Here is a 227,524-nt window from a genome sequence, read left to right as displayed (position 1 = left end):
AGGACCAAAGGCGCCGCCGGGGCCGAAGGCTCCCGGGCCAAAGCCGCCAGGGCCGTCGTAGGAGAAGCGATCGCGGCGCCGTCCATGACCGCGGTGCCGCCCATCATCAGGTTCACCCCAGTAGGGGCCATCGTTGCGTTGGCTCATTGTGAGCTCCTCTCGTGTGTTCTACGTAACGTCGTCGATATATCGAGAGTATGTCGAGTTATGGGTGAAGTCAAGGACGTCTCCGCGGCGGTGTAGCGTCGCCGCGTGGACACCGATCTGTTCGGCAATCCGGAGCCGACAACACCTCCTGACATCGGAGGATCGCTGAGTGGGGTGAGCCATGCCTCGGTGCCGCTGGCCGTCCGGCTACGGCCTCGCTCCATCGACGAGATCGTCGGCCAACAGCATCTGCTCGGTCCGGGTTCGCCGCTGCGTCGCCTGGTCGAAGGCAGCACGGCCATGTCGGTGTTCCTCTGGGGCCCGCCCGGAGTCGGCAAGACCACCATCGCCGCAGTGGTTGCGGCGGCCGGCGGACGCCGCTTTGTGGAGCTGTCCGCGGTGACCGCCGGAGTCAAGGAGGTGCGCGCCGCGCTGGCCGAGGCCAAAGCGCAGCTGGCCAGGGGAGTGCCCACCGTGCTCTTCGTGGACGAGGTGCACCGGTTCTCCAAAGCCCAGCAGGACGTCCTACTGCCGGCCGTGGAGAACCGGCTGGTCACCTTGATCGCGGCCACCACCGAGAACCCGTCGTTCTCGGTGATCTCTCCGCTGCTGAGTCGTTCGCTGCTGCTCACCCTGAAGCCGCTGGAGGAGTCCGAGCTCTCGGCGCTGCTGGATCGGGCGCTCAGCGACGAGCGCGGCCTGGCCGGCGCCTACCAGCTCTCCGCGGAAGCGCGGACCGACCTGCTGCGCTTCGCCGGCGGGGACGCCCGCCGGGTACTCACCTATCTCGAGGAGTCCGCAGCCGGCGCCGAGGCCATGGGGGTGACCGACATCACCGCCGAGGTGGTGGCGGCTGCCGTCGATCGGGCCGCGGTGCGCTACGACCGCTCCGGCGATCAGCACTATGACGTGATCAGCGCCTTCATCAAGAGCTTGCGCGGCTCGGATGTCCAGGCCGGCCTGCACTACCTGGCCCGGATGCTGGAGGCCGGCGAGGATCCCCGGTTCGTCGCTCGCCGGTTGATCATCCTGGCCAGTGAGGACATCGGGATGGCTGCCCCTTCGGTGTTGCAGACCTGTGTGGCTGCCGCCCAGGCCGTGGCCCTGATCGGGATGCCCGAAGCCCGGATCAATCTGGCTCAGGCCGTGATCGCCTGCGCCATGGCGCCGAAGTCCAATGCCGTGATCGTGGCCATCGATGCCGCCCTGGCCGATGTCCGGGCCGGCCGGATCGGTGCGGTCCCGCCGCACCTGCGCGATGCCCACTACGCCGGCGCCAAGGATTACGGGCATGGCAAGGGCTACCAGTACGCCCACGACGCCGAGCACGGAGTGGCCGCCCAGCAGTACTTGCCGGACGAACTGGCCGACGCGCGCTACTACCGTCCCACCGGCCACGGCAACGAGGCGGCTATGGCCGAGCGGCTGGCGATGCTCGAGCAGCTGCTCGGCCGCACCTCGGAATGATCGGCGATCCGCCGGGGTTGAGTTCCCACGTGACTTCGCCCAAGAGTGCCTGGCCCGCCCTATGGGCGCTGGTGGTCGGCTTCTTCATGATCCTGGTCGACACCACCATCGTCTCGGTGGCCAACCCGCGGATCATGAAGGGCCTGGACGCCGACATCAATGCGGTGATCTGGGTAACCAGCGCCTACCTGCTGGCCTACGCCGTACCGCTGCTGGTCACCGGCCGCCTCGGTGACCGCTTCGGACCGAAGCGGATCTACCTGATCGGCCTGGTGGTGTTCACCCTGGCCTCGGCCTGGTGCGGCGCGTCCACCTCGATCGAGATGCTGATCGCGGCCCGCACCGTGCAGGGACTGGGAGCGTCCCTGCTGACGCCGCAGACCATGGCCGTGATCACTCGCACCTTCCCGCCGCAGTCCCGCGGCCAGGCCATGAGCCTGTGGGGTGCCACCGCAGCCGTGGCCACGCTGGTTGGCCCGATTCTGGGTGGCTTCCTGGTGGACGGCCTGGGCTGGCAGTGGATCTTCTTCGTGAACGTCCCGGTGGGCGTGGTCGGCTTTGTGCTGGCCTGGCGGCTGGTGCCGCACCTGGAGACGCATCCGCACCGCTTCGACCTGCCCGGCGTGGGGCTGTGGGCGGTCGGCATGTTCGCCCTGGTCTTCGGGATCCAGGAGGGCCAGAGCCATCAGTGGGGACAGCTGTGGGGGCCGATCACCATCTGGGCGGTGATCGGATTCGGGATCGTCGTGCTCGCCGTCTTCGTCTGGTGGCAGAAGGTCTCCACCGGCGAACCGCTGCTCCCGCTAGCGCTGTTCCGCGTCCGCAACTTCGCTCTGGGGAACCTGGCGATCGGGATGGTCGGACTCGCAGTGACCGCGAACTCGCTGCCGTTGGTCTTCTACTACCAGCTCGTGCTCGGCTTCAGTCCGACCCGCGCCGCGCTGCAGCTGGTCCCGATGGCCCTGCTGTCGGGTGCGCTGGCGCCGCTGGTCGGGCGGCTGGTGGATCGCTATCCGGCCCGCTACCTGGCCACCTTCGGTCTGGCCACGATGGCGCTGGCCATGGGCTGGTACGCGCTGTGGCTGGTGCCGGACGAGAGCCTGTGGTGGCGACTGCTCCTGCCGAGCGCGCTGATGGGCCTGGGCGGCGCCTTCACCTGGTCGCCGATCGGCGTCACCGCCACCAGAGACCTGTCCCCGCGCAATGCCGGCGCAGGCTCAGGGGTCTACAACTCGGTCCGCCAAGTGGGCTCGGTGCTGGGCAGTGCCGCCATCGCGGCACTGATGCAGGCCCAGTTGGCCGCGCTCCTGCCCGGCGGCGGCCAAGCGGCCAGCGCGGCAGAGGCCTCCGGGCAACTGCCGCCACTGCTGCGGGCCGGCTTCGCGCAAGCCATGGCCAACAGCATGCTGCTGCCCGCGGCGGCGGCCCTGGTCGGAGCCGTGGTGGCGGCCTGCTTCGCGATCAGCGGCGGTGAGCGGGGCCGCCCGGACGTCCCCGCCGTTTCCGGTGCAGGCGTGCACTAGGCTTCAGCAGTGACTTTCGTCTGTGCGAATGCGAGGTAGCCAATGTCTGTCGGAGAGGTCGCCGGCCTGATCGCTGCGGTAGCCGCAGTGGCTCTGGTCGGGTTCAGCGCCGTCCCGCTGCTGAAGCTCGGTCGCGTGCTGGAGGAGTTGCGACTGGCTGTGCGTGACGTCGGTCACAACTCGGTGCCGATCCTGGTCGAGCTGAAGAACACCGTCAGCGCGACCAATGACGAGCTCGGCAAGCTGAGCCTGGTCACCGAGGATGTCGCCAAGGTGAGCGCGAATGCCACCGTGGTCACCCAGAATGCAGCCCAGCTGTCCACCCTGTTCGCCTCGACGCTGGGCGGCCCGCTGATCAAGACGGCCGCCTTCACCTATGGCGTGCGGCAGGCCGTCGCCGGCAAGAAGCCTGCGACCAAGAAGAAGGGCAAGTGATGGGCAAGCGATTGTTCTGGCTGGCCGTCGGAGTCGGGGTCACCGCCGTGGTCGTGCTGAAGGGTCGCGAGCTGTACGAGCGGCTCACCCCCAAGGGGGTCGTGGAGCAGATCGAGCGGACCCGCAGTGGGCTGTTCGAGTGGGCCGGGGAGTTCCTGGCCACCATGGGCGAGGCCATGGACGAGCGGGAAGAGGAGTTGCGAGACGCTCTCGGCCTGGACGAGTGAAGGCTGATCTCGTCCAGGAGAACCCGACCGCTTCCGCAATCGACAACTAAGGAACTATCGCTATGCAAACCGCCGAAATCCGGCGTCGATTCATCGACTACTTCGCGGCCCGGGGTCACACCATCGTGCCGTCCACTCCGCTGGTCTACAACGACCCGACCCTGCTGTTCGTCAATGCCGGCATGGTGCCGTTCAAGCCGTACTTCACCGGCGCCGAGGACGCACCGTACAAGCGCGCCGTGAGCGTGCAGAAGTGCGTCCGGACCCTCGACATCGAGGAGGTCGGCAAGACCACCCGGCACGGCACGTTCTTCCAGATGAACGGCAACTTCTCCTTCGGCGACTACTTCAAGGCCGAGGCCATCGAGTTCGCCTGGGAGCTGGTCACCGGCAGTCAGGCCGACGGCTTCCTGGGCTTCGATCCGGACAAGGTCTGGGTCACCGCCTACTACGACGACGACGAGGCTGCCGCGCTGTGGCGTGGGGTCGGCGTGCCGAAGGCGCACATCCAGCGCCGAGGCCTGAAGGACAACTACTGGCACATGGGGATCCCCGGCCCCGGCGGACCCTGCAGCGAGATCTACATCGACCGTGGCCCCGAGTTCGGCCCGGACGGTGGCCCCGAGGCCGACGAGGATCGCTTCCTGGAGATCTGGAACCTGGTCTTCCAGACCGAGGAACTGTCCGCGGTCCGCGCCAAGGACGACTTCGACGTGCTCGGCCCGCTGCCCAGTAAGAACATCGACACCGGCATGGGCCTGGAGCGCACCGCGTACCTGCTGCAGGGCGTGGCGAACATGTACGAGATCGACGAGATCTTCCCGGTGATCACCCGGGCCGCCGAACTGGCCGGCACTCGCTACGGTAAGGACGCCCAGGACGACGTCCGGCTGCGAGTGGTGGGCGACCACGTCCGCTCGGCCCTGATGCTGATGACCGACGGGGTTACCCCCGGCAATGAGGCGCGTGGCTACGTGCTGCGCCGGCTGCTGCGGCGCAGCATCCGTTCGATGCGGCTGCTCGGGGTCACCGACCCGGTGCTGCCCGAGCTGCTGCCGGTGAGCCGCGACCTGATGGCGTCCTCCTACTCCGAGGTGCCCGATCAGTGGACGCGGACCAGCCAGGTCGCCTACGCCGAGGAAGAGGCGTTCCGCCGCACTCTGGCCGCCGGCACGCAGATCTTCGACCTGGCCGCAGGCCAGGCCCGCTCCGAGCAGTCCGGGACGCTCAGTGGTTCGCAGGTCTTCCAGCTGCATGACACCTATGGCTTCCCGTTCGACCTGACCTTGGAGATGGCTGCCGAGCAGGGGCTGAACGTGGACGCCGAGGGCTTCCGCACCCTGATGACCGAGCAGCGCGAGCGGGCCAAGGCCGATGCCAAGGCCAAGAAGGGCGCCACCGTGGCGTCCGAGGCGTATCGCAGCCTGCGCTCTTCGGGTGAGGTGCCGTTCCTGGGCTTCACCGACCTCAATGCCGAGACCAAGGTCCGCGGCATCATCGCCGACGGCCAGCTGGTCGACCGGGCCCAGCCCGGATCAGTGGTCGAGGTCGTCCTTGAGGAGACCCCGTTCTACGCCGAGTCCGGCGGCCAGGATGCCGACTCCGGCCTGATCACCGGTGACGGCCTGAGCCTGGAGGTGCTGGACGTGCAGCGTCCGGTGCAGGGCCTGGTCGTGCACAAGGTGCGGATCGACGACGGCGAGCTGGCCACCGGTGCGTCCGTGCTGGCTGCGGTGGACGCTGCGGCCCGGCATGCCGCCTGCCAGGCGCACACCGCCACCCATATCGTGAACGCCACCTTGCGCCAGCTGCTCGGCCAGGGCACTCACCAGGCCGGTTCCTACAACAAGCCGGGCTACCTGCGGTTCGACTTCAACGCGACGTCCGGGCTGAGCCATGACCTGCAGCAGGAGCTGGAGGGCGTGGCCAACGAGGCCATTCGCGCCGACTACCCGGTCACGGCCACCGAGATGCCGCTGGACCAGGCCAAGGCTCTCGGCGCCCAGGCCATGTTCGGCGAGAAGTACGGCGACGTGGTTCGGATGGTCGAGTTGGCCGGTCCGTGGTCGCGCGAGCTGTGCGGCGGTACCCACGTCGAGCGAACGGCCCAGATCGGGCTGCTCAGCCTGATCGGCGAGTCCTCGGTGGGCTCGGGCTTGCGTCGCGTCGAGGCCTTCGTGGCCGCCGACGCCTTCGCCGACCTGGCCAAGGAGCGCGCGCTGGTCTCCGGTCTGGCCGAGTTGCTCAAGGTGCAGCCCGATCAGCTGGCCGAGCGAGTCGGCAAGCTGATCGCCCAGGTCAAGGCGGCCGAGAAGGAGATCGCCGCCATGCGCAGCCGCGAGATCCTGTCCAAGGTGCCGTCCCTGGTTGCCGGCGCCACCGAGGTAGGCGGCTACCGGCTGGTGGCCAAGGAGTTGCCCGGACTGGGTGGCGACGACCTGCGCAACCTGGCCATGGAGGTCCGCTCGGTCTTCGGCTCGGCGGCCGGGGTGGTTGCTCTGGTCGGCGGCGCTGAGAAGCCGATCCTCACGGTGGCCACCACGGAGGCGGCCCGCGCTCTAGGCGCCAAGGCCGGTGCGCTGGTGAGTGTCGGCGCTGCGGCCCTAGGTGGACGTGGTGGTGGCCGCGACGACCTGGCCCAGGGCGGCGGCTCGGATGCCTCGGCTGGGGCGGCCGCACTGGCCGCCATCAGCAAGGCCCTGGCGGGCTGAGTCGGAGTGCGGCCGGGCGTGCGATTGGCCCTCGACTGGGGTCGAGCCAGGATCGGAGTTGCGGCGAGCGACCCCGAGGCGATCATGGCCTTCCCGGTGGAGACCGTCGCGGCTGTCCCCGATCCCTGGCCTCGCCTCGTCGAGCTGATCGAGCACTACCGTCCGCTGGAGATCGTGCTGGGTCTGCCCCGCAACCTGGCCGGGGTGGAGGGCCCAGCTGCGCTGGCCATCCGCGAGGTCTCGATCCAGCTGGCCGGCTTCGCGCCAGGCGTGCCGATCCGGCTGCTGGATGAGAGACTGACTACGGTGACGGCATCTCGTCAGCTGACCGGCGCGGGTCGCAACACCAGGCGCCAGCGTTCGGTGATCGACCAGGCCGCCGCTGTAGCACTGTTGGAGGAGGCTCTGCGTTCGGAGCGGCTCACCGGGGTTGCCCCCGGGGAGTTGGTCGAACCCAGTACAGCAGGAGAGGACGACGCCCGATGAGCGACCGGAACCCGGGCCGGATCAAGGACCCAGAGACGGGCCAGATCGACCCCAAGGAGATCTGGTACAAGGTGCGCTCCGCCTTCGCGGTGCTGCTCTCCTTGGGCGTCCTGGTGGCCGGCGGATGGATCATCTACGACAAGGCGCACGAGGCATGGCAGTCCTTCCAGACATCTGAGGACTATGCCGGTGCCGGCGTCGATCCGGTGGTGGTGACCATCCCGAAGGGCGCAACGCTGGGCGAGATCTCCACCATCCTGGTCACGGCCGATGTGGTGAAGACGGCCAAGGCCTTCAACCGGGAGGCTGCGGCGAACGAAGCCGCCACCAAGATCCAGGCCGGCAAGTACAACCTGCTCACCCAGCTGCCGGCACGCACCGCGTTGGCCATGTTGTTGGACAAGAAGAACATGGTCCGCAACTGGATGACGCTGCCCGAGGGCCGGTGGGTCTCCCAGCAGGTGGCCACGCTCAGCAAGGCCACCGGGCTCCCCAAGACCGACTTCGAGACCGCCATCAAGGACTGGAAGTCGCTGGGCCTGCCGAAGTGGGCCAAGAACGGTCTGGAGGGCTTCCTGTTCCCGGATACCTACGAGGTGCCCGAAAAGCCGAAGGCCGATGCCGTGCTGAAGATGGCCACCAAGCAGTTCAACCAGGTGGCCAACGACATCGATCTGGTCAACGGCGCCAAGAGCGTCGGACTGACTCCCTATGAGGTGGTCGTGATGGCCAGCATCATCGAGAAGGAAGCCGGGCCGAACGACGAGGACCGGGCCAAGATCGCTCGCGTCTTCTACAACCGACTCAACCCGAAGATCTTCCCCGGCGGCAAGCTACAGTCCGACGCCACCGTGGCGTTTGCCAACAAGGTCACCGGGCGCGTGTTCACCACTCCCGATGAGCGCAAGTTGGACTCGCCGTGGAACACCTACCTGTACGCCGGCCTGCCGAAGGGGCCGATCACCTCCCCGTCGAAGAAGTCGCTGGAAGCCGCGCTGCATCCGGCGGACGGCAACTGGACCTACTTCACGGTGGTGAACCTGGACACCGGCGAGACGCTGTTCACCAACAGCAAGACCGAGCACGACGCCAACGGAGAGAAGCTCCAAGCGTGGTGCGCCGCCTCCCAGGCGAATCGGGACAAGTGCAACGGCAAGAAATGATGGTCTGATCTGATGCTGCGTTACTTGACTGCTGGGGAGTCCCATGGACGGGCGCTGGTCGCCACCATCGAAGGACTGCCCTCGCACCTGCAACTGAGCTCGGCGGACGTCGCCGATGCGCTGGCTCGGCGCCGACTGGGCACCGGACGAGGCGCCCGAATGAAGTTCGAAGCCGACGAGGTGACGCTGCTGACCGGCGTCCGCCACGGCGAGACCCTGGGTTCGCCGATCGCCATCATGGTGGGCAACTCGGAGTGGCCGAAGTGGGATGTTGTCATGTCACCCGACTCGGTCGATCCGGCTGAGTTGGAGTCACTGGCCCGCAATGCGCCGCTGACCCGGCCCCGTCCGGGCCATGCCGACCTGCCGGGCATGCAGAAGTACGACTGGGACGAGGCCCGTCCGATTCTGGAGCGCGCTTCGGCCCGGGAGACCGCGGCTCGGGTGGCGCTGGGTGCGGTGGCCAAGGCCTACCTGGAGCAGGCCTTCGGGATCAGCGTGATCAGTCACGTGGTCCGGATCGGTGCGGTAGCCAGCACGGCGGAGGAGTTGCCGACCGCGTCCGACCTGGCCCGAATCGATGCCGACCCGATGCGCTGTGCCGACCAGCCGACCAGCCTGGCCATGCAGGCCGAGGTCGAAGCCGCCAAGTCCGCCGGGGACACCCTGGGCGGCGTGGTCGAGGTGCTGGCCTTCAACGTTCCGCCCGGACTGGGCTCGCACATCGCCGGTGATCGACGCCTCGATGCCAAGCTGGCCGGTGCCCTGATGGGGATCCAGGCCATCAAGGGTGTCGAGGTCGGCGACGGCTTTGCCCTGGCCCAGGTCCGCGGGAGCCAGGCTCACGACGAGATCTTCCCCGGTGCCACCGGTCCCCGGCGCAGCAGCAACCGCTCTGGCGGTACCGAAGGCGGAATGAGCAACGGCGAGGTGCTGCGCGTGCGCGCGGCCATGAAGCCGATCGCCACGGTGCCGCGGGCGCTGGCCACCATCGACGTGGCCACCGGCGAGGCAGCCCAGGCTCACCATCAGCGCTCGGACGTGTGTGCGGTGCCGGCTGCCGGGGTGGTGGCCGAGGCCATGGTGGCGCTGGTGCTGGCCGAGGTGGCCAACGAGAAGTTCGGCGGTGACTCCCTCGGCGAGGTGCGCGCCAACTTCCAGCACTACCTGAAGCGTCTGGCTGAGCGGCGCCTGGATTGAGCCGTCCGGCGATGGTCCTGGTCGGGGCCCCGGGAGTTGGCAAGTCCACCGTGGGGGCGCTGCTGGCTGCCGAGCTGCAGCTGCCCCTGGTCGAGGTGGACGAACGGGTCGAGGCCGAGCTTCGACTCTCCGCCGAGGAGGCCTACGCGACGCCCGAAGGGACGGCGCGCTACCGGGAGGCTGAGGAGCGGCACAGCGTGCTGGCCCTGGCCGAGCCGGGGGTGGTGGTGCTGGGCGGCAGCGCCGTCGAGTCCGATGCTGTGCGGTCTGCCCTGGCCGGATTGAAGGTCGTCTGGCTAGAGGCTTCGGTGGTAGCGATAACCCGGCGGCTGGGCATGAATTCACTGGGACTGGAAACTCTGATCGCTATCCGGAACCGATTGGACGCCATGCTGCAAGAGCGGGCAATCTGGTATCGCGACGTGGCCACGATGCGCCTGGCCACCGACCGGCTGGACGCAGCGGACGTGGCTCGAACGATTCTGATCGACGAGGAGCACGTATGAGCTGGGATCCGATCAATGTCTCCGCCGAGCATCCGTACCCGGTGCTCGTCTGCCACGGAAACAGTCGCCTGCTGCCCGAGTTTCTGGACGGCATCGACAAGGTCGCGATCATCTATGCCGAGAACCTCGTCGACCAGGCCCGCCAGGTGGCTTTCGGTCTTAGCCAGGAAGTCACCTTCATCCCGGTCCCGGGTTCGGAGTCGGCGAAGACCGCCGCCACGTTGGCCCAGTGTTGGGAGGGGTTGGCCGAGGCAGGGATCACCCGCTCCGATGCGGTGATCGGCCTGGGTGGGGGATCGACCACCGATCTGGCCGGCTTCGCTGCCGCGACCTGGCTGCGCGGCGTCCGCTACATCGGCATGCCGACTTCCCTGCTGGCCATGGTGGACGCGGCCGTCGGCGGCAAGACCGGGATCAACCTGCCGGCCGGCAAGAACCTGGTCGGCAACTTCTTCGAGCCGTTCGCGGTGCTGTGCGACCTGGACTTCCTAGAGACTCTGCCCAGCTCCGAGCTGCGCGGTGGCCTGGCCGAAGTACTGAAGGCAGGGTTCATTGCCGATCCGCGGATCCTGGACGAGTTCGAGGCCGATCCGGTCGAGGCGCTTCGGGCCGGCAGTGACCTGCAGGCGCGGCTGGTTCGGTTGGCTGTGGAGGTGAAGGCCCGGGTGGTCAGCGCCGATCTGCGCGAGCGCACCTCGCAGGGCTCCGACATCGGGCGCGAGTTGCTCAACTACGGTCACACCCTGGGCCACGCCATCGAGCGCTACGAGCGGTTCACCTGGCGGCACGGTGAGGCCATTTCGGTGGGGATGGTGTTCGCCGCCGAGCTGGCTCATCGGCAGGGGATGATCGACGACGACCTGCTGGCGCGGCACCGTCGGGTGCTGAAGCTGGCCGGACTTCCGATCAGCCACGACGGCGAATGGGCCGGCCTGCGCGAGGCCATGAACCTGGACAAGAAGACCAGGGGAGCCAACTTGCGGTTCATTCTGCTGACCGGATTGGCCAAGGCCCGGGTCTGCGTCGATCCGGACGAACAGCTGCTGGCCGACGCCTACGCTGCCCTGGTCGACTGACTCCGGCAGGCGCCGCCTCCTGCCCACAGGCTCCGGGTTCGCCGGGGTGGGCCTTCGGCCGCTAGACTGAGCGGTCGCGATTTCACCTAGCAACCGAAAGCGGGCTCTCAGTGGCAACGGCATCCACCAATGATCTGAAGAACGGCATGGTCCTCGATCTCGAAGGCCAGTTGTGGACCGTCATCTGGTTCCAGCATCACAAGCCTGGCAAGGGCAACACTGTGGTCCGCTCGAAGCTCAAGCACGTGCTCACCGGCAAGGTCGTCGATCGCACCTTCAACTCCGACACCAAGGTGGAGACCGCGAGCGTTGATCGCCGCGAGATGCAGTACCTCTACCACGACGGTGAGAACTTCGTGTTCATGGACACCGACACCTACGACCAGCTGAACATCAGCGACGAGGTCGTCGGCGACGCCAAGAACTACCTGCTCGAGAACGGCATCGCCACCGTGGCGCTGCACGAGGGCAACCCGCTGTTCATCGACATGCCGACCTCGGTCGAGCTGGAGATCACCTACACCGAGCCGGGCCTGCAGGGCGACCGCTCGACCGGTGGCACCAAGCCGGCCACCGTCGAGACCGGCCTGCAGATCCAGGTGCCGCTGTTCATCACCACCGGCGAGCGGGTCAAGGTGGACACTCGCGACGGCAGCTACCTCGGTCGGGTCTGAGCGTGGCTGAGGCTGCCCCCACCAAGCGAGGCACCACTCGGACGAAGGCGCGTAAGCGTGCGCTGGACATCCTCTTCGAGGCGGATCTGCGCGAGCTTCCGGCCGCGCAGATCCTGGCCGATCACACCGAATGGGCCGACCCTGCGGTTCGTCCGTTCTCTGCGGAGTTGGTGACCGGGGTCACCAACTCGGTATCCGCGCTGGATGCCGCGCTGGCCAAGCACTTGCCGGACGGCTGGAGCGTCGAGCGCATGCCGCGGGTCGACCGCAACCTGGCCCGGCTGGCCGCCTTCGAGATCCTGCACACCGACACCGACCCGGCGATCGTCCTGGCCGAGTGCCTGACGCTGGCCACCGAGCTTTCCACCGACGAGTCGCCTGCCTTCCTCAACGGAGTCCTGGGCGCATTGGTACGCACCACGCGTCCGGAGAGCGAGTAGCGTCACCGACGGTACCGGGACGCTTTGCTAGTCTCGACCCGGTCAACAAAAGGACGTTTATGCCCGACAGCCTGTTCCCTGCCCAGCACACCCCAGCGTTACTGGTTTTGGAGGACGGCCGTTGGTTCCGAGGGTCCTCCTTCGGCGCCCAAGGTGAGACCTTCGGCGAGGCGGTCTTCTCCACCGGAATGTCCGGCTACCAGGAGACCCTGACCGATCCCAGCTACCACCGGCAGGTGGTGATCGCCACGGCGCCGCACATCGGCAACACCGGGTGGAACGACGAGGACGACGAGTCCGACAAGATCTGGGTGGCCGGTTACGTGGTCCGCGATCTGTCTCGGATGCGCTCCAACTGGCGGTCGAACCGGTCGCTGGACGAGGAACTGCGCCGCCAGGGTGTGGTCGGAGTCGCCGAGGTCGATACTCGGGCGCTGACCCGGCACCTGCGCGACCACGGCGCCATGCGGGTGGGCGTGTCCACCCTCGAGCTGGATCCCCAGCGGCTGCTGGCCAAGGTGCTGGCCTCACCGCAGATGGCCGGAGCCAACCTGGTGGCCGATGTCACCGTGAGTGAACCGGAGACCACCCCGGCGATCGGCGAGAAGCGGTTCACCGTGGCCGCCATCGACCTGGGCATCAAGGACATGACCCCGCATCGGATGGCCGAGCGCGGCATCGAGGTGCACGTCCTTCCGGCCACCTCCACCATCGACCAGATCAAGGAGCTCGGTCCGGACGGGGTGTTCTTCTCCAACGGACCGGGCGACCCGGCGACCGCGGACCAGGAGACCACCCTGCTCACCCAGGTGCTGGACGCCCGGCTGCCCTTCTTCGGGATCTGCTTCGGCAACCAGATCTTCGGCCGAGCCTTGGGGTTCGGCACCTACAAGCTCAAGTACGGCCACCGCGGGATCAACCAGCCGGTGATGGACCTGACCACCCGCAAGGTCGAGGTGACCGCCCACAATCACGGTTTCGCAGTGGACGCCCCCAAGGACCTCGGCGTGGCCACCCCGTGGGGCGAGGCCCGGGTCTCGCATGTGAACCTGAATGACGGTGTGGTCGAAGGCCTGGAACTGCGCGGAGCCGGACAACAGCTGCGCGGGTTCTCGGTCCAATACCACCCAGAGGCGGCGGCCGGTCCACACGACGCCGCCTACCTGTTCGACCGCTTCGTCGACATGATGGCGGCCAATCGTGAGTCGGAGGGGCGCGCCTGATGCCGAAGCGGACCGATATCTCCTCGATCCTGGTGATCGGCTCCGGGCCGATCGTGATCGGCCAGGCCTGTGAGTTCGACTACTCGGGCACCCAGGCCTGCCGGGTGCTGCGCGAAGAGGGCTTCCGGGTGATCCTGGTGAACTCCAACCCGGCCACGATCATGACCGACCCCGAGTTCGCCGACGCCACCTATGTCGAGCCGATCACCCCGTTCTACCTGGAGCGAGTGATCGAGCGGGAGCGTCCCGACGCCCTGCTGGCCACCCTGGGCGGCCAGACCGCACTGAATGCCGCGGTCTCGCTGCACGAGTCCGGAGTCCTCGCCAAGTACGGCGTCGAACTGATCGGCGCCTCCTTTGAGGCCATCCAGTCCGGTGAGGACCGGGAGAAGTTCAAGCAGATCGTCACCAGCCTCAACGTCCCCGGGGTGAACCCCGAAGTGGCGCGCTCGGCGATCTGCCACAGCATCGACGAGGTGCTGGCCGCGGTGGACGACCTGGGCTACCCGCTGGTGGTTCGGCCGAGCTTCACCATGGGTGGGGTCGGCTCCGGCTTCGCCCACGACGAGGAGGAGCTGCGCCGGATCGCCGGCAGCGGCCTGTCCGCGTCCCCGGTCACCGAGGTGCTGATCGAGGAGTCGGTGCTCGGCTGGAAGGAGTACGAGCTCGAGGTCATGCGGGACAAGGCAGACAACGTGGTGATCGTCTGCTCCATCGAGAACCTCGACCCGATGGGCGTGCACACTGGTGACTCGATCACCGTGGCCCCGGCCATGACCCTGACCGACCGTGAGTACCAGGCCATGCGTGACGTCGGTATCGCCGTGATCCGCGCGGTCGGCGTCGACACCGGCGGCTGCAACATCCAGTTCGCGATCAACCCCGACAACGGTCGGATGATCGTGATCGAGATGAATCCGCGGGTGTCCCGGTCGTCCGCGCTGGCCTCGAAGGCCACCGGCTTCCCGATCGCCAAGATCGCGGCCAAGGTGGCCGTCGGCTACACCCTCGACGAGATCCCCAACGACATCACGGCCGAGACTCCGGCCTCCTTCGAGCCGACGCTGGACTACGTCGTGGTCAAGGCGCCGCGGTTCGCCTTCGAGAAGTTCCCGACCGCCGATTCGACCCTGACCACGCACATGAAGAGCGTGGGCGAGGCCATGGCCATCGGACGCAACTTCACCGAAGCCCTGGGCAAGGCGCTGCGCTCGCTCGAGGACGCCAAGGCCGGCTTCGACTTCGTCACTCCGGTGACCCGCAGCCTCGACGAGCTGCTCACCGAGATGTCGCGGCCGCAGGACGGACGGCTGAGCCTGGTGATGTCCGCCTTCCGGGTCGGCGCCACCCGCGAGCAGGTCTTCGAAGCCACCAAGATCGATCCCTGGTTCGTCGACCAGCTGCACCTGATCTACGAAGTGGCAGAGGCGGTTCGAACTGCTCCCGAGCTGACCGCCGATCTGCTTCGGCTGGCCAAGCGGCACGGCCTGGCCGACACCCAGATCGCCGGGCTGCGCAAGCTGTCCACCGAAGTGGTGCGCGGACTGCGCTGGGCGCTGGGAGTGCGGCCGGTGTACAAGACCGTGGACACCTGCGCGGCCGAGTTCGCGGCGACCACGCCGTACCACTACTCGTCCTACGACCTGGAGACCGAGGTGGCCCCGCGCGAGCGTCCGGCCGTGCTGATCCTGGGATCGGGACCGAACCGGATCGGGCAGGGGATCGAGTTCGACTACTCCTGCGTCCACGCGTCCATGGCGCTGCGGGAGGCCGGCTACGAGTCGGTGATGGTGAACTGCAACCCCGAGACCGTCTCCACCGACTACGACACCTCCGACCGGCTCTATTTCGAGCCGCTGACTCTGGAGGACGTCCTGGAGGTCTTCCACGCCGAGTCGTTGGCCGGACCGGTGGCCGGTGTGATCGTCCAGCTCGGCGGGCAGACGCCGCTGAAGCTGGCCCAGGCGCTGAAGGATGCCGGGGTCCCGATCGTGGGCACCCAGCCCGAGGCCATCGAACTGGCCGAGGAGCGCGGTGCGTTCGGCAAGGTGCTGTCCGACGCCGGGCTGCCGGCACCGGCCTACGGCATGGCCGAGACGGCTGCCGGGGCCCTGGAGATCGCCCACGACATCGGCTACCCGGTACTGGTCCGGCCCTCCTACGTGCTCGGCGGGCGCGGCATGGAGATCGTCTACGACGATGCCTCGCTGGCCGGCTACATCGAGCGGGCCACCGACATCACTCCGGCCCACCCGGTGCTGGTCGACCGGTTCCTCGACGATGCCATCGAGATCGATGTGGACGCCCTGTACGACGGCACCGAGTTGTACCTGGGTGGCGTCATGGAGCACATCGAAGAGGCCGGCATCCACTCCGGCGATTCGGCTTGCTCGCTGCCGTCGATCACCCTGGGCAGCGAGGTGGTGGACGCCATCCGCAGCTCCACCGAGGCCATCGCCCGCGGGGTCGGCGTCCGCGGCCTGCTGAACATCCAGTACGCCCTGCTCGGCGACGTCCTGTACGTGCTCGAGGCCAACCCGCGCGCCTCGCGGACCGTCCCGTTCGTCTCCAAGGCGACCGACACCCAGTTGGCCAAGGCAGCCACCCTGATCTCGCTCGGCGCGACCATCGCCCAGTTGCGGACCAGCGGAGTGCTGCGCGCCCCTGGTCTGGACGGCACCACCACGCTGGAGTCGGCACCGATCGCGGTGAAGGAAGCCGTGATGCCGTTCAACCGATTCCGGACCGCGGACGGTTCCTGGGTGGACACCCTGCTCGGGCCCGAGATGAAGTCGACCGGCGAAGTCATGGGCCTGGACGTCACCTTCGGCAACGCCTTCGCCAAGAGCCAGGCCGCCTCGTTCGGCTCGGTGCCCACCAGTGGCACCGTGTTCGTCTCCATCGCCAACCGGGACAAGCGGCACGCCATCTTCCCGGTGAAGCGGCTGGCCGATCTGGGCTTCACGGTGTTGGCCACGGCCGGTACCGCCCAGGTCCTGCGTCGCCAGGACGTCGAGGTGACCGTGATCCGCAAGGCCAGCCAGGGCCCCGGCCCCAACGGTGAGAAGACCGTCGTCCAGGCGATCCTGGACGGCGAAGTCGACCTGATCTTCAACACCCCGCAAGGTGTCTCCCGTGACGGCAACCCGCGTCGCGACGGCTGGCAGATCCGCTCGGCCGCGATCTTGGCCGACGTGCCGTGTGTGACCACCGTGCAGGGCCTGGCCGCCTGTGTGCAGGGGATCGAGGCACTGCGCCGCGGCAGCGTCGAAGTGCGCTCGCTGCAGGAGTGGAGCGCGGCCATGCGAGCGGAGTTGGCCGGGATCGTCGGATGAGCCTGCCGCTACCCGTCCTGGCTGCCGGTTACCGGCGGGTGCTGCGTCCGGCGATGTTCGCCAGCTACGGGGGAGACCCCGAGCGGATCCACGAGGCAATGATCCACACCCTGGCCACGGTCGGGTCGAACCCGGCCGTCCGCGGGCTGATCCGGTTGTTGGCCGCCGGCCCTGGACGTCCGACCACGGTGGCCGGCATCGACTTCCCGAACCGGGTCGGCCTGGCCGCCGGCTTGGACAAGGACGCCACTGCGGTGCTCTCCTGGGCGGGGCTGGGGTTCGGCTTCGCCGAGCTCGGCACCATCACCGGGCGGGCGCAGCCCGGCAACGACCGTCCGCGGGTGTTCCGACTGCGGTCCAGTTCGGCGCTGATCAACCGGATGGGTTTCAACAACCCTGGGGCCGCGGCGGTGGCCGCGACCCTGGCCGCCCGTGGGGTGTTCCGGGGCAATGGCGCGGCCGGCCTTCCGATCGGGATCTCGATCGGGAAGACCAAGCTGGTCGAGCTGGATCAGGCCATCGATGACTACCTGGTCTCGTTGCGGGCATTGGCGCCGCACGCCGACTACCTAGCCGTGAACGTGTCCAGTCCGAACACCCCGGGGCTGCGCAGCCTGCAGGACGCCGGGGCACTGTCGGACCTGGTCGGCGCACTGGTGGCCGAGTCCGCGACGCAGGGGGAGCCGCTGCCGATCTTCGTGAAGGTCGCCCCCGACCTCAGCTGGGGCCAGCTCGACGAGGTGCTGGAGGTCTGCCAGCGCCAGGGCGCGGCCGGGCTGATCGCCACCAACACCACGCTGGGCCGGGAAGGGTTGGCAGCTGCCGATCGTCCGCTGGCCGAACTCACCGGCGGCCTGTCCGGAGCGCCGCTGACCCAGCGGGCTCGCGAGGTGGTCGGCTATCTTGCCAGCCGGTCCGGCCTGCCGGTGATCGGCGTGGGCGGGATCATGACCGCCGACGACGCGTCGGCCATGTTCGACGCCGGCGCCGCGCTCATTCAGCTGTACACCGGGTTCATCTACGGCGGCCCCGGATTGTTGGCCGCCATCAATGCAGCAGACAAGGAGCGGGCATGACCGGTTATCTGGCACGGCTGTCGCAGGTGAGCGCCGCTCGTGGCGCCCTGTGCGTCGGGGTGGATCCACATCCGGGGCTCCTGTCCGCCTGGGGCCTGGAGAGCACCGCGTCCGGGCTGGAGCGATTCAGCCGTCAGCTGGTCGAAGCACTTGGCGAGCAGGTGGCTGTGATCAAGCCGCAGTCGGCCTTCTTCGAGTCATTCGGGTCGGCCGGGATCGCCGTGCTGGAGCGGCTGCTGGCCGACATTCGCGCCGCCGGAGCGCTGTCGATCCTGGACGTGAAGCGTGGCGACATCGGCTCGACCATGACCGCCTACGCGCAGGCCTATCTGGCCGACGGTGCGCCGCTGTCCGCCGATGCCATCACCGTGTCGCCTTTCCTGGGCTTCGGCTCACTGCAGCCGGCCTTCGACCTTGCGGTTGAGAACGGACGAGGCGTCTACGTGCTGGCCCGGACGTCCAACCCCGAGGGCGGGCAGGTCCAGCTCGCTCAGACCGAGGGCCATTCCGTGGCCCAGGAGATCGTTGATCAGGCCATCGCCGCCAACGCGGCGTCCGGTCAGCCGGCCATCGGCCTGGTGATCGGAGCCACTCACCAGAACCTGGGTTGCGACCTCGCCGCGTTCAATGGATCGATCCTGGTACCGGGGATCGGTGCCCAGGGGGGCCGGATGAGCGACCTCCCGACCCTGTTCGGACCCGCTTTCGGGAAGGTTCTGCCGATGGTGGGACGCGAGCTGCTCGGTTCAGGCCCTGATCGGCAATCCCTGCGTGACAAGGCTGTACAGTTGATTGGCCAGATTCCGGACGCGGCACGACACGACTCCTGAAACAGACCTTGCCGGATATCCACGCAGCTTGCCCAAGATGCCGCTAGGTTTGTGTCGCAATTGAAGGCTCCTGTACCCCACACGAAGGCATTCCAGTGACTATTCCGCAGCTCACCACCGAGCAACTTGAAGCCGCCCGTGCAGCAGCTACTGAGGCACGCCGTCGGCGCGCTGATCTGAAGGGCAAGGTTCGCAGTGGCGAACTGAGCCTGTCGAAGGCTCTGGACTCCGCCGCCGGGGACGACGTTCTGGCCCACGTGAAGGTAGTCGACCTGCTGAAGGCCCTGCCTCGCGTCGGCGAGAAGCGCGCTGCCCTGGTCATGGAGCGTCTCGACATCGCCCCCAATCGCCGCATCCGCGGTCTGGGCCGCCACCAGGTGGCGGGCCTGAAAGCGGAGTTCAGTGATCGGTGACGTCACCGTCATCTCTGGTCCGTCAGCAGTAGGCAAGGGAACTCTGGTTCAGGCGCTGCTGGCGGTCCACCCGGAAGTCTGGCTGTCGGTCTCGGTGACCACCAGGTCACCCAGGCCCGGCGAGATCGACGGACTGCACTACCACTTCATCAGCAACGCCGAGTTCGACGAGTTGATCGCGACCGACGGTCTGTTGGAGTGGGCTTTGGTTCATGGCACTGACCGCTACGGCACCCCGGCTGCACCCGCGCTGGCTGCCGTGGAGCAGGGCAAGAAGGTGATTCTCGAGATCGAGATCCAGGGCGCTCGGCAGGTCAAGAAGCACCTGCCGAACTGCCGGATGGTCTTCATTGCACCTCCGTCGCCGCAGACGTTGCAGGAGCGTCTGCGTCATCGGGGCACCGAAACCGAGGAACAGATGGCTCGTCGGCTGCGCACCGCTGCCGACGAACTCGCTGCGGTCAGCGAGTTCGATCACGTGATCGTGAACGACGATTTAGGCACTGCGACCGCAGAGTTGGTAGAGTTGTTGGGTCTGTGACGGCTGGGACGGACTCGTCTCGCCGATAGCACCCGATCAGGAAGCAGAACTTGAGCACTCACACTCCCGAGGGGATCACCAATCCGCCGATCGACGAGCTGCTGACGAAGGTGGACTCGAAGTACCGGCTGGTGCTGTTCGCCGCCAAGCGCGCGCGGCAGATCAACGCCTACTACTCCCAGCTCGGCGAGGGCCTGCTGGAGAACGTCGGGCCCCTGGTGGACATCGGCATCCAGGAGAAGCCGCTCTCGATCGCGCTGCGCGAGGTGAACGCCGGAGTGCTCGAGTGCACTCAGATCGATCCCGAGGCCGAAGCGGCTGCTCGTGCTGAGGCGCAGGCCGACCCCGACTTCTCGTTCGACCCGTTCGGTTCTGACGACGCACTGAGCTGAGCCTCCGGCCATGAGTCGGATCGTCCTCGGCGTTTCCGGTGGAATCGCGGCGTACAAGTCGTGCCTGCTGTTGCGTCGGCTGACCGAGGCCGGCCACGAGGTCGAGGTGGTTCCCACTGCCAATGCGCTGAACTTCGTCGGCGCCACCACCTGGGCGGCGCTGTCCGGACGTCCAGTGCATAGCGGCGTCTTCGAAGCCGGTGAGCTGGTCAACCACGTCCGGATCGGTCGAGAGGCCGATCTGGTTCTGGTGGCTCCGGCCACTGCCGATCTGTTGGCCCGGGCAGCGTCCGGACGAGCCGACGATCTGCTCACCAACGTCCTGCTGACCGCCCATTGCCCGGTGGTCTTCGCTCCGGCCATGCACACCGAGATGTGGCAGCACGCCGCAACTCGGTCCAATGTGGCGACTCTCCGCTCCCGCGGCGCGGTGGTGCTGGAGCCGGCGATCGGACGCCTGACCGGGCCGGATTCCGGCCCCGGACGGCTTCCCGAGCCGGCCGACATCGAGGCCAGCGCGCTGGCAGTGCTGGCTGATCCGTCCGTCGGTGCCCTGATGGCCGCCCAGGACTTGGCCGGACGCACCGTGGTGATCAGCGCCGGTGGTACCCGCGAGCATCTCGACCCGGTCCGCTTCATCGGCAACTCGTCCTCGGGACTGATGGGGGTGGCACTGGCCCGGGCCGCCGTCCAGCGCGGCGCCCGAGTGACTCTGGTGGCCGCGAACCTGGCCACCGAGCCGCCGGCCGCGGTCGACGTGGTCGACGTGGGCTCCACGGCCGAACTGGCCGCAGCCATGGACGTCCACGCCGCTGCGGCAGACCTGGTCGTGATGGCCGCGGCCCCGGCCGACTACACGGTGACCGCACCGAGCCCGGTGAAGTTGAAGAAGTCCGGCGATGCGGGGCTGAACCTCGAACTCGTGCAGACCACGGACGTCCTGGCCGGGCTGGCCGGCCACCGACCGCCGCACCAGGTGCTGGTCGGGTTCGCGGCCGAGACCGCTGCCGACCCGGCCGAGCTGCGGGCCCTGGGCCAGGCAAAGCTGGCTCGCAAGGGCTGCCAACTGCTGGTCCTCAACGATGTCTCCGGCGGTGCTGTGTTCGGCGCCGAGGAGAACCAGGTCACGATCATCGATGCCGACGGCGAGGTGGCCACCGCAGCAGGTTCCAAGACCACGGTGGCGCACGCGATCCTGAGTGCGTCCGAAGCAGTGCGAAAGAGGTTGGCGTCATGAGCCGTCTGTTCACGTCGGAGTCCGTTACCGAGGGTCACCCGGACAAGGTCGCCGACGCCATCTCCGATGCCGTCCTGGACAAGCTCCTGCAGAAGGATCCCGCCTCCCGGGTGGCCGTGGAGACGCTGGTCAGCACTGGCCTGGTGGTGGTCGCCGGCGAGGTGACCACGAAGGCTTACGCCGACATCGCCAAGCTGGCCCGGCGCCGGATTCTTCAGATCGGCTACAACTCGACCGCGGCCAGCTTCGACGGAAACTCCTGCGGGGTGCTGGTCTCGCTGGGTGCGCAGTCACCCGATATCGCTCAGGGCGTGAACCAGGCCGAGGAACAGCGGGCCGAGGGCTCCTTCGATGCGCTGGACGCCCAGGGCGCCGGCGATCAGGGGCTGATGTTCGGCTATGCCTGCACCGACACCGCCACCTTGATGCCGTTGCCGATCGACATCGCGCACCGGCTGGCTGAGCAGCTGGCTCGGGTGCGTCACGAACATGAGCTCGACTTCGTCCTTCCCGACGGCAAGACCCAGGTGACCATCGAGTACGACGGCGACCGTCCGGTCCGGGTGGACACCGTGGTGGTCTCCACCCAGCACCTCGAGTCCGCCAGCCAGGCGCTGATCGCCGCCGAGCTGAAGGCCCGGGTGATCGACCCGGTGCTGGCTCGCTACTCGATCAGCACGGCAGGGCTGAAGACCTACGTGAACCCGACCGGGAAGTTCGTGATCGGCGGCCCGATGGGTGATGCCGGGGTGACCGGGCGCAAGATCATCGTGGATAGCTACGGCGGTATGGCCCGCCACGGCGGTGGTGCCTTCTCCGGCAAGGATCCCTCGAAGGTGGATCGTTCGGCGGCCTATGCGATGCGCTGGGTGGCCAAGAACGTGGTGGCCGCCGGGCTGGCCGATCGCTGCGAGGTCCAGGTGGCCTACGCCATCGGACGCGCTCACCCGGTCGGCTTCTACACCGAGTGCTTCGGCACCGAGAAGGTGCCCCAGGAGCAGATCACCGATGCCGTACTGAGCGTGTTCGACCTGCGTCCGGCCGCCATCATCCGTGATCTGGACCTGATTCGTCCGATCTACTCCAAGGTGACCAACTACGGCCACTTCGGACGGGAGCTGCCCGAGATGACCTGGGAGCGCACCGACCGGGCCGAGGCACTGGCCGCGGCAGTCAGGGGCTAGCCGACCACAGCTGTCGGGGCAGCGCTCTACGATGCCTGGCATGGAGCGTCCGGTAGCGAGGGTGGCAGTCGACCTGCCGCTGGCCAACCTGGATCGTCCCTTCGACTATCTGGTTCCGGCCGAGCTGGACGAGGCCGCCCAACCCGGGGTCCGGGTGAAGATGCGGTTCGCCGGCCAGCTGCGCGACGGCTTCCTACTGGAGCGCACCGAGCCGGGGGAGCGGGACAAGCTCGCCCCGCTGCACAAGGTGATCTCACCCGAGCCGGTGCTGCGCTCGGGAGTGGCCGAGCTGATCCGGGCCACCGCCGACCACTACGCCGGGAGCTTCGCCGACGTGATCCGGACCGCGGTGCCGCCGCGTCATGCCGCCACCGAGAAGGCCGAGCCGCCGGACTATCCCGCACCGCACCTCGAACCGGTGGCGCCCCACTGTCTGACCAGCTATCCGGCCGGAGACCGATTCCTGGCCGAGCTCGCCACGGGCCGTCCACGGGCGGCGTGGACGGTGCTGCCGGCAGCTCGACCCGAGGGCGACTGGGCCTTGGGGTTCGTCGAGGCCGCGGCCGCGACCCTGTCCGGTGGGCGCGGTGCCCTGCTGATCGTCCCGGAGGCGCGCAGTCTGGAGCGGCTGGAGGCCGCCTGTCGACAGCGGTTCGGCAAGGGCAGTTACGCGGTCTTGGCCGCCGATGCCGGCCCGGCCCAGCGTTATCGCAACTTCCTGGCGGCCAGTCGTGGCGCAGTGCAGCTGGTGATCGGCACCCGGGCGGCGATCTTCGCTCCGGTGGACCGACTGGGCCTGATCGCTGTCTGGGACGACGGCAGCGACACCTATGCCGAGCCGCACGCGCCCTACTGGCATGCCCGCGAGGTGGCGGCCATGCGGGCGCACCAGGCCTCCTGTGCGCTGCTCCTGGCGGCCCACAGCCGGACCGCAGAGGTGGCCCAACTGCTCGAGCGAGGCTGGCTGGCCCCACTGGAGCTGTCTCCCTCGGCGACGCGTCGGCTGGCTCCGGCGGTCCGCGCAGCCGGGGCCATGCCCAGCCGGGAGCCGGAGTGGGTCCGACTGCCGCAGCAGGCCTTCCAGGCCGTCCGCGCCGGGCTTGCCGCGGGACCGGTGCTGGTTCAGGTGCCCCGGGCCGGCTACGCGCCATATCTGGCCTGCCAGAACTGCCGGACGCCCGCCCGGTGCCCGAACTGTGGTCAGGGGCTGATCCAGGAGGCGGGTGCGGCACCGAGCTGTCGCTGGTGCGGTCCTCTACTGAAGGCGTGGCGCTGCCCCGAGTGCGGTGACCAGCGGCTACGCCGTCCGGTTGCCGGGGTGGCCCGAACTGCCGAGGAGTTCGGCAAGGCATTCCCAGGCACCACCGTGATTCAAGCCAGCGCCGATCACCGGGTCACCGAGGTGGGCAGCAAGTCCGTCCTGGTGCTGGCCACCCCCGGGGCGGCCCCGCCGGCACGGGACGGCTACGCAGCCGCGATCCTGCTGGACGCCGAGCAGATGCTGGCTCGTCCGGATCTGCGGGCAGGGGAGGAGTCGCTGCGCCGCTGGCTGGCCGTCACCGCACTCGTCCGGCCCGCGGAGGACGGCGGCACCGTGGTGATCGTCGCCGAGCCCGGGTTGCGCGAGGTGCAGGGCCTGATCCGCCTGGATCCGGCCGGTTTCGCGGCCACCGAGTTGGCTGAGCGGCGCGCGGCCGGCTTCCCACCGGCCCAGAAGCTGGTCGCCATCGAAGGCAGCACAGCCACCCTGACCGAGGTGCTCACGGCGCTGGCCCTGGGATCTGAGGTCGTCGTCGCCGGCCCGTTCGCGATTCCCGGCAGCCCGGACTCCACCGATGGACGGGTCACCCTGCGTTGCCAGCCACCCAGAGCCGCCGACCTGCTGGTCCGGCTGCGCGAGGTGCTCTCGGTGCGTGCCGCCAAGAAGCAGGATCCGGTCCGGGTTCGGGTGGATCCGATCGTGGTCGGCTGAAGTTAGGCTCTGGCCATGACGACGATCGCCCTGGCCAGCCTGGCTTTCCCGACCTCACCCAGCGCAGCGGTCGAGGCCGCTGAGGCCGCGATCCGCGAGGCAGCTGCCGCCGGAGCAGAGCTGGTGTGCTTCCCGGAGTGCTTCGTCCCCGGCTACCGGGCGCTGGGCGCTCCGGTGCCGATCATGGACGCCGCGTGGCTGCATGATGCCCATCAGCATCTCGCCGAGGTGGCCGGACGGGTGGGCGTCGCCGTGGTGATGGGCACCGAACGCTGGGAGGCCGATCGGCTGCGGATCACCGCGCTGGTGATCAATGCGGCCGGGACGATTCTCGGCTGGCAGGACAAGGTGCAGCTGGACCCCAGCGAGGACGCGCGCTACGAGCCCGGCGAGAGCCGGCGGCTGTTCGAGGTGGCCGGGCTGCTGGTCGGGGTGTCCATCTGTCATGAGGGCTTCCGCTACCCGGAGACCGTCCGCTGGGCAGCCCGCGCCGGCGCCCAGTTGGTGGTGCACCCGCACTACAGCCGGGCCGACCCCGGTGGCTGGGTACCCCAGGGATATGCCGAGCCGGGCAACAGCTTCCACGAGGCGGCGGCCCGTTGCCGCGCTGCGGAGAACGGGATCTGGTACGCCACCGTGAACTGCGCCGAGCCGAACTCGCCGACCACCTCGGCTGTGATCGATCCCGACGGCGACGTCCTGGCGTGGCAGCCCCATGGTCAGGTGGGGTTGCTGCTGGCCGAGATCGACCTGAGTCGGGCCCAGCGGCTGTTGCCCGAGCGGCTGCGTCCGGTGGTGGCTGGATAGGCTGAGGGCCATGCGCTTGGTCTTTGCCGGAACTCCTCAGTTGGCCGCCGACACCCTGCAGGTCCTGCTGGACTCCGGACGGCACCAGGTCGTGGCCGTGCTGACCAGGCCGGACGCGGCCAAGGGACGCAGCGCGCGGCTGCTACCGAGCCCGGTGGCCGAGCTCGCCGAACAGCGCGGCATCGAGGTGCTGAAGCCGGCCCGTCCGAGTGAACCGTGGCTGGCCCAGCGGCTGGCCGAGTTGAACATCGACTGCGTGCCGGTGGTGGCTTATGGCGGCCTGATCCCGAGCTCCCTGCTCGAGGCGATTCCTCAGGGCTGGATGAACCTGCACTTCTCGCTGCTGCCGCGTTGGCGTGGTGCGGCTCCCGTGCAGCGGGCCATTCTCGCCGGGGATCAGGTGAGCGGAGTGACGATCTTCGACATCGTCGCCGAACTGGACGCCGGACCGGTGCTGGCCACCGCGCCCTACGAGTTCGGGCCGGACGAGACCGCCGGCGAAGCTCTGGCCGGGCTCACCACCCTCGGTGCCGGACTGCTGCTGGAGACGCTGGACCGGCTGGAGGCCGGGTCCGCGGTGGCCGAGGCGCAGCCCAGTGACGGCGTCACGCTGGCCCCCAAGCTCACTCCTGCTGAGGCTCGGCTGGACTGGACGGCACCGGCCGAGGCCCTGGCCCGAGTGATCCGCGCCAACAACCCGTCCCCGATCGCCTGGACCACGCTGAACGGCGAGCGCTTCCGGGTACTCCGGGCTCGCCCTGTCGAGGGCGCCGCGGAGCCGGGGGTGGTGGAGGCTACCAAGAACTCGGTTCTGGTGGGCACCGGAGCCGGACTCCTGGAGCTGGTTGAGGTGCAGCCGGCCGGCAAGCGGGTGCTGGCCGCCGCCGACTGGGCCCGCGGCCTGCGCCAGGCGAGCCGGTTCGAGTGATGGCTCGCAAGCGAAGCACTGATCCGGCACGCACCGCAGCCTTCCGGGTGCTGCGCGCTGTCACCGCGGACGGCGCCTATGCCAACCTCGAGCTGGCCCGGCGGCGCAGCGGGCTGCACCCGTCCGATGCCGCCTTCGCCACCGAGCTGACCGCCGGCACCTGCCGGGGGATGGGCACCTACGACGAGATCATCGAGGCGGCCTCCGGACGTCCAGTACGCAGCCTGCAGCCGGCCGTCCTGGACGCGCTGCGGCTGGGCACTCATCAGCTGTTGGCCATGCGAGTCCCCGCGCACGCGGCGATCGCCGCCACCGTGGATCTGGCCGCCCTGCAGATCGGCGAGCGAGTGACCGGCGTTGTCAACGCCATCCTGCGCCGGGTGGCCGCACACGACCTGGACGAGTGGGCCCAACTCAGCACCGGCCGGGACGAGTACGGCCAGCTGGCCCTGGCATACCAGCACCCGCGGTGGGTGGTCGAAGCCTTCGCTGATCTGCTGCCCGCCGACGAGCTGCCGGCACTGCTGGCCGCCGATAATCAGCCGCCGGTGCCGAACCTGGTGGTCCGGCCCGGGTTGGCCGAGCAGGCCGAACTGGGCGGACAACCGGCCCGCTTCTCGCCCTACGGCGCTTATGCCGAGGGCGATCCCGGAGCCGTCCCGGCGGTGGCCCAAGGCCGGGCCGGAGTTCAGGATGAGGGCTCTCAGTTGGTGGCGCTGGCGCTGGCCAGAGCCGAGGCCGGCGACGGCCCCTGGCTGGACCTGTGCGCCGGACCGGGCGGGAAGTCGGCCCTGTTGGCCGGGCTGGCCATCGAGCAAGGCAGCCGGCTGGTCGCCAGCGAGATCGCTCCGCATCGTGCCGAGCTGGTGGCCACCAACCTGCGCGCCTACACCGGCGAGCTGCGTCCGGTGACCGTGGTGGCCGACGGCACTCGTCCGGCCTGGTCGGACGGGGCTTTCGCCAAGGTGCTGGCCGACGTGCCGTGCACCGGACTCGGTGCGCTGCGCCGGCGTCCGGAGAGCCGCTGGCGGCGTCGTCCGAGCGATCTTCCCGGCCTGGTCGAGCTGCAGAAGGCTCTTCTGGCCAGTGCCATCGCTGGCGCCAAGCCCGGCGGCGTGATCGCCTACGTCACCTGCTCACCGCATCGGGCCGAAACCACCGAGGTGGTCGCCACCGCCCAAGGAGTGGACGTGCTGAAGGCCGCCGACTACCTGCCCGAGGTCCCCGGCGCCGCGGTCGGTGATCATGTCCAGCTGTGGCCACATCGGGACGGTACCGACGCCATGTTCTTGGCGTTGCTGCGCAAGCGATCCCGATAGGGTCGGCCACGTGGAGATTCGAATCACGCCGAGCGTCCTGAACGCCGACCTGGCCAATCTCAGTGCCGAGATCGCCCGGGTGCCCAGTGCCGACGGAATCCATCTGGATGTCATGGACAACCGGTTCGTCCCGAACCTCACCTTCGGCCTGCCGGTGGTCGAGTCGGTGCGCGCCGACACTGATCGCTTCCTCGACATTCACCTGATGATCGCCGACGTGGACCGCTGGGCGCCGGGTTACGCCGAGGCCGGTGCGGAGTCGGTGACCTTCCACATCGAGGCGTCCGAGAAGCCGGTGGCTTTGGCCCGGACGCTGCGGGCCGCCGGTGCCCGCGCGTCCATGGCGCTGAAACCGGGCACCCCGATCGAGCCCTATGAGGACCTGCTGCCCGAACTGGACATGGTGCTGCTGATGACCGTCGAGCCGGGCTTCGGCGGCCAATCGTTCATGGATTCGGTGCTGCCCAAGATCGCCCAGACTCGCGCGCTGATCGACAAGCACGGCGGCCAGCTGTGGCTGCAGGTGGACGGCGGGATCGCTGCCGACACCATCGAACGCTGTGTGGTGGCCGGGGCCGACACCTTCGTGGCCGGCTCGGCCGTCTACCGGGCCGACGATCCGGACGCCATGGTCCGCTCGCTGCACGACCAGGCGGTCGCTGCACGCGGCTGAGTCAGCCGCGGCGCCGGTCACGACGGCGCAGATAGCGCTCGAACTCGGCGGCGATGGCCTCGCCGTTGGGCGCGGCCTCGTCCCTGCGCTCCTCGAGAGCGGTGATGTAGCTGGTGATGTCCGGGTCGTCGGAGACCAGTTCGTTCACCTGGTTCACCCACTCGTCGGCCTGCTCGCCCAAGTCGCCGAAGTCGATCGGCAGGTTCAAGATGTCCTCGACCTGAGCCAGCAACGCCAACGTCGCCTTCGGATTGGGCGGCTCAGCCACGTAGTGCGGGACGGAGGCCCATAGCGAGACCACGGGAATGCCGATCCCGTCGCACTCGGCAGCCAGCACTCCGATGATTCCGGTCGGCCCCTCGTAATCGGACAGGTCCAGGCCGAGTTCGTCGGCCAGTTGCTTGGTGCCGGCGGTGCCGTTGATCGGCACTGGACGGGTGTGCGGAGCGTCGGTGAGCATCGCACCGAGCAGCACCACGATCTCCGGCTGGACGGTGCGCACCATCGACAGCAGCGAAGCCACGAACTGCTGCCAGTGGTAATTCGGCTCAGGTCCACCGATCAAGACCAAGTCCCGGGTGGGCAGCGAAGCGACCAACACCTCGGTGGTCGGCCACTCCAGGATCCGGGTGCCGTCGACCAGCCGAGTAGTCGGCCGGTTCACCTGAAAGTCGTAGTAATCCTCGGGATCGACGGCGAACTGGAGCTCCGCTGAGTACTTTTCGGCCAAGTGATCGATCACTCCGGTGGCCGCCTCGGATGCGTCATTCCATCCTCCGAAAGCCGCAACCACCACTGGGTTGCGCAATCCTCGGAGCCCACGAGCCTGTGCCATGCCGACCACTGTAGGCGGACTCGCCTATTCTGCTGCCCATGACCCGCAATCTCCGTATGGCCTTGGCTGACCGCGTCCTGGTAGCCGACGGGGGAATGGGCACCATGTTGCAGGGCCGCGATCTGACGCTGGCCGACTTCCAGGGCCTGGAGGGCTGCAACGAGATTCTGAACGTCACCCGGCCCGATGTGGTGGCCGACATCCACCGCGCCTACTTCGCCGCCGGAGCCGACTGTGTGGAGACCAACACCTTCGGCGCGAACCTGTCGGCGCTGGGGGAGTACGACGCCGCCGACCGGATCGTCGAGCTCGCCGAAGCCGGCGCCCGGATCGCCCGGGCCGAGGCGGACGCGGCCAGTACGCCGGATCGTCCGCGCTTCGTGTTGGGCAGCATCGGGCCGGGCACCAAACTCCCGAGTTTGCTCCATGTGAGCTATGCCCAGCTGCGCGACGCCTACCAGGCCCAGGCCGAGGCCATGATCACCGGTGGGGTGGACGCCTTCCAGGTCGAGACCTGCCAGGACCTGCTGCAGACCAAGGCTGCCATCAACGGCGCCCGCCGGGCGCAGCAGCGTCTGGGTGCCGACCTGCCGATCTTCGCCAACGTCACCATCGAGACGTCGGGGACCATGCTGTTGGGCAGCGAGATCGGCGCGGCCCTGACCAGCCTCGGCGCGCTGGGCATCGAGGCCATCGGGCTGAACTGTGGCACCGGCCCGACCGAGATGAGCGAACATCTGCGGCACCTGGCCCGGCACACCGACCTGCCGCTGGTCTGCATGCCCAATGCCGGGCTGCCGGAGCTGACCGCCGACGGCGCGCGCTACCCAATGGGGCCGACCGAGTTCGTCGACTACGTGTCGAGCTACGCGAAGGAGTTCCAGCTCGGCCTGGTCGGCGGCTGCTGCGGGACCACGCCGGCCCACATCTCGGCGCTGGCCGCCGCGGTGGCCGGACGCCAGCCGGAGCCACGAGCCGTCCCGGCGCAGTCGGCGGTCTCCTCGCTCTACGTGGACGTGCCACTGCACCAGGACACCGCCTACCTGTCGATCGGTGAGCGAACCAATGCCAACGGTTCCAAGGCGTTCCGGGAGGCGATGCTGGTCGAGAACTGGGACGACTGCGTCGACATCGCCAAGCAGCAGAGCCGGGAAGGTGCCCACCTCCTGGATCTGTGCGTTGACTACGTCGGACGCGACGGCGTGGCCGATATGTCCGAGCTGGCGTCCCGGCTGGCCACGGCCGTGTCACTGCCGGTGATGCTGGACTCGACCGAACCCGCAGTCATCAAGGCCGGCCTGGAGCGGCTGGCCGGACGCTGCGTGGTGAACTCGGTGAACTTCGAGGATGGCGACGGCCCGGACTCCCGCTACGCCAAGGTGATGCCGCTGGTGGTCGAACACGGTGCTGCCGTGGTGGCGCTGACCATCGACGAGGAGGGCCAGGCCCGCACCGCCGAATGGAAGCTGCGAGTGGCCGACCGGCTGATCGCCGACCTCACCGGACGCTGGGGGCTGGCCGTGGGCGACATCATCGTCGACTGCCTGACCTTCCCGATCGCCACCGGCCAGGAGGAGACCCGCCGCGACGCGCTGGAGACCATCGAGGCCATCGCCGCGGTCACCGCGAAGTACCCGGGGATCCACACCACGCTGGGCGTCTCGAACGTCTCGTTCGGGTTGAACCCGGCCGCGCGCCAAGTGCTGAACTCGGTGTTCCTGCACGAGTGCCAGCAGGCCGGACTGGACTCGGGCATCGTCCCGACCGCCCGGATCCTGCCGATCGCGCGGATCCCCGAAGAACAGCGCCAGGTGGCCGAGGACCTGATCTACGACCGCCGGACGCCCGACTACGACCCACTGTCGCGGTTCCTGGAGCTGTTCGACGGCGCCACCACGGCCAGCACCAAGGAGGCCCGGGCCGCCGAGATGGCCGCCCTGCCGGTCGATCAGCGGCTGCGCCGCCGGATCATCGACGGGGACGCCAAGGGCCTGACCGACGATCTGGATCTGGCGCTGGCCAGCAAGCCCGGCCTGGCCATCATCAATGACGATCTGCTGGCCGGTATGAAGGAAGTCGGTGAGCTGTTCGGTGCCGGCAAGATGCAGCTGCCGTTCGTGCTGGCCTCCGCCGAGGTGATGAAGGCCGCCGTCCGCTACCTCGAGCCGCACCTGGACAAGGCGGACGCCGCAGGCAAGGGCACCTTGGTGATCGCCACCGTGAAGGGCGACGTCCACGACATCGGCAAGAACCTGGTCGACATCATCCTGACCAACAACGGCTACACCGTGGTGAACCTGGGCATCAAGCAGCCGGTCAGCGCCATCGCCGAGGCAGCGCTGGCGCACAACGCCGACGGCATCGGCATGTCCGGGCTGCTGGTGAAGTCCACGCTGGTGATGCGCGACAACCTGGAGGAGCTGAACCGCCGCGGGCTGGCGCAGGTGCCGGTCCTCCTCGGTGGGGCGGCGCTGACCAGGGCTTTCGTCGAGCAGGACCTGAACCAGATCTACGAAGGCGAAGTCCGCTACGCGAAGGATGCGTTCGAGGGCCTAGCCCTGATGGAGCGCGTGGTGGCCGTCCGCCGGGGCGAGCCGGGCGCCAGCCTGCCCGAGCCGCGGCAGCGTCGAGTGAAGCCGGTAGCCTCCGCTCCGGCCGCCGCCGAGCCGGCCGTGGCCCAACGCTCCGACGTGGCCCGCGGCATCGACGTCCCGACCCCGCCGTTCTGGGGCAGCCGGGTGGTCAAGGGGCTGTCGTTGGCCGAGGTGTCCGGCTGGCTGGACCACCGGGCCACCTTCGTGGGCCAGTGGGGCCTCAAGCCGGTCTCCGGCGGCCCGTCCTACGAGGAGCTGGTCGAGGCCGAGGCCATGCCGCGGCTGCGTCGCTGGCTGGATCGGATCCACACTGAGGGCCTGGTGGAGCCCGCCCTCGTCTACGGCTACTGGCCCTGCCACTCCGAAGGCGATGACCTGATCGTCGGGCACCCGGAGGATCCCAGCCGTGAACTGCTGCGGTTCAGCTGGCCGCGGCAGTCCCGGGATCGGCATCTGTGCCTGGCCGACTTCTTCCGGGACGCGCAGGAGGCCGCCGAACTCGGCCCGGACGTGATCGCGCTGCAGCTGGTCACCATGGGGGAGGCGGCCTCCCAGGCCACCGCGAAGCTGTTCGCCGCCGACGCCTACCGCGACTACCTGGAGCTGCACGGGCTGACCGTCCAGCTGGCCGAGGCGCTGGCCGAGTACTGGCATGCCCGGGTGCGCTCCGAGCTGGGATTGTCCGGCGATGGCGATCTCGGCCAGATGCTCACCAAGCAGGCCTATCGCGGTTCGCGCTACTCGTTCGGCTACCCGGCTTGCCCGGACCTGACCGATCGGGCCAAGCTGGTCTCGCTGCTTGAGCCGGAACGGATCTCGGTGAGCCTGTCCGAGGAGTGGCAGCTACACCCCGAGCAGTCCACCGACGCCATCATCGTTCACCACCCGGAGGCCAAGTACTTCAATGCGGGCTGATTCCACAACCAGACGCTGGCTCGCAGCGACGCTGACGGCCATGCTGACGTTGTCGGCCTGCACCACCCAGCCCGCTCCGCCGCCGAAGCCGGCCGCCTCCAGCACCAGCGCCACTCCGTCCCCGACGCCGGAGGTGGACTACCTGAAGGTGGCCACGGTCGACCCGATCACCTCCCTGGACCCCGCCTTCGTGACCGGTCCCACCGGGGCCACCGTGATCGGCTCGGTCTACCAGCGGCTGATGACGGTGCTGCCGACCACCGGCGAGCTGAAGCCGGACGCCGCGGACTGCCTGTTCACCTCGAAGGTCGTCTACGAGTGCACCCTGACCGAGGGACTGAAGTTCCACAACGGCGACGTGCTCGACTCCTCCGATGTGAAGTTCAGCATCCAGCGGGCGTTGCGAATCGGTGCGCCGGGGACGTCGGCCAGCCTGCTCAGCGCGCTGCGCCGGATCGACACACCGGACCCGCGGACCGTCCGGTTCACCCTGGAGTGGCCGGACAACCAGTTCGGCTACGCGCTGGCCAGCGCGGCGGCGTCCATCGTGGACGAGGCGTACTACGACCCGGATCTGGAGCTCGCTCCGGGAACCCTGCCCAACGGCTCCGGGCCGTACCAGGTGACCGCCATCGGCGAGAACGACCTCACCTTCGCCCGCTACCTGGAGTACCTGGGTGCGCGAGGCGGCCTGTTCCCGAACCTGAAGCTCATCGTGCTGCCCGATTCGGCCGCGGCGGAGGCCGCGATCGCCGACGCCAGTGTGGACGTGGTCTGGCGCGGCTTGGATCCGGCTGCCCAGCAGCGGCTCGACCTGGAGATCTCGGCCAGTCCGGACCACGCGACGGCCAAGGGCTTCACCCGGCTGCCGCTGAATGGCTGGCGGACCAACCGGCTGGTCTGGTCCTCGACCTCGAAGCTGCGCAAGAACGATGCGCTGCGCGCCGCGATCGCCACTGTGCTGCAGGCCGATCGGACTGCGGACTCGATCGTTCCGGTCGGGGTTCCCGATCATGTGGCGGCCTTCGCAGTGGGTGGACGTGCCAAGCCGCCGAAGCTGAAGAAGGGCCGGCTCAAGCTGACCTTGGCCTACTCGTCCGCCGCCCCCGGCAATGGGGACGCGGCCCGGCTGATCCGCGACCGGATCGAACAGCTGGACGGAGTGACGGTTCGCCTGGTCACCGCAGGCGAGGCCGATCTGACCCTGACCGACCAGCCGGCCTGGGTGAACAACGCCATGGGCTGGCTGCAGGCCTATCTGGACCACCCACTGCCGGCCAGTGCCGCCAAGCTCACCGACGCCAGCCGTCGGGCCCGCTCGACCACCGGGGCCGCTCGGACGGCCGCGCTGGCCGAACTGCAGCAGCAGGCGGCCACCGACAACACCGTGGTGCCGATCAGCCAGTCCGATGGGATCATGTTCATCGGCAAAGGAGTGAAGACGTTCGGCGAGACTTTCGGCAGCGACCAGGCGCTCGGATTGTGGGGGCTGCTTCGTGGCTGATTCTGAACTGATGGACGGGCAGGCGCTCAGCGGCGTCCGCACCGGACCCTTCGTGGCCGGCGAGCGAGCCACCTTCACCGACGCCAAGGGACGGCACCACTCGGTGCGACTGACTCCCGGCTCGATGTTCCACACCACCAAGGGCGGGCTGGCCCACGACGACGTGATCGGACAGCCGGAGGGCTGTGTGGTCCGCTCGGTGGGCGGAGCGTCCTACCTGGTGTTTCGGCAGTTGCTGGAGGAGTTCACGGTCACCATGCCGCGCGGGGCCGCGGTGGTCTACCCGAAGGACGCCGCGCACATCCTGGTTCAGACCGACATCTTCCCGGGTGCCCGGGTGCTCGAGGCCGGTGCCGGTTCCGGCGCCTTGACCATGTTCCTGCTGCGCGCGGTCGGGCCGACCGGACGGGTCTACTCCTACGAGCGTCGCGACGACTTCGCCAAGATCGCTCAGCGCAATGTGGAAACCTTCTTCGGCGCGCCGCACCCGGCCTGGACGCTGCGCGTCGGCGACCTGGTCGAGACCATCGGCGATGAGCCCATCGATCGGGCCGTGCTCGACATGCTGGCGCCGTGGGAGTGCATCGACGCGGTCGGTGCCCGGCTGGTGCCCGGCGGGATGCTGTGCTGCTACGTGGCCACCACCACCCAGCTGGGCCGCACCATCGAGACGCTGCGCGCCCACGGCGGCTTCACCGAACCGGTCGGACGCGAGTACTCGGCCCGGGATTGGCACGCCGAGGGCTTGGCGATTCGTCCGGGGCATTCGACAAGCGGGCACACCGGTTTCCTGATCTTCACCCGGCGGCTGGCCGACGGGGTCGTGGCACCGGCCCGCAAGCGGCGTCCGGCACCGGGTGCCTACGGCCCGGACTATTCGGGTCCGCGTCCGGTCGGGGTGGACCCGACCGAGACCGCCGAGTAGCCCAACGAGTGTGTGGGACGCCGGGCGGCGCAGCCGGGCCAGTAGGCTCTGGGGCTGGGTCGCGAGATGCGTCTCGGAGAGGTAATCAGTGAGCGAGCGCGAGTTGTCGCCGGCCGTGGTGATCGGCACCGGGCTGGTCGGAGCGTCCGTGGCGCATGCCCTGAGCCGGGCCGGGGTGGAGGTGCACCTGATCGATCAGGCGCCCAGCCATGCGCAGGTCGCCGCATCCCGTGGCGCCGGCACTGTGGATCCGGCAGATCCGGTGCAGGTCCGCCTGGTCGTGGTTGCCGTTCCGCCCAAGGCCCTGGCTACGGTGATCGCCGACGCGCTGGCCACCTACCCGCAGGCCACCGTGACCGACGTCGGCTCGGTGAAGGGGACGGTGCTGGCCACCCTGCGTGGCAGCGTGGCCGATCTCTCCCGCTACGTCGGCTCGCATCCGATGGCCGGTTCGCAGCGGGTCGGCCCGCTCACCGCCAATGCCGAGCTGTTCATCGACCGGACCTGGGTGATCACCCCGCACGACACTTCGGCCGCACACGCCGTCCTGGACGTGCAGGAGCTGGCCAGCCTGTGTGGTGCCCGTCGGGTGACCATGGGTGCGGCCCACCACGATGAGGCCGTCGCCCAGGTGTCGCACCTGCCGCATCTGGTCTCGGTGCTGATGGCCGGCAGCCTGACCCGGGTGCCCGCGGAACATCTGCGGCTGGCCGGCCAGGGGCTGCGCGACGTGACCCGGATCGCCGGCTCTGATCCGCAGCTGTGGCGCCAGATCATCGACGCCAACTCCACGGCCGTCCTCACCGAACTGCGACTGCTGCGCGATGAGCTGTCGGCGCTGGTCGACGACTTCGACAACCCGGACGTGCTGGCCGCCGCCCTGCAGCGCGGCCTGGACGGGACCCGCGCGCTGCCCGGCAAGCACGGCCTCAGCGCCACCAACTACGCCCGGGTGGTCGTGGAGATTCCGGACACCCCCGGTGCACTGGCTTCGCTGTTCGCCGACATCCAGGCGGCCGGGGTGAACATCGAAGACCTGTCCATCGACCACGACCTCGAACGCGAAGTGGGCTGGCTGGCCGTCCAGGTCACCCCGCAGAGCGCCGATGAGTTGGCCGCAGCCATGACCGCGGCCGGCTGGGTCGTCCGAGACCGCGAACCGCAAGCCTGACCAGGAGAGATATGTCCAGCGAACGCATCGTCATCGCCATCGACGGGCCCAGCGGCTCCGGCAAGTCGTCCACGGCCAAGGGAGTGGCCCGGGCCCTCGGACTGGCCTACCTGGACACCGGTGCCATGTACCGGGCGGTCACCTGCGCCTACCTGGATGCCGGCGTCGACCCGTCCGATCAGGCCGGAGTGATCCGGGAGACCCTGGCCGCCGATCTGCAGATCAGCACCGATCCCGACCTCGAGCAGGTCGTGGTGAACGGCGTCGAGGTGACCACTCGGATCCGCGAGCCCGAGGTGTCGGCCAAGGTGAGCGCGGTCTCGACGGTGGCCGAGTGCCGGGCGAACCTGGTGGCCCGTCAGCGGGCGATCATCGAGGGCGCGGCCAACGGGATCGTGGCCGAAGGTCGCGACATCACCACCGTGGTCGCCCCGGACGCGGACGTTCGGCTGCTGCTCACCGCCGACCCGGAGATCCGGATGGCACGACGCAAGGCCGAGCTCGGCGACAAGGTGGACGCCAGCCAGCTGGCCGATCAGGTGCTGCGCCGCGACGCTGACGACTCCACGCTGGTGAACTTCACCACGGCCGCTGATGGGGTCACGCATCTCGACTGCACCTACCTGAACCTCGACGAGACGATCGCGGCCGTGCTGGACCTGGTGGCCTCGGTTCGAGGCTGACTTACCGGCTGAACGCCGCCCTGCGGTACTCTGGCTGGTCGCAGCCGAAGGGATCAGCCACCGATGACCACTCAATCCGAATCGACCACCGTGCCCGTGGTGGCCGTGGTCGGGCGCCCCAATGTCGGCAAGTCGATGCTGGTCAACCGGATCATCGGCCGCCGGGAGGCGGTCGTCCAGGACCTTCCCGGGGTCACCCGGGACCGGGTCAGCTATGACGCCGAATGGAACGGTCGCCAGTTCGTGATCGTCGACACCGGCGGTTGGGCACCCGATGCCAAGGGGATGGCCGCTCAGATCGCTGAGCAGGCCGAACTGGCCATCGCCGCCGCCGATGTGGTGCTGTTCGTTGTGGATGCGCACGTCGGCACCCAGGACATCGACGAGGCCGTCGTCCAGGTGTTGCGGCGCAGCAAGAAGCCGGTCGTCCTGGCCGCGAACAAGGTCGACGACCAGCGCCAAGAGGCGGACGCTGCCGCCATGTGGAACCTCGGGCTGGGGGAGCCGCACCCGGTCTCGGCCATGCACGGACGTGGCACCGGAGACCTGCTGGACGCGCTCCTGGATGCCCTGCCCGATGCGCCGGCCTTTGCCGAGCAGGAGATCGGCGGCCCGCGTCGAGTGGCCATCATCGGCCGTCCGAACGTCGGCAAGTCGTCCCTGCTGAACCGGGTGGCCAAGGCCAACCGGGTGGTCGTGGACAACGTCGCCGGCACCACGGTCGACCCGGTGGACGAGCTCGTCCAGGTCGGCCCGATTACTTACCGATTTATCGACACCGCGGGCTTGCGCCGGCGGGTCAAGGAAGCCTCCGGCCACGAGTACTACGCCTCGCTGCGCACCCAGGGTGCGATCGAGCGGGCCGAGGTCTGCGTGGTGGTGCTGGACGCGTCCGAGACCATCAGTGATCAGGATTTGCGGATCCTGACCATGGTCGAGGAGGCCGGCAAGGCCCTGGTGATCGCCTACAACAAGTGGGATCTCACCGACGAAGAGCGTCGCCACTACCTCAATCGCGAGATCGAGCAGGACATTAGGGCCTTCGCCTGGGCGCCCAGCGTGAACATCTCCGCGCTGACCGGACGCAACGTCGACCGGCTTTCGGTGGCGATCGAGCAGGCCCTGGACGGCTGGGAGACTCGGATCTCCACCGGCAAGCTCAATGCCTTCCTCGGACGGCTGGCCGCGGCTCATCCGCACCCGGTGCGCAGTGGCAAGCAGCCCCGGATCCTGTTCGGAACTCAGGCCCAGAACTGCCCGCCCACCTTCGCGTTGTTCACCTCGGGCCAGTTCGACCCGCAGTACGTCCGCTTCGTCGAGCGCAGGCTGCGTGAGGACTTCGGCTTCGTCGGCTCGCCGGTGCACGTCGAAGTGCGGGCGCGCGAGAAGCGCAAGAACCGCGAGCGCTAGACCGACTCAGCCCTGCGGGGGCTGCCAGCCGCCGGTTTGCGGCGGCGTCGGCGGCTGCCCGTTGCCAGGCTGCGGGCCTGCCTCAGGAGCCGGTCCCGGCTGAGGTGGCTGCGGGTAGCCCTGGCTACCGGGAGCCGGCTGCGGGGGATAGGGCTGCCCGGGCTGGGGGTAACCCTGGCCAGGTGCCGCGTAGTAGCCGCCCTGCGGCCCAGGCTGTCCGTAACCGCCCCAAGCGGCTGCCGGCGGCTGCTCGACGCGCCGCACTTGGTCGACGAACATGTACGCCACGTAGGTGTAGATGAAGGGCTGGGTGACCAGCTGCAGCAGGAGCTGGATGCTGGCGACGATCAGGTAGATCGGCATGATCGCAGCCACGGCCGCTGCGGCCTGGCTGGGGTCGCCGTAGCGCTCAAGACCCCGGACGCTCAGCAGCGGAATCTGGGCCACGAAGCTCACCACGTAGGCGATCACGCCTACCGCCAGGCTGCCCACGAAGTAGTAGCCGAAGGTCCGCCAGAACGCGCCTCGGGTCAGCGTCCACGAGCGCTTCATGCCGTCGATGCCGCCGGCCTGCTCGATGGCGATGGCAGGCACCGTGTAGAGCAGCTTGGTCTGAATGAAGATCCCGATCGGAATCAGCGCGATGATCAACAAGAACAACAACGCGAAGCTCCCGGCCGCGCGTGCGCCGGAGTTGCCGTCCAACGACCCAACGATCGAGACGAACAGGGCGATGAACGCGGCGTACAGCGCGGCGAAGGCCACGAAGAAGATCGCGATCACCGGCGCCATCCGTGGCAGGAAGCCGCTGTTGCGCTTCCAGACGCCTGCGAAGTCGGGCCGTTGGCCTTGAGCGATCTCGTAGGCAGCGAGGGTGGTCATTCCCTGTGCCTTGATGGCGGCCAGGGCGATCACGAAGATGCCGGCGATCATGGCGATCACCAGACCGGGGACGGACGCCCACAGTGACCGCGGGTTGGCGATGGCCGCGCCGACGAGGCCCGCCGTGCCGAGCCCGACGATCACGACGAACGCGATCGAAACCAGAGTGGGCAGTAGCGAGATCAGAACCAGCAGCCACAGGCGCTGCTTGAACGCATTGAAGGTGCCGGCGAAGACGCCGGTCAGGTCCATCGGGCTGGGCCGAAGCATTGGGGTAGGTGCTAGCACAAGGCAGAGCCTAGACCTCGGCGCCGACGGCAGGGACGATTCCGGGCCCCGGGCGTCAGACGAACTCGTCCGACACGTATGGAGAGGTGCCTGACGAGGGGCTGTGACTAGCTCGGTGGCTGCCAGCCGTTCGACGGCCGCTGCCCCTGGCTCGGCTCGCCACCGCCAGGGACCGGCGGCGGCGGATACGCCGGACCGGGCGGCGGGGGATAACCGGGTCCCGGCTGTGGGGGATACATCGGGCTTGGTCCTGGCGGATAAGCAGGGCCCGACTGCCCCCAGCGTGGACTGGGAGCGGGGGAGTACCCGGCCGGCGGCCGTGGACGCTCCGGAGCTGGCGGCAACTCGCTGCGCCGCACCTGGTCGATGAACAGGTAGGTGGTGTAGGTCTGGATCAGCGGCTCGCTGACCACTTGGGCCAACAGCTGCATGCCGACCGCGACCAGGACCCATGGCAGCGAGCTCGACAGGGTCGCCCAAGCCCGCGGCAGATCGTCGAAGCTGCCGGGAAAGCGCACGGCGATCAGCGGGGCCTGCCCGAGCATGACCACTGGGGAGACAACCATTCCGATGGCGAGGGACCCCACCAGGTAGTAACCCAGGGTGCGCCAGAAGGCGCCTCGGGTGAGCGTCCATGAGCGCCTCATGGCGGCGAAGCCGCTAGCCTGCTCGATCGCGACAGCCTGGACGGTGTACAGCAGCTTCACCTTCAGCCACCACGTCACCGGCGCCTGGGCGGTGACCAGCAGGAAGTACAGCCCGAGTGCCCCCAGGATCCGCGCTTCCGAGCGGTCGAGGACTGCGCTGATGCCCATTGCCACCACCCCGGCGCCTAGGGCGAGGACCAGGACCAGGGCAGCCACGAACAGGGCGATCACCGGCGCCATCCGGAGCAGGAAGCCGCGGCTGCGCGTCCACACCCCACCGAAGGTCGGACGCTCACCCTGGCCGATCTCATAGGCGGCCAGAGCGCTCATGCCCTGGGCCTTCGCGACGGCCAGGGCCACGACGCCGACAACCACAATCAGACCGGCCACCAAACCCGGAGCTGAGCGCTGCAGAGCGGAGGCGTCGTTGATGGCCGCACCGATCGCCGCGAAGGCCACCACCCCCACCGCGACCGAGGCCGCGATGCTCACCAGCGTGGGCGGCACCCAGATCGCAATGAGTAGTGCGGCACGCCGCTTCACGGCCTCCCAGGTGCCGACGGCCAGGCCGGTCAGATCCATCGGGCTGGGCCGCAGCATCGGGGTGGGTGCAAGCATGCTCAGAGCCCAATGAGGCGGCGGTACGGCCGCCGGGTTTGGTCCAACTACACCGTACGCGGGACCCGTCCCATCAGTTTGAGTAGGCCGCACATGAACTTGTGTCCGCCATCGGCGGCCGGATCGAACATCAGCGGGCAGCCTCCGTCGATCACGGTGAGGCCGTGCTCGCGTCCGTAGGCGACCGCGGACGGATCGACGCTGCCGGCGTCCACCGAGCGATGCATCCACACCTTGGTGATGCCGGCGGCAACTGCCTGCTCGACCGTGGCCTGGGCGTGGGCCGGGCTGGTGCCGATCACCACGGCGTCCACCCCGCCGGGGATGCTGGCCAGATCGGGATAGCAGGGCTTGTCGCCGATCAGGTCGGCGTTCGGGTTCACCGGGAACACCTCGAACCCTCGCTCGACGAGTCGGTCGTAGACGGCATTGCTGCCGTGGCCGGCCGGGTTGCGGGACACCCCAGTGACGGCGATTCTCTTGCTGGCCAGGAAGTCCGCGGCCGCATCAGCGAGCTTGGTCATGTTGGTCCTCTCCTCACCTGCCAGCGTAGGAGGACGTGCCTTGTCGCGCTGCCGAATCAGTGAGGTGTGGCCCTCCGCGAGCCCACTTTGAGGACGGCCTCGCGAACCGTGTAGGGTAACCACTCGGGGTTCGCCCCGGAAGCGGGCTGTAGCGCAGCTTGGTAGCGCACTTGACTGGGGGTCAAGGGGTCGCAGGTTCAAATCCTGTCAGCCCGACCGTATGGTGTCTCAAGACACCGAGGACACGTGAACCTGCGGTAGTGCAGGTTTGCGCGTTTCTGCCTTCGGGGCTCGATTCGTCGCCCGAGCCGCACGGATGGTTGCGCCTGATGGAGTGCCACAACACCTTCTCGGCATCCTTGGCACCGTCGCGTCTACTGGCATGCGGCAGAGCGCAGGCTCGCTAGGTGGCTTCGGGTGCTGCCCGCGACGCCGAGCAGCTCACCGGGCATCCCAGATTGGGGGCTGCGAATCGAGCTGACTCGGTCGCCTCGCCGAGGGCAGTTCCCACGCCCCCTCGGCGCGGCGAGGGGAGAGCGTCCTCAGTCTCTTGACACTAACGTGCCCGGTGTCTTCTGAGACATGTGTCCTGTATGTCATGAGCCAGGACTCTGTCAGCCCGACTAAAGAGGCTTGCCAGAGGCACATCGATCGAGGACCATGCGACGAGACCTACGCACCTGGCTGGTCAGGGTGTCTGGGTCAGCGGCTCACTGATAGGCAAAGCTCCTCGTCAGAGGCCTTTCCGATCTCATTCCAGCTCGGTGTTGGAGGAGGGCGTGAAGGCCACGCTGGCAACAGCGGTCATCGAGCGCGGGGCCACCGAAGTGCTCGCCGGGGTCATGAAGCTCTGTGAGGGGGGCGAGAGGCTCGAGGATCTGACCAGCGAGGACTGGGTTGGCATCGCAGGCGATACCGGCTTCGGCCTCACCAAAGTCGGCGTCTGAGGACTCAGGATCTGCGTCTTCACCGCCACGCACGCAGCTGTCGGCCGCTCGACGAGCAATCCGCGACTGGGTACTAGGAGCTCATTGAGATGCTCGATGCGAGCATGTCCGGATTTTCGAAGTGCCCGTACGTGCCTTCTACCCTGACGTGGAGGTCGCCTGTCTCGAATCGGTCGGCCTTGCGCTCGAGATTGGCGACCCCACCGAAGACGTGCTCGACTTCGAACTCGAAGTGTTCGCTTCCTCGACTAGCACCGCACCCCGGACTCTCGGCACTTCAGAGGACTATCTGTCAACACGATCTCGTATGCGTAAGCTACGTCTCAGTCAGGAGTGTGCTAGCTAAGGGGGCTCATGAGCGATGGGCACACGCCCCAGATGGCCCAGACTGTTGGGAGCGACGAACAAACGCGAGTTGAGAACGGTGAGCATCCAGGCTCGGCCCCGGTGCCTGAAGATCTCGGGGAGGTCTGGCTCAACATCCGTAGCCTGGTCAAGGTCATGCTTGCAGAACCTCCTCTCAGCGCCTACTCGGACGAACACCAAGCCATAGCTGATGGTGCGTTGCAGGGCCTCTGGGCGCTCGCCACGGCGAGTTTGGCGCTCTATCGAGCCGTCGTTGGTACAGGAGAGCTTCTCAAGTCGCTTGAAGAGACGCTGTCGGCTCCACTGAGACGAAACCGCGTTCTGGGCATCGCCTCCTGGGGACTCATCGCCCTTTCGGTTCTGGTCGCGGCTCTTGGCGTGCTGTTGCTCCCATGGTCGATTACGTGGGTCCGAGGCGCGCTGCCAATCCTCGACTTCGCGGAGCCGTTGCCCGTCTTCATCGCAGCCGCGACGCTTCTGGTGGTGTGCCTTATCGGTCGTGCACGCCTCACGGCACGCAGACTCGATCTTCGCGATGCGATCACAGTCAGTGAGCTACAGAGGGATGACGCGCGTGATGAGTACACGTCGGCTCTTCAAACGGGCGTCCGGCAGGAACTAAACGCCGCGCTCTCACGAGTGCTTGACTCCAGTGACACCGTTCCGGTCCGAGTCGGGTCCCTGCAACTAATAGAGACGCGGCGATCTGAGGTAGTCGAGTCTCGAGCCGTTCGCAGTGTGCTCGACTTCATCAATACGCATGAGGCATCTGCGCTGGGCTTGGCGGGGCAACGAGGCATCGGCAAGACCACGATCCTCCAGCACCTTGCACGGACAACTACCCTGGGCGGCGGTCTGGCGGTCATGGTCACAGTGCCAGTCCTCTACGAGCCTGAGGCGTTGGTTCGGCGCATCTATGGGGAGTTTCTGCGCCAGGCCCGCGTAGAAGCAGGTCGGTTGACGCTCCTCAACACTGACCAACCACGGGTACGGGCTCGAACCTCGGTATTGACGGCGACCACAATTGCGGGAGTGGTCACGGCTGCTGTCGGTACCGCCCTGTTCGTCTCGCCTGACTCCTTCCGATCGTGGTTCTCTGATCCAGTTCAAGCGACAGCGATCACCCTGATCGCTTCTGGATATGTACTCGCCCTGTTTCAACCAATCCAATCCTTTGCGAGGCGTCAACGCCGGCCAGAGGCGCGCAGTGACAGTGGCGCTTCGCGACTGGAGCAGGTGCTCGACGAGGCAGCGGGCCTGCTTCAGTGGACACAGGAACGGTCCTACGGGGATGAGATTTCCACCGAGTTGCCTGCAAGGCTGCTCACATCCAGCAACAGCGCAAGTGTGAAGCACACCGAGCGGCCAATAGGGCGCCCCGAGTTGGCACAGCACTTCCGTCGGACGGTCGAGGAGTATGCCACCCGCTCAGGGCCAAACGGGCGACGAGTGTTGATCTGCGTAGATGAGCTCGACAAGATCGAGCAGTCCTCGGGTGCCCTGCAACTTGTGAACGAACTGAAGGACTTGATGCACGTCGGAGGGACTCACTTCCTGCTATCGGTATCTGAGGATGCGCTCAGGGGATTCTCGCTCCGTGGAGTCCACGTTCGCGACGCGGTGGACTCAACCTTTGACGAGGTCTTCGAGGTCCGAGGCCTAACTGCTGCCGAGTCGCACGCGGTCATCGTTCAGCGCGCCCCGGAATTTCCGCCGCCACTTACCAGGTTCTGCCACGCGTGGTCGCTCGGCGTACCTCGTGATCTGCTCCGCGCTGCCCGCCACTGCATCGCGGTGGGGGCGGCCAATAAGGCCGCTCGGCGCCAGTTGGGAGACCTCGTGCGAGACGTCGTCACATCGGATGTCCGAGACGCCATCACAGCCCAGTTGTCGCGGACTGGTGTTGCGAACATCTCTAGGGGCGATCGGGAGTTGCTCCTCCAGTCTCTGGATCAGGTCGAAGTCGCGACGCTTCGTGAGCTTCTCGGCAAATACCAGGAACGGTGGTCGGCTGACGCGGCACTCCAGTGGCGGCCAGTGCTGGGCTACCTGGACTACGCAAGCAAGGTCTTGCGGGTGTTCGGCGTCGAGCGCAAGTACGGGGAGTGGCGTGCCCTCGACGCGACCGGCGCCCTGGACAAGTCCGCTGACGACCTGGTCAAACTAGAAAGGCAGAACCGGCTGATCTGACGAGATCGCACAGCGTGCGTGATCTTGGGTCGAGAACGCTCAGGGCAGACGGCTCGCTCTGGCTGGATAGACGGACCGCAAGGTTCACCCGAGACGGCATGTTCTCGCCATGCAAAGGTCATCGGGTGGACACCGAAGCCTTGGCGACCTGTTCGATCGCTACTCCTGCGGGTTCGCTCCGATGCCGGTGTCAACGTCTACGTCGTGGCAGATGTCTTGATCGCACAGCACGGGCAGCAAGGGGCCGCCTGCCCGGCTTGCGCAGACCAGTTTCGTCGGTTGAAGCATCGCTGAGTGTGAGCTTCGTCGGCACGAGGTGTCTGATTGCTTCAAGCTCGTTTCCAACAACCTCGATGTCCTTGCCGATTCGCACAAGTGGATCGACGGGCAGCTCAATGCGCATCTCGACATCGAGGTCGAGGACGAACGTTTCGCGGAAGGGCTCCGGAGATGCCGTGCCTGTGTACTCGGCTTCAACCTCCCAGTGACGCGGGACTCCAGAGCCGTCTTTGAAGAGTTCTGGCACACGCCCGAGGGCCCATATGTAGGTGTTGCCGGGGTTGAGTGTCCGGAAATGCACCTCGCCGTTGAAGGCATCGTTGACCTCAGCGAAGTGCTTGGCCATCATCCCGGGCTTGAAGAACGTCTCGAGCGACGTGAACGGCGGACTCACGTTGAGCCGCACATCGTGTGCTGGGCTCGACCCGATATTGCGCACGGCGATGTTGAGCTGGCCCTCCGCCGGCTCACCACGACGCTTGGGAACAAAGCGGTCAACCTTCAGGGCAACCTGCACCCTGGGTCTGACTGCTTCTATGTTCACCTGGCGCGCCAGTTCGTTCGATGCGATCAGGGCCCTGTTCGACTGATCCACTTGCCGAATCTGGTACCAGGCGAATCCCAGCGCAACCAGAGCTGAGGCACCGAAGACGGCGGACCATTCTTCGGCGGTTGGCATGTGGGGAAAGCGCCACCACGATCCCAAGATCGCGACGCTTGTAGGGAACAGCCCGAACGCAACCACCACGACAGCAAGACCGGCCAGGACTACGCGCGCGGTGCGGGATTTCACAGCGCAACTGTATCGGGGCACTTACCAGGCTGTTTGGGTGAAGCCAAAGACGTGCACGATCAGGACTTTACGGAGTTCGCGATGCGCGCAATCGCAACACACCACCGGACGTACGGGACTGCTGCATGAGTAGGTGACATTCGATCTGTGGGGTCTGAGGGCCCTGCTGGAAGGATGTGCGCCATGCCGAAACCCCATCCGAGAGAGTTCCGCGACGATGTTGTGGCGGTGGCCCGCAAGGGCGCGGTGCCGATCGGCCAGGTCGCGAAGGATTTCGGGATCTTCGAGTCGTGCCTGAGGAACCGGTTGCACGCGGCCGATGTCGAGGACGGGGTCCGCCCTGGCGTGACGTCGTCGGAGTCGGCCGAGTTGCGGGAGTTGAAGCGGCGTAACCGGCTGCTGGAACAGGAGAACGAGGTGCTGCGCCGGGCGGCGGCGTATCTGTCGCAGGCCAATCTGCCGGGAAAATGATGTACCCGCTCGTCAAAGAGTTGGCTGCCGACGGGGTACCGGTGGTGGGTCGCGTGCCGGGTGCTGAAGCTCGCCCGCCAGCGCACCACCGCTGGCTCACCCACCCCATTGGAAGTCGTGAACTCGACCAGGCGTACCTGGCGAACGCGGTCTTCGACGCCCACCGCGATGATCCTGAGTTCGGGTACCGGCCCGGCTGAGGGAGACGCCGCCAGCGGCCCGTCTCGAGGGCGTCGACAACGTTCTCGGCGGTGATGGATTCGGCGATCGACCAGCCGGCGACCCGGCGGCTGAACGCGTTGATGACGGCCGCGCAGTAGACCCATCCGTCCTTAGCCCGGAGGTGGGTGATGTCACAGAGCCGGAGCCGGTCGGGCCGATCTGCATGGAACTCTCGCTTCACGAGGTCCTGATGGGTCGCGGTGTCCGATCGCCAGCCACGGCGTTTGCGGCGGTGAGACACCGACCAGACCGTCTTGGCGCATCAACCGTGCGAGCCCAGCCGCCTGAAGTGAGGACTAGGGTCACGTCGACCTTGGGGCGCCGCGACCGCCATCAGCCGCTTCGCTGAGGCTGCTAGGTCATCCAGTTCAGGCGAGCCGCTGCGGCGCCGACGTGGATCCCGATAGCCTCGGCTCAGGTGACAGCGAAGGTAGGGGGCGTCCGGTGAGTGCGAAGCGAACTCAGAAGGCCCAGGCATGGGGATACTTCGACCGCATCGTGAGGGACGCCGCGCCAGCGGGCCTCCATTCGAATCCTTGGGCGGCTGGCGCCGATGGCGAGCTGGTCTTCGTGCCCGACTATGCAACACTTGAGCGACTGCTCGGCGTGCCGCTGCACCTCCGGGCTGCGACCACTACTGGGGTGCCAGCGCTCGCTCTGGACGTATGGATCAGCTACGAGTTGCGTCGCGCAGGGTTCAATGCGGACGCCGTCTGGCCGCGTCCCTCTCATCCGCGGGTTCTTCCGGTCACGCTCGCCCACCTGCTAGCGGCGGCACCCGCCTCGATCCGGAAGCCACTCGACGAGTGGATCTCTAGCAAGGCCTCGATCAAGAACGTCACCTCGGCCAGTGCGACGGTCCTCGGCAAGAACTACCTCAAGCAGGTCGACGTCATCATGTCGGACTGGCAGACCGGCCCCGAGCTCCTGATCTCGACCAAGCGCATGGACTCGTCCTACGGCAAGAACGCCCCGAACCGTGTCGAGGAGTCCTACGGCGACGCGAAGAACCTGCGTCTCCGTCACCCACTCGCCGCCCTTGGATTCGTATTCGGATTGCGTTCAGACATCCTTCAGAAGGAGCCGAAGGTCGCCGAGTGGCTGCTCGATCTGCTGGTCAAGCTCGGCCGAGAGGACGACGCTTATCACTCGACATGCTTGGTGATGATCGAGTACGACGACGAGGTTGCGGTCTCTGAAGATGACGGTTCTGACCCGGAGGATCGCACGGCATCCGCCGGCCTTGACTCAGAGTCTGAGATTGAGGACATCGACGAGGCGGACGCACAGGAACTGGCGCTGGATGCCGTTCTGAGCTCATTGCCGAAGGTGTCGATTCGCCACGACGCGACGCCTGCAGAGCTGTCACCAGGGCGGTTCCTCGGGACGATCGTGAACCGCGTGCTGGACGCGACCCCGGTGAACCTCCACCTCGAGGCACGCGCCCGCAAGCGATTGGCGCGCATTTCTGGCGGCCAGTAGGCCGGCGCTGCGGAGCTGCGCTAGAAGGTTCCTTCGGGCAGTCCGTAGGCGACCTCCGCTGCCCGTGTTGCTTTGTCACGGTCGTAGGCGCGGAACGCGTTCCGTAGGGCATCCTCTATCTCGACGGGGATGCACTCCGGTGCCGGAACGCGGATCTTGCGTAGGTACTGCGCCTGGAAGCGCAATGTCCCACCACGCATCTTGACGCCGTACGCGTCGACAAATGCCTCGGCAACCCGCGAGAGCAGCAGACCTCCGAGTACCTCCAGATCCCAGCCCGTCGAGACGATGTAGTAGAGGTTGTGGTGCGGGTAGAAGCCACCCGGTTCGAGGACGGGAGTGATCTGGGCCTTCATGTCCTGTAGCAGCAGCTTCGGCTGCTGTGCCAAGCCTGGGTAGACCTTGTCAATCGTTCGGTACCAACCCGCTGGGTTCCTCTTCGCAACGAATCGGTCGGTGACGCTCGAGTGGCCCGCGAGCGCCTTCGCCATACGCGGGTACCGCTTGATGTCGACCAACTGACCTTCGTCGTCCCACGGATTGATGAGAACCTTCCTTGGCGTGGTCAGCCGGCCCGAGCGCACGTCCTCAGCCATGACGAGGGGCGTCAGGCGATCAGGTTCGACGTCTACCGAACCCGGACTGACCACGTATGCCTTGTCGGCGCCGGTCGCAACTCCAATGCTGATCCGAGTGTCCCGACCAGTCTGTTCGAGCGTGGGGAAACGCTCGTTCAGGTCTTCAAGGATTCGAATCAACTTCGGGCCACCGGCCGGCCACAGGTCAGAGCCTTCAAACCAGTCATCGAGTCGCGCGGCCCGGAAGTCCGCGCGAGAGACCTCGTCTGCGCCCGACGCGATGAAGGCAATCGCTTGGTGCGCCGATTCGGCCCCAAAGTCGGACGTCGCATCGAGGAGCGTCACTCGCCCCTGTGCCCGGTTGGCCAGGATTGTGATCGCCGGGTACGCGCTCACCTCGGCTTCAAAGGCAGCCACATCGTGCATCTGCCACAGGGTCTCCACTGCGAACCGCTCCGAGATCATGGCGCGAAGCTTGGCGCCATAGGCGTTGCGCATCCAGCGGTCTGCGCAGATGAAGCCGAGCTTGCCTCCTGGCTTGAGCATCAGCAGGCCACGTTCGAAGAACCCGACGTAGATGTCGCCACGGCCAGCCATCGTCGACCAGCGCTGCCGGTAAGCCGCGGCCATTGCACCAGGAAGGTCGTCGAACCGGATGTATGGGGGGTTGCCCACGACGACATCGGCCACCGTCGGCTCCGCGTCGCATGTCAGCAAGTCATCCCCCGGTGGCAGGAGGAAGTCTCCCTCGATGATCCACTGATGGGCAAGGTGGTGCGCGTCAAGGTTTGAAGCACCGGCGTCGATGAGGAGTCGGCGCACACGGGAGCGCAGCGTCTGGACGTTCGTGGGCTGAAGCTCCCAGGCTCGGATCGCGGAACTCAAGGACCTAAGATCGCGGCCGTGGGCCGAAGCACTCGCGATCAGTCGCTCCACCATGGGGAAGAGGAACGCACCCAACCCGGCGGAAGGCTCAACAGCCGTCAACCCACCGAGGTCACGGTCGGCGGTGTAGTGCGTTAGGTCTAGTAGCGCATCAACCACCCACCGACGAGTGAAGACCTCGCCGTAGTTCTGTGGTGCCTCTTGCGGCGTTATGGCGCTCATTGCCATCACCATAGACGGCCCGGCTGACGATTCATGAACGGCCACGCGGCAGATCCCTTGGCCGGACCGACCTTGAGCGAGGCACCATGGTCACCTGCCGGATGGAGGCCTGAGTACAAGCTACCTCCGCCAGCCTCACCCGCCGCTTGGCCTCCTTGGGGCCTTATCTACCGGCATCGCTCGCCGATGCTTCGGCCGAGAGTGCGTCAGACACTATCGACGGGTGTCGATCGCGCCGCGGATGAGACTCTCTGGTGTGTTGCGCACATACTGGGCGAGACCCTCGATGTCGGGGTAGATCGTCGCGAAGGAGTACCCGAAGCGCTTCTCAAGCTGGTGCCGGATCGAATGCTTGGCCGCTGCAGTGATGCGATAGGTGAATACCGTGCCCTTGCTTGGCGCCTCGCCTCGCAAGCGGATTTGCCAGAACCTGATCGGTATGGACGCGAACTCACGGGTCTGTGCTGCGGTGTACGTCGAGCTCGAGCCGGGCTGGAGACGCGGGAAGCGATGGCCAGCCTCTGTCGGGACCCCATCAAGGAGGAACACTGCGCTTTGAGCAGGAATGCGTGCGTGGAGCGCGGGGGGTTGCCAGATCCAGCTACCCCCTCCAAGCCCCCAGTCCGCCAGAGTTGGATCGTCTAGTCGTCGATGCCAACGCGGAGTGTTGCCATTCCACCTCGAGTTGAGTTGGAGAGTGCTCTTGGCTGTGAACGCGAACAGCCTTCCATCGGCGCCTGGCCGGTCGGAGACTGCGAACCACGCGGCAATTAGGGGGTTAGTAGTGGCGTCAATCAGCCGGGTCGGTACCCCCACATGTTGCATCTGCCCGAAAAGGGAAAGCGCTGGAACGCCGTCCAGCCGCCACTCCGTGCGCGCAAGGGTAAGGAGTTGCCTTTCTGACTCGACAAGGTCTTCCTCCGTTGGGACTTTACCGAGTTGTCTGGCGAGCTCTCGATACAGCGAGCTCCACAGGCCCCACACGGCGTTGGACTGGCCGCGCCAGACGAACTGCTCGCTGTGGAAGATGTCGCCGAACTGGTCGATCTCTCGGTGTAGCTGATCCCAGGTCTCGATCACGTTTTCATAGGGCCGATACAGCGGCGTTGCGTCGTCGCGGAGCACGGTGCCAGGGCGCATGCTGACATATTCTCACTCGTGTAGCCGCTCGCACCCTTGAACCTCATGATCGACCCTCTAGCAGGCATTCCTGCTACCCGTGCTCCCGGCGCATTTCCGAATCTGTACGACTAGGTCGAATGCGCCCACACCGCATAGCGCCGCAAGCTAACCTGCCAAGGAGCGAACACCAACGCGAAGTGCGAGCGCGGAGGAGGGCGGCATGGGCGCCGCGAAAGCATTACTGACAAGGGTCGGCAGCTTCTTGGCATTGAGCTGCCTGGTGGTTGTTGCTGGGTGCTCCGCTTCGGTGCAGCCACCAACAACGCCGGGGAACCCGTCTCCATCTGGGGCCGCCGACCCGCAGATCGTCCAGGACGCGCGGACGGCGGGGGCGGATGCGTCCCAGATCGCCATCCTGAAAAAGGGCGATGTCAGCTACGCCGATTACGAGTCGGCGGTGAATCTGGCACTGACCTGCATGCGCAAGGCTGGCATCGATGTGTTACCCCCTCAACGGACTGACAGGACCGGGCTGCCGCAGCTCAACTATGGCTGGAGTTCGCAGGTCACCGGCATGACTGAAGAGCAGGCCACCGCGCTTGGCGACGATTGCCTGAAGCGATACAGCCAGTTTGTGGAGATGCAGTACCAAACCCAGCCCTCCTCGATCGAGGCGATGGAGAAATACTTCGTGAAGTTCCGTCCGGCAGTGGTGGCCTGCATTCGCAAGAATGGCGGCACCGTGAAGGACGAGCCCACTCGCGAGGAGGCGATTCAGGCATCGAACCCGGTCGAGGACAGGTCCGGGGTCGACTGTTTCGAGAAGGCGGGAGTGAGTAAGTCATGACCGCCTCTCGCGCGGACGCCGCTTCCCACGAGGACGCCGCTTCCCACGAGGACGCCGCTGTCAGCGCACCGCCCAGGCGGCGGCCCCGCGGAGCCGGCCAGCTGATAGTGGCGGCGATCGCCGGTCTCCTGGTGGGCGGAATGATCGCTGTCGCTGTGCTCGCCGACCGGGTCACTCCGGTCCCGATCGCCGCAGCCGACCCGGTTCCCGTGGTGCTGCCGGTGACAGACAACACCGTGAACCAGGCCACAACTGTGCCGCTGAAGGCGATCTTCGATGCGCCTGGCCAGGTGGTGTCGCGCGGGTCCGGCGTCCTGACCCAGCTGTTGGTGGCCCCGGGCTCCGCGGTGTCCGACGGGAAGACGGTGGCCAGGGTTGATGGGCGTCCGATCGTGGCCATGGTCGGGCCGACGGCGCCGTACCGCAGCATCGGGCGTGGCGACCGCGGCCCGGACGTCCGCCAGCTGCAGGAGTGGTTGGCTGCCCGCGGGTTCTCCAAGGCCGCTCCCGACGGCCGCTTCGGCTCGGCGACGCAGCGCGCCATCAAGGCGTGGGAGCGGAGCCTCGGGGTGAAGCCGACCGGCACCTTCGATCTGGGCCTGGTGGCGTGGGTGGGGCCACAGAAGGCTGTGGTGGCCGAGCTGCAAAGCAGCGCTGGTCGAAACGTGGCGGCCGGGGATGTGCTGTTCACCACTCAGCCCGCGCTTCGGGCGATCACCGTGGCCGAGCCTGCGGGAGGGATCGCGCAGGACGGCGCACAGGTCGTGGACGTGGGCGGCGTCCAAGTGCCCTACACGCTGGGCAGCGGCAGGATCACCGACCCCAAGGACGTCACCAAGCTCAAGGCAGCGCTCGGCGCGGCCACCGAGGGCATCGGACGTGTGGTGTCGACTACCCCGCAGCGGGTGAAGATCGTCCCGGCTTCCGCGATCGTCACCAGCGCCGATGGACGCACCTGCGTGTTCGCTTCAGTGGACGCCGCGCCAACCGCGGTGATCCCGCTCGGTGGCGGCCTGGGTGGAGTGACAGTGCCGGCCGATCTTCCGCTGACGAACGTGCTGGCTAACCCGGCCGAAGTCCGTCCCGAGCTGACATGCGGCTGAGCGCCCACGATCTGTGGTTCGGCTACGACGACCGTCCAATCCTGGACGGTGTGGAGTTCAGCGCCTCCACCGGCGAGGCAGTCGCCATCGTCGGACCGAGTGGGGTGGGCAAGACCACGCTGTTGTCTCTGCTGGGCGGCATGCAGCGTCCCCGGACCGGACGGGTCGAGGTGGACGGAGATTCGGCGGTGGGCCGCCAGGTGTCCTGGGTGCTGCAGACCGTCAACGTCCTGGCCAACCGCAGCGTGCTCGACAACGTCGCGCTGGGACCGCTGGTCGATGGCCGATCGCGCCGTGAGGCCCTGGCGATCGCGAAACGCAGGCTCCGCGAGGTAGGCCTGGACGCCCTGGCGGACGCACCGGCTCGCAAGGTCTCTGGTGGCGAGCTGCAGCGGGTGGTGATCGCCCGGGCACTAGCCAGCAACCGTCCGTTCCTGTTGGCGGACGAACCCACCGGCCAGCTCGACCGAGTGACCACCGACCAGATCGTGGAGTGCCTGCTGCTGGCCAGGGCCGAGCGCGGTCTGATTGTCGTGACCCACGACCCGGCCGTGGCTGCTCGCTGCGACCGCCGCTACGAACTGGTCGACGGCCTACTCCGAGAGCCGGAGGTGGCCTCGTGAGCCGCGCACACCAGCAGGCCGGGCTCGGCTTCGCGCTGGGGGAGGGCTGGCGCAACGCACGGGCGAGCCGGCTCCTCGGGCTGCTGATCGCCGTCCTGTCGGCGGCCGTGTTCGGCGGGATCGCGGTCGCCGATGCGCTGACAGTGGCCGAACTGGTCACCGACGAGCGGGCCTGGGTCGCCGCCGGAGGCCAGGTGCTGGCGGTCACCAATGAGACCGGCGTCCCGGGCTACGCCTGCGAACACCTCAACGGCGCCCCGGGGGTGCGAGCCGCGGTCGGCCTGGTCCACCTCAACCAGCGCGCCGCCCTGGCCAATGCGCCCGAGTCCAACCTCGCCGTCACCGGCTTCACCGCCGGGCTGGCCGGCTTCCTGACCGCACCGCTTCCGCTCGATGGGGTCGTCATGAACACGACCGCCGCTGTGGACTTCGGCCTCACCAGCGGGCAACGCCTCGGCCTCAGCCTCGCCGATCCGTCCGACGCCAACCCCGCGCCCGACCCCACCAAGCCGATCGTGGCGGACGCCGCCAGTCGCCGTGCCACACCCGGAACCCGAGTACTCACCGTGGCCGACCTGAGCATTCTCGGCGAGGAGTACTCGGCTGGAGTGGCCCTGCCTATCGCGGCCGCCGGCACCGTGGACACCTGCATGGTGTGGGCGGAGCCCGGCGCGAAGGACACCCTGATGGCATCCCTGCCGGGGCTGCTCCCCGGTGCCGGAGACAAGCCGACGGTCGTCGCCGACCGGCTGGTGACCGGCCAGTTCACCCGTGACTACCACGCCGAGTACCTGGCCCGCTCGTGGCGATGGGTACCGCTGGCCGGTGGAGCCGCACTCGGACTGATCTGGATCCTGATCCGCTGGGTTCGCCGCAGCGAGGACGGGCTGTACCAGAGCCTCGGCGCCCCGCGGGCACAGCGGGCTCTGGCCCGGCTGATCGAGTGGACCCTCTACAGCCTGGTCGGCGCAGCGGTCGCCGCGCTGGGTGCCGACCTCACCCTCGCTCTGCTGCGCCCCGGAGCGAGCATGCAGGTGCATCTGGTCCGCAGCATCGCCTTGGGCCTGGCCGCGTCCATCACCACGGCGGCGCTCGCCGGACTTCTGCCGGCCCGCAACCCGCTGGACGCCCTGAAGGACCGGTAGTTGTCGCTCGCCAGGGGCGGCCGCCCGACGAAATCCGCTAAGCGCGCCAGCGCGGGAGCAGGCCCGTCCGCACCGATACGATTCGCCCTTAGTGAGCACTGAGATGAGTCCCCAAACCCTCCCGCGGACGCGCCACCTGGTCCTGACCTGGACGCTGGTGGCGATCCCGGTGATTGTGGCGACCTCAATGGTCTGGCTGCGTCGTTGGGTCTCCGACGACGGCTTCATCAACTACCGCGTGATCCAGCAGTTGCTGGCCGGACATGGCCCGGTCTACAACCTCAACGATCGGGTCGAGGTTGGCACCAGCACGCTATGGCTGGGGCTGGTGTGGCTGGGCCGTGTGCTCACTCCCGGCTCCGAGACCGGGCAGGTGATGGTGGTGCTCGGCACCGCGCTGACCGCTCTGGCGCTGATCCTGCTGGCTGTGGGTGCCATGGCGCTGAACAGCAACCGCCAAGCGCTCGTGCCTGCCGGGCTGGCGGTTGTGGCCGCACTTCCTCCGGTCTGGGATTTCGGCACCTCCGGGTTGGAGACCTCCTTGTCGATGGCCTGGATAGCGGCGTGCTTCGCTGCGCTGGCCTCGCGCCTGAGGAAGGGGACGGTGAACCATCCGGCCTGGCAGCCCTGGCCGGTGGCCGCGCTGATCGGCCTGGGGCCGTTGGTCCGCCCGGATTTCGCCCTGATCTCGCTGGCCTTCGGCATCGCCCTGCTGTGGCAGAGCCGACGCCGGTTCTCCGAGTGGCTGGGTGCCGCCGGCATCGCCCTCGCGGCACCGCTGGCCTACGAGGTGTTCCGGATGGGGTTCTTCGCCTCGCTCGTCCCGAACACCGCGCTGGCAAAGGCGAATGGCTCCCTCCTCCAGGGAGCGAGGTATCTGCTCGACTTCGTGGGCACCTACTGGCTGTGGATTCCGATCGTGGCCGGGGCGTCGCTGATCATCGCCCGGGCGAGGACACGCCCCGAGCAGGGTGAGTCGAGCGCCCGCTCGCTGTTCGTGATACTCCCGGTGGCCGCCCTGGTCCATGCCTGCTTCGTGGTCAGCGTGGGCGGCGACTTCATGCACGGCCGCTTCCTGCTGCCTGCGACCGTGCTGTTCTTCGCTCCGATCGCGGTCGTTCCGTTCAACGGACGGGCGCGCGCGCTCGCCCCGATCATGGTGGCCTGGGCGGTCGTGTGCGGGCTGGTGCTGCGTCCGGCCTTGTGGAACGGGATGATCGCCGACGAGCGGACCTACTACGCCAAGTTCGTGGCGGACGTGCCGGGGGCCAGCGTCTCGCTCGAGAACTGGAGCGCTGACATCGGCTTCAAGCTGGCGCGCAAGGCCGCCGCGGACCATGCGCGCGGAGAGAGCTACTACGTGAGCATCGGGAAGCCGGACCAGCGCCTTCCGCGAACCGGAGCGGGCGTCGTGATGGTGCTGAACAGCCTTGGCGATGCCGGGGCAGCCTCCGGGCTGGACGTGATCGTGAACGATCCGCCCTCCCTTGGTGATGCGATCGGGTCACGGCTGGTGCTCGCACCGGACGCTCAGTTCCGGGTGGGACATGCCTACAAGCCCGAGGTCTGGGCGTTGGCGCGCTTCGCTGCCGCCGATCGGACGCCGCCGGTGCCCGGACTCGCCCAGGCGCGCCAGACCCTGGCCTGCGAGCCGGTCGCCGAACTGCTGGACGCGGTGTCGCAGCCACTGAGCTTCGAACGCTTCGTCAAGAACGTCACTTTGGCGCCCAGGCTCACCTTCTTGCGCATTCCGGTCAATCCGGAGGAAGCAGTGAAGGCACTCTGCTGAGGCCCTGCCCATTGCCGCCTGTGGCACTGTGCCTGTGGAGCGTCAGGCCAGGCCTTCGATGGCGCTCTCGAGCTGCGCGAGGCGGCTCGACGCCGAGCCGGTGATCTCAATCACTGCTGCATTGCCGAGCAAGTCAGGGTCGTCGGCAAGCTCGAGCAGGGAGTCGTTCGTGGCCTCCCGCAGTTCGGGGTCCTCATCGTCGGGCACCTCAATGACATCCGCCTCGGTCAGCGGCAGAAGGACGAGCAGGTCGACGTGGGCCATGCCCTCGGCAGCGAGCTCCAGCCCGCGGGCGAACAGATCGGGGGAGCGAGTCGGGCGGCGCAGCGTGACCAGAGCGTCCAGGTAGGCCAGGAAGTCCAGCGGCCCCCGCTCAGCGATCCAGGATCGGCTGTGCGCCAGCCCTTGCAGCCGTGCGGAGGCCACCTGCAGCTGGTCGAAGAAGATGTCGTTGCTGAGGTCGATCTCGGCCTCGTCGAGCATCTCGAACGGGTCGGGGAGCATCTCGAACTCCGGATGCCGCGCCACGAAGTCCGCGATCAGCGTGGTCTTGCCGCTGGCATGGGTACCCGAGATCACCACAAGCATGTGGTCACTCTAGGGGCACCACATCGTGACTGACTCTCGGCTCGGGGCGTCACGGTGCGCAATCGCGGACACATTGCGGTTGAACTGCGAGGTGCGGGCAAGTCCCGATAGCGTCGAGTCGTTGGACGGTGCGGTCTCCACACGGCCGGTCCGCCGCCTGTTGGTGGCCGGGTGGGCATCTGGGGACTGCGGTACACCCGCCGTAGAGCGAGAGATCGGAGTCAGCATGCGTGGACGTCTTGTGGTCGTGACCGTGGTGGCGCTCGCGCTGGTTGGATGCGCGACCGGCGAACGTGCCGGCACCACGCCTGCTCCGACGTCCCCACCGGCGTCGCCACCCACTGCGACGTCCACTGCGGGCGCGTGGGATGTGGATGTGCGGGTCATCAACGAGTTCGGTGCGGCCGGAACGGCGACCGTCACCTTCACCGACGGGCGTACCAAGGTGCTCACATTCACCGGCGCCGACCAGGATCTCATCGAGAAGGACCGGGTTCTCGTGGGCCAGACCGTCAGCGTGGACATCGATGTCACGGATCCGCCAAAGAAGGACCGTCAGGTGGTCTGCACCATCGCGTCGTTCAAGCTCAGCGTTGCAACCGAAGGCGGATCGCTGGCCAGCAACATCGGCTCCGACAAGTTCCGGTGCACTTGGACCAACGACGGCACCGTGGTGATGCCGAAGCCCGAGGAGTAAGGGCACAAGCCCACCCCGCACCTGCCGAGATCACCACAGTCATGGCGTCAGGCTGGGCGCTACCTCATCCGGAGCCGTGGGTTGCCTGGGCATCGATGTCACTACGCTGCCTCAACTCACCTGGGACACGCTGTAACGCTGAGGCGACTGCGGACACGTAAGCGGTGAAGGCCACAGAAGGAGTCCGATGCCCAGCCCGTCCGAGAGGTTCACCAGCCTCTTCGATCGCACCCACGCCGCGCTGCTTGCTTACGCCGTTCGGCGCGTGACCGAGCCCGCCGATGCAGCGGACGTGGTCGCGGAGACCTTCCTGATCGCCTGGCGACGCCTCGATCAGGTGCCGCCCGGCGACAGCGAGCGTCCCTGGCTGTTCGGGGTGGCCCGCAAGGTGCTCGGCAACACCAACCGCAGCACTCGGCGTCGCTATGCGATGGCCGATCGGCTGCGCGCGGAGCTCTCCACTCAGACCGTGCCGGAACCGGCCGTGCCCTCCGAACTCGGCCGTGCACTGGCCGCGCTGAGCGCCGACGACCGGGAGCTGTTGCTCCTGCTGGCCTGGGACGGGCTGAGCCAAGAGCAGGCCGCAGTTGCACTCGGGATCAGCGCCAGCACGCTGCGAGTACGGCTGCATCGCGCACGCGGACGCCTTCGAAGCCAGCTGTCCGAACCCGTCGAATCGCACGTCCTCACTGAAGGGGTAAGCCATGCCTGATCTGCTTGATGAGTTGAAGCTGCTGGATCCCGTCGCGGAGCCGCTGAGCGTCCATCCCGACAGCCTCGACCAGCTCCGGACGGGAGTCCTGGCCAGCCCGCGTCCGCTGCATCGCCGCTGGATCGCCCCACTGGCCGCGGCGGCCGCAGTGGTGATCGCCGTGTCGGTCATTTGGTCGGGATTGCCCGGCAATGGCAAGGGGACGGGCATCCCCGCCGACAGCCCGTCCGCGCAGGTTCCGGTGAACACCTGGGTGCCGACTGCGACCTCGCCGCTGAGCCCGCGGTACTACAGCGTGGCCGTCTGGGCCGATCACAGCTTCTTCGTGATCGGCGGGACGAACTCGCCGCTGTGCCCGATGGGCGACGACTGCCCGGAGCCCACCTATCTGCGCGATGGCGCCCGCTACGACCCGACCACCGACCAGTGGAGCCCCATTGCCGCTGCACCGGACGACGTCCGGGCCATCCCGGTGACCCCGCGTCAGAAGACAGTGCTGCTCGGACGCACCATCTACATGGTCGGAGGCGGGTCGCTGCTCGGCTACAACCTCGACTCGAACACCTGGCGCACCCTGCCCCTGCCTGCCGGCGACGTGATCACCATGGGGGCGTTCCATGAAGCGCTCGTGGCTGTTTCCAATGAGGATGGCCCGGTGGGACGTATCAGCTACTCGACTCTCGACCCTGCCCAGGGAACCTGGGTGCGACATCTTCCGGACGGGAAGCTGCGTGGCACGACCAGCACGGCAGCCGTCGTGGGGGACTCGATCGTTCTCACGGGAATGCTGAGTTCATCGCCGGCCGGGCCGTGGGAGGTCGACACCATCGATCTAGCCTCCGGCAAGGTGGGACACTCCGATCGTCCGAAGTTGGAAACCCAGCACCTCGATCCGATGTCGCTCGCTACGAGCCAATCCCACTACGCCGTCTGGCGCGGCCTGACCAACGAGGCCGGCTTCTTCGACCCTCGCACTGACGCCTGGTTCTCCGTGGCCCTGCCCAAGGGCAAGGGCGCCTTCGCCGGCAAACTGCGCAACTTCGACGTGTACTGGCCGATCACGGTGGCCGGCATGGTGCCGCTGCGCGGCTACCTGTACGACCCGGAGAAGAAGCTCTGGTCGGACACACCCGCCATGCCGACCGCACCGGACACTCCGGTGATCGCCGGTGGCCCCGAGTCGGTGTTGAGCTGCTTCGGCTTCGACTTCACCACCAAGAAGTTCGGCACCCAGTGCTACGTCCTGAAGCCCGCTGAGGCGACGCTGGCCAGCCCATAGACCACTCGGGGCATAGGTCAGCAGACGGAGTTGGTCGGGGCCAGGATGTAGACAGTGGTCGACTTTGCGACCGTGCTGAGGGGACCCCACCAGTCAGACACGAGGACCCCGCCGCGAAGGCTCCCCTTCGCGGCGGGGTCAGTCAGTCGGAGACCGATCACCAGGGTCACCGTGGCTCCCGGCGGCACCGTCCGGGGCGTCCAGGACGAGGGGATCAGCGCAGGATCGTCCTGCGCCCCTCGCGGTCCGGGCTCCTCGTCCAGCAGGAAGCGTCCACCGATCACCGAGATGCCTGCTGCCTGATCGGGGGCGAACCCGACCAGGGTCACCGGACGCCCGGAGTCGTTCCGGAAGACATCCCAGCCGAACAGAGCTTCGCCGCTCGGGTTCGCCGGCACACACAGCTCGAAGCCTTCCGACACCGTGCTCAGTGTCGGTCGCGAGACGGTCATGGCGACGATCACTCCACCGACCAGCACGACGCAGGCCGCGATCAGGAAGGCCAATCGAACCGCCAGGGGACGTCGCCTCACCGAGACCTCCTTCGCCGCACGTCGTGTCGACGCTAACCAAAGGACGCCATCCGGTCTGCCAGTTCGCAAAGTCGTCCTCCATCTGACCGGGCCACGCGGACGACGACGTAGGCTTCCCGATGGAAGCCGACATCCTTTACCGTGAAGATGAGCCCCGCGCCGGCACCAGGACGAGGCAGCCAATATGGGCACCTACGATGAAAACCTGCGGGGAGCAGCGCCTCCGGTCGCCAACTTCGCGGCCGGCGAGTCCGCCTCGCGGAGGGACACCTGCGACCTGTGCGTCGCCCCGTCGGTCGCCGTTGTCGTGATCGGCGAGGAGCCATCTGCGTTGTCGCTGCAGTTCTGCGGGCACCATCTCACGCAGCATCTGGCCAAGCTCACCGATGGCGGACACCAAGTGCTGTTTCACAAGTAGTGCCGTACGTGTGGCTCTGCGTGCGACGACCGCAGCACGACGCGCTTCAGTGAGCCATCACTTCTTCTCGCAGGCGACCCCGTCCTTGTCCCGGTCGAGGTCGCTGCGATAGCGGACGATCTTGTTGTACAGGCTCGTTGAGCGCTTGAAGGTGGTCACCGGCTTGGTCTTGCCACGCACCTTGTCGCGGGCATTCGACTTGCCGACGCCGTGCGGGTAGACCTTGTGCAGGGCCGTGCAGTTGGCGAACTTGTACTTCGCCGCAGTGGGAAAGACGATCGCAGGCGCGGTTGTCGACTGTGCTTGCGCCGAAGGTACGGAGAAGGCGAGCGACCCGGCCAGGAGACTGGTCGAGGCCGCGATGGCGACGATGATCCTTCGGACGTCCATGAATGCTCCTGGGTTGGGGAGTTGGCCCCACCCACGGTAGGTCGCCAGGGTTCGGCCGTCCACGAAAGACGGTGAACCAGCCGGTTTCTGACCGCTGATTTCGGGTAATCGATAGATGTCGGACGCCATCGCAGGATGGACGTCCCGGCGCACTCGAAGGAAGGGAGTTCACCATGGCAACACTGTTGTGGATCCTGGCGGCCGTGCTGGTCGTGTCAGGGGTTTTCGCGATCGTCCGCAAGCAACTGCTGTGGGGCATCGTCTTGATCATCGTCGGCCTCGCAGTCGGCCCGGGCGGGGTGAGCCTCTTCACCTGATCTGCCGCCCCACGCCTGGACTCCAGGCCAGTGACACATCCCAACCCGACCGGTTCAGCCGGTCGGGTTGGCTGTGTACAGCAGGTGGATCGTGGCGTTCTTGCAGGCGTCCTGGTTGGTGGTCTTGTTGCGCAGACCGATGGACGCGCCGGCGAACCGCACTGACTCGTGCGGCTTGAGCGTCCGGTGGACCGGCATCCGCGGGTTGATCAGGATGTAGTCACTGGCGTTGCAGCTCTGTGCCGGCGCGCGAGGGCTGGGCGTGACCGAGGTGATCTCGACCTCGACAATGAAGATCGTGGTCTCCTCGCTGCTGTTGTTCAGAACGCGTCCTGCAATCGGCACCGGGGGAACCCCCGGTGCGAGGTTGTCCATGGTGGACGTCTGAGTGACCGTCAGGGAGTTGTTCGAGTTCACACAGTCGGAGTAGTCGGCCTGGGCGAGGGTCGCCGGAGCCAGAAACGCGGTACCTCCGACCAGGAGACAGACAGCGATCAGAAGCACTGCCCGGCCAGCCCTGCGTCGCTGGCGGAGAATCACCAGGAAGGCCGAACCGCCGATGATGCATGCGAAGGCGATGATCAGCAGGAGCGCAACGCTTCCTCCAACCCCGGTAAACGCAAGCGGGTCACAGTTCACCACGAGCGTGTCGCAATCGCCATGACGACACTTGCGAGCGTGATGACCGGCGTGGGGCCTGGGGTCGGCTCGGCTGTGGTTGGCTCTGCCGTCGGCAGGAGGCCAACGGTGGGGGTGGATGGGTCTGTGGTGTCCGACGGAGTCGGGCTCGGCTCCTCGGAGGCGGACGAACCGGGTCCGCTCGGCCACGCGGACGGCGCTTCGGTGTCGGTGGCAGCCGGGCTGCGCGGAGCCACGCCGATCAGGTTGGCGGCAGAGAGGCTTACTGAGCTCAGCGACAGTGCCCGGCCGCTCAGGGTCGTCCGCTGGCCCAGGGTGATCGCACCATTGGCCAGGATGGTGCCCGTCAGGTCGGAGTCTGAACCGGTCTGCACAGTGCCGGCCACCCGCCAGAAGACATTCGACGCCTGGGCGCCGTTGACGAGGTGCACATTGCTTGCGGCTGCGGTCTGGAGCGTCGAGTCAGAGCTGAGGACGAAGACCGCGGACGCGTCGCCGACGGCGTCCAGCGTCAAGGTTCCGGTCAGCTGAAGCCCGTCGTCGCTGTGGTAGCTGCCGGGAGTCAGGGTGACTCCACCCAGCTGGGCCGGAAGGTGGCTGCCCGTGCTGCGCCCGTCGAGATCCCGGGCAGCACTGCGTGCTGCGGTCATCGCTGCCAGCGAGCTTGCGTCGTTGAGGTGGATTTCTCCAGCCACGGAATCCGCCAGGAGGCCATCTGCGGAGGCGCCCGGGCTCACCCCGAGGTCGCCGCTGATGCTGGACTGGCCGGTGTTGACGACGTCGGTTCCGGCCAGGACCGAGTAGTCGCGGGAGGCCCCAAGATCTGGGCTGGCGACCGGCTGCGGGGTGACGTCGCCGGAGACCAGCAGTTCGCGGCTGGGCCTGCCTGCCGCGGTCCAGGAGCGGTACACCGCGGTCACGACGAAGGTGGAGGAGCCCGGAACCAGTGCGGTGTCGATGCAGCTCAGGCCGGCGATCAGCGCGTCGGGCCCACTGTGGCAGGCGGGGCTGGCGGTGCTCCCGTGCATGCGGATGACGTAGTACCCCGTCGGCGCGAAGCCGGTGCCGCCGCGAGTCCAGGACAGCGCAACGCTCGAGTGCTCACCCTCGATGACCGATGGGGCAGATGGCGCGGCGAGGGTCGCGGTCTGGCCGCTGGCTGTCGCTGAGCCGGCTGCGCTCCAGCTTGCCGACGCCGGGGTGGCTGATGCCGATACTGCGGTAGCGGTCATGAGCAGGCCGGTGGCCGCCATGAGTGTCAGGCGGCGAAGGCTCGTCACCGGCTTGGGTGATGTGGCCACGATGGGCAGCTTCCTGCTGGCCGGATGCGGCAATGGCGCGCGGGCTCCGGGAATGGGGTGACAAAGGCGGCTTCGCCCCGCGACGTGCTGCGTGTCTGCAGTACGTCGCGACGCGATCCGTTCAGGCCTTACGAGGCGACGAAGTACAGCGGAACTACCTGGCCTTGGCAGTCGTCCTGGTTGGCGCCGGTGTTGGTCAGAGTGACCGTCGCGACACCGGGCACGCTTGCCCCGGGAGCGATGGCGCCCGCGACCGGAGCGGTGCTGATGGTTGCGGTGTAGTCCGCGAGGAGACAGGTGCCGGTGGGCACCCAAGCGGTGCCGGTGGCATCGGCGATCGCCACGGTGACAGCAGTGGGGTACTGGGTGCCTTCACCGGAGTTGGTCACCGAGAAGTTGATGGTCTGGCCGGCGCTTCCCGGGGAGAGAGTGCCGACCGCGGTCTCGCTGGTGATCGTCAGCGCGACGCTCTGGCCCGTGGTCGCCGAGCCGACGCCGCTGCCGATCGAAGTCCAGTACGCGTAGGCGACACCGGCTCCGGTGATGGTGAGGATGCTCACCAGGAAGACTGTGAGGCGCTTCCTGCCGCGCGTGATTGTGTTGGCCATTATGGCCTCTCTTGATCCAATTGCACTGACCTGCTGCTGCGACACAATGCACCGAAGCGGCAATTTCCCGAATTTCGGGCCGTCCTGCCCAACGTAGCACGTGTTTCAATTGTGAGGATTTGCTCAATAGTTGCTTGTGATGGGCCTGCATTTTCGCGATTGCGAGCCGGAATGCTCCATAAGGTGACTCCGGTCGCAGGGTCTCGTGCGGGATCGGGTCCTGCTCGGAGCGCAGACCGACTGCCGGTTGGGGCAGTATCGCGTTGGAGCGCACCAATCGTCCGCCCGCACACAATCAGGCAATCCCGAATGGGGGCGGGTTAGGAGTTATCCTCTGGGCGGGCAGTGGGGGTGGGGCAAATTGTGGGAAATTGCGAGGATCACTACATCTGCCACACTAGCCGCACCCGCGCGGAAGTCCTATTTTGAGCGTAATTCCCGGCTTCCGGCACGGCTGGTGCTCATTTCCACCTGCGGGCCGGTCGGCGCGCGCGGTGCCGCCGCGAATCAGTCCCCAGTCGGAGATACCCATTGCGTGGCGGCACGCTGCTCACTCGGAATGGCTGGGCTGACCTGAGGCGACCTCGGGCCAGCGTCAGGCGGGAAGCACGTACAAATAGAGGAGCAGGTAGTGCAGCAGCGCGGCCACGATCACCAGCACGTGCCACAACTCATGGAAGCCGAAAACTCCTGGCCACGGGTTCGGCTTCTCGATCACGAAGATCACGAAGCCCACGCTGTAGACCACGCCCGTGGCGATCATCAGCGCCAGCGCACCCGGAGGGAAGCTCACTCCGGCACCCAGGAGCAGGACGGTCATCCAGCCCAGAGCGATGTAGAGGGTGTTGGTGAGGTACTTCGGCACCTGCCGCCATACCGAGCGCAGCACAATCCCGATGGCGGCGATCACCCAGAACCCGCCCAGCACGGCCCAGCCGTAGGTCGTCCGGAAGTGGACGAGGACCAGGGGAGTCACCGAGCCGGCGATCAGCAGGAAGACCGAGTCGTAATCCAGGGTGCGCAACACCTCATTGAGCCGGGGGCTGCCGTTCAGTCCGTGATGCAGCGCGCTGCAGGTGAACAGGCCGATCACCGAGAGCGCATAGATCGCCAGGCCCACGATCTTCCAGGGATCTCCTTGGGCACCGGCTTGGGCCAGCAGTAGTCCCGAGCCCATCACCGCGAAACAGGCTCCGGCCAGGTGTGATGCAGTGTTGATCCGCTCGTCCGTGACATGGATGCTGCCGTCCTTGCTGGTCTGAACCGACTCCACCGAACCGCCTCCCACGGGGCGTTTCCCGGACGGGCAGACCCGGATCGGGGCCCGCGCTCAACGCCTGCGACAAGTCTATCGGTGGGTGGTCCTGCCCAGCTCCGGATCCGCTCCGGCCGTCGGCGGCCGCGTCCACCCTGACGGCGGGGGATAACCCCACCACAGACTCGGGGGAGCACGGGCTTCAAGGCGTCCCTCCGGGCCAATAGGTTGGTCTCGATCCCGAACGAGAGACCGACCGATGAGTCACGACCGACCTTCCAACAACGACAACCTCGTCCGCTCCGCATGGCGCGGTGTGGGCGGCTCCACCGGCTACCTGCTGGCCAGCTTCTTCACCTCCCTCCTGACCTACACAGTGCTGTGGACGGTCTTCTCGGTAGGCCTCAGCCTCGCCGTTCTGGTTACCGGGATCCCGATCATGGCCTTCGCACTGCACCTGGCCCGCGGCTTCGGTGCCACCGAACGCGGGATCCTGGGCTGGACCGGCCTGCCCGCCATCGAGCCGCCGGTCTGGCCGGACACCACGGGGCAGTCGACCTGGCGACGCAGCCTGACCCTGCTCCGCTCACCGCATCATTGGAGCCACCTCCTCCACGGACTGCTGGTCAGCCTGGTGGTCAGCACAACCACCTTCTCGCTCACCATCACCTGGTGGGCCATGACCTTCGGCGGCCTCACCTATTGGTTCTGGCAGGGCTTCCTGCCGGCCAGGGAGACCGCAGTGGACTGGCCGGGTTGGCTGGCCGCTCACGTGTGGTACCTGCAGGGCTGGAGCTCGTCCGCCGTGGAGATCGGCGTCTACACAGTGGGTGGCGTCCTGTTCGGCGTCACTCTGCCCTGGGTGATCAAGGGTTTGGCCCGGATGCAGTACACGATCTCTGCGGCCATGCTCGGCCGCTGGCCCTCGGACGACCTGAGGGCGCGCGCCATCGCCGAAGCAGCCGGACGCCAGTCGGCAGTCCACGCCGAGGACACCGCGATGCGCCGCCTCGAGCGTGACCTGCACGACGGCCCGCAGCAACGCCTGGTCCGGCTGCAGATGGATCTGGCCACCGTCGAGCGGCGGGCCGCGTCCGGCGACGCCGAGCAAGCCGTCGAAGTGGCCAAGCAGGCCCAGCTGCAGGCCAAGGCCGCACTGGACGAACTCCGGGCACTGTCTCGCGGAGTGGCTCCGCCACTGCTGGCCGACCGTGGTCTCCGCGCGGCTCTGGCGGCACTGGCCGAAGAGAGTCCGGTGTCGACCCATGCTCGTCTCGATCCGGCGATCGACGCCGCAGTGAGCCCTGAGGTGGCCCGCGCCATCTACTTCATCGCGGCCGAACTGCTCACCAACGTCGCCAAGCACGCCGGTGCCGACTCCGCTCAGCTGGTGGCAGAGGTCAGTCCCGGGCTGCCGTCGCGACTCCTGCTCTCGGTCAGCGACGACGGACGCGGTGGTGCCGAACTGCGCACCGGCCACGGCCTGTCCGGGCTGGACGAGCGGGTCCGCGGGTTGTTGGGCGAGCTCACCGTGGAGAGCCCTCCCGGTGGCCCGACCCGAGTGGCGGTCGTCCTGCCTCTGACCGACGTCGTCAGCGCAGCCGCGCCGTATCCTGAGGCGTGACCGAACTGCGGGTGATCCTGGTTGAGGACTCCGTCCTGCTGCGCGAAGGCCTGGCCCGACTCGTTGTCGAGGCCGGGCATCGCTGCGTGGCGGCCCTAGGCGATGCCAGCCGGTTAGTGCAGGCCGCGTCAGACCAGAAGGCCCAACTGGCCATCCTGGACGTCCGGCTGCCACCGACCTTCCGCGACGAGGGGATCAAGGCCGCACTCGAGCTGCGCCGACAGCTGCCGGAGGTGGCCGTGCTGGTGCTCAGCCAATACGTCGAGACCGTGTACGCCAGGGAGCTCCTGGCCGATGCCCGCGGCGGGGTCGGCTACCTGCTCAAGGACCGGGTCACTTCGCTGGACGAGTTCGCCGACGCCATCACTCGGGTCGCCGCCGGCGGTACCGTGCTGGATCCCGAGGTGGTCCGCAAGCTGCTGGCCGGCTCGTCCGACCCACTGGCCGGCCTGACCGTCCGCGAACGCGAGGTGCTGGCCCTGATCGCCGAAGGACACAGCAACTTCGGCATCGCCGAGAAGCTGGTGATCGGCACCGGTGCGGTGGAGAAGCACGTCACTTCGCTGTTCGCCAAGCTCGGCCTCAGCGAGGACGCCGCCGACCACCGCCGGGTGCTGGCCGTCCTGGCCTACCTGCAGCGCTAGCCGAGGCGAAGGTTTCGCACCTGGTCAGCCGCTGGTTCCCGCGCCTAGGCTGGAAGCAGCTCGGCGGAGGTAGCAATGACGCACACCGACCCACGGCCCCCAGTGGCCTTGGACGACGCCCTGGCCGCGGTCGCCAATGACCTCGCCGGGGAGTTCCAGCTGCAGCGACTGCTGGAACGGATCCTGCGCAGTGCAGTGGAACTGCTCGGCTGCACGAGTGGCTCGCTGTGCCTGATCGACCAGGCCAGCCAGACCTATCGCAAGGAGATCGATCTGGAGGAGGGCTGCCAGACCGGTACCGTCTTCCCCCTGGTGGAAGGCTGCACCGGAGCCGTCGCCAGAGCCGGGAAACCGGTGATCTTCGAGCGCTACTCAGAGATCGGCAAGGGCCACATCGGCCCTGACGAGCCACGCTTCCATCGTGGGGTGATCGGGGTGCCGATCCGGCTGCGCGCCGATCTGATCGGCGCCTGCATCGTCTTCGCCGCCTCCGACGAGCGGCGCTTCGATGCGGCCGACGCCCAACTCCTGCAGCGCTTCGCCACCCACGCGGCGATCGCCATCGCCAACTCTCGGCTGCACCAGGAGGCCTCGGAACGGGCCAAGGCCGCCGCCATCGCCGCCGAGCGTGAGCGGGCCATGCTCGAGGTCCACGACAGCATCGGACGCGGTCTGGCCACTGTGGCTCTGCAGATCGGCCAGGCGTATGCGGCGGTCAGCAGGGGAGAGGATCCGCTGCCGGCGCTGACCCAGGCCCAGCAAGCTGCCCAGGAGACCATGAACGAGGGCCGACGCGCCGTCTGGGGGCTGGGCCCGGCCGGGCTCTCCGGACGCACCCTCGACCAGGCTCTCGAACTCGAACTGGAATGGGTGCAAGCCACCTCGGGGCTCAGCCCGACCTTCCGGGTGTTCGGCGACCCACTGCCACTGGGCCGAGAGGTGGAGACCCAGGTGGTCCGGATCGTCCAGGAGTCGCTGGCCAACGCCGTCCAGCACGCCAAGGCGTCCATGCTGCGCCTGGGCCTGGTCTACGGCGCCGACGGCATCGCAGTGATCATCGAGGACGATGGCTGCGGGTTCGATACCGCCGCAGTTGCCGACAAGGGGGTCGGGCTGTCCGGGCTGGTCACCCGCGCCGCGCAGGTCGGCGGACGGGTCCGGATCGACTCCACTCCCGGGTGGGGCACCCGGATCCGCGCCGATCTGCCGTATCGAGCCGATCTCAGCGGCGCAGGGGAGAGCCCGCGGCTGCGGGTCGTGGTCGCCCATGACCTTCCGGCCATGCGGGCCGGTCTGGTTCGGCTGCTGGATGCCAGCGAGCCCGGCGTCCAGGTGGTCGCCGAGGTGGACGAGCCGGCCGCCGCCGTCGAGGCCATCAGGCTGCTTCGTCCCGATGTCGTGCTCGCCGGCACCGGCCTGGGCAGCGGCTCGGCCGCACAGTGGCTGTCCCGGCTGCATCGAGCCGCTCCCGGAGCTGCAGTGATCGGGATCGTCGACCCCGGCGCACCGGAGTCTGAGCTGCGGGAGTGGGCCACCTTCGGGGTGCGCGGCTTCGTCCAGTCCGACGTGGACGCCACCACCCTCGGCCGGGCCGTGGTCGGCGTGGCCCGCGGTGACGTCTTGGTCTTCGGCGAGATGCTGGCCCAACTCGGCGGCGCTCCGATCATGGACGGGGAGCGGCTGACCGATCGCGAGCTCGAAGTGCGCCAGCTGGTCGAGCAAGGGCTGCCGGACAAGCAGATCGCCAGCCGGCTGGGCATCTCGGCCAAGACCGTGGAGAAGCACGTCAGCGCCATCCTGCGTAAGCGGGGTGTGCGCTCCCGCACCGAGCTACTCGCTCGGGTGTGAACCCGGCCGAACCTGGTTCTGGCGCCGGTACTCGCTGGGGGTCAGTCCCCATTCCCTGCGGAAGCTGCGAGTGAAGACCGATGCGTCCTCGCTGCCACAGAGCACCGCGATGTCCGACAGCGGCAGCCGGGTGGTGGCCAGCAGATGCCGACCACGGTCCAGTCGAGCCTCCCGCAGATGGGCGGCCGGAGTGGTTCCACGCTCGGCGAAGACGTTGTGCACTGTCCTGATCGACACCCCCTCCTGTTCGGCGAGGCCGGCGACGTCCAAGCGCGGATCATCGAGGCGCTCATGAATGATCCGTTCGAATTCCGCATACAGCTCGGCGTGGTTGCGTCGACGCCCCGATCGGCGTCGATCCGGTCGCAGTGCGGAAGACAGGATCTCGGTGGCCACGTCGAGCGCCTGTGCGACGTCGGAGAGGACCGGCCGGGGTGAGAACAGCGAGCGAAGGACCCTGGTCATGGTCCGCAGCGCGGGATCCCGGCGCAGCGGCAGCGGACGGGCCACCAGCGAGTCCAGAACGTCCCGCCGCAGTCCCAGACGCTCGCTCGGGACTTGCATGATGGCCACCTCGGCGGGCTCCGGAAAGCTCAGCTGGTAGGCCGCGCGAGTCAGGTAGAGGACGCCGCTGCCCGGGCCGACCCGTCCCTGTCGTCCGTCCTGCTCCACTCGGCTGGTGCCCCTGACCTGCACCGAGAACAGGGCCAGGTCCGCGGGCGACGTCTCGATCAAGTCGGCCGTCCGGGAGACCCGCCCGCTGCCGCTGCGCACGACGGTGACGCCACTCTCGCCGTCGCCGTGATGCTCCATCGATCCGCGGAACGCGTGCAAGGTCGACTCGATCCGAACCGGCACGAAGGTGGCGGAGGCGAGGCTCTCCCATTCGCTCGCGGTCGCCACGGTGTGGATCGGCATTCCACCACGATGCCTGCCAGAGGTGACGCCCGCAGCGCAGCGAGGTGAACTTCGTGTTTCACAGCGCGCTGATGCACGAAATGCACAACCTCGTGCGGGATCTGTCTGCCGGATGGGTCCTGATCCGCACTAGCGTCCGGCGGTGTCCCCCCTACTTCCACAGAGAGAAGGATCGTGATGGCATCCATCCGCGTCGCGGCTGTCCAGGCCGAGCCTGCTTGGTTCGACTTGGCCGCATCCACCGAGAAGACGATCGCCTTGATCGCACAAGCGGCGGCGGGAGGTGTCGCGCTGGTGGCCTTTCCGGAGACCTGGCTGCCCGGTTACCCCGGCTTCATGTGGTTCCAGAATGTGCCCGAGCAACTCCCTATGATCGCCCACTACCGGGCGAACTCCGCCGAAGTCGGCGGCCCGGAGATCGCCGCGATCCGGGCCGCAGCGGCCGAGCATCAGATCATGGTGGTCCTCGGCTTCAGCGAGCGCGACCACGGCTCGCTGTACATGGCCCAGCTCATCATCGGCAACGATGGCGAGATCCTGCTACACCGCCGCAAGCTGAAGCCGACCCATGTCGAGCGCGCCCTGTTCGGCGAGAGCGACGGCTCCGGCCTGCAGGTGATCGAGACGGCGCTGGGCCGGCTCGGCGCACTCAACTGTTGGGAGCACATGCAGCCGCTGGTGAAGTTCGCCATGTATGCCCAGCACGAACAGCTCCATGTCGCCGGCTGGCCGGGCCTGGCCGATGACGGTGAGGCTTTGTTGCCGCAGCTCTCCGGGGGTGCCTGCCTGGCCCTGAGCCGCAGCTATGCCCTCGAAGGCAGCTGTTTCGTCATCGTCCCGAAGATGCTGCAGCCCGGCGAGGCGGACCGCGATCCCGGCCACGGTCTGTCGGCGGTGGTGTTCGGGCCCGACGGAGAGACCGTCTCCGAGGCGGTCGATCCGCGGGTTGAGGGCATCGTCTACGCCGATCTGGACCTCGCGGGCGTCGCATTGGCGAAGGCGTTCGCCGATCCGGTGGGTCACTACAGCCGTCCGGACCTCTTCACGGTGAGCATCGATCGGACGGCGCGCCGGGTGGCCGATCTTGGTCCGGACCCTGTGCCCGAGCCGATCCCGTCCGACCTGAGCGCCGAGCCTCAGCCCGCCTGACCATCGCCGACCACTCGTCCCTGGTCCACCGCACATCCCAGTGGACCAGGGTTCGAGGGTGCCTGCCGACAGCTCCGGCTCGACGGCCGGTCGGCGGTCCCCGGTCGGGTGGGGACGAGCGGCGTCCCCCAGACCGACCCCCACCTCGGCTGGGGGGAAGACCCCATTCCGGGTGACCGGGCGCATGCCTAGCCTCGAGACAGGACTCACTGTCGAGAGGAGCCAATGATGGCTGTCCAGTCACTCGCCGAGATCCTTGCCCCTGCCTTCGACCAGCGCTACGGCGTTCCCGCGATCAACATCGTCAACGACCTGACGATGGAGAACGTGCTCGCCGGCGCGGTCGAGGCCGGGTCGCCGATCATCTTGCAGACCTCGGTCAAGACCGTCCGGTCGATCGGGGTGAACACCTTGTACCAGATGTGGAAGGCCATGACCGCGGGCATCGAGGTGCCCTGCGCCCTGCATTTGGATCACTGCCCGGACCGCCAGGTGATCAGCGACTGCCTGGCCGCTGGCTGGACGTCGGTGCTGTTCGACGCATCCCAGCTGCCCGTGGAGGAGAACCAGCGCCAGACCATCGAAGTGGTGGCCGAGGCGCGCCGCTATGGCGCCCAGGTGGAAGGCGAGATCGAGTCGATCACCGGCCAGGAGGACGGCATCGGCTCCGATGACGAGTCGCGCCGGCAGGGCCTGGACGTCCAGCTGCGCTACCTGGAAGCCACCGGAGTGGACGTGTTCGCTCCGGCCATCGGCAACGCCCACGGCACCTACAAGCGGGCCCCGATCCTGGACTTCCAGCGGGTATCCGACCTGGTCGCGGCCCACCCGGTCCCGATCGCCCTGCACGGTGGCAGCGGGCTGTCGGTCGAACAGTTCCACGACTGCATCGCCCGCGGCTGCGCCAAGGTGAACATCTCGACGGCGCTGAAGGAGACCTTCATGCAGTCGAGCCTGGCCTTCCTCAAGGAAGCCGAAGCCAAGGGCAAGTGGGATCCGCCGTCGCTGTTCAGTTCGGTCGGCGAGGCCGTCCGCGCCATGACGGTCTACTACGCCGGCGTCTTCGGCAGTGCCGGGAAGGCCTGAGATGCCGGCCCTGATCTTCGACTGCGACGGGGTGCTCGCCGACACCGAACGGGACGGGCATTTGCCCGCCTTCAACGAAGCCTTCGCCGAGTTCCGCCTCGACCTTCACTGGGACGTGCCGACCTACGCCGAGAAAGTGAAGATCGGTGGCGGCAAGGAGCGGATCGCATCCGACCTGCCGCCGCGGGCCGACACCGACGAGGTGGTCAGGGGCGTACACAAGCGCAAGACCGAACTCTTCCTGGACCGGGTCCGCGACGGCCTGCTGCCCGGGCGTCCGGGGATCCACCGGCTGATCGCCGAGGCGCTACAGGCAGGCTGGACGGTCGCCGTGGCGTCCACCTCGGCCGAGGCGTCGGTCCGCGGAGTGCTGGAGCATGCGGTCGGTGCCGCGCTGGCGGCCCGGTGCCACGTGTACGCCGGTGACATCGTGGCCGCCAAGAAGCCGGCCCCCGACATCTACCTGCTGGTGCTGCGCGACCTCGGCCTCGACCCCCGCGAGTGCATCGTGGTCGAGGACTCCGGCATCGGCCTCCAGGCGGCCCTGGCCGCAGGCCTGACCACGGTGATCACCGTCAGCACCTTCACCGCCGAGGACGATTTCGCCGGTGCCGCCCTGGTGGTCGATCACCTCGGCGAGCCTGGCCAGCCGTCCATCGTGATCTCCGGGCCAGCCGACCTGGCCGACGGTTTCGTCACCCTTTCCCACCTCGAGAGCCTGCTCCCGAGCACCCAGCAGGAGGAACCCAGATGAGTGGATCCATCGCCGACGTAGAGTTCGTGATGCGCAATCTCGCCGAGAACATCGTCGCTAATGAGCAGTACTTCGGGGAGCTCGACGCGGTCGTCGGGGACGGTGACTTCGGCTACTCCCTTGCCCGCGGGTTCGAGATCGCCCTGGCCGGCTGGGACGACTTCGATCGCAGTGATCCCGGCGTCTTCCTCACCAAGCTCGCCGCCGCCGTTTCGGCGAGGATCGGTGGAACCTCCGGCCCGATCTGGGGCACCGCCATGCTGCGGGCCGGAGTGCAACTGAAGGAGCACCCACAGATCGAGGGTGCCGACGTCGTCCGCGCGCTGCGGGCGTCTATCGAGGGCATCAAGACCCGGGGCCAGGCTGACGTGGGTGACAAGACCCTGCTGGACGCCCTGGTTCCGGCCGTCGATGTCCTCGAGGCCGAGATCAACGCCGGCTCCAGCGCCAAGCAGACCCTGGTCGCGATGGCCGAGGCCGCGGACGTGGCCGCGGAGAACACCAAGACGATGCAGGCCATGCGTGGCCGCGCGTCCTACACCGGCGAACGGAGCATCGGGTCGGTCGACGCCGGCGCGAAGGCGGTCGCCGTCCTGCTCGCCGCCCTGGCCGAAGCCTGGCCCCAGAACTGATCCAAGAAACGGCAACACAAAGGAAGGCCGAACCCATGAAGAAGTTCGTGAACGATCCCAAGCAGTTCGTCCCGCAGATGCTCAAGGGCATCGCCTTGGCCAACCCCGACACGATCACCTATGTGCCGGAGTACAACCTGATCATGCGGTCCGACGCGCCCAACCACAACAAGGTCAGCATCGTCCAGGGCTCCGGCTCCGGCCACGAACCGGCCCACGTGATGGTGGTCGGCCCCGGCATGCTGGACGCCGCCTGCCCCGGTGACGTCTTCGCCGCCCCGCCGAGCGACTACGTCTACCAGACCGCCAAGATCGTGGCCTCGGACAAGGGCGTCCTGCTGCTGGTCAACAACTACACCGGCGACCGGATGGCCTTCGAGATGGCTCAGGAGATGGCCGAAGCCGACGGCATCAAGGTCACCACCTTGTTCATCAATGATGATGTGGCCGTGCAGGACTCCACCTGGACGGTCGGCCGCCGCGGCGTGGCCGGCAACTTCTTCGTGATCAAGGCCGTCGGCGCCAAGGCCGAGCAGGGCGCGTCCCTGGAAGAGGTCAAGGCAGTCGGCGAGAAGGTGAACTCGGTGACCCGGACCATGGGCATCGCGCTGACCGCGTGCACACCGCCGGCCAAGGGCAGCCCGCTGTTCGAGCTGGGCGAGGACGAGATCGAGGTCGGCGTCGGCATCCACGGCGAGCCCGGACGGCGTCGCGCCAAGCTGGTCAGCGCCGACGAGATCGTCGACGAGCTGCTGGGTGCCGTCGTCCCGGACCTGCCCTACGGCTCCGGCGACCGGGTGGCCTTGATGATCAACGGCCTGGGTGGCACCCCGATCAGCGAGCTGTACCTGCTCTACGGCATTGCAGCCGAGAAGCTGGCCGGCATGGGGATCACCGTGGCCAAGAGTTATGTGGGCGAGTACTGCACCAGCCTGGAGATGGCCGGCGCATCCCTCACCCTGGTCAAGCTCGACGACGAGATCGAGGCACTGCTCGATGCCCCGGCATCGATCGTGAACCGGATCTTCTGACAGTGTTCCGGGTCGGGGCTGCCGTACCCCCCGATCGGCAGCCCCGAACCGCGCCCCTCCGGACGAGTCCGGAGGGGCAGTCCCGAGCGGCCGGGCTGCCTCAGCAGCTGGCCAGGATGGCGTCCGCGCAGTCGCGGTAGCTCAGTCGCGCCGAGTTCAGGCACAGGTCGTAGCTGTGCGGGTCGCCGAACTTGGTGTCGGTGAAGAACTGCTGGTAGCGCCGACGACTGCGATCCATCCGGGCGATGTGCGCATCGGCGTGCTTGGGATCCACCCCGTCTACGGCGATGGCGCGGGCGATCTTGGCCTGGCGATCGGTGCTGTAGATGAACACGCTGCGCATCCGCAGGCCCTGGTCGGCCAGGATCCGGTCGGCGCATCGGCCGATGAACACCGCCGGGGCCCGCTGGGCAGCACACACGATCACCTCGGCGATGCTCGAGTAGGCGCGGTACGGCAGGGTCATCAGTTCCGGATCGGCGGTGCCGAGCATGGTGACGTCGAAGAACTGACCGCCGACCACCTGCTCATCGAAGCGGGCCAGCAGTTCGGCAGGGGCGCCCTGTCGTTCGGCGGCCTCCTGGAGGATCCGGGTGTCGTAGAAGTCCATCCCGGTTCTCTCGGCGATGATCCGGCCCACCTCCCGTCCGCCGCTTCCGAACTCACGGTTGATCACTATCGAACGGTCCATGGCCAGCTCCTTCCGCAACGGGCTACTTCGAACCTACCCCCGGCCGGGCCTAGCATGAGCCCAACCTCGGAAGGATTCGCGATGACAGCAGCTCAGTTCTGGGAAGAGCGCTACGGCGACCGTCCGGTCTGGTCGGGCAAGGTGAACGTGTCGATGGCCGGGCTGGTGGCCGGACTGCCCACCGGACGCGCCCTGGAACTCGGCTGCGGCGAGGGCGGGGACGCGCTGTGGCTGGCCGAACAGGGCTGGCAGGTCACCGCTGTGGACATCTCACCGACGGCGATCACTCGCGGACGAGCCATGGCCGTCGAGCGTGGCCTGGCCGACCGGGTCGAGTGGATCGCCGCCGACCTCACCAACTGGGTGCCCGAGGGTGCGTTCGACCTGGTCACTGCCAGCTTCCTGCAGTCTCCGATCGAGCTGGAGCGGGCCGCCATCCTGCGCCGAGCAGCCCAAGCGCTGGCCCCCGGAGGTCATCTGCTGCTGGTCTCACACGCAGCCGCGCCGCCGTGGGCCAGCGGGCTGCATCACGGCCACGCCGAGTTCCCGCAGCCGGCCACCGAACTGGCTCTGCTGGGCTTGCCGGCCATCGGTTGGCAGATCGTGGTGGCCGAGGTGCGTCGGCGGCCCGCGGTCGGCCCGGACGGCACAGCCGCCGAGCTCGACGACACCGTGGTCCTGGTCCGGCGCGACTGACCCGATCTGATAGAACCCCGGCATGCGCGCCATCCAGTACTCGCAGATCGGTCAGTTCCCTGAGCTCGTCGAGCTACCCGAGCCGGACTGCCCCCGCGACGGCGCCGTGCTGGCCGTCCGGGCCACCGGAGTGTGCCGCTCGGACTGGCATGCGTGGCGCGGCCACGACCCGGTGCCGCTGCCGATGGTGCCCGGCCACGAGTTCGCCGGCGAGATCGTCCGGGTCGGCCCGCTGGTACGTGGTTTCAGGGTGGGTGACCGGGTCACCGCGCCCTTCGTGAACGGCTGTGGCGGCTGCCGGGAATGCCTGGCCGGCGACGCCCAGGTGTGCCCGAACCAGACCCAGCCCGGCTTCACTCATCCGGGCTCCTTCGCCGAGCAGGTGGTGGTTCGGCAGGCCGACTTCAACCTGGTTCGGCTGCCTGACCAGGTGGATTACGTGACCGCGGCCGCCCTGGGTTGCCGCTTCGCCACGTCCTTCCACGCACTCACCAGGCAAGCCCGGCTGCAAGCAGGGGAGTGGCTGCTGGTGATCGGCTGCGGCGGGGTCGGGCTTTCCGCCGTGATGATCGGTGCGGCCCTCGGCGCCCAGGTGATCGCCGTCGACCCGTCCCCGGCCGCCCGGGACCGGGCCGGCGCACTGGGCGCCGACCACACGCTGCCGTCCGCAGATCCGGAGCTGATCGCCGAACTCAGCGATGGGGGAGTGCAGGTCAGCCTGGACGCCCTGGGCTCGTCCGCCACGGCCTCGGCCGGGGTGCGCAGTCTGCGCCGGCGGGGACGACACGTCCAGGTCGGGCTGATGCTCGACAGTCATGCCGACGCCGGCCTGCCCTGGGGTCCGGTGGTGGCCCGAGAACTGCAGGTACTCGGCAGCCACGGGATGGCGGCGTCCGACTATCCCGAGCTGCTGCAGCTGATCGTGGACGGTCGGCTGGATCCCTCGGTTCTGGTCGGCAAGGTCGTGGAGCTCGAGCAGGCCGGGGCAGAACTGGCCGCCATGGACGGCCCTGCGCAGACCGCGGGCCTGGTGGTGGCCCGGGTGAGCTAGCCCGGAAAGGTGGGCGCCGCCGACTAGGGTGGCGGCATCATGGCAGGCATCCGCGGACTCTTCGCAGACACCACACCCCTGGGTAACCCGCACTTCCGGCGGCTGTGGCAGGCCAACATCATCACCGTCATCGGTGCCCAGTTGACCGTCGTTGCCGTCCCGGCGCAGATCTACGCGATCACCGAGGACTCCGGCTATGTCGGGCTGACCGGCCTGTTCGGCCTGGTCCCGCTGGTCATCTTCGGGCTGTGGGGCGGCGCGCTGGCCGACCACTTCGACCGGCGCCGAATCCTGCAGGTCACCACGGTCGGACTGATCGCCACCAGCGCACTGTTCGCCGTCCAAGCCTTCGCCGGCGCCGACAACGTCTGGCTGCTGCTCGGCCTGTTCGCGCTGCAGCAGGCCTTCTTCGGAGTGAACCAACCCACCCGCAGCGCCGTCCTGCCCCGGCTACTGCCCGCCGAGCAGTTGCCGGCCGCCAACGCCCTCAACATGACGGTGATGATGGCCGGTGCCATCGCCGGCCCCATGGTCGGTGGCGCCCTGATCCCGGTGCTGGGCTACGGCTGGCTGTACCTGGTCGACACCCTGACCCTGGTGGCAACGCTGGCTGCGGTCTGGAAGCTGCCGCCGCTGCCGGTGGCCAACCGGCAAGGCACCCCGGGCCTGCGCTCGGTGATCGACGGCCTGGCCTACCTGAAGGGCCAGCCGATCCTGCTGATGAGCTTCGTGGTCGACCTGATCGCCATGATCTTCGGGATGCCGCGGGCACTGGCACCCGAGATCGCCCACCAGAGTTTCGGCGGCCCGGTCGAGGGTGGCACCGAGTTCGCCCTGCTGATGGCGGCCATGCCGGTCGGCGCGGTGCTGGGCGGGGTGTTCTCGGGCTGGGTGTCGAGGGTCGACCGCCAGGGACGTGCCGTCATGATCAGCGTGCTGATCTGGGGTGCGGCCATCGCCGGGATGGGCCTGGCCGTGGCGCTGGCTCCGCAGTGGCGGTTGCCGATGCTGGTGGCTGCTTTCGGCTTCCTGGTCGTCGGTGGGGCCGCCGACATGGTGTCGGCCGCGTTCCGGCAGGCGATCCTGCAGTCCGCTGCGGACGACTCGGTCCGCGGACGCCTGCAGGGCGTCTTCATCGTGGTGGTCGCCGGTGGCCCGCGGATCGCGGACGTCCTGCACGGCTACGCAGGGACGGCCGTGGGCACGGCCTGGGCCGTGTCCGGTGGCGGACTGCTGGTGATCGTCGGCACCGTGGTGGCCGCGATCGCGGTCCCCGCGTTCTGGCGCTACCGTCCGCCGACCACGGTCAGCTAACTCAGCCGAGCGCGGCCTTCACCTTGGCGGCCACCTTGGCGCCCTCTGCGCGTCCGGCCACCTTGGCGTTGACGGCCTTGATCACCAGGCCCATCTGCTTCATCGACGGCTTCTCGCCCAGCTGAGTGGCCGCGGCGGCCACCTCGGCGGCAACCAGCTCGTCCAGTTCCTCGTCGGTGAGGGCGGCCGGCAGGTAGCGCTGCAGCACCTCGATCTCAGCCAGCTCACGCTCGGCCAGTTCGGGGCGGTTCCCGGCGGTGTAGGCCTCGGCCGAGTCGCGACGCTTGGCCACTTCACGGTTCAGCAGAGTGAGCACCTCGGCCTGTTCGAGCTGGCGGGCCTGCTTGCCGGCCACCTGCTCGTTCTTGATGCTGGCAATGGCCATCCGCAAGGTCGAGCGGGTCAGCTCATCGTGCTCCTTCATCGCAGCCACCAGGTCCGCCTGAAGCCGATCGGCCAACTCACTCATCAGTTTTCCTTCCCACGTTCGTGCCTGGTCATTGTGTCACGGTCGCCGGGACGCTCAGGTCTATGCTGAGACCCCACTTCGCAGGAGGGTCAACAGATGGGTCACCAGGTGCCGGAAGCCGGCTCCGTCGGGATCGTCACAACTGCGACCGCGACACTGTTCAGTGTCGAGAACCCCCTGCGAATGTCGAACGGCGGCAGCCTCGGCCCGGTCGAGGTGGCCTACGAGACCTACGGGCAACTCAATGAAGCCCGCGACAACGCCATCTTCATCTGCCACGCGCTGACCGGGGACGCCCACGCGGCCGGCTTCCACGAGGGAGCGACCCGGCCAGGATGGTGGGACAACCTGATCGGCCCGGGCAAACCCTTGGACACCGACCGCTACTTCGTGATCTGTCCGAACCTGATCGGTGGCTGCCAGGGCAGCACCGGCCCGTCCTCGATCAACCCGGCGACCGGCAAGGCCTATGGGCTGGACTTCCCGGTGCTCCTGATGCGCGATCTGGTGGCCGTCCATCGGGCGCTGATCCGGCATCTGGGGGTTACCCGGCTGCTGGCCGCCATGGGTGGCTCGCTCGGCGGGATGCAGGTCCTGCAATGGGCGCTGGACTACCCCGAGGATCTGGCCAACGCCATCGTGATCGCCGCCTCCAGCCGACTGACCGCGCAGAACATCGCCTTCTCGGCCGTGGCTCGGCGGGCCATCATGACCGACCCGGAGTTCAGTGAGGGTGAGTACGCCGCCAACGGCGCCAACCCGGAGACCGGCCTGTCGATCGCCCGGATGATGGCGCACATCACCTACCTATCCGAGGACGCCCTCACCGAGAAGTTCGGCCGACAGGCCCAGCCGGCCGTCGACGAACAGGGACTGGGCATCCATTTCGCTGTGGAGAGCTACCTCGACCATCAAGGCAAGGCCTTCGTGGAGCGGTTCGATGCGCTCAGCTATCTGTATCTCACCAGAGTGATGGACTACTTCGACCCGTTCGCCGACCCGGACGCGCTGTCCCGGCTGGCTGAGAGCCCGGTGCGGTGGTTGGTGGTCTCCTTCGACACCGACTGGCGGTTCGGCACCGAGCACTCCCGCCGGATCGTGCGACGACTCGAACATGCCGGCCAACCGGTCAGCTTCCGGGAGATCACTTCGCCGTGGGGGCATGACTCGTTCCTGCTGGAGATCGACGACTATCACGCCACCCTGCGCAGCTACCTGCAGCGGGCTCAGTTGGAGGTGCGCTCGTGAGCCTTCGTCCTGATCTGGCCCTGGTGGCCGACCTGGTTCCGGCAGGCAGCCGGGTGCTCGACCTCGGCTGCGGTTCGGGTGCACTGCTGGCCGACCTGATCGAGAACCACCACTGTCGGGGAACCGGGGTCGAGATCGATCCGGAGTCGGTGATCGAGGCCATCGGCCTCGGGGTACCAGTGATCGAGCTGGACATCGACACCCAGCTGGACGAGTTCGCCGACGCGTCCTACGACGTGGTGGTGCTCTCCCGGACCATCCAGACCGTCCATCGGCAGGTGGACGTGCTGACCCAGATGGCCCGGATCGGCTCGCGGCTGATCGTGTCGGCGCCCAACTTCGGCTGGTGGCGGCATCGGCTGCGTCTGCTGCGCGGCCGGATGCCGATCTCCAAGGACCTCCCGCACGCCTGGTACGACACTCCCAACCTGCGGTTCACCACACTGCTGGAGCTGGAGGAGCTGTTCGGACGACTCGGCCTCACCATCGAGCAGCGGATCCCGCTCAGCCCGACCGGTGAGCCGCTGCGGGTGGCCGGCGCCATGGCCAACCTGGCCGCCGGCGCAGCCGTCTACGTGCTGAAGGGTTAGCTCGGCGAACTTGCTGCGGCCAGGGCATTCACCAGGCGCTCGGCGCTGGAGCCGAGGTTCAGTTCAGCGCTGAGCCGGGCGAAGGCGTCCGGATCGGCCGGACCGGGCGGCAGAGTCAGGTCGGGGCTGCCCAGCGGCAGATCGCGCCGAACCGCGACCACCTCGCCGGCCGGACCCAGGTAGTCGATGGCTGCCGCCAGTCGCTGGCTGAGCGTGGGGGAGAGTTGTCCGCTCTGGGCTGCGGCAAGGATCTTCTCCAAAGAGCCGTACTGGGCCACGAGCTTGGCTGCCGTCTTCTCGCCCACGCCGGCCACGCCGGGAAGACCGTCGGAGGGGTCGCCACGCAGCACGGCGAAGTCCACATAGCTGCGGGCCGGCACCCCGTACTTGGCCTGCAGCCAGGCGTCGTCGACCACCTCATGCTGGGCCACCCCGCGTCCGACGTAGAGCACCCGGCAGTCCCGGTCATCGTCGACCAGCTGGAACAGGTCCCGATCACCGGTGACGATCCGTACTCCCTGCCCGGTGCTGGACAGAGTTCCGATCACGTCGTCGGCTTCGGCGTCGGGGGCCCCGATCACCGGCAGGCCGGCCGCAGCCAGGACGGCCCGGATCAGCGGGACCTGCACCTGGAGTTCCTCAGGGACGATCTCGATGTCGTCGTGAGCCACCCGATGCGCCTTGTAGGAGCGGATCAGGGCAACCCGCCAGGCAGGACGCCAGGCGTCGTCCCAGCAGCAGGCGAGTTGCTGTGGGGAGTAGTCGGTGATGAACCGGGCTGCGAAGTCCAGCAACCCGCGGACGGCGTTCACCGGCGTCCCGTCGGACGCCCGCAGGCTCGAGGGCAACCCGAAGAAGGCCCGGAAGTACAAGGAGGCCGTGTCCAGCAGCAACAACCCAGTCTTCTGCATCGCCCCATCGTGCCATGAGCACACCCGGCCGCGGTGCGACTAGGCTCTGGGCGTGATCGACGCACTGGCCCGCCGCCCCGCGGCGTTGCGGGTGGTGCTGGCGGTGGTGAGCGGAGTGCTCACCGCTCTGGCCTTCCAGCCGTTCAACCTGTGGCCGTTGGCCTTCCTCGGCGTGGCCGGGCTGAGCCTGACGGTACTGGCCGCCCGAGGCTACCGCGGGGCGGCCGGCTACGGTCTGCTGTTCGGGCTGGGCTTCTTGGGACTCGGCCTGAACTGGATGCAGGTGATCTTCCTCGAGGCACTGTTCGGCCTGGTCGGAGTCGAGTCGCTGTTCTTCCTGGCGTTGGGCCTGCTGATCCGGCTCGGAGCCCGCAGTCGATGGTGGCCGCTGTTGGCCGCCGCTTCCTGGGTGGCGATCGAGTTCACCTACGCACGGTTCCCGTTCAACGGCTTCGGGTGGCTCCGGCTCGGCTATGCCATGGCCGACTCGCCACTGGCCTGGGCCTATCCACTTGTCGGTGTGCCCGGGGTCAGCCTGATCGTGGCGCTGATCGGACAGGGCGTGGCCTGGTGGCTGCAGCAGTTGAGCTGGCGGCGGGCGAGCGTCCTGTTCACCGGCGCCGCGGCCCTGGCACTGGCCGCCTCGACCGGCGTCCTGGTGGCGCCGGGGACGGAGACCGGCAGCGTGCAGGTCGGGTGGGTGCAAGGCGGTGCACCCGGCGGCGGGGTCTACGGACTCGGCCCGGCCCGAACGATCACCAAGAACCAGCTCGCCCAGACGGTGAAACTCGCCGACCAGGTGGACGCCGGCACCCGGCCACAGCCGGACTTCGTGGTCTGGCCGGAGAACTCGACCGATGCCGATCCGTTCCTCGATGCCGAGACCGGACGACTGGTCCAGGCTGCCGTGGCCCGGCTCAACAAGCCGCTGCTGGTCGGCGCAATCCTGGCCGGCCCCGGCGCCGGCGAGCGGCAGACCGCTTCGCTGTGGTGGGACCCCCGAGGCGGCGTCACCGCCACCTACATCAAGCGCGGCATCGTCCCCTTCGGGGAGTGGGTGCCCATGCGGGAGCTGCTGCTGCCGCTGATCCCTCAGTTGGCCTATGTCGGCGACCAGTCGATCCCCGGTGACCGTCCCGGCGTGATGAACGTGCAGCTGGACGATGGGCGTCGGCTCGCCGTCGGCGTCCTGGTCTGCTACGACCTGGCCTTTGACAGCTTCGCGCACGACCTGGCCACCAACGGCGCCCAGGTGGTGGTGGTGCAGTCGTCGAATGCCATGTACCAGGGCACCGGCCAGATCGACCAGCAGTTTGCGATGACCAGGGTCCGAGCGATGGAGTTGCGCAGGGAGATCCTGGTGGTCACCACCAGCGGCGTCTCGGGCCTGATCGAACCGGACGGCTCGGTGGCCTTCCGGGTGGGCGACCACTCGTCCGCATCGGGCGTGGTGAGCCTGCCCGAACGCGATGGGATCACCCCGGCCAGCCTGTGGTCGGGTTGGCTGGAACTGATTGTGGTGGCCGGGCTGCTGCTCGGGCTTGGCTACCTTGTCATCTCGGGCAGAATGAACTTACGCCAAACTCGAAGTGGAGCTAAACATGCCAGACCCGGCAACCTCTCTTGAACCCGTCCTGGTGATCATCCCCACCTACAACGAGTTGGAGAACCTCCGTCCGATCACCGCCCGGATCCGGGCGGCCGTACCCACCGCACACATCCTGGTGGCCGACGACAACTCCCCGGACGGAACCGGAGCTCTCGCCGACGAGCTGGCTGCAGCCGACGACCACCTGCATGTGCTGCACCGCACCGGCAAGGAAGGCCTCGGTGCGGCCTACTTGGCCGGCTTCCGCTGGGGCATCGAGCAGGGCTACCAGGTCCTCATCGAACACGACGCCGACGGCTCCCACCAGCCGGAGTACCTGCCATCCATTCTGGAGCGCCTGCAGACCGCGGACGCCGTGAAGGGCTCCCGCTACATCAAGGGCGGCTCCACCAAGGGCTGGCCGGTGCACCGTGAACTGCTGTCTCGGGGCGGCAACCTGTGGACCCAGCTAATGCTCGGCCTGCCGGTCAAGGACGCCACCGGCGGCTTCGTGGCCTGGCGCGCGACCACCCTGCAGGGCATGGGCCTGGACGGCGTCGAGGCGGCCGGCTACGGCTTCCAGGTGGAACTCGTCCGTCGCGCGGTGCGCGCCGGCTTCACCGTGGCCGAGGTGCCGATCGAGTTCGTCGAGCGTGAGTACGGCGACTCCAAGATGAGCGGCGCCATCGTGCTGGAGGCCATGGGCCTGACCACGCGCTGGGGCTGGCAGTACCGGACCGGTCAGCTTGCTTCGGCCTTCTCCGCTCTCACCGGACGGCGGGGTGGCAAGGGCCTGAGTTCGTGATCGCTACCAAGCGGTGGGTGCTGCCGGTCCTGGTGATCGGCTTCATCGCTGTGTCGATCGTCGAGGTCTGGCTGCTGACGCTGGTCGGCACCCGGATCGGGATCGGCTGGACGGTCGCCATCCTGATCGCCGAAGCGCTGCTGGGTTCCTGGCTGCTGCAGCGCGAGGGACGCAAGGCCTGGGCGGCACTGTGGGACGCGCTCAGCCTGGGCCGGATACCCAGTGGTCAGCTCGCCGACGCCGCCCTGGTGCTGGTCGGCGGCATCCTTCTGATTCTGCCCGGCTTCGTCACCGACGTGTTCGGCCTGATCTTCCTGATCCCGGCCACCCGTCCCTACGCTCGTCGGGTGCTCGGCTGCCTGCTGGCCCGCCAGTCGGCCAAGTCCGGCTCGCTCGGGGCCGCGAACTCGGCTTTCAACACCGGAACGGTGATCAGCGGCGAGACCGTGGACGGGCCGGCCCCGTCCCCACAGCCACCGGCATCGCCCGATCCGCGCGGCGAACTGCTGGGCTAGCGACCCGAGCGGATTTCACCGAGGCGCTCGGCGAGGAGCTCCTCGAGCTCCTCCAGCGAGCGACGCTCGCGCAGCATGTCCCAGTGGGTACGCACCGGCTTGGTCTCCTTGGCTTCGGCCACGACACCGTCGGAACGGCGGGCCACTGCACCGCATCGCGGGCATTCCCACTCGGTGGGCAACTCAGCCTCTTCGGCGAAAACCACTGTGAAGTGATGGTCGCGCGGGCAGTCGAACCCGACATCCTGGCGCGGCGCCAGTTCGATCCCACTGGGATCAGCATTGCTCTTGGAGCCCAACCCGGACCCCCGTAGTGCACGATCAGCCATCTCTCCACCTCCGTGCCCCACGTTAGCGGGACCTGCAAATCAGAACACTGCTGGTAACGCGTTACCGGCGTCAGTGATTCCCTTGCGCATGTTCACCCTGGTCAGCAGGAAGCCGCCGACCACGAAGAAGACCGCCAGCGCGATCAGGGCGAGCCGGTAGGACTGGGCGAACTGGAACACCAGCCCGAAGGCCAAGGTGCCCAGCCAGCTCGTCCCACGCTCCATGGCCTGGTAGAAGCTGAAGAACTCGGCCTCGCGTCCGATCGGGATCAGCTGGCTGTACATCGAGCGGGACAGGGCCTGGGTACCGCCCATCACCAGCCCGATGGCAGCGCCCAAGCCGAGCAGGGCGCCGAAGTTGCCGGCCGGCAACAGGAAGCCGACCACCACCACTGCGAGCCAGATCACGATGCCGCCCAGCACTGTGCGTTTGGCACCGTAGCGCGCGGCGAACCTGCCGAAGATCAGCGCGCCGAACAGCGCTACCACCTGGGTCAGCAGGAAGGTCATCAGCACGTTGCTCTGCGCCATTCCGAGCTCGCCGGAGGCGTACTGGCTGGACGCGAAGATCACCGTCTGGATGCCGTCGTTGTAGAACAGGAAGGCCAGCAGGAACATCATCGTCTGGGGGTACTTGCGGAGCACCCGGAAGGTGCCGATCAGCTGAGAGAGCGGGTTGCCTTCGGCGGCCTCCTTGGACACCTCGCGCGGCAGCCGACGCAGCCCGAGGAACGGGATCAGTGTGAACGCCGCCCACCACACCCCGGCCGACAGCAGACAGATCCGCACCGCCATCTCCGAGTCCAGGCCGAGCTGCTTGTTGAACGTGATCACCGCGAAGTTGATCGCCAACAGCAGGCCACCGCCGGCATAGCCGAGGGCCCAGCCCCTACTGGAGACCCGGTCCCGCTCGTCCGGCCCGGCGATCCGGACCAGGATCGAGTCGTAGACGACCGTGGACGCGCCGAAGCTGAAGGCCCCGATGATCATCAGCCAGACGCCGAGCTGCCAGTTGTCACCGGACAGGAAGAACATGGCGCAGCCGGCCAGCGCCCCGATCCAGGCCGATCCGCCCAGCCAGCGGTGCGGATGGGCGGAGCGGTCGGCCGCCGCGCCCACGAAGAGCAGCAGCACCGCCGAAATCACCGTGCTGATCGTCGACACGAAGGACGGCAGCGCCCCCGGAAGCACTGGCAGGAAGCCGAGCAGTTGGACCGGGGTGGTGCAGACCTGGCCGTCAGCCAGGTCGGTGCAGCCGGCCGCGTTGTTGGCCAGGTGGGTGAGGTACGGGCCGATCAGCACGGTGGCCGTGGTGGTGATGTAGGCCGAGTTGGCCCAGTCGTACCAGTACCAGGAGCGCTGTTCCGGAGTGCTTCTCACGATTCCTCCTGCCATAGCCCACGCGAGCGCAGGATCTTCTTGAGCGCGACCAGATCATTGGTGATCAGGCCGTCCACGCCGAGATCGATCAGCCGCTCCATCTCGGCCGGCTCATCGATCGTCCACACCTGCACCGGACGGTGGTGGGCGTGAGCAGCGGCCAGGACGTCCCTGCGAACGATCGGGACGGTCTCGCGGAACGCCTTCACCGGCACCTGCAGCACCTCGCCCTCGCCGAAGCGCGCACGTCGAAAGCCGAACCCGAACACGTAGCGGGCCACTTCGTTCCGCGAGGTCGAGGTGAGCACGTCGGGGGCCAGCCCGCGGAAGCGGCTCAGCCGAGGCGAGGAGAACGAGCCCACGCAGACCCGGTCCTGGTCGGGACTGCCGGCCAGCAGTGCGGCCAGCGGCTCGGTGGCCGCCTCAGCCTTGATGTCGATGTTGAACACCGCATCGGGGAACGTGTCCAGCAACTCGCTGAGCAGCGGGATCCGATCCTGGCCGGCCACCGACACCGAGCTCAGTTCGTCCCAGCTGTGGTCGCTGATCTCGCCCTGGACCCCGGTGATCCGGCCCAGATCGCTGTCGTGGAAGGCGACCAATTGCCCATCGGCGGTGAGGTGCACATCGGTCTCGAAGACGCGATAGCCGAGTTCCCACGCCCTCGTGAAGGCATAGATGGTGTTCTCTCGGTCGCGGTCGGCGGGATCCACCCAGCCACCGCGATGCGCCGTGGCGACAAAGCGTCCGTTCAGATAGCGATGGTCGCGCGATGGCACGGCTGAACTCTAGGGTGCTCAGAGGGCATTTGTCCGCAGTGGAATGAACGGGAGTTGAAGCCTTGACAACGATTCTGTCGATCCAGTCCTCGGTGGCCTACGGGCACGTCGGCAACAGCGCGGCCACCTTCCCGCTGATGCGTCTGGGCGTTGAGGTCTGGCCGGTGATCACCGTGCACTTTTCCAACCACACCGGCTACGGCGCCTGGCGTGGACCGATGCTGACTCCGGCCGACGTGGCCGAGGTGATCACCGGCATCGACGAGCGGGGCGTGCTCGGCCGGGCGGACGCCGTCCTGTCCGGCTATCAGGGTGCCGCCGAGATGGGCGCCCAGGTGCTGGCCGCCGTCGAGCTGGTCAAGCAGCGCAACCCGAAGGCCATCTACTGCTGCGACCCGGTGATCGGCGATGTCGGTCGCGGCATTTACGTCCGTCCGGGCATTCCCGAGTTCATGCGCGACGAGGTGGTGCCCAAGGCCGACCTGGTCACCCCGAACCACTTCGAGCTGGACTTCCTGACCGGGCGCACCACGAGGACCCTGGACGAGGTGCTGGCCGCGGCGGCCGCGCTGCGCGCCACCGGTCCGAAGCTGGTCCTGGTCACCTCTGCGGTGCTGGACGGCGGCCCGGCCGACTCGGTGGCCATGATCGCCGCCTCCGATCAGGGGGCCTGGCTGGTCCGTACGCCGCTGCTGGAGCGCAACTTCACCGGCTCCGGCGACCTCACCGCCGCCCTGTTCCTTGCCCACTACCTGGCCACCGACGATCCCGGCGCTGCGCTGGGTGCGACCGCGGACGCGGTCTACTCGCTGCTGCGGGCGACCGCAGAGGCCGGCTCCTCGGAGCTGCTGCTGGCGCCCGCCCAGGACCGGCTGGTGCATCCGGACCATCACTTCGATGTGGAGCGAGTGAGGTAGTCAGGGATGATCGGCGCGGAGGTGGTGGCGGCGGTTCTGCTGGTCGCCGTCCTCGGCTTCGCCGTGATCCGGCCCGGCAAGCTGCCGGAGGCGGTGGCCGCGGTGCCGGCGGCGCTGGTCGTCCTGTTCACCGGCGGGATCAGCCCTGATCGCGCACTGGCCGAGTCGATGACGCTGTTGCCGGTGGTCGGCTTCTTGGCCGCCGTCCTGGTGCTCAGTGAGCTGTGCGCCCGGGACGGGCTGTTCGAGTGGGCCGGCCAGCTGATGGCCCGCCGCAGCGCCGGCCAGCCGCAGCGGCTCTTGCTGCTGGTTTTCGCGGTGGCCGCCATCACCACGGCCGTGCTCAGCCTGGACGCCACGGTGGTGTTGCTCACTCCGGTCGTCTTCGCCACGGCCGGACGAGTGGGCGTCCGGCCTCGTCCGCACGTGTATGCCTGCACCCATCTGGCCAATGCGGGCTCGTTGCTGCTGCCGGTGTCGAACCTGACCAATCTGCTGGCCATGACGGCGCTGGGCCTGGGCTTCGCACAGTCCGGGCTGGTGATGAGCCTGCCCTGGCTGGTGGTGTTGGTCGTGGAGTACTTCGCCTTCCGGTGGTACTTCGCCGCCGACCTCCGCCTGGGCGCCGGGGCGCCGGCCTCGGCCGCGCCGACGGTGCCGCTGCCGGTCTTCAGCGCCACCGTGGTCGGTCTCACTCTGGTCGGCTTCGTGATGGCGTCCTTCTGGCATGTCGAGGTCGCCTGGGTGGCCGCTGCCGGGGCTGCCGTGCTGGCCGTGCGGGCGCTCCAGCGCCGCCAAGTGCGTCCGCTGGAGCTGCTGAAGGGGCTCAACCTGCCCTTCCTGGCCTTCGTACTGGCGCTAGGGATCGTGGTCCGGGCCGTTGTGGACAACGGCCTGGCCGAGTTGATGGGGCATATCGTGCCGTCCGGCACCTCGCTGTGGGCGCTGCTGGCCTGGGCCGGGATCGCGGCCATCTTGGCCAACCTGGTCAACAACCTGCCCGCGGTGCTGATCCTGCTCCCGTTGGCGGTCGGCTCGGGCGTGGGCCCGGCGCTGGCCGTGTTGATCGGAGTGAACGTGGGCCCGAACCTGACCTATGTCGGCTCGCTGGCCACGCTGCTGTGGCGCCGGATCGTCCACGATCATGATCATGAGGCGCCGTTGGCCGAGTTCACCTGGCTCGGCCTGCTGACCACGCCGTTGGCCATCGTGGCCGCTGTGGTCGCCCTGTGGGGCTCGCTGCAACTGTTCGGAGGTGTGCTGTGAAGGTTCTGGTGTGGATCGCCGAGGCGACCTGGCCGTCGTGTGTGGACACCGTCAGCGAGCTGTTCCCCGACGCGGACGTCCGGCTACTGGCCACCGTGCCGACCGACGTGGTGGCTCAGACCGCAGGTGCCCGGATCGGGCTGTGGGGCAGAGGCACGTCCGGCAACCCGGCCTCCTCGGTCACCGAGCTCGCCCAGACTGCCGCTCGCGATCGGCTCGCCGCCGCCGAAGCTCGGTTGGGTCGCCCCGCCGAGCAGGAGGTGCGCTCCGGACGCCCGGAGCGCGACGTCACTGCCGCCGCAGCCGAAGTGGACGTTCTGGTGCTGGCCCGCGACGGAGATCTCTCTCGGCTCGGGCCGCGGAGCCTGGATAAGCACACCCGCTTCGTGGTCGATCACGCGCCGTGCCGGGTCGTCCTGGTCTGGCCAGGCGTGGCGCCCGGCCTGGCCTCGATCCCGCCGCCGCCGGACTGATCAGTCGCGGAAGACCTCGATCTGAGCGCCCAGGGCGTTCAGCCGGTTCGGCAGATCCTCGTAGCCGCGGTTGATCACGTAGACGTCGCGCAACACGCTGGTGCCGCGGGCGGCCAGCGCCGCCAGCAGCAGGCAGACCGCAGGACGCAGCGCCTGCGGGCAGATCAACTCCTGACCACGCCAACGGGTCGGGCCGTTGACCACGATCCGGTGCGGGTCGAGTAGCTGCACGTCGGCACCCAGCTTGTTGAGCTCGACCAGGTGAATGGCCCGGTTCTCGTAAACCCAGTCGTGAATCATCGTCCGGCCCTCGGCCACCGCGGCGATCACGGCGAAGAACGGCAGGTTGTCGATGTTCAGGCCGGGGAACGGCATCGGGTGGATCTTGTCGGCCGAGGCATGCAGCCGCGACGGGTGCACCGTGATGTCGACAAGTACCGTCCGGCCGTTGTGGGAGGGGTACTCCTCGGTGAGCGAGTAGTTCAGCCCCATCTCGGCCAGGATGGCCAGCTCGACATCGAGGAACTCGATCGGGCTGCGGGTGATGGTGAGTTCGGAGCCGGTGACGATGGCTGCGGTGAGCAGGCTCATCGCCTCGATCGGGTCCTCCGATGGCGTGTAGACCACATCGGCGTTGATCCGCTCGCGGCCGTGCACCACCAAGGTGGTGGTGCCGATCCCGTCCACCTGGACGCCGAGGGCCTGCAGGAAGAAGCACAGGTCCTGGACCATGTAGTTGCTGGAGGCATTGCGGACCTCGGTGCGACCGGGGAACATCGCGGCGGCCATCAGGGCGTTCTCGGTGACGGTGTCGCCGCGCTCGGTGAGGGTGATCCGCCGGGTATCGCTGGGGCTCGGGTGGACCTGCGCGTGATAGAGCCCCTGCGAGGTACGCACGGTGAGGCCGAAGTTCCGCAGCGCCTGCAGGTGCGGGGTCACCGTCCGGGCGCCCAGGTTGCAGCCGCCGGCATAGGGCAGGTCGAAGGTCTCTTCCAGGTGCAGCAGCGGACCCAGGAACATGATGATCGAACGGGTCCGGCGGGCCGCAGCCTCGTCCATGTCGGCCAGGTTGAGCTTGGCCGGACGGCGCAGCTCCAACTCGGACTTGTCGGCCGACCAGGTGGCCCGGACCCCGATGCTGGTCAGCACCTCCAGGATCCGGTTGACCTCTTCGATCTGGGCGATCCCGCGCAGGACCGTGCGTCCCTCGTTCAGCAGGGACGCACACAGCAAGGCCACCGCGGCGTTCTTCGACGACCGGACCTCGATCGATCCGGACAGGGTCACCGGGCCGTGCACCCGCAGATGAGTGGGGCCGCCGGCGCCTGCCGAGATCAGCGGACTCTCCAAAGCTCCGGCGATCCGATTGATCATCTCCAGGCTCAGGTTCTGGCCACCGGACTCGATCCGATGGACCGCGCTCTGCGAGGTGCCGAGCACGGAGGCGAGCTCCTGCTGGGTCAATCCGCGCTGCTTGCGGGCGTCCCGGATCAGGGTGCCGATGCTGCTGGGGAGGAGTTCAGTCACAAGAAGAGCTTATCTCACATGGGATATGAGGCCAGGGCTCGCGGAGCCCGGTCTAGAGTGACAGCCATGACCCAACACTTCGATGTCGTTGTTCTCGGTGCAGGCCCGGGGGGCTACGTCGCGGCGATCCGTGCGTCCCAACTGGGCAAGAAGGTGGCCATTGTCGAGAAGCAGTGGTGGGGCGGGGTGTGCCTCAATGTGGGCTGCATCCCGACCAAGTCGTTGCTCCGCAATGCCGAGTTGGCCCACATCTTCCACGCCGAGGCCAAGACCTTCGGGATCAGTGGGGAAGTGAGCTTCGACTACGGTGCGGCGTTCAGCAGGAGCCGCGCGGTGTCGGACCGAATGGTCAACGGCGTCCACTACCTGATGCGCAAGAACAAGATCACCGAATTCAACGGGTGGGGAACCTTCGTCGATGCCAAGTCGATCAAGGTCGACCTCGGCGACGGGGGAGAGGAGCTGCTCACCTTCGACAGCGCCATCATCGCGGCCGGCGCCACCACCAAGATGCTGCCCGGCACCCAGCGCAGCGCACGGGTGTTCACCTACGAGGAGCAGATCCTCGCTGACAAGGTGCCCGAGTCGATCGTGATCTGCGGCGCCGGTGCCATCGGCACCGAGTTCGCCTACGTGCTGGCCAACTACGGAACCAAGGTCACCATCGTGGAGTACCTGGACCGGATGGTGCCCAACGAGGACCCGGAAGTCTCGGCCGAGCTGGCCAAGGCCTACAAGAAGATGGGCGTCGAGGTCCTCACCAAGACCAAGGTCGACCAGATCGAGGAGCACGCAGACGGCGTCCGCGTGACGATCAGCCCGGCCGCCGGGGGAGAGTCCCGCGTGCTCGAGGCCGCCCAGGTCCTGCAGTCGCTCGGTTTCGCTCCGCGCACCCAGGGCTACGGCCTGGAGAACACCGGGGTGCAGCTCACCGATCGCGGCGCGATCGCCATCGACGATTACATGCGCACCAACGTCGAGGGCATTTACGCCATCGGTGACGTGACCATGAAGCTGATGCTGGCTCACACCGCGGAGGCGCAGGGCGTGGTGGCCGCAGAGACGATCGCCGGGGCAGAGACCATGCCGATCAATTATGACATGATCCCGCGGGCCACCTACAGCCAGCCCCAGGTCGGCTCGTTCGGCTACACCGAGGCGCAGGCCAAGGAGCGCGGCTACCAGGTCAAGGTCGCCAAGTTCCCGTTCAGCGCCAACGGCAAGGCGCACGGCCTGGGCGATGCCGTGGGCTTCGTGAAGATCGTGGCCGACGCCCGCTACAACGAGATCCTGGGCGCCCACATGGTCGGCCCGGACGTCTCCGAGCTGCTCCCAGAACTCACCTTGGCTCAGCAGTGGGATCTGACCGCCGACGAGGTGGCCCGCAACATTCACGCGCATCCCAGCCTGTCCGAGGCCATCAAGGAAGCCGTCGAAGGCATCGCCGGCCACATGATCAATCTGTAGCGATCAGCGCAGGCACGACGTCAGACAGCCTGGCCGGAAGGGGCATCGTCCCTTCCCGGCCGGGCTGTCGGCTTTCCGGCGGAGCGAGGCCTCTCGGAGCGTGATCGTTCTGTCCGATAAGGCACATTATGACACCTCGCCTTTCGGGAAGAGGCCCTTCTCCGTCCCGGTGAGGCCAGCTGCGTGCCGTCGAAACTCACGCTGACTACGTCCGCAGGGATGAGTCGGCGAGCCAGGGCAGCAAATCGGGGTGCCTCGTTCACCATCTCGTCGGCTTGTGTTCGGCTGTTGGACGGGCTGCCTGGGGAGCCTTCGATGGGTGCGCGGATGCCGTGCCCAGGAACGGAGCCTCAGGATCATGCAATCGCCCCGACCCCGGCTGCCACGTGCTGTGTTGGCGCTGTCGATCGGTCCCGCCGTCGCCTTCTCTACCTTCTGCCTGGTCACGCCACTCGCACAGGCCGACAGCCCGCAGACCGTGCTCGTCGCCGGAATGGACCTGAACGACGGCGGCAACGCCGTCATCAACGATTTGGAGACCCAGCAAGTGGCCCCCGGCCTGCTGCACGTGTCCTATGAGCGGCTCGACACCGCCGGCTGGCAGCAGATCGACATTCTGAAGGCTCAACTGTCGGACAAGACCGTGAAGCTGAAGTACCTCTCCCCCGCGACCGTCTCCGGTGGCGGGACCACCGTGACCGACCTGGTCGACCGCAATGGCGCCATCGCCGGGGTGAACCTCGACAGGTTCGATATCAACAACTCCTACGCCGCCTCAGGGTGGGGGGTCAGCGACGGCAAGATCCTCAAGTCCGGCAACGGCGATGCTGCCGCGTCGGTGGGCGTGGACTCCTCGGGCCTAGGCGCCCTGGTGGACCTGGCTCTGGCCGGCGCTGTCACTCTCCCCGACCAGTCCTCGGTGGCCATCGACGGCATCAACGTCGACTACCTGGTCGGCGACGGCGTGGTGCTGTACAACGCGCACTGGGGCAGCTACACCCGCGACCGGATCTTCGGTCGCGACACCAGCATCGGCGCCGGCGTCGAGGTGTGGATCGACGCTGACGGAAAGGTCGTCAAGGGACCCCAGCCCACCGCCGGGGACGAAGGGCCGATTCCGGACGGCCAGCAGATCCTGGCCGCCTACAACAGCAAGGCCGGCGGCGCAGCCCTGAGCCGGCTGCACGTCGGCGACTCGGTCTCGGTCAGCTACGGCATCAAGGACTCGGTGGACGTCACCGAAGCCGGCGGTGCCTGGCATCGACTGATCCGCGATGGCCAGGACGTGCCGTATCCGAATGAGGACTACTACACCGGGGTCAACCCGCGCACCATGATCGGCTTCAGCAAGGACCGCGCCACCGCCTACTTCGTGGTCGTCGATGGGCGGCAGGGCAACGCCAAGGGCATGGCCTTCGGCCAGCAGCAGAACCTGATGGGTGATCTCGGCTCCTGGGATGCGATCAATGCCGACGGCGGCGGCTCCAGCCAGATGAACGTCCGGCATGCCGGCGACACCATCACCACGGTCGAGAACTCGCCCTCGGACGGCTACGAGCGCTCCGACGGCGACGGCATGGGCTTTGTTCTGGCTCGACCCGGCTCCGGTGACCTGCTCAGCTTCGCGCTCACGTCCGCGCTGGACGATCAGGATGCCATGCGGCTGTTCCCCGGCACCCACCGCACGCTGACCTCGGCCGGCTTCGACGAGTCCGGCACCGCCGTCTCCGGGACTCCCCACACGTGGCGCTCCAGCGACGCGCAGGTGGCCACGGTCGAGGACGGCATCGTGTCGGGCCTCACCCAGGGCCGGACCAGCATCCTGGCCCGCCGGTCGGTAGCCAGCGGCAAGACCGACGTCACCGTGCTCGGCCCCCTCGTCCAGTTGGCCGCCGCCCAGAACGTGGTGAACCTGGAGAAGCAGGGCGCAAGCCAGGTGCTCACCTTCCACGGCGCCGACAGCGCGGGCTTCCGCGCCCCCGTGGAGGCCAGTGACCTGAAGGTCGAGAACCCGAACCCCGCGGTGTTCTCCGTCGAGCCCACCGACGATGGGCGGGTGCGCGTCACGGCAATCGGCGAGAACGGCACCGCGCTGCTGCGCTTCACTCACGGCACGCATCGCGCCGAAGTCAGCGTCTCGGTCCCGCTGGAGGTCAAGACCATCGACGACTTCCACGACATCAGCGGCTGGACCGCGGCCAATGACCGGGCACCGGGCTGCAACATCGAACCGGGCGAGGGCCACGACGGTGCACCCAGCATTCGACTCAACTACGACTTCACCAAGTCCCAGGCCACCCGCGGCTGCTACGCCGTTGCGCCTGGTGCCGTCCAGGGCAAGTACACCGGCATCGACATTCCGGGCAAGCCCCAGAAGCTCTCGGTGTGGATCAAGGGCGACACTCGCGGTGCTCTTCTGCGGCTGCAGGTGATGCAGGCCAACAACGTCACGAACTGGATCGACGGTCCCGGCGGCAGCCAGTCGCTGCATGCCACCTGGGACGGCTGGCAGCGGGTCGACTTCGCGGTGCCCAGCTCCTTCGTCTTCCCGCTGAAGTTCCAGCGGATCCGCGCTCTGGAGACCGTGGCGGCCAAGCAGTACACCGGCACCCTGGAGTTCTCCCAGATCTTCGCGTACCTGCCCCCGGAGAGCTCCGTGACTCCGCAGGTGGAGGACGTCGCCGATCCCGTGCTGACCGGCACCGGATCCACCGACGCCTCTCCCCTGCGCGTCGCTGTGATGTCGGACGCGCAGTTCGTGGCGGCCGCACCCGATAGCGGAGCCGTGGCCGGAGCCCGAGACGCGTTGCGTGAGATCGTCGCGGCCAAGCCGGATGTGCTGCTGATCGACGGTGACTTTGTCGACGAGGCGTCCCCGGCCGACTTCGCGCTGGCCAAGTCCATCCTCGACGAGGAGCTCGCCGGGGCCAGCTTCCCCTGGTACTACGTGCCGGGGAACCATGAGGTGATGGGGGCCACGATCGCCAACTTCCGGACGGTCTTCGGAGACACCTGGCGCAGCTTCGACAAGTCCCACACCAAGTTCATCGGGCTGGACTCGTCCTCGGGCAAGCTCCAGACCGACTTCGCCCAGGTCAAGATGCTGCGCGCCCAGTTGGACGAAGCCGCCAAGGATCCCTCGATCACCGGTGTGCTCGTGTTCACCCACATGCCCATCGACGATCCGCTGCCGACCAAGGGCAGTCAGCTCACCGACAGAGTCGAGGCCGATCTGCTCTCGGACTGGATCACCGGGTTCCGCGAGACCTCCGGAAAGTCGATCGCCGTCGTCAACGGCCATGTCGGCGTCTTCCACACCTCGAGCAACGACGGGGTGCCGACCATCATCAACGGCAACTCCGGCAAGGGTCCGGCCTCGACGGTCGCCGACGGCGGCTTCACCGGATGGAGCATGCTCGGCATCGATCCGGCGCAAGGCCTGTGGCAGACCAGCGACGCCCCGTGGATTCGAGACGAGGTGCGCACCCGGGTCGACACCCTCACCGTCAACGCACCGGCGGCCCCGATGAAGCCGGGTGAGCAACTCGATCTCAAGCCGCTGGTCACCCAGGACGGCGATCGCCAGGTTCCCGTCGAGTGGCCGGTGTCGCACCGCTGGAGTGGCTCCGAGGGCGTGTACGTCGGCGAGGCGTCGGGTGCACCGGCGTCCGCACTGGTCGCTATCGACCCGGCAACCGGGGTGCTGACTGCGCTGCGCAACGGCAGTGGCAAGGTCACCCTGCAGGTCAACGACGCCACCAGCGACGCCCCGTTCGAGGTCACCGAGGCATCGGTGAACGTGATCGGCGATCCCGTCACCGGCAGCGTGCTCACCGCCGCGACCTCGGGCTGGCCCGATGCCGCCGGCTTCAGCTACCAGTGGCGCAGTGACGGCTCCCCCATCGGGGGTGCGACCACTGCCGAGTACACCCTCACCAGCGCAGAGGTCGGACACACCATCGATGTGGTGGTGACGGCCTCCGGGCCCGATCTGGCCTCGATCATCCGCACGGCCAAGCCCCAAGATCCTGTCGTGCGGGCGAGCGCACAGAAGCCGTTCCAGGTCGCCCTGCACGGTACTGCTGAGGTGGGCTCCACCCTGTCAGCAGCGGGTGACTGGGCGACTGACGCGCTGACCACCTTCGAGTGGCTTCGCGATGGGCACCTGATCGCCGGTGCCGAGTCCAGCTCCTACAACCTCGCCAGCGCAGATCGCGGCCATCGGATCTCGGTCAGGGTCACCGCCACCCGGCCCGGATACCTGGATGCGGTCAGCACCAGCGGTGCCACCTCGCCGGTGGCCGCGGCTTCCGGGGGCGTCACGCCGCCACCGGTTCCGCCGACCGTGACCGCAGGCACGGTGTCGATCTCCGGAGCATTCCGGGTCGGTGAGTCGGTCACGGCCGCCACCCGGGGTTGGGGCGCCGGCACTCGCTACCTGTACCAGTGGCTGCGCAACGGCGTCGCGATTCCCGGCGCCCAGTCCCGCAGCTACACCGCCACCGCACAGGATCTCGGTACGGCGCTCTCGCTGCGGGTCACCGGATCGGCCGATCAGAAGATATCGGTCAGTCGTGACGCCAAGGCCCACAAGGTCGGCCTCGGCCGGCTCGGTGCCGGGAAGGTGCGGATCGCCGGAACCCCTCGTTCCGGAATGCGCCTCTATGCGTCGGCGAGTGGGTACGGGAAGGGGGCTCGGATCAGTTACCGGTGGACCAGCCGAGGGACTGTGATCGGGACCTCGTCCTCTGTGGTGCTGCGCCCGGCACAGCGAGGCACCCGGGTCCAGCTCCAGGTGAAGATCACCAAGCCCGGGTACCACACGGTGACCAAGACGGTACGCACCCGACTCGCGGTGCGTTGATCAGGTGGGCCGGGGCGAGCACTTCGCCCCGGCCCATCCCCCGCAGCCAGCCGATGGCTCGTCGACCGGAGTGTCCTCCCATGGGGACTTGTTGGGGTCGGCGACCATGAGTTCACTGGATCTTGGATAAGCCTCGCTTCACGAAATGGCGAACACGGAAATGCTCAAGTCTTTGACCAGGCAGTTCATCGGCTGGGTCGACCGCTTCATCGACGCCGATGAACGTGTTGTGTGCGCCATCTGCGATGACCGCTTCGCCAGCGAGGAGGACGGCAGGAGCCACGTCTGCCTGATCCATCCGCACGCCGTGCCCGCGAGTTGGCACGCCCCCACCTACGCTGCAGCCGGCCGCGCGTTCGCCTAGCCGTCGTGTCGGCCTGGCTCGCCTTCTCGCCGCCGCCTGGTCTCCAGGTCGTTCCTCTCCGTGATCGGCTCGGCAGTGGACGCTGCCCGCGGGCTAGCCTGTGCGCCAGCACAGCGGACGGAATGAGATGACCACTGCGGACGAGCCGATCGCGGCGACCACCCTCAGCGCAGCCGGGTTGAGCTACCGTCTGCATCGGCATCCTCCCGCCCGCACCGAGGCCGAGTTGCACCTCACCGGGCTGGACGTGAACACCTCGGCCAAAACGCTCGCTTTCGTCCTGCCGGACGAGTCAGTGGTTCTGGCCGCGATTCCCGGCCCGGCCCGCCTGAAGTACGCCCACCTGGCCAGAGCCTTGGGAGTCCCTCGGTCCGCCCTTCGCTCTGCCGATCCGGACGCTCTGGCCGCTCTGGGAATGGCTGCCGGCGGGGTCTCTCCGGTCTGCGCCGACCCCGCCGTGCGCGTGGTGATCCACCAGACCCTGCTGGACCTGAACGTCCTGTACTGCGGCAGCGGCAGCCCGGACTCCTCAATCGAGATCTCCCCTGCCACCTTGCAGCAGTTGCGCTCCGACCTCCTGGTCGCCGAGCTCTGCGACTAAGCCGGCACCGACCTACTGCAATCCTCTCGCGGCACTGTCCGGGTGGTTCGGCCGGGCGTAGCCTGGGTACCTGAGCGATATGAAGGAACAGTTCGGGTGACCGCTAGCACTGAACTCATTGACGACCTGCGGCTCAGCTGGGGCCGCCTGCTGCCCTTGCACCCGATGCTGGGTGAGGGCGTAATCACGCGCCTGTGCGACCCTCGGCGCTCTTTTCACGATGCCCGGCATCTGCGATCCTGCCTGGCCGCGCTGGACCAACTCGACGGCGCTGAGCGTGCTGAGTATTTGGCCTTGTGGTACCACAATGTGACGACCACGGGCACCCGCGGACGGCACGAGCAGGCCTCCGCTGCGGTGGCCGCAACCGAGCTCTTCGGAGTAGGTCTCCCCTGGGTCGAGGTCGGTCTGGTGGCCCGCTTGGTGCTGGTCACCGCCGACCATCATCCACGCCCGGAGATCCCTGGGTCGGACCGCGTCTGCGATGCCGATCTCGCCGGACTGGCCGCACCCTTCGAGTTGGTCGAGGCCGGTTTCCAGGAGCGCCGAGCCGAGATGACCGACCTGAGTGAGCCCGAACGCGATGCCTATCTGCGCACCTGGATCGAAGGCATGTTGGCCAGGGACCGGATCTTCCACACGGCCCACGGCTATGCGACCTGGGAGCAGCCGGCCCGCGAGAACCTGATCTCACTGCTGGCGCTACCGGTCTTCGTCTAGCGGGCAAGGCCCGTCCGTCTGGCGTTCGGGTGCCCGCGAGGGGTGATTTGCGGCAGGATGAGGGGCATGTCCGGCACCCCCGTTCCCCTGGCTCGTCGCGCTCGAGCGGCGTCCGGCAGGGAGCCCCGGTGAGCCTCACTCTGGGTCTGGATGTCGGCTCGACGACGGTGAAGGCCGTGGTCTGGGACGACGGACGGATCCGCTTCAGCGACTACCGACGGCACAACGCCGATGTCCGCGGCGAGCTGGCCCTGCTCCTGCGGCAGCTCAGCGAGGAGTTCCCGGACTGCGCCATGCCGGTCGCGGTCACCGGCTCGGGCGGGCTGCAGGTGGCCGAGCTGATGGGTGCGGACTTCGTCCAGGAGGTGATCGCCAGCACCGAAGCGGTCCAGCAACTGCTCCCCGATACCGACGTTGTCATCGAGTTGGGAGGTGAGGACGCCAAGATCACGTACTTCCACCCCGTCCCCGAGCAGCGGATGAACGGCACCTGTGCGGGCGGCACCGGCTCATTCATCGATCAGATGGCCGTGCTTCTGCAAACCGATGCCGTCGGTCTGGACCGGCTCGCTGCCGAGCATCGGCACCTGTATCCGATCGCCTCACGCTGCGGCGTGTTCGCCAAGTCCGATCTCCAGCCGCTGATCAACCAGGGCGCGGCGCCGGCCGATCTGGCCGCCTCGGTGTTCCAGGCCGTCGCCCTGCAGACCATCGCGGGACTGGCCGCCGGCAACCCGATTCGCGGCAACCTGGTCTTCCTGGGGGGTCCGCTGCACTACCTGCCCCAACTTCGGGCGGCCTACCAGCGCGCTCTCACCGGAAAGGTGACCAGCGTCACCACTCCGGACAACGCCCAGCTGTTCGTGGCCATTGGCGCGGCCCTGCTGGCCACCGGCAGCCCCCGGACTCCGGCCGATTTGCTCGCCGGGCTGCGCCGACCTCGCGAGCTCAGCCTGGCCCGCAGCCTGCTTGCTCCCCTGTTCGACGATCCGCGGCAACGCGCAGAGTTCGTCGCCCGGCACGCGGCGCACACCGTCCCCGAGGCTCCGCTGGGCGAGGCCACCGGCCCCTGCTTCCTGGGCATCGATGCCGGCTCGACAACGATCAAGGCCGTCCTGATCGATGCCGACGACCAGATTCGGTTCAGCCACTACGCCTCGAACGAAGGCGATCCGGTCAGCGCTGCGGTGGCGATCCTCTCCCGGGTGCACCAGGAGTTGCCTGCCGCCGCCGAGCTGGCCGGCTGCTGCGTCACCGGCTATGGCGAGGACCTGATCCGGGCGGCCCTGCGCGTCGATCACGGCGAGGTCGAAACGATGGCCCACTTCCGGGCGGCCGAACGGGTCTGCCCGGGGGTCACCTCGGTGATCGACATCGGCGGCCAGGACATGAAGTACCTGCGGATCCGCAATGGTGCGGTCGACTCGATCGCGGTCAACGAAGCCTGCTCCTCAGGCTGTGGCTCGTTCCTGCAGACCTTCGCCGAGACCATGGGCACCGACGTGACCAGCTTCGCCCAGGCCGCCATCGATGCTCGGCATCCGGTGGATCTGGGCAGCCGCTGCACGGTGTTCATGAACTCCTCGGTCAAGCAGGCCCAGAAGGAGGGCGCCCGGGTCGGTGATATCTCGGCCGGCCTGTCCTACTCGGTGGTCCGCAACGCCCTGTACAAGGTGATCAAGCTGCGCCACCCCGAACAGCTCGGCGACAAAGTAGTCGTCCAGGGCGGCACCTTCCTCAACGATGCCGTCCTGCGCGCTTTCGAGTTGCTCACCGGGCTCGAGGTGGTCCGAGCGAACATCGCCGGCCTGATGGGCGCCTTCGGAGCCGCGCTCACCGCGAAGCTGCGCCACCAGCCCGGCACCGTCAGCCAGGTCCTGGATCTGGACGAACTGGCCCAGTTCCGCCTGCAGAGCACGCTGGAGCACTGTCGGCTGTGCCAGAACCAATGCCAGCTGACGGTCTCCACCTTCGCCGACGGCACCCGGCACGTCTCGGGCAACCGCTGCGAGCGCGGTGCCGGGCTGGCTCGACCCAGCGGGGCCGACGAACTGCCCAATCTCTACGACTTCAAGTACAAGCGCACTTTCGGCTACCGGCGGCTTCGGGAGGCGGACGCCTACCGTGGCGACATCGGAGTCCCGCGAGCGCTCAACATGTACGAGAACTATCCGTTCTGGTTCACCGTGCTCACCCAGTTGGGCTTCCGGGTGCTCCTCTCCCAACGCACCAACCGGGACACCCTCGCTGACGGCGCAGAGTCCATTCCGTCGGAGAACATTTGCTATCCGGCCAAGCTTGCCCACGGGCACATCGAGGATCTGCTGAGCCGCGGCGTCCGGACGATCTTCTTCCCGTGCGTCCCGTTCGAGCAGCGCCGCTTCGACGCGGCCGACAACCACTTCAACTGCCCGGTGGTGGCCTTCTACCCCCAGGTGCTGGAGAAGAACGTCCCGGGCCTGCGGGAGGCCGGGATCCGCTACCTGGATCCCTTCGTCAACCTGGATCAGCCCGACCATCTGGCCGGACGACTGGTCGAGATCTTCGAGGACTTCGAGGTCAGCCTGGCCGAGGCCAAGGCCGCGGTGGCGGCGGGCTACGCCGAGGACGAGCAGTACCGCGCCGACATCCTCGCCGAGGGCGAGCGGGCCTTGGCCTGGCTGACCGAACGCGGCCGCAAGGGGATCGTTCTGGCCGGACGTCCGTACCACCTGGATCCCGAGGTGAACCACGGGCTGCCGGAACTGATCACCGGGCTCGGCCTGGCCGTGCTCAGCGAGGACTCGATCCTGAGCTCGTCGGTGCTGCGGCGTCCGCTGCGGGTGCGCGATCAGTGGGCCTATCACACCCGGCTCTACGAGGCTGCGGCGCTCAGCGCGGCCAACCCCCGGCTGGAACTGGTCCAGCTCAACTCCTTCGGCTGCGGGGTGGACGCCATCACCACCGACCAGGTGCAGGAGATCCTCGAGGACACCAACAACGTCTACACGGTCCTCAAGATCGATGAGGTGTCCAACCTGGGTGCCGCCCGGATCCGGCTCCGCTCACTGCTGGCCGCCAGCACCGGACGACTCCGCGACGCCGAAGTGGTCACCTATGCCGACGACCCGCGGCGCTACACCCGTCCGGTGTTCACCAAGGAGGACCGCCGGGAGCACACCATCTACGCCCCGCAGATGGCGCCGGTCCACTTCCGCCTGGTCACTTCCGTGCTCAACCGTTTCGGCTATCGCACCGAGCTGCTCGAGCAGGTCTCCCCCGCCGACGTCGAGACCGGCCTGAAGTATGTGAACAACGACGCCTGCTACCCCGCCATCATGGTGATCGGCCAGCTGGTGAACAAATTCCTCACTGGTGGAGCCGACCCAAACAACTCCAGTGTGGCCATCACCCAGACCGGCGGGATGTGCCGGGCCACCAACTACGCCGGCATGCTGCGTAAGGGGCTGGCCGAGGCAGGCTTCGGGCAGGTCCCGGTGATCGCGATCAGCGCGCAGGGCTTCGAAGACAACCCCGGCTTCCAGGTGACTCCGGCCATCGTCCATCGCGGCTTGCAGGCGCTGGTTCTGGGAGATCTGCTGCAGTCCGTCCTGCTCCGCGTCCGCCCCTACCAGGCCGTGCCCGGCAGCGCCCAGGCCCTGTACGAGCGCTGGGACCGGATCTGCCAGGAATTCTTCACCCACGGCGGATACTCCCCCACTCTCGGCCGTCGCGTGGGGTACGCCAAGCTGGTCAGAATGCTGGTCGGTGAGTTCCACGCTCTGCCGCTACTGGACATCCCGCGCAAGCCCAGGATCGGCTTGGTCGGCGAGATCCTGGTCAAGTTCCACCCCGACGCCAACAATCACGCGGTCGCCGTCATCGAGGACGAGGGCTGCGAGGCCGTCCTACCCGGGCTGTTGGAGTTCTTCGGGCAGTCGCTGTTCACCGGCGATTGGAAGTGGCACCACCTGGGGATCGGCGAGCACAGCCGTCACGCCAAGCGGATCGGCCTGTGGCTGATGGAGCAGTACCAGGCGCCCGTGCAGCAGGCGCTGGCGGCCTGCGGGGGCAAGTTCGAGCTGCAGTCCGACCTGGCCACCATGGCGAACCGCGCGCAGAACGTGATCGCTCTGGGCACCACAGCCGGTGAGGGCTGGTTGCTCACGGCCGAGATGATGGAACTGATCGAGTCGGGCACCCCGAACATCATCTGCGCGCAACCGTTCGCCTGCCTGCCCAACCACGTGGTCGGCAAGGGCATGTTCCGCGAGTTACGCCGGCTGTACCCGCAGGCGAACATCACCAGCATCGACTACGACCCCGGCGCCAGTGAGGTCAACCAGCTGAACCGGATCAAACTGGTCGTCGCTGGCGCTCACAAGGGTCACCAGAGGTCCACCCAGCTCGCCGGGCTACCGAGTCAGGACAGGAACGGGGTCGGGTCGCCGGCGCCCTGACGCAGAACCACGGCCTCGTCCTCGGACAGGTCGATGATCGTGGTGGGCTCCAGGCCGCAGTCACCACTGTCCAGGATGGCGTCGAGCTGATTGCCCAACTCCTGGTCGACCAGCCAGCCCTCGGTCAGCGGATCGACCTGCTCGGGCAGGATCAGCGTCGATGACATCAGCGGCTCACCGAGAGTGTGTAGCAAGGCCAGTGCCGTGGTGTGTTCAGGCACCCGGACGCCGACCGTCTTCTTCTTCGGATGCAGCATCACCTTCGGCGCCTCACGGGTCGCCTTCAGGATGAAGGTGTAGGGCCCAGGGGTGGCAGCCTTCACCGCCCGGAAGACGTTGTTGTCCATCTGGACGTACTGGCCCAGCTGCCCGAACTCGCTGCAGACCAGAGTGAAGTGGTGCCGATCATCCAGGCCGCGCAGCGCTCGGATCCGCTGCAGACCGTCCCGGTTGCCCAGCTGACAGCCCAGCGCATAGCCGGAGTCGGTGGGATAGGCGACCAGTGCGCCGCCGCGAATCAGGTCCGCAACCTGGCCGAGCGAGCGTGGCTGCGGATTGTCGGGGTGTACGTCAAAGTAGCGAGCCATGGAACCCACCCTAGTCGGCCCCGGATAAGGTGCCTTCATGTCCTTGCTGTCCGTCCCCCTGGCCGACCTACATGCCCGGCAGAGCCTGAAGTGGCGCACCTACCCCGCCGATGTCCTGCCCCTGTGGGTGGCCGAGATGGATGTCCACCTGCCACCGGTCGTTCTGGCCGCTCTCACCGAGGCCCTGACCGCTGGTGACACCGGCTACCCACATGGAACCGGCTACGCCGAGGCGTTCACCCAGATGGCCCAGGACCGCTGGTCCTGGCCGGTCGAGGCCCGCCAGGTGCGCCGCGCCGGTGACGTGATGAACTCGATCCTCGCGGTTCTGGAGGCCGTCACCACGCCCGGAGACGCCGTGGTGATCACGCCGCCGGTCTACCCGCCGTTCCGGCAAGTCGTCTCCGGCTACGGGCGACAGGTCGTCGAGGCTCCGCTCGGGGCGGACGGACGGCTGGATCTTGGCAGCATCGAGGCGGCCTTCACCGCAGCCCAGCGACCTGCGGCCTTCCTGCTGTGCTCCCCGCACAACCCGACCGGAGTGGTACACACCGAGGCCGAACTGGCCGGCCTGATGGCGCTGGCCAACACTCATGGCGTCCAGGTGATCGCCGATGAGATCCATGCCCCGCTCGTCGATGCCGACACTAGCTTCGTCCCGGTGCAGACCGTCGCCGGCGGCGAGCAGGCCATCACGGTGACCTCGGCCGGCAAGGCCTGGAACCTGGCCGGCTTCAAGGCCGGCCTGATCATTGCCGGAGCCGGTGTGGATCGCCTGTTCGGCAAGCTGCCGCCGTTCACCCTGCATTCGGCCGGCCATCTGGCCGACCTGGCCCATACTGCCGCGCTGCGCCACGCCCAGTCCTGGGTGGACGAGCTGATGGTCGAGATCGGGGCCAACCGCAAGCTGCTGGCCAGTGAACTGGCCGCCAAGTTGCCGCAGGTGCACTACCGGCCCCAGCCGGGCACCTACCTGGCCTGGGTCGACTGCACCGAGTTGGGTTTCGCCGATCCGTCTCAGCAGTTCCTGGATGTCGGCCGGGTGGCCTTCTCTCCTGGCGCGAACTTCGGCGCCGCCCACGCCGGCTGGGTCCGGGTCAACCTGGCTTGCTCGCCGGCAGTGGTGACCGAAGCAGTCGACCGGATGGTCGCCGCTCTGGCCTAGCGGTCAGCGACCAGTTCTGCCTCGGCGAAACCGTGCGCGGGCAGCCGGGTGATTCCGATCACGCTGAGCACGATCGTGTCAGCCCCGGTGCTGGTTGCCACCCGCACCCGTCCGCCCACGAAGGTGATCTCGGCGGTCACGTCCGGCTGCTCTGCGATCACCTGCCGGGCTGTGGCCACCGCGGCGGCATAGTCCGGTGGCTGCCCGGCCAGCCGTGCGGCCGCCGTCTGGTCGGCCGCGGCCCTGGCCGCCGCCGCGGCCAGTCTCTCGGCGCGCTGGGCCGCCGTGGCCTGGGCACCACCATCGACCACCAGGCCGATCAGGAGCAGGATCGACAGCACGACGGCAGCCATGAAGGGTGCCATCGACAGCCCACGCTGATCCGGCCGCATCGCTACCTCCCGAGGGTGTCTCCATTCTGAGGGCTGGACGGGTGTTTCATCAGCGGTTATCCACAAAGCAGGGGCGCCCAGCTCTGGGTAGGCTCCAGCCTGAAGGTTCATTGCTCAGGATTGGAAATCAAAGAAGATGGTGCACAAGGTCGCTCTGCTCACAGCCGGCGGGTTCGCCCCCTGCCTCTCCTCCGCCATCGGAGGATTGATCGAGGGCTACACCGAACACGCCCCCGAGGTGGAGATCATCGCCTATCGCAATGGCTACGAAGGCCTGCTCACCGGTGACTTCCTGGAGGTCACTCCGGCCGTCCGGGCCCGGGCCAGCCTGCTGCACGAGTACGGCGGCTCGCCGATCGGCAACTCGCGGGTGAAGCTCACCAATGCCAAGGACCTCGTCAAGCGCGGCCTGGTCGAAGAGGGCCAGGATCCGCTGAAGGTCGCGGCGGATCGCCTGGTCGCCGACGGCGTGGACGTCCTGCACACCATTGGCGGCGACGACACCAACACCACGGCCGCCGATCTGGCCGCCTACCTGGCCACCAACGACTACGGCCTGACCGTGGTCGGCCTGCCGAAGACCATCGACAACGACGTGGTTCCGATCCGTCAGTCGCTGGGTGCCGATACCGCCGCCGAGATGGGCGCCCGGTTCGCGAAGAACGTGATGGCCGAGCACAACGCCGGAACGCGGATCCTGCTGATCCACGAGGTGATGGGACGCAACTGTGGCTGGCTGACCGCCGCCACCGCTCGCAAGTACCACGAGTGGGTGGAGAGCGTGGAGTGGCTGCCCGAGATCGGCCTGTCCCAGGAGGCCTGGGATGTCCACGCCGTGTTCGTCCCCGAGGCCGAGATCGACATCGCCAAGGAGGCCGAGCGGCTGCTCGACGTCATGGACCGGGTCGGCTGCGTGAACATCTTCCTCTCCGAGGGCGCCGGCATCGCCGACATCATCGAGGAGATGGAGCGTGAGGGCCAGGAAGTGGCTCGGGACGCCTTCGGCCACATCCGCCTCGAGCGGATCAACCCGGGCGCCTGGTTCGGCAAGCAGTTCGCCCAGATGCTGCACGCCCAGAAGGTGCTCGTCCAGAAGTCGGGCTACTACTCCCGCTCCGCGGCGGCCAACGCCTTCGACCGCGCGCTGATCAAGTCGATGACCGAACTGGCCGTGGACGCCGCACTCGCCGGCAACCCGGGTGTGGTCGGCCACGACGAGGAGAACGGCGACGTGCTCAGCGTGATCGCCTTCGATCGGATCAAGGGCGGCAAGCCGTTCGATCTGACCGAGGACTGGTACGTCGAGCTGCTGGCCAAGATCGGCCAGCCCAAACCGGTTGCAGCAGCCCCGGCCGCGCACTGACGCAGTATCCGGACGGCCCTGGGCCTCAGCGCTGGAGGTACTCCTCCAGCCGGTCCAGGGCCGTCGCCAATTCTGCGGTCTCGCCGCAGAAGCTGAGCCGCACCTTGGTGTGGCCCTCCACCGGATCGAAGTCGATTCCGGGAGCCAGCGCCACCCCGGTCTCGGCGAGCAGCGCAGCACACCACTCGCGACTGTCGTCGGTCAGATGGGTGACATCACACCAGACATAGAACGCGCCGTCCGGCGGTGCGAAGCCAGTGATGCCGAGCTCGGGCAGCCGGGCCAGCAGCAGCTCGCGGTTGCGGGCGTAGCGCTGAACGTGGGCGTCCAACTCGACTCGCGCCTGCGGGCCGAAAGCGGCCAGCGCCGCAGCCTGTGAGACCGCGGGCGCACAGATCGCCAGATTGCCCTGGAGCAGCTCGACCGGACGAGCCAGCCACTGCGGCAGCACTGCCCAGCCCAGCCGCCACCCGGTCATCGAGTGGTACTTCGACAGCGAACCCAGAACCACGGCCTGATCATCGAAGGCGGCGGTCGTGCACGGACGCCCGTACGAGATTCCGTGGTAGATCTCGTCGCTGATCAGCAGACAGTCGTTCTCCCGGCACCACCGGGCCAGAGCCGACAGTTCGTCGGGATCGATGATGGTTCCGGTCGGGTTCGCCGGGGAGGCGATCACCAGTCCGGCCGGCTTCGGTACCAGCGCGTCCAGCATCTCCACGGTCGGCTGGTAGCGAGTGCTCTCCCCCACCGGCAGATCGGCCACCTGGCAGCCCAGGCTGAGCAGGGTGTTGCGATAGGCCGGGTAACCCGGACGGGCCATGGCCACCACGTCCCCCGCCTCGAAGGCGGCCAGGATCACCAGGCTGAACGCCGCGGAGGATCCGGTGCTGATCACGACCTGCTCGGCCGACACTTCGGCCCCCAGCGATCGGTAGTACTCGGCGATGACCGCTCGCAGGTCGTCCCGGCCGGCCGAGACCGTGTAGCCGAGAACCTCATCGCGGACCGCCTGAGCCGCCGCTTCGCGCACCACGGACGGCGCCGGCGTGGCCGGTTGCCCGACGCAGAGCAGGATGGCATCGGAGTGAGTGTGCTGCCTCTCGGTGGCCGCCCGGGCGACCTCCATCACATGGAACGGCGGCGTGCCTCCACGCCGGGACGGACTCCTAGTCACTGGGCCTTGCCCCGCAGCCGAGCCACCAGCATGGCTACCACAGCGCCCAGTCCCAGACCGGTGGCCGCTCCCACGGTGTAGCCGGTGCCGAGCCCCACCCCCATGCTGCGCCGGGCCACCTCGGCGGAGACCCAGTGCTGGCCCGGCTTGGTCTCGACCGGCTCAGGTTCGCTCGGCAGCTCGATGACCGGCTCGGGTTCGGCCGCGAGCGGGGCTTCGGCCGTCGCCAACCAGGCGGCCAGGTACAGGATCAATGTGGCGAACAGGTTCAAGAACAGCATGGCGATGATCACCGGGCCGAACAGGTTCGCCGCCAGGTTGCCGGAGAACACTCCAATCAGCGCACCGGCCACGAACTGCAGCGCGATCAGCGCCACCGAGCCGATCACTGCGGCCGCCCGGACCAGCCTCGGCGGCACCGGGTGCGGTGCGAACCAGCTGAACAGCCACCAGAAGAGCAGCACCCCGACCACGAGCGAGATCAGCAGGGATACGGCCCGCAACATGAAGGCGGCGACCGCACCGGTCACCCCCAGCCATCCGGCCACCGTGCTGCCCAGCGACGTGGCCGCCCCGGTGGCCGCGAAGCTGGCCAGGACGCCCGCGATCAGCGCGATCAGCGCCGCGAAGTTGACCGGCAGGTCCAGGTAGAACGGCAGCGCCTCGTCCGGACGATCGACATCGGTGCGCATCAGCACCCGGGTGGCCCGCTTGAGGTTGCCGATCCAGTTCGTCCCGGTCCACAGCGCGATCACCAGACCGGTGGTGCCGATCCCGGCCCAGTTGCTCAGGGCGTCCCGGATCACCGGCTCCAACTGCTTGCCCAGATCGCCGAAGGCCGCCAGTTCATCGCTCAGGTAGCTGTTCAGCACCACCAGCGAGTCCGGACGCCACACAGTCAACGTGAGCCCGAGTGCGGAGAACACCAGCATCAGCACCGGCACCATGGACAGCACCGAGTAGTACGCGATGGCCGCAGCCGCAATCCCACCGCCGCGCACGTTGAAACGCTCGACGGTGCGCAGCACATGGGCAACCCAGGCGCGCTGGCTGAAGCGACTCCACCATTCCTGCATGGACTCAGAGTTCCCCGGACTGGTCCTCATATGCCGAAACCGGAGCACAAGTGCAGATCAGGTTCCGATCGCCGTAGGCGCCGTCGATCCGTCCGACGGCCGGCCAGTACTTGTCTCGTCCGCCGGATCCGACCGGACCGGTGGCGAAACCGGCCGGGAAGGCGCCCAGATCTCGTGGGTAGGGGTGGTTCCACTCGCCGGCCAGCACTCGCGCGGCCGGGTGCGGCGCATTGTGCAGCGGGTTGTCGTCGGCCGGCCACTGTCCGGCGGCCACCTGATCCATCTCGCCCCGGATGGCGATCATGGCGTCGCAGAAGCGATCCAGCTCGGCCTTGGACTCCGACTCAGTGGGCTCGATCATCAAGGTGCCGGCCACCGGGAAGCTCATGGTCGGGGCGTGGAAGCCGAAGTCGATCAGTCGCTTGGCCACGTCGTCCACACTTACGCCGGTCTGGTGGCTGAGTTCGCGCAGATCGACGATGCACTCGTGGGCAACCAGCCCGGACGCTCCGGTGTAGAGCACCGGGAAGTACGGAGCCAGCCGATGGGCCACGTAGTTGGCCGCCAGGATGGCGGTCTGCGAGGCCAGCTTCAGGCCGTCCGGACCCATGAGGGCGATGAACGCCCAGCTGATCGGAAGTACCCCGGCCGAACCGAATGGGCCCGCGCTGACCGGGCCGTAGCTGGTCTGTGGCCCGGCTGCCTCGACCAGCGGGTGCTTGGGCAGGAACGGGGCCAGATGCGCCCGGACCGCCACCGGACCGACTCCGGGGCCGCCGCCGCCGTGCGGGATGGCGAAGGTCTTGTGCAGGTTCAGGTGGCTCACGTCGGCGCCGAACCGGCCCGGACGGGCCAGGCCCAGCATGGCGTTGAGGTTCGCACCGTCGACATAGACCTGGCCGCCGGCGGCGTGGACGAGCTGGCAGATCTCGGTGATGGTGTCCTCGAACACGCCGTGGGTGGACGGGTAGGTGACCATCACCGCGGCCAGCCGCTCGGCATGCTCGGCGATCTTGGCCCGCAGGTCGTCCAGGTCGACCGAACCGTCCGCGGCGGTGGCCACCACGACCACCCGCATTCCGGCCAGGACGGCGGAGGCCGCGTTGGTGCCATGGGCCGAGGCTGGGATCAGGCAGACAACTCGCTCGGGCTGGCCCTGGGCCAGATGGTAGGAGCGGATCGCCATCAGCCCGGCGAACTCGCCCTGGCTACCGGCGTTCGGCTGCAGGCTGACCTGGTCATAGCCGGTGATCTCAGCCAGCCAGTCGCACAGCTGCTCGACCAGTTCGGCGTAGCCGGTGGCGTCCGCGGCCGCAACGAAGGGGTGCAGCCCGGCGAAGCCCGGGTAGCTGATCGGCTCCATGGCGGCAGCCGGGTTCAGCTTCAGGGTGCACGAGCCGAGCGGGATCATGCCCTTGTCGAGCGCGAAATCTCGGTCGGCCAGGGTGCGCAGGTAGCGCATCAGCTCGGTCTCGCTGCGATAGTTGCGGAAGACCGGATGGGTGAGGAACTCCCCCTGCCGCCGATGGTCGCCCAGCCCGCCCCAGGTGTCCTGGGTCGGCGCCGATGCTCCGAAGGCCGCGCTGACCGCAGCCAGATCGTCCTCGCCGATCCCCTCGCCGATGCTGACTCCCACAGCGTCGGCATCGATGCGGCGCAGGTGCACCCCGGCGGCGCGGGCGGCCGCCACGATGGCGTCCGCGCGGCCCGGGGTGTGCACGGTGAGCGTGTCGAAGAAGGTCTCGGAGGCCAACTCATACCCGGCAGCCACCAGCGCTGCCGCCAACCGGGTGGCGCTGCGGTGGGCAGCGGACGCGATCGCGGTCAGTCCCTCGGGACCGTGATGGACGGCGTAGCAGCCGGCCGCGACGGCCAACAGCACCTGCGCTGTGCAGATGTTCGAGGTGGCCTTCTCCCGGCGGATGTGCTGCTCGCGGGTCTGCAGGGCCAGCCGGAAGGCCGGCACGCCATCGGCGTCCTTGCTGAGTCCGACGATCCGTCCGGGCAGTTGCCGCTCCAGGCCGGACCGGACGGCGATGAAACCGGCATGCGGGCCGCCGTAGAACAGCGGGACGCCGAACCGCTGGGCGCTGCCCACGGCGATGTCCGCACCCCAGGCGCCGGCCGAGCCGATCAGCGTCAGCGCCAGCAGGTCGACTGCGGTGATGACCAATGCGCCGGCCTGATGCGCGCGGTCGACGAGCTCGACCAGCTCCGCCTGGCCGGGCAGGGTCCCATCGGCAGCCGGTAGCTGCAGCACGACGGCGAAGTAGTCCTCGTCCTCCAGCGCAGCCGCGACGCCCGCCTCAGCCACCCTCACCTCGACCCCGACTGCCGCACACCGGGTACGCAGAACGGCCAGGCTCTGCGGCAGTAGCTTCGGGTCGACCAACACCGCACCCTGCCGACGCGACGCCCGCCGGGCCAAGGCCACGGCCTCGGCCACCGCGGTGCCCTCGTCGAGCAGGCTGGCCCCGGCCACCGGAAGCCCGGTCAGGTCGGCGATCATGGTCTGGAAGTTGGCCAGCGCCTCCAACCGTCCCTGGCTGATCTCGGGCTGGTAGGGCGTGTAGGCGGTGTACCAGGCCGGGTTCTCCAACACCATCCGGCGCAGGATCGGCGGAGTGACCGTGGCGTGGTAGCCCAGCCCGATCATCGGCACGCCCGGGTTGTTCCGGGCAGCCAGCGCGGTCAACCGCTGCTGCACCTCGAACTCCGACAGAGCGGCCGGCAGAGCCAGGTCCTCGGTCAGCCGGATGGCTTCAGGCACCACGGCCTCGGTGAGCTGGTCGAGAGTCTCGAACCCGAGGCTGGCCAGCAGTTCGTCACGGTCAGAGTCGATGGCGCCGAGGTGGCGCGCGAAGAAGTCACTCATAGCACGACCAAACCTATCCTGCCGTGCTCGGCAGGGCTCGCCGCGGTCCGGCTCAGCCGGCGATTCGTGCCCGACGGCGCTGGGAGAGCTCGTCGTTGGCCGGAGCCACCGGCTCCTCGGCGCGCTCGGCCGGAAGCTCGTGCAGGGTGCCCTCGATGTCGCGCCAGACGCCGCCCAGGGCGATCCCGAACATGCCCTGGCCACCCTTGAGCAGGTCGATCACCTGGTCGTCGGAGGTGCACTCGTAGACCGAGACACCGTCGCTGAGAAGAGTGACCTCGGTCAGATCGTCCACCCCGCGAGCCCGCAGGTGGTCGACCGCAGTGCGGATCTGCTGCAGCGAGATGCCGGCATCGATCAGCCGCTTGATCACCTTCAGCATCAGCAGGTCACGGAAGCTGTACAGCCGCTGGGTGCCGGAGCCCTCCGCAGAGCGCACCTCGGGCACCACCAGTCCGGTCCGGGCCCAGTAGTCCAACTGGCGGTAGGTGATGCCAGCCGCCCGACAGGCCACTGGCCCGCGGAAGCCGAGATCGTCGGGCATCGGAGCGAAGTCGCCCTCGAACAGCAGATCCTGCACGCCCTGGCCGGCAGCTACTGCCTCATGCCCTGCGTTCATTGGTCCAGCCCCTTCCGATTCAGCGAACTACCGCGCTGGGATTACGACGCTAATCGGCAGTGCCGACCGCGGTCAACGACACGCCGGACGCCGCGCCGGACCGCCCTGGACTCTGAAGCAGCACCTCAGAGTTTCTCGGGCCCCCCGGAGAAGTCATCGGGGTTGACGCTGTCCAGGAACTCGCGGAACCGCTCCACCTCGTCGTCTCCGACCAAGGGATCGGCGTCCGGCGCAGGAATCAGGCCGTACTCGTCCAACACCTCCGGGGCACACAACACGCGGCAGCCCACCCGCAGCGCGACCGCGATGGCGTCGCTGGCGCGGGTGGCGATGGCACGGTTGGCGAAGACCAGCTCGGCGTAGTACTCGCCCTCGTCACAGGCGGTGATCCGGGCCTCGATCAGTGGCTCGGCCAGGGCCAGCGCGAGCTGTCCGGCCACATCGTGAATGCTGGGACGATCCTCGTCGGGCTCATCGGTGGCCCCGAAGATCGCCGCTGCCCCGCCGTGGCTCATCCAAATCGGCAGCCGGCGGCCGGCGCCGCCCACCTCGACCAGCACCACCACCGGGGCGGTCTCCACCCCGGACACTCGTATCTCGGCTACTCGGACCTCAATCATCGCCAACCTCACTGCGGCAGCTGGGAACGCATGATGGCGGCATGGGCGTGCAGGACCAGCTGCATCACCTCGGCCGGCAACGCACGGGAGGTCGGGTTGCGCCGAAGGTGAGGGGCGATGGCCTGCTCGATCAAGCCGACCTCCCGTTCTGCGGCCTGCTTGACCACGCGCAGATGCCGGGCGTCCATGCCGAAGGCGGCCAGCTTGCGGGCGATCACGGCGACGGTGAGCGCGTCGCGTCCGTAGTAGATGGTGCCTCGGCGCGGGACCACCAACTGATGCTTCTCCAGCTCGTTGAGTGCGGCGTCAGTCAGGCCACTGAGATCCAGCAGCTCGCGGCGCGTCACTCGGATGGCCCGCTTCGGCGGCACCGGACGCGGCGCCAGGGCGTTGGCCTGCTCGACCGGGTCGCCTTCGGCCGGCGCACTGGTGGCCGATGACAGGGCCGGCGGCTGCTGCCCGCGATCCATCATGTCGAGGTGCTCGCGGATCACCTTCAGCGGCAGGTAATGGTTCTTCTGCACATCGAGGATGTAGCGCAGCCGCTCGATGTCGGATTCGGCGTAACGCCGATAGCCCGAAGGCGCTCGCTCAGGCGAGATCAATCCTTCCGACTCGAGGAACCTGATCTTGGAGATGGAGATGTCCTCGAACTCGGGCTTGAGTACGGCCAGCACCTGGCCAATGCTGCGCAGCCCGAGAGCCATCAGCCCTGCCCGGAGAAGAACACCATCCGGTACTTCCCGATCTGCACCTCATCGCCGGACTGCAGGGCGAGCTCCTGCTCGACCAGGTTCTTGTTCACGTAGGTGCCGTTGAGGCTGTTCTCGTCGCTCACCCACACGCTGCCGTCGCGGCGGGTGAATCGGGCGTGATGCCGGGAGACCGTGATGTCGTCGAGGAAGATGTCGCAGCGCGGGTGCCGGCCGGCAGTGACCACATCGGAGTCGATCAGGAACCGTCCGTCGGCGTGCCCACCGCGCAGAACGATCAGCAGCGCAGAACCGGACGGCAGCGCAGCGATGGCCGCGGCGTCCGCATCGGGCAGGTCCTCGGCGCGGAACTCCTCCACCACCGGGGTGATCACTCGGGTGGTGTCACCGGACAGCTTGGCCAGGCTGGCCCCACAGTGCGGGCAGAAGTTCACAGTCTCAACCAGATCGTGCCCACACGCCGGACAACTCAGCATGACGCCACCTCCTCTCCGCGTCGCGAAGCTCTACAGTTGAGCTTCAGCCTAACCCGCCACCTGTTCGGCGTAGCTGTCAGCGTCAAGCAAGTCGTCCAACTCGCTGGGATCGGAAAGCTCGACCTCGAACAGCCAACCATCACCGTAAGGGTCAGAGTTCACGGTTTCGGGAGAGTCGTTGAGGAGCTCGTTCACGGCGGTGATCACGCCGGTGGCCGGCGAGTACACGTCCGAAACGCTCTTGGTCGACTCGACCTCCGCGCAGGCGTCGCCGAGGGCGATCTCTTCGCCCACCTGAGGCAGCGAAACGAAGACCACGTCACCGAGTTCCCCGGCCGCGAAGCTGGTGATTCCGACGCGGACGACGTCGCCGGCACCCTGACGGACCCACTCGTGCTTGGGCGTGTAGCTGAGATCATCTGGGTACACGGTCACTCCTTGATTTCGTCGCGCAGGCACCTCCCAGTGCCGGGCAACACCCTACCCTCAACCACCCAGTGAGGTTCGGATCACACCTGCGATGCGCCCGCGCGATTCAGCGGGAACCGACGGACGACGTCGATGCCTTGGCCGATGTAGAGCAGCCCCGACCACCAGTAGAGCGCGGTGCCCCAGATCACGCAGGCCCAGCCGACCACTCGCATGCCGATCTGCCAGGCATCGTCGCCGGAGCCCAGGAGGACCAGCGGGAAGGCGTAGAGCAGCGCGAAGGTCGCGGCCTTGCCCAGAAAGTGCACCGGAAGACTGACGAAGCCCCGGCGGCGCAGTGCCGGCCAGATGGTGGTGAACATCAGCACGTCCCGAGCCGCCAGCAGCGCGACCAGCCACCAGGGCACGATCTCGCGGATCGCGAAGCCGACCAGAGTGGCCAGGATGTAGAGACGGTCAGCCAGCGGGTCGAGGACCTGACCCAGCCGGGAGCGTTGGTGCCAGCTGCGGGCCAGGTAGCCGTCCAGCCAGTCGGTGGCGCCGCCGATGGCGAGCACCACCACGGCCCAGATGTCCGCCTCGCGAACCAGCAACAGCCACAGGAACAGCGGTACTCCGGCCAGCCGAATGAAGCTGAGCACATTGGGTACCGTGAACACCCGCTCGGTGTCGTACGGTTCGCCTGCCATTCGCCCAGCCTAGGCCACAGCCACTAGTGGCGGTTCCACGCGTCGGCCAGAACGGCGCGCGTCTCGCCCAGCAACTGCGGAATTGCCTTGGTCTGGCCGACCACCGGAAGGAAATTGGCGTCGCCCAACCAGCGTGGGACGACATGCTGGTGCAGGTGCGCGGCAATGCCGGCCCCGGCCACCGAGCCCTGGTTCACACCCAGGTTGAAGCCACCCGGGCCGGACACCGCCCGCAGCACGGTCATGGCCGTGGCGGTGAGCTCCCCGATCTCGGCCCGCTCCTCCGGGGTCGCCTCGGTCCAGTCGGCGATATGCCGGTTCGGGCAGATCAGCAGATGGCCCGGAGCGTAGGGGTACAGGTTCAGCACCACGAAGGCCAGCCGTCCGCGATGGACGATCAGTGCCTCGGCGTCGTCGAGGCCGCCCACCCGGCAGAACGGGCAGACCTCAGCGGCCGCGCTCTCCGGCTTGTTCTCGCCCTTGATGTAGACCATGCGGTGCGGCGTCCACAGCCGCTGGTAGCCGTCCGGATCCCCCGGCAGCCCGGACGCCGGTTCGGCCCCGGTCATCGCTGCGGCGGACGGGTATTCGCGATGATCTCGGCGATCGCGTCCTCGATTGCCACACCGTTGTTCTGGCTGCCGTCCCGGTAGCGGAACGACACCGCGCCCGCGGCGGCGTCCGCCTCGCCGGCGATCAGCATGAACGGCACCTTCTGGGTCTGCGCATTGCGGATCTTCTTGCCGAAGCGATCATCGGAACGATCAACCTCAACCCGGATGCCGGCCTCGGTGAGCTGGGCGGCGATCCCGGCCAGGTAGTCGTCGTACTCGGCGGCCACCGGGATGGCGATCACCTGCACCGGCGCCAGCCAGGCCGGGAAGGCCCCGGCGTAGTGCTCGGTGAGCACGCCGATGAAACGCTCGATCGAGCCGAACTTGGCCGAGTGGATCATCACCGGCTCGGCCGGGTGCCCGTCCGGACCGGTGTAGGTCAGGCCGAACCGGGCCGGCTGGTTGAAGTCGTACTGGATCGTCGACATCTGCCAGGTGCGTCCGATCGCATCCTTGGCCTGCACCGAGATCTTCGGCCCGTAGTAGGCCGCTCCGCCCGGATCAGGGACGAGCGCGAGCCCGGACTCGAGGCCGACCTGCTCGAGGATGGCGGTGGCCTTCTCCCACTGCTCGTCCGAGCCGATGAACTTGGTGGACTTGCTGCCCTCGGTGTCTCTGGTGGACAGCTCGAGGTAGTAGTCGTCCAGGCCGAAGTCCTCCAGCAGGTTGGTCACGAAGGTGAGCAGATGCTTGACCTCGTCGGCGGCATGCTCGGCCATCACATAGGAGTGCGAGTCGTCCTGGGTGATCGAGCGCACCCGGGTGAGTCCTTGCAGGACGCCGGACTTCTCATTGCGGTACACCGTGCCGAACTCGAAGAAGCGCAGCGGCAGCTCGCGGTACGAGCGGCCCCGGCTCTTGAAGATCAGGTTGTGCATCGGGCAGTTCATTGCCTTGAGGTAATAGTTCTGGCCGTCGTCGTCCATGGGCGGGAACATCCCGTCGGCGTAGTACGGCAGGTGCCCGGAGGTGTGGAACAGCCCCTCCTTGGAGATGTGCGGGGTGCCCACGTACGAGAAGCCAGCCTTGATGTGCGCGGCCCGGACGTAGTCCTCCATGACCCGCTTCAGCACTCCACCCTTGGGATGGAAGACCGGCAGACCGGCGCCCAGCTCCTCGGGGAAGCTGAACAGGTCGAGCTCGGTGCCCAGCTTCCGGTGGTCGCGGCGGGCCGCCTCGGCCAGACGCTCCTGGTAGGCGACCAGGTCCTCCTTGGTCGGCCAGGCCGTCCCATACAGGCGCTGCAGCTGAGCGTTGGCCTGATCGCCACGCCAGTAAGCGGCCGAACTGCGGGTGATCGCGAACGCCTTCAAGTAGGAGGTGTCCGGGACGTGCGGGCCGCGACACAGGTCGCGCCAGGCCACCGAGCCGTCGCGGCGGACGTTGTCGTAGATGGTCAGTTCGCCGGCGCCGACCTCGACCGAGGCGCCCTCGGTCGCGTCGCTGTTGCCCTTCAGACCGATCAGCTCGAGCTTGTACGGCTCGGTCGCCAACTCCTCTCGGGCCCGATCATCGCTGACGACCCGGCGGACGAAGCGCTGCTTCTCCTTGACGATCCGGCCCATGGCCTTGTCGATCGCCCGGTAGTCCTCCGGGGTGAACGGGGTGGGCACCTGGAAGTCGTAGTAGAAGCCGTCGGTGATGGGCGGCCCGATGCCGAGCTTGGCTTCGACGAACAGTGACTGCACGGCCTGTGCGGCCACGTGGGCGCAGGAGTGTCGGATCACGTTCAGGCCGTCCGGGCTGTCGATCGCGACCGCCTCGACGACGTCACCCTCGGCCACCTCGGTGGTCAGGTCGACCAGCCGTCCGTTGATCCGCGCTGCCACCACGGTGCGATCGCCGAACAAGGTCAGCGCGGTAGTGCCGGCCTCGACCGTCCTCGCCTCGGGCTGGGACTGCAGGGCTGACACGGTGATGGACACGGACACGGGTGGACTTCCTTTCCTTGCGGCCTCCTAGTCTGCCGCAGATCGCCGGGACGTGCGTCGCGGCGCCACCGCACAGCGATCACCTTCGCCGGCCGCCCGGCCGGTCGAGAGACCCTTCCGAGTAGCGTTGTCGGGTCGGGAATGAGGGCCTGCGAGCACCCGTTTTGCGGCCGGTCAGGGCTTAGGTTATGGTTGCTCTCGCACTTGCGCCGGACGCAAGAGCATGCGGACGTGGCTCAGTTGGTAGAGCATCACCTTGCCAAGGTGAGGGTCGCGGGTTCGAATCCCGTCGTCCGCTCGGAGAAGGTCTCATCATCCCGACTTCGAGACCGGCTCTCGCCGGTGGAGTGGCCGAGAGGCGAGGCAACGGACTGCAAATCCGTGTACACGGGTTCAAATCCCGTCTCCACCTCGGGCGGCTGGCGCAGCGGTAGCGCGCTTCCCTGACACGGAAGAGGTCACTGGTTCGATCCCAGTGTCGCCCACAATCGGCTCCCCGCGAAGCCGAGGATGTACCCAAGTCGCGGGCGATTGGCGCAGTGGTAGCGCGCTTCGTTCACACCGAAGAGGTCACTGGTTCGAACCCAGTATCGCCCACCATCTCTCTCCGGAGAGCCGTCCCGGCATCCGAACAGCCAAATCCCACAATCTGGACGACATCTCGCTTTGTCGCCTACTTCCAACGCCTACGTAACTCGCACGTAACAGGCGATCTCAATATCTGGACGGACGTCTCAGCGTCCGGTACGTGAAATTGCATAACGAGATGGTTACGACCACTCTTGTGTCTGACAGGAAACCCGGCAAGGGAGCCGTCCTCTTCAGACAGGAAGGCACGCGCATGACTGCCCCAGCACTTGTGATGGTGGCCCGCGGAAGCTCCGACCCGATGGTGGCTCAGGTCACCCACGAGTTGCGTAGCGGATTGCAGCAGTTGCGTTCGGAGATCTCCATTCATGGTGCCTTTCTCGAGCAGAGCCCGCCCTCGGTCGGCCAGGTGGCCGATCAGATTGCCGAAGCCGGCATCGACGAGGTTGTCCTGGTTCCGCTCCAGCTGACCCACGCCGTGGATTGCTCGCCCTTCCTGGACGATGTCCTCAGCCGCTCCCGCTCGCGGCACCCGAAGCTGCGCTTCACCATGTCGCGTCCGATCGGCCCCGAGCTGAGCCTGCTCACCATCCTCGACCAGCGGCTGCGCTCCTCGCTCAGCCAGGCTCGTTGCCTCGAGCTGGACGGACTGGTGCTCTCGGCCGACTGCGGCGGCGACGTCCGCGGCAGCTCGCTGCTGGCCCGCCGGGCCCGGCAGTGGTCGACCCACCACCGGCTCCCCTGCCTGACCGCGGTCGCCGACGATTCGGGTCCCTCGGTGGCTCAGGCGATCATGAGCCTGCGCGCCCAGGGCCGCCGGCACATCGCCGTGGGTTCGTTCTTCCTGGCTGCCGACGAGTCCTACCGCGCGCAGTCGGATCTGGCTTACCGCTACGGCGCAGTCGCCGTGAGCGAACCGCTGGGGGCAGCCCGCGAGGTGATCGACCTGGTCCTGGCTCGCTACGCGTTCGCCGCCATGGATCTGCTCGACTTCGGCCTGGAGGACGCCGAGACCGAAGAGGTGCCCGAGCGGCACCTGAGCGTGGTCAGCGCCTGAGTCAGCTCGCCTCCACCCGGGCCTGCTCGGTGGCGACATCGAACTCGGCCGGGGGCCAGTCCAGCTTCAGGTCGGCCAACGCCTCGCGCAGCAACTCGGCCACCGCCCAGTTGCGATACCACTTGCGGTCCGCCGGAATCACGTGCCAGGGCGCGTCCGGGGTGTTGCACAGCTCCAGAGCGGCCGCGTAGGCCTCCTGGTAGGCCGGCCACTTCAGCCGCGCGTCAACGTCGCCGGGGTTGTACTTCCAGTACTTGCTGGGCTCGGCCAGCCGCTCGGCGAGCCGACGGCGCTGCTCCTCGAAGGAGACATTGAGCATGCACTTGATCACCGTGGTGCCACCGGCGACCAGTTCGGCTTCGAACTCGTTGATCTGGTCGTAGCGCCGGCGCCACTCGGCCTCCGGCACCAGCGACTCGACCCGCACCACCAGGACGTCCTCGTAGTGCGAGCGGTCGAAGATGCCGATCATTCCCGGACCGGGCAGTGCCTTGCGGATCCGCCACAGGAAGTCGTGCGCGCGTTCCTCGGCGGTGGGCGCCTTGAACGCAGCCAGCTGGACGCCTTGTGGATCCACCAAACCGATCGCGTGCCGGATCACCCCGCCCTTGCCCGAGGTGTCCATCCCCTGCAACACCACCAGCACCCCCGGAGCCGTCTCCGGCTCCGATCGTCCATTGGCGTAGAGGACCTCCTGCAGGTCGGACAGCTCGACGCCCAAGGCGTCGGTCTCCTCCTGCGAGTCGGACTTGCCGTGGCCCGGGTACCCCGGGGTGGCGGACGGGTCGAAGTCAGCCAACCGGACCGGACCGGCCGGTACCCGCAGCAACTCCGACAGCGGCCGTCCGGCCCGCTTCGCCGAATGTGAACTCATTGCAGCAGTCTTACCCCATCCCGCCGGCTGTGCCGAGCCCTACTGCCACGATGTGGAGATGCAGCTGCCGCTCCTGCCTCCGGTTGAGCCGATGCTGGCCCGGGCCACCACGGCCATTCCGCCCGGCTTGGCCTACGAGCCCAAGTGGGACGGCTACCGCTGCCTGGTCTTCCGCGACGGCGACGAGGTGGTCCTGTCCAGCCGCAATGGCAAGGACCTCAGCGGCTACTTCCCCGAGGCGGTGCAGGCTGTGCGGGCCGGCACTCCGGCTCGCTGCGTCCTGGACGGCGAGCTGGTGGTGGTGAACGGCGATCGGCTGGACTTCACCCTGCTTGGCGAACGAGTGCACCCCTCGGCGAAGCGGGTCGCCGAGCTTTCCGTGCGCCATCCGGCCTCACTGGTCTTCTGGGATCTGCTCGCCGAAGGTGACGAACTGCTCGTCGAGCGGCCCTTCACCGAACGCCGCCGGCGACTGGAGCTCGCCCTGGCCGAGCCGTCCGAGCGCATCCACGTGACCCCGTTGACTCTGGATCAGGCGCTGGCCGAGCGCTGGTTCACCCAGTTCGAGGGCGCCGGCCTGGACGGGGTGGTGGCCAAGCCACTGGACCAGCCCTATCGGCCCGGCGAACGGGCAATGTTCAAGATCAAACACGCGCGCGAGGCGGACGTGGTGGTGGCCGGATACCGGCTCGATCAGGCGTCGGCCCAGCCCCAGGTGAGTTCGCTGCAACTGGGCCTGTATGCGGCCGACGGCACGCTGCGCTTTGTCGGAGCCAGTTCGGCCTTCGCCACCACTGTGCGCCGCGACCTGGCCGCCCTGCTCAGTGAACTCGACCTGCCGGCCGACGCACCGCACCCCTGGGCCGACGGCAACCCGGACAACGGCGGCCCGCGGGCCACCAACCGCTGGAACTCCGTGGCTCGGCAGACCCAGCTGATCTGGCCGATGCTGGTCTGCGAAGTCGGCTACGACCACCTCGAGGGCGAGCGGTTCCGGCACACCGTCGGCTTCCGGCGATGGCGCCCCGATCGCGAGCCGGCCTCGTGCACCTTCGATCAGCTGGCCGAGGTGCCCCGGTTCGATCTCGCCGAGATCCTCGGCCCGACGGGCTAGTTCGGATCCTCCCAGTTGGCCTGGTTCTTGCGGCTGGGCTGCACCCGCGGCGGCTCGCCAGGCATCTTCGGATACTCCGGTGGATAGGGCAGCTCGCCCTCGCCGTCGGCGGCGTCCCGGTCGTACCACTCGATCAGAGTCGCCAGTGACCCGGGTGCAACAGTGTCCAGCTCGGCCCACAGGTCGCCCCGCTCAGCGAACCGCTCGGGCATGGTCACCACGCTGAAGTCCTGCGGCTCGGCCTCAGTCAGCTCGTCCCAGGTCAGCGGGGCGGACACCAGCGCGTCGGGCACCGGACGGATCGAGTAGGCCGAGGTCATCAGCCGGTCGCGGGCCATCTGGTTGAAGTCCAGGAAGATCCGCTCGCCGCGCTCCTCCTTCCACCAGTTCACGGTGACCAGTTCGGGACGCCGTCTGGCCAGCTCGCGTCCGGCCGCGATCACCGCATGCCGGGCCGTGATGAAGTCGCTGGGCTCGATCCGGACGAAGACATGGACGCCGCGTCCGCCACTGGTCTTGCAGAAGGCGGTCAGGCCGGCCTCCGTGAGCACCTCGCGCAGCTCCACGGCAGCCTCAGCGGCCTGCCGGAACCCGGTGCCCGGCTGCGGGTCCAGATCCAGGCGCAGCTGATCGACGAGTTCGGGCGCCGCGCTGCGCACCGGCCAGGGATGGAACCGCAGCGTGCCCAGGTTGGCCATCCAGAGCACTGTGGCCAGGTTGTCCGGCGCCACCTCGACAGCGGTACGTCCCGAGGGGAACCTCACCTCCACCCGGGCCACCCAGTCCGGAGCATTGCCCGGGAGCCGCTTCTGGTAGAAAGCCTCCTGCGGCTCGTCGTCGGGCCCCGGCACCCCGCCCGGCCACCGCTCCATGGCTGTGGGACGATGGTGCAACGCGCGCAGGATCCCTGGCCCCACGCTGCGGAAATATCCGACCACGTCCGCTTTGTTGAGGTGCAGAGAGGGAAAGTAGACCTTCTCCGGGCTGCTGATCCGGACCTGTTGGTCGTCCAGCTCGAGTATCAACTCTGACGTGGCCATGGACCCAGGCTAGGGTCCGGCTGCAGCAGAGCGTCCGGCAGACAATTGCGAAGGAGTTGCGGATGAGCCTCAAGATCGAGAAGACCCCCGAACAGTGGAAGGCTCTGCTCTCGCCGCTGGAGTACCGCGTCCTGCGCGAGTCCGGCACCGAAGCACCGTTCACCGGTGAGTACACCGACACCACCGCCGCCGGCATCTACCGCTGCCGCGCCTGCGGCACCGAGCTGTTCCGCAGTGACCACAAGTTCGAGTCGCACTGCGGCTGGCCGTCCTTCTACACCGCCGCCGCCGAGGATCGGGTGGTCTACCTGGAGGATCGCAGCCTGCCCGGACGGGCTCGGGTCGAGGTGCGCTGCGCCGCCTGCGACTCCCACCTGGGACACGTCTTCGAGGGCGAGGGGTACCAGACCCCGACCGACCAGCGGTTCTGCATCAACTCGGTCAGCCTGACCTTCGAACCGGACGGCTCGGCCACTCACGGCGCGCCCAGCGAGTCCTGAGCCCCGGCCTTCACTAGGCTCGGAGCGTGGCCGCACGGTTCGAGCCGACTCCTTCACCACTGTTCCAAGAGGTGGTGAACGCGATCGTCGGGATGTCCTGGCGACCGGAGCTGAGCGTCGAAGAGATCCCGGCCCCGGCGAAGATTGCGCCGTTCTCGGTGGCGATCAGCGCCGAGGTCGAAGTTGCCGAGGAGGAACTCGGCAGCGGACGACTGGTGCTGCTCCACGATCCGGCCGGCAGCGCTGCCTGGGAGGGTGAGTTCCGTTGTGTCACCTATGCCCGGGCAGAGGTGGACGCCGAGATGGCGATCGATCCGCTGATCACAGAAGTGGGCTGGTCGTGGCTGCTGGACGCGCTGGAGCGTAACCATGCGGCCTTCATCGCGCCCAGTGGGACGGTCACTACAGTGGCCAGCCGTTCTTTCGGCGGGATCGCCACCGATGGACTGCGGGCCGAGATCGAGCTGCGTGCATCGTGGACGCCGCTGATCGAGTGTGCGGATGATTTGGTGCGGCACCTGGAGAGTTGGGCAGACCTGGTCTGCCAGACCGCGGGGTTGCCGCCATTGCCTGAAGGAGTGGTTCCGATTGCATCACGAAGGGCAGGATCGTGGCTGAGGTAGAGACCGAAGCCACGCAGCCCGTCGTCACCTATCCCGTCCTGGCCGCCCCGGCCGAGGGAGTTCCACCGCTGGTGGACACCCCGGCCGCGCTGGAAGCCAGCCAGGCAGCTCTTGCCGCCGGCCACGGGCCGGTCGGCGTCGACACCGAGCGCGCCCACGGCTACCGCTACACGGCCAAGGCTTATCTGATTCAGCTCCGCCGCGACGGCGGTGGCACTCACCTGATCGACCCAACCGCCTTCGAGAACGGGCAGCCCAGGGCCGACTTCTCCGCCCTGGCTGCGCAACTGTCGGACGTGGACTGGATCCTGCACGCCGCCAGCCAGGATCTGCCCTGCCTGGCCGAGGTGAAACTGCTCCCCCGTCAGCTCTTCGACACCGAGTTGGCCGCACGCCTGCTGGGCCTGCCCCGGGTGAACCTGAGCGCGCTGATGGAGCAGGCACTGGGACTCTCACTGGCCAAGGAGCACTCGGCTGCGGACTGGTCAAAGCGACCGATCCCCGAGGACTGGCTGAACTACGCGGCCCTGGACGTCGAGCGGCTGACCGAGCTGCGCGAGTGGCAGATCGAGCGGCTCACCGAAGCCGACAAGCTGGATTGGGCCATGCAAGAGTTCGAGTACCTGGCCGAGCACGCCAACGACCCGGCCGTGCCGCGCAAGGAGCCGTGGCGCCGGCTCACCGGCTTGCACACCCTGCGCACCCTGCTCGGCCTGGCCGTGGCCAGGGAGCTGTGGCTGGCCCGCGAGGAGCTGGCCAGGAGCGAGGACCGAGCACCGGGCCGAGTGCTCCCCGATCGCAACATCGTCGAGGTGGCCCGGTCGATCGAAACCAACCGCGAGCGCCGACTGGATCGCACCTGGCTGCGCGGCATCTCCGGCTTCGCCAAGCGTTCCGCCCTGCGCAATGAGCAGCAATGGCTGGCTGCGGTGAACCGCGCCGTCCAACTCCCCAAGGCCGAGTACCCGGCCCGGCACCTGATCCCGGACGGACCGCCGCAGCCGCGAGCGTGGGAACGGCGCTGGCCGGAGTCCTTCGAGCGGTTCAACCGGGTACGTCCGGCGCTGATCGAGTTGGCCGAAAGCCTGGAGGTCCCAGTGGAGAACCTGCTCTCCCCCGACCATCTGCGCCGGTTGCTGTGGGATTCACCGGCCACCATGGACGCGACCGAAGCCGATCAGCGACTGGCCGAACTCGGGGCCCGCCAGTGGCAGCGTGAACTGGCCGTGCCGGTGATCACTCAGCTCTGGTGAAGCTCTGCTGCCGCTCGGTGGCGGCGATCTGCTCGGTGGCGAACCGGGCCAGCTGCTGAGCGGTCAGGCCCAGTTCGGCGAGGAGCTCACTGCGGGCGCCCTGCGGGACGAACTGTGACGGCACTCCGAACTCCCGAATCCGGGTGTCCAGCCCGGCGGCTCGGCACTCCTGGGAGAGCCGGGCACCCAGCCCACCGACGATCTCGTTGTCCTCGATGGTCAGCACCAGCTCATGGGCGGCCACCAGCGAGATGAGATCGGCAGAGACAGGCAGCGCCCAGACCGGATCAACCACGGTCGCGCTGATCCCCTGCTGGGCCAGTCGTTGACCGACCTCGACGGCCATCCCGCACAGTTGGCCGTAGCCGACCACCAGGACTCGTCCGGAGCCTTCGCCGAAGAGCACGTCGACCGAGCCGGCTTTGGCGATCGACGGCACCGGACTCGGCAGCGCCTCCTTCGAGAAGCGGATCACGCTGGGCCGATCATCGATTTTCACCGCAGTCCGGAGCGCCTCACACAGCCGGGGCTCGTCGCGCGGGGCACTCAAGGTGAGCCCGGGGACCAGGCCGAGCAGCGACGGATCCCACAGGCCGTGGTGGCTCGGTCCGTCCGGCCCGGTGATCCCGGCCCGGTCGAGGACGAAGGTGACCCCGAGCTTGTGCAAAGCGACGTCCATCAGGACCTGGTCGAAAGCGCGGTTCAAGAAGGTGGCGTACACCGCGACCACCGGGTGCAACCCGGCAGTGGCCAAGCCGGCCGCGCTGGTGACCGCATGCTGTTCAGCGATACCGACATCGAAGACCCGGTCCGGGAACAGCGTGGCGAACCGATCCAGGCCGGTCGGGTGCAGCATGGCCGCGGTCAGCGCCACCACCTGATCGTCGGTGGCCGCGATCCGGGCCAACTCCTCGCCGAAGGCATCGGTCCAGGAGCGGACGCCCGGAGCCAACGACTCGCCGGTGACCTCGTCGATCACGCCGACCGCGTGGAAGCGATCCTGCTCGTCCTGCTCGGCGGCCTTGAAGCCACGTCCCTTCTGGGTGATGCAGTGCACCAGCACCGGAGCGTCGAAGCCCTTGGCCCGCTGGAGGGCCAGCTCGACGGCGGCCACGTCGTGGCCGTCGATCGGCCCCACGTACTTCAGGCCGAGGTCGGAGAACATCCCCTGCGGCGCCAGGACGTCCTTGACGCCCATCTTGAAGCCGTGCATGAGCCCGTAGATCATCTGCCCGATCACCGGAGCACCGAGAACGGTCTCCTTGATCCGGTGCAGCAGTCGCTCATAGCGGCGGTCGGTACGGATCGCGGTGAGCTGCTTGCCGAGCACCGAAAGCTGGGTGGCCACGCCGCCCACGGTCGGGGTGTAGGAGCGGCCGTTGTCGTTGATCACGATCACCAGCCGCTCGTCCTGGGCGACCGCGATGTTGTTCAGCGCCTCCCAGGCCATGCCTCCGGTCAGGGCGCCGTCACCGACCACCACGGCCACGTGGTCCTCGCGTCCCTGCAGCCGATAGGCCTTGGCCAGCCCGTCCGCCCAGGACAGCCCGGCCGAAGCGTGGGAGTTCTCCACCCAGTCGTGCGGCGACTCGGCGCGCGAGGGGTAGCCGGACAGGCCCCCGGGCTTGCGCAAGGTCGGGAAGTCGCCCTGACGGCCGGTCAGAATCTTGTGGACGTAGCTCTGGTGGCCGGTGTCGAAGATGATCGGCTCGGATGGCGAGTCGAAGACCCGGTGCAGTGCGATGGTCAGTTCGACCACGCCAAGGTTGGGACCCAGATGCCCGCCGGTCCGGCTGACATTGCTGATCAGGAAGGCCCGGATCTCCTCGGCCAACTCGGGAAGCTGGCTGGGATCCAGCTTCCGCAGGTCCTGAGGACAGTTGATCTGGTCGAGAAGCGGCACCCCAGGAGTCTACGTCACAGCCGAACCCGGAACCGTGCACCCCCCAGGGCATCGGCCACCAGCCGGACCTCGCGGCGACGTCGCTGCAGGTGCGCGGTCGCCTCCTGCCAGACCTCGGCGGCCTGCCCCACGACCTCTGGCGACACTCGTCCCGACAGCTGCGCCCGCAGGGTGCGCAGGTCCACCTCACCGGCCCGAATCGCTCCGTCCAGCTGCCAACCGGCGAACCGCGCCAGCACCAGCGGCTGACGGCGCAGCACCGGATGGTTGCGGAACTCGGCCGGGCAGCAGTCCAGTAGGAACTCCACGGCGGTGAGCTCCCAGTCCGGCGCGCTGGGTGGCCACACCCGTCCCGGCCAGCCCGGCGGGACGTTCTGACTCCGAACGACGCTCACGCGCTAATCGTACACGCGTTCTAATCTAGCGGAGCAGCCACCAACTGATGGCGGCCACGGCGCCGACTGCGAGAACGGCCAGTCCGACGTCACGGATGACCTTGGCTCTCGTGGCGCTCCCCCATTCGTGGGTGAGCAGCGCGGCCGCTGCCGGGATCAGAGCGGCCAGCGCCCACCACCACCAGGTCTCCAAGCGATCGACCGAGACCAGGAGCGCGGCAACCGACGTTGCGGCGACCGCGTAGCGCCAGCCCAAATGGAGCAGCACACCCAGCACCACCCAGCCCAGTGCCAGGCCGACCAGGGACGAGACCACGGCCCAACCCAGGCGGCAGTCCGCAGCCGCGTCGCTCGAGGCGGCCCGGCAGGCCGCGGTGCCCACACTCGCATTGACCAGGACGACAGTCCCGCCGGCGATCATCAGCGCGCCCAGGCTGGCCAGGTAGGACCAGGCGATCCGCGCCGAGATGGGCAGACTGGTCGGCGTCCGAACCTCGTCCGGACGCGCTACCTTGGCCCGCCGTGAGCTCATCGCTGCAGCAGCGAGCGGAGCACGTACTGCATGATGCCCCCGTGGCGGTAGTAGTCCGCCTCTCCAGGAGTGTCGATGCGAACCACGGCGTCGAAGCTGATCGGCGCCGGCCCACCGGTGGCCGTCACTCGGACGGTCTTCGGAGTACGACCCTCGTTGAGTTCGGTGATGCCAGACACGGAGAACACCTCAGTGCCGGTCAGGCCCAGGGATGCCGCGTTGTGGCCCTCGGGGAACTGCAGCGGAAGGACGCCCATCCCGATCAGGTTGGACCGATGGATCCGCTCGTAGCTCTCGGCGATGACCACCTTGACCCCGAGCAGCGCCGTCCCCTTGGCCGCCCAGTCCCGGGATGATCCCGAGCCGTACTCCTTGCCGGCCAGGACCACCAGTGGAATCCCGGCCGCCTGGTAGTTCACCGAGACGTCGTAGACCGTGGAAACCGGGCCGTCCGCAGCGGTGAAGTCCCTGGTGAAGCCGCCCTCGGTGCCCGGAGCCAGCTGATTGCGCAGCCGGATGTTGGCGAACGTGCCGCGGATCATCACTTCGTGGTTGCCGCGCCGCGAGCCGTAGGAGTTGAAGTCGGTGCGCGCCACGCCGTGCTCGGTGAGGTACTTCCCGGCCGGGCTGTCGGCCTTGATCGAACCGGCCGGCGAGATGTGGTCGGTGGTGACCGAGTCGCCCAGCTTGAGCAGAACCCGGGCCCCGTCCACATCGGTCACCGGCACCGGCTGAGCCGGCATGTTCTCGAAGTACGGCGGACGCCGCACGTAGGTCGAGTCGGCCTCCCACTCGAAGGTGTCACCGGTCGGGGTCGGCAGCGACTGCCAGACCTGATCGCCGGCGAACACGTCGGCATAGCGGGAGGTGAACATCTCCGCGGTGATCGAGGAGCTGATCACCTCGTCCACCTCGGCCTGGGTCGGCCAGATGTCGCGCAGGTAGACCGGCTGGCCCGACGATCCGATGCCCAGCGGCTCGGTGGTCAGGTCCAGATCCATCCGTCCGGCCAGGGCGTAGGCCACCACCAGCGGCGGGCTGGCCAGGTAGTTCATCTTCACGTCCGGGTTGATCCGGCCCTCGAAGTTGCGGTTGCCGGACAGCACGGCGGTGACCGCGAGATCGGCGGCGTTGACGGCCTGGGAGACCTCGGGGATCAGCGGTCCGGAGTTGCCGATGCAGGTGGTGCAGCCGTAGCCGACCAGGTTGAAGTCCAGCGCGTCCAGGTACTTGGTCAGCCCGGACTTCTCGTAGTAGTCGGTGACCACCTTGGAGCCGGGCGCCAGCGAGGTCTTCACCCAGGGCTTGCGGGTCAGTCCGGCCTCGACGGCCTTCTTGGCCACCAGCGCCGCACCGATCATCACGCTCGGGTTGGAGGTGTTGGTGCACGAGGTGATCGCCGCGATGGTCACTGCGCCGTGGTCGATGGTGAAGCTGGTGCCGTCGGCCAGACTGACCTGGGTCGGCTTGGACGGCCGGCTCAGCGAGGCGCCCTCGCCGTAGGCGTGCGGGGCCGCCGACCCGTTCGTCCCGGTCTGGGAGGGGACGTCCGATGCCGGGAAGGACTCGGCCACGGCCTCGTCGTAGCCAACCGGCTTCTCGTCCACCACGTAGTCACGCAACGCCTCGGCGAAGCCCTGCTTGGCGTTGGCCAGGATCACCCGATCCTGCGGACGCTTGGGCCCGGCGATGCTGGGCACCACGGTGGAGAGATCCAGTTCGAGATACTCCGAGTAGCGCGGCTCGTGGTTGGCGTCGTGCCACAGACCCTGGGCCTTGGCGTAGGCCTCGACCAGTTCCAGCTGCTCGGCCGGACGTCCGGTCAGCCGCAGGTAGTCGATGGTCTTGTCGTCGATCGGGAAGATGGCGATGGTCGAGCCGTACTCGGGGCTCATGTTGCCGATGGTGGCCCGGTTGGCCAGCGGCACCTCGGCCACGCCGGAGCCGTAGAACTCGACGAACTTGCCGACCACCTTGTGGGTGCGCAGCATCTCGGTGATGGTCAACACCAGGTCGGTGGCTGTGGTGCCCTCGGGCAGCTTGCCGGACAGCTTGAAGCCGACCACCCGCGGAATCAGCATGGACACCGGCTGGCCGAGCATGGCTGCCTCGGCCTCGATGCCACCCACGCCCCAGCCGACGACCCCGAGGCCGTTGACCATGGTGGTGTGCGAGTCGGTGCCCACACAGGTGTCCGGGTAGGCCTGCAGAACGCCGTTGACCTCGCGGGGGAAGACCACGCGGGCCAGGTGCTCGATGTTGACCTGATGGACGATGCCGGTGCCCGGCGGGACCACCACGAAGTCGTCGAACGCGGTCTGGCCCCAGCGCAGGAACTGGTAGCGCTCGCGGTTGCGCTGGTACTCCAGCTCGACGTTGCGGGCGAACGCGTCCTGGGTGCCGAACAGGTCGGCCACCACCGAGTGATCGATCACCATCTCGGCCGGAGACAGCGGGTTAACCTTGGCCGGGTCGCCACCAAGTTCGGCGATGGCCTCACGCATGGTGGCCAGGTCGACAACACACGGAACCCCGGTGAAGTCCTGCATGATCACCCGGGCCGGGGTGAACTGGATCTCGCGGTTCGGCTCGGCGGCCGGGTCCCACGCGCCCAGCGCCGTGATGTCGGCGGCGGTGATGTTCGCACCGTCCTCGGTGCGCAACAGGTTCTCCAGGAGCACCTTCAGGCTGAACGGCAACGTCGCGGCGCCTTCCACGGCACCCACCTGGAAGATCTGGTACGTCTTCCCGGCCACCTCAAGTTCAGTCGCTGCTCGGAAGCTGTCGATGCTCATTGGACCTCCATCGTCCCCAAGATATCTCGATGTCGAGATACTAACTCAGCCTAGCTCAGTCGGCCAGCACCACGACGGTACCGAGACCGAACTCATCGGGCCTGGCGACGCTGCGCGATCCACTCCTCCTGGAGGTCCGGATCACTGCGAACCAGGTACACCAGCGGGCAGTCCTGTGGGCCGGTGACGTCCAGCTGACACAGATTGCAGACGTCACCGGGACGGATCGGGCACTTCGCCTCGATCACCCGGCGGGTCTTGGTCTCACTCATCTCGGTTCCAGGATGGCAAGGCATTCAACATGGTGGGTCAACGGGAACAAGTCGTAGGCGCTCACCGCGGAGGGGACATACCCCAACTGGTCCAAAGTGAGCAGGTCGCGACCCAGTGCCGCCGGGTCGCAGGCCACGTAGGCGATCCGGCGCGGAGAGCGGCGGACGAGTTGGGCCAGCACGTCCGCATCCGTACCGGTGCGCGGCGGATCGAGGACCACCAGATCGGCGCGACCGGGCAACCGGGTCAGCCGCCGGGCCACGTCCCCGGCCAGGAAGCGAGCCGTGGGCACGTTGCGGCGAGCCAGCTCGACCGCCTTCGTCGAACCTTCGATCCCCCACACCATGCAGCCGGCTGCGGCCAGCGCGCCGGCGAACAGGCCCACGCCGCAATACAGGTCGAACGCCACCTCGCCTGGCTGTGGAGCCAGTGCGGCGACCACGGCCTCACTCAGGGTGGCGGCTGCGGACGTGTGCGGCTGCCAGAAGCCGTCACCGGCCACCTGGTAGCTCCGCTCGCCGACCCGCTCGGTCACCTCGGTGGGGTCGTTCGGGTCGATGAACAGCCCGTCCGCCGTGGCGATGGCGAGCAACTCTCCCCCATCGGCCCTGGCCTGGACTCCGGGGCTGGCGATCTGCGGCAGCGCGATCCGGCAGCCACCCTCGGGCAGAGGGACGATCTCGCGGGAGCGATGGGCCAGCAGCCCGGGACGCCCCTGGCCGTCGAGCCGGTAGCGCATTCGCGAGCGCCACTGCAGCGGCGCCGGCAGCACCTCGGCCACCGTCCCGGTGAACTGATAGCCGGCCAGGTGCGCCAGCTGTTCGGCCACCACTTGACGCTTCAACTCACGGCTGTGCGCAGCGCTGACGTGTTGGAAGTCGCAGCCGCCGCACCGCCCGGCCACCGGGCAGGGCGGGGTGACCCGATGCTCACTTGCGCGCTGCACGGCCACCACGAAGCCGCGCGCGAAGCGCCGGTTCACGTCGGTGATCTGGACGTCCACCAGCTCGCCGCTGAGCGCATGCCGGACGAAGATGACTTGGCCTTCATGGCGTGCCACGAAATGGCCGCCATGGGCCACCGGGCCGATCTCGAGCCCGGTCACCACCTCACCGGGCTGCAGCGGGCTCACTTCTGCGCCGGACGATCGTCAGTGTCGGACATCCGCACTTGGCCGCTTCCCGGACGCCGCCAGGCGGCCACGTTGTCCCGCTTGGCGCGGTTGATCGCGTAGCGGGAGGACGCCAGCAGGTAGGGCACCGAGGTGACCATCACGCCCTGCATGAAGTTCAGCCGTGCCTTCAGGATCAGACCGGTCTGGTTGTGCAGCAGGCTCTCCCACCAGTGCCCGACCACGTACTCGGGGATGTAGACACAGACCACGTCCCGCGGGTTGTCCGAGCGGATGCCCTTCACGTAGTTCAGGAACGGCCCGGTCACCTCGCGGTACGGCGAGGCGATCACGCGCAGCGGGACTTCCAGGCCCTGGGCCTCCCACTCGGCCATGATCGACCGCGTCTCGGCCTCGTCGATGGAGACGGTCACCGCCTCGATCGAGCTGGCCCGGGTCGCTCGAGCGAAGTTCACCGCACGCATGGTCGGCTTGTTCACTTCCTGCACCATGATCACGGCCCGCACTCGGCTGGGCAGCAGCCGAGCCTCGGTCGGGCTGACCGCGGTCTCCCGGCTGACCTTCTCGTAGTGTCGGCGGATCGAGCGCATCAGCAGGAACACGGCGGCCATGGCCAGCACGGCCAGGTAGGCGCCGTAGATGAACTTGGAGGCCAGGACGATCACCAGCACGATGCCGGTGCCGGTCAGCCCGATCGCGTTGATCACCCGAGAACGCTGCATCCGTGCCCGCACCTTGGGATCACGCTCGGTGGCCAGGTGCCGGGTCCAGTGCCGCATCATTCCGAACTGGCTGACCGTGAACGAGACGAACACGCCGACCACATAGAGCTGGATCAGCGAGGTCACCGAGGCGTTGTAGATCAGCACCAGCACGATCGCGGCCGCAGCCAGAGCGATGATGCCGTTCGAGTAGGCCAGCCGATCGCCACGGGTGTGCAGCGCCTTGGGCAGGAAGCCGTCCCGGGCCAGGATCGAGCCCAGCACCGGGAAGCCGTTGAAGGCGGTGTTCGCGGCCAGGATCAAGATGATCATGGTCATGGCGATCACGAAGTAGAAGCCCGGCGGGAAGGTGTCGAAGACCGTCCGCGCCAGCTGGCCCATCGCAGTCTCGTGCGCGACCTCGGTCGGGATGCCGTTCTTCGCGAAGTGCGAGTGGCCCTCCGGGTCGACCAGCTTCAGGCCGGTCAGGTTGGCCAGCACGATGATGCCGGCGAGCATGGTGACGGCGATTCCGCCGAGCAGGGCCAAGGTGGTGGCCGCGTTGTGGCTCTTCGGCTCCCGGAAGGCAGGGACGCCGTTGGAGATGGCCTCGACCCCGGTCAGAGCCGCACAGCCGGAAGAGAATGCCCGGGCCAGGAGGACCACCATGGCCACTCCGGCCAGTGGTTCGAACGACGGCGAGCCGATCACTTCCAGTCCGGCGGTCGGCGCCTGCAGGTGCTCACCCATACCGAAGATCCGGAACAGGCCCCAGCCGGTCATGCCCAGCACGCCGATCATGAAGCCGTAGGTGGGGATCGCGAAGAAGGAACCCGACTCGCGCACCCCGCGCAGGTTCATGGCCATCAGAGCCAGGATGCCGAGTGCGGCCACCCAGCCCTCATTGCCCTGCAGGGCCGGGAAGATGGCTTTGGCGTTCTGGACGCCCGAGGAGACCGAGACCGCGACGGTGAGGATGTAGTCGACCAACAGGGCCGAGGCGACCACCAGGCCGGCGTTCGGACCGAGGTTCACCGTGGCCACCTCGTAGTCGCCACCGCCGGAAGGATACGCGTGCACGGTCTGCCGATACGACAGCACCACGATCAGCATCACCGCAGCTACAGCGAGCGCGATCGGCCAGGAGTAGTAGAAGCCCGCCATGCCAGCCAGCGAGAGCGTCAGCAGGATCTCGTCGGGGGCGTACGCAACCGAGCTCAGCGCGTCCGAAGCGAAAACCGGCAACGCGATGCGCTTGGGCAACAGGGTCTCGCCGAGTTGGGCGTTGGCCAGCTTGCGGCCCACCAGAAGCCGCTTCACCATGTCCAGCACGTTCACGTAGACGCACCCTATGCCAACCGGGCACCGAAACCTACCTCACCCGCCCGCTCACCGCTTGGCGCCGCTCCCCCAGCCGCCCCGGCGCTCGGTGTAGCGTCTGCTGCGGCCAGATGTTGACGCGGTCCGGTCGGCGAAAACCGGTAAGGTCAACCACGCAGCAGTAGCCATTACGAGTGGAGGCGTCGGCGATGCACATCGTCATCATGGGTTGCGGACGTGTCGGGTCGTCCCTGGCTCGAGCCTTGGAGCGCCGCGGGCACTCCGTCGCGGTGATCGACATCGTCCAGGACGCCTTCCGCCGGCTCGGTCCCGACTTCCAGGGCAAGACGGTCAAGGGCGTCGGTTTCGACCGCCAGGTGCTGATCCGGGCGGGCATCGAGAAGGCGGACGGCTTCGCCGCGGTGTCCAGCGGCGACAACTCCAACATTCTGGCCGCCCGGGTGGTCCGGGAGACCTTCGAGGTGACCAATGTGGTCGCCCGTATCTACGACCAGGGACGCGCCGAGGTGTACGAGCGGCTGGGCATCCCCTCGGTGGCCACCGTCCGCTGGGCGGCCGACATGGTGCTGCGCCGACTGCTCCCCTCCGGCTCCGAGCCGCAGTGGCGCGATCCGTCCGGGGCCGTGCGGCTGGTCGAGGTCCACGTCGACCCGGCCTGGGTGGGCACCAAGGTGTCGGCCATGGAGAAGGCGTCCTCCTGCAAGATCCCCTTCCTGATGCGATTCGGCACCGGAACCGTCCCCAATGACCAGACCGTCTTCCAGGACGGCGACCTGATCTACGCCGCGGTGACCAACGAACTGGTCACCGACGTCGAAGACATCCTCGGCCAGGCCCCGGTCGAGCACTGAAAGGCAGATAGATGCGCGTAGCCATCGCTGGGGCCGGGAATGTCGGCCGGTCCATCGCCCGTGAGTTGATCGCCAACGGTCACACGGTCTTGCTGATCGATCGCGACCCGAACGCGATCAAGCCCGACAGCGTCCCGGAGGCCGAATGGCTGCTGGCCGACGCCTGTGAGCTGACCAGCCTCGAAGAGGCAAACCTGGAGTCCTGTGACGTGGCCATCGCCGCGACCGGCGACGACAAGGCCAACCTGGTTCATTCGCTGCTGGCCCGCACCGAGTTCGGAGTGCCGCGCACGGTCGGCCGGGTGAACCACCCGAGCAACGAGTGGATGTTCGACGAGCTGTGGGGGGTGGACGTCGCCGTCTCCACTCCGCGACTGATGTGCGCCCTGGTCGAAGAGGCGGTGACCGTCGGCGACCTGGTCCGACTGTTCAGCTTCCGTGGCGGCCACACCAACCTGGTCGAGATGACTCTGCCGGAGGATTCGCCGCGAGTCGGGACGCGGGTTGCCGACCTCGACCTTCCCGGGGACGCCGTGCTGGTCACGGTCATCCGGGACGGCGCCGCCCGGGCACCGGAGCGGGATGCCGCTCTGGAAGCCGACGACGAGCTGCTGTTCGTGGCCAACCCCAGCTACGAGGCCGCGCTGGCCCAGTACCTGGCACCGCGGGCGGTCGCAGCCGAGTAGCTCAGGCCGCGACCAGTTCGTAGAACGGGTTGTAGAGCCGGCGTTCGCCGTCCACGAAAGAGACCCGGCCGGACACGATCAGTTCCTGCCCGGCAGCGATGCCCGGAATCGAGCGACGTCCCATCCAGATCAGGGTGACCGTCCCAGAGCCGTCGGTGAACTCAGCCTCCAGCCAGGGCGTCCCGCCGCGCGGTTTCATGCTCAGGATGGCGATCGAGCCGCGCATCCGAGCGAACTGACGATCCTTGACCTCGCTGATCGGATTCGCCCCGGCCTCCTCGACCACCCGCTGCCGCGCCTCCGACTCCAGTTCGGCGTTGGACGCACCCAGGCGGCGAAGCGCCTTCAGTAGACGGTTGGTACTGGCCATCACGCGACTCCTTCCGGCAGCTTGAGCCCGATCACCTCGCCCGGGACCATCGGCTTGCTTCCGCGCCGCACCACGAGGTTGCGGAAGAACTCCACGAACGGCGCCACCTTCGGGTCGGTGGCCTCGGCCAGCGCCGCCTCACCCAGCAGGGTGGCCCGGAGCAGCCAGCGCGGGCCCTCGGCGAACCACACCTGGGAGACGTGGAAGAGCTGCTCGCCCTTCGGGCCGGCCTGCGGGATGACTCGCTTCAGCTGCGGGCCGAACGGTCCGTCCTCCAGCGACACCTTGCCTCCGGCCGCCTCGGCTTCCTCGACCAGCTCCTCGCGCAAGTCGTGGGCCAGTCCACCGCTGCCGGGTGCCGCGAACAGCACCACTTCCAGCCCGGACTCCTCCCACACGCAGGTGATCGCCTGGACCACCCGGGTTGCTTCGTCCACCTGGAGCTGGACACCCAGACCGTCCCAGGGGGTGACGATCAGCGAGCCCAGATCGATCCGGTTGACGTCATCGTGGGCCAACTCGACCTCGTCGTAGTCGAAGGGACCTTCGGCCCGCCAGTCCACGTCGGCCAGTTCCGGCGCCTCGACCGGTTCGCCGTCGGCCTCATCGAGCTCTTCAGGCTCGTCGAGCTCGGTCAGCTCGGCCTCCAGTTCCTCGACGTCGGCGGCCTCGTCCAGCTCCGCCGACGACTCCTCGACCGGCACCGGCTCGGCGTCCACTTCCTCGGCCTTGCGCTTGCGCCCAAAGATCACTTGCCCACCTCAGTTTCCGTTCGCTGCGTCGACTGGCCCAGCCACTGAGCCACACCACCGGTAGAACCGTAGCCGCCCGCGCCCCGATCGCTGTCGGGCAGGGCGTCCAGCTCCACAAAACTCACTGCGTCGACCCGCTGCACCACCAGCTGGGCGACCAGGTCTCCCCTGCTGAGCCGGATCGGCGTGTGCCGATCGGTGTTCAGCAGGCAAATCTTCACTTCGCCCCGATAGCCGGAGTCGATGGTGCCCGGTGCGTTGACGATGGTCAGCCCGCTGCGGGCAGCCAGGCCCGAGCGCGGGTGGACGAAGCCGGCCCAGCCGTCCGGCAGCACCAAGGCGAGCCCGGTGCCGACGACCTTCCGTTCTCCGGGGGCCAGCTCACAGTCTTCGGCGATAGCCAGATCGGCGCCTGCGTCGCCGTGATGGGCGTAGCGCGGCAGCGGCACTCCGGGGTCGAGCCGGACGAAGCCGACCTCGATGCTCTGGCTGGTCACGGGCGCAGTCTAGCGGCGTCCATGCATTGCCCGATGCCCAGCCACGAGGCATGATGCCCAGTAGGAGGTAATCGTGGAGATCTCGGAAAAGCTTGTGTGGGGCCTGGTCACGGCCGCCACTTCGACGATCGCCACTGCGGTGGCGGTCAAGGCGGTCACGGCCGCCTGGGAACTGGCCACGGGCGAGACTCCGCCGGAGCCGAACGACCCCCAGGTTCCGCTGCGTCGTGCGTTGACCTGGGCGCTCGCCAGTGGGGTGGGGATCGGGTTGACCCAGTTGTTGGCCAACCGCTTCGCTGCGTCGCGCTGGGCGGCAGCCACGGGCAAGCCCGCCCCGAGGGTCGGCAAGACCACGCTCAGGATCTGAGCGCGGGCCTGCCGAAGGTTGGTCAGCCAGCGCAGTCCACGCAGTAGCTGACGCCACCACGCACTTCTGCAATCTGGCTGCGGTGCTTCACCAGGAAGCAAGACCCGCAAGTGAACTCATCGGCCTGTCGGGGCAGCACTCGAACAGTCAGTTCCTCGTGAGAGAGGTCTGCGCCGGGCAACTCGAAGGCTTCGGCCGCTTCGACCTCATCCTCGTCGACCTTGCCCGAGTTCTTGTCGTTGCGCCGGGTCTTGAGTTCCTCGATCGAGTCTTCGCTTTCCTCGTCTGTCTTGCGAGGGGCGTCGTAGTCGGTCGCCATGACTTTTCGTTCATCTCCATTCCGGGGGCGGCTGATTGCGGCCTTATGGTGCCAGGAATGCATACCACATGCGTGCCCCGTCTTACTCGCGCATGAGTGATGCATGTGCAGATCCACGGCCGGTCCACACCGGCATCTGTCCATCGGCTTGGTAGGTTACCTGCGTACGCAAGCCGAAAGAGAGGCGATGACGCACCAGGAGCCACCGGCCGAGCCCGGCTCGACTCTGCGTCCGTCGCCGGAGAGCTCACCGCTGGAGATCGAAATGGAAAGCGCTCTGACCCCGAGGGAGATTCAGGCGCGCATCCGTGGCGGCGAGAGTCTGGCCGATGTCGCCCGCCTCGCCGGGATGACCACCGACTGGGTGGAACCCTTCGCAGCACCGGTGATCGCCGAACGGGAGTACGTCGCCGCGCAGGCGCAGTCGCACCCGGTGCGGCGCAGTGGCGAGACCATCGCCCACCGCAACCTGGCCCAGGTCGTGGCCGACCGGCTGGCCTCTCGCGGGGTGGAGCTGGACAGCGTCACCTGGGACGCCTGGAAGCTCGAGGGACGCCGCTGGCAGGTCCGCGTCGACTACGAGTCCGGCAAGGCCCGCCGCGAGGCCCTGTTCAGCTACGACACCGGCGGCCGGTTCTCGGTGGCCGAGAACGACGACGCCCGCTGGCTGCTCGGCCTGCACTCGGCCTCCCACGGACCGCAGCCCGGACGCCGGCGCCGCGAAGAGGACGCCGAGCCGACCGTGGGCCTCAACGAGGATCTCGCCCTGGTTCGGGTGGTCCAGCCGCGGGTCGACGAGGCCGCCGACCCCGACGACACCCAGCCGCTGCCCGAGGAGGACCTCGGCGAGTACACCGACGACGCCTACACCGAGGCCGAGCTGGCCGAGGTGGACGGGATCTACGACATCGTCCCCGGTCAGGACTCCAACCTCGACGTGCTCTACGACATGCTGTCCAGCTTCGATGAGGACTCCGTCCAGATCTACGCCGGGCTGATCCGTCCGCTGGATGGCAGCGCGGCCGTCCCGGTGCTGGACACCGTCGACGAACTCAGCGACGAGCCTGAGCCGGAACCCGAGCCCGAGCATCCGGTGACCCGGCTGCACCCGGCCGAGCCCGAACAGCTCCCGTTGCCCCCGGACGAGCCCGAGGAGCAGCCTCAGGCACCCGCCCGGGGCAAGCGCAAGCGCGCTCAGGTGCCCAGCTGGGACGAGATCATGTTCGGCTCGCCCTCGCCCAAGAAGCGAGACTGAGCGCTAGCTGCGCTCGAACGGCAGCGGCTCCGGGTTGAGCGTCACGGCCGCGATCTCCCGGGTCAGCTTGCGTCGATGGTGTCGGCGGCAGAGCACCTGGTAGGAGACCTCGCTGGAGTCGGTGTCGCCGACCACCACCTGGTTGCCTTCGGTGACCATCACCCCGTTGACGGTCCGGGCATTATGCGTGGCCGGCTCCCCGCACCAGCAGCGCGGCCGCACCTGGAGGATCTCCATCCGATCGCACAGCTCGACCAGCCGCCGGGAGGCCGGGAACAACTGAGTGCGGAAGTCGGTCAGAATTCCGAAGCAGAACACGTCGATCTGGAGCTCATCGACGATTCGGGCCAGCTGATCGATGTGCTCGCTGAGGAAGAACTGCGACTCGTCGCAGACCAGGTAGTCGATCCGCTTGCCGCCGGTCAGCTCGGTCACCACGTAGCGCCAGAAGTCCAGCTCGTCATCCACCTCGAGGGCGGGGGCGTCCAACCCGATCCGGGAGCTGATGGTGGCGCCACCGGCCCGGTCCAGCCGCGTGAACAAACGTCCCTGTCGCCCGGCGGAGTTCTCGGTGTAGGCCACCTGGAGCGCCAGCGTCGACTTGCCGCAGTCCATCGGCCCGGTGAAAAAGATCAGTTCCGCCACATCGGTCATTCTCACCCACCACCGACTCCTCCGCCTACTTGGATGCCACCCGGACGGCCTGAGCTAGGCTGCCTGGCGTCGCCGATCGAGAGGATGCCGACCATGCAGCACCGTCCCCTGGGACGCACCGGACGCCAGATCTCCGCGATCGGCCTGGGCACCTGGCAGTTGGGCGCCGACTGGGGCGAGGTGAGCCCGAGCGATGCCGCGGCCGTGCTGGCCGGTTCGCTCGACGCCGGGGTCACCTTGTTCGACACCGCCGACGTCTACGGCGACGGACGCAGCGAGTCGCTGATCGCCGACTTCCTGGCCACCAGGCCCGGACATCAGGTCACCGTGGCCACCAAGATGGGCCGCCGGATGGACCAGGTGCCGGCCAACTACGTCCCCGAGAACTTCCGGGCCTGGACCGACCGTTCCCGTCGCAACCTCGGCGTGGCGACTCTCGACCTGGTCCAGCTGCACTGTCCGCCCACCGAGGTGATCACCTCGGACGCCACCTACCAGGCCTTGGACGAGTTGGTGGCCGACGGCACCATCGCCGCCTATGGAGTGTCGGTGGAGACCTGTGACCAGGCCCTGGCCGCGATCGCCCGGCCGAACCTGACCAATGTGCAGATCATCGTGAACCCGTTCCGGCTCAAGCCGCTGGACGAGGTGCTGCCGGCCGCCGCGGCCGCCGGCGTGGCCGTCTTCGCCCGGGTGCCGCTGGCCTCGGGCCTGCTGTCGGGCCGCTACACCGCCGACACCTCGTTCGCCGCCAACGACCATCGCAGCTACAACCGTCACGGCGAGGCCTTCGATCGAGGCGAGACCTTCTCCGGGGTGGACTACCAGGTCGGCCTGGCCGCGGCTGCCCGGCTTGCCGCCGCGCTCCCGGACGGGGTGAGCCTGCCGGCCGCGACGCTCGCCTGGATCGCCTCCCGACCCGGGGTGACCACGGTGATCCCCGGCGCCCGGAACGTCGCTCAGGCCGCAGCCAATGCGGCCGCTGCCGAGCTGATCGAGGGTGGCTTCGATCTGGACGGTTTCGACGCGGTGATCCACCAGACCTACGACGACCTGCTGCGGACGGCCATTCACCCACTGTGGTGAGCGGCTCGGCCGGGACCGAGCCTCAGCCGATCAGGAGCGGGATGTCCATCTCGGCTGCGGTCAGCGAGCCGTGCATGCCGACCAGGGACATCTCCCGCGGCAGGGTCCGGGTCATCACGGCGCCATCGTCGCTGCGAGCCACCAGGACGTCCCCGAACCGCGGGGCCAGGCTGGGGCTCAGCGGGCCGAACCAGCCCTCGGCCTCCGCCTCGGCCCGGGTGCGGACCCAGGCCTGCTCGCCCAGCCGATCCCGCCAGCGCGCGGCTACGGCGTCCGGCTCAGCGGTCATCAGCTGACGCAGCCGGCCCTCGCCGGCCAGCGCCCGCACGCCGGTCAGCAGCTCCGGCTCGTCCTCGACGATCAGCCGGTTGGTCTTGGGCACGTTCACCATGCCGTGGTCGCCGGTGATCAGCACGACGACCTCGTCGGACAGTCCTGAGCGCAGCGCCTGAGCCAGCGCGTCCACCTCGGCCAGCCGACGCAGCCACGCCGTGGAGCCCACGCCGCGCTCGTGGCCGGCGTGATCGAGGTTGCGCTCGTACAGATAGCCGACCGCGCGCTGCCCGCGGCTCATCGCCTCCACGGCGAGCTCGACCCGCCGCGGCTGATCAGACTCGTCGCGGACCGGCAGGAAGGCCGGGCCGCGCAGCGCGGCTGTGCTCAGCCCGCTGCCGGCGAAGTGTGCCGGAGCGATCACGGCGGTGGCCACCCCGGCATCCTGCAGGCGCTCGAAGTAGGTCAGCTGGGGCTGGACGTCCAGGGCACTGATCTCGGCCGGCCAGCGCAGGGTGGCCAGTACCTGGCCGCTGGGCGGATACCAGAACGAGTAGCCGGCCAGTCCATGCCGGCCCGGCGGCAGCCCGGTACCCAGGCTGGTGATCGAGGTGGCCGTGGTGCTGGGCACGCCGCAGGTCAGCTGGCGTCCGCGCAGTGAGGCCAGGTAGGGGGCGTGCTCGGCGTACTCGTCCAGCAGCGCCGCGCCCAGGCCGTCCACCAGGAAGACCAGGTACTTCTCGGCCGCCGGCAGACCGATCGTGTCGACGGCATTCGGCACGCCCAGCTGGGCTCCGACACCGGGCAGCAGATCAGCCAGGCTGGCTCCGCCGTAGTCAGGCAGCCGCGGCTTCACCGATGGCCACCGCTGGCCTGCTGAAGGGCTGAGCCGAAGGCGATGAGCTCGGCGACCTTGGCCGGACCGTCGCCGGCCAGGCTGATCCGGACGGTCAGGTCGTCACCGGCCAGCATCCCGGAGTAGCCGTGATCGGCCTCACACTCGGGATCGGCGCAGTGAGCCGGCTCCAGATCCACCCGGCGCACCGTGCCCCAGGTGACGGTCAGCCAGGCCTCGTCAGTTCCGGACTTGCGCGAGCCGTAGTGCTCAGGATGAGAGACCACCTGGCTCAGCGCCACCGAGGCGACCCGGACCAGCGGCACCGACTCGGTCGTGGTCAGCGCCTGCGGCGGTCCACCCGCGCTGTCGTTCTCGTCGGTGTGGGACACGATCAGCCGCGAGTCGGTCAGCACCAGTACCGACAGGTGCCGCTGGATCTCGTCGCGGTTGAAGGTGGCCTCGTGGTGAACCAGATGCGCCGTAGCGGTCTCGCTACCCAGGGCGAAGGCGATTGACTCGCTGACCAGCTCAGGAAAGTAGCCGCAGGCGCGAATCTCGGCTTCCAGAGCCTGCGGCAGTCGCGGCTCGGCGTGCGGCGTCATTGAACCATCTTCCCACGCGGGGTCGGCTCAGCCCCAATTCCGGTCGGCTCATTTAGGGTGTGGGAGTGAGCACCCGCCCGTTCTTCGCCGCGCGCATGGAGGAGTTCTTCGATCGCCGCGTGGAGTCGTTTCTGCGCGCGCTCGGCTGGACCGAGAAGGTGATTTGCTACACCGGCTACGGGACTGCCGCCAGCGCTCGGGTACTGGGCCGGGTGATCCTGGTACCGCGCCGAGCCCGCACCGGGATCGGCAAGGCCACCGAGGAGATCATCCGCCGGCGCGGCTTCCGCAACTTCGTCGGGGCGGCCTGCGTCCGGGTTCCGGTGACCATCTGGATCGGCGACCAGGAGGTGCACACCGTCACCGACCGGGGCGGCTACATCGACCTGCGAGTGCGCCAACCCAACCTGGAGCCGGGCTGGCAGAGCTTCCGAGTCCGCAGTGCCGGCTCCGAGGTGGCCAAGGGACGGGTCCAGATCATCGCCGACGACGTCCGGTTCGGGATGGTCTCCGACATCGATGACACGGTGATCTCCACCTGGCTGCCCCGTCCGCTGATCGCCGCCTGGAACTCGTTCATCCGCGACGAGTCGGCCCGCCAGGCCGTCCCGGGGATGGCTCGGCTCTACCAGCAGGCGCTCGCCGAGCATCCCGGCGCCCCGGTGATGTACATCTCCACCGGCGCCTGGAACACCCATGGCTTCCTGGATCGCTTCTTGTCCCGGCACGGCTTCCCGTCCGGCCCGATGCTGCTCACCGACTGGGGCCCGACCAACACCGGTTGGTTCCGCTCCGGGATGGCCCACAAGACCGAGACCTTGCTGCAGTTGACCAGGGACTTCCCCAACATCTCCTGGGTGCTGGTCGGTGACGACGGCCAGCACGACCTGTCGATCTACTCCGACTTCGCCCGGGTCGCACCCGATCGGGTCCGCGCCATCGCCATCCGGCAGCTCTCCCCCACCGAACAAGTTCTGGCTCATGGCACCAACACGACCTTGAATGAGCAAGACGACATCGCCCCGGAGATACCCTTGGTCCTCGCTCCGGACGGACGCGGGCTGCTGGCCGGTCTGCGCAGCCTGGAGGCTGATCCACACGAGGTCGAAGAGAAGGGGGACCGCTAGATGGTCGCCAAACCACCGCCCGTCGATGAGGATTTCAGCGAGCGGATCGTCGATATCGACGTCACCGAGGAGATGGAGACCAGCTTCCTCGAGTACGCCTACTCGGTGATCTACTCCCGGGCCCTCCCCGACGCGCGGGACGGCCTGAAGCCGGTCCAGCGACGCATCCTGTTCACGATGGATCAGATGCGGATCCGTCCGGACGCCTCGCATGTGAAGTGCTCCCGAGTGGTCGGTCAGGTAATGGGTCTGTACCACCCGCACGGTGACTCGGCCATCTACGACGCCCTGGTCCGGCTGGCCCAGCCCTGGTCGATGCGGCTGCCCACCGTGGACGGGCACGGGAACTTCGGCTCGCTCGACTCCGGCCCGGCTGCCATGCGATACACCGAGTGCCGGATGGCCCCAGCCGCGGTTGCCATGACCGCCGACCTGGAGGCCGATACCGTCGACTTCCGGCCCAACTACGACGGCAAGGAGTCCGAGCCGGTGGTCTTGCCGGCCGCCCTGCCGAACCTCCTGGTCAACGGCTCCACCGGGATCGCTGTGGGCATGGCCACCAACATCCCGCCGCACAACCTGATCGAGGTCGTCCAGGCGCTCAAGCACCTGCTGTGGCACCCGGACGCCGATCTGGACGAGCTGATGCGCTTCATCCCCGGCCCCGACCTGCCCACCGGCGGCAAGATCATCGGCCTGGATGGGATCCGGGACGCCTACGCCACCGGACGGGGCAGCTTCCGCGTCCGCGCCTCGGCTCGGATCGAGCAGGTGCACCCGCGGCGCAAGGGCATCGTGGTCACCGAGCTGCCCTACATGATCGGCCCGGAGCGGATCATCGAGCAGGTGAAGAACCTGGTCAGCGCCAAGAAGCTGAGCGGAATCTCGGACATCAAGGACCTCACCGACCTGGCCAACGGGACCCGGCTGGTGATCGAGGTCAAGAATGGGATCAATCCCGATGCCCTGCTCGAGGAGCTCTACCGGCTGACCAAGCTGGAGGACTCCTTCGCGGTCAACAGCGTGGCCCTGGTCGATGGCCAGCCGAACACGCTCAGCCTCAAGCAGCTGCTGGAGGTGTACCTGACCCACCGGCTGGACGTGATCCGGCGCCGCTCGGCCTTCCAGCTGGGCAAGGCTCAGGACCGGCTGCATCTGGTGGACGGCCTGCTGATCGCCATCGTCGACATCGACGACGTGATCGCCATCATCCGCTCCTCCGACGACGCTGCCCAGGCCCGCACCCGGTTGATGGACGCCTTCGAGCTCAGTGAGATCCAGACCAACTACATCCTGGAGATGCAGCTGCGCCGGCTGACCAAGTTCTCCCGGATCGAACTGGAGGCCGAGCGTGATCGGCTGCTGGCCACGATCGCCGACCTCCGGGAACTGCTCGACTCCCCCGAACGGCTGCGCCAGACCACAGCGGCCGAGCTGGACGAGGTGGCCCGGGCCCATGGGACGCCCCGCAGGACCATTCTGCTGGCCTCCGGCGGCAACCAGGTGACCGGGGCCAAGGCCGCCGCCGCGAGCCTGGAGATCGCCGATGAGCCGTGCTGGGTGATGCTCTCCTCCACCGGACTTCTGGCCCGCACCGACAACGATGAGCCGCTGCCCACGTCCGGCCCACGGGCCGGCCATGACGTGATCTCCTCGGCCATCCGGACCACCGCCCGCGGCGAGTTCGGCGTACTGACCAACCGCGGCCGGCTGTTGCGCGCTCAAGCCATCGACTGCCCGGCCGTCCCGGTGACCGCCGCCGCGCCCAACCTGCAGGGCGGCTCACCGGCCGCCGAACTGCTCAGCCTCGAGTCCGGCGAGCGGGTGCTCGGACTGAGCACGCTCACCGAGCAGACCTACGGCTGGGCACTGGGCACCGCCCAGGGGGTCGTCAAGCGGGTGAACCCGGAGCTGCTCAGCAAGGACGCCTGGGAGATCATTCGGCTCGACGACGGCGACGAGGTGGTCGGTGCCGTCGAACTCCCCCACGACCTGGACGAGCTGATCTTCATCACCTCCGACGCCCAGCTGCTGCACTTCCCGGCCTCCGGGGTGCGTCCGCAGGGCCGCTCCGGCGGCGGAATGGCCGGGATCCGGCTCTCCGAGGGGGCTCGGGTCGTCCACTTCAGCGCGACCTCGGTGTCCGACGCCAGCGTGGTGTCGGTGGCCGGATCGTCCTCTGCCCTGCCGGGCACCGATGCCGGCAGCGTCAAGGTGACCCCGCTGGCCGAGTACCCGGGCAAGGGACGCGCCACCGCTGGGGTGCGCTGCCAGCGCTTCCTGAAGGGCGAGGACGTCCTGCTGCTGGCCTGGGCCGGCGCCGATCCGGTGATCGCGTCCGCGGCCAGCGGCGCTCCGATCGACCTGCCCGCGGCCGACCCGCGCCGGGACGGCTCCGGCACTCCCGCGACGCAGCCGATCGCCGCCATCGGGTCTAGGTATCACAGCTGAGCCGCTGAGCTGCGACACCGGTCACCGCCTAAGGTGACCGGTGTGGATGCATCGTTCGACGATCTGCTGGAGGCGAACCAGCGCTACGCCACCTCGGCACCGCGCAACTTCGACGGCTATGCCCATGCCGGCATCGCCGTGGTGACCTGCATGGACTCGCGGCTGCAGCCGCTGGAGATGCTCGGGTTGTTCCTCGGTGAGGCCAAGATCCTGCGCACCCCCGGCGGCCACGTCACTCCCGACGCGCTGTTGGGCTGTGCGCTGGGCGTCCAGCTGCTGAAGGTGGACCGGATTCTGGTGATCAGTCACAGCCGGTGCGCCATGGCCTCTGGTGACGACCAGGCGTTGCGCGACCGGATCCGCACCGAGCGTGGCGTCGATGCCTCCGACTATCAGTTCGGTGCCGATCCCGACCAGGACGGACGACTCCGCGCCGATGTGGCGCTGCTCGCCGCGCACCCACTGATCGCCGGGCAGGCCACGGTGGGCGGCTTCCACTACGACGTCGACAGCGGGCTGCTGAGCCGGGTCTGCTGAGGCTACTGGCGGCCTCTGCGGAACCGACGCTTCAGGCGCAGGTCGGCCGGCAGCGGCGGCGCCTCCAGCCGTGGCGTGGCGCCGCGGTAGCCGGACACGGCTCCGAAGCGGTCTTCGGGAGCCTGATTCCACTCCTCACGCAGCCGGACGATGTCCTCGTGGCTTCGGCCGATGAAGTTCCACCACATCACAACGCCCTCGTCGAACGGCTCACCGCCGAGCAGCATGATCCGGGCCGGGCGATCGGTCGGGTTGGTCAGTCGCAGGTGATCCAGCCCGGCGTCCCGCACCCCCAGCACACTGCGGTCCAGCCGGACACCGTCGAAGTCGACCTGCCCGCTGTCCACCAGCACGCCGTGCTCGTGGCCGGCCTCGACGGCCACCTCCCAGGTGGCGCCGGCGTCGAGGATCACTTCGGCGCCCAACAGCGGGGTCTCGGTGCGGATCGGCGAGACCACCGAAGCCAGGCTGCCGATCAGCACCTTCGCCCGCACGCCCTGCTCGTCGTAGACCTCCGGCACGTGGTGCTGGAACTCCCGGACCAGATCCTTGCTCTCCTGCGGAAGCACCACCCACAGCTGGACGCCGTGCAGCCGGTCGGTGGCCGGCGTCGACACCTCGGAATGGGCGATCCCGTAGCCGGAGGTCATCAGGTTCACCTCACCCGGACGCACCATCGAATGGACGCCGCCGGAGTCACGATGCTCGATCTCGCCGTCGAAGAGCCAGCTCACCGTCTGCAGGCCGGTGTGCGGATGCGGCGGGACGTCCATGCAGACGCCCTGCTCGGGGCCGTAGTGATCGGCGAAACACCAGGCGCCCACGAAGGAGCGGCGTAGCGACGGCAACGTCCGGCGCACTCGCAGCGCATCCGCGCCGCCCAGGGCGACGTCCTTGGGTTCGATGACCTGGATGCCGTCGGCGTCGTGCTCCTCGGTCACCGGAGCGTCCACCATCTCGGATCTGGCTTCGGTGTTGCTCATCGCACCTCCTGGGTCCGCTGCTGCCTTGTCGGCAGCCTACGTCAGCCCTGGGAGCTGCTCAGGCATCGATCCGGCCGGCGTCTAGGGCGTAGGCGCCCTCGACAATGAACTCCTTGCGCGGGCCGACGTCGTTGCCCATCAGCTTCTCGAAGACCGCCTCGGCCGCAGCGGCCTCGTCCACGCGCAGCCGGCGCAGCGTCCGGCGGCGCGGGTTCATGGTGGTGTCTGCTAGCTGGTCGGCGTCCATCTCGCCCAGGCCCTTGTAGCGCTGCGGCTCCTTGAAGGACTGCCCCTTCTTGGTCAGCTCGGCCAGCTTGCGCCGATACTCGGCCTCTGAGTAGGTGTAGAGGAACTTCTCGGTGCCCTTGCGCGGCCCGATCAGTTCGAAGCGGTGCAACGGCGGGACGGCCGTGTAGACCCGGCCGGCCTCGACCATGGGACGCATGTACTTGAAGAACAGCGTGGCCAGCAGCGTCCGGATGTGCGCGCCGTCGGCGTCAGCGTCGGCCATGAAGATGATCTTCGAGTAGCGGGCCGCGTCCAGATCGAAGGTGCGCCCGGAACCGGCGCCGACCACCTGGATGATCGAGGCGCACTCGGCGTTCTTCAGCATGTCGCCGACCGAGGCCTTCTGGACGTTGAGGATCTTGCCCCGGATCGGCAGCAGCGCCTGGAACTCCGAGTCCCGGGCCAGCTTGGCGGTGCCCAGTGCCGAGTCGCCCTCGACGATGAACAGTTCGGTGCGATCCAGCTCGGTGCTGCGGCAGTCGGCCAGCTTGGCCGGCAGGGTGGAGGACTCCAGCGCGTTCTTGCGGCGCTGGGCTTCCTTGTGCGCCCGAGCCTGGACCCGGGTCCGGGAGGCCGAGACCACCTTCTCCATCACGGCCCGGGCCTGCGGCCGCTGGGCGGCCTTGTTCGAGGTCAGGAAGTCGCCGAGCTCGGCTTCGACGATCCGGGCCACCAGCCGGGCCACCGGCGGGGTGCCCAGCACCTCCTTCGTCTGTCCTTCGAACTGAGGCTCGGCCAGCCGGACGGTCACCACGGCCGTGATGCCCTCCAGGACATCCTCCTTGGTGATCTCCTCGCCGGCCTTGAGCAGCCGGGTGCCGTCCAGGCCGCGAAGGAAAGCCCTGGTCAGACCGCGCTCGAAGCCGGTGACATGGGTGCCGCCCTTGGGGGTGGCGATGATGTTCACGAAGGAGACGACCTGGCTGTCGTAGCCATTGCCCCAGCGCAGCGCGACGTCGACCTCCAGGGTGCGCTCGACATCGGTCGGGGTCATGGCGCCGTGGTCGTCGAGCATCGGCACGGTCTCGGTGAACTGGTCGCTGCCCTGCAGCCGCAGCACGTCGGTGACCGCCGCGCCGGTGGACAGGAAGTCGCAGAACTCACCGATGCCGCCGTCGTGCTTGAAGACCTCGACTTCCTCGGTCTCGCCGCGAGCGTCGGTCACCCGCAGCTCCAGGCCGGGAACCAGGAAGCTGGTCTGCCGAGCCCGAGCCAGCAGCTGGGTGCGGGAGAGCTGAGCGTCCTTGAGGAAGATCTGGCGATCAGGCCAGTAGCGGATCCGGGTGCCGGTGACGTTCTTGCCGACCCGTCCGACCTTGCGCAACTCGTTCGACGGAGTGAACGGCGCATCCGGGCCGTCACCGTCGAAGATGCCCGGGACGCCGCGTCGGAAGCTCATGGCCCAGATGGCGCCGTTGCGATCCACCTCGACATCGAGCCGGGTGCTCAGCGCGTTCACCACTGAGGCGCCCACGCCGTGCAGGCCGCCGGTGGCGTTGTAGGTTCCGGCGCCGAACTTTCCGCCGGCGTGCAGCTTGGTGAAGACCACCTCGACGCCGCTCAGCCCGGTTCGCGGTTCGATGTCGACCGGGATGCCACGCGCCACGTCGAAGACCTGGATGCTGCCGTCCGCGTTGAGCCGCACCTCGATCCGGTCGCCGAAGCCGGCCAGCGCCTCGTCAACGGCGTTGTCGATGATTTCCCACAGGCAGTGCATCAGGCCGCGAGTGTCCGTTGAGCCGATGTACATGGCCGGCCGCTTGCGAACCGCCTCCAGGCCCTCGAGCACCAAAAGGTGCCTCGCCTCGTACTCTCTGCCCTCGCCTGGCTTGCCCGTGCTCACCGCCGAAGGGTATCTCGGACGTGTGACAGTTCTTTGCATTCGGGTAACGGTGTCGTGGAAAGAGGGACTTCGCCGTCGGGCTGCCTACACTGGACGCCACGGGAACAATCTGGCCTCAGTTCATGTTGCTCTCGATGCCGGAAGCTCTGCTGACGTGGGTGAGAAAGTGAGGAGCGAGATGAGTACCAGTTTTGCCGAACCCTTGACCGCTGCGGATCGCTGTGATCGTTGTGGCGCGCAGGCCTATCTTCGGGTAACGCTCCCCTCCGGTGGTGAATTGCTCTTCTGCGGGCACCACGCCAAGGCACATTCCGCGAAGCTCAGCCAGGTCGCCTTGTCGATCCAGGACGAGACCAGCAAGCTCAACTGATCACGACTGACCGAGGGCCCCGGGAGCGACTCCCGGGGCCCTCGTGCCTTGTCCGGCTGAAATACTGCGTCCATGACCGTCGTCGAAGCCGTGCGTGGCGACCTGACCCGGCAGCACGCCGATGTCCTGGTCAACGCCGCCAACTCCAGCCTGCTCGGAGGTGGCGGGGTGGACGGAGCCCTGCACGCCGCTGCCGGCCCGGCCCTGCTGGCCGCCTGCCGCCGACTCCGCGCCGAACAGCTCCCCGACGGTCTCCCGGTCGGTGAGGCCGTCGCCACCGAGGCCGGCCTGCTGTCGGCCCGCTGGGTGATCCACACCGTCGGCCCCAATCGCAACGCAGGGCAGACCGATCCTGCCCAACTCGCCGCCTGCTATACCCACAGCCTCGACCTTGCGGTCCGGCTCGGCGCAACCTCGATCGCCTTCCCGGCCATCGGAGCCGGGGTCTACGGCTGGGATCCGGCCACGGCTGCCGAGGTGGCCGTCCACGCCGTGCGCAGCCATCCGACCGACGGACTGGAACTGATCCGGTTCGTGCTGTTCAACGACCCGCTTCTGGCCGCCTTCCGCACCGCCCTGGAGGACACTGCCCAATGATCAGCAGCTACGGCAGTTGGCCGTCCCCGATCACACCGCAGGATCTCACCGCAGCCGCGCTGCGGCTCAGCCCCGGCATCATCGACGCAGGCGTCCGGTACTGGACCGAAGGTCATCCCGAGCAGAGCGGCCGGGTCAGCCTGTGGCAGCACCGCCCCGGCGAGCCGGCCGCCGAGCGCACCGACCCCGGCGTGAACGTCCGCACCCGAGTGAACGAGTACGGCGGCGGTGAGTGGACGGTGGCCGACGGCCTGGTCGCCTACTGCAGCGCCCCCGACGGCTCGGTCTGGCTGGACACCGGGGACGGCCCGGCCCGGCAACTGGCCCCCGGCGACGGCTATCGCTACGCCAGCCTGTCGCTGGCTCCCGAGCACGGTCTCCTGCTGGCTGTTCGCGAGGATCACCGCGGATCGGGTGAGCCGCCGCAGACGATCGTGGCCCTCGCATTGGACGGCGAGAATGCCGACGGCGGACGGGTGCTGGTGCACGGCGCCGACTTCTACGCCCACCCGAGCCTGAACGGGTCCGGGCAGCTGGCCTGGTGCGAATGGAACCACCCGCAGATGCCCTGGGAACAGGCCGCCATCGTCGTGGCTCCGCTCACCGAGCCGACCCGGCGCACCGAGGTCGAGGCTGGCCCCGGCGTCTCGGCGCTCTACCCGGCCTGGGCTCCGGACGGCGCCCTGATCTACCTCAGCGACGCCACCGGCTTCTGGAACTTCCAGCGCTGGCAGGACGGCCTCAGCCAGAGCCTGTGGCCGGCGCCCTACGACTTCTGTGGGCCGCTGTGGGTGCTCACCCCGGTGCCGTACACCATCATCGACGCCACCCATCTGGGCTGCAGTTGGCTGGTCGACGGCTTCGCCCGTCTCGGTGTGCTGGACTTCAGCGACACGCCCCAGCTGGAGGAGCGGGACTGCCCGGCGGTAAGCGCGGCTCTGGGCGGACGGGGCCGGATCTGCCTTGCGTTGTTCGGCTTCGCCGACCGGCCCGCGGAGCTCGTTGAGTTGGACTGGGCGACCGGACACTGGGCCACCATCCGGCGCACCGGTGCTCCGGCGCCGGCCACGCTGGCCGTCTCGATCGCCCAGCCGGTCAGCTGGGGATCCCCGGACGGCCCGGTGCACGGCTGGTTCTACCCGCCGGCCTCGACCACCCATCGGGCCCCCGACGGCGAGCTGCCGCCGGTGCAGGTGTGGACCCACGGCGGTCCGACCGCCTTCTCCGGGCCCGAGTTCAGCCTGGCCGTCCAGTTCTGGACCTCCCGAGGGATCGGCATCCTCGACGTGAACTACTCCGGCTCCACCGGCTATGGCCGGGCCTATCGCGAGCGGCTGCGCGGCAGTTGGGGGATCGCCGACGTCCGCGACTGCGTGGGCGGGGTGAGCAGCCTGGTCGCGGCCGGGCTGGCTGATCCGCGGCGGCTCAGCATCCGCGGCGGGTCGGCCGGCGGGTACACCACCTTGGCCGCGCTGACCAGCACCGACGTGTTCGCTGCGGGGATCAGCCTGTACGGGATCGGCGACCTCGAGACCTTGGCCACCGACACCCACAAGTTCGAGTCCCACTACCTTGACGGCCTGGTCGGACCCTATCCGGAGGCGATCGCCGAGTATCAGGAGCGGTCCCCCATCCACCACCTCGACCGGCTGGACTGCCCGATGCTGATCCTGCAGGGCGCGGACGATCCCGTGGTTCCGCCGGGCCAGGCCACGGCAATGGCCGAGGCCGTCCGGGCCAAGGGGTTGCCGGTCCGGCTACGGATCTTCGACGGCGAGAGCCACGGGTTCCGGCGGGCCGACACGATCATCGAGGTGGCTGAGCAGGCCCTGGACTTCCTGGCCGAGGTGCACGGCTTCACTCCGGCCGGTCGCTAGGCTGATCGGATGCGCTATGTGGTCTGGGACTGGAATGGAACGCTGCTGAACGACCTGGCCTGCGCGGTCTCGGCCACCAATCAGCTGCTGGACGAGTTCAGGCTCCCCCGCCTCGCCGGCGTCGCCGCCTACCACCAGGTGTTCCGGTTCCCGGTCCGCGATTACTACGCCGACCTGGGCTTCGACGTGTCCCCGGAGGGCAACTTCGATGCCGCTTCACGGCGCTTCCTGGAGCTGTACTTGGCCGCGGCCCGCGGCTGCGAGCTGCACGACGGAGCCACTCAGACGATGGCTGCGCTGCACTCCGATGGCATCGGCCAAGTGCTCATCTCCGCCTCGGAGCAGACCAACCTGACCACACAAGTGACCCCGTTCGGCCTGGACGGCTGGCTGGAGCAGGCGCTGGGGCTCAGCGACATCTACGCCGCATCCAAGCGGATGCTGGCCGAGCGTTGGCTGGAGAGCACGGGTGCGGATCCCGCGCAGGTGCTGTTCGTCGGAGACTCCGAGCACGACTACGAGATCGCTGCCGGCCTTGGTGCGCGGTGCGCCCTGTACAGCGGCGGGCACCAGTCCCGTCAGCACCTTGAGTCATTCCCGGTGCCGGTAATCGACGACCTTCGCCAGGTCGCCGAGCTGGTCCGGGCCGGCTGAGCCGACCCGTCCGCAGCCGACCTCAGTCGAGGTAGTCGCGCAGCACCTGCGAGCGGGACGGGTGACGCAGCTTGCTCATGGTCTTGGACTCGATCTGCCGGATCCGCTCGCGGGTCACACCGTAGACCTTGCCGATCTCGTCCAGGGTCTTCGGCTGACCGTCGGTGAGCCCGAACCGCATGCTGACCACGCCGGCTTCACGCTCACTGAGGGTGTCCAGCACGTCGTGCAGCTGCTCCTGCAGCAGGGTGAAGTTCACCGCTTCGGCCGGAACGACCGCCTCGGAGTCCTCGATCAGGTCACCGAACTCGGAATCGCCGTCCTCGCCCAGCGGGGTGTGCAGCGAAATCGGCTCGCGGCCGTACTTCTGGACCTCGACGACCTTCTCCGGGGTCATGTCGAGTTCCTTGGCCAGCTCCTCCGGAGTTGGTTCGCGGCCCAGATCCTGCAGCATCTGGCGCTGCACGCGGGCCAGCTTGTTGATGACCTCGACCATGTGCACCGGGATGCGGATGGTGCGCGCCTGGTCGGCCATGGCCCGGGTGATGGCCTGCTTGATCCACCAGGTCGCGTAGGTGGAGAACTTGTAGCCCTTGGTGTAGTCGAACTTCTCGACCGCACGGATCAGACCGAGGTTGCCCTCCTGGATCAGGTCCAGGAACAGCATGCCGCGGCCGGTGTACCGCTTGGCCAGCGAGACCACCAGTCGCAGGTTGGCCTCCAGCAGGTGGTTCTTGGCGCGGCGTCCGTCTTCGGCGATCCACTCCAGGTCTTCCAGGTCGGCGCCGGCGTTGGCCTCGTTGACGGTCTCCTCGGCGAACAGGCCGGCTTCGATCCGCTTGGCCAGCTGGACCTCCATCTCGGCGTTCAGCAGGGCGACCTTGCCGATCTGCTTGAGGTAGTCCTTCACCGGGTCGGCGGTAGCGCCGGCCACCATGACCTGCTGCTCGGGCTCGTCGGCGTCATCGGCGTCAGAGAGGCTGAAGCCGCCGTCCTCGACCAGCTCCTGCTCGGTCTTGGCCGCCTCGGCGGGCTCGAAGCTGGCCTCGTCGACATCGTCCAGGGTGCGCTTGCGTCCGCCGACGGTCAGGACGACGTCGTCGCCCTCCCGCTCGAACCGAACCGCCTCGCTGGGAGCGACCAGCACCTCTTCGACGGTGACGTCCTCGACCTCGACGTCCTCCTCGATGACCTCGTCATCGGCCAGGACGTCCTCGGTGGGTTCGCTATCCTCGGCAAGCTCGAGATCATCCTCGATCACCTCATCGGTGGCGACCTTCTTCACGGGCGCCGCAGCGGCCTGAGCCGGCTTGCGACCGCGCCTCTTGACTACGCTTTCAGAGCTGTCCACTGGTTCGGACACCGACGCGGCCTTGGAACGGGGTGACACGGGCAACCTCTCGATAATGCGTTTCAGGGCGCACAACAACCGGGTGTTGTCAACGCCTCAGGGATCTATTCTGGCACGCCCTACCCGATCTCCCAACTCCACTCAGCCCTTCTGCGCAGGCGAGTCGAGCGCTGCTGGCCTAGGCTGAACCTCATGCCTGTCGCCCGGCCGCCGATCGCCCCCCGCGTGCGTTCTCGTCGCCGCCGTCACGGCGAGGTGGTCGACGACTACTACGCCTGGATGCGGGACAAGCAGGACCCGCGCCTGCTGAGTTACCTGGATCAGGAGAATCACTACACCGAGCAGGCCACAGCCGAGCTGGCCGAGCTGCGCCAGTCCATTTTCGACGACCTGGCGGCCCGCACCCAGCAGACCGACATGAGCGTGCCGGAGTTCGTCCACCACCCGGGGCTGGGCGACTACTGGTACTACGCCCGGACCACCGACGGGCTGGACTACCCCAGCTACCACCGCTGCCCGGCCGCCTCCCGCGACCAGATTCCCGATCCCAGCCAGGGCCGGGTGGACGGTGAAGAGCTGCTGATCGATGTCCAAGCCCTGGCCACCGGCTCGGAGTTCCTGGCGTTGGGCACCTTCGCCGTCTCCCCGAACGGGCGGCTGGCCGCCTACTCGGTGGATCGCACCGGGGACGAGCGCTACCAGCTGCAGTTCCTCGACCTGGCCACCGGCGAGTTGCTGCCCGACCGGATCGAGGAGGTGGCCGCCGGCGGCGATTGGGCCCTGGACGACGCCTTCTGTTATCTGACCGTGGACGACGCTTGGCGCCCGGACCGGCTGTGGCGGCATCGGCTGGGTAGCACCGAGCCCGACGAACTGCTGTTGACCGAGCCGGACGAGCGGTTCTGGCTCGGCGTGGACGCCTCCCGCAACCATCGCTGGCTGGTGGTGAGCGTGGCCAGCAAGAACACCACCGAATGCTGGCTGGCCGACCTCACCGTTCCTGGGGCTGAGTTGTTCAGCATCGGCGGACGCACCGAGGGGCTGGAGTACGACGTCGAGGTCGCCAACGACCGGCTCTTCATCGTCCACAACCGTGATGCCGAGGACTTCGCCCTCGCCGAGGCCGACTTCGACTGCCGCAGCGTGGCGCAGTGGCGTTCGCTGTGGCCGGGAGAGAAGGGCGTCCGGCTGCTCGGCGTGACCGCCTACGACCGGTGCCTGGTGGCGGCCGTGCGCCGCGACGGGCTGGCCACGGTGACCCTGCGGCATCGCGATGCGGACGGCAATGTCGGTCCGGAGACCGAACTCGGCTTCGACGAGCCGATCTATCAGGTTGACGCCGACGACGGTGATGAGGCCGACACCGATCGGATTCGGATCGCCTACCAGTCGATGGTGACCCCGGATCAGGTGATCGAGATCAGCCTGGTGGACGGCTCCCGGCGGCTGCTGCGGGCCCGTCCCGTGCTCGACCACCCCCAGCTCGGCCCCTACCGTCCCAGCGACTACCGGCAGCGCCGGGAGTGGGCCACCGCTGCCGACGGCACCCGAGTCCCGATTTCGCTGGTCTATCGGGCCGACACCCCCCTGGACGGCACCGCGCCCTGCCTGCTGTACGGCTACGGCGCCTACGAGGTCAGCGTTCCGCCGTCGTTCTCGATCGCCCGGCTCAGCCTGCTCGACCGCGGCTGCGTCTACGCCATCGCGCACGTCCGCGGCGGCGGTGAACGGGGTCGCTCCTGGTACGAAGACGGCCGACTGGAACACAAGCAGAACACCTTCACCGACTTCCTCGCCTGTGCTGACCACCTGGTCAGCGCCGGCTACACCAGCCGTGACCGGCTCGGCATCGAGGGCGGCAGCGCCGGCGGGCTGCTGATCGGAGCCGTGCTCAACCTGGACCCGGGCTGCTGCGCGGCCGCTCTGGCCGCGGTCCCCTTCGTGGACGCGCTGAACACGATCCTGAACCCCGACCTCCCGCTCACCGTGATGGAGTGGGAGGAGTGGGGCGACCCGGTGCACGACCCGAAGATCTACCGGCTGATGCGCAGCTACTCCCCCTACGAGAACATCCGCCCGGCCCGATACCCGGCGATCCTGGTCACCGCCAACCTGAACGACACCCGGGTCGAGATCACCGAGCCGGCCAAGTGGGTGGCCCGGCTGCGTCACGACAGCGCGGGCGGCGAGGTGCTGCTACGCACTGAGCTGGTGGCCGGGCACGGCGGACGCTCCGGCCGCTATCAGGCCTGGCACGACATCGCCTTCGAATGGGGCTGGCTGTTGGACCGGATTCGCCCCTGATCGGTGGTGTCCCCTACCGCTGAGGTAGGGCGGACATCAGACCACAGTCTTGATCTGGCCCTCCAGGTTGCCTTCTGGGTAGCTTCGGCCACGTCAGTGGCACAAAACCACCCCTCCCACACGTTGTACTGAGTGAGACAGCGAAAGGGAGTTCACGTGATTGCTACCGCACACCGAGTCCGCAGCACCGATGGCATCGACGGTAAGGACGCAGTCGGCCTCTACCTCGACGGGATCGCCAAGACCCCGCTGCTCACCGCGCCGGAGGAAGTCGAGCTCGCTCGGCTGATCGAGGCCGGTCGGTTCGCCCAGGCCCTGCTCGACGGCACCATCAGCGCCGAAGAGGCAGTCCGGCTCCGCGGCGACGCCACCGACGAAGAGCTTCACGCCATCGCCGACGAGGGCGAACGCGCCATGCAGCGGTTCATCACCGCGAACCTGCGCCTGGTCGTCTCGGTCGCTCGCAAATACGGACGCTCCCAGCTTCCGCTGCTCGACCTGGTCCAGGAAGGCAACACCGGCCTGATCCGGGCCGTCGAGAAGTTCGACTACACCAAGGGCTTCAAGTTCTCGACCTACGCCACCTGGTGGGTGCGTCAGTCGATCTCCCGCGGCATCGCCCAGCAGGGACGCATCGTCCGGCTCCCGGTGCACGTGGCCGAGCAGGTGAACCAGGTCTCGGCGGTCCGCCGCACCCTGGAGCGTCGCCTGGGTCGCGACCCGGAGCTGGTCGAGATCGCCGCCGAGCTGGGGATCACCGAGGAGCAGGTCATCGATCTGCTCCGGCTGGCCCGTGACCACGTCAGCCTGGACGCCCCGATCGAAGAGGACGGCGACACCGCCCTGGGTGATCTGTTGGCCCGTGAGCTCTCCCCCGGACCCGACGAAGTCGTGTTGGACGCCGAGGATCGGGCCCGGCTGGAGGCGATGCTGGAGACTCTCGACGAGCGCTCGGCTGATGTCGTCCGCCGTCGCTACGGGCTCCTGGACGGCCGTCAGGCCAAGCTCGCCGACATCGCCGAGATCTGGGGAATCACCGCCGAGCGGGTCCGCCAGATCGAGCGGCACGCGATCAACAAGCTGCGCAGCGGGGCCGAAGCGGCCTGACCGCAGCACCAAGCCGACGGCGTCGGCCCCGGGCACCGCGCTCGCCCGGGGCCGGCGCCGTTTAGTCGATCAGCCGGATCAGGCCCTCCTGGGCGCAGGACGCGGCCAGCCCGCCACCGGCGAACATCCGCCCGAAGCTGAAGCCGAGCCCGGACGAGGCCGACGGCGACACCTGGTCGTAGAGCAGCCACTCATCCGCGCGGGCCGGCCGGTGGAACCACATCGAGTGATTCACCGAGGCCACCTGCATCTTCGGGCCGGCGAACTCCACCGGATGCGGCACCGTGCTCACCGCGAGCAGGGTCAAGTCGCTGGCGTACGCCAGCATCGCCTGGTGCAACCATCCGACATCGGGCAGCGGACTACTGGCCCGTACCCAGACCTTCATCTCGGCGTCTCGGCGCGCTGTGGGGTCGAAGCTGGAGGTGTCCGAGGCGAAGCGGGTCTCGATCACTCCCCATTCGCTCTGCCAGGCCGCCGCAGCTCGTCCGCCGCGGGCGCCGAGCACCTCCGACAGCGGCGGGCAGTCCTCCGGTGCGGGGACGTCCAGTGGCATCACATCGGAGTGGTCCAGCCCGGGCTCGTCCACGTGGAAGGAGGCCACCATCGAGAAGATCGGCTTGCCCTGCTGGCTGGCCAGCACCCGCCGGGTGGAGAAGCTGCCACCGTCCCGGGTGCGCTCCACCCGGTAGCTGATCGGAACGCCGAAGATTCCGGCCCGAAGGAAGTAGGCGCCCAGCGAGTGAGCGACTCGATCATCGGCGACGGTCCGATAGCCGGCGGTCAGCGCCTGAGCCAGCACCTGGCCACCGAAGACCCGCTGCAACATCCCTGACTGCGGGTCGGCTCCGACCGCGACGAACTCGTCGGTGGAGAGCTGCTCCAGCTCGAGCAGGCTGATGAACTCAGCGACGCTGCCCGGCACCGGCTATCTCCGGAAGTCCGGGGGCGGATCCTGCTCGGCCAGGAACTGCTCGACGGCAGCACCGATCTCCTCCGCCGTGGGCAGCGAGGCGGCACCATTGGCGGCCAGCCGGTCGTACTGCTCTTCCAGAGCGGCGACCACGGCCGGGAACTCGGCGTCGTCGGAGGTCTCTGCTGCGATCGTGGCCAGGTTCGCTGCCGCCTGCTCGGCCAGCGGCTGGAAGTCGATGGTCAGCTCGGCGGTAGCCGCGACCCGCTCCAGCACGGCCCGGACGGCCTGCGGGAAGGTGGCCTGCGCCAGGTAGTGCGGGACGTGGGCCACGAAGCCCTGAGCCAGCAGACCGGCCTGGCCGGCCCGGTACTCCAAGACGTGCGAGAAGCTGCCCGGAAGCTGCACCCGGTCGATCCACATCGGGTTGCCCGAGACCACGGCCGGGTCGGTGGCATGTGCCGTGACCAGGGTCGGACGGCTGTGCGGAACCGCCATCGGCACTCCGGACACGGTGATCAGCCGGGAAACCTGCAGCTGCTCGGCCAGACCAAGCACGGCCGCACACGTCCGGTTCCACTGCGTGTCCGGCTCCGGGCCGGTGAACAGCAAGAAGGGCTTGCCGGTGGCGTCCAGCAGTCGGTGCAGGACCAGCGAGTAGTCGGTCAGCGAGACCCAGGAGTTGGTGTCGAAGACCAGCTGTGGCCGGCGCGAGCGATAGTCGTGAAGCTGATCGTGATCGAACTCGGCCAGCACCTCGTGCTCACAGACACTGAGCAGATACGCCGCGGCCTGGTGGGTCACCGAGCCGGCGTCGATGTACCCGTCCAGCAGGTGCAGGAGGGCCGGACGTGAGCCACCCAAGGACGCCGCCAGATCCGGGTCCAAGGAGTACAGCTGCCGTGGGTCAAGCATTCCGCCACTGTACCCGGCTCATCGCTGGAGTTTGCGCCCCAGTTCAGCCAGGACGCCTACCGCGCGCATGGCGGCGGCATTGTTGCGCACACTGTCTCGGACCAGGGCCACGATCCGACGCTGCGGAGTCGGGTTGATCGGGCGCACATAGGCCACATCGAAGCCCGACCAGCGCAGTGCCAACTGCGGCACCAGGGCGATGCCGACCCCGGCCGCAACGAAGGCCAGCCCGGTGACGTGGTCCTGGGCTCGTGCGGCCAACCGCGGCGTGAAGCCGGCCTGCGCACAGGCCTGCTCGTAGAGCCGGTTCGCCATCGGATCACGGAAGTCGTACTGCACCCAGTCGTCCTGGGCGAACTCGGCCAGGTCGATGGTGTCCGCGCCCGCCTTGGGATGGTCGGGCGGGAGCGCCACCAGGAAGTCGTCGGTGGCCAGCTCGATCCGGGCATAGGCCGAAGGCACCACCACCGGGTCGGACGGCAACTCGGTGTGCACCTCGATGTCGGCCTGGCCGGCGGCCTCGGAGGTGTCGGCCTCGTTGATCGACAGCTCGAAGGCGATCTCCGGGTACTCCACTCGGAGCGTCCGGGCCACGGCCGGCATCCAGGTGTAGGCCGCCGAGGCGAATGAGCGCACGGTCAGTCGGGTCGAAGCACCGTGCCGCAGGTCGCGGGCCTGGGCTTCCAGCTCGGCCATGGCCTCCAGCACCGGCGCGCTCGCTGCGGCCAGGGAGTGGCCGGCTGCGGTCGGACGAATGCCGCGTCCGACCCGCTCCACCAGCGGGAAACCCACCTCCCGCTCCAAGGTGTGCAGGTGCTGACTGACGGTGGATGGCGTGTAGCCCAGCAGCCGCGCGGTGTCGTTCACCGAGCCACTGGCAACCACCGAACGGAAGATGCGAAGTCGGTTCAAATCCAGCATGACCACATTATAAGGCATTGCCGAACGATTGTTCGGAAAAGTCAGCTTGTCCCGAACAGTAAAACCCGAGATGATTTTCCCATGTTGAGCCGACGTGTGACCGATCGCGACTACGAGCGCCTCATTGCTGAGCTCGAACTCATCGGTCAAGAAGATGCCCCCCGAAGCCTCGGTCGCCACCACCTCCTCGGTGACGATCGGCGGACCCGCCGTGTCCCGCTCCTCGCCGAGCGGGACCGGCGAGCTGCCTGGGTTGTGTAAGCAGCCCTCCTAGATTCCAAGACTGCGAGCCGCAGCCGCCACTGCGGCTCGCACTCGCTTCGGCGAGACCGGGACGGACGTCCCCAGCGACTGAGCAAAGAGGCTCACTCGCAACTCTTCCAGCAGCCAGCCCAGGTCGGCCACCTCGACCGGGAGCGGCCCGGTGATCCGGTCGCACAGCTGGCCATACTCGTCCTCCAGTTCGGCGATGACCGCCGCAGCCTCCGCCTCCCGTTTCGGATTGCTGCCGTCGGTCTCCAGCCGGCGCAACGCGCCCCGCAAGTACCGCGGCAGGTGTGGCCAGGCGTTGGCCGAGGTCGCCGCGATGAATCCGGCGAAGACCAGCCCGCGCAACTGCTCTGCCACGTCGGTCGCCGTGGCCTGACCGGCCCGCGGCAACTGCGCTCGCACCTGCCCGGCCAGCGTGAGCACGGTCGCCGTGGTGTCGACCAGTTGCGCCATCAACGCAGCCACGTCACCGCGCACCGCGTCGGTGAGTCGAGTCAGCCCAGCCTGATCGCGGACCTCGGCCAGTCCCCCGACCCGATCCATCAGATCTCCGATCGCCCGTAGCCGGGCATCGGCCAGCAGCGTCGGCACGCTCGGATAGGGCGAGGTGGCCAAGGCCAGCTTGGTCTGGTTGGACATCCGGGAGACCACCCAGTTGGTCGGGTCCACTGTGGTCAAGGCGATCAGCCGACGTAGCCCCGCCCGGTGCGACCGGCTCGCCTCCGCGAGATCGGTGAAGACCGCTACCCCCACCCGATCCACCCGGTCCACCAATGCCACCGGCACCGGTTCGGGGGCCTCGACGCTGATCGGCAGCGTGCCGAACTCCCAGCGGGTCGCACCTGGGTGAGTCACATGGGCGGCCGCAGCGTTCAACGTGCGCTGCACTCGCGGGGCCAGGCTGCGCTGCAGCTCCCCCAAATCACGACCCACCACCGGAGCCGCACCCTGCTGCTGGATCCGGAACCGGACCTGTAGATGCTCAGGCACCTTGTCCGGCGCCCAGTCGCCGGCGGCCACCTGCACCCCGACCAGCACCTGCACGGCTCGGCCCAGAGCGGTCCACAGCGGCTCGCCGGCGACCCGGGGCTGATCCTCCAGCCACGCCAGAGCGCGGGCTGCGGTGTCGGGCACCGGCACCAGCCGAGTCCTGGTCTGCTTGGGCAAGCCGCGCAGCAGCTCGGCGGCCAGCTGGGCGCGCAGCCCGGGCACCTGCCAGCTGAACTCGGCCGGGTCGAGGCCGGCCAACCTGGCCAGCGGCACCTCGACAGTCACACCGTCGTGACCGCTGCCCGGGTCGAAGGCGTAGTCGATCGGGAGTTCCAGGTCACCGGTGGACCAGACGTCCGGGAAGCCACCCTGATCGACGGCCACCTCGGGGTCGACCAGATCGTCCACGCTCAGGTCCAGCAGGTGCGGATCCTGCCGCCGCGCCGTGGACCACCAGCGATCGAAGTGCGCGACGCTGACCACGTCGGCGGGGACCCGAGCGGCGTAGAACGCGGCGATGGTGGCGTCGTCGACCAGCAGATCGCGACGACGGTTCCGATCGGCCAGATCCTCGGCCTCGGCGCGGACCGCCTGATTGCGTGCCCAGAAGTGATGCCGGGTCCGCCACTGGCCCTCGACCAGGGCCGCCTGGATGAAGACCTCGCGGGCCACCACCGGATCGATCCGCGCGTAGCTGACCGTCCGTCCGGCCACGATCGGGACGCCCAGCAGCGTGACCCGCTCGGTGGCAACGCACTGCCCACCCTTGGCCGACCAGCGCGGCTCTGAGTAGCTGCGCTTGATCAGGTGCTCGGCCACCTGCTCGACCCACTCGGCCTTGATCGGTGCCACGGTTCGGGCCCACAGTCTCGTGGTCTCGACCAGCTCGACGGCCATCACCAGTTCGGGATTGCTGCGGGCCGCACTGGATCCCGGGTTGATCGCGAACCGCGCCCCGCGGGTGCCCAGGTACTCCGCCGGCCCCCGACGCCGGCCCCGCTCCGGCTTGGCCAGGCTCAGCGGATCGAGCAGGCCGATCTGCGAGGCCAGGCCAGACAGGATGGCGATGTGCACCCGATCCAGGTCGGCCGGCGCATCGTTGCGGTGCAGGCCCAGTTCCTTGCCGGCCTCCAGCAGCTGACTGTGCAGGTCCTGCCACTCCCGCACCCGCAGGAAGTTCAGATACTCGTCGCGGCACATCCGCCGAAAGGCGTTGCCGGACAGCTCCTTGCGTTGCGCCTTGAGGTACTGCCACAGCCGGAGCAGCGCGGCCACGTCCGAGCCGTCCGGGCTGGCCTGGTCGCCCTCGCCCAGCGGTGCCCAGAAGCGGCGATGCAGGGCATCTGCGGTCGCGGCCTGGTCCAGTGGACGCTCCCGAACGTCGGGAATCGTGATCCCGGCCACGATCGGCAGCACCTCTCGCAGACAGCCCAGCCGGTCGGCTTCGATCAGCATCCGGCCCAGTCGCGGGTCGACCGGAAGCCGGGCCAGCTTGCGCCCGATCGCGGTCAGTCGCACTCCGGTCTTGGTGTGGCCGCGGTCACGTCCGGCGATCGCCCCCAGCTCGGTGAGTAGCCGGACGCCGTCGCGGACCTGACTGGCGTCGGGGGGCTCGACGAACGGGAAGCCTTCCACGTCGCCGAGTCCGGCCTCCGCCATCTGCAGGATGACCGAGGCCAAGTTCGTCCGCAGGATCTCCGGCTGGGTGAACTCCGGACGGGCCGCGAAGTCCTCCTCGCTGTACAGCCGGATGCAGATGCCCGGCCCCAGTCGTCCGCAGCGGCCGGCCCGCTGGTTGGCCGAGGCCTGCGAGATCGGCTCGATCGGCAACCGTTGCACCTTGGTCCGGGCCGAGTAGCGGGAGATCCGGGCGAAGCCGGGGTCGATCACGAACCGGATTCCGGGCACCGTGATCGAGGTCTCGGCCACATTGGTGGCCAGCACGATGCGGCGTCCGGTGTGCGCCGCGAAGACCCGATGCTGCTCCTCTGCCGACAGCCGGGCGTACAACGGCACCACTTCGGTGAACCGCAGGTCCATGGCATTGATGGCGTCGGCGGCATCGCGAATCTCCCGCTCCCCGGAGCAGAAGACCAGGATGTCGCCGTCCAGCCGAGCGGTCAGCTCGGTAACCGCGTCACAGATCGCGTCGATCTGGTCGCGGTCGCGCTGATCGGCGGCTCCGGCCACCGGCCGGTAGCGCAGATCCACCGGGTAGCTGCGTCCGGACACCTCGATGATCGGTGCGCCGCCGAAGTGCTCGCTGAACCGCTGGGTGTCGATGGTGGCCGAGGTGATGATCACCTTCAGATCGGGACGCCGCGGCAGCAGCTGCTTGAGGTAGCCGAGTAGGAAGTCGATGTTCAGGCTGCGCTCGTGGGCCTCGTCGATGATGATCGTGTCGTAGCGGCGCAGCTCCCGGTCCTTGGAGATCTCGGCCAGCATGATGCCGTCGGTCATCACCTTGACCCGAGTCTGTCGGCTGCGCTGGGAGGAGAACCGGACCTGGAAGCCGACCGTCTGGCCCAGCGGCTCGCCCAGCTCCTCAGCCATCCGGGCGGCCACGCTGCGGGCAGCCAGGCGTCGGGGCTGGGTGTGGCCGATCTGGCGGCGTCCGGCCAGCAGGCAGATCTTAGGCAGTTGGGTGGTCTTGCCCGAGCCGGTCTCGCCGGCCACGATCAGCACCTGGTGGGCGATCAGGGCGTTGCGGATCTCCTCGACATGGGCGCTGATCGGCAGCGCCTCATCGAAGTGAAGCTCAGGCAGTTCGGGATCCATAGCCGGCCAAGACTACCGATCCGCCGGACGGAAGTCCGCTCAGCGGGGCGTGATGGTCCCGATCGGGCACCGACCATGCGCCAGCAAGCCACGAATCAGCCCACCGACCGAGTAGGTCGGGAACGAGGCGTGCACCTCGAGCACCAGCAGGTCCAGTTCGGCGCTCTCGACGGTCAGGACATCCAGCGGGCTGCCACAGGACACCTCGAGGTCCACCGGGACGTCCGGGAACTCCGGGCTCAGCTGGTCGATCAGTTCGGCAACCCGCTGCCGGGTCACCTCGATCGCCGCGTCCTGCTGCTCGACGGTCAGCTGACCACCGAGCAGCCATCGACCCGACGGAACCCGGCACACGCTCATCACCACGACCCGTCCGCCGTGATCCCTGGCTTCGGCCAGCGCCCAGCGCAGGGCGTCGGCACCGCGGGCCGAGGTATCCACTCCGACCCCGATCACCCCGGTGCGCAGCTCATGGGGGTCGTCACTGGTCGACACCGCGATCACCGGAGCGTGGGACGCGCCGACCACGCCCAGCGTGGTGGAGCCGACGAAGGGCTTGTCACCCTGCTCGCTCGAACGCCGGCCGACGACCACCACGGCGGCGTTCTGGCTGAGCTTGGTCAGGCCGGCCGCCGGGTTACCCAGGACGACTTCGGTGTGCACCCGGCTGCGTTCCAGCCCGGCAGCGACGGCGTCATCGACGGCGCGGGCCAGCATCTCCGCCGCGTTGAGCTTGATCTCCTCGGGATCGAAGACCACTCCCCAGGCGCTGTTCAAGACGATGTCGTCGATGGCGTGAGCCAACACCAGGTCGGCGTCGCGATGCTTGGCTTCGGCGATGGCATAACTCAGCGCCACATAGGCGTCGTCGGAGCCGTCGAAACCGGCCAGCACTCGAACCGGGGACTGTGTGGTCACGCTGATTACCTGCTTTCCGCTAGGGCGCCGGAGACCGCTCGTCCGGAGTATCCGGCCGGAGTGATCACCACGGCGAACTCATGGGTACCGGGCGCCCAGGCTCGAGGCAAAGCCAGCCCGCCCGGGGTGCCGGAACTGGACCCCACGGCGGTGCCGCGGGCCACCACGCTCCAGCCGGACGCGGTCGGCTCGTCGATGTCGTCCACCTCGAAGCAGACCTCCACCGGACCGCTCAGCCGACCCAGCGCACTGGCCGGGTTGGCAGTGAACACGATCTGGTCGCCGTGCAGGGCGTAGGTCACCGGCAGCACCTGTAGCTGCTCGCCGTCCAGCCAGCACACCCGACCGACGCAATGCTCGGCCAGCAGCTGGCGACATTCGTCCTCAGCCAGGCTGGTCAAGTGCCCTTGATAGTCCATTTCGCGCATGGTACTCCGCTCCGCCCGGGAAGCCCTGACAAGGCGTTCGGCGTGGTGCCAATGCGTAGGTGGATCTGTACGGCCCGGGTACCCCTCCCACTAGAATGAACCCTTCGCCGAGCAAGGGAGGCCGGGTGGACCCGACCAAGTGGAACGTCCCGTTCCCGGCGATCGTCGCCGCGCTCTTCGCCATCGTCGTCCTGCGAGCCGGAAGCACCTACCTGGTCGGACGGCTGGCCGCCTATGGTGCCCGCAAAACCCGGCTGGCCAGGCTGCTCGACTCCCCCGCCTTCGCTGCGGCAAGCGCGCGGGTGGACCGTTACGGGGCACCGGTGGTGGGCCTGTCGTTCCTCACCATCGGCTTCCAGACCCTGGCCAACCTGGCCGCCGGAGCCACCCGGATGCGCTGGATCCACTACCTGCCGGCCCTGGCTCTGGGCGGGCTGGCCTGGGCCTTGATCTACGCCACCATCGGAACCGTGGGCCTGGATCTGTTCGGCCGGCTGTACGCACTTTCTCCCGTCGGCGCCATCAGTGCGCTGGTGGCCGTGGTCGCCCTGATCGCCGGGTACATCACCTGGCAACACCACCGGGCCGCCAAGGCCTGACCGAGGGCTCGTCGCCGCACAGCCGGCTCGCCTAGGATGCGACCATGGCCGAGATCCGCAAGTACGACCCGTCGAAAGGCAATGCCATCGCCGAGGCGTTGCGCGCCGCCATGGGTGACCCCATTCGTCCGGCCACTCCCGGACAGACGGCGTCCGATAAGCCCAGCGAACCTGAGCCTGCCGCCACCCCGGCATGGATCAGCCTCAGCCTCGTCACGAAGGACGAGACTGAGGCTGAATGACCTGACTCAGCTGCAGCCGCTGGTGGCGCCGCAACCCTCGCAGATGTAGCAGGAGCCGGACCGGCGCATCTTGGTGCCGCAGGTGAGGCACAGCGGGGCGTCCACGCTCAGCCCGGAGATCTTCTCCAGGACCTCTGCGGTGGAGTGCGCCTCGACCTCGACCAGAGCCGGCTGGTTCGGACCCTCGGCGTGCACCTGGATGTCGTCAGCCGCATCGTTCTTCAGCGACTCGGACTCGATCAGATCGGCCTCGTCCTCTTCGGACAGGTACTTGCCGGTCTCCACGTAACGAGCCCGCTCGCTGGCCGTGTAGATGCCCAGCTCGGCTCGCTCGTCGAAGGACAAGTAATCCAGAGCCAGCCTGCGGAAGATGTAGTCCATGATCGACTGCGCCATCCGGACGTCCGGGTCGTCGGTCATACCGGCCGGCTCGAACTTCAGGTTGGTGAACTTCTGGGCGAACTGCTCCAGCGGCACCCCGTACTGCAGGCCGATCGAGACCGCGATCGAGAAGGCGTCCATCACGCCGGCCAGGGTCGAACCCTGCTTGCCGAGCTTCAGGAAGACCTCACCGAGCTTGCCGTCCTCGTACTGCCCCGAGGTCATGTAGCCCTCGGCACCGGCCACCGAGAAGGAGGTGGTGCGGCTGACCCGCGACTTGGGCAGCCGGTTGCGGCGGGGACGGTACTCGACCCGAACTTCCGGTGCGGCCTTGGCCTCGGCCATCTCCTCCGGCTTCTTGCCGTCGCTCAGCGGCTGGCCGACCTTGCAGTTGTCGCGGTAGACGGCCAGCGCCTTCAGGCCGAGCTGCCAGCCCTGCAGGTAGACATCGGCGATCTCTTCGACCGTGGCGGTCTCGGGCAGGTTGACGGTCTTGGAGATGGCACCGGACAGGAACGGCTGCACGGCAGCCATCATCCGGACGTGGCCCATCGGCCGGATCGAGCGCAGGCCCATGGCGGTGTCGAAGATCTCGTAGTGCTCCGGCTTCAGGCCCGGGGCGTTGACCACGTGGCCGTTGGTGGAGATGAACTCGACGATGGCCTCGACGGTCTCGGCCGGGTAGCCGAGCTTCTCCAGCGCCCGCGGGATCGTCTGGTTGACGATCTGCATGGAGCCACCGCCGACCAGCTTCTTGAACTTCACCAGCGAGAAGTCCGGCTCGATTCCGGTGGTGTCGCAGTCCATCATGAAGCCGATGGTGCCGGTCGGGGCCAGCACCGAGGCCTGGGCGTTGCGGAAACCATCCTTGGCGCCCAGCTTGACCACCTGATCCCACTCGGTGGTGGCAGCGGCGTGGATCTGCTCATCGATCGGGGCGTAGGTGCGCAGGTCGTCGTTGGCGGCCTGGTGCTTGCGCATCACCCGCTGATGCGCGGACGCGTTGCGGGCGTAGCCGGCGTAGGCGCCGACCACCGAGGCCAGCTCGGCCGAGCGACGGTAGGAGGTGCCGGTCATCAGCGAGGTGATCGCCGCGGCCAGGGCCCGGCCACCGTCGGAGTCGTAGCCCCGTCCGACTGCCATCAGCAGCGCACCCAGGTTGGCGTAGCCGATGCCCAGCTGGCGGTAGTTGCGGGTGGTCTCGCCGATCGCCTCGGTCGGGAAGTCGGCGAAGCAGATCGAGATGTCCATGGCCGTGATGATCAGCTCGACGGCCTTGACGAACTTGGCCACATCGAAGGTGTCGTCATCACGCAGGAACTTCAGCAGGTTCAGGCTGGCCAGGTTGCAGGACGAGTTGTCCAGGCTCATGTACTCGCTGCACGGGTTGGACGCGTTGATCCGGCCGGACTCCGGGTTGGTGTGCCAGGCGTTGATCGTGTCGTCGTACTGCAGCCCCGGATCGGCGCACTCCCAGGCCGCCTTGGCGATCTTGTCGAACAGCTGACGAGCGTCGATGGTCTCGATCACCTCGCCGGTCATCCGGGCCCGCAGCCCGAACTCGGTGCCGTCCACGACAGCACGCATGAACTCGTCACTGACCCGGACCGAGTTGTTGGCGTTCTGATACTGGACGCTGACGATGTCCTTGCCGCCCAGGTCCATGTCGAAGCCGGCATCACGCAGGGCGCGAATCTTGTCCTCTTCGCGAGCCTTGGTCTCGACGAACTCCTCGATGTCGGGGTGATCGACGTCCAGCACGACCATCTTCGCCGCGCGCCGGGTGGCCCCGCCGGACTTGATGGTGCCTGCGGACGCGTCCGCGCCACGCATGAAGGAAACCGGGCCAGAGGCCGTGCCGCCGGAAGACAGCAGCTCCTTGCTGGAACGGATCCGAGACAGGTTCAGGCCGGCACCGGAGCCGCCCTTGAAGATGAAGCCCTCTTCCTTGTACCAGTTCAGGATCGAGTCCATCGAGTCGTCGACCGACAAGATGAAGCAGGCGCTGACCTGCTGCGGGCTGGTGGTGCCCACGTTGAACCAGACCGGGGAGTTGAAGCTGAAGTACTGGTGCAGCAGCATCCAGCGCAGCTCCTGCTCGAACACCTCCGCGTCCTCGGGAGCGGCGAAGTAGCCGTAATCCTCCCCGGCCTTGCGGTAGGTGGTCACCACCCGGTCGATCAGCGCCTTGAGGCTGGTCTCACGAGCCGCGGTGCCCAGTGCGCCGCGGAAGTACTTCGTGGTGACGATGGTGGACGCGTTGACGCTCCAGAAGTCGGGGAACTCCACCGCGCGCTGCTCGAAGACGGTCTCACCGGTCTTCCAGTTGGTCTGCACGACATCGCGCGACTCCCAGGTGACCTCGTCATAAGGGTGCACCCCGGGGGTGGTGAACACCGGGCTGATCTTCAGCCCGGGCGACTTCCGACCGCCCTTAGTGGCGGCTTTCGCGGTCTCGGTCATGGGTGAACTGCCTTTCGTAGGGTGGGAGGTGTGTCTTCGACGCTTCAGTTGGTGACCAGCGCCGCCCGGCGCAGGTTGTCGATCTCGGTCTCGAAGTCTTCGACCGTGTCGTAGTGCTTGTACACGCTGGCGAACCGCAGGTACGCCACCGGATCCAGCTCGCTCAGCGGGCCCAAGATGGTCAGGCCGACCTCGTCGGCCGGAATCTCGGCTTGCCCGGACGCGCGCAGCGTCTCTTCGACCCGTTGGCCGAGGCGAGCCAGATCGCTCTCCGAAACCGGACGGCCCTTGCAGGCCTTCGCGACTCCGGTGATCACCTTCTCGCGGGAGAAGGGCTCGACCACTCCCGAGCGCTTGACCACGACCAGCTGCATCTGCTCAAGCGTCGTGAACCGGCGCTCGCAGAGCGGGCACTGCCGACGACGGCGAATGCTGGTGCCGTCCTCGGCTACGCGGGAATCGAGGACTCGGGTGTCGGTGTGCCGGCAGAACGGGCAGTGCATCCGGCGCTCCTTCTCAGTCGTGGCGGCGGTGGATGGGGATGTGGACGAACTGTGGAGTAAGAACCACAATTTGTGGACAAACCACATTGCTGTAACTACTACATGTAGAGGTTACGCAGAGTCTCGACCACAAGCAAGACAGCCCTGAGGGCGTGTCGCGGGCCACCACGGGGCAGATGTGCCCACCGACCCCCTGTTGCCAATCAGGAGCAGATCACTGCTGCACCGAGATCGAGGCGGCGGCAGCGGAAGTGCCGTCGAGCGGCCGATCCGGGACGGCAAGGAAGGCGCCGACCAGCACGACCAAGCCGGTCAGGAACACCATCAGCGAGCCGATCACCGCCACGGCGATGCCGCGCTCGGTCAACTGCCAGCCGGACGCCCCCGCGGACGGGACGGACGGCGCCGCCGGGACCAGGCGGAGCTCCGCGGCCGGACATACACTCGGAACCTCGGCCCACGTGGTGTCCACTGCCTCGGTGATCGCTAGAGCGCTCATCGCCTGCCCCTTTCCTCGAACGTGTGTTCGATACTGTTCTAGTGCCCCGCGCCGTCAGATGCAAGCCTTATCGAACATTTGTTCGTAGCGTGTCGGGCTGATACTGATCCTGCTGCCCGGCTCTGACACTTTTCGGACCGGCCGGATCAGCCCCAGACACGCTCGAACATATGTTTGATTCGCGACCGCGCAGCCGATAGTTTCGAGGCATGGCAGCTACCCCAACCTCCGACCGCAAGCGAGGTCGGCCACGCAAAGAGGACATCGCCGCCCAGCTGGGCACCAAGGTGTCCCAGTTGCCCGACGGCCCGGTGGATGCCGAAGGGCTCACCCCCCGACAGCGGAGGATCCTGGAAGTGATCCGGGACGAGCTTGCCGAGCGTGGCTACCCGCCGAGCATTCGCGAGATCGCCGACCGGGTCGGGCTGGCCAGTTCGTCCTCGGCCGCCCACCAGTTGAAGGTGCTGCAGGCCAAGGGCTTCCTGTTCCGTGACCCGCATCGTCCGCGCGCCCTTGAGGTGCGGCTGCCGTCCTCGATCAGCCCCGGCGAGCAGTTGCGGGTCATCGAACCGGACGAGCCGGCCCCCACTGCCCCATCGGTGACCGCGCCGATCCTGGGCCGGATCGCGGCCGGCGGTCCGATCCTGGCCGAGCAGGCCGTCGAGGACGTCTTCACCCTGCCCAAGCAGCTGGTCGGCGAAGGAAACCTGTTCCTGCTCGAGGTCAAGGGCGATTCGATGATCGAGGCTGCCATCTGCGACGGCGACTACGTGGTGGTCCGCCAGCAGCCCGATGCCACCAATGGCGACATCGTTGCCGCGCTGCTCGGTGACGAGGCCACGGTGAAGACTTTCAAGCGCACTCCCGGTCAGGTGTGGCTGCTGCCCCACAACCCGGCCTACTCACCGATCGACGGCAATGAGGCGTCCATTCTGGGCAAGGTGGTTGCTGTCCTGCGGCGGGTCTAGCCGATAGCGCGATGACGGGTGCGGACGGGTGTCGTCCGCACCCGTTGTGCGTTCAGGCGTCGTTCGCAGCTGCACCCAGCCGGCGCAAGGCGGCCACGGCCACCTCGGGATCGGTGGTCATCCAGAAGTCCGGTAGCGAGGCCCGCAGGAAGCTGCCGTAGCGAGCCGTGACCAGCCGCGGGTCGAGGACGGCCACCACCCCGCGGTCGTCGAGCGTGCGGATCAGCCGTCCGGCGCCCTGGGCGAGCAGCAGACCCGCATGGCTGGCCGCCACGGCCATGAAGCCGTTGCCGCCGGCCTGGGTGACCGCCTGCTGCCGGGCCTGCATCAGCGGGTCGTCGGGCCGTGGGAACGGGATCTTGTCGATCACGACCAGCCGGCAGGTGTCGCCGGGCACGTCCAAGCCCTGCCACAGCGAGAGCGTGCCGAACAGCGACGCCTCCGGATCGGCCACGAACTGGGCGGTCAGTTTCGGCAGATGCGCATCGCCCTGGCACAGGATCAGCCGGTCCGGGACCTCGGCCCGGCAGTAGCGGGCGGCAGCCTCCGCGGCCCGCTGGGACGCGAACAGGCCCAAAGTCCTGCCTTCGGCGGCCCACAGCAGCTCGGCGATCTCGGCCAAGGCGTCGGGGGCGATCCCCTCCCGGGTCGGCGGGGCCAGCCGGGTGGCGACGTAGAGGATGCCTTGGCTGCGGTAGTCGAACGGCGAGCCGACATCCACCCCGCGATAGTCGGCGCCGGTGGCGTCCAGGCCCACCGAGGCCGCGATGGCTCGGAACTCGCCGCCCAGCTTCAGGGTGGCCGACGTCAGCACCACGGCATGGTCGGCGAACACCCGGTCGCGCAGCAGGCCGGCCACCGACAGCGGCGCGCAGTTCAGCTGCCGCCCGAACCGCTCCGACTCCGAGACCCAGATCACATCGAACTCCGACAGCTTGGCCATCCGTTCGGCGATGTCGAAGATCTCCTGGGCGGCAGCCTGGGCCTGGTTGCGCTCGACCTCCTCGGCAGCACCGCCGGCCAGCCCGGTGACCGCCTGCCGGGCGGCGTCCCGGACGCTGCGGACGGCGGCCAGCACCGCCGGCTCACCGCCGGGGATCCGGCCGACCTCGGCCTCGTCCAGGCCCTCCTGCAGGGTGTCGGCCGCGTCCAGAAACTCCAACCCGGTCTGGTCGGCCAACCAGGGCAGGCAGCGTTTGGCGACCCGCTCCACCTGCACCGGACCGAGCTCCACCGATGCCGCTCCGGTGACCCGGGCCACGAGTTCGTGGGCCTCGTCGATGACCAGGGCGTCGTACTCGGGCAATGCTGTGCCGCCGTGCATGGCGTCGATGGCCAGCAGCGCATGGTTGGTCACCACCAGCTGGCTGGCCCGGGCTCGGCGCCGGGACTCCTCGACGAAGCAGACCTCGCCGAAGGGACACTTCTGTGCGCCCAGGCACTCCCGGACCGGCACCGACACCTGGCTCCAGGCTGCCGGAGTGTGGTCCGGGGCGTCGTCGCGATCGGCCAGTCCGTCGGCCTCGGCCTCTTCCTCTGCCCAGCGCCGCAGCGCCACCACCTCTGCGCCCAGGCCGGACGCCTCGCTGGGGTCGGCCACCAGGGCATCCTGCTCGAGCCCCGAGCCGTCCCGGACTCGCTGCAGGCACACGTAGTTGCTGCGCCCCTTGAGCACGGCATGACTGACCGTGGTGCCGGTGAGCTGCTGGGCTGCGGCGACCGCGGTGGGAATGTCCTTGTTGGCCAGCTGGCTCTGCAGGGCCAGCGTGGCCGTGGCGATCACGATCCGCGCCTGCGGATTGCCGGCCAGCTCGGCCACGGCCGGTGCCAGGTAGCCCAGCGACTTACCGGTTCCGGTGCCCGCCTGGACGAGTAGGTGCTCGCCGGTGGCGAAGGTGGTGCTCACCTCGGCAGCCATCTCCACCTGGCCGGGACGCTGCTGGCCGCCGAGTTCCTCGACGGCCGCCGCCAGAATCTGCCCGGTCAGGTCAGGGTCAGTCATCGGTGGCGAACCGAGCCAGCTCACCGGCCAGATCGGCATTCACCCGCGCCACCACCAGGGTGCCGCTCGCCGTGTGCTCGGCCGATAGGAACTCCCCGGCATTGTGGATCCGGTCGATCAGATCGCCGCGGGCATAGGGCACCAGCGCCCTTACCTCGACCGACGGGCGAGGCAACCGCTCTTCGATCCGAGCCAGCAACTCCGACACGCCTTCACCGGTGCGCGCCGAGACCAGCAGAGCGTCCGGGAACCGGCCGCGCAGAGCCAGCAGCACATCGTCAGTGGCGGCATCGATCTTGTTGATCACCAGCTGTTCGGCCACCCCGGACGCACCGATCTCGCCCAGTACCGTCCGCACCGCCGCCACCTGGCCGAACGGATCCGGATCGGAGCCGTCGACCACGTGCAGCAGCAGATCGGCGGACACCGACTCCTCCAGGGTCGAGCGGAAGGCCTCCACCAGGTCGTGCGGAAGGTGCCGGATGAAGCCGACCGTATCGGTGAGGGTGAATACCCGGCCGTCCGAGGTCTGCCAGCGCCGCGTTGTCGGATCCAGGGTGGCGAACAGGGCGTCCTCGACCAGCACTCCGGCATTGGTGAGCCGGTTCAGCAGGGAGCTCTTGCCGGCATTGGTGTAGCCGACGATGGCCACGCTGGGCACCTGGTTGCGGGTGCGCTGGGCTCGCTTGGTGGCCCGCACCTCGTCCAGGTCACGCAGCCGCCGCTTCAGGATGGCGATCCGCGTCTTGATCCGCCGCCGGTCGGTCTCGATCTTGGTCTCACCAGGGCCACGACCGCCGATGCCGGCTCCGGCAGCAGCACGTCCGCCGACCTGACGGGACAGGTTGCCGCCCCAGCCGCGCAGCCGCTGGCGCAGATACTGCAGCTGAGCCAGTTCGACCTGTGCCTTACCTTCGGCGCTCTTGGCGTGGGAGGCGAAGATGTCCAGGATCAGCGCAGTGCGGTCGATCACCTTGACCCCGACCCGATCCTCCAGGTTGCGCAACTGGGCCGGCTCGAGCTCGCCGTCACAGATCACCGTGTCGGCGCCGGTGGCGATCACCACCTCACGCAGCTCGTCCACCTTGCCTCGGCCGATGAAGGTCGCCGGGTCGGGGGTCCCCCGCCGCTGGACCAGCCCTTCGAGCACCTCGGAACCGGCCGTCTCGGCCAGTAGCTTCAGTTCGGCCATGGCATTGTCGGCGTCAGCCTGGCTGCCGCCGGTCCATACGCTGACCAGGACGACGCGCTCCAGCTGGAGTTCGCGGTACTCGACCTCGCTGATGTCGGCCAGCTGAGTGGACATGCCAGCCACCCGCCGCAGCGAGTGTCGAGCTGCCAGATCCAGCTGCTCGCCGTCCGGACTGGGCAGGTCGTCGTCCCACTCGTCGTTTTCGATCATCTTCTCCATAGTCTGCTGCGCGAAGCTGCGCAGCTCAGCCCAGCTCGTCCGGCCAGTCGACGACGCCGTGAGCCACGATCACGGCCGGCCCGATCAGCACCGCCTCGTCCCCGCTGAGGTCGACCTCCAGCTCGCCGCCACGCACCCGGACCCGGCAATGCTCGGAGCCGCCGGCTGCGGCCGCGGCCGCAACTACCCCGGTACCGCAGGATGCCGTCTCGCCGACGCCCCGCTCGTGAACGCGCATCGAAATCTCACCGGGGCCGGACGACACCACGAACTCGAAGTTGGCACCGGCCGGGAACACCTCGGCCGGCGCAGCGATCGGAGCGCTCTGCAGGTCGAGCTCGGACAGGCTCTCGTCAGACCTCAGGGCACTCACCGCATGCGGGTTGCCCACCGAGACCGCACGAGCCGGCCAGGAATGCTCGCCGAGCCGAACCTCGACCTGCTCACCGAGCTGCACCCGGCCCATGGTCACCGCGACCCGGCCGTCGGGCAGGAACCATCCGGTCCGAGCCCCGGCCCGGGTGGCCACCGGAACGCGCTCGGCGCTGTCGACCAGCCCCTGCTCAGCCAGGTAGCGCAGGAAGACCCGCAGGCCGTTGCCGCACATCTCGGCGATCGACCCGTCGGCGTTGCGGTAGTCCATGAACCACTGGTCACCGGGCCCGTCCCACTCGGGGACCGCCTCGGCCCGCACCGCGCGCAGGATGCCGTCCGCGCCCACTCCGGCCCTGCGGTCGCAGAGGAAGCGGACGTGTGCGGCGCTCAACTCGAGCTCGCCGGAGGGATCCAGGAGCAGCACGAAGTCGTTCCGGGTGCCATGACCCTTCGCGAAGCTGATGCTGCTCACTGATTCTCCTGTCGACCGTTCTGAAGCCTACCTTGGACCTCGGACACAATCGCCTCGCCCGCCGCCCGTCCCGGGCTCAGCCAGACGATCCGCGGGTCGCGGCGCAGCCAGCCCAGCTGCTTGCGGGCGAACCGGCGGGTGACCTGGACGATCGCCTGCTTGGCCTCGGCCTCACCACACTCACCGGCCAGGAAGGCCAGCACCTGCCGGTAGCCGATGGCCCGGCATGCGGTCCGGCCTTCGCGCAGCCCGCGACGCTCCAGTTCAGCGACCTCGGCCACCAGGCCCGCCGCCCACATGGCCTCCACCCGCTCGCCGATCCGGGCGTCCAGCTCGTCGCGAGGCACGTCCAGGGCGTACTGCAGGACCGGCTCGAGCGCGTAGCGCCACTGCGGCAGCTGCGAGCTGAAGCTGCCGGTCAGCTCCAGCACCTCCAGGGCGCGGACGATCCGGCGCCCGTTGCCGGGCAGGATCCCGGCGGCCACCTCGGGTGCCCGGGCCGCCAGCCGCGCATGAAGTTCGGCGTTGCCCAACTGCTCCAGCTCGGCCTCCAGTCGGGACCGGACCACCGGATCGGTGGCCGGGAAGCTGAACTCGTCCACGATGGCATGGACGTACAGGGCCGACCCGCCGACCAGGATCGGCACCACGCCACGTCCGCGGCAGTCGGCGATCGCCGCCCGGGCCAGCTCCTGCAGCCGGGCGACACTGGCCTCTTCGGTGATCTCGAGAATGTCGATCAGATGGTGCGGCACTCCGGCCCGCTCGGCCAGGCTCGGCTTGGCGGTTCCGATATCCATGCCGCGGTAGACCAGCATCGAGTCGGTGTTCACCACCTCGGCCGGACGGCCCTGCGCCCGCAGCGCCTGGGCCACCGTGACCGCCAGGCCGGTCTTGCCGCTGGCGGTGGGCCCGTTGATCACCACCACCGGAATGCTCACAGCAGACATTCTGCCTATTCTTTCGCACTTGCCGGACGCGCGAGCCCATCCGCGCGCACAATGGTGCTGCTCGGGATCGTCCCGGTGCCGTGAACAGAAAGGAGGTCGCATGGACTTCGTCGAACAGATCAAGGGAGCCGTTGCTGACCATGCGGACGAGATCAAGGAAGGCGTCGAGCAGTTGGGTGACTTCATTGATGAGAAGACCGACGGGAAGTTCACGGCCCAGGTGGATCAGGCCCAGCAGTTCATCGCTGACCAACTGGGTGGCGACAAGTAGTCGCGTCCACCTGATCTGAGCGGGCGGCATGCCCGCAGTACGACGATCCCGGGGGGTCGGCCCAGTGGCCGGCTCCCCGGCTTAGTTCTTGGGCTGAATGCTCAGCTGCCGGCCGCGCGACGCAGCCGGTGCAGCACCCGAGGCGGCCCGGCGCAGGCTGAGCAACCCGGCGTCCGCGTTCAGGTGGTGCGGCGCAGCGTAGGTGATCTCCACCTCGGCGAAGTCGCCCGGACGCGGACGCAGCTCCGGCTCCTCCGGCACTCGGACGTGGACCAGCCGGTTGTCCTTGGCCCGGCCCGACATCCGGGCCGTGGCTTCGTCCTTGCGTCCCTCACCCTCGGCGAACATGACCTCGACCGTCTGGCCGACCAGCGCACGGTTCTCCGCCCAGCTGATCTCGCCGACCAGCTCGACCAGCCGCTCGTAGCGCTCCTGGACCACCTCGCGCGGCACCTGATCGGGCATGGTCGCCGCAGGCGTGCCGGGGCGGATCGAGTACTGGAAGGTGAACGCCGCGGCGAAGCGGGAGGCGCGGACCACGTCCAGGGTCGCCTGGAAGTCCTCCTCTGTCTCGCCCGGGAAGCCGACGATGATGTCGGTGGTGATGGCCGCGGCGGGCATGGCCGCGCGCACTCGATCCAGGATGCCCAGGAACTTCTCGCTGCGGTAGGAGCGGCGCATGGCCTTCAGCACCCGGTCCGAGCCGGACTGCAGCGGCATGTGCAGCGATGGCATCACATTCGGGGTCTCGGCCATTGCCGCGATCACGTCGTCGGTGAAGGCGGCCGGATGCGGGGAGGTGAACCGGACCCGCTCCAGGCCGTCCACCTCGCCACAGGCGCGTAGCAGCTTGGCGAACGCGCCCCGGTCGCCGAACTCGACGCCGTAGCTGTTCACGTTCTGGCCGAGCAGGGTGATCTCCTGGACCCCCTCGGCGACCAGCGTCTGGATCTCGGCCAGGATGTCGCCGGGACGCCGGTCGGTCTCCTTGCCGCGCAGCGCCGGGACGATGCAGAAGGTGCAGGTGTTGTTGCAGCCCACACTGATCGACACCCAGGCTGCGTAGGCGGAGTCACGGCGGGTCGGCAGGGTGGACGGGAACCGCTCCAGCGACTCCAGGATCTCCACCTGGGCCTCCTGCTGCACCCGGGCCCGCTCCAGCAGCACCGGCAGCGAGCCGAGGTTGTGGGTGCCGAAGACGACGTCCACCCACGGCGCCTTGTCGACCACGATCTGCCGGTCCTTCTGGGCCATACAGCCGCCGACGGCGATCTGCATCCCCGGATGGGCACCCTTCACCGGCGCCAGGTGACCGAGGTTGCCGTAGAGCCGGTTGTCGGCGTTCTCCCGGACCGCGCAGGTGTTGAACACCACCACGTCGGCCTGGCTGCCCGGCTCTGCGGCCACATAGCCGGCTTCCTCCAGGACGCCCTGGATCCGCTCGGAGTCGTGGACGTTCATTTGGCAGCCATAGGTGACCACCTCGTAGGTACGCATGGGCGCAGACTTTACCCGGCGTTGACCGGACGTCGGGCCAGCGCCGTGGCCCGCGACTCCCGCACCACGGTCACCCGGATGTTGCCCGGGTAGGTGAGTTGCAGCTCGACCTGCTTGGCGATGTCCTTGGCGATGGCCGCGGCTTCGGCGTCGCTGACCTGCTCGGGGGCGACCATCACCCGGATCTCCCGGCCGGCCTGCATGGCGAAGACCTTCTGGACGCCGCGATGCGCGCCGGCCAGCTCCTCCAGCTTGGCCAGCCGCTTCACGTAGAGCTCGACGCTCTCCCGGCGGGCGCCCGGGCGGCTGCCGCTGATGGCGTCGGCGGCCTGGGTGAGGATCGCCTCGACGGTGCGTGGCTCGACCTCGTTGTGGTGCGCCTCGATGGCGTGGACGATGTCGGGGTGCTCCCCGGCCCGACGGGCCAGCGCCGCCCCGGCCAGCGCATGGGAGCCCGGCTCCTGATGGCTCAGCCCCTTGCCGATGTCGTGCAGGAACGCGGCCCGGCGGCAGGTTGCCTCGTCCAGGCCGAGCTCGGCGGCCAGCAGGCCGGCGATGTGGCCACACTCGATCAGGTGCCGCAGCACGTTCTGGCCGTAGGAGGTGCGGAACTGCAGCGAGCCGAGCACTGGCAGCAGTTCGGGCGACAGGTCGGTGATCCCCATCTCGAGGACGGCGTCCTCGGCGGCCCGCAGGCTCGCCTGGCTGAGCCGCTCGCGACTGCGCTCGTGGGCCTCCTCGATCCGGGCCGGGTGAATCCGGCCGTCCTCGATCAGCTCGACCAGGGTGAGCCGAGCGGTCTCCCGGCGGACCGGGTCGAAGCAGGACAGCAGGACGCTCTCCGGATTGTCGTCGATCAGCAGGTTCACCCCGGTGATCTGTTCGAACGATCGGATGTTGCGGCCTTCACGGCCGATCAGGCGGCCCTTCATCTCCTCACTGGGCAGGGCCACGGCAGTCACCACCGACTCCGAGGTCTGCTCGGCGGCCAGCCGCTGCACGGCCGTGGTGATCAGGGCACGTGCCTTGGTCTCCGCGCCCTGCTTGGCTTCCGCCTCGATCTCCCGCGCCTGCTGGGCGGCCTGGAGTCGGGCCTCACGCTCGGCTGCAGCCAACACCTCGGCGCGGGCCTCAGCTTGGGTCAGCCCGGCCACGTCGACCAGTGCCTGCTCACGAGCGGCCAGCAGGTGTTCGACCTGGTCGGCACGGGCGTGTAGGGCCGACTCGGCCTGCGCCAATGCGGCCTTCGCCTCGCTCAGTTCGGCCTGAGCCGCAGTCAGGTCATGCTCACGCAGTTCGAGGGCCGCCTCTCGGCGCTCCACCGACTGACGCAGCGACTCTGCCGCGGTCGATGCGCCACGGCCGACCCCGGCCTGTCGCATCACCAGGGCGAGTCCGACCACCAGCAGCACCACCGAGACCGCCAGCACGGTGACCACAGTGAGCAGAAGTGGGATGTCCACGGCCTCTCCCTTCCCGAATCAGGGAACGGCGAATCGCCCGCACCTTGCACGCAGAACCTCACCGCAGGAAGGCATCAGGCCTTCTGGGTAGGTCAAATCTTGGGGTATCAGTCCCCGGATCGATGTCAGCAGCCAAGAGTGGCGCTCGCGCGTCCACAGGCAGGCTAAACCTCTAGCTCGCCGCCGTCCAGCACGTCCAGGTCGGCCAGAACCTCGCGCGCCACTTGGGCCACCACCGAACTCGGGAAGCCGCGGCGGGCCAGCGCACCAGTCAAGCGGCGATAGCGAACCTGGGGCTCGAGCCGGGCCAAGCTGACCGCCTTACGCTCGGCATAGGCCCGGGCCACCGCGTAGTCCTGATCGGAGTCGAGCTCGGCCACTGCGTCCTGGATGATCTCCCGATCCACACCCTTCTCACCCAGCTCGGCCATCAATGCGCGCCGGCTGCGCTGGCGTCGGCCACCGGCGGCCAACCAGTCCCTGGCGAAGGCCGCGTCGTCGATCAGACCGACCTCAGTCAGCCGGTCCAGCACCTGCTCGGCGGTCGCCTCCGGGACGCCCTTGCGGGCCAGTGCCTTGGCCAACTCCTGCCGGCTGCGGGCTCGCACCGTGAGTTGCCGCAGGGCAATCTCACGGGCCACCGCCAGTGGATCAGCGGCCTGATCGACGGCCGTAGGGCTGTCCTCAGGCTGTTCGCTGAGCACCCGTCCGGCCGGCGTTCTGGCACTCATCGGATCAGAACTCCACCTCGCCGGTCACCGGGTCGATGCCCTCGGGGACTCCGGCTGGCGCAGCCCCCACACCCAGGTGGGCCAGGATCCGCTTCTCGATCTCGTCGGCCACCGCCGGGTTGTTCTTCAGGTAGGTGCGCGCGTTCTCCTTGCCCTGGCCGAGCTGATCGGCCTCGTAGGTGAACCAGGCTCCGGCCTTGCGAATGATCCCGGTGTCGACACCCAGGTCGATCAGGCTGCCTTCGCGGCTGATCCCCTGGCCGTAGATGATGTCGAACTCGGCCTGCTTGAACGGGGGCGCCACCTTGTTCTTGACGACCTTGACCCGGGTCCGGTTGCCGACCATCTCGGCGCCGTCCTTCAGGGTCTCGATCCGGCGCACGTCCAGCCGCACCGAGGAGTAGAACTTCAGCGCGCGGCCACCGGTGGTGGTCTCCGGCGAGCCGAACATCACGCCGATCTTCTCGCGTAGCTGGTTGATGAAGATGGCCGTGGTGTTCGCTCCGGAGAGCGCACCGGTCATCTTGCGCAGCGCCTGGCTCATCAGCCGGGCCTGCAGGCCGACGTGGCTGTCGCCCATCTCGCCCTCGATCTCAGCACGCGGGGTCAGCGCGGCCACCGAGTCGATCACGATCAGGGCCAGCGCCCCGGACCGGACCAGCGTGTCAGCGATCTCCAGGGCCTGCTCGCCGTTGTCCGGCTGGCTGACCAGGAGCGCATCGGTGTCCACGCCCAGCTTCCCGGCGTAATCCGGGTCGAGGGCGTGCTCAGCGTCGATGAAGGCGCAGATGCCGCCGCCCGCCTGGGCGTTGGCGATCGCGTGCAGAGCCACCGTGGTCTTACCGCTGGACTCCGGGCCGTAGATCTCGACCACTCGCCCCCGCGGCAGGCCGCCGATGCCCAGCGCCACGTCCAAAGCGATCGACCCGGTGGGGATCACCTCGATCGGCAGCCTGGTCTCGTCGCCCAGGCGCATCACCGAGCCCTTGCCGTGCGCCTTCTCGATCTGCGCCAACGCCGCAGCCAGCGCCTTTTCCCGGTCCGCAATCGCCATGTCGGCGTCCTTCCTAAGATCTTCTCGTACAGTTCGCCATCACTGTAGGGACGGTCGCTGACACTTCTTCAGGCGCAGATGGGCTTGTGGAAATCTCCGGTCCGGCCTGCGTGTCATCCACAGCCTAGGCGAACAGGTGTTCGAAATCATGCGACACACCGAAATCGATCAGCGCTCGCTGTCAGGAAGCTCCAATGCAGCCCACGCAGCCAGCCAGATCCGGCGGCACGGAAGCCCGGCCGCCAATGCTTGAGAGACGGTTCGGTGCTCCAGCTGCCCGATCACCACGGTGTCGGCCCAAGCCAGGGAATAGGTGGCTCCCAGATGGTGAGCCAGCTTGCCGCGAAGCTCGCCCTCGCGCATACCTCAGGCCGCGTAAACGCGCGGGCCGGCCGGCCGCAGCTGAGTGACGTTGTCGGCCGCGTGCTCGTCGAGGCGATCGGAGACCGAACGGAGCACCTCCGCCAGCGGGACGTCCAGTGCCGAGCAGACCGCGTTCAGGAGCTCCGAAGACGCTTCCTTCTGGCCACGCTCGATCTCGGACAGGTAGCCGAGGCTGACCCTGGCCCGCCCGGACACCTCGCGCAAAGTGAGCTTCGACCCGGTACGCACCTCGCGCAGGGTCTCGCCGAGCAACTCCCGCATCAGCAGCGGGCGCTCACGCACATCATGGGCCATAGTCCGACTCTACCTGTCCCCGGAAGTCCCCCCGGTCAGCTGATACAACGCCACGCGGTAGTCGTGATGTTCCTCAACTACAACTCCAGTCTTTGCCCAGCGCCTGCCCGGCCAGCCAGGACAGTGCGGCGTCCACCGTTGCCGCGCGCACCTGGGACCGGTCGCCGTCCAGCTGCAGGTGACGACTGATCACCCCGGACGGCCCGGCCAATCCGATCCAGACCGTGCCCGGCGGCTGCCCGGCCTGACTGGTGGGCCCGGCCACGCCCGTGACAGACAGTCCCCAGGTGGCTCCCGTGGAATCACGCACGCCCACGGCGAGCGCTTCGGCCGTGCTGCCGGCCACCGGCCCGTCCCGCTCCAGGATGGCGTCCGGAACACCACCCAGCCGAGCTTTGAGGGCCGTCTGATAGACGATCACTCCGCCCAGATAGACCGCAGAGGCGCCGGGCACTTCGGTGAGGGTTGCCCCAATCAGTCCCCCGGTCAGCGACTCGGCGGTGGCCACGGTCTGGCCGGACGCGCTGAGTCCGGCCACCAGTGCCTCGACCCGGGGATCAGGCAGAGTCATCGCGATCTCGGCCGGCTTGGGCCGCAGCCCGCAGCCGGAGCGCGTCGAACACGTACATCACCCCAGTGACCACGGTGAGCACGAAGGCGGCACCCATCACCAGCCAGCCCAGCCAGAACCAGAACGGCCAGACGGCCTCAGTGGACCAGATGTTGTAGGGCAGGAACATCAGCAGGGCGATCGACTGCAGCAGCGTCTTCAGCTTTCCGCCGGCCGCAGCGGCCATCACCTCGTAGCGCAGCATGATCACGCGCATCCAGGTGATGCCCCACTCCCGGACCAGGATCACGATGGTGACCCACCAGGGGAGCTCGCCCAGGATGCTCAGACTGATGAAGGCCGCACCGGTGAGGGCCTTGTCCGCGATCGGGTCCCAGATCTTGCCGAAGTCGCTGATCAGGTTGTGCTTGCGGGCCAGCCGTCCGTCGAAGTAGTCGGTCAGGATGGCCACGCCGAAAGCCAGGGTGGCCGCCAACCGCCAACTCAGGCTGGACGCATCGATGAACAGCAGCGTCACGAAGACGGGTACGAGGATCAGCCGGAGCACGGTCAGGGCGTTCGGCAGGTTTGCTGGCACGCCGCGAGTCGGCGTTTCCTGGGTCATCAGTCCTCCAAGTCGGCGACCAGATCGACGCCGTCGGTGCCGGTGACCCTACCCCAGACCAGGTCCCCCGAGCCGACGCCCACCAGCTGGCCGAGACTGACGTGACCGTCGGTCTCGGGACCCTGATGCGCGGCCCGTCCGAACCAGCCGTCGGTGCTGTCCCTGCCCTCCAGCAGAATCTGCACCCGCTCGCCGATCCGGTCCTCGGCCCGCTGCGCCGACACCTCGTCCACCAGGGAGGAGAGCCGGTCCACCCGCTCGGAGATCAGCTCCGGCGACAACTTCCCGCCCAGCCCGGACGCCTCGGTGCCCTCTTCGTCGGAGTAGCCGAAGACGCCGACGGCGTCCAGATTGGCCGCGGCGATGAACTCACACAGGATTTCGAAGTCCTCGGCGGTCTCGCCGGGGAAGCCCACGATCACATTGCTGCGGATGCCGGCCTGCGGGCGTCCGTCGCGGATCCGTTCGATCAGGTCAAGGAAAGACTCCGGATCGCCGAACCGGCGCATCCGCCGCAGCACCGGCGGCGAGGCGTGCTGGAAGGGCAGATCGAAGTACGGCACCACGCCAGGCAGGGTGATCATGGCCTCGAGCAGCGACGGACGCACTTCGGCCGGCTGCAGGTACGAGACTCGCAGCCAGTCGATCGGCACCGCACCGACCATCTCGGTGAGCAGAGTCTCCAGATTGGAGCCCAGATCCTTGCCGTAGCCGGTCGAGTTCTCGCTGACCAGGACGAGCTCGCGGACGCCCTCGCCGACCAGCCACTCGGCCTCGGCCACCACTTCGGCGATCGGCCGGGACAGATACGACCCGCGGAAGGCGGGGATCGCGCAGAAAGTGCAGCGCCGGTCGCAGCCTGAGGCGATCTTCAGCGGAGCACTGGGGGCCGTGCTGAGCCGCTTGCGGATCGGCCGCGGCCCGCTGGCCGGTGCCGTCCCGTCCGGCAGGCTGAGATGCCCGGGCACGGTGACCTGTCCGCTGCGGGCCTGCCGGGCAGCCGGCGCCAACGGCAGCAGGGAGCGGCGATCCCGAGGCTGATGACTGGCCGGACGTCCGCCGGCCAGGATGAACCGCAGCCGGTCGGCGATATCGGGATAGTCGTCGAAGCCGAGCACCGCGTCCGCCTCGGGCAGCGCCTGGGCCAGTTCGGCACCGTAGCGCTCTGCCAGGCAGCCGACGGCTACCACGGCCTTCTTCGGGCCACCGAGATCGGCCGCGTCGAGGATGGTGTCGATCGAGTCCTTCTTGGCGGCCTCGATGAAGCCGCAGGTGTTCACCACGATCGCCGAAGCGGCCCGTGGGTCATCGGTCAGTTCGAAGCCGTCCGCCGACAGTCGGCCGGCCAACTCTTCGGTATCTACGTCGTTTCGGGCACAGCCCAACCCGATCAGATGGACCGCGACTTTGCCGCCAGCTGATTCGCGCACTTCTACACGGTACCCGGCAAACCTCAGCCAAGGCGAAGTGAAGCCAGTACCTCGTCCAAATCATCGGGCTTGACCAGCACTTCGCGCGGCTTGGAGCCCTCCGACGGGCCGACCACTCCCCTGGTCTCCAGGATGTCCATCAGCCGTCCGGCCTTGGCGAAGCCGACCCGCAGCTTGCGCTGCAGCATCGAGGTGGAACCCAGTTGCAGGTTCACCACCAGCTGGGCGGCCTCCAGGACCAGCTCCAGGTCGTCGCCGATGTCCTCGGCCACGGCGCGGGATGTGTCGGCCACTGCGGTGACGTCCTCGCGGTACTGCGGGGGCAGCTGGTCGCTGACCTGCTTGACCACGGCCCGGATCTCGGCCTCGGTCACCCAGGCGCCCTGCACGCGCAACGGCTTGGACTGGCCCATCGGCAGGAACAGACCGTCGCCTTGGCCAACCAGCTTCTCCGCACCTGGGGTGTCCAGAATGACGCGGGAGTCGGTCATCGAGCTGGTGGCGAAGGCCAGCCGGGACGGGACGTTGGCCTTGATCAGGCCGGTCACCACGTCGGTGGACGGACGCTGGGTGGCCAGTACCAGGTGGATACCGGCAGCTCGGGCCAGCTGAGTGATCCGGACGATCGAGTCCTCCACGTCGCGGGGGGCCACCATCATCAAGTCGGCCAACTCGTCCACGATCACCAGCAGGTACGGGTAGGGCGCCAGCACGCGCTCCGAGCCCGGCGGCAGCTTCACCTGGTTGGCCCGGACGGCCTTGTTGAAGTCGTCGACGTGCCGGAAGCCGAAGGCGGCCAGATCGTCGTAGCGGGCATCCATCTCGCGGACCACCCACTGCAGCGCCTCTGCGGCCTTCTTCGGGTTGGTGATGATCGGCGTGACCAGGTGCGGGATGCCCTCATAGTGAGTCAGTTCGACTCGCTTGGGGTCAACCAGCATCATCCGGACCTCGTCCGGGGTGGACCGCATCAGGATCGAGGTGATCATCGAATTCACGAAGCTGGACTTGCCCGAGCCGGTGGCACCGGCCACCAGCAGGTGCGGCATCTTCGCCAGGTTGGCCACGACGTAGCCGCCCTCGACGTCCTTGCCCAGGCCGACGGTCAGCGGATGGTGATCGCCCCGGGCTCGCGGCGAGCGCAGCACGTCGCCCAGCGAGACGATCTCCTTGTCGGCATTGGGGATCTCGATGCCGATCGCCGACTTGCCGGGGATCGGCGACAGGATCCGGACGTCGGCGGACGCGACCGCGTAGGCGATGTTCTTGCCCAGTGCGGTGACCTTCTCGACCTTCACGGCATTGCCGAGCTCCACCTCGTAGCGGGTGACCGTCGGGCCGCGGGTGTAGCCGGTGACGGTGGCGTCGATCTCGAACTGGCGCAGCACCTCGGTCAGGCTCTGCACGATCTGCTCGTTGGCGGTGGTCCGAGCCTTGGGGACGGTGCCGGCCCGCAGCACCGACGGGTCGGGCAGCACATAGGCCACGTCCCCGCTGATCGGCGGCTGCTCGGCGCGCAGCGGCCCCGGCGACATCACCGGAGCCTCCAGCGGCGGCCGGGGCGTCTTCTTCGGGCTGGGCAGATCAGCCGGGGTGAAGGCCACGGTGGCCTCGTCCTCCGGTGCGATCGGCTCCTCCTCGGCCACCAGGGGCGTGTCGAAAGCCCGGTGGCTGGTCCCGTACTCGATCTCCGGCTTGGCCGGACGCTTCAGCTTGGCGCGCCACTCGCCGAGCAGGCGCGGCACGTCGCCGATCGGGATTCCGGCGATCACCAAGATCCCGAAGCCGGCCAGGATCACCAGCAGCGGCACGGCCAGCCACACGGTGAGCAAGTCGACGGTGAACGAGGAGGAGATGAAACCCAGGTAGCCGCCGGCCTCACGGACCAGCTCCGGATGCCCACCGCGGGGTAGGCCACGGGCGATGTGCAGGACGCCGAGCACTCCGAAGGTGGCCGCGATCCAGCCCACCGCTTGGCGGCCGGCATTGCCGTGTCGCTCCGGATGTCGCCAGGTGCGCCACGCCACGCCCAGGGCCAGCACCGGCAGCACGTAGGCGGCCGAACCGACCGGCGTTGCCGCTGCGATCTGGATCCACTCACCGACCGGCGCCGGCAGGCCGAACCAGAACTGCGCCGCCACGATCCCACCGGCCAGCGTCAGGAACAGTCCGGCACCGTCGTGACGCTGCTCGGGAGCCAGGTCCTTGACGGCGGGCGGAACCGCCCGGACCACAGTGCCCAGTCCGGTCGCGAGTCCACGCCACACGGCGGCCAGGCCACGTCCGACAGCAGAGAAGAACTTGGACACACCAGAGGGCCCCTGGGGGGCCGGGGGCTTCTTCTTGCTTCCACTGGCTCGGGATCCGCTGGGCCGCGCTGATGCGCTGCTGCGGCTCCGCGAGGGGGAAGACGCGCGGGTCGCCATGTCGCCAACCTAAGCCACGATGGTTGTCAACGCCTGGAGTCCACGCCGGGAGCGGCTCACCTGGCCGGCCCGAAGTGCTGCCAGCCGGCCGCCTCGACGTCGGGGACGGCACCGTCCACCAGCACCTGCGCTGGACCGTCGTTGACCCGTCCGATCACCGTCCACCCGCTGGGCACCCGGCCGGGCGGAAAGCTGCCGACCAGGGCATGGTCCTCTCCCCCGGTCAGCTGGTAGATCAGCGGGTTGCCTCCGCCCAAGGCCGCGGCCACGGCTTGCTGCGGCTCGGCGATCTCGAAGCGGGAGCTGTCCAGGTCGATCTGCACCTGCGAGGCGGCCGCGATGTGACCCAGATCGGCCAGCAGTCCGTCGGAGACGTCGATCAGGCAGTGGGCACCGGCCTGTGCGGCCACCACGCCCTGGCCGTAGGGCGGCTCGGGGACGCGTTGAGCGACCACCACAGCCCGTGGCGAGCGGAAGCCGCGGCTCAGCACGGCCAGCCCGGCCGCGGCCCAGCCCAGCCGTCCGCAGAAGGCCACGTCATCGCCCGGCTGCGCACCCGCCCGGCGCAGCGGCTCGCGCCCGGCCAGGTCGGCCAGCACGGTCACGGTGATCACGATCTGCTCGGCGCGGGTCAGATCGCCGCCGACCAGAGACACCCCGGCGTTGTCGCACTCGGCGCGGACGCCGGCGGCGAAGTCGCTGAACCACTCGACCTCGAGCTCGCCGGGCACCGACAGGCTGACCACCACTCCGACTCCGGTGGCCCCCATGGCCTCGGCGTCGGCCACGCAGGCCGCCACCGACTTACGTCCGACGTCGTGGGCCGAAGACCAGTCCCGGCGGAAGTGGACGTTCTCGACCATGGTGTCGGTGGACACAGCCAGGTCGCCGCGCAACCGCAGCACGGCGGCGTCATCACCGGCGCCGAGCACCACCTGCTCACCACGGCCGAGGCCGGCAGTAATCAGGTCGATGAGTTCGAACTCGCCGAGGTCGGCGACCCGGCGTCCGCTCATCGCAGGCCGAGCGGACGGCGCAGCGCCAGCTCCAGCAGCGTGCCGATCAGCTCCGAGTAGGACAGCCCGGCCTCGGCCCACATCATCGGGAACATCGAGGTCCGGGTGAAGCCGGGCATGGTGTTCAGCTCGTTCACCCAGGCCTTGCCGTCGGCATCCAGGAACAGGTCGACCCGGGCCAGGCCCTCGACGTCCATGGCCACGAAAGTGCGCCGGGCCAGGTCGCGCAGCTGATCGGCGACGGCCGGGTCGAGCTTGGCCGGGACGTCCAGACGGACCTGGTCCTCGGGGAGGTACTTGGCGTCGAAGTCGTAGAAGGCCGACGCACCGTGCATGACGATCTCGCCGGGCTGGCTGACCTTCGGCTGGCGGTCCGGGTCGCCCAGGACGGCGCACTCGATCTCGCGGACGCCGGTGAAGCCCTGCTCGATGACCACCTTCGGGTCCAGCGCGCGAGCGGCCTCGATGGCCGGAATCAGCTGCTCGATCGCATCGACCTGGCTGATTCCCAGGCTCGAGCCGCCGCGGGCCGGCTTCACGAACAGCGGATAGCTCAGCTCGGCGATCCGGGCCAGGCAGCCGGCCTGGTCATGGGTCCACTCCGAGGGGGTGATCGCCACCCAGGGCCCGACCGGCAGCCCGGCGGCCGCCATTGAGCGCTTCATCAGGTCCTTGTCCATGCCGATGGCGCTGGCCGCCACTCCGGCACCGACATAGCGGACCCCGAGCATCTCGAACAGGCCCTGGATGGTGCCGTCCTCGCCGTACGGGCCGTGCAGCAGCGCGAAGGCCACGTCGAAGGGCTCCAGGTCGGTGAGCCGGTCCTCGACCCGAGTGGCGATGGCCGCACCGCCGTCCACCGGCACCAGCAGCGCGGCCGGACGGTCCTCAGCCACCTGCGGCAGGTGGCCGTCCTTGACCTCGAAGCCGATCAACTCGTCGGTGGGGATCCGCACCCAGGCGCCGTCGGTGGTGATTCCCACACCGATCACCTGGTAGCGCTCGGCATCAATGGCCCGCGCCACACTGCCCGCGGTCAGACAGCTCACCGGGTGTTCGGGGCTGACTCCACCGAAGACCAGAGCCACTCGAGTTCGCTGTGGATGTCCGGTCATCAGTTCCTGCCTCCCTGGTCGGACTTCCACCCTAGCGGGCGTCCAGGCGAGGGACTCGCCGGCCCACCCGGATGTCGTAGACGTCGGCCGGAGCCGTTTCGTGCCGCAGCTGGGCGACCAGTTCGGTGACCGCTGCCATGATCCGGGCGCCGGCCTGCGCCTCGGCTTCTGCATCGGTGCGACCCTGCAGATCGCTGAGATCCACCGGGGCTCCGGACCGGAAGGAAACCGTCCGCCGCGGACGCAGCTTCGGCCAGCCGGGGTGCTTGCCCGGCATCACCAGGTTGGCTCCCCACTGGCCCACCGGGATCACCGGGGCTCCGCTGGCCAGCGCCAGCCGGGCCGCGCCCGGACGCGGGGTCATCGGCCAGGTCTCCGGGTCGGCGGTGACCGTCCCCTCGGGGTAGATCACCACGCATTCGCCCTGCTCCAGCGCCTCCCGGGCGTGCACGAGGGCGTCCTTGGCCCGCTCAGTGCCGCGCTCCACCGGAATCTGTCCGGTGGCCCGGGCCAGGCGGCCGATGATCGGCACCTGCCACAGGTCGGCCTTCCCCAGGGCACGCGGCCAGCGTCCGTTCCAGACCAGGTAGTGGGCCAGATTGGGCGGATCGAAGTAGGAGATGTGGTTCGACACCACGATCACACCGCCGGTGGCCGGCAGGTTCGCGGCGTCGTCCCAGTCCCGATCGACCATCAGCCGCAGCAGCCAGCCGGCGAACCGGACCAGTCGACGGTAGGTCGGCTGGACCGGAGTCGAGTTGGCGATCCGCAGGGGAACCCGCGCCGGATCAGAGGTGATCGGCAGCGGCTGCGGGCGATGGTCGTCGGTCGAGGTCACCCCGCGATCTTGGCAGGCAAGGTCTTGGGTAGCCAAGCCGGACGGCGCGCCTCGTAGGCGGCGATCTTGTCGGCGTGGGTCAAGGTGATCCCGATATCGTCCAGACCTTCCAGCAGGCGATGCCGGGTGTAGTCGTCGATGGTGAACTCAAAGGTGCTCTCACCAGCGGTGATGGTCTTGGCCACCAGGTCGACGCTGAACTCGGTCCCCGGAGTGGCCTCGGCGATGGCCCACAGCTGCTCGACCACGTCCTGGCTGACGCTGGCGATGACCAGGCCGGCCTTGCCGGAGTTCGAGCGGAAGATGTCGCCGAACCGGGAGCCGATGATCACCCGGAAGCCGTAGTTCTGCAGGGCCCAGACCGCGTGCTCGCGGGACGAGCCGGTGCCGAAGTCGGGTCCGGCCACCAGGATCGAACCCTGGGTGTAGGCCGGCTGGTTCAGCACGAAGTCAGGGTCGTTGCGCCAGGCGGCGAACAGGCCGTCCTCGAAGCCGGTCCGGGTGACCCGCTTCAGGTAGACCGCAGGGATGATCTGGTCGGTATCGACGTTGCTGCGGCGCAGCGGCACCGCGATCCCGGTGTGGGAACTGAACTTGTCCATTTCTCTTCCTTACAGATCGGCCGGGGAGCTCAGGGTGCCGCGGATCGCAGTGGCGGCGGCAACCGCGGGCGAGACCAGGTGGGTGCGACCGCCCTTGCCCTGGCGGCCTTCGAAGTTGCGATTGGAGGTGGACGCCGAGCGCTCGCCCGGTGCCAGCTGGTCGGGGTTCATGCCCAGGCACATCGAGCAGCCGGCCTCCCGCCATTCGGCGCCGGCTTCGGTGAAGACCTTGTCCAGGCCCTCGCTCATGGCTTGCAGCCGGACCCGAGCCGAGCCCGGGACGACCAGCATCCGCAGTCCGTCGGCGATCTTGTGTCCCTTGATCACCGAGGCGGCCAGCCGCAGGTCCTCGATCCGGCCGTTGGTGCACGAGCCCAGGAAGACGGTGTCCACCCGGACCTCGCGCATCGGCGTTCCGGCGGTCAGCCCCATGTACTCCAGCGCCCGCTCGGCCGCGGACCGGTCGACCGGGTCGTCGAAGTCGGCGGGACTGGGCACAGCAGCGCCCAGCGGGACGCCCTGGCCCGGGTTGGTGCCCCAGGTGACGAACGGGGTCAGCGCGGACGCGTCGATGTCGACCTCACGGTCGAAGACGGCGTCCTCATCGGTGTACAGCGTGCTCCAGGCGGCCACTGCGGCGTCCCAGTCGGCACCCTCGGGGGCGTGCGGACGTCCCTTGAGGTAGGCGAAGGTGGTCTCGTCCGGCGCGATCATGCCGGCCTTGGCTCCCCACTCGATGCTCATATTGCAGATGGTCATCCGGCCCTCCATGGAGAGGTTGCGGATGGTGTCGCCGCGATACTCCACGACGTAGCCCTGGCCACCGCCGGTGCCGACCTTGGCGATCAGCGCCAGCACGATGTCCTTGGCGGTAACGCCGTCAGCCAGGGTGCCGTTGATGTTGACCGCCATTGTCTTGGGACGGGCCTGCTGCAGGGTCTGGGTGGCCAGCACATGCTCGACCTCGGAGGTGCCGATGCCGAAGGCCAGCGCGCCGAAGGCGCCATGGGTGGAGGTGTGCGAGTCGCCGCAGACGACGGTCAGCCCGGGCTGGGTCAGGCCCAGCTGCGGCCCGATGATGTGCACCACGCCCTGGTCGAGATCACCGAGGCTGTGGATCCGCACGCCGAACTCGGCGGCATTGGCGCGCAGGGTGTCCACCTGCAGCTTGGAGACCGGATCGGCGATCGGCGCCAGGATGTTCACGGTCGGGGTGTTGTGGTCCTCCGTGGCCATGGTCAGGTCAGTGCGGCGCACCGACCGTCCGGCCAGCCGGAGGCCGTCGAAGGCCTGGGGGCTGGTGACTTCATGCACCAGATGCAGGTCGATGTACAGCAGGTCGGGCTCTCCGTCCGCTGTACGGACGACGTGGTTCTCCCATACCTTGTCACTCAGGGTCTTGCCCATCGGATCTCCATTGCTTCGTGAGCCGTTTGTTTGCGTCTCAAACAGCGTAGCGCTTGCATATCAGGATCCGAGACGGCAGTCTTAGTACATGGACAACTCGAGTGGCGTCGGCGTTCTCGACAAGGCGGCTCTGGTTCTGACGGCTCTGGAACAGGGCCCGACGACACTGGCCGGCTTGGTGACCGCGACCGGCTTGGCCCGTCCGACTGCGCACCGCCTGGCGGTCGCCCTCGAACACCACCGTCTCGTCAGCCGCGATCTGCAGGGACGCTTTGTACTGGGTCCGCGGCTGACCGAACTGGCCTCCGCGGCTGGCGAGGATCGGCTGCTAGCGACGGCCGGCCCGGTGCTGGCACGCCTGCGGGACATCACCGGCGAGTCGGCGCAGCTGTTCCGCCGCCAAGGCGACATGAGGGTCTGTGCGGCGGCAGCAGAACGTCCGTCCGGCCTGCGAGACACCATTCCCGTGGGTACGCAGCTCACCATGGGGGCCGGCTCGGCCGCACAGGTGCTGCTGGCCTGGGAGGATCCCGAGCGGATCCAGCGCGGCCTGCAGAGCTCGTCGTTCTCGGCAGTGGCTCTGGCCACCGTCCGGCGCCGCGGTTGGGCTCAGTCGGTCGCCGAGCGCGAGCCGGGGGTTGCCTCGGTCTCGGCCCCGGTCCGCTCTCCCAGCGGCAAGGTGATTGCCGCGGTCAGCGTCTCCGGCCCGATCGAGCGGCTCTCCCGCCAGCCCGGACGACTGCACGCCCCGGCCGTGATCGCGGCCGCAGAGCGGCTCTCCGAGGTGCTGCGCCGCAACGGCGGCGAGGGCTGAGTCTCAACCCTTTCGGTGACTCACAGGTCGTCGCGCTCGTTCGGATACGAGCGGCGGCGCGCCTGACCGACCATGGCCAGGCCGAGGACGATCGCTAACGCGCCGGCGCCCATGCAGATGTAGCCGGTCAGAGCCAGATTGACTCCGGGCACGGCATCCCGGACGGCGAAGCCGAGCACGGCACCGATGGCGAGCAGAGCGATTCCGGTTCCCACGGTGGTGGACATAGACGACTCCTGTCGTTGAGCTGTCCCTCTGATACCCGTCCGTGGGCCGCGCGAAACCGGTGCTCAGCTCAGGTTCAACCAGTAGCCGTGCGGATGCCCCTGGCCGATCACCCGGTCCTCCCGGACGCCTTCCACCCAGGTCACCACGCGTAGTGCGGTCAGCTCCGAGCCGGCCACTGCGGCCGGCCAGTCGAGCTCGGGCGTCGCGGCCGGCGACTCGTAGCTGACCCACGACAGCGGACGGTGACCGGCCCAGGCAGCCAGGGCCCGGACGAAGTCTGATCGGCGCTGTGGCGGCAGGTAGTTCAGCACCCAGGACGTGGTGACCACCGGATGCCCGTCGCCGAGTTCGCCCAGGGCGGCGGGCAGGTCGTCGACCGCATCACCGTCTCCCACCACAGGGTGCAGCCGTCGGGCCATCCCGAGCGCCGCCTGCAGCCGCTCACGCCGGTCGGCCTGGTCCGGCCACACGCAGGCCAGCAGCCAGCGCAGCTGATGCGGGTCCTCGACATCGATCGGTTCCCGGTCCAGGCCACGCCGCGACACCAGCAGCGGTGGCCGCTCCGGCAGCGTGATCGCCGCACCGCGCAGCTGGCAGTCGAGCTCGACCGATCCGGTGCCGATCACGACGTCCCCGTAGCGGTAGCGGTACTGATCGCTGAGCAGGTTCAGGCCCGCGCTGGCGCCGACGTCCAGCTGAGCCAGGCCGCCGAACCGCTGCTCGACCGCGGCCAGGCCCAGGATCAGCGGCGCGCAACGGCCGATCTCATTGGTCTGTGGAGTGCGACTGCGGACCAGCTCGACCAGCTCGGCCCGGCGCCGGACGCAGAACTCACGCAGGGCCTGGGTCGGGTGATCGAGCCTCGGTTCGACGGTCAGGTTCGGGTACCAGGCGGCCAGCGGCTCGTCCGGATCTGCCAGCAGCAGGTACTGGATGGCCGCGAACAACGTCACCGGGATCCGGTTCGTCGGTGGCGCCTCGGCCAGGATCGTGACCGCCTCGTCCAGCTCGCTGAGTTCCATGGCCAGCCGGGCGTACAGCGGGGCTCGTGATCCCGCGACCTGGACGAAGTCACGCAGGTCCTGGCGCAGCTGCGCCGATCCGTCCGGTCCAGTCATGGGTCGATCATGGCCCCTGCCGGAGGGGATCGAGTGATCGCTGGGCAAAACTGAGCCTGCGCCGAGACGCCGCGCCAGCCCTCAAACCCGGTGGTCCGGGTGCGCTGCGATAGCGTAGGACGACCGCGCTACCACGAAGGAGGGACGGCGTTGCCGCAGATCATCCCGGTCGCCGTACTGCTCCAAATCATCGGCTCATTCTTCTTCGCCTACTCGGCCTACCTGCAGGACAAAGTCGTGGTGGCCGAGGTCGCCGAGAGCGACAACCAGCATCGGCTCGACTTCGCCACCTTGTGGGTGAGCATCCGCTCGCCGCGGTGGTTGCTCGGGCTGGCTCTGATGGGGCTGTCCCTGGTCTGTCAGATCACCGCGCTGAGTTTCGCGCCGGTCTCGATCGTCCAGCCGGTCGGGGTGCTCGCCTTTCCGTGGTCGATGATCATCCAGTCCCGAGCCCACAAGGTGCCGATCGGCGCCCAGGCCCGGCTGGCCGTAATCGTCACGGTCGCAGCAATCTTCGGCTTCATCAGCATCGGCGGCTTCAATGCCGCTCCCGAGGCCCGGCTCAGCGAAGTCGGAGTGCTGATCGGCGCCCTGGTCGCCTATCTCTGCGCGGCCGCGCTGGGCACTCTGGGTGCCCGCGGCGCCCGGCAGTGGCGTTGCCTGTTCTGGGCCTCCGGCGGCGCCGTCTTCTACGGCCTGGAAGCGTCCCTGGTGAAGTCGTTGATGGAGTTCGCCAAGGCGTCCAGCTGGGTGAACTCGGCGGTCTTCTGGGCCACTCTCGTCGCGCTCGTGATCGGCAGTGCCACGGCGGCCTGGATGGTGCAGCAGGGCTATGCCACCGGGCCGGCTGAACTCGTGGTGGCCTCGATGACGATCACTTCACCGGTGGTGGCCGTGCTGTTCGGGATCGCCGTGCTCGGCGAGGGCGCTCAACTGGGACCGGTCACTGCTACCTGCATGATCCTGCTGGGCATGATCGCCATCGGCGGAGTGATCCGGCTGGCCACCCTGCACCCGCAGTTCGAGGACGCGGCCGCACCCGCCGATCAGGACCTCCCCGCGAGCTAGGGCCTCAGCTGAACCGGTAGAGCCGCTGAGCCAGCCGGTACAGCCGCACCGACAGCCGCCGTCCGGTCGAGCTGGACAGGTTCGAAGCCAGCACCAGCGGGTGGCGTCCCAGCCGCTTGGCCATCTTCACGTCCTTGGCGTACAGATTGGCCCACATCTGGCGGCGCATCTCCAGCGCCTCGTCATCAGCGCGGATCACCGCGAACATCGAGGACGCCGCGATGATCAGGGCCAGGAAGCCCTCCATGTAGCGGGCCAGCCGCTTGCTGGGAATCTCGTCGGGCAGCACGTAGGCATCGACCAGCGCCTTGGTGACCCGCATCTGCTGATCGAGCCGACCCAGCTGCACCGGCTCGTTGACCGACTGGTCCTCGCGCCCGATGAAGTAGCGATACAAGTTCACCGGCAGGTAGTGCAGGGTCTTCACGTACGGCAGCGGGACGTAGACGAAGATGTTGTCGACGTAGAAGGTGTGCTTGGGCAACTCCAGGCCGCTGTCGCGCAGCACCTGGGTGCGATAGATCGCCGAGTGCATCAGGATGTTCTGGCCGGGGCCGAAGATGCCGACCTCATCCCAGGAGATGATCTTGTTCGTGGGCAGCGCCCGCCGGTAGTGGATCACTCGCTGTGAGCCGGTCTGGATGTGCTCGTAGACGTAGTTGCAGACCACCAGGTCGACCAGGTTGTCGCCGGCGATGAAGCCGCGCAGCTTGGCCATCAGCAGATCGCGGGAGGTGTGGTCCAGCCAGTCATCGGAGTCGACGACCTTGAAGTAGATCCCGGTGGCCGCTCGCAGCCCGGCCATCACGGCGCCACCGTGACCGGCGTTCTCCTGGTGAATGACCTTGATCACGTCCGGATGGGCCTCGGCCCACTCGTCCGCCTTCTCCGGGGTGTCGTCCTTGGTCGAGCCGTCATCGACGATGATGATCTCCACATCGCGCCCGCCGCCGAGAATCGACTCGATGCAGGCGTCCATGTAGGCGGCTGAGTTGTAGCAGGGGATGACGAAGGTGATCGTCTTGGGCCGCTTGGTCCTCACGTGGCTTCCTCCGGCGACCGGCCCGCGGGTACGCAGACCAAGGTCACGTCCATGTTGTAGTGGCGATACTCGGCCGACTTCGGCGAGAACCTCGAACGAGCCAAGTGTGCCAGGGTTTGCCGCCGATTCGCTGGCAGCCGGGCGGCCGATCCGGGCAATCGCTGCGTCCGCGCCTGGGACGAGGCCGCAGCGCGGGCCAGGATTCGATTCACTATGGGGGAATCAGGAAGGAAGTCATGTCCCAGCCGCTCCCCCAGCTTCGTCCCGCGGTCGCCGCGCTGCCCAGCTACATCGCCGGACGCCGCTCGTCCAGCGACAACACCGCGCCGTTGGCCTCCAACGAGAGCCACTTCGCGCCGCTACCCGCCGTCTTGGCAGCGATCACCCAGACCGGCAACCGGGCCAACCGGTACCCGGACATGTTCTCCAGCGAGCTGACCCAGCGGGTCGCCGAGTGGCTGGGTGTCGGGCCCGACCAGCTGGCCTTCGGTCCGGGCAGCGTCGGCGTCCTGGCCCAGCTGATCGGGGCATTGTGCGATCCGGGCGACGAGGTGATCTTCGCCTGGCGCTCTTTCGAGGCCTATCCGATCCTGACCAACCTGGCCGGGGCGGTTCCGGTGACCGTCCCTCTCACCGCGGACGAGCGGCACGACCTGCCGGCCATGCTGGCGGCCATCGGTGATCGCACCAAGGTGGTGCTGCTCTGCTCGCCGAACAACCCGACCGGGACCTCGATCGGCGAGGCCGAGCTGATCGACTTCCTCAACCAGGTGCCGGCCGGCGTACTGGTGGTGCTGGACGAGGCCTATCGCGAGTTCGGCCCGGCGGACGCCCTGAACCCGGTCACCTTGCTGTCCCGCTATCCGAACCTGTGCCTGCTGCGCACCTTCTCCAAGGCCTACGGGCTGGCCGGGCTCCGGGTCGGCTACGCCGTGGCCCAGCCCGAGCTCGCCGACGGCCTGCGCAAGACCCAGGTGCCGTTCTCGGTGAGCGCGGTGGCCGAAGCTGCCGCCGTGGCCGCTCTGAGCTCGCTGGACGAGGTCGCCCGCCGCTCGGCCGAGGTGGTTGCCGAGCGGGAGCGGGTGATCGCCGCCGCTCGTGAGCTCGGCTGGACGGTGCCCGACAGCGCGGCCAACTTCTTCTGGCTGCGCGCCGATGACGCCCACCGGACGGCGCTGGTGGAGGCCTTCGACGCCGCCGAGATCCTGGTCCGCGGCTACCCGGTGGACGGAGTCCGGATCACCATCGCCGATCCCGCCAGCAATGACCGAGTACTGGCCGTCCTGGCTGCGCATCCGGAGCTGCGCCCGTGATCGGATCCGGGCCGAGCGAGGCAGAAGCCGACCAGCGGCACACTCCGATCGAGGATGCGTTCGGGCTGCTCAGCGGCACTTTCCTGGCCTCGCTCGGGCTGTACCTGCTGCACACCAGCGGCGCGGTCACCGGCGGCACGGCCGGGCTGTCGCTGCTGCTCAGCTATGCCACCGGCTGGTCGTTCGGGCTGATCTACTTCGTGATCAACCTGCCCTTCCTGGTGCTGGCCGTGCGCCGCAAGGGCTGGCAGTTCACGCTGCGCACCCTGGTCTCGATCGGCGCGGTTTCGGCGTTCGCCTACCTGCATCCGCTGATGCTGCCCGGGCTCCGGGTGGACCCGGTCTATGCCTGCCTGGTGGGCAATCTGCTGGCCGGGGTGGGCATGCTGATCCTGTTCCGGCATCGGTCCAGCCTGGGTGGCTTCAACACCGTGGCCCTGCTCGCTCAGGAGCATCTGGGCTGGTCGGCCGGCTACGTCCAGTTGGCCTTCGACGCCACAGTCATCGTCTGCTCGCTGACCATCGTGGCCTGGCCGACTGTGCTGCTGTCGACGGCCGGTGCCGCCGTGCTCAGCGTGGTGCTGGCGCTGAACCATCGCCCTGGTCGCTATCTGGGCTACTGAGTCCGGAAACGACAGATCCCGTCCCAGGCCTGGGACGGGATCTGCCATACGTAGCCCCGAGGGGATTCGAACCCCCGCTACCGCCTTGAGAGGGCGGCGTGCTAGGCCGCTACACAACGGGGCCAAGCTCGGTGAAGACTAACCTAACTGCATCCAGCTCAGCGAATCATCACTGCGCTGGGGTACTAGGACTCGAACCTAGACTGACGGAACCAGAATCCGGCGGGCTGCCAATTACCCCATACCCCACTGTCCACTCACATGGACTCGCTGACCCCGAAGGGCCAGCGAGGGATCACTTTACTGGATGGGTAGCTGGGCCACCAAACCGGCCCCTCGGAGTGGTCCTGGCGAGCCTCATTCGGTCCGCCAGACGCACTGCCACTACGGCGAACAGTGCATATCCAAGGAGGTTCCAGCCCAGCTCGAGCCAGCCGATCTCGCCCGGATGCCGGGCCTGGAACATGGTCCCCGACAGCGTCGCGTAGCCGAAGGCGATCAGGTTGTTCACCACGTGCGCAGCGATGGCCGCCTCCAGCCCGCCGGTGCGCATGACCAGCCAGCCGGCCAGCAGTCCGAAGGTGAACGGGTGCAGGAACCCGGCCAGGCCCTGGTTCTGGGTGTGCAGGATCGCGAACAGCAGCGCCGAGCCGATCACGCCGAACCAGCGCTGGTAGCCGCGGGCCAGCCACAGCGCCACCCGGCCGGCCCCCTCGCCGGCGGCGTCAGCGGACAACAGCGGACGATTGAGGTTGGGGGCTGCCGAGTAGAGCGCCTGCAGCAGATACCCCCGGAACAGGTACTCTTCGGCCGCGGCCTGCAGCGGCGCGGTAAGCAGGATCGCGGCCAGGAAAGCCCACATCGGCTGCTGAGGAGCGAACTGCCAGGGCTGGCCCAGCCGGGACAGCAGCCACACCCCACCGATCACGACCAGTGCGGCCAGGCCGGCCACGAAGGTGTAGCGCCAGCGGAAGCCGGGTTGGACCGAGTTGAGCCAGCGCGGGTGGAATCGGTGGACGAACAAGACCATGGCGCAGGCCAGCGGAATGGCCATGGCCAGGCCGAGGTGGCCGGCCACGATCCCCAGCGGATCGCTGAAACCGCCGACTGCCGAGGTGTAGTAGTCCAAGAAGGTCCCCGGCGATCCGGACGCCGTCCAGAACAGCCAGGCCAGCCCGCCGGTGACCAGCGCAGCCAGCCACAGGAAACCCAACACAGAGAGCATGCCGCCGCCGACGCCCAGAGCGAGCGCGCGCAGCGGCGTCCGGGACGGGTCGTCGACGACCAGCACCCCGGGGTACTCCACCCCCGGACGCGGCTCGTAGCGGACGAACCGGCTGAGCCAGCCCGACCTCTCCTGCGCCACGCTCATTCCTCGGCCACCACCGGGTTCGACAAGGTGCCGATCCCGGAGATGCTGACCGCGACCGTGTCGCCCGGCTCCATCGGACCCACCCCAGCCGGTGTCCCGGTGAGCAGGACGTCACCGGGCAACAAGGTGGTGAAAGCCGAGACCTGGGCGATCAGCTCGGCGATCGAGCGGACCATCTGGGAGGTGTTCCCCTGCTGACGGGGCTCGCCGTTCACGGTGGTGGAGATCTCCAGGCGTCCGGCCTCCTCCAGGCTCAGATGCGTAACGATCCACGGACCGATCGGGCAGAAGCTGTCGAAACCCTTGGCCCGGGTCCACTGACCGTCGCTGGCCTGCAGGTCCCGCGCGGTCACGTCATTGCCGATGGTGTAGCCGAAGATCACCTCGGCGGCCCGCTCCGGCGGCACTCGGCGACAGATCCGTCCGATCACCACGGCCAGTTCGCCCTCGTAATGCAGATCGCTGGTCTCGACGGGACGAATGATCGGCTCCCCCGGCCCGACCACCGCGGTGTTCGGCTTGCCGAACAGCAGCGGCGCCGTGGGCACCTGGTTGCCCAGTTCGGCGGCGTGCTCGGCGTAGTTGCGTCCAACCCCGATCACCTTGCTCCGCGGAATCACCGGTGCGACCAGCCGGACGTCGGCCAGGGCCAGCCGCTCTCCGGTGTAGCGCACCGGTCCGGCCAGCGGGTCGCCGGTGATCACCGAGATGGTCTCCGGGTTGGGTCCGTCATCTTCGGCCAGCTCAACCAGGCCGTACGCCGGTTCTGCTCCGGCCACGAATCGCGCAATACGCATGGCGTCACCCTAGAGCCGGGCTCACCGCCCACGCACGCGTCCGGGCTCGCCGAGACGTCCTGGGCGCGGCAACTGCCGCCCGAGCAGGCGAACCGGGCGCCCGGGACGCTAGGGTGCATCGGTGACTAGCGCAGCATTCGACGCAGTGGAACTGATCCGGCTCAAGCGTGACGGCGGCCGGTTGCCCGAGGCCGGAATCGACTGGCTGATCGACGCCTATACCCACGGCAGCGTCACCGATGAGCAGATGGCCGCAATGGCCATGGCGATCTTCTTCCGCGGGCTGAACCCCGACGAACTGAGCCGCTGGACCAACGCCATGATCGCCAGCGGCGAGCGGATGAGCTTTGCCCGCCTGAGCCGTCCGACCGTCGACAAGCACTCCACCGGCGGCGTCGGGGACAAGATCACTCTGCCGCTGGCCCCGCTGGTGGCCGCCTGCGGCGCGGCCGTCCCCCAGTTGAGCGGACGCGGCCTGGGCCACACCGGCGGCACCCTGGACAAGCTGGAAGCCATCCCCGGCTGGCGAGCCGCGCTGAGCAATGACGAGATGCTCGCCCAGCTCGAGGACGTCGGCGCGGTGATCTGCGCGGCCGGCTCCGGGCTGGCCCCGGCGGACAAGAAGCTTTACGCACTGCGGGACGTCACCGGCACGGTCGAGTCGATCCCGATGATCTCGGCCTCGATCATGAGCAAGAAGATCGCCGAGGGCACCGCCTCGCTGGTGCTGGACGTGAAGACCGGCGCCGGCGCCTTCATGAAGCGCCGCGAGGACTCCCAGGCGCTGGCCCGCACAATGGTCGAGATCGGCAAGGCCGCCGGAGTGCGCACAGTGGCCCTGATCACCGCCATGGACACCCCGCTGGGCCGCACGGCCGGCAACGGCCTGGAAGTGGCCGAGTCGGTCGAGATCCTGGCCGGCGGCGGCCCGTCCGATGTGCGCGAACTGACCTTGGCCCTGGCCACCGAGATGCTGGCCTGCGCCGGCATCGACGCCGACCCGGCCCAGGTGCTCGACTCCGGCAAGGCCATGGACACCTGGAAGGCCATGATCCGCGCCCAGGGCGGCGACCCGGACGCCCCGCTGCCGGTGGCCCGGCACACCGAGGTGATCCCAGCGGCCGCCGATGGTTACCTGACCAGGCTGGACGCCATGGCCGTCGGCCTGGCCGCATGGCGACTGGGTGCCGGACGGGCCAAGCAGGGCGATCCGGTGCAGGCCGCGGCCGGCGTCACCTGGCATGCCAGTGTCGGAGATCGGGTGAGTGCCGGCCAGCCGCTGTTCACGCTGCACACCGACACTCCGGAGCGGCTCGAGCGAGCCGTACAGGCGATCGCCGATGCCGCCGAGATCAGCGCCGAGCCGGTGGCTCGCGGCGACATCGTGCTGGAGCGGATCAGCTAGCCGCGACGGTCCAGGCGGCGCTGTTGGCGGGCCAGAGCCCGTTCGGACAGTGCCGCGCTGCCGCGCAGGGCACGCTGGCTGCGACGCAGTTCACCCCGAGTGCCATAGCGCACCTTGAGGTTGCCCATGGCCAGCGATCCGCGCAGCAGCAGGACCGGGCAACCGGGTGCGGGCTGGTTGGGCACCCGAATCTTGGCCGAGCCCATTCCGCCGCGCAGCCGGTCGGCATTGACCGCCCAGCCGTCGGGGACGATCAGCTTTACATTGCCCATGGCCCCACTGATCTCCACCTGGATCAGCGGTGCCGAGGCCTGCGCCTGCAGGAAGTTCAGCCGGACGTTGGCCGCCTTGGCCTGGACGTCCAGGTACGGCGGCACCACCCAGTTGCCGTCCCGACTCTGGTTCGACCAGCCGGCCGAGATCACCAGCGGATCGTCCTCGCGGTAGCCGGCCAGTGCATAGCCCTGCTGGGCCATCACCAGCGCCGACGTATCCCCGGCATCGAGGGCGGCCAACTGCGCGTCCAGGTTCGCCGGGTCGATCAGGCCCTGCTCGGCCAGGCTGCGCAAGCGCGCCCGGGCAGCGTCCCGGTCCATCGGTTCAAGGCTCATGACGACGAGCTTAGGCCAGCCCATCGCCGCCCGGCAGGCCGGTGGTCAGTCGCGCTTGAGCAGGCCCCAGCGGTAGCCGTCGTAGAGCGCCTCCCAGGAGGCCTCGATCACGTTGGTGCCGACCCCGACCGTGGTCCAGGTCCGCTCCCCGTCGGTCAGATCGATCAGGGTGCGGACGATGGCGTCGGTGCCGTGGCCCTGGTCGAGGATCCGGACCCGGAAGTCGGTGAGCTCGAAGTTGTCCACCTGCGGGTAGGCCGGGGTGAGCGCGCCGCGCAGCGCGACGTCCAGGGCGTTCAGCGGACCGTGGCCCTCGCCGACCAGGATGTGCGAGATCCCCTTGGCCCGCAGCTTCACGGTTGCCTCGGAGTCGCCCTCCGGCTTCACCTCGTGAGTGGTGAACACCCGCCAGGCCAGCACTTCGAAGAACTCATCAGTCAGCCCCATCTCGCTGCGCAGCAGCAGCTCGAAGCTGGCGTCGGCCGACTCGTAGGAGTAGCCGTCCAGCTCGCGGGCCTTGACCGCCTCGGTGATCCGAGCCGCCAGATCGCGGTTGGACAGGTCGTAGCCCAGCGAGGAGCCCTTCATCTGGACGCTGGCCCGTCCGGCCATGTCCGAGACCAGCATTCGCATGTCGTTGCCCACCAGCATCGGATCGATGTGTTGGTAGAGGTTCGAGTCCACTTTGATGGCCGAGGCATGCAGGCCGGCCTTGTGCGCGAAGGCCGAGCTGCCCACATACGGCTGCCGGTTGCTCAGTGGCAGGTTGGTGATCCCGGCAATGGCGTGGGTGATCCGGGTGGCCTCGGCCAGCGCCGACGGAGGCACCAGCGGCCAGCCGTACTTCAGCTGCAGGTTGGCGATCACCGTGACCAAGTTGGCGTTGCCGGTCCGCTCGCCGTACTCGTTGACGGTGCCCTGGACGTGCATCACGCCGGCCTCGACGGCGGCCACCGTGTTGGCCACGGCGCAGCCGGTGTCGTTGTGGCAGTGGATGCCCAGGTCGACCCCGATCTGGGCGGCGGCGCTGACCACGTCGGCCATCCAACTGGGCAGCATCCCGCCGTTGGTGTCGCACAGCACGACCACCTCGGCACCGGCGTCGGCCGCGGTGCGGACGACCTCGAGCGCGTACTCGGGGTTGGCCCGGTAGCCGTCGAAGAAGTGCTCGGCGTCGACGAAGACCCGCCGTCCGTGGGCGACCAGATGCGAGACGGTGTCAGCGATCATGGCCAGGTTCTCGGCCAGCGTCGTCCGCAGTGCCCGCAGGACGTGCTCGTCGTGCGACTTGGCCACGATGCAGACCACCTCGGTCTTGGCGTCGAGCAGCGCCTGCACCTGCGGATCGTCCGCGGCGAAGGTGCCGGCCTTGCGGGTGGCCCCGAAGGCGACCAGCGTCGCGTTGCGCAGAGTGAGCTGGCCTTCGGCGGCCGCAGCGAAGAAGGCCGTGTCGTTCGGATTGGCGCCCGGCCAACCGCCCTCGATGTAACCGACGCCGAGCTGATCCAGGTAGCGCGCAATTCGCAGCTTGTCGTGGACGGTGAGCTGCATTCCTTCCTGCTGAGCACCATCGCGCAGGGTGGTGTCGTAGACGTGGAAGGTATCCGGCGCCGCTGGCGGGATCGTCATCAGTGAACCTGTCTTGTTGGCGAAAATACCCGAGGGAGTTTGCCCTTCCCGGCGACTGTTACGCCGAGGTTTCAGGGCCTGAGACAAACCGTCTCACAGACGTTCCCATCCGGCGAGCACAATTGGGCCATGGCAACTCTGGAACACCGCGGCAAGACCGTCCACAGCATCGGCGAACTCCCCCAGGTCGGCCTCCAGCTGCCTACCTTCAGCCTTGTCGGAGCCGATTTGGTGGACTTCGGACCGGAGATCGCGGCCGGCCGACGGCTGGTCCTGAACATCTTCCCGAGTGTTGATACCTCGGTCTGCGCAACCAGCGTCCGCCGCTTCAACGAGCTGGCCTCCGGGCTTCCGGACACGCTGGTGCTGTGCGTGTCGGCAGATCTACCGATGGCCGCCTCACGGTTCTGCGCGGCTGAAGGCCTGGCCAACGTGGTCACGGGCTCGACCTTCCGCAGCACCTTCGGCGCCGACTACGGGCTCACTCTGGTCGACGGCCCGATGCGTGGCCTGCTGTCGCGCGCGGTGATCGTGGCCGATGCCGAGGGCACCATTCGCCACACCGAGCAGGTCGCCAACATCAGCACCGAGCCGAACTACGACGCAGCGCTGGCCGCCCTGGCCTGAGCCGGAGCTCAGACCACTCGGCGCATCCAGCCGCGGGTGTCAGCCACCCGTCCGTACTGGATGTCGAGGATGGCGTTGCGGATCGCCAGGGTGGCCGGAAGTCCGTTCTCCGGAAGCCGCCACTCGCCCTCGGCCGTCCGGAAGCTGCCGATCGGGGTGACCACAGCGGCCGTGCCACAGGAGAACGCCTCGGTGATCCGCCCTTCGCGGATGCCGGTGAACAGCTCATCGGGAGTGACCTGGCGCTCCTCGGTGGTCAGGCCGAGCTCCCCTGCCAGGGTCAGCACCGACGAGCGGGTGACTCCCTCCAGGATCGTCCCGGTCAGCGCCGGGGTGATCAGCGTGCCGTCCGCGGTGACCAGGAACACGTTCATGCCGCCGAGTTCCTCGACCCGGTCCTTGCCGCTGGCCTCGATGAACAACACCTGCGAGCAGCCGTGCTGGTAGCCCTCGTACTGGGCGATCAGAGACGCGGCGTAGTTGCCGCCGCACTTGGCCGCACCGGTGCCGCCGGCTCCGGCCCGGGCGTAGGAGTCGGTCACCCAGATGTCGACCGGCTTGACCCCACCGGCGAAGTACGGGCCCGACGGGGAGGCGATCACCGAGAAGGTGACCCGCTGTGCGGCCCGCACCCCCAAGAACACCTCATCGGCGAACATGAACGGACGCAGGTAGAGGCTCTTCTCCCCCTCCGCGTCGGGCACCCAGTGGGCGTCCACCGTGACCAGCTCGGTGACCGCAGTGAAGAAGTCTTCGATCTCCAGGCTGGGCAGCATCATCCGGGCCGCCGAGGTCTGCAACCGACGGGCGTTGGCCTCGGGCCGGAACAGATGGATCGAGCCGTCGGCATGCCGGTAGGCCTTCAGACCTTCGAAGATCTCCTGGCCGTAGTGCAGCACCGCGCCGGCCGGATCGATATGAAAGGGGCCGTAGGGCCGAATCTCGCTGTCGGTCCAACCCGCATCGGCCGTCCAGGTGGCTACTGCCATGTGGTCGGTGAAGTAGTTGCCGAAACCCGGATCGGCCAGGACGGACGCCACCTGGTCTGGGGTCTTGGGCTGGGGATTGCGGGTCAGCGGATAGGTCAGCGACATGCCCCGAATGCTATCGCTGCCGGTGAGACGACTTGGCCGCTGATCCACGGGGCAAGTACCCTCGCGCGGGTGAACCAAGCTCCCAAGCCAGTCATCTCAGTTGTCGCAGGCGACGGTATCGGCCCGGAGGTCGTGGCCGAAGGCCTGAAGGTCCTGTGCAAGACCGTCGGGGATGACACCTTCGACTTCGTCCACCACGATCTGGGCGCCGAGCGCTGGCAGCGCACCGGTGAGGTGCTCCCGGCCGCCGATCTCGAGCAGCTGGCCGCCGCGCAGGCGATCATCCTGGGCGCGGTGGGAGCCGCACCGGGTTCCAAGGCCATCCCGTCCGGCCTGCTGGAGCGCGGGCTGCTGCTGAAGCTGCGCTTCGAGTTCGACCAGTACGTGAATTTGCGCCCGTCCAAGCTGTACCCCGGGGTCCCCACCCCGCTGGCCGAGTCGGTCACCTCGCGCGGCCCCATCGATTTCGTGGTGGTTCGCGAAGGCACCGAGGGCCTGTACTGCGGCAATGGCGGCGCCTTCCGGGCCGGCACCGACTATGAGGTGGCCACCGAGGTCTCGATCAACACCGCCCACGGCGTGGAGCGGGTGATCCGGGACGCCTTCGTCCGCGCCGAGCAGCGCCGGGGCAAGGTCACCATGGTGCACAAGCACAACGTCCTGGTGAACGCCGGCGGGCTGTGGAACCGGCTGTTCCAGACTGTGGCCGCCGAGCACCCCGGGGTCACCACCGACTACCTGCACGTGGACGCAGCCACCATCGCGCTCGTCCAGGATCCGCAGCGCTTCGATGTGCTGGTCACCGACAACCTGTTCGGCGACATTCTGACCGATCTGGCCGCCGCAGTGACCGGCGGGATCGGCCTGGCCGCCTCCGCCAACATCAACCCGGACGGCACGTTCCCGTCCATGTTCGAGCCGGTGCACGGCTCGGCACCCGACATCGCAGGCCAGGGCATCGCCGATCCGACCGCGACCATCTTGTCGATGGCCCTGCTGCTGGATCACCTGGGCCGGTCCGACGATGCTCGCCGGATCGAGGCGGCAGTCGATGCCGACATGGCCGAGCGTGGCGCGACCAAGCGTCCGACCTCGGTGATCGGCGATGACATCGCCGCTCGGCTAAAGTAGCCGCCAACCGGTTCGGGTCGGGCTTCACCCCACAGCCCTCACCTCCTCCAGAGGACAGCATCACCGTCCCTGGAAAAGACCTTGCCGGTGCCACCCAGTCGAGCCTGATCTCAAGGACCTCTCCGTGACACCGACGACACCCAGAGCTCACCGTCGCGTTTTGCTGCGCGCCCATCAGAGCCCTTTCGAGAGCCACTCCGCGCTGCACACCCTGCTGCGCAACCGGATCGGCGACAATGCCGGGAACCTGCTGTTCTCGCACGCCAGTCACCGGCTCTTGTCGACCCCGTCCACCCAGATCGAGACTTCCCGGCTGTTCCACCTCAGTGCGGAGGAGGTGAATGAGAAGTACGACGCGGTCGTGATTCCCCTGGCCAACGCCTTCCGCAAGGCCTTCCTGCCCGAGCTCGAACGGCTCACCCAGTTGATCGAGGGGCTGAAGGTTCCGGTCACCGTCCTGGGCGTGAACGCTCAGATCCGCCCGTCCACCGGCGAGCCGGTGGGTGCCATCGGCGAGCAGGTGTCTGCTTTCGTCCGGGCCGTGCTGCGCACCTCGCCGCGGGTGGGCGTCCGTGGCGAGCAGACCGCCGCCTACCTGAAGCGGCTGGGCTTCGCAGATCAGGACGTCGAGACGATCGGCTGTCCGTCGATGTTCCTCTACGGCCCCGACTTGCCCACGCTGCGCCTGGGCGAGTTCTCGCAGCACAGCCGAGTCTCACTCAACCTCTCGCCGTACGCCGCCGGCATCGATGAGCTGGTTGCCGACCACGATCGGCGCTACCCGAACCTGGCCTACACCGCTCAGGACATCGGCACCCTGTGGTTGCTGCTGGCCGGCGAGTACGAGTCCGAGCTGAAGCCCAAGCACGGGGCCCCGGTGCACGCGCATCATCCTCTGCTGCACTCGGGACGCACCTACTTCCCGCTGAACGTCCCCACGTGGCTCGACCATCTGGCGGGCTTCGACTTCTCGTTCGGGACCCGGATCCACGGGAACATCGCTGCTGTGCTGGCGGGCACTCCAGCTGTTGTCCTCACCCATGACTCGCGAACCGCCGAGTTGGCCGACTATCACCAGCTCCCACATCGACGTCTCGGCACCGCCAAAGGCTGGGACGCCGAGCGGCTGTACGCAGAGACCGACCTCTCGACCACCGCGGCCGCCCATCCCGAGCGCTGGCGCCGGATGGCCGGCTTCCTGTCCGAGCAAGGTCTGGAGCACCGCTACCAGGACGGTGTCGCAGAGGACGACTTCGACGCCCGGCTGGCTCAGATCAGGTTCCCTGAAGTGGTCCGCTCGGATGCCGTCGACTTCTGGCACACGACCGCCGCCAAGGGCTTTCGGGCGCTACGCACAGTCGTCCGCCGGGTTCGCGGCTCGGCGGGCGGCGGGACTCGGACGTCCTGACGACGGAACCTCGTCGGCTCCGGCAGCTGGGCTGACTCAGCGGTCGCCGAGCGAGCCGAACACGCGGCGGTGCAGCCCGGTCACTCGTCCGGAGATCCACCACATCGCTTCGACCAGCACTGCGGCTCCCAGCCCGAACCAGACCGCGTTGAGGTTCATGGCCACATTGCTGGGATCCAGCTGCGGATCTGCGGTGGCCAGCCAGGGCCACACCGGAAGCATCTGGGCGTACCAGCCGGGCAGCCAGAAGACGGTCAGGACGGCCAGCGTGATCATGGTGGCGATCATCGCGATCTTCCACCACTGATATGGACGGGCGATGGCGATCATGGCCCAGCCACCGGCGATCATCACGGCGATCAGGGTTGCCGTGCTGGCCTGGGTGGCGCTGGCCTCGTCCGTGACCGACTGCAGCGAGACCAGATAGGTCCCGAAGGTGGTCAGGCCGATCACCAGGCCCACCGGCATCGAGAAGCTCAGCACGCGCTTCAAGAAGCCGGGACGAGCCCGCTCCCCGTTCGGGGCCAGGGCCAGGATCGCTGCGGGAATGCCGATGGTGTACCAGCCGATGAACGAGATGTGCATCGGGACGAACGGGAAGGGCAGCCGCCACAACGCCACCAGTAGAGCCAGCACCAGCGAGTACATGGTCTTGGTCAGGAAGAAGTTGGCGACCCGCTCGATGTTGCCGATCACTCGGCGGCCCTCGGCCACCACATGCGGCAAGGTAGCGAAGTCGTCGTTGAGCAGGACGATCTGAGCCACTGAGCGAGTGGCCGCGGCGCCCGAACCCATGGCCACGCCCAAGTCGGAGTCCTTGATGGCGAGGACGTCGTTGACGCCGTCGCCGGTCATGGCCACGTTGTGTCCGCGGGACTGCAGAGCCGCCACCATCTGCCGCTTCTGCTGGGGGGTGACCCGGCCGAACACCCCGGCCGACTCCACCCGGTCGGCGAACTCCTCCGGGTCGTCCGGCAGCGTCCGGGCATCGATCACCTCGGTCGCCGCGACGCCGAGGGATCCGGTGACCGCCCCCACCGACTTCGCGTTGTCACCGGAGATCACCTTGACTGCGACGTTCTGCTCGGCGAAGTAGGCCAGGGTCCCGGCAGCCTCGGGCCGCACCTTCTGCTCCAGGACCACCAAGGCTCGGGGAGTGACCGTGCCGGGCGCGGCCGGATCATCGACCAGGAGGTCCGACTCGCCCAGCAGCAACACGCGTCGTCCGCTGAGGCCGACCTCCTCGGCTCGCTGCGCCACCGCAGTGGTGGGATCGGCCAGTACGTCGGGGGCGCCGATCACCCAGTTGCCCTGCCCGGCGAAGCTGACGCCGGACCACTTCTTGGCCGAGGTGAACGGCGCCATGGCCGCAACCGTCCAGGGCTCGGCGGCCGGCGACAGCGCATGGGTGAGGGCCTGCATTGACGCATTGGGACGAGGGTCGGCGGCGGCCACCTGGGCCAGAGCCTGCTCGAGCCGGGCAGAGTCGGCCTCGTCCAGAGGCTCGATACGACTGAACTGCAGGCCGTTCTCGGTCAGAGTGCCGGTCTTGTCGGCGCAGACCACGTCCACCCGGGCCAGGCCCTCGATGGCCGGCAGCTCCTGAACCAGGACGTTCAGCTGGCCGAGCCGGATCACGCCCACCGCGAAGGCCAGCGAGGTGAGCAGCACCAGCCCTTCGGGGACCATCGGCACCAGAGCGCCGGACATCCGCAGGACAATCTCCTGCCAGGGTGCCCCGGGGTTCTGCGTCCACTGAACCCACACGGTGGCCGCCCCGACCGGGATCAGCAGCCAGGTGACCAGCCGCAAGATCTGGTTGATCGCGGTCTGCAGCTCCGACTTCACCAGGGAGAACTTGCTGGCCTCGGCGGTGAGCTTGGCCGCGTAGGACTCCAGGCCGATCCGGGTGGCGCGGAAGGCACCGACGCCGGACACCACGAAGCTGCCCGACATCACCTCGTCGCCGGGCTGCTTGAGCACGGCGTCCGACTCGCCAGTGAGCAGCGACTCGTCCACCTCGAGGTAGGACGCCTCGACCACGATGCCGTCGACGATGATCTGGTCGCCAGGGCCGATCTCGATGATGTCGTCCAGCACGACCTGGTCGCGCGGCAGTTCGGCAGCCACCCCGTCCCGGCGGACCAGCGGTTTGCCTTCGCCGACCACGGCCAGGTTGTCCAGGGTGCGCTTGGCGCGCAGTTCCTGGAAGGCACCGATCCCGGAGTTGATGATGATCAGGAAGCCGAACAGCGCGTTGCCCAAGCTGCCGGTGCTGAGCACGATCACGAACAGCACCATCAGCAGGAAGTTGATTCGGGTGAAGACGTTGGCCCGGATGATGTCCCAGGTCGTCCGTCCCGAGCGCGGCGGCAGGGTGTTGACCTGACCGGCAGCGATTCGTTCGGCAACCTCGGCACCGCTGAGTCCGGCCACCGGGGCCACCTGCGTCGTCATGATCGACAGCTTGCCAGACGCGACAAGTTCCGCGAATCGGTGACCTCCCTGGTCCTCACCCCCGTTCCGGCCTCACTTCGGCCTTCGGTCCCCGTCCCCCGCCTCCCGCGTTCGCTACCGAATGCAACTCTTGCTACCGAAATCTCGGCAGCAGGAGTTGCGATTGGTAGCAGGAACGGTGTGAGTTCGGAGTGAGGCACCGCAGGAGCCGGCAGTGTGCGCTCAACTCGCCGGGTTGGTGAGGCCTCGCGCATGGTCGAACGCCGCCTGGACTCGGCGCCGGAAGCCAATCGGATCGGACAGGTCGGCCCAGGTCCAGCGGACGACCACCCAGCCGGCGTCGCGAATCGCCTGTTCGCGGGCCTTCTCCCGGATCACCGTGTCGGCGACGGACGCCTCGTCGCCGAGGTACTTGATACGTCCATCGAACTCGCCGACCACTCTCTGTTCCAGCCACCCGAAGTCGGACCGGGCAACCCAACGACCACTTCGATCGCGGATCTCGACTTGCAGAGACGGCGCTGGGAGACCGACTTGCGCGATGAGCACCCTGCTGATCGACTCGCCCACACTCTCGGAAGCCCCATCGGCGAAGGCCAACGCCGCCCGAGCGACGCCAACGCCGTGACGCCGCCTGGCCCCTCGCACGATCTGCTCCAGTTCGGAGCGCCGGACACCCGCGCGAAGCGCGGCGTCCAGGGTGGCCACCGCTCTGTCGTAGCTCAACCCGCAGGCGCGATCGACAGCCGTGCGAGCCAGGCTGGTCACTCGCAGGTTCTGGAGTTGGCAGACCTGGTCAGGCTCCAGCGCGCCGAGCCGGGCATGGAGCCAGGTGCCCGCCCGACCGTGCCCGCCCTCCGGCCGAATCACCGTCACCTTGGCCAGGTCTCGCTCCCAGGTCGGCAGGCCATGCAGCACGGCAGCACTGGAGTGGCTGAGCACCGCACTCTCACCGAGCAGCGGCCATGTGGCCGCCACGAGCTGGAGGTGCCGCTCCATCGCGTCCACGCCCAGCTCGGACGCATAGGCACCATGCCGGACCCGCACCAGGGATCCGGCACGCACCTGCCGAGTGAGTGACATCCGATCCGCACCCTCAACGGCGAGCTGAGCCGCCCTCGCCACCTCCATGTCCTCAGCATCGCGTGCCCATCCGTCCAGGAGGCGCGCACCGTGGCAACGGACAACAACCGACGCAAATGGACAACACGACCAGTCGGAACTTCCGTTCGCCGGCCTATGCGCCGCGCGCCCCCGTCCCCCCGTTCGCGCTACCGAAGGCAACTCTTGCTGCCGAAAGATCGGTAGCGAAGGTTCCACTCGGTAGCGCGAACGGTGAGGCGGACGCGGCGAGGCGGACGAGGTGCGGCGAGGCGACCTGGCTGAGCGTCCGGGCTCTAGGTCCTCGGGCCTAGATCCACACCCAGACGACGAGAGCGCGCCGCACCCGAAGGTGCGACGCGCTCGTCAGGTCAGGCGCGGATCAGCGAGCCGCGGTGCCCTCGACGTAGTCGTCGTCGTGCGACTTCACCCAGCTCATCAGGCCGCGCAGCTTGCGCCCGGTGGCCTCGATCGGGTGCTGCTCGCCCTTGGCGCGCAGTGCCTTGAACTCCGGCGCACCGGCGTCCTGATCGTCGATGAAGCGCTTGGCGAAGGCGCCGGACTGGATGTCGGCCAGGACGTCCTTCATCCGCTGCTTCACCGAGGCGTCGATCACCCGCGGGCCGGAGACGTAGTCACCAAACTCCGCGGTGTCGGACACCGACCAGCGCTGCTTGGCGATGCCGCCCTCGTACATCAGGTCGACGATCAGCTTCAGCTCGTGCAGGCACTCGAAGTAGGCGACCTCCGGCTGGTAACCGGCCTCGGTCAGCACCTCGAAACCAGCGGTGACCAGGGCGGACGTGCCGCCACACAGGACGGCCTGCTCACCGAACAGGTCGGTCTCGGTCTCCTCGGTGAAGGTGGTCTTGATGCCACCGGCCCGCAGGCCACCGATCGCCTTGGCGTAGGACAGGGCCAGCGGCCAGGCATTGCCGGTCTCGTCCTTCTCCACGGCGACGATCACCGGGACGCCACGGCCCTCGGAGTACTCGCGGCGGACCAGGTGGCCGGGGCCCTTCGGCGCGACCATGCAGACGTCCACACCGGGCGGCGGGGTGACGTAGCCGAACCGGATGTTGAAGCCGTGAGCGAAGAACAGCGCGTCGCCGGCGACCAGGTGCGGCTCGATGGACTCCTTGTAGAGGTGACGCTGCACCTGGTCGGGAGCCAGCACCATGATCAGGTTGGCTTCCTCGACAGCCTGCGCCGGGCTGACCACCCGCAGGCCTTCGGCCTCAGCCTTCGCCCAGCTCTTGGAGCCCTCGCGCAGGCCGACCCGGACGTCCACGCCGGAGTCCCGCAGGCTGAGCGCATGGGCGTGGCCCTGGCTGCCGTAGCCGATCACTGCAACAACACGGCCCTGGATGACCGAAAGATCGGCGTCGGAGTCGTAGAACATCTGTGCCATTTGGATTCCTTCTCACTACTTCCTAGTTCGCCAGCCGCGCAGCCGGACGAGTCTTATCGATCTTCGCACGATCAGCCAGGGACCGGCCGCCGCGACCGAGAGCGACCAAGCCGGACTGAACCAGCTCCCGCACTCCGTAGGGCTTGAGCATCTCCAGCAGTGCCTCAAGTTTGTCAGGTGAACCGGTGGCCTCGATGGTCATCGAGTCATTGTGAACATCGACGGTCTTGCCCCGGAACAGCTGGACGATCTCGATGATCTGACTGCGGGTGGCCGGATCGGCCTTCACCTTGATCAGCATCAGCTCGCGACCGACCGACGCCCCGTCCTCGAGCTCGACGATTTTGAGCACCTCGATCAGCTTGTTCAGCTGCTTGACGATCTGCTCCAGCACCAGCTGGCTGTCCACGGCCACCTGGACGGTGATCCGGGACAGGTCCGGCTCCTCGGTCGGGCCGACGGCCAGCGACTCGATGTTGTAGCCACGGCGAGCGAAGAGGCCGGAGATCCGGGCCAGCACGCCCGGCTTGTTCTCGACCAACACGCTGAGAGTGTGCTTGTTCACAGTTCCTCCTCATCCCACTTCGGAGCCAGATCGCGAGCGATCTTGATCTCGTCATTGCTGGTGCCGGCTGCGACCATCGGCCAGACCATCGCGTCCTTGTGCACCACGAACTCCACGACCACCGGACGATCGTTGATCGCCATTGCCTGGTTGATCACCTGATCGACCTCTTCGAGGGTCTCGGCGCGCAGGCCGACCGCACCCATGGCCTCGGCCAGCTTCGGGAAGTCCGGCACCAGGTGGGTCTTCAGGTTGGTGTTGGAGTAACGCTCCCCGTAGAACAGGGTCTGCCACTGGCGCACCATGCCCAGGCTGCGGTTGTTGATCACCGCGATCTTGATCGGGATGCCCTCCAGGGCGCAGGTGACCAGCTCCTGATTGGTCATCTGAAAGCAGCCGTCGCCGTCGATCCCCCAGACCACGTCCTCGGGACGACCGACCTTGGCACCCATCGCGGTCGGCACGCAGTAGCCCATGGTGCCGGCGCCGCCGGAGTTCAGGAACCGGGTCGGACGCTCGTGCGGCAGCAGGTGGGCAGACCACATCTGGTGCTGGCCCACCCCGGCCACGAAGGTGGCGTCCGGGCCTGCGATCTCGCCGATCCGCTTGATCACGTACTCGGGGCTGAGCAGGCCGTCGCTGACCGGCTCGCTGTCCCCGGTCGGGTAGCGCCGCTTCAGGTCGGTCACCTGGTGCACCCATTCGGTGTACTGCGGCAGGTCGGTGTCGGCCAGGGTCTGGTTCAGCTCGTCCAGCACCTCGGCCAGGTCGCCGACAATCGGGACGTCCGCCACCCGGTTCTTGCTGATCTCGGCCGGGTCGATATCGGCGTGGATCACCTTGGCCTCGGGCGCGAACGAGTCGAGCTTGCCGGTCACCCGGTCATCGAACCGGGCGCCGAGGGTGATCAGCAGGTCCGAGCGCTGCAGGGCGCCGACCGCGGCCACCGTCCCGTGCATGCCGGGCATGCCCAGGTTCAGCTCGTGGCTGTCCGGGAAGGCGCCGCGGGCCATCAAGGTGGTGACCACCGGAATCCCGGTGAGCCGAACGAGCTCAGCCAGCTGATCCCAGGCCCGAGCCCGGTTGATCCCGCCACCCAGGTAGATCACCGGACGCTCAGCCTCGGCGATCAGCTTGGCGGCCTCCCGGATCTGCTTGCCGTGCGGGCGAGTGATCGGGTGGTAGCCGGGCAGGTCGAGTTCGGTGGGCCAGACGAACGGCGCCGACTTGGTCAGTGCGTCCTTGGCGATGTCGACCAGGACCGGTCCGGGGCGCCCGGTGATCGCCAGATGGAAGGCCGCGGCGATGGCGTGCGGGATCTCGGCCGGATCGGTGATCAGGAAGCTGTGCTTGGTAATCGGGAAGGTGATGCCGCGGATGTCGGCCTCCTGGAACGCGTCGGTTCCGATCGACTGGCTGGTCACCTGCCCGGTGATGGCCACCATGGGCACCGAGTCCATGTAGGCGTCGCCGATGGCCGTGACCAGGTTCGTGGCACCCGGGCCGGACGTCGCGATGCAGACGCCGACCTTGCCGGTCACCTGCGCGTAGCCCTCGGCCGCGTGGCCGGCACCCTGCTCATGGCGGACCAGGATGTGGCGCACCTTCGAGTCGTAGAGCGGATCGTAGGCCGGGAGAATGGCACCGCCGGGGATGCCGAAGAGTACTTCGACGCCGACCCGCTCCAAGGACTCCACCAGCGCCTGGGCTCCGGTCAAGATCTGTGGTGACTCTTCGGCCATCTCTACCTCACTTCTCCGTACATATCGGTGGAACTTGCGCAGAAAAAAACCCCCGCTGCTTGCGCAGGCGAGGGAGCGTGTCGGGTCTGATTCGACTCAGCCGACACGCTGACTAACTACGAGGATGTTCTTCCGCACAGGTCAAGACTCCCGGCCACCGCCGCCCGTGTCAAACTTCGCGCGCCTGCGTCCCACATGTTGGTCGATCGGGCCCCAAGGCTCAACCCCGGCCTTCGACTTCACGGCAATACGCTGTGGATATCCGCTCAGAAGTAGCGATCGAGCCGGACCCCGGGTGACGATGAATGCCGTAGCGAAAGCCACCGAAAGGGACCCCCCGATGCCCCCGACCAGCCGTAGCGCCGCCTTCGCACGCGTCCTGCTCAGCGCAGCGACCGCGATGGCGCTTGCCGCGACCGCCACCCCGGCCGCCCACGCCGACGATGCCATCACCCCGTCCGGCGGGACGATCACGATCACCGGAGCCGGCTGGGGCCACGGCCGTGGCATGTCCCAGTACGGCGCCTACGGCGCAGCCAAGAAGGGCCTGACCTACTCCGAGATCTTGTCGTTCTACTACCCGGGGACCACGCTCAGCGACCTCACCGGGAGCAGCACCGTCCGGGTGTGGATCAGCGCCGACAACGACAATCGCCTGAACTTCCCGGTGGCCGCCGGGCTCCAGGTCTCCAACTCGTCCGGCCCGAAGGTCAGTCTGCCGACCGCCAGCAAGTACAAGGCCTGGCGGATCTCGCGGTCGGGCAGCAATCGGGTGCTGGAGTACAAGTCGGCCGACGGGAGCTGGGTGACCTACAAGACCAAGCTCGACCCCAAGCGGGTCTGGTACGTCGCCAACCCGAAGGACGGTGCCGTGAAGCTGGCCATGCCAGGCGGCTCGGTGCGCACCTACTCCGGCAAGCTCGCCTTCCGGTTCAGCGGCTCCGGCGCAGCCACGGTCAACCACGTCTCGATGGAGACCTACCTCCGCTCGGTGGTTCCCTCCGAGATGCCGGCCGGCTGGGGCACCGCCAAGAGCAAGGGAATCGAGGCGCTGAAGGCCCAGTCCATCGCGGCCCGCACCTACGCCGCCCGAATCCGCTCCACCCGCCCGTCCACTGCGATCTACGACCTGTGCGACACCTCGGCCTGCCAGGTCTACAAGGACAACTCCGGACGGGCCAGCCAGACCGATGCCGCCATCAGCGCGACCAAGGGCAAGGTGCTGAACTACAAGAGCGGCTTCGCTCTCACCGAGTACACCAGCTCCAACGGTGGCCTCACCGCGGCCAGCAACCTGGCCTACCAGATTCAGCAGCTCGACCCCTACGAGTCGTACCTGAGTTCGGTCAGCACGTGGACGTCCGGCTGGACCAAGACCATCAAGACCTCGGTGGTCGAGGCCGCCTATCCGACGATCGGCACTCTGACCAGCATCCAGGTGATCACCCGGACCGGCGGTGAGCCGTTCGGTGGACGGGTCAGCTCGGTGAAGTTGGTCGGCTCGGCCAAGACTCTGACCGTCACCGGCAGCGCGCTGAAGTCCAAGCTCAAGCTGCGCGAGACGCTGTTCAGCATCTCGGCTCAGGCTCCGGTCAACACCTCGACCAAGAAGAAGTAGCGGCTAGCGCCCCAGGATCTGGCGCTGCACCTCGTCCAGGTCGTGTGCGGGGTCGCGCTCCATCAGCCCGCTCATGCCGGGCTTGGCGGCGTACCGCGGGATCAGATGGACGTGCAGGTGGAAGACCTCCTGGCCGGCCACGGCACCGGAGTTCACCAACAGGTTGAGCCCGTCGGCACCCAGCCGGTCAACCAGCAGCCGTCCGGTGGCCTGCACGGCCGGCGCGATCACGCTGAGCGTCTCCGGATCGGCCAGCGCGTCGGCGACGTGTTGGCGCGGGATCACCAGGGTGTGGCCGCGATGCCACGGGTTGATGTCGAGGAAGGCCACGGCCGTGTCGTCGGCGTAGACCTGTCGCGACGGGATGTCACCGGCGATGATGGCGCAGAACAAGCAATCCATGATGGTCAGCGTACGGCGAATCCGGCATCGGCCAGGGCCGCCTTCACCGCCGGGATGGTCAGCGTCTGATAGTGGAACACGCTGGCGGCCAGCAGGGCGTCCGCACCGGCCCGGGCCGCCGCCACGAAGTGCTCGACAGTCCCGGCGCCGCCCGAAGCGATCACCGGCACGGACACGACATCCTTGACCGCTGCGATCAGCTCCAGGTCGAAGCCGTCGGTGGTGCCGTCGGCGTCCATTGAGTTCAGCAGGATCTCCCCCGCACCTCGGTCGACGGCCTCGCGGACCCAGGCGATGGCGTCCAGGCCGGCGCTGTTCCGGCCACCGTGGGTGGTCACACCGAAACCGGACGGCTGCCCGGCCTCACGCCGGGCGTCCAGGGAGAGCACCACCACCTGGTTGCCGAAGCGCCGGGTGATCTCGTTGATCGACTCCGGACGAGTGATCGCCCCAGTGTTGATGCCGACCTTGTCGGCACCGGTGCGCAGCAGCCGGTCGACGTCCTCGACGCCGCGGACGCCGCCGCCCACGGTCAGCGGGATGAACACGGTCTCCGCGGTCCGCTGGACGGTCTCGTAGGTGGTGGCCCGGCCCTGCGATGAGGCCGAGATGTCCAAGAAGACAAGTTCGTCGGCGCCGTCGGCACCGTAGGCCGCGGCCAACTCCACCGGATCACCGGCGTCACGCAGGTTGCGGAAGTTGACCCCCTTCACCACCCGTCCGTCGTGGACGTCGAGGCAGGGGATCACCCGAATGGCTAGCGACATGGCACCAGGCTACCGAAGCCGGCGGGACGCACGGGTCGGGGTTCAGTCCTCCAGCGGAGCAGCCTCGACCACGCCACGCCGAATGGCTGTGATCGCCGAGCGACAGGTCGTTCGCAGGACACCCGGGCCGGACGCCTCGGCCAGCTGACCCAGCGCATCGGCCACCTGCCGGGCCCAGCGGACGAAATCGCCGGCGGTCAGGTCGGACTCATACATCACCTCGGCCAGCTCGGCGCCGCTGACCCAGGCATGGATCGACTCGGCGAAACCGATCTCCGGCTCGGCATGGCTGGGCAGCCGATGGTCACGCTCGGTGAGGCAGACCTGGCGCCAGATCGTCCGCAGCCGCTGCTGGGCGATCTCCGAGCGCCGATCGGGCAGCCGGGCCGGGTTGCGGCGATCGCCGCGCGCCTCGAAGACCAGGCTGGACACGACGGCCGCCAGTTGGGCGGGGTCGAGGTCGGCGAACACGCCGTCCCGCACGGCCTCCGCCGTGACCAGGTCGAGTTCGGAGTAGAGCCGGGACAGCATTCGCCCCTGCTCGGTGACCCGATCGCCGCCGTCCGGGCTGAGGTAGCCCAGCGACTCCAGCACGCTGCAGACCCGATCGAAGCGGACCGCGATGGTGTTGGTACGCCGCTCCACCTGCCGCTGCGCAGCTTCGGCGTCGCGCTCCAGGCGCAGAGCGGTCTCGGCGTACCGGGCGTGCTCCTCACGATCAGGGCAGCGGTGCACCGGGTGCCGACGCATCTCCTCACGCAACTCCCCCACTCGGGCCATCGACTCCGCGTCCGCCTGCGCCGAACGACCAGCCAGCTCCGGAGGCTCCCGACGCAGTTTGGCCTCCAGCGCCGAGGACAGGTTGCGCCGGAAAGCCGTCGAGCGCGGGTCGAAGTGCTTGGGCACCTTCATGTGCGAGGCCACCACCGGCGGCTCCGGGAAGTCGGTCACGCCCAGCCGCTTGGTCTGCCGGTCGACGGTGAGCACCACCGGGGACGGCCCATCGGGACCCAGGCCCTCGGAGATCACCACTCCCCAGCCGCGGTGCCGCCGGCCGGGGATGTCGATGATGTCGCCCACCTGCAGTCCCTGCAGCACCTCGATGGTCTCCGAGCGACGATCGGCGCGGCGCAGCCGGGCCGCCTCGGCCTCGGCTGCCGAGATCTGGGAGCGCAGCCGGAAGTAGGCCTCGGCATCGCCCTGGTCGCACGTGGCTTGGGTCCACTGCGCCCGGGCCTTGTCCTTGGCCAGGCTGATGGTGCGAGCCAGCCCCACCACCGAACGGTCGGACTGGAACTGGGCGAAGGACTGCTCCAGCAGCCCACGGGCCCGCTCCCGGCCGACCGTGGCGACCAAGTTCACGGCCATGTTGTAGGTCGGCTGGAACGACGAGCGCAGCGGGTAGGTGCGCCGGGACGCCAGCGCCGCGACCGCCCGCGGATCGAGGCCGGGCTGCCAGCAGACGACGGCGTGGCCCTCGACGTCGATGCCGCGGCGTCCGGCCCGTCCGGTGAGCTGGGTGAACTCGCCTGCGGTGATGTCGGCGTGGGTCTCGCCGTTGTACTTGACCAGCCGCTCGAGCACGACACTGCGGGCCGGCATGTTGATCCCGAGCGCCAGAGTCTCGGTGGCGAACACGACCTTGACCAGGCCCGCAGAGAAGGCCTCCTCGACCGCTTCTTTGAAGGCCGGTAGCAGGCCGGCGTGATGGGCGGCGATGCCGTCGGTGAAGGCGGCCAGGAAGCGGTCGTAGCCCAGTGCGTCCAGGTCGGACGGGCTGAGCGAGCCGACGTGACGCTCGGCGATCTCGACCAGCTGGTGCCGCTCGACGGCATTGGTCAGCCGAATGCCGGAGGCGGCCAACTGGACGACGGCAACGTCACAACCCTGCCGGGAGAAGATGAAGAAGATGGCCGGCAGCAGCCCTTCGGCGGCCAGCCGTTCCACGGTGGCATCCCGGCGCGGCACCAGATGCCGGCTGGCCTCCAAGTGCTGCTTGGCTGCGGCCCCGCCGTAACGTCCCGAGCCGTAGCTGGTGGCCCGTCGTCCGTTGCCGGAGCGTCCCCGGGGCCGCCGCGAGTCGTCGCGCTGGTTGCGGGCCTCGTCCTTAGCCATCCGGATCAGCTCGGGGTTCACGTCCTCGCCGGCGAACAGCTCCAGCAGCCGCCGGCCGACCATGACGTGCTGGTACAGCGGCACCGGACGCCGCTCGGTGACCACCACCTCGACTCCCCCACGCACCTCGGACAGCCAGTCACCGAACTCCTCGGCATTGCTGACCGTCGCCGACAGCGCCACCAGCTGCACCGAGGGCGCCAGCGAGATGATCACTTCCTCCCAGACCGCCCCACGGAACCGGTCGGCCAGGTAGTGCACCTCGTCCATCACCACGAAACCGAGGTTGGCCAGGGTGGACGATCCGGCGTAGATCATGTTGCGGAGCACCTCGGTGGTCATCACCACCACCGGCGCCTCACCGTTGATCGTCGAGTCCCCGGTGAGCAGCCCGACTGCATCGCTGCCGTAGCGATCGACCAGGTCGTGGTACTTCTGGTTGCTCAGCGCCTTGATCGGCGTCGTGTAGAAGCACTTGCGGCCCTGGCTGAGCGCCAAGTGGACGGCGAACTCGCCGACCACGGTCTTGCCGGCCCCGGTGGGGGCGGCCACCAGGACGCCGCGGCCATCGATCAGGTGTCCGCAGGCGGTGAGCTGATAGTCGTCGAGCTCGAAGTCGTAGCCGGCACCGAACTCGGCCAGCAGCGCGGTCACTGGCCCACCGGACTGTAGACACTGAGCATGTCGCTGACCGCGCGCAGGGTGACTGGTACGTCACCGAGCTCCTCGCCGTCGGCCATCGCGTACAGGCCGTCGCCGTCGACGACCACCTCCCGCGCGCGGAGCAGTTCCACGGCCGGGTCCTTGATGAACTTCCCGGTGTACATCGAGGGCAGCAGTCGAAGCAGAGTGGTTCGGCTGACCGGATTCACCACGGTCAAGTCGAGCAGCCCGTCGGTGACGTCCGCCTTCGGACAGCCCTGCATGCCGCCGCCGAACCAGCCGGCATTGCCCACGGCGATCAGCATGGCGGTCTGCTCGCGTGGCACTCCGTCGATGACCAGCCGATACGACAGCGGCTCGAAGCGGTGCAGTTCGGCCAGCGCCGCCCAGCCGTAGACCAGGCCGCCCAGGGTGAAGCTGGCCCGGTTGGTGCGGTAGTTCACCCGTCCGTCGAAGCCGGTGGAGACGATCGAGCCCACCCAGCGCTGCTCAGCGCCGTCGACGAGGTTGCCTGTGGCCGACATCAGGTCGATCCGGCGCAGCTTGCCGTCGATGATGGCGCGCACCGCGCCCGCCGGGGAGGTTGGGACGCCGACACCGCGGCAGAAGTCGTTGCCGCTGCCGGCCGGAAGCAGGCCGATCGGCACCTGAGTGCCGGCCGCGGCGTTCAGGCCGAGGTGCATCATTCCGTCCCCGCCCATCACCAGCAGCGAGTCCCGCGGACGTCCCGGCTGAGGCGGACGTGCCTGTTCGACGGCCGCGATGCAGCGCAGCCTGGCTTCGGCCCAGGTCGAGGTCTGCACGACCCGGAGGTTCACCTCGGGCAGGCCGGCCACCAGCGCGCTGGTGATCTTGGGCAGCAGTCGCCGGGCCCGGCCCCGGCCGGCCGCCGGGTTCACCACGAGGGTGAAGGTGGCGCCGTTGTAGTGCAACGACATCTCAGTTGGCCTCAGCAGTCTCTTTCGCCTTGCGGCGGTCATGGATCCGGCAGATCAGCTCGGCGATGAGATACAGAACCACCATTGGCAGGGCCAGGGCAAGCATCGAGAAGGGATCGGTCGACGGCGTCGCCACCGCACCGAAGACGAAGGTGGCGAAGATCACATACGTCCGGGCCTTGGCCAGCTGCTCAGCACTGACCACTCCGATCAGGTTCGCGCCGACCACCACCACAGGCATCAGGAAGCCGAGTCCGAAGATCACCATCAACTGCATGGTCAGCTTCAAGAAGTCGTCGACGGCCAGCAGGTTGGTCACCGGGACGGTCGCCGGGGTGAAGGAGAGCATCACCCAGATCCCCTGCGGCATGATCAGGTAGCCGATCACCACGCCCAGCAGGAACAGCGGGATCGCCGCGCCCAGGAAGGCCAGCGCATAGCGCTTCTCCTTAGCCACCAGCGCGGGCGCGATGAAGGCCCAGAGCTGGTACAGCCAGATCGGGCTGGACGCGACCAAGCCGGCGATCAGGCTCACCTGCATCACCAGGATGAACGGTGCCGTGACGCCACTGATCACCGTTGTCGGGTTCAGGTTCGGCGCGTTCTCCTTGAGGATGTCGACCGCGCGCAGATAGGGCTGCATCAGTAGCAGGTAGAGCTGGTTGAACCAGATCGCGGCCAGACAGGCGGCCAGCACGATGGACACCGAGGCAATCACCAGGCGGTAGCGAAGCTCGCGCAGGTGATCGGCCAGCGACATCACTCCGCCGGGCTGGGCCTGCGGCGGACGCAGCCAGGCCAGCCGTCGCCGCTTGCCGCTCACCGCTGACTGAGGTCGGACGGTCCGGCCTCGGGCTCACTCGGCGTGGTCGGTGAGGCCTGTGGCCCCGACTCGTCCGACTCGTGACCGCTCAGGTCCGAACCGGGCCCGCCCAGCCGGTAACCGGCGATCAACAACACGGCGATCAGACCCAGGATCGCCCACTCCCAGCCACCCAGGTTCATCCGCGGTCCCCTGCGTCCGAGCGATGGCGGGGCAGCTGCGCTGCCGGGGTCGGCTCGATCTGGCTGAGCAGGGTGGTCAGTTCGTCGACCCGCTGGCCGAGCATCTCCACCTCCGAGAACAGGTCGCTGGCCTTGTGCCACAGCCAGACTGCGTAGCTGATCGCCACGATCAGCCCGGCCACGGCGATCCCGGCGAAGATCAGCACCCAGAGCATGGCTGAACCCTACCCTGCCTGATAAGCCCCGAGAGCTTCGGCGGCGGCCTCCGCAGCCGCATCACCGGCCTGCTCGGGCTGGATCGAGAGCACCGCCCGGCCCAGCCGCAACAGCAGTGACCGCAGCCAACCGGGGTCGGCAACCAGCAGATCCACTTCCAGCCAGTCCTCGCCGCGCCGGACGTGCCGGATCGGGTAGTACTCGGCAACCCAGGCCGCCTCGGTACGCAGCCGCAAGGTCACCTCGGCCGCCTCCGGACGCTGCTCGAGCCAGCCCGGGCCGAACTCCGGCGGCTCCGGGAGCGCCGGAGCCGGCTGTGCGGTCGGCTCGGCCGACGAGATCCGGTCCAGTCGGTAGGTGCGCCAGGCCTGGCGGTCCAGGCTCCATGCCTGCAGGTAGCCGAAGCCGTCGCGGACGATCAGCCGCACCGGTGCCACCACCGGGGTCGACAACTCCTGGCCGGCGTCGGTGTACTCCAGCTTCACCAGCACCGACTCGCTGATGGCCTGCGCCAACAGATCCCGCAACTCCGCCGAGCCACTGGCCACTGCCACCTTGGTGGTCACGGCCACAGTGCCGGTCGCCTGTTCCAGCTTGGCCAACGCTGAGTCGATGCCGGGCGCCGCGCTGGCCGGGGCCAGCTCCCGGACGGTCCGCAACGCGACCACCAGGCTCAGCGCCTCGTCCGGGGTGAACCGCATCGGACGATCCAGGTAGTCGGCATTGGACAGCCGGATCCGGCCGGAGTCGGTCACGGCATCCATGTCGATCTCGATCAGATCGCCGGGGCCGCCACCGGGCAGGCCGCAGTACCACAGCACGTTCAGGTCGGCGATCAGCTGTCGGCTACTCACCCCGAACACCTCGGCAGTGGCTTCGAGCTCGGCGTCCGGATGATGCTGCAGGTAGGGCACCAGGGCCAGCAGTCGGGACACCTGATCCGCAGAGGTCATTTCCGTCCTCCCGCCACGGCCTTGAGTTGGGCGATCACCGAGCGCCGGATGCCGGGCGGACCGAGGACAACCACGTCCGCGCCGTGGGCACAGACCTCGCCCACGAAGTCGCCGGTCCGGGAGTAGCTGACCGCGAAGGCGCTGAACCCGCACGGCACCCCCTCGGCATCCACCGGACGGGCTCGCCGGCGCAGGTCGGCGCCACGTCCGTCCCGGATGGCCAGGATCGCCTCAGCGTCGGCCGGGCCGGGCTCCAGGCCGGCCAGCACGGCGTCCATCTCGACTTCGGCCGGCACCTGATAGCTGCCCGGCTTGCCCAGCCGGACCACCTCGGCATCGATCCGAGAGACCTTGAAAGTACGCCGTTCGCCCTTGTCCAGGTCGAGTGCCACCAAGTACCAGGAGCCCCGCCGATAGGCCATGGCCCACGGCTGGACCCGACGTGGCTGGCCCTTGTAGGAGAAGCGCACCGCCACCCGCTCGGCAACCGCGGCCCAGATCGGCGCGAAAGCCGGCTCTCGCGCTCCGATGGACGGGGCCAGTCCGGCCAGCCGCTCCGGATCGGGATCGACTCCGCCGGCCCGCAGTTTGGCCAGCGCCGAGACCGCCTGCTCGGCCTGGGTGGCCGACTCCCAGACGGTGGCCGCCAGGCCGAGTGCGGCCGTCTCGGTCTGGGTGAACCCGATCGGCGGCAGTTCGAAGTCCTTGCGCCGGATCCGGTAGCCGATCTCATCGGGGAACAGCGCGGAGTTGCTGCCGGTCTCCACCGGAACCCCCATGGCCCGCAGCTCGTCCTTGTCCCGCTCGAAGGTGCGCTCGAAGGCCGCGTCACTGAGATCGTGGTAGCCCTCGACCACCTCGCGAATCTGACTCTTCTCGACGAACCGACGCGCAAGCAGGAGACAGATCGCCAGGTTCATGATGCGTTCGGACTTCCGGGGCGACATGGAATGCTGGCCGTTCTGGTTGAGGTCATCGTGAGGTTACCAGTGGTTGGATGACCAGGGAGGGAGGTTGTATGGCCGGACGGTTCGCGCCGAGCCCCACCTCTGCGCTCCACCTGGGCAACCTGCGCACAGCAGTGGTGGCCTGGCTGATGGCGGTCGGCACCGGGCGCGAGTTCCGGCTCCGGATCGAGGATCTGGACACCACCCGGGTCCGGGCCGCCAGCAGTGTGGCCGAGCAGCAGCTGGCCGACCTGGCCGCGATCGGAATCAGCTTCGACGGAGCGGTGGTGTGGCAGTCACAGCGCCTGGACGCCTATGCCGACGCGCTGGCCGAGCTGGACACCTATCCCTGCTACTGCACCCGGGCCGAGATCGCCGAGGCTGCGTCGGCTCCCCACGGTGACGGCTACCGGCCCTACCCGGGCACCTGCCTGCGGCTGAGCGCGCAGCGCCGGGCCGAGCTGGCCGCCACCCGTCCGCCGGCGCTGCGAGTGCGGGCGAACTCGGCGATCAGCACCGTCCACGATCAGTGGGCCGGTGAGGTCACCGGGGTGGTCGACGACTTCGTAGTGGTCCGCAATGACGGCGTGCCCGCCTACAACCTGGCTGTGGTGGTGGACGACCTGGCCATGGACATCGACCAAGTCGTCCGCGGGGACGACCTGCTGTCGTCATCGCCGCGGCAAGCCTGGCTGGCCCGGCAACTGGGCGGGATCGCTCCCGACTACGCCCACGTGCCACTGGCCGTGAACTCCGACGGTCGGCGGCTGGCCAAGCGGGACGGGGCGGTCACTCTGGCCGACCTGGCCGCCATCGGCGTGGATCCGGCTCAGTCGTTGAGCCGGATCGCGGTCTCGCTGGAACTGGCAGAACCGGACGAACCGGTCAGCCTGCCGAAGCTGCTGAGCCGGTTCGATCCGTCCGCGTTACCCAGGACGCCCTGGGTGGTTGCCTGAATCAGGCCTTCGGCTGGGCGTAGGCGAACAGCAGATCCACCACGTAGACCACCGTGTCGCCGGCTTCCACCGGCGGGTTGTTGCTGCCCTGCGGGTAGCCGGAGTTCGGCGGGAGCACCAGCAGCACCCGGGAGCCGACCTTCTTGCCGACCAGGCCGGACTGCCAGCCCGGAATAGTGCTGGAGAGCTTGCCGTCGCTGGGAGTGGCGAACTGATCGTCGATCAGCTTGCCGGTCTTCCAGGAGTAGCCCACGTAGCGCACCCGGATCACGTCGTCCTTGGCCACGGTAGCCCCGGTGCCGTCGATCAGGTTGGCCGCCAGCATCGCG

The 227,524-nt window shown here is 68.2% G+C and carries 212 protein-coding genes, 7 tRNA genes and 2 pseudogenes (2 of these 221 cut by a window edge); 112 read left to right on the top strand and 109 right to left on the bottom strand.

Features of this window, described 5'->3' with window-relative positions; genetic code table 11:
- A protein-coding gene (locus tag ATK74_RS06325; RefSeq protein WP_098460245.1) for a PadR family transcriptional regulator crosses the window boundary here: on the bottom strand, positions 1–147 show its 5' portion. 579 nt of this gene lie to the left of the window's left edge; the window shows 147 of its 726 coding nt (coding positions 1–147); its start codon is at positions 145–147; its stop codon lies off the left edge, out of view.
- 105 nt (positions 148–252) lie between these two features.
- On the opposite strand from ATK74_RS06325, the gene ATK74_RS06320 reads away from it, so the two are divergent.
- The 26 genes from ATK74_RS06320 to rpe all read left to right on the top strand — a co-directional run bounded on the left by ATK74_RS06320 (position 253) and on the right by rpe (position 27,985).
- Positions 253–1,614 (top strand): replication-associated recombination protein A, encoded by a 1,362-nt coding sequence (locus tag ATK74_RS06320; protein ID WP_098460244.1) that lies wholly within the window; start codon positions 253–255, stop codon positions 1,612–1,614.
- Between the two features lie 29 nt (positions 1,615–1,643).
- The gene (locus ATK74_RS06315; RefSeq protein ID WP_281255367.1) at positions 1,644–3,137 is read left to right on the top strand and encodes a DHA2 family efflux MFS transporter permease subunit; all 1,494 of its coding nucleotides are present in this window, start codon (positions 1,644–1,646) and stop codon (positions 3,135–3,137) included.
- A 42-nt stretch (positions 3,138–3,179) separates the two neighbouring features.
- Positions 3,180–3,572, top strand: a complete 393-nt coding sequence (locus ATK74_RS06310) for a DUF948 domain-containing protein (protein ID WP_098460242.1) — start codon at positions 3,180–3,182, stop codon at positions 3,570–3,572.
- The gene (locus tag ATK74_RS06305; protein WP_098460241.1) at positions 3,572–3,799 is read left to right on the top strand and encodes a hypothetical protein; all 228 of its coding nucleotides are present in this window, start codon (positions 3,572–3,574) and stop codon (positions 3,797–3,799) included. The genes ATK74_RS06310 and ATK74_RS06305 overlap by 1 nt, the downstream gene beginning before the upstream one ends.
- A gap of 62 nt (positions 3,800–3,861) precedes the next feature.
- Positions 3,862–6,510 (top strand): alanine--tRNA ligase, encoded by a 2,649-nt coding sequence (gene alaS / locus ATK74_RS06300; RefSeq protein ID WP_098460240.1) that lies wholly within the window; start codon positions 3,862–3,864, stop codon positions 6,508–6,510.
- 18 nt (positions 6,511–6,528) lie between these two features.
- Complete coding sequence (ruvX, locus tag ATK74_RS06295; RefSeq protein ID WP_245840782.1) at positions 6,529–6,996, top strand: Holliday junction resolvase RuvX; 468 nt, start codon at positions 6,529–6,531, stop codon at positions 6,994–6,996.
- Positions 6,993–8,159 carry an endolytic transglycosylase MltG gene (gene mltG / locus ATK74_RS06290; protein ID WP_098460238.1) on the top strand — a complete coding sequence of 389 codons (1,167 nt, stop codon included), beginning with the start codon at positions 6,993–6,995 and terminating at the stop codon, positions 8,157–8,159. The genes ruvX and mltG overlap by 4 nt, the downstream gene beginning before the upstream one ends.
- 12 nt (positions 8,160–8,171) lie before the next feature.
- Entirely contained in the window at positions 8,172–9,359 is a 1,188-nt protein-coding gene (gene aroC, locus ATK74_RS06285) for a chorismate synthase (RefSeq protein WP_098460237.1), read from the top strand.
- Positions 9,356–9,865, top strand: a complete 510-nt coding sequence (locus ATK74_RS06280) for a shikimate kinase (protein ID WP_143483580.1) — start codon at positions 9,356–9,358, stop codon at positions 9,863–9,865. The genes aroC and ATK74_RS06280 overlap by 4 nt, the downstream gene beginning before the upstream one ends.
- On the top strand, positions 9,862–10,941 hold the full coding sequence (gene aroB, locus ATK74_RS06275) for a 3-dehydroquinate synthase (RefSeq protein WP_098460235.1): 1,080 nt from the start codon (positions 9,862–9,864) through the stop codon (positions 10,939–10,941). The genes ATK74_RS06280 and aroB overlap by 4 nt, the downstream gene beginning before the upstream one ends.
- 110 nt (positions 10,942–11,051) lie before the next feature.
- On the top strand, positions 11,052–11,615 hold the full coding sequence (gene efp, locus ATK74_RS06270; RefSeq protein WP_098460234.1) for an elongation factor P: 564 nt from the start codon (positions 11,052–11,054) through the stop codon (positions 11,613–11,615).
- Positions 11,616–11,617: 2 nt separating this feature from the next.
- A complete protein-coding gene (gene nusB / locus ATK74_RS06265) occupies positions 11,618–12,055 on the top strand; it encodes a transcription antitermination factor NusB (protein ID WP_098460233.1) in 438 nt (145 codons plus the stop codon).
- Between the two features lie 59 nt (positions 12,056–12,114).
- Positions 12,115–13,278: a glutamine-hydrolyzing carbamoyl-phosphate synthase small subunit gene (gene carA, locus ATK74_RS06260; protein WP_098460232.1), complete on the top strand. Its 1,164-nt coding sequence runs from the start codon at positions 12,115–12,117 to the stop codon at positions 13,276–13,278.
- Positions 13,278–16,613 (top strand): carbamoyl-phosphate synthase large subunit, encoded by a 3,336-nt coding sequence (carB, locus tag ATK74_RS06255; protein ID WP_098460231.1) that lies wholly within the window; start codon positions 13,278–13,280, stop codon positions 16,611–16,613. Before carA ends, carB begins: the two co-directional genes overlap by 1 nt.
- Positions 16,610–17,689: a quinone-dependent dihydroorotate dehydrogenase gene (locus ATK74_RS06250; RefSeq protein ID WP_098460230.1), complete on the top strand. Its 1,080-nt coding sequence runs from the start codon at positions 16,610–16,612 to the stop codon at positions 17,687–17,689. The genes carB and ATK74_RS06250 overlap by 4 nt, the downstream gene beginning before the upstream one ends.
- Positions 17,686–18,519, top strand: a complete 834-nt coding sequence (gene pyrF / locus ATK74_RS06245) for an orotidine-5'-phosphate decarboxylase (RefSeq protein WP_098460229.1) — start codon at positions 17,686–17,688, stop codon at positions 18,517–18,519. The genes ATK74_RS06250 and pyrF overlap by 4 nt, the downstream gene beginning before the upstream one ends.
- Before the next feature lie 95 nt (positions 18,520–18,614).
- Positions 18,615–18,932: an integration host factor, actinobacterial type gene (mihF, locus tag ATK74_RS06240; RefSeq protein ID WP_098460228.1), complete on the top strand. Its 318-nt coding sequence runs from the start codon at positions 18,615–18,617 to the stop codon at positions 18,930–18,932.
- Entirely contained in the window at positions 18,922–19,473 is a 552-nt protein-coding gene (gene gmk / locus ATK74_RS06235) for a guanylate kinase (RefSeq protein WP_098460227.1), read from the top strand. The genes mihF and gmk overlap by 11 nt, the downstream gene beginning before the upstream one ends.
- A 50-nt stretch (positions 19,474–19,523) precedes the next feature.
- Positions 19,524–19,865 (top strand): DNA-directed RNA polymerase subunit omega, encoded by a 342-nt coding sequence (gene rpoZ, locus ATK74_RS06230; RefSeq protein ID WP_098460226.1) that lies wholly within the window; start codon positions 19,524–19,526, stop codon positions 19,863–19,865.
- Between the two features lie 10 nt (positions 19,866–19,875).
- On the top strand, positions 19,876–21,102 hold the full coding sequence (gene coaBC, locus ATK74_RS06225; protein ID WP_098460225.1) for a bifunctional phosphopantothenoylcysteine decarboxylase/phosphopantothenate--cysteine ligase CoaBC: 1,227 nt from the start codon (positions 19,876–19,878) through the stop codon (positions 21,100–21,102).
- A complete protein-coding gene (metK, locus tag ATK74_RS06220) occupies positions 21,099–22,286 on the top strand; it encodes a methionine adenosyltransferase (protein ID WP_098460224.1) in 1,188 nt (395 codons plus the stop codon). Before coaBC ends, metK begins: the two co-directional genes overlap by 4 nt.
- Positions 22,287–22,326: 40 nt before the next feature.
- Complete coding sequence (locus ATK74_RS06215; protein ID WP_098460223.1) at positions 22,327–24,258, top strand: primosomal protein N'; 1,932 nt, start codon at positions 22,327–22,329, stop codon at positions 24,256–24,258.
- A gap of 15 nt (positions 24,259–24,273) precedes the next feature.
- Complete coding sequence (locus tag ATK74_RS06210; protein ID WP_098460222.1) at positions 24,274–25,065, top strand: carbon-nitrogen hydrolase family protein; 792 nt, start codon at positions 24,274–24,276, stop codon at positions 25,063–25,065.
- Positions 25,066–25,075: 10 nt separating this feature from the next.
- The gene (fmt, locus tag ATK74_RS06205) at positions 25,076–25,993 is read left to right on the top strand and encodes a methionyl-tRNA formyltransferase (protein WP_098460221.1); all 918 of its coding nucleotides are present in this window, start codon (positions 25,076–25,078) and stop codon (positions 25,991–25,993) included.
- Positions 25,993–27,312: an RsmB/NOP family class I SAM-dependent RNA methyltransferase gene (locus tag ATK74_RS06200; protein WP_098460220.1), complete on the top strand. Its 1,320-nt coding sequence runs from the start codon at positions 25,993–25,995 to the stop codon at positions 27,310–27,312. Before fmt ends, ATK74_RS06200 begins: the two co-directional genes overlap by 1 nt.
- 10 nt (positions 27,313–27,322) lie before the next feature.
- Complete coding sequence (gene rpe, locus ATK74_RS06195; RefSeq protein WP_098460219.1) at positions 27,323–27,985, top strand: ribulose-phosphate 3-epimerase; 663 nt, start codon at positions 27,323–27,325, stop codon at positions 27,983–27,985.
- 1 nt (position 27,986) lies between these two features.
- Here the strand turns inward: rpe and ATK74_RS06190 are convergent, their stop codons facing one another.
- Entirely contained in the window at positions 27,987–28,820 is an 834-nt protein-coding gene (locus ATK74_RS06190) for a PAC2 family protein (protein ID WP_098460218.1), read from the bottom strand.
- 38 nt (positions 28,821–28,858) lie between these two features.
- Here ATK74_RS06190 and metH point away from each other — a divergent pair, with 38 nt between their 5' ends.
- From metH to der, 6 genes and pseudogenes are all read left to right on the top strand, one after another.
- The gene (gene metH / locus ATK74_RS06185) at positions 28,859–32,329 is read left to right on the top strand and encodes a methionine synthase (RefSeq protein ID WP_098460217.1); all 3,471 of its coding nucleotides are present in this window, start codon (positions 28,859–28,861) and stop codon (positions 32,327–32,329) included.
- Between the two features lie 40 nt (positions 32,330–32,369).
- Positions 32,370–33,833 carry an ABC transporter substrate-binding protein gene (locus ATK74_RS06180; protein ID WP_169923758.1) on the top strand — a complete coding sequence of 488 codons (1,464 nt, stop codon included), beginning with the start codon at positions 32,370–32,372 and terminating at the stop codon, positions 33,831–33,833.
- 43 nt (positions 33,834–33,876) lie between these two features.
- Positions 33,877–34,758 (top strand): annotated as a pseudogene (locus ATK74_RS06175) (tRNA (adenine-N1)-methyltransferase); the annotation flags it as partial.
- Positions 34,759–34,846: 88 nt separating this feature from the next.
- Complete coding sequence (locus ATK74_RS06170; RefSeq protein ID WP_098460214.1) at positions 34,847–35,929, top strand: prephenate dehydrogenase; 1,083 nt, start codon at positions 34,847–34,849, stop codon at positions 35,927–35,929.
- A gap of 11 nt (positions 35,930–35,940) precedes the next feature.
- Positions 35,941–36,612 (top strand): (d)CMP kinase, encoded by a 672-nt coding sequence (cmk, locus tag ATK74_RS06165; protein ID WP_098460213.1) that lies wholly within the window; start codon positions 35,941–35,943, stop codon positions 36,610–36,612.
- Positions 36,613–36,675: 63 nt separating this feature from the next.
- On the top strand, positions 36,676–38,022 hold the full coding sequence (der, locus tag ATK74_RS06160) for a ribosome biogenesis GTPase Der (protein ID WP_098460212.1): 1,347 nt from the start codon (positions 36,676–36,678) through the stop codon (positions 38,020–38,022).
- Positions 38,023–38,028: 6 nt separating this feature from the next.
- Here der and ATK74_RS06155 read toward each other — a convergent pair whose 3' ends face one another.
- The 3 genes from ATK74_RS06155 to ATK74_RS06145 all read right to left on the bottom strand — a co-directional run bounded on the left by ATK74_RS06155 (position 38,029) and on the right by ATK74_RS06145 (position 40,981).
- The gene (locus tag ATK74_RS06155) at positions 38,029–39,174 is read right to left on the bottom strand and encodes a glycerophosphoryl diester phosphodiesterase membrane domain-containing protein (protein WP_098460211.1); all 1,146 of its coding nucleotides are present in this window, start codon (positions 39,172–39,174) and stop codon (positions 38,029–38,031) included.
- A 125-nt stretch (positions 39,175–39,299) separates the two neighbouring features.
- Positions 39,300–40,457 (bottom strand): glycerophosphoryl diester phosphodiesterase membrane domain-containing protein, encoded by a 1,158-nt coding sequence (locus ATK74_RS06150; RefSeq protein WP_098460210.1) that lies wholly within the window; start codon positions 40,455–40,457, stop codon positions 39,300–39,302.
- Positions 40,458–40,504: 47 nt separating this feature from the next.
- Positions 40,505–40,981, bottom strand: a complete 477-nt coding sequence (locus tag ATK74_RS06145) for a CoA-binding protein (RefSeq protein WP_098460209.1) — start codon at positions 40,979–40,981, stop codon at positions 40,505–40,507.
- Positions 40,982–41,123: 142 nt separating this feature from the next.
- Between ATK74_RS06145 and ATK74_RS06140 the strand changes: the two genes are divergently transcribed.
- The 3 genes from ATK74_RS06140 (at position 41,124) to ATK74_RS06130 (ending at position 44,484) form a co-directional block, all read left to right on the top strand.
- A tRNA-Pro gene (locus ATK74_RS06140) sits at positions 41,124–41,197 on the top strand.
- Between the two features lie 563 nt (positions 41,198–41,760).
- A complete protein-coding gene (locus ATK74_RS15325; RefSeq protein WP_169923757.1) occupies positions 41,761–41,928 on the top strand; it encodes a hypothetical protein in 168 nt (55 codons plus the stop codon).
- Positions 41,929–42,375: 447 nt separating this feature from the next.
- Complete coding sequence (locus ATK74_RS06130; protein WP_169923756.1) at positions 42,376–44,484, top strand: P-loop NTPase fold protein; 2,109 nt, start codon at positions 42,376–42,378, stop codon at positions 44,482–44,484.
- A 190-nt stretch (positions 44,485–44,674) separates the two neighbouring features.
- Here the strand turns inward: ATK74_RS06130 and ATK74_RS06125 are convergent, their stop codons facing one another.
- Positions 44,675–45,556, bottom strand: a complete 882-nt coding sequence (locus tag ATK74_RS06125) for a COG1361 family protein (protein WP_098460206.1) — start codon at positions 45,554–45,556, stop codon at positions 44,675–44,677.
- A gap of 183 nt (positions 45,557–45,739) precedes the next feature.
- On the opposite strand from ATK74_RS06125, the gene ATK74_RS06120 reads away from it, so the two are divergent.
- Positions 45,740–46,027, top strand: a complete 288-nt coding sequence (locus ATK74_RS06120) for a hypothetical protein (protein ID WP_098460205.1) — start codon at positions 45,740–45,742, stop codon at positions 46,025–46,027.
- A gap of 208 nt (positions 46,028–46,235) precedes the next feature.
- Here ATK74_RS06120 and ATK74_RS15730 read toward each other — a convergent pair.
- Positions 46,236–46,430 (bottom strand): annotated as a pseudogene (locus ATK74_RS15730) (DDE-type integrase/transposase/recombinase); the annotation flags it as partial.
- Positions 46,431–46,693: 263 nt separating this feature from the next.
- On the opposite strand from ATK74_RS15730, the gene ATK74_RS06110 reads away from it, so the two are divergent.
- The gene (locus ATK74_RS06110; RefSeq protein WP_098460203.1) at positions 46,694–47,731 is read left to right on the top strand and encodes a hypothetical protein; all 1,038 of its coding nucleotides are present in this window, start codon (positions 46,694–46,696) and stop codon (positions 47,729–47,731) included.
- A 20-nt stretch (positions 47,732–47,751) separates the two neighbouring features.
- Here ATK74_RS06110 and ATK74_RS06105 read toward each other — a convergent pair whose 3' ends face one another.
- Both ATK74_RS06105 and ATK74_RS06100 read right to left on the bottom strand, forming a co-directional pair.
- Positions 47,752–49,416 (bottom strand): Eco57I restriction-modification methylase domain-containing protein, encoded by a 1,665-nt coding sequence (locus ATK74_RS06105; RefSeq protein WP_211283296.1) that lies wholly within the window; start codon positions 49,414–49,416, stop codon positions 47,752–47,754.
- Positions 49,417–49,629: 213 nt separating this feature from the next.
- A complete protein-coding gene (locus ATK74_RS06100) occupies positions 49,630–50,556 on the bottom strand; it encodes an FRG domain-containing protein (protein WP_098460201.1) in 927 nt (308 codons plus the stop codon).
- Between the two features lie 202 nt (positions 50,557–50,758).
- On the opposite strand from ATK74_RS06100, the gene ATK74_RS06095 reads away from it, so the two are divergent.
- The 5 genes from ATK74_RS06095 to ATK74_RS06075 all read left to right on the top strand — a co-directional run bounded on the left by ATK74_RS06095 (position 50,759) and on the right by ATK74_RS06075 (position 56,045).
- The gene (locus tag ATK74_RS06095; RefSeq protein ID WP_098460200.1) at positions 50,759–51,385 is read left to right on the top strand and encodes a hypothetical protein; all 627 of its coding nucleotides are present in this window, start codon (positions 50,759–50,761) and stop codon (positions 51,383–51,385) included.
- Positions 51,382–52,488 (top strand): peptidoglycan-binding domain-containing protein, encoded by a 1,107-nt coding sequence (locus ATK74_RS06090; RefSeq protein WP_098460199.1) that lies wholly within the window; start codon positions 51,382–51,384, stop codon positions 52,486–52,488. Before ATK74_RS06095 ends, ATK74_RS06090 begins: the two co-directional genes overlap by 4 nt.
- On the top strand, positions 52,479–53,111 hold the full coding sequence (locus tag ATK74_RS06085; RefSeq protein ID WP_098460198.1) for an ABC transporter ATP-binding protein: 633 nt from the start codon (positions 52,479–52,481) through the stop codon (positions 53,109–53,111). The genes ATK74_RS06090 and ATK74_RS06085 overlap by 10 nt, the downstream gene beginning before the upstream one ends.
- Positions 53,108–54,256, top strand: coding sequence for a hypothetical protein (locus ATK74_RS06080; RefSeq protein ID WP_098460197.1), 1,149 nt, complete (start codon positions 53,108–53,110; stop codon positions 54,254–54,256). The genes ATK74_RS06085 and ATK74_RS06080 overlap by 4 nt, the downstream gene beginning before the upstream one ends.
- Positions 54,257–54,359: 103 nt before the next feature.
- Complete coding sequence (locus ATK74_RS06075; RefSeq protein ID WP_143483578.1) at positions 54,360–56,045, top strand: arabinofuranosyltransferase AftB family protein; 1,686 nt, start codon at positions 54,360–54,362, stop codon at positions 56,043–56,045.
- A 42-nt stretch (positions 56,046–56,087) separates the two neighbouring features.
- Here the strand turns inward: ATK74_RS06075 and ATK74_RS06070 are convergent, their stop codons facing one another.
- The gene (locus ATK74_RS06070) at positions 56,088–56,633 is read right to left on the bottom strand and encodes an AAA family ATPase (protein ID WP_098460195.1); all 546 of its coding nucleotides are present in this window, start codon (positions 56,631–56,633) and stop codon (positions 56,088–56,090) included.
- A gap of 241 nt (positions 56,634–56,874) precedes the next feature.
- On the opposite strand from ATK74_RS06070, the gene ATK74_RS06065 reads away from it, so the two are divergent.
- The 3 genes from ATK74_RS06065 to ATK74_RS06055 all read left to right on the top strand — a co-directional run bounded on the left by ATK74_RS06065 (position 56,875) and on the right by ATK74_RS06055 (position 59,321).
- Entirely contained in the window at positions 56,875–57,330 is a 456-nt protein-coding gene (locus tag ATK74_RS06065) for a hypothetical protein (RefSeq protein WP_169923755.1), read from the top strand.
- Positions 57,331–57,517: 187 nt separating this feature from the next.
- On the top strand, positions 57,518–58,042 hold the full coding sequence (locus tag ATK74_RS06060; protein ID WP_098460193.1) for an RNA polymerase sigma factor: 525 nt from the start codon (positions 57,518–57,520) through the stop codon (positions 58,040–58,042).
- Positions 58,035–59,321, top strand: a complete 1,287-nt coding sequence (locus ATK74_RS06055) for a Kelch repeat-containing protein (protein ID WP_098460192.1) — start codon at positions 58,035–58,037, stop codon at positions 59,319–59,321. Before ATK74_RS06060 ends, ATK74_RS06055 begins: the two co-directional genes overlap by 8 nt.
- Before the next feature lie 17 nt (positions 59,322–59,338).
- Here ATK74_RS06055 and ATK74_RS06050 read toward each other — a convergent pair whose 3' ends face one another.
- Positions 59,339–59,854 (bottom strand): hypothetical protein, encoded by a 516-nt coding sequence (locus ATK74_RS06050; RefSeq protein WP_143483576.1) that lies wholly within the window; start codon positions 59,852–59,854, stop codon positions 59,339–59,341.
- A gap of 184 nt (positions 59,855–60,038) precedes the next feature.
- Here ATK74_RS06050 and ATK74_RS06045 point away from each other — a divergent pair, with 184 nt between their 5' ends.
- Entirely contained in the window at positions 60,039–60,272 is a 234-nt protein-coding gene (locus ATK74_RS06045) for a DUF7455 domain-containing protein (RefSeq protein ID WP_098460190.1), read from the top strand.
- 57 nt (positions 60,273–60,329) lie between these two features.
- On the opposite strand, the gene ATK74_RS06040 is transcribed toward ATK74_RS06045, so the two are convergent.
- Positions 60,330–60,662, bottom strand: coding sequence for an excalibur calcium-binding domain-containing protein (locus ATK74_RS06040; RefSeq protein WP_098460189.1), 333 nt, complete (start codon positions 60,660–60,662; stop codon positions 60,330–60,332).
- A gap of 173 nt (positions 60,663–60,835) precedes the next feature.
- On the opposite strand from ATK74_RS06040, the gene ATK74_RS15320 reads away from it, so the two are divergent.
- Positions 60,836–60,979: a GPGG-motif small membrane protein gene (locus ATK74_RS15320; protein WP_169923754.1), complete on the top strand. Its 144-nt coding sequence runs from the start codon at positions 60,836–60,838 to the stop codon at positions 60,977–60,979.
- A 54-nt stretch (positions 60,980–61,033) separates the two neighbouring features.
- On the opposite strand, the gene ATK74_RS06035 is transcribed toward ATK74_RS15320, so the two are convergent.
- Positions 61,034–61,483 carry a hypothetical protein gene (locus tag ATK74_RS06035; protein ID WP_143483575.1) on the bottom strand — a complete coding sequence of 150 codons (450 nt, stop codon included), beginning with the start codon at positions 61,481–61,483 and terminating at the stop codon, positions 61,034–61,036.
- 131 nt (positions 61,484–61,614) lie between these two features.
- Complete coding sequence (locus ATK74_RS06030; protein ID WP_169923753.1) at positions 61,615–62,646, bottom strand: ice-binding family protein; 1,032 nt, start codon at positions 62,644–62,646, stop codon at positions 61,615–61,617.
- Positions 62,647–62,728: 82 nt separating this feature from the next.
- On the opposite strand from ATK74_RS06030, the gene ATK74_RS15315 reads away from it, so the two are divergent.
- Entirely contained in the window at positions 62,729–62,980 is a 252-nt protein-coding gene (locus tag ATK74_RS15315) for a hypothetical protein (RefSeq protein ID WP_169923752.1), read from the top strand.
- A gap of 67 nt (positions 62,981–63,047) precedes the next feature.
- Here the strand turns inward: ATK74_RS15315 and ATK74_RS06025 are convergent, their stop codons facing one another.
- Both ATK74_RS06025 and trhA read right to left on the bottom strand, forming a co-directional pair.
- Positions 63,048–63,479, bottom strand: a complete 432-nt coding sequence (locus ATK74_RS06025; RefSeq protein WP_143483573.1) for a hypothetical protein — start codon at positions 63,477–63,479, stop codon at positions 63,048–63,050.
- Between the two features lie 643 nt (positions 63,480–64,122).
- Complete coding sequence (gene trhA / locus ATK74_RS06020; RefSeq protein WP_098460185.1) at positions 64,123–64,800, bottom strand: PAQR family membrane homeostasis protein TrhA; 678 nt, start codon at positions 64,798–64,800, stop codon at positions 64,123–64,125.
- Between the two features lie 241 nt (positions 64,801–65,041).
- Here trhA and ATK74_RS06015 point away from each other — a divergent pair, with 241 nt between their 5' ends.
- From ATK74_RS06015 to ATK74_RS06005, 3 genes are all read left to right on the top strand, one after another.
- Positions 65,042–66,406, top strand: a complete 1,365-nt coding sequence (locus tag ATK74_RS06015; protein ID WP_098460184.1) for a sensor histidine kinase — start codon at positions 65,042–65,044, stop codon at positions 66,404–66,406.
- Positions 66,403–67,050, top strand: coding sequence for a response regulator (locus tag ATK74_RS06010; RefSeq protein ID WP_098460183.1), 648 nt, complete (start codon positions 66,403–66,405; stop codon positions 67,048–67,050). The genes ATK74_RS06015 and ATK74_RS06010 overlap by 4 nt, the downstream gene beginning before the upstream one ends.
- Positions 67,051–67,125: 75 nt before the next feature.
- Complete coding sequence (locus ATK74_RS06005) at positions 67,126–68,898, top strand: hybrid sensor histidine kinase/response regulator transcription factor (RefSeq protein ID WP_098460182.1); 1,773 nt, start codon at positions 67,126–67,128, stop codon at positions 68,896–68,898.
- Here ATK74_RS06005 and ATK74_RS06000 read toward each other — a convergent pair.
- Positions 68,881–69,816, bottom strand: coding sequence for an AraC family transcriptional regulator (locus ATK74_RS06000; protein WP_098460181.1), 936 nt, complete (start codon positions 69,814–69,816; stop codon positions 68,881–68,883). The two genes, ATK74_RS06005 and ATK74_RS06000, sit on opposite strands and share 18 nt — an antisense overlap.
- Before the next feature lie 177 nt (positions 69,817–69,993).
- On the opposite strand from ATK74_RS06000, the gene ATK74_RS05995 reads away from it, so the two are divergent.
- The 5 genes from ATK74_RS05995 to dhaK all read left to right on the top strand — a co-directional run bounded on the left by ATK74_RS05995 (position 69,994) and on the right by dhaK (position 74,468).
- Positions 69,994–70,965 carry a carbon-nitrogen hydrolase family protein gene (locus ATK74_RS05995; RefSeq protein WP_098460180.1) on the top strand — a complete coding sequence of 324 codons (972 nt, stop codon included), beginning with the start codon at positions 69,994–69,996 and terminating at the stop codon, positions 70,963–70,965.
- 228 nt (positions 70,966–71,193) lie between these two features.
- Positions 71,194–72,051, top strand: a complete 858-nt coding sequence (locus ATK74_RS05990; RefSeq protein WP_098460179.1) for a class II fructose-bisphosphate aldolase — start codon at positions 71,194–71,196, stop codon at positions 72,049–72,051.
- 1 nt (position 72,052) lies between these two features.
- Positions 72,053–72,805 (top strand): HAD-IA family hydrolase, encoded by a 753-nt coding sequence (locus tag ATK74_RS05985; protein ID WP_098460178.1) that lies wholly within the window; start codon positions 72,053–72,055, stop codon positions 72,803–72,805.
- Positions 72,802–73,437 (top strand): dihydroxyacetone kinase subunit DhaL, encoded by a 636-nt coding sequence (gene dhaL / locus ATK74_RS05980; protein ID WP_098460177.1) that lies wholly within the window; start codon positions 72,802–72,804, stop codon positions 73,435–73,437. The genes ATK74_RS05985 and dhaL overlap by 4 nt, the downstream gene beginning before the upstream one ends.
- 35 nt (positions 73,438–73,472) lie before the next feature.
- Positions 73,473–74,468 (top strand): dihydroxyacetone kinase subunit DhaK, encoded by a 996-nt coding sequence (gene dhaK, locus ATK74_RS05975; RefSeq protein ID WP_098460176.1) that lies wholly within the window; start codon positions 73,473–73,475, stop codon positions 74,466–74,468.
- A gap of 100 nt (positions 74,469–74,568) precedes the next feature.
- Here dhaK and ATK74_RS05970 read toward each other — a convergent pair whose 3' ends face one another.
- A complete protein-coding gene (locus ATK74_RS05970; protein ID WP_098460175.1) occupies positions 74,569–75,159 on the bottom strand; it encodes a cytidylate kinase-like family protein in 591 nt (196 codons plus the stop codon).
- Positions 75,160–75,240: 81 nt separating this feature from the next.
- On the opposite strand from ATK74_RS05970, the gene ATK74_RS05965 reads away from it, so the two are divergent.
- The 3 genes from ATK74_RS05965 to ATK74_RS05955 are packed head-to-tail and all read left to right on the top strand — an operon-like array spanning position 75,241 to position 78,220.
- The gene (locus tag ATK74_RS05965; RefSeq protein WP_098460174.1) at positions 75,241–75,855 is read left to right on the top strand and encodes an SAM-dependent methyltransferase; all 615 of its coding nucleotides are present in this window, start codon (positions 75,241–75,243) and stop codon (positions 75,853–75,855) included.
- Between the two features lie 22 nt (positions 75,856–75,877).
- Positions 75,878–76,906, top strand: a complete 1,029-nt coding sequence (locus tag ATK74_RS05960; protein ID WP_098460173.1) for a zinc-dependent alcohol dehydrogenase family protein — start codon at positions 75,878–75,880, stop codon at positions 76,904–76,906.
- Positions 76,907–76,945: 39 nt separating this feature from the next.
- A complete protein-coding gene (locus tag ATK74_RS05955) occupies positions 76,946–78,220 on the top strand; it encodes an MFS transporter (RefSeq protein WP_098460172.1) in 1,275 nt (424 codons plus the stop codon).
- Position 78,221: 1 nt separating this feature from the next.
- On the opposite strand, the gene ATK74_RS05950 is transcribed toward ATK74_RS05955, so the two are convergent.
- Positions 78,222–78,689: a GatB/YqeY domain-containing protein gene (locus ATK74_RS05950; protein WP_098460171.1), complete on the bottom strand. Its 468-nt coding sequence runs from the start codon at positions 78,687–78,689 to the stop codon at positions 78,222–78,224.
- A gap of 96 nt (positions 78,690–78,785) precedes the next feature.
- Here ATK74_RS05950 and metX point away from each other — a divergent pair, with 96 nt between their 5' ends.
- Both metX and metW read left to right on the top strand, forming a co-directional pair.
- Positions 78,786–79,937, top strand: coding sequence for a homoserine O-acetyltransferase MetX (metX, locus tag ATK74_RS05945; protein ID WP_098460170.1), 1,152 nt, complete (start codon positions 78,786–78,788; stop codon positions 79,935–79,937).
- Positions 79,934–80,527: a methionine biosynthesis protein MetW gene (gene metW / locus ATK74_RS05940; RefSeq protein WP_098460169.1), complete on the top strand. Its 594-nt coding sequence runs from the start codon at positions 79,934–79,936 to the stop codon at positions 80,525–80,527. Before metX ends, metW begins: the two co-directional genes overlap by 4 nt.
- Here metW and ATK74_RS05935 read toward each other — a convergent pair.
- Complete coding sequence (locus ATK74_RS05935) at positions 80,524–81,438, bottom strand: 5'-3' exonuclease (RefSeq protein WP_211283295.1); 915 nt, start codon at positions 81,436–81,438, stop codon at positions 80,524–80,526. The two genes, metW and ATK74_RS05935, sit on opposite strands and share 4 nt — an antisense overlap.
- A 52-nt stretch (positions 81,439–81,490) precedes the next feature.
- On the opposite strand from ATK74_RS05935, the gene lnt reads away from it, so the two are divergent.
- From lnt to ATK74_RS05920, 3 genes are read left to right on the top strand one after another with little or no spacing between them, the layout of a single operon-like run.
- A complete protein-coding gene (lnt, locus tag ATK74_RS05930) occupies positions 81,491–83,065 on the top strand; it encodes an apolipoprotein N-acyltransferase (protein ID WP_098460168.1) in 1,575 nt (524 codons plus the stop codon).
- Entirely contained in the window at positions 83,040–83,831 is a 792-nt protein-coding gene (locus ATK74_RS05925; protein WP_098460167.1) for a polyprenol monophosphomannose synthase, read from the top strand. Before lnt ends, ATK74_RS05925 begins: the two co-directional genes overlap by 26 nt.
- Positions 83,828–84,346 (top strand): FxsA family protein, encoded by a 519-nt coding sequence (locus tag ATK74_RS05920; RefSeq protein WP_169923751.1) that lies wholly within the window; start codon positions 83,828–83,830, stop codon positions 84,344–84,346. The genes ATK74_RS05925 and ATK74_RS05920 overlap by 4 nt, the downstream gene beginning before the upstream one ends.
- On the opposite strand, the gene ATK74_RS05915 is transcribed toward ATK74_RS05920, so the two are convergent.
- Genes ATK74_RS05915 through ATK74_RS05905 form a run of 3 tightly spaced genes read right to left on the bottom strand, consistent with a single transcriptional unit; the run spans position 84,343 to position 86,834 of the window.
- Positions 84,343–84,675 carry an RNA polymerase-binding protein RbpA gene (locus ATK74_RS05915; protein ID WP_098460165.1) on the bottom strand — a complete coding sequence of 111 codons (333 nt, stop codon included), beginning with the start codon at positions 84,673–84,675 and terminating at the stop codon, positions 84,343–84,345. The two genes, ATK74_RS05920 and ATK74_RS05915, sit on opposite strands and share 4 nt — an antisense overlap.
- 39 nt (positions 84,676–84,714) lie before the next feature.
- Positions 84,715–86,055: an MFS transporter gene (locus ATK74_RS05910; RefSeq protein WP_245840778.1), complete on the bottom strand. Its 1,341-nt coding sequence runs from the start codon at positions 86,053–86,055 to the stop codon at positions 84,715–84,717.
- Positions 86,052–86,834, bottom strand: coding sequence for a glycerophosphodiester phosphodiesterase family protein (locus ATK74_RS05905; RefSeq protein ID WP_098460163.1), 783 nt, complete (start codon positions 86,832–86,834; stop codon positions 86,052–86,054). The genes ATK74_RS05910 and ATK74_RS05905 overlap by 4 nt, the downstream gene beginning before the upstream one ends.
- Before the next feature lie 62 nt (positions 86,835–86,896).
- Here ATK74_RS05905 and pdxY point away from each other — a divergent pair, with 62 nt between their 5' ends.
- Genes pdxY through ATK74_RS05890 form a run of 3 tightly spaced genes read left to right on the top strand, consistent with a single transcriptional unit; the run spans position 86,897 to position 89,490 of the window.
- Entirely contained in the window at positions 86,897–87,751 is an 855-nt protein-coding gene (pdxY, locus tag ATK74_RS05900; RefSeq protein WP_098460162.1) for a pyridoxal kinase PdxY, read from the top strand.
- 6 nt (positions 87,752–87,757) lie between these two features.
- Positions 87,758–89,017 (top strand): SLC13 family permease, encoded by a 1,260-nt coding sequence (locus ATK74_RS05895; RefSeq protein WP_098460161.1) that lies wholly within the window; start codon positions 87,758–87,760, stop codon positions 89,015–89,017.
- Positions 89,014–89,490, top strand: a complete 477-nt coding sequence (locus ATK74_RS05890) for a universal stress protein (protein WP_169923750.1) — start codon at positions 89,014–89,016, stop codon at positions 89,488–89,490. The genes ATK74_RS05895 and ATK74_RS05890 overlap by 4 nt, the downstream gene beginning before the upstream one ends.
- Here the strand turns inward: ATK74_RS05890 and ATK74_RS05885 are convergent, their stop codons facing one another.
- Positions 89,491–91,017: a helix-turn-helix domain-containing protein gene (locus tag ATK74_RS05885; RefSeq protein WP_098460160.1), complete on the bottom strand. Its 1,527-nt coding sequence runs from the start codon at positions 91,015–91,017 to the stop codon at positions 89,491–89,493.
- Between the two features lie 66 nt (positions 91,018–91,083).
- Here ATK74_RS05885 and lpdA point away from each other — a divergent pair, with 66 nt between their 5' ends.
- From lpdA to ATK74_RS05855, 6 genes are all read left to right on the top strand, one after another.
- The gene (gene lpdA, locus ATK74_RS05880) at positions 91,084–92,484 is read left to right on the top strand and encodes a dihydrolipoyl dehydrogenase (RefSeq protein ID WP_098460159.1); all 1,401 of its coding nucleotides are present in this window, start codon (positions 91,084–91,086) and stop codon (positions 92,482–92,484) included.
- A gap of 358 nt (positions 92,485–92,842) precedes the next feature.
- Positions 92,843–97,348, top strand: a complete 4,506-nt coding sequence (locus tag ATK74_RS05875; protein ID WP_098460158.1) for a phosphodiester glycosidase family protein — start codon at positions 92,843–92,845, stop codon at positions 97,346–97,348.
- Positions 97,349–97,493: 145 nt separating this feature from the next.
- Positions 97,494–97,712 (top strand): hypothetical protein, encoded by a 219-nt coding sequence (locus tag ATK74_RS05870; RefSeq protein WP_098460157.1) that lies wholly within the window; start codon positions 97,494–97,496, stop codon positions 97,710–97,712.
- A 127-nt stretch (positions 97,713–97,839) separates the two neighbouring features.
- Positions 97,840–98,313: an aminoacyl-tRNA deacylase gene (locus ATK74_RS05865; RefSeq protein ID WP_098460156.1), complete on the top strand. Its 474-nt coding sequence runs from the start codon at positions 97,840–97,842 to the stop codon at positions 98,311–98,313.
- A 96-nt stretch (positions 98,314–98,409) separates the two neighbouring features.
- Entirely contained in the window at positions 98,410–99,033 is a 624-nt protein-coding gene (locus ATK74_RS05860) for an HD domain-containing protein (protein ID WP_098460155.1), read from the top strand.
- Between the two features lie 128 nt (positions 99,034–99,161).
- Entirely contained in the window at positions 99,162–103,472 is a 4,311-nt protein-coding gene (locus tag ATK74_RS05855) for an acyl-CoA dehydratase activase-related protein (RefSeq protein ID WP_098460154.1), read from the top strand.
- On the opposite strand, the gene ATK74_RS05850 is transcribed toward ATK74_RS05855, so the two are convergent.
- Positions 103,436–104,059, bottom strand: coding sequence for an L-threonylcarbamoyladenylate synthase (locus ATK74_RS05850; protein ID WP_098460153.1), 624 nt, complete (start codon positions 104,057–104,059; stop codon positions 103,436–103,438). The genes ATK74_RS05855 and ATK74_RS05850 overlap by 37 nt on opposite strands.
- 37 nt (positions 104,060–104,096) lie before the next feature.
- Between ATK74_RS05850 and ATK74_RS05845 the strand changes: the two genes are divergently transcribed.
- Positions 104,097–105,224, top strand: a complete 1,128-nt coding sequence (locus ATK74_RS05845) for a MalY/PatB family protein (protein ID WP_098460152.1) — start codon at positions 104,097–104,099, stop codon at positions 105,222–105,224.
- Here the strand turns inward: ATK74_RS05845 and ATK74_RS05840 are convergent.
- On the bottom strand, positions 105,221–105,589 hold the full coding sequence (locus tag ATK74_RS05840) for a pilus assembly protein TadG-related protein (RefSeq protein ID WP_425440097.1): 369 nt from the start codon (positions 105,587–105,589) through the stop codon (positions 105,221–105,223). The genes ATK74_RS05845 and ATK74_RS05840 overlap by 4 nt on opposite strands.
- 163 nt (positions 105,590–105,752) lie before the next feature.
- Here ATK74_RS05840 and ATK74_RS05835 point away from each other — a divergent pair, with 163 nt between their 5' ends.
- The gene (locus tag ATK74_RS05835) at positions 105,753–106,979 is read left to right on the top strand and encodes a pyrophosphate--fructose-6-phosphate 1-phosphotransferase (RefSeq protein ID WP_098460150.1); all 1,227 of its coding nucleotides are present in this window, start codon (positions 105,753–105,755) and stop codon (positions 106,977–106,979) included.
- Positions 106,980–107,004: 25 nt separating this feature from the next.
- Here ATK74_RS05835 and ATK74_RS05830 read toward each other — a convergent pair whose 3' ends face one another.
- From ATK74_RS05830 to thrS, 11 genes are all read right to left on the bottom strand, one after another.
- The gene (locus tag ATK74_RS05830; protein ID WP_098462060.1) at positions 107,005–108,108 is read right to left on the bottom strand and encodes a pyridoxal phosphate-dependent aminotransferase; all 1,104 of its coding nucleotides are present in this window, start codon (positions 108,106–108,108) and stop codon (positions 107,005–107,007) included.
- A gap of 44 nt (positions 108,109–108,152) precedes the next feature.
- A complete protein-coding gene (locus ATK74_RS05825; protein ID WP_169923749.1) occupies positions 108,153–109,232 on the bottom strand; it encodes a YhjD/YihY/BrkB family envelope integrity protein in 1,080 nt (359 codons plus the stop codon).
- A 4-nt stretch (positions 109,233–109,236) separates the two neighbouring features.
- Positions 109,237–112,107 (bottom strand): aminomethyl-transferring glycine dehydrogenase, encoded by a 2,871-nt coding sequence (gene gcvP, locus ATK74_RS05820; RefSeq protein WP_098460148.1) that lies wholly within the window; start codon positions 112,105–112,107, stop codon positions 109,237–109,239.
- 52 nt (positions 112,108–112,159) lie between these two features.
- Positions 112,160–112,726, bottom strand: coding sequence for a MerR family transcriptional regulator (locus tag ATK74_RS05815; protein WP_098460147.1), 567 nt, complete (start codon positions 112,724–112,726; stop codon positions 112,160–112,162).
- Between the two features lie 125 nt (positions 112,727–112,851).
- Positions 112,852–113,346, bottom strand: a complete 495-nt coding sequence (locus ATK74_RS05810) for a bifunctional nuclease family protein (protein ID WP_098460146.1) — start codon at positions 113,344–113,346, stop codon at positions 112,852–112,854.
- An 8-nt stretch (positions 113,347–113,354) separates the two neighbouring features.
- Positions 113,355–114,053: a transcriptional regulator FtsR gene (ftsR, locus tag ATK74_RS05805; protein WP_098460145.1), complete on the bottom strand. Its 699-nt coding sequence runs from the start codon at positions 114,051–114,053 to the stop codon at positions 113,355–113,357.
- Positions 114,053–114,535, bottom strand: a complete 483-nt coding sequence (locus ATK74_RS05800; protein ID WP_098460144.1) for an FHA domain-containing protein — start codon at positions 114,533–114,535, stop codon at positions 114,053–114,055. The genes ftsR and ATK74_RS05800 overlap by 1 nt, the downstream gene beginning before the upstream one ends.
- Before the next feature lie 48 nt (positions 114,536–114,583).
- On the bottom strand, positions 114,584–114,964 hold the full coding sequence (gcvH, locus tag ATK74_RS05795; protein WP_098460143.1) for a glycine cleavage system protein GcvH: 381 nt from the start codon (positions 114,962–114,964) through the stop codon (positions 114,584–114,586).
- An 80-nt stretch (positions 114,965–115,044) separates the two neighbouring features.
- A complete protein-coding gene (gene clsA, locus ATK74_RS05790; protein ID WP_098460142.1) occupies positions 115,045–115,653 on the bottom strand; it encodes a cardiolipin synthase ClsA in 609 nt (202 codons plus the stop codon).
- Between the two features lie 23 nt (positions 115,654–115,676).
- Positions 115,677–116,222 (bottom strand): HIT family protein, encoded by a 546-nt coding sequence (locus tag ATK74_RS05785; protein ID WP_098460141.1) that lies wholly within the window; start codon positions 116,220–116,222, stop codon positions 115,677–115,679.
- Positions 116,219–118,198 carry a threonine--tRNA ligase gene (thrS, locus tag ATK74_RS05780; protein ID WP_211283294.1) on the bottom strand — a complete coding sequence of 660 codons (1,980 nt, stop codon included), beginning with the start codon at positions 118,196–118,198 and terminating at the stop codon, positions 116,219–116,221. The genes ATK74_RS05785 and thrS overlap by 4 nt, the downstream gene beginning before the upstream one ends.
- 225 nt (positions 118,199–118,423) lie before the next feature.
- Between thrS and ATK74_RS05775 the strand changes: the two genes are divergently transcribed.
- The 5 genes from ATK74_RS05775 to ATK74_RS05755 all read left to right on the top strand — a co-directional run bounded on the left by ATK74_RS05775 (position 118,424) and on the right by ATK74_RS05755 (position 119,843).
- A tRNA-Gly gene (locus tag ATK74_RS05775) sits at positions 118,424–118,496 on the top strand.
- Positions 118,497–118,539: 43 nt separating this feature from the next.
- A tRNA-Cys gene (locus ATK74_RS05770) sits at positions 118,540–118,610 on the top strand.
- Between the two features lies 1 nt (position 118,611).
- Positions 118,612–118,683, top strand: a tRNA-Val gene (locus tag ATK74_RS05765).
- A gap of 40 nt (positions 118,684–118,723) precedes the next feature.
- Positions 118,724–118,798 (top strand) — tRNA-Val (locus ATK74_RS05760).
- Positions 118,799–119,039: 241 nt separating this feature from the next.
- Positions 119,040–119,843, top strand: a complete 804-nt coding sequence (locus ATK74_RS05755) for a sirohydrochlorin chelatase (RefSeq protein ID WP_169923748.1) — start codon at positions 119,040–119,042, stop codon at positions 119,841–119,843.
- Between the two features lies 1 nt (position 119,844).
- Here ATK74_RS05755 and ATK74_RS05750 read toward each other — a convergent pair whose 3' ends face one another.
- Positions 119,845–120,717: a polyphosphate kinase 2 family protein gene (locus tag ATK74_RS05750; RefSeq protein ID WP_098460139.1), complete on the bottom strand. Its 873-nt coding sequence runs from the start codon at positions 120,715–120,717 to the stop codon at positions 119,845–119,847.
- A gap of 58 nt (positions 120,718–120,775) precedes the next feature.
- On the opposite strand from ATK74_RS05750, the gene ATK74_RS05745 reads away from it, so the two are divergent.
- Positions 120,776–121,831, top strand: a complete 1,056-nt coding sequence (locus tag ATK74_RS05745) for an ATP-dependent DNA ligase (RefSeq protein ID WP_098460138.1) — start codon at positions 120,776–120,778, stop codon at positions 121,829–121,831.
- Here ATK74_RS05745 and ATK74_RS05740 read toward each other — a convergent pair.
- Positions 121,828–122,871, bottom strand: coding sequence for a DNA polymerase domain-containing protein (locus tag ATK74_RS05740; protein WP_098460137.1), 1,044 nt, complete (start codon positions 122,869–122,871; stop codon positions 121,828–121,830). The genes ATK74_RS05745 and ATK74_RS05740 overlap by 4 nt on opposite strands.
- 62 nt (positions 122,872–122,933) lie before the next feature.
- Between ATK74_RS05740 and msrB the strand changes: the two genes are divergently transcribed.
- From msrB to ATK74_RS05725, 3 genes are read left to right on the top strand one after another with little or no spacing between them, the layout of a single operon-like run.
- On the top strand, positions 122,934–123,371 hold the full coding sequence (gene msrB, locus ATK74_RS05735; RefSeq protein ID WP_098460136.1) for a peptide-methionine (R)-S-oxide reductase MsrB: 438 nt from the start codon (positions 122,934–122,936) through the stop codon (positions 123,369–123,371).
- 26 nt (positions 123,372–123,397) lie between these two features.
- Entirely contained in the window at positions 123,398–123,994 is a 597-nt protein-coding gene (locus tag ATK74_RS05730; protein WP_098460135.1) for a DUF3000 domain-containing protein, read from the top strand.
- Complete coding sequence (locus ATK74_RS05725) at positions 123,982–125,247, top strand: HRDC domain-containing protein (RefSeq protein WP_211283293.1); 1,266 nt, start codon at positions 123,982–123,984, stop codon at positions 125,245–125,247. The genes ATK74_RS05730 and ATK74_RS05725 overlap by 13 nt, the downstream gene beginning before the upstream one ends.
- Here the strand turns inward: ATK74_RS05725 and dxs are convergent.
- From dxs to ATK74_RS05690, 7 genes are all read right to left on the bottom strand, one after another.
- The gene (gene dxs, locus ATK74_RS05720; protein ID WP_098460134.1) at positions 125,231–127,150 is read right to left on the bottom strand and encodes a 1-deoxy-D-xylulose-5-phosphate synthase; all 1,920 of its coding nucleotides are present in this window, start codon (positions 127,148–127,150) and stop codon (positions 125,231–125,233) included. The two genes, ATK74_RS05725 and dxs, sit on opposite strands and share 17 nt — an antisense overlap.
- A gap of 14 nt (positions 127,151–127,164) precedes the next feature.
- Entirely contained in the window at positions 127,165–127,545 is a 381-nt protein-coding gene (locus ATK74_RS05715) for a hypothetical protein (RefSeq protein WP_098460133.1), read from the bottom strand.
- A gap of 25 nt (positions 127,546–127,570) precedes the next feature.
- Positions 127,571–128,077 carry a hypothetical protein gene (locus tag ATK74_RS05710; protein ID WP_098460132.1) on the bottom strand — a complete coding sequence of 169 codons (507 nt, stop codon included), beginning with the start codon at positions 128,075–128,077 and terminating at the stop codon, positions 127,571–127,573.
- On the bottom strand, positions 128,074–130,872 hold the full coding sequence (acnA, locus tag ATK74_RS05705; RefSeq protein ID WP_098460131.1) for an aconitate hydratase AcnA: 2,799 nt from the start codon (positions 130,870–130,872) through the stop codon (positions 128,074–128,076). The genes ATK74_RS05710 and acnA overlap by 4 nt, the downstream gene beginning before the upstream one ends.
- Before the next feature lie 92 nt (positions 130,873–130,964).
- Entirely contained in the window at positions 130,965–131,144 is a 180-nt protein-coding gene (locus ATK74_RS05700) for a DUF6767 domain-containing protein (RefSeq protein ID WP_098460130.1), read from the bottom strand.
- The gene (locus ATK74_RS05695) at positions 131,141–132,277 is read right to left on the bottom strand and encodes a class I SAM-dependent RNA methyltransferase (protein WP_245840775.1); all 1,137 of its coding nucleotides are present in this window, start codon (positions 132,275–132,277) and stop codon (positions 131,141–131,143) included. Before ATK74_RS05695 ends, ATK74_RS05700 begins: the two co-directional genes overlap by 4 nt.
- The gene (locus ATK74_RS05690) at positions 132,274–134,316 is read right to left on the bottom strand and encodes an APC family permease (protein ID WP_425440096.1); all 2,043 of its coding nucleotides are present in this window, start codon (positions 134,314–134,316) and stop codon (positions 132,274–132,276) included. Before ATK74_RS05690 ends, ATK74_RS05695 begins: the two co-directional genes overlap by 4 nt.
- Positions 134,317–134,507: 191 nt before the next feature.
- On the opposite strand from ATK74_RS05690, the gene ATK74_RS05685 reads away from it, so the two are divergent.
- On the top strand, positions 134,508–135,170 hold the full coding sequence (locus tag ATK74_RS05685) for a potassium channel family protein (protein WP_098460129.1): 663 nt from the start codon (positions 134,508–134,510) through the stop codon (positions 135,168–135,170).
- A gap of 11 nt (positions 135,171–135,181) precedes the next feature.
- Complete coding sequence (locus tag ATK74_RS05680) at positions 135,182–135,856, top strand: potassium channel family protein (RefSeq protein ID WP_098460128.1); 675 nt, start codon at positions 135,182–135,184, stop codon at positions 135,854–135,856.
- Between the two features lies 1 nt (position 135,857).
- Here the strand turns inward: ATK74_RS05680 and ATK74_RS05675 are convergent, their stop codons facing one another.
- From ATK74_RS05675 to dut, 3 genes are read right to left on the bottom strand one after another with little or no spacing between them, the layout of a single operon-like run.
- Positions 135,858–136,226, bottom strand: coding sequence for an OB-fold nucleic acid binding domain-containing protein (locus tag ATK74_RS05675; protein WP_098460127.1), 369 nt, complete (start codon positions 136,224–136,226; stop codon positions 135,858–135,860).
- Positions 136,226–136,978, bottom strand: a complete 753-nt coding sequence (locus ATK74_RS05670) for a DUF3710 domain-containing protein (protein ID WP_098460126.1) — start codon at positions 136,976–136,978, stop codon at positions 136,226–136,228. The genes ATK74_RS05675 and ATK74_RS05670 overlap by 1 nt, the downstream gene beginning before the upstream one ends.
- Positions 136,975–137,475, bottom strand: coding sequence for a dUTP diphosphatase (gene dut / locus ATK74_RS05665; protein ID WP_098460125.1), 501 nt, complete (start codon positions 137,473–137,475; stop codon positions 136,975–136,977). Before dut ends, ATK74_RS05670 begins: the two co-directional genes overlap by 4 nt.
- Positions 137,476–137,548: 73 nt before the next feature.
- Between dut and ATK74_RS05660 the strand changes: the two genes are divergently transcribed.
- Entirely contained in the window at positions 137,549–137,842 is a 294-nt protein-coding gene (locus ATK74_RS05660; RefSeq protein ID WP_098460124.1) for a DUF4235 domain-containing protein, read from the top strand.
- A 22-nt stretch (positions 137,843–137,864) separates the two neighbouring features.
- Here the strand turns inward: ATK74_RS05660 and ATK74_RS05655 are convergent, their stop codons facing one another.
- Positions 137,865–138,161, bottom strand: coding sequence for a DUF4193 domain-containing protein (locus ATK74_RS05655; protein ID WP_098460123.1), 297 nt, complete (start codon positions 138,159–138,161; stop codon positions 137,865–137,867).
- A gap of 187 nt (positions 138,162–138,348) precedes the next feature.
- Between ATK74_RS05655 and sepH the strand changes: the two genes are divergently transcribed.
- Positions 138,349–139,416, top strand: coding sequence for a septation protein SepH (gene sepH / locus ATK74_RS05650; protein ID WP_169923747.1), 1,068 nt, complete (start codon positions 138,349–138,351; stop codon positions 139,414–139,416).
- 3 nt (positions 139,417–139,419) lie between these two features.
- Here the strand turns inward: sepH and ATK74_RS05645 are convergent, their stop codons facing one another.
- A complete protein-coding gene (locus ATK74_RS05645; protein ID WP_098462045.1) occupies positions 139,420–140,061 on the bottom strand; it encodes a thymidine kinase in 642 nt (213 codons plus the stop codon).
- A 102-nt stretch (positions 140,062–140,163) separates the two neighbouring features.
- Between ATK74_RS05645 and ATK74_RS05640 the strand changes: the two genes are divergently transcribed.
- Positions 140,164–141,156, top strand: coding sequence for an aldo/keto reductase (locus ATK74_RS05640; RefSeq protein WP_098460121.1), 993 nt, complete (start codon positions 140,164–140,166; stop codon positions 141,154–141,156).
- Positions 141,157–141,178: 22 nt separating this feature from the next.
- Here ATK74_RS05640 and ATK74_RS05635 read toward each other — a convergent pair whose 3' ends face one another.
- Both ATK74_RS05635 and ATK74_RS05630 read right to left on the bottom strand, forming a co-directional pair.
- Positions 141,179–142,285 (bottom strand): alkaline phosphatase family protein, encoded by a 1,107-nt coding sequence (locus ATK74_RS05635; protein WP_098460120.1) that lies wholly within the window; start codon positions 142,283–142,285, stop codon positions 141,179–141,181.
- Positions 142,282–142,869, bottom strand: a complete 588-nt coding sequence (locus ATK74_RS05630) for a DUF5998 family protein (RefSeq protein WP_098460119.1) — start codon at positions 142,867–142,869, stop codon at positions 142,282–142,284. Before ATK74_RS05630 ends, ATK74_RS05635 begins: the two co-directional genes overlap by 4 nt.
- Before the next feature lie 65 nt (positions 142,870–142,934).
- Here ATK74_RS05630 and ATK74_RS05625 point away from each other — a divergent pair, with 65 nt between their 5' ends.
- The 3 genes from ATK74_RS05625 to ATK74_RS05615 are packed head-to-tail and all read left to right on the top strand — an operon-like array spanning position 142,935 to position 146,984.
- Positions 142,935–143,996, top strand: a complete 1,062-nt coding sequence (locus ATK74_RS05625) for an App1 family protein phosphatidate phosphatase (protein ID WP_098460118.1) — start codon at positions 142,935–142,937, stop codon at positions 143,994–143,996.
- Positions 143,997–146,447: a DNA gyrase/topoisomerase IV subunit A gene (locus ATK74_RS05620; RefSeq protein ID WP_098460117.1), complete on the top strand. Its 2,451-nt coding sequence runs from the start codon at positions 143,997–143,999 to the stop codon at positions 146,445–146,447.
- Positions 146,448–146,489: 42 nt separating this feature from the next.
- Positions 146,490–146,984, top strand: coding sequence for a beta-class carbonic anhydrase (locus ATK74_RS05615; protein ID WP_211283292.1), 495 nt, complete (start codon positions 146,490–146,492; stop codon positions 146,982–146,984).
- Positions 146,985–146,986: 2 nt separating this feature from the next.
- Here ATK74_RS05615 and ATK74_RS05610 read toward each other — a convergent pair whose 3' ends face one another.
- Both ATK74_RS05610 and ATK74_RS05605 read right to left on the bottom strand, forming a co-directional pair.
- A complete protein-coding gene (locus ATK74_RS05610; protein ID WP_098460115.1) occupies positions 146,987–147,967 on the bottom strand; it encodes a pirin family protein in 981 nt (326 codons plus the stop codon).
- Between the two features lie 58 nt (positions 147,968–148,025).
- Positions 148,026–150,137, bottom strand: coding sequence for a DNA gyrase/topoisomerase IV subunit B (locus tag ATK74_RS05605; RefSeq protein ID WP_098460114.1), 2,112 nt, complete (start codon positions 150,135–150,137; stop codon positions 148,026–148,028).
- 139 nt (positions 150,138–150,276) lie between these two features.
- On the opposite strand from ATK74_RS05605, the gene ATK74_RS05600 reads away from it, so the two are divergent.
- From ATK74_RS05600 to ATK74_RS05585, 4 genes are all read left to right on the top strand, one after another.
- Positions 150,277–150,468 carry a DUF7455 domain-containing protein gene (locus ATK74_RS05600; RefSeq protein ID WP_098460113.1) on the top strand — a complete coding sequence of 64 codons (192 nt, stop codon included), beginning with the start codon at positions 150,277–150,279 and terminating at the stop codon, positions 150,466–150,468.
- Between the two features lie 72 nt (positions 150,469–150,540).
- A complete protein-coding gene (locus ATK74_RS05595; protein WP_098460112.1) occupies positions 150,541–151,065 on the top strand; it encodes an O-acetyl-ADP-ribose deacetylase in 525 nt (174 codons plus the stop codon).
- Positions 151,062–152,942, top strand: coding sequence for an alpha/beta hydrolase family protein (locus ATK74_RS05590; protein WP_098460111.1), 1,881 nt, complete (start codon positions 151,062–151,064; stop codon positions 152,940–152,942). Before ATK74_RS05595 ends, ATK74_RS05590 begins: the two co-directional genes overlap by 4 nt.
- A 9-nt stretch (positions 152,943–152,951) precedes the next feature.
- Entirely contained in the window at positions 152,952–153,596 is a 645-nt protein-coding gene (locus ATK74_RS05585) for an HAD family hydrolase (RefSeq protein WP_098460110.1), read from the top strand.
- 22 nt (positions 153,597–153,618) lie between these two features.
- Here ATK74_RS05585 and ATK74_RS05580 read toward each other — a convergent pair whose 3' ends face one another.
- Positions 153,619–155,025, bottom strand: a complete 1,407-nt coding sequence (locus ATK74_RS05580) for an RNA polymerase sigma factor (protein WP_425440095.1) — start codon at positions 155,023–155,025, stop codon at positions 153,619–153,621.
- Between the two features lie 114 nt (positions 155,026–155,139).
- On the opposite strand from ATK74_RS05580, the gene ATK74_RS05575 reads away from it, so the two are divergent.
- Positions 155,140–157,251 (top strand): S9 family peptidase, encoded by a 2,112-nt coding sequence (locus tag ATK74_RS05575; protein ID WP_098460109.1) that lies wholly within the window; start codon positions 155,140–155,142, stop codon positions 157,249–157,251.
- Positions 157,252–157,410: 159 nt separating this feature from the next.
- Positions 157,411–158,358, top strand: coding sequence for a sigma-70 family RNA polymerase sigma factor (locus tag ATK74_RS05570; protein ID WP_098462039.1), 948 nt, complete (start codon positions 157,411–157,413; stop codon positions 158,356–158,358).
- Between the two features lie 61 nt (positions 158,359–158,419).
- Here ATK74_RS05570 and ATK74_RS05565 read toward each other — a convergent pair whose 3' ends face one another.
- The 6 genes from ATK74_RS05565 to ATK74_RS05540 form a co-directional block, all read right to left on the bottom strand.
- Positions 158,420–159,283, bottom strand: a complete 864-nt coding sequence (locus tag ATK74_RS05565) for an acyl-CoA thioesterase (protein ID WP_098460108.1) — start codon at positions 159,281–159,283, stop codon at positions 158,420–158,422.
- Positions 159,284–159,286: 3 nt separating this feature from the next.
- The gene (locus ATK74_RS05560; RefSeq protein ID WP_098460107.1) at positions 159,287–160,186 is read right to left on the bottom strand and encodes a PAC2 family protein; all 900 of its coding nucleotides are present in this window, start codon (positions 160,184–160,186) and stop codon (positions 159,287–159,289) included.
- Between the two features lie 18 nt (positions 160,187–160,204).
- Positions 160,205–161,107, bottom strand: a complete 903-nt coding sequence (locus ATK74_RS05555) for a LysR family transcriptional regulator (protein WP_169923746.1) — start codon at positions 161,105–161,107, stop codon at positions 160,205–160,207.
- A 270-nt stretch (positions 161,108–161,377) separates the two neighbouring features.
- On the bottom strand, positions 161,378–165,145 hold the full coding sequence (gene hrpA / locus ATK74_RS05550) for an ATP-dependent RNA helicase HrpA (RefSeq protein ID WP_098460105.1): 3,768 nt from the start codon (positions 165,143–165,145) through the stop codon (positions 161,378–161,380).
- Between the two features lie 39 nt (positions 165,146–165,184).
- Positions 165,185–166,063, bottom strand: a complete 879-nt coding sequence (locus ATK74_RS05545; protein WP_098460104.1) for a universal stress protein — start codon at positions 166,061–166,063, stop codon at positions 165,185–165,187.
- Positions 166,064–166,068: 5 nt separating this feature from the next.
- Complete coding sequence (locus tag ATK74_RS05540; RefSeq protein WP_169923745.1) at positions 166,069–166,482, bottom strand: pyridoxamine 5'-phosphate oxidase family protein; 414 nt, start codon at positions 166,480–166,482, stop codon at positions 166,069–166,071.
- A gap of 134 nt (positions 166,483–166,616) precedes the next feature.
- On the opposite strand from ATK74_RS05540, the gene ATK74_RS05535 reads away from it, so the two are divergent.
- Positions 166,617–167,090, top strand: a complete 474-nt coding sequence (locus tag ATK74_RS05535; RefSeq protein ID WP_245840767.1) for a DedA family protein — start codon at positions 166,617–166,619, stop codon at positions 167,088–167,090.
- A 44-nt stretch (positions 167,091–167,134) separates the two neighbouring features.
- Positions 167,135–167,332 (top strand): hypothetical protein, encoded by a 198-nt coding sequence (locus ATK74_RS05530; protein WP_098460101.1) that lies wholly within the window; start codon positions 167,135–167,137, stop codon positions 167,330–167,332.
- A 6-nt stretch (positions 167,333–167,338) separates the two neighbouring features.
- Here the strand turns inward: ATK74_RS05530 and ATK74_RS05525 are convergent, their stop codons facing one another.
- From ATK74_RS05525 to ATK74_RS05515, 3 genes are all read right to left on the bottom strand, one after another.
- Positions 167,339–170,176 carry a vitamin B12-dependent ribonucleotide reductase gene (locus tag ATK74_RS05525; RefSeq protein ID WP_098460100.1) on the bottom strand — a complete coding sequence of 946 codons (2,838 nt, stop codon included), beginning with the start codon at positions 170,174–170,176 and terminating at the stop codon, positions 167,339–167,341.
- A gap of 44 nt (positions 170,177–170,220) precedes the next feature.
- Positions 170,221–170,679, bottom strand: a complete 459-nt coding sequence (gene nrdR, locus ATK74_RS05520) for a transcriptional regulator NrdR (protein WP_098460099.1) — start codon at positions 170,677–170,679, stop codon at positions 170,221–170,223.
- A gap of 214 nt (positions 170,680–170,893) precedes the next feature.
- Positions 170,894–171,178, bottom strand: a complete 285-nt coding sequence (locus tag ATK74_RS05515) for a hypothetical protein (RefSeq protein WP_098460098.1) — start codon at positions 171,176–171,178, stop codon at positions 170,894–170,896.
- Positions 171,179–171,387: 209 nt separating this feature from the next.
- Between ATK74_RS05515 and lexA the strand changes: the two genes are divergently transcribed.
- Positions 171,388–172,146 carry a transcriptional repressor LexA gene (gene lexA / locus ATK74_RS05510; RefSeq protein ID WP_098460097.1) on the top strand — a complete coding sequence of 253 codons (759 nt, stop codon included), beginning with the start codon at positions 171,388–171,390 and terminating at the stop codon, positions 172,144–172,146.
- Positions 172,147–172,198: 52 nt separating this feature from the next.
- Here the strand turns inward: lexA and ATK74_RS05505 are convergent, their stop codons facing one another.
- From ATK74_RS05505 to miaA, 4 genes are read right to left on the bottom strand one after another with little or no spacing between them, the layout of a single operon-like run.
- Positions 172,199–174,148, bottom strand: a complete 1,950-nt coding sequence (locus ATK74_RS05505) for an ATP-dependent DNA helicase (protein WP_098462036.1) — start codon at positions 174,146–174,148, stop codon at positions 172,199–172,201.
- On the bottom strand, positions 174,141–175,550 hold the full coding sequence (hflX, locus tag ATK74_RS05500) for a GTPase HflX (protein WP_245840764.1): 1,410 nt from the start codon (positions 175,548–175,550) through the stop codon (positions 174,141–174,143). The genes ATK74_RS05505 and hflX overlap by 8 nt, the downstream gene beginning before the upstream one ends.
- Before the next feature lie 34 nt (positions 175,551–175,584).
- A complete protein-coding gene (gene dapF / locus ATK74_RS05495; protein ID WP_098460095.1) occupies positions 175,585–176,406 on the bottom strand; it encodes a diaminopimelate epimerase in 822 nt (273 codons plus the stop codon).
- On the bottom strand, positions 176,403–177,356 hold the full coding sequence (gene miaA, locus ATK74_RS05490) for a tRNA (adenosine(37)-N6)-dimethylallyltransferase MiaA (RefSeq protein WP_098460094.1): 954 nt from the start codon (positions 177,354–177,356) through the stop codon (positions 176,403–176,405). The genes dapF and miaA overlap by 4 nt, the downstream gene beginning before the upstream one ends.
- 100 nt (positions 177,357–177,456) lie before the next feature.
- Between miaA and ATK74_RS05485 the strand changes: the two genes are divergently transcribed.
- Positions 177,457–177,627 carry an antitoxin gene (locus ATK74_RS05485; protein WP_098460093.1) on the top strand — a complete coding sequence of 57 codons (171 nt, stop codon included), beginning with the start codon at positions 177,457–177,459 and terminating at the stop codon, positions 177,625–177,627.
- An 81-nt stretch (positions 177,628–177,708) separates the two neighbouring features.
- Here ATK74_RS05485 and miaB read toward each other — a convergent pair whose 3' ends face one another.
- From miaB to leuC, 15 genes are all read right to left on the bottom strand, one after another.
- Positions 177,709–179,124 (bottom strand): tRNA (N6-isopentenyl adenosine(37)-C2)-methylthiotransferase MiaB, encoded by a 1,416-nt coding sequence (gene miaB / locus ATK74_RS05480; protein ID WP_098460092.1) that lies wholly within the window; start codon positions 179,122–179,124, stop codon positions 177,709–177,711.
- Between the two features lie 11 nt (positions 179,125–179,135).
- The gene (gene rny, locus ATK74_RS05475) at positions 179,136–180,587 is read right to left on the bottom strand and encodes a ribonuclease Y (RefSeq protein WP_245840746.1); all 1,452 of its coding nucleotides are present in this window, start codon (positions 180,585–180,587) and stop codon (positions 179,136–179,138) included.
- 164 nt (positions 180,588–180,751) lie between these two features.
- Positions 180,752–181,318: a regulatory protein RecX gene (locus tag ATK74_RS05470; RefSeq protein WP_098460091.1), complete on the bottom strand. Its 567-nt coding sequence runs from the start codon at positions 181,316–181,318 to the stop codon at positions 180,752–180,754.
- A 4-nt stretch (positions 181,319–181,322) separates the two neighbouring features.
- Positions 181,323–182,372 carry a recombinase RecA gene (gene recA / locus ATK74_RS05465; protein ID WP_098460090.1) on the bottom strand — a complete coding sequence of 350 codons (1,050 nt, stop codon included), beginning with the start codon at positions 182,370–182,372 and terminating at the stop codon, positions 181,323–181,325.
- Between the two features lie 168 nt (positions 182,373–182,540).
- Positions 182,541–182,735: a DUF3046 domain-containing protein gene (locus ATK74_RS05460; protein WP_098460089.1), complete on the bottom strand. Its 195-nt coding sequence runs from the start codon at positions 182,733–182,735 to the stop codon at positions 182,541–182,543.
- Between the two features lie 3 nt (positions 182,736–182,738).
- Entirely contained in the window at positions 182,739–183,050 is a 312-nt protein-coding gene (locus ATK74_RS05455; protein WP_098460088.1) for a helix-turn-helix domain-containing protein, read from the bottom strand.
- Positions 183,051–183,123: 73 nt separating this feature from the next.
- Positions 183,124–183,621 (bottom strand): CinA family protein, encoded by a 498-nt coding sequence (locus ATK74_RS05450; protein WP_098460087.1) that lies wholly within the window; start codon positions 183,619–183,621, stop codon positions 183,124–183,126.
- Entirely contained in the window at positions 183,608–184,225 is a 618-nt protein-coding gene (gene pgsA / locus ATK74_RS05445) for a CDP-diacylglycerol--glycerol-3-phosphate 3-phosphatidyltransferase (protein ID WP_098460086.1), read from the bottom strand. Before pgsA ends, ATK74_RS05450 begins: the two co-directional genes overlap by 14 nt.
- Positions 184,225–185,655: a 30S ribosomal protein S12 methylthiotransferase RimO gene (gene rimO, locus ATK74_RS05440; RefSeq protein WP_098460085.1), complete on the bottom strand. Its 1,431-nt coding sequence runs from the start codon at positions 185,653–185,655 to the stop codon at positions 184,225–184,227. The genes pgsA and rimO overlap by 1 nt, the downstream gene beginning before the upstream one ends.
- A 23-nt stretch (positions 185,656–185,678) precedes the next feature.
- The gene (locus tag ATK74_RS05435; RefSeq protein ID WP_098460084.1) at positions 185,679–188,081 is read right to left on the bottom strand and encodes an FtsK/SpoIIIE family DNA translocase; all 2,403 of its coding nucleotides are present in this window, start codon (positions 188,079–188,081) and stop codon (positions 185,679–185,681) included.
- Between the two features lie 56 nt (positions 188,082–188,137).
- The gene (locus tag ATK74_RS05430) at positions 188,138–189,097 is read right to left on the bottom strand and encodes a thiamine-phosphate kinase (RefSeq protein ID WP_098460083.1); all 960 of its coding nucleotides are present in this window, start codon (positions 189,095–189,097) and stop codon (positions 188,138–188,140) included.
- On the bottom strand, positions 189,094–190,212 hold the full coding sequence (locus ATK74_RS05425) for a D-alanine--D-alanine ligase family protein (protein ID WP_098460082.1): 1,119 nt from the start codon (positions 190,210–190,212) through the stop codon (positions 189,094–189,096). Before ATK74_RS05425 ends, ATK74_RS05430 begins: the two co-directional genes overlap by 4 nt.
- 31 nt (positions 190,213–190,243) lie before the next feature.
- The gene (locus ATK74_RS05420; protein ID WP_098460081.1) at positions 190,244–191,050 is read right to left on the bottom strand and encodes a lysophospholipid acyltransferase family protein; all 807 of its coding nucleotides are present in this window, start codon (positions 191,048–191,050) and stop codon (positions 190,244–190,246) included.
- Entirely contained in the window at positions 191,047–191,652 is a 606-nt protein-coding gene (leuD, locus tag ATK74_RS05415) for a 3-isopropylmalate dehydratase small subunit (protein WP_098460080.1), read from the bottom strand. Before leuD ends, ATK74_RS05420 begins: the two co-directional genes overlap by 4 nt.
- 9 nt (positions 191,653–191,661) lie before the next feature.
- Positions 191,662–193,059, bottom strand: a complete 1,398-nt coding sequence (leuC, locus tag ATK74_RS05410; protein ID WP_098460079.1) for a 3-isopropylmalate dehydratase large subunit — start codon at positions 193,057–193,059, stop codon at positions 191,662–191,664.
- An 88-nt stretch (positions 193,060–193,147) separates the two neighbouring features.
- On the opposite strand from leuC, the gene ATK74_RS05405 reads away from it, so the two are divergent.
- Entirely contained in the window at positions 193,148–193,873 is a 726-nt protein-coding gene (locus tag ATK74_RS05405) for an IclR family transcriptional regulator (protein ID WP_098460078.1), read from the top strand.
- A gap of 20 nt (positions 193,874–193,893) precedes the next feature.
- Here ATK74_RS05405 and ATK74_RS05400 read toward each other — a convergent pair whose 3' ends face one another.
- Together ATK74_RS05400 and ATK74_RS05395 are read right to left on the bottom strand one after the other, a co-directional pair.
- Positions 193,894–194,100: a DUF6458 family protein gene (locus tag ATK74_RS05400; protein WP_098460077.1), complete on the bottom strand. Its 207-nt coding sequence runs from the start codon at positions 194,098–194,100 to the stop codon at positions 193,894–193,896.
- 63 nt (positions 194,101–194,163) lie between these two features.
- Positions 194,164–195,219: a DUF2332 domain-containing protein gene (locus ATK74_RS05395; protein WP_098460076.1), complete on the bottom strand. Its 1,056-nt coding sequence runs from the start codon at positions 195,217–195,219 to the stop codon at positions 194,164–194,166.
- Between the two features lie 150 nt (positions 195,220–195,369).
- Between ATK74_RS05395 and ATK74_RS05390 the strand changes: the two genes are divergently transcribed.
- Positions 195,370–196,287, top strand: coding sequence for a DMT family transporter (locus ATK74_RS05390; RefSeq protein WP_098460075.1), 918 nt, complete (start codon positions 195,370–195,372; stop codon positions 196,285–196,287).
- Positions 196,288–196,291: 4 nt separating this feature from the next.
- Here ATK74_RS05390 and ATK74_RS05385 read toward each other — a convergent pair whose 3' ends face one another.
- Complete coding sequence (locus ATK74_RS05385) at positions 196,292–197,329, bottom strand: glycosyltransferase family 2 protein (RefSeq protein ID WP_211283291.1); 1,038 nt, start codon at positions 197,327–197,329, stop codon at positions 196,292–196,294.
- A gap of 236 nt (positions 197,330–197,565) precedes the next feature.
- On the opposite strand from ATK74_RS05385, the gene hisC reads away from it, so the two are divergent.
- Both hisC and ATK74_RS05375 read left to right on the top strand, forming a co-directional pair.
- Positions 197,566–198,642 (top strand): histidinol-phosphate transaminase, encoded by a 1,077-nt coding sequence (gene hisC, locus ATK74_RS05380; protein ID WP_098460074.1) that lies wholly within the window; start codon positions 197,566–197,568, stop codon positions 198,640–198,642.
- Positions 198,639–199,265 (top strand): YitT family protein, encoded by a 627-nt coding sequence (locus ATK74_RS05375; protein ID WP_098460073.1) that lies wholly within the window; start codon positions 198,639–198,641, stop codon positions 199,263–199,265. Before hisC ends, ATK74_RS05375 begins: the two co-directional genes overlap by 4 nt.
- A gap of 51 nt (positions 199,266–199,316) precedes the next feature.
- Here ATK74_RS05375 and ATK74_RS05370 read toward each other — a convergent pair.
- The 4 genes from ATK74_RS05370 to ATK74_RS05355 form a co-directional block, all read right to left on the bottom strand.
- Positions 199,317–199,389: transfer RNA gene (locus ATK74_RS05370), tRNA-Glu, on the bottom strand.
- Positions 199,390–199,442: 53 nt separating this feature from the next.
- Positions 199,443–199,514: transfer RNA gene (locus ATK74_RS05365), tRNA-Gln, on the bottom strand.
- A 46-nt stretch (positions 199,515–199,560) separates the two neighbouring features.
- Positions 199,561–200,631 (bottom strand): CPBP family intramembrane glutamic endopeptidase, encoded by a 1,071-nt coding sequence (locus tag ATK74_RS05360; protein WP_169923744.1) that lies wholly within the window; start codon positions 200,629–200,631, stop codon positions 199,561–199,563.
- 2 nt (positions 200,632–200,633) lie between these two features.
- Complete coding sequence (locus tag ATK74_RS05355) at positions 200,634–201,434, bottom strand: fumarylacetoacetate hydrolase family protein (RefSeq protein ID WP_098460071.1); 801 nt, start codon at positions 201,432–201,434, stop codon at positions 200,634–200,636.
- A gap of 121 nt (positions 201,435–201,555) precedes the next feature.
- Between ATK74_RS05355 and ATK74_RS05350 the strand changes: the two genes are divergently transcribed.
- On the top strand, positions 201,556–202,839 hold the full coding sequence (locus tag ATK74_RS05350) for a thymidine phosphorylase (protein ID WP_098460070.1): 1,284 nt from the start codon (positions 201,556–201,558) through the stop codon (positions 202,837–202,839).
- Here the strand turns inward: ATK74_RS05350 and ATK74_RS05345 are convergent.
- Both ATK74_RS05345 and cimA read right to left on the bottom strand, forming a co-directional pair.
- Positions 202,836–203,450 carry a hypothetical protein gene (locus ATK74_RS05345; RefSeq protein WP_143483571.1) on the bottom strand — a complete coding sequence of 205 codons (615 nt, stop codon included), beginning with the start codon at positions 203,448–203,450 and terminating at the stop codon, positions 202,836–202,838. The genes ATK74_RS05350 and ATK74_RS05345 overlap by 4 nt on opposite strands.
- A gap of 45 nt (positions 203,451–203,495) precedes the next feature.
- A complete protein-coding gene (gene cimA / locus ATK74_RS05340; protein ID WP_098460068.1) occupies positions 203,496–205,079 on the bottom strand; it encodes a citramalate synthase in 1,584 nt (527 codons plus the stop codon).
- Between the two features lie 129 nt (positions 205,080–205,208).
- On the opposite strand from cimA, the gene tpx reads away from it, so the two are divergent.
- A complete protein-coding gene (gene tpx / locus ATK74_RS05335; RefSeq protein ID WP_098460067.1) occupies positions 205,209–205,706 on the top strand; it encodes a thiol peroxidase in 498 nt (165 codons plus the stop codon).
- An 8-nt stretch (positions 205,707–205,714) separates the two neighbouring features.
- Here tpx and ATK74_RS05330 read toward each other — a convergent pair whose 3' ends face one another.
- Positions 205,715–206,800, bottom strand: coding sequence for a branched-chain amino acid aminotransferase (locus ATK74_RS05330; protein WP_098460066.1), 1,086 nt, complete (start codon positions 206,798–206,800; stop codon positions 205,715–205,717).
- Positions 206,801–206,869: 69 nt separating this feature from the next.
- Between ATK74_RS05330 and ATK74_RS05325 the strand changes: the two genes are divergently transcribed.
- Together ATK74_RS05325 and ATK74_RS05320 are read left to right on the top strand one after the other, a co-directional pair.
- Complete coding sequence (locus ATK74_RS05325) at positions 206,870–207,931, top strand: 3-isopropylmalate dehydrogenase (RefSeq protein WP_098460065.1); 1,062 nt, start codon at positions 206,870–206,872, stop codon at positions 207,929–207,931.
- Between the two features lie 160 nt (positions 207,932–208,091).
- Positions 208,092–209,339 (top strand): polysaccharide pyruvyl transferase family protein, encoded by a 1,248-nt coding sequence (locus tag ATK74_RS05320; RefSeq protein ID WP_169923743.1) that lies wholly within the window; start codon positions 208,092–208,094, stop codon positions 209,337–209,339.
- A 36-nt stretch (positions 209,340–209,375) separates the two neighbouring features.
- On the opposite strand, the gene ATK74_RS05315 is transcribed toward ATK74_RS05320, so the two are convergent.
- From ATK74_RS05315 to ATK74_RS05295, 5 genes are all read right to left on the bottom strand, one after another.
- Positions 209,376–211,796 carry an HAD-IC family P-type ATPase gene (locus ATK74_RS05315; protein WP_098460063.1) on the bottom strand — a complete coding sequence of 807 codons (2,421 nt, stop codon included), beginning with the start codon at positions 211,794–211,796 and terminating at the stop codon, positions 209,376–209,378.
- 222 nt (positions 211,797–212,018) lie between these two features.
- Complete coding sequence (locus ATK74_RS05310; protein WP_098460062.1) at positions 212,019–212,927, bottom strand: type IV toxin-antitoxin system AbiEi family antitoxin domain-containing protein; 909 nt, start codon at positions 212,925–212,927, stop codon at positions 212,019–212,021.
- A gap of 352 nt (positions 212,928–213,279) precedes the next feature.
- A complete protein-coding gene (gene ilvC / locus ATK74_RS05305; RefSeq protein ID WP_098460061.1) occupies positions 213,280–214,308 on the bottom strand; it encodes a ketol-acid reductoisomerase in 1,029 nt (342 codons plus the stop codon).
- Positions 214,309–214,330: 22 nt separating this feature from the next.
- A complete protein-coding gene (ilvN, locus tag ATK74_RS05300; protein ID WP_098460060.1) occupies positions 214,331–214,873 on the bottom strand; it encodes an acetolactate synthase small subunit in 543 nt (180 codons plus the stop codon).
- Positions 214,870–216,615 (bottom strand): acetolactate synthase large subunit, encoded by a 1,746-nt coding sequence (locus tag ATK74_RS05295; RefSeq protein WP_098460059.1) that lies wholly within the window; start codon positions 216,613–216,615, stop codon positions 214,870–214,872. The genes ilvN and ATK74_RS05295 overlap by 4 nt, the downstream gene beginning before the upstream one ends.
- A gap of 340 nt (positions 216,616–216,955) precedes the next feature.
- Between ATK74_RS05295 and ATK74_RS05290 the strand changes: the two genes are divergently transcribed.
- The gene (locus ATK74_RS05290) at positions 216,956–218,233 is read left to right on the top strand and encodes a SpoIID/LytB domain-containing protein (RefSeq protein ID WP_169923742.1); all 1,278 of its coding nucleotides are present in this window, start codon (positions 216,956–216,958) and stop codon (positions 218,231–218,233) included.
- A 3-nt stretch (positions 218,234–218,236) separates the two neighbouring features.
- Here ATK74_RS05290 and ATK74_RS05285 read toward each other — a convergent pair whose 3' ends face one another.
- From ATK74_RS05285 to ATK74_RS05245, 9 genes are read right to left on the bottom strand one after another with little or no spacing between them, the layout of a single operon-like run.
- Positions 218,237–218,635 carry an HIT family protein gene (locus ATK74_RS05285; protein WP_098460057.1) on the bottom strand — a complete coding sequence of 133 codons (399 nt, stop codon included), beginning with the start codon at positions 218,633–218,635 and terminating at the stop codon, positions 218,237–218,239.
- Positions 218,636–218,640: 5 nt separating this feature from the next.
- On the bottom strand, positions 218,641–219,402 hold the full coding sequence (gene hisF / locus ATK74_RS05280; protein WP_098460056.1) for an imidazole glycerol phosphate synthase subunit HisF: 762 nt from the start codon (positions 219,400–219,402) through the stop codon (positions 218,641–218,643).
- Positions 219,403–219,444: 42 nt separating this feature from the next.
- Entirely contained in the window at positions 219,445–222,171 is a 2,727-nt protein-coding gene (locus ATK74_RS05275) for a DEAD/DEAH box helicase (protein ID WP_098460055.1), read from the bottom strand.
- On the bottom strand, positions 222,168–223,118 hold the full coding sequence (locus ATK74_RS05270) for a diacylglycerol/lipid kinase family protein (RefSeq protein ID WP_098460054.1): 951 nt from the start codon (positions 223,116–223,118) through the stop codon (positions 222,168–222,170). The genes ATK74_RS05275 and ATK74_RS05270 overlap by 4 nt, the downstream gene beginning before the upstream one ends.
- Position 223,119: 1 nt before the next feature.
- Positions 223,120–223,941 (bottom strand): twin-arginine translocase subunit TatC, encoded by an 822-nt coding sequence (tatC, locus tag ATK74_RS05265; protein WP_211283290.1) that lies wholly within the window; start codon positions 223,939–223,941, stop codon positions 223,120–223,122.
- Positions 223,938–224,123, bottom strand: a complete 186-nt coding sequence (locus ATK74_RS05260) for a hypothetical protein (RefSeq protein WP_098460053.1) — start codon at positions 224,121–224,123, stop codon at positions 223,938–223,940. The genes tatC and ATK74_RS05260 overlap by 4 nt, the downstream gene beginning before the upstream one ends.
- Positions 224,120–224,338 carry a hypothetical protein gene (locus tag ATK74_RS05255; protein WP_098460052.1) on the bottom strand — a complete coding sequence of 73 codons (219 nt, stop codon included), beginning with the start codon at positions 224,336–224,338 and terminating at the stop codon, positions 224,120–224,122. The genes ATK74_RS05260 and ATK74_RS05255 overlap by 4 nt, the downstream gene beginning before the upstream one ends.
- Before the next feature lie 9 nt (positions 224,339–224,347).
- Entirely contained in the window at positions 224,348–225,292 is a 945-nt protein-coding gene (locus ATK74_RS05250) for a helix-turn-helix transcriptional regulator (RefSeq protein WP_098460051.1), read from the bottom strand.
- Positions 225,289–226,212: a helix-turn-helix transcriptional regulator gene (locus ATK74_RS05245; RefSeq protein WP_245840737.1), complete on the bottom strand. Its 924-nt coding sequence runs from the start codon at positions 226,210–226,212 to the stop codon at positions 225,289–225,291. Before ATK74_RS05245 ends, ATK74_RS05250 begins: the two co-directional genes overlap by 4 nt.
- Positions 226,213–226,310: 98 nt before the next feature.
- On the opposite strand from ATK74_RS05245, the gene gluQRS reads away from it, so the two are divergent.
- On the top strand, positions 226,311–227,195 hold the full coding sequence (gene gluQRS, locus ATK74_RS05240) for a tRNA glutamyl-Q(34) synthetase GluQRS (RefSeq protein WP_245840724.1): 885 nt from the start codon (positions 226,311–226,313) through the stop codon (positions 227,193–227,195).
- Position 227,196: 1 nt separating this feature from the next.
- Here the strand turns inward: gluQRS and ATK74_RS05235 are convergent, their stop codons facing one another.
- A protein-coding gene (locus tag ATK74_RS05235; protein ID WP_169923741.1) for an FKBP-type peptidyl-prolyl cis-trans isomerase crosses the window boundary here: on the bottom strand, positions 227,197–227,524 show its 3' end. It continues 686 nt past the right edge of the window; 328 of the gene's 1,014 nt are visible here — the last part of the coding sequence; its start codon lies off the right edge, out of view; it ends in the stop codon at positions 227,197–227,199.

It is taken from the genome of Propionicimonas paludicola (genome assembly GCF_002563675.1).
GTDB lineage: Bacteria > Actinomycetota > Actinomycetes > Propionibacteriales > Propionibacteriaceae > Propionicimonas > Propionicimonas paludicola.
This window is presented reverse-complemented; position numbering and strand designations above follow the sequence as displayed.

Coding starts and splice junctions, on each gene's coding strand:
- ATK74_RS06310 (WP_098460242.1), top strand. CDS start 3,180: ATGTCTGTCGGAGAGGTCGCCGGCCTGATCGCTGCGGTAGCCGCAGTG.
- ATK74_RS06305 (WP_098460241.1), top strand. CDS start 3,572: ATGGGCAAGCGATTGTTCTGGCTGGCCGTCGGAGTCGGGGTCACCGCC.
- alaS (WP_098460240.1), top strand. CDS start 3,862: ATGCAAACCGCCGAAATCCGGCGTCGATTCATCGACTACTTCGCGGCC.
- mltG (WP_098460238.1), top strand. CDS start 6,993: ATGAGCGACCGGAACCCGGGCCGGATCAAGGACCCAGAGACGGGCCAG.
- aroC (WP_098460237.1), top strand. CDS start 8,172: ATGCTGCGTTACTTGACTGCTGGGGAGTCCCATGGACGGGCGCTGGTC.
- aroB (WP_098460235.1), top strand. CDS start 9,862: ATGAGCTGGGATCCGATCAATGTCTCCGCCGAGCATCCGTACCCGGTG.
- carA (WP_098460232.1), top strand. CDS start 12,115: ATGCCCGACAGCCTGTTCCCTGCCCAGCACACCCCAGCGTTACTGGTT.
- carB (WP_098460231.1), top strand. CDS start 13,278: ATGCCGAAGCGGACCGATATCTCCTCGATCCTGGTGATCGGCTCCGGG.
- ATK74_RS06250 (WP_098460230.1), top strand. CDS start 16,610: ATGAGCCTGCCGCTACCCGTCCTGGCTGCCGGTTACCGGCGGGTGCTG.
- pyrF (WP_098460229.1), top strand. CDS start 17,686: ATGACCGGTTATCTGGCACGGCTGTCGCAGGTGAGCGCCGCTCGTGGC.
- coaBC (WP_098460225.1), top strand. CDS start 19,876: ATGAGTCGGATCGTCCTCGGCGTTTCCGGTGGAATCGCGGCGTACAAG.
- metK (WP_098460224.1), top strand. CDS start 21,099: ATGAGCCGTCTGTTCACGTCGGAGTCCGTTACCGAGGGTCACCCGGAC.
- ATK74_RS06215 (WP_098460223.1), top strand. CDS start 22,327: ATGGAGCGTCCGGTAGCGAGGGTGGCAGTCGACCTGCCGCTGGCCAAC.
- ATK74_RS06210 (WP_098460222.1), top strand. CDS start 24,274: ATGACGACGATCGCCCTGGCCAGCCTGGCTTTCCCGACCTCACCCAGC.
- fmt (WP_098460221.1), top strand. CDS start 25,076: ATGCGCTTGGTCTTTGCCGGAACTCCTCAGTTGGCCGCCGACACCCTG.
- ATK74_RS06200 (WP_098460220.1), top strand. CDS start 25,993: ATGGCTCGCAAGCGAAGCACTGATCCGGCACGCACCGCAGCCTTCCGG.
- ATK74_RS06190 (WP_098460218.1), bottom strand. CDS start 28,820: ATGGCACAGGCTCGTGGGCTCCGAGGATTGCGCAACCCAGTGGTGGTT.
- metH (WP_098460217.1), top strand. CDS start 28,859: ATGACCCGCAATCTCCGTATGGCCTTGGCTGACCGCGTCCTGGTAGCC.
- ATK74_RS06180 (WP_169923758.1), top strand. CDS start 32,370: ATGCTGACGTTGTCGGCCTGCACCACCCAGCCCGCTCCGCCGCCGAAG.
- cmk (WP_098460213.1), top strand. CDS start 35,941: ATGTCCAGCGAACGCATCGTCATCGCCATCGACGGGCCCAGCGGCTCC.
- der (WP_098460212.1), top strand. CDS start 36,676: ATGACCACTCAATCCGAATCGACCACCGTGCCCGTGGTGGCCGTGGTC.
- ATK74_RS06155 (WP_098460211.1), bottom strand. CDS start 39,174: ATGCTTCGGCCCAGCCCGATGGACCTGACCGGCGTCTTCGCCGGCACC.
- ATK74_RS06150 (WP_098460210.1), bottom strand. CDS start 40,457: ATGCTTGCACCCACCCCGATGCTGCGGCCCAGCCCGATGGATCTGACC.
- ATK74_RS06145 (WP_098460209.1), bottom strand. CDS start 40,981: ATGACCAAGCTCGCTGATGCGGCCGCGGACTTCCTGGCCAGCAAGAGA.
- ATK74_RS06120 (WP_098460205.1), top strand. CDS start 45,740: ATGCCGAAACCCCATCCGAGAGAGTTCCGCGACGATGTTGTGGCGGTG.
- ATK74_RS06105 (WP_211283296.1), bottom strand. CDS start 49,416: ATGAGCGCCATAACGCCGCAAGAGGCACCACAGAACTACGGCGAGGTC.
- ATK74_RS06100 (WP_098460201.1), bottom strand. CDS start 50,556: ATGCGCCCTGGCACCGTGCTCCGCGACGACGCAACGCCGCTGTATCGG.
- ATK74_RS06095 (WP_098460200.1), top strand. CDS start 50,759: ATGGGCGCCGCGAAAGCATTACTGACAAGGGTCGGCAGCTTCTTGGCA.
- ATK74_RS06090 (WP_098460199.1), top strand. CDS start 51,382: ATGACCGCCTCTCGCGCGGACGCCGCTTCCCACGAGGACGCCGCTTCC.
- ATK74_RS06085 (WP_098460198.1), top strand. CDS start 52,479: ATGCGGCTGAGCGCCCACGATCTGTGGTTCGGCTACGACGACCGTCCA.
- ATK74_RS06075 (WP_143483578.1), top strand. CDS start 54,360: ATGAGTCCCCAAACCCTCCCGCGGACGCGCCACCTGGTCCTGACCTGG.
- ATK74_RS06070 (WP_098460195.1), bottom strand. CDS start 56,633: ATGCTTGTGGTGATCTCGGGTACCCATGCCAGCGGCAAGACCACGCTG.
- ATK74_RS06060 (WP_098460193.1), top strand. CDS start 57,518: ATGCCCAGCCCGTCCGAGAGGTTCACCAGCCTCTTCGATCGCACCCAC.
- ATK74_RS06055 (WP_098460192.1), top strand. CDS start 58,035: ATGCCTGATCTGCTTGATGAGTTGAAGCTGCTGGATCCCGTCGCGGAG.
- ATK74_RS06045 (WP_098460190.1), top strand. CDS start 60,039: ATGGGCACCTACGATGAAAACCTGCGGGGAGCAGCGCCTCCGGTCGCC.
- ATK74_RS06040 (WP_098460189.1), bottom strand. CDS start 60,662: ATGGACGTCCGAAGGATCATCGTCGCCATCGCGGCCTCGACCAGTCTC.
- ATK74_RS15320 (WP_169923754.1), top strand. CDS start 60,836: ATGGCAACACTGTTGTGGATCCTGGCGGCCGTGCTGGTCGTGTCAGGG.
- ATK74_RS06030 (WP_169923753.1), bottom strand. CDS start 62,646: ATGCACGGGAGCACCGCCAGCCCCGCCTGCCACAGTGGGCCCGACGCG.
- ATK74_RS15315 (WP_169923752.1), top strand. CDS start 62,729: ATGACCGATGGGGCAGATGGCGCGGCGAGGGTCGCGGTCTGGCCGCTG.
- ATK74_RS06015 (WP_098460184.1), top strand. CDS start 65,042: ATGAGTCACGACCGACCTTCCAACAACGACAACCTCGTCCGCTCCGCA.
- ATK74_RS06005 (WP_098460182.1), top strand. CDS start 67,126: ATGACGCACACCGACCCACGGCCCCCAGTGGCCTTGGACGACGCCCTG.
- ATK74_RS06000 (WP_098460181.1), bottom strand. CDS start 69,816: ATGCCGATCCACACCGTGGCGACCGCGAGCGAATGGGAGAGCCTCGCC.
- ATK74_RS05995 (WP_098460180.1), top strand. CDS start 69,994: ATGGCATCCATCCGCGTCGCGGCTGTCCAGGCCGAGCCTGCTTGGTTC.
- ATK74_RS05990 (WP_098460179.1), top strand. CDS start 71,194: ATGGCTGTCCAGTCACTCGCCGAGATCCTTGCCCCTGCCTTCGACCAG.
- ATK74_RS05985 (WP_098460178.1), top strand. CDS start 72,053: ATGCCGGCCCTGATCTTCGACTGCGACGGGGTGCTCGCCGACACCGAA.
- dhaL (WP_098460177.1), top strand. CDS start 72,802: ATGAGTGGATCCATCGCCGACGTAGAGTTCGTGATGCGCAATCTCGCC.
- dhaK (WP_098460176.1), top strand. CDS start 73,473: ATGAAGAAGTTCGTGAACGATCCCAAGCAGTTCGTCCCGCAGATGCTC.
- ATK74_RS05970 (WP_098460175.1), bottom strand. CDS start 75,159: ATGGACCGTTCGATAGTGATCAACCGTGAGTTCGGAAGCGGCGGACGG.
- ATK74_RS05965 (WP_098460174.1), top strand. CDS start 75,241: ATGACAGCAGCTCAGTTCTGGGAAGAGCGCTACGGCGACCGTCCGGTC.
- ATK74_RS05960 (WP_098460173.1), top strand. CDS start 75,878: ATGCGCGCCATCCAGTACTCGCAGATCGGTCAGTTCCCTGAGCTCGTC.
- ATK74_RS05955 (WP_098460172.1), top strand. CDS start 76,946: ATGGCAGGCATCCGCGGACTCTTCGCAGACACCACACCCCTGGGTAAC.
- ATK74_RS05950 (WP_098460171.1), bottom strand. CDS start 78,689: ATGAGTGAGTTGGCCGATCGGCTTCAGGCGGACCTGGTGGCTGCGATG.
- metX (WP_098460170.1), top strand. CDS start 78,786: ATGGGTCACCAGGTGCCGGAAGCCGGCTCCGTCGGGATCGTCACAACT.
- ATK74_RS05935 (WP_211283295.1), bottom strand. CDS start 81,438: ATGCAGAAGACTGGGTTGTTGCTGCTGGACACGGCCTCCTTGTACTTC.
- ATK74_RS05925 (WP_098460167.1), top strand. CDS start 83,040: ATGCCAGACCCGGCAACCTCTCTTGAACCCGTCCTGGTGATCATCCCC.
- ATK74_RS05915 (WP_098460165.1), bottom strand. CDS start 84,675: ATGGCTGATCGTGCACTACGGGGGTCCGGGTTGGGCTCCAAGAGCAAT.
- ATK74_RS05895 (WP_098460161.1), top strand. CDS start 87,758: ATGATCGGCGCGGAGGTGGTGGCGGCGGTTCTGCTGGTCGCCGTCCTC.
- lpdA (WP_098460159.1), top strand. CDS start 91,084: ATGACCCAACACTTCGATGTCGTTGTTCTCGGTGCAGGCCCGGGGGGC.
- ATK74_RS05875 (WP_098460158.1), top strand. CDS start 92,843: ATGCAATCGCCCCGACCCCGGCTGCCACGTGCTGTGTTGGCGCTGTCG.
- ATK74_RS05870 (WP_098460157.1), top strand. CDS start 97,494: ATGGCGAACACGGAAATGCTCAAGTCTTTGACCAGGCAGTTCATCGGC.
- ATK74_RS05865 (WP_098460156.1), top strand. CDS start 97,840: ATGACCACTGCGGACGAGCCGATCGCGGCGACCACCCTCAGCGCAGCC.
- ATK74_RS05850 (WP_098460153.1), bottom strand. CDS start 104,059: ATGGCTCGCTACTTTGACGTACACCCCGACAATCCGCAGCCACGCTCG.
- ATK74_RS05845 (WP_098460152.1), top strand. CDS start 104,097: ATGTCCTTGCTGTCCGTCCCCCTGGCCGACCTACATGCCCGGCAGAGC.
- ATK74_RS05840 (WP_425440097.1), bottom strand. CDS start 105,589: ATGGCACCCTTCATGGCTGCCGTCGTGCTGTCGATCCTGCTCCTGATC.
- ATK74_RS05835 (WP_098460150.1), top strand. CDS start 105,753: ATGGTGCACAAGGTCGCTCTGCTCACAGCCGGCGGGTTCGCCCCCTGC.
- ATK74_RS05830 (WP_098462060.1), bottom strand. CDS start 108,108: ATGGAGGTCGCCCGGGCGGCCACCGAGAGGCAGCACACTCACTCCGAT.
- ATK74_RS05825 (WP_169923749.1), bottom strand. CDS start 109,232: ATGCAGGAATGGTGGAGTCGCTTCAGCCAGCGCGCCTGGGTTGCCCAT.
- gcvP (WP_098460148.1), bottom strand. CDS start 112,107: ATGAGTGACTTCTTCGCGCGCCACCTCGGCGCCATCGACTCTGACCGT.
- ATK74_RS05815 (WP_098460147.1), bottom strand. CDS start 112,726: ATGAACGCAGGGCATGAGGCAGTAGCTGCCGGCCAGGGCGTGCAGGAT.
- ATK74_RS05810 (WP_098460146.1), bottom strand. CDS start 113,346: ATGATTGAGGTCCGAGTAGCCGAGATACGAGTGTCCGGGGTGGAGACC.
- ftsR (WP_098460145.1), bottom strand. CDS start 114,053: ATGGCTCTCGGGCTGCGCAGCATTGGCCAGGTGCTGGCCGTACTCAAG.
- ATK74_RS05800 (WP_098460144.1), bottom strand. CDS start 114,535: ATGCTGAGTTGTCCGGCGTGTGGGCACGATCTGGTTGAGACTGTGAAC.
- clsA (WP_098460142.1), bottom strand. CDS start 115,653: ATGGCAGGCGAACCGTACGACACCGAGCGGGTGTTCACGGTACCCAAT.
- ATK74_RS05785 (WP_098460141.1), bottom strand. CDS start 116,222: ATGACCGGGGCCGAACCGGCGTCCGGGCTGCCGGGGGATCCGGACGGC.
- ATK74_RS05755 (WP_169923748.1), top strand. CDS start 119,040: ATGACTGCCCCAGCACTTGTGATGGTGGCCCGCGGAAGCTCCGACCCG.
- ATK74_RS05750 (WP_098460139.1), bottom strand. CDS start 120,717: ATGAGTTCACATTCGGCGAAGCGGGCCGGACGGCCGCTGTCGGAGTTG.
- ATK74_RS05745 (WP_098460138.1), top strand. CDS start 120,776: ATGCAGCTGCCGCTCCTGCCTCCGGTTGAGCCGATGCTGGCCCGGGCC.
- ATK74_RS05740 (WP_098460137.1), bottom strand. CDS start 122,871: ATGGCCACGTCAGAGTTGATACTCGAGCTGGACGACCAACAGGTCCGG.
- msrB (WP_098460136.1), top strand. CDS start 122,934: ATGAGCCTCAAGATCGAGAAGACCCCCGAACAGTGGAAGGCTCTGCTC.
- ATK74_RS05710 (WP_098460132.1), bottom strand. CDS start 128,077: ATGAGCTCACGGCGGGCCAAGGTAGCGCGTCCGGACGAGGTTCGGACG.
- acnA (WP_098460131.1), bottom strand. CDS start 130,872: ATGAGCATCGACAGCTTCCGAGCAGCGACTGAACTTGAGGTGGCCGGG.
- ATK74_RS05700 (WP_098460130.1), bottom strand. CDS start 131,144: ATGAGTGAGACCAAGACCCGCCGGGTGATCGAGGCGAAGTGCCCGATC.
- ATK74_RS05685 (WP_098460129.1), top strand. CDS start 134,508: ATGCACATCGTCATCATGGGTTGCGGACGTGTCGGGTCGTCCCTGGCT.
- ATK74_RS05680 (WP_098460128.1), top strand. CDS start 135,182: ATGCGCGTAGCCATCGCTGGGGCCGGGAATGTCGGCCGGTCCATCGCC.
- ATK74_RS05675 (WP_098460127.1), bottom strand. CDS start 136,226: ATGGCCAGTACCAACCGTCTACTGAAGGCGCTTCGCCGCCTGGGTGCG.
- ATK74_RS05655 (WP_098460123.1), bottom strand. CDS start 138,161: ATGGCGACCGACTACGACGCCCCTCGCAAGACAGACGAGGAAAGCGAA.
- sepH (WP_169923747.1), top strand. CDS start 138,349: ATGACGCACCAGGAGCCACCGGCCGAGCCCGGCTCGACTCTGCGTCCG.
- ATK74_RS05640 (WP_098460121.1), top strand. CDS start 140,164: ATGCAGCACCGTCCCCTGGGACGCACCGGACGCCAGATCTCCGCGATC.
- ATK74_RS05630 (WP_098460119.1), bottom strand. CDS start 142,869: ATGACGCCGCACGCCGAGCCGCGACTGCCGCAGGCTCTGGAAGCCGAG.
- ATK74_RS05620 (WP_098460117.1), top strand. CDS start 143,997: ATGGTCGCCAAACCACCGCCCGTCGATGAGGATTTCAGCGAGCGGATC.
- ATK74_RS05610 (WP_098460115.1), bottom strand. CDS start 147,967: ATGAGCAACACCGAAGCCAGATCCGAGATGGTGGACGCTCCGGTGACC.
- ATK74_RS05605 (WP_098460114.1), bottom strand. CDS start 150,137: ATGCAAAGAACTGTCACACGTCCGAGATACCCTTCGGCGGTGAGCACG.
- ATK74_RS05600 (WP_098460113.1), top strand. CDS start 150,277: ATGAGTACCAGTTTTGCCGAACCCTTGACCGCTGCGGATCGCTGTGAT.
- ATK74_RS05595 (WP_098460112.1), top strand. CDS start 150,541: ATGACCGTCGTCGAAGCCGTGCGTGGCGACCTGACCCGGCAGCACGCC.
- ATK74_RS05590 (WP_098460111.1), top strand. CDS start 151,062: ATGATCAGCAGCTACGGCAGTTGGCCGTCCCCGATCACACCGCAGGAT.
- ATK74_RS05585 (WP_098460110.1), top strand. CDS start 152,952: ATGCGCTATGTGGTCTGGGACTGGAATGGAACGCTGCTGAACGACCTG.
- ATK74_RS05575 (WP_098460109.1), top strand. CDS start 155,140: ATGCCTGTCGCCCGGCCGCCGATCGCCCCCCGCGTGCGTTCTCGTCGC.
- ATK74_RS05560 (WP_098460107.1), bottom strand. CDS start 160,186: ATGCTTGACCCACGGCAGCTGTACTCCTTGGACCCGGATCTGGCGGCG.
- ATK74_RS05555 (WP_169923746.1), bottom strand. CDS start 161,107: ATGCTGGATTTGAACCGACTTCGCATCTTCCGTTCGGTGGTTGCCAGT.
- hrpA (WP_098460105.1), bottom strand. CDS start 165,145: ATGGATCCCGAACTGCCTGAGCTTCACTTCGATGAGGCGCTGCCGATC.
- ATK74_RS05540 (WP_169923745.1), bottom strand. CDS start 166,482: ATGGACTATCAAGGGCACTTGACCAGCCTGGCTGAGGACGAATGTCGC.
- ATK74_RS05530 (WP_098460101.1), top strand. CDS start 167,135: ATGGCCGAGATCCGCAAGTACGACCCGTCGAAAGGCAATGCCATCGCC.
- ATK74_RS05525 (WP_098460100.1), bottom strand. CDS start 170,176: ATGACCGAGACCGCGAAAGCCGCCACTAAGGGCGGTCGGAAGTCGCCC.
- nrdR (WP_098460099.1), bottom strand. CDS start 170,679: ATGCACTGCCCGTTCTGCCGGCACACCGACACCCGAGTCCTCGATTCC.
- ATK74_RS05515 (WP_098460098.1), bottom strand. CDS start 171,178: ATGAGCGCTCTAGCGATCACCGAGGCAGTGGACACCACGTGGGCCGAG.
- lexA (WP_098460097.1), top strand. CDS start 171,388: ATGGCAGCTACCCCAACCTCCGACCGCAAGCGAGGTCGGCCACGCAAA.
- ATK74_RS05505 (WP_098462036.1), bottom strand. CDS start 174,148: ATGACTGACCCTGACCTGACCGGGCAGATTCTGGCGGCGGCCGTCGAG.
- hflX (WP_245840764.1), bottom strand. CDS start 175,550: ATGATCGAAAACGACGAGTGGGACGACGACCTGCCCAGTCCGGACGGC.
- miaA (WP_098460094.1), bottom strand. CDS start 177,356: ATGTCTGCTGTGAGCATTCCGGTGGTGGTGATCAACGGGCCCACCGCC.
- ATK74_RS05485 (WP_098460093.1), top strand. CDS start 177,457: ATGGACTTCGTCGAACAGATCAAGGGAGCCGTTGCTGACCATGCGGAC.
- miaB (WP_098460092.1), bottom strand. CDS start 179,124: ATGCGTACCTACGAGGTGGTCACCTATGGCTGCCAAATGAACGTCCAC.
- ATK74_RS05470 (WP_098460091.1), bottom strand. CDS start 181,318: ATGAGTGCCAGAACGCCGGCCGGACGGGTGCTCAGCGAACAGCCTGAG.
- recA (WP_098460090.1), bottom strand. CDS start 182,372: ATGGCGATTGCGGACCGGGAAAAGGCGCTGGCTGCGGCGTTGGCGCAG.
- ATK74_RS05460 (WP_098460089.1), bottom strand. CDS start 182,735: ATGCGCGAGGGCGAGCTTCGCGGCAAGCTGGCTCACCATCTGGGAGCC.
- ATK74_RS05455 (WP_098460088.1), bottom strand. CDS start 183,050: ATGGCCCATGATGTGCGTGAGCGCCCGCTGCTGATGCGGGAGTTGCTC.
- ATK74_RS05450 (WP_098460087.1), bottom strand. CDS start 183,621: ATGACTCTGCCTGATCCCCGGGTCGAGGCACTGGTGGCCGGACTCAGC.
- pgsA (WP_098460086.1), bottom strand. CDS start 184,225: ATGACCCAGGAAACGCCGACTCGCGGCGTGCCAGCAAACCTGCCGAAC.
- ATK74_RS05435 (WP_098460084.1), bottom strand. CDS start 188,081: ATGGCGACCCGCGCGTCTTCCCCCTCGCGGAGCCGCAGCAGCGCATCA.
- ATK74_RS05430 (WP_098460083.1), bottom strand. CDS start 189,097: ATGAGCGGACGCCGGGTCGCCGACCTCGGCGAGTTCGAACTCATCGAC.
- ATK74_RS05425 (WP_098460082.1), bottom strand. CDS start 190,212: ATGACCGGACATCCACAGCGAACTCGAGTGGCTCTGGTCTTCGGTGGA.
- leuD (WP_098460080.1), bottom strand. CDS start 191,652: ATGGACAAGTTCAGTTCCCACACCGGGATCGCGGTGCCGCTGCGCCGC.
- leuC (WP_098460079.1), bottom strand. CDS start 193,059: ATGGGCAAGACCCTGAGTGACAAGGTATGGGAGAACCACGTCGTCCGT.
- ATK74_RS05405 (WP_098460078.1), top strand. CDS start 193,148: ATGGACAACTCGAGTGGCGTCGGCGTTCTCGACAAGGCGGCTCTGGTT.
- ATK74_RS05400 (WP_098460077.1), bottom strand. CDS start 194,100: ATGTCCACCACCGTGGGAACCGGAATCGCTCTGCTCGCCATCGGTGCC.
- ATK74_RS05395 (WP_098460076.1), bottom strand. CDS start 195,219: ATGACTGGACCGGACGGATCGGCGCAGCTGCGCCAGGACCTGCGTGAC.
- hisC (WP_098460074.1), top strand. CDS start 197,566: ATGTCCCAGCCGCTCCCCCAGCTTCGTCCCGCGGTCGCCGCGCTGCCC.
- ATK74_RS05355 (WP_098460071.1), bottom strand. CDS start 201,434: ATGCGTATTGCGCGATTCGTGGCCGGAGCAGAACCGGCGTACGGCCTG.
- ATK74_RS05345 (WP_143483571.1), bottom strand. CDS start 203,450: ATGAGCCTTGAACCGATGGACCGGGACGCTGCCCGGGCGCGCTTGCGC.
- cimA (WP_098460068.1), bottom strand. CDS start 205,079: ATGACGATCCCGCCAGCGGCGCCGGATACCTTCCACGTCTACGACACC.
- tpx (WP_098460067.1), top strand. CDS start 205,209: ATGGCAACTCTGGAACACCGCGGCAAGACCGTCCACAGCATCGGCGAA.
- ATK74_RS05330 (WP_098460066.1), bottom strand. CDS start 206,800: ATGTCGCTGACCTATCCGCTGACCCGCAATCCCCAGCCCAAGACCCCA.
- ATK74_RS05315 (WP_098460063.1), bottom strand. CDS start 211,796: ATGACGACGCAGGTGGCCCCGGTGGCCGGACTCAGCGGTGCCGAGGTT.
- ATK74_RS05310 (WP_098460062.1), bottom strand. CDS start 212,927: ATGGAGGTGGCGAGGGCGGCTCAGCTCGCCGTTGAGGGTGCGGATCGG.
- ilvC (WP_098460061.1), bottom strand. CDS start 214,308: ATGGCACAGATGTTCTACGACTCCGACGCCGATCTTTCGGTCATCCAG.
- ATK74_RS05295 (WP_098460059.1), bottom strand. CDS start 216,615: ATGGCCGAAGAGTCACCACAGATCTTGACCGGAGCCCAGGCGCTGGTG.
- ATK74_RS05290 (WP_169923742.1), top strand. CDS start 216,956: ATGCCCCCGACCAGCCGTAGCGCCGCCTTCGCACGCGTCCTGCTCAGC.
- ATK74_RS05285 (WP_098460057.1), bottom strand. CDS start 218,635: ATGGATTGCTTGTTCTGCGCCATCATCGCCGGTGACATCCCGTCGCGA.
- hisF (WP_098460056.1), bottom strand. CDS start 219,402: ATGTCGCTAGCCATTCGGGTGATCCCCTGCCTCGACGTCCACGACGGA.
- ATK74_RS05270 (WP_098460054.1), bottom strand. CDS start 223,118: ATGTCGTTGCACTACAACGGCGCCACCTTCACCCTCGTGGTGAACCCG.
- ATK74_RS05260 (WP_098460053.1), bottom strand. CDS start 224,123: ATGAACCTGGGTGGCTGGGAGTGGGCGATCCTGGGTCTGATCGCCGTG.
- ATK74_RS05255 (WP_098460052.1), bottom strand. CDS start 224,338: ATGCTCTGGGTGCTGATCTTCGCCGGGATCGCCGTGGCCGGGCTGATC.
- ATK74_RS05250 (WP_098460051.1), bottom strand. CDS start 225,292: ATGACCTCTGCGGATCAGGTGTCCCGACTGCTGGCCCTGGTGCCCTAC.
- ATK74_RS05245 (WP_245840737.1), bottom strand. CDS start 226,212: ATGAACCTGGCGATCTGTCTCCTGCTTGCGCGTCGGTTCGTCGAGAAG.
- gluQRS (WP_245840724.1), top strand. CDS start 226,311: ATGGCCGGACGGTTCGCGCCGAGCCCCACCTCTGCGCTCCACCTGGGC.